The sequence below is a fragment of the Bradyrhizobium sp. AZCC 1577 genome, assembly GCF_036924575.1.
GTDB lineage: Bacteria > Pseudomonadota > Alphaproteobacteria > Rhizobiales > Xanthobacteraceae > Bradyrhizobium.
This window is the reverse complement of the sequence record NZ_JAZHRQ010000001.1, coordinates 7,252,501-7,476,001: the sequence shown is the minus strand read 5'-3', so window position 1 is coordinate 7,476,001 and position 223,501 is coordinate 7,252,501. Positions and strand designations below refer to the sequence as shown.

Genomic DNA, 223,501 nt, shown 5'->3' with positions numbered 1-223,501 from the left:
ATCCGTGGGGCGCCGGCGCCACCACGCTGGAATGGACGCTGACGTCGCCGCCGCCTTTCCACCAGTTCGAAGTGCTGCCGCGCGTGCAGTAAACGGTTGTTCGCGGCGCGCCACGTTGCGCGCCGCGGCTTTAGTGAAGCGAGATAAATCTTGTCGGTAGTCGACCACAACGCCATCGATGCCCTGCCTCGGATTTCCGAGGCTGATGTCGGCGATTACCTCGCGCTGCTGAAGCCGCGGGTGATGTCGCTTGTGGTCTTCACCGCGCTGGTCGGTCTCTTCATCGCGCCCGGCCACGTCCATCCGGTCATCGCCTTCACCTCGATCCTGTGCATCGCGGTCGGGGCCGGCGCCTCGGGCGCGCTGAACATGGCCTATGAGGGCGACATCGACGCTTTGATGTCGCGTACCGCCAACCGGCCGATCCCGCGGGGACGCATCACGCAGGGCGAGGCCACGGCGTTCGGCCTGATCCTGTCGTTCTTCTCGGTGATGACGCTCGGCACCCTCGTCAACTGGCTCGCCGGCGCGCTGCTGGCGTTCACGATCTTCTTCTACGTGGTGGTCTACACCATGTGGCTGAAGCGCTCGACCGCACAGAACATCGTGATCGGCGGTGCCGCCGGCGCGCTGCCGCCTGTCGTGGCATGGGCCGCGGCCACCGGCTCGCTGTCGATGGAGCCGCTGCTCCTGTTCCTCATCATCTTCTTCTGGACCCCGCCGCATTTCTGGGCGCTGGCGCTGTTCCGCAGCGACGACTATGCCCGCGCCGGGATTCCGATGCTGCCTGTCGTCGCTGGCCCCGACGCGACGCGGCTGCAGATCCTGCTCTACACGATCGTGCTGGTCGCCATCGCCGCAGCGCCCTGGCCGCTCGGCTATTTCGATGCGGTTTACGGCGTCACTTCGCTGGCGCTCGGCGCCGGCATGATGTGGCTTGCGATCGAGGTCTATCGTCACCGCGAAGGCAAGCAGGCGAGCCGCGCCACCCGCCGGCTATTTGCCTTCTCGATCCTCTATCTGTTTGCGCTGTTTGCGACGCTCCTGCTCGAGGTCGTGATTCGCGCCGTCGCAGCTATGGTCGGGTAGGGGGCGCATGGAACGCTCATGGACGACAAGCGCAAGCCAGATGGAATCGTCCTCACCGAGGCGCAGAAGCGAAGCCGCCGTCAGCGCTCGATCGCCATTGCGCTCGCGCTCGGCGTCCTCGTCGTACTGTTTTTCGCAGTCACCATGGTCAAGGGGCCGGGCGTCCTCGTCCGTCCGTTGTGATTGAGATGCAGAACGAGCCGCAGATCAGCGAGGGCGGAGCGGAAGGCGAGAGAGTTGCCTCGCGCCGTACCTTGACGCGCGATGCGGCCGTTGCCTCGATCTGCGGCTTCGTCGTGGTGTTGATGGTCGGCGCGTCCTATGCCGCCGTGCCGTTCTACAACTGGTTCTGCCGCGCCACCGGCTTCAACGGCACCACGCAGGTTGCGACCTCGGCGCCGTCAGACGTGCCGCTGGAGCGCAAGATCGCGGTGCGGTTCGACGCCAATGTCGGTCCCGGACTGCCCTGGAAATTCGAGCCCGAGCAGAACGAGATCGAAGTCCGCATCGGCGAGGTCGTCACCGTCTTCTATACCGTGACCAACCAGGCCGCGCGCGCCACCGCCGGCGTTGCAGCCTACAACGTCGCGCCGCTCACCGTCGGTGCCTATTTCCAGAAGATCGACTGCTTCTGCTTCACCGAACAGACCATGGGCCCCGGCGAGAAGCGCGAGATGCCCGTGGTGTTCTATGTCGATCCGGCGCTGGCGAAAGACAGCGAGAACGATGGACTGAAGACGATTACGCTATCCTACACCTTCTATCCCGTGCGCGAACCGGCACAGAGGCCGCTTGCGGCCGGCGAAACGGATAAACGCAAGGGAAACCTGTAAGCTCGGAATTCCGTATCTGGCGGGATTTCGCGATTTGATTGTTGAGACGAACATGTGCCGAAGGGAACGGCACATCTAACGGAGAGAGACCGCAATGGCTACGGCGCACGCGAAGCACCACGACTACCACCTCGTCGATCCGAGCCCGTGGCCGGTCGTCGGCTCGATCTCGGCCTTCATCATGGCCGTGGGCGCGATCGCCTGGATGCATCACATGTTCGCCGCCGCCCCGATCATCTTCGGCGTCGGGACCATCGGCGTGCTCTATACCATGGCGAGCTGGTGGGGCGACGTGATCCGCGAAGCTCAGTACAAGGGCGACCACACCCGCGTGGTGCAGATCAGCCACCGCTACGGCATGATCCTGTTCATCGCCTCCGAGGTGATGTTCTTTGTCGCCTGGTTCTGGGCGTTCTTCAATTCTGCGCTGTTCCCTGCTGATGCGGTCCACGCCACCCGCGACGCGGTGTTCGGTTGCGGTCCGGGGACGGCTGCCGGTGCCTGCCCCGTGCCGGGCACCTGGCCGCCGAAGGGCATCGAGACCTTCGATCCCTGGCACCTGCCGCTGCTCAACACGCTGTTGCTGCTGACCTCGGGCACCACGGTGACCTGGGCGCACCACGCGTTGCTCGAGAACGACCGTCAGGGCCTGAAGTACGGCCTGATCCTCACCGTCGTGCTCGGCGCCTGCTTCACCGCCGTGCAGGCCTACGAATATGCCCACGCCACGTTCACGTTCTCGGGCAACGTCTACGGCGCGACCTTCTTCATGGCGACCGGCTTCCACGGCTTCCACGTGCTGGTCGGCACTGTCTTCCTCTTGGTCTGCCTGTTCCGTGCCTATGCCGGCCACTTCACCTCCAAGCAGCACCTCGGCTTTGAATTCGCGGCCTGGTACTGGCACTTCGTCGACGTGGTTTGGTTGTTCCTGTTCGTCACCATCTACGTCTGGTTCCGCGGCGCGGGACCGGTGGCCGGGCACTGATGCAGGCTTGACGTGCTACAAAGGGGCGGTCGGAAGGACCGCCCCTCTTTGTTCGCGTGCCCCGGATGCTGCGCAGCGCGCCGCGCTTGCGGCGTGATGCGCTGCTGATCCGGGGCCCATCAATGGGTCCCGGCTCCGCGATGCGTCACTTCGTGCCGCATCGCGTCCGGGACACGAATATCCGCCGCCTCTCCCGCAAGAGGAGAGGGAAGGAATCGATGATCGATCAGACGCAACCCACACTAACCCAGAGCGCACTCCGCGGCCTCGCCTGTCGCTGCCCGCGTTGCGGCAAGGGCAAGCTCTATGCGGGCTTCCTCGACCTGCGCCCGAATTGCGAAGCTTGCGGCCTCGACTACGCCTTCATCGATTCTGGCGACGGTCCTGCGATCTTCATCATCATGATGGCGGGTGCCATCGTGGTCACCGCCGCCCTGATCGTCGAAGTCAAATATCAGCCGCCGTTCTGGCTGCATGCGGCGCTCTGGCTGCCGCTGATCGCAGCGACCACGCTGCTGCCGTTACGTTCGATGAAGTCGCTGCTGATCGCGCTGCAATTCCATCACAAGGCGGCGCCGGGCCGGCTGATCGACCGCGAGCCGAGATGACCGGCCTTTTGGTACGGCGGCGGCCGGTCGCCGGCTTTGCCGTCTTCACGCTGATCATGGTGGCGGTCTTCGCTGGCCTTGGCGTCTGGCAATTGCAGCGCCGGGTCGAGAAGCACGCGCTGATCGCCAGGTTGAACGAGCGGCTCGCGGCCGCGCCCGAGGCGCTGCCGGCGCAAACGCAATGGCATACGCTGATGCCGGCCAAGGACGAATTCCGCCGCGTCAGCTTCACCGCGGTCTATGCGCGGCGGCCTGACGCGATGGTCTACAGCGCGGGCTCCGCAGTCCGCGACGATGTCTCCGGTCCCGGCACCTGGGCCTTCCTGCCGGCGCAACTCGCCGACGGGTCTATCATCGCGGTTAATGCCGGCTTCGTGCAGAACACGATGCAGGACCGCAACCAGCAGGATCGCGCGGTCGGTCGGCTCGTGACCGGCCAGCCCACGCAGCTCACCGGATACATCCGTTTTCCCGAAACCGCCGGCACGCTGACGCCGCCGGAGAGCGTGGCAAAACGGCTTTGGTTCACCCGCGATCATGTCGCGATGGCGCGCGCGCTCGGCTGGGGCGAGGGCGGCAAGGCCGTCGCGCCGTTCTATGTCGATCTGGAACAACCGGTGCCCGAGAGCGGCATTCCGAAGCCCGGGCCGCTCTCCGTGCACCTCAAGGACGATCACCTGCAATACGCCATCACCTGGTTCACGCTTGCCTTTGCAGTCGTCATCGCGTTCGGTGTGTGGTGGCGCGCGCAACGTCGAGCGTGAGACCCCGTATTCGTCCGGACTAGCCCAATGGAACCTTTGTTCCGCACAATCATTAGGTACCACGGTGAGTTCTGGAAGATAGGCCGTTCAGTGTCCATTCACGACGATCGCCATACTCCGTCACCCGCGTCAGCACTCGGGACAAGGTATGGCAACGTGGATGGGATCGCGGAATTGGCTGATGATTTCGATCAGGTAGCATTGGTGGTCGACTGGCTGGACGCGTGCCGCAATCGCGACCTTGCGACATTGCTCGACCTCTATGCTGATGAGGCGATGGCCGAATGCCGGTGCGGCGAGGCCAAGGTCAGTGAAGGCCGCGCCGGACTCGAAGCCTACTGGCGGCCGCGCCTCGATGCGATCGCACCCACCGCATTCGGGCTGGAGGAAATCACGCCGACCACTGACGGCGTCACGCTCGATTATCTGAGCCACGAAGGCACGCCCGTCCGCATCGCATTCACCTTTTCGCGCGACGCCAAGATCCTGCGCACCACCTGCGCCCCCTCGGGCCAGGCGTTGCGCAAGGAAGTTGCCGCCATTGGCGACTGACCATTAGCTCCGTTCTGCGTGTTGCGAATGTGAGGCGGAATCGCCGGCTGGAAGCCGGCAACGAACGCTGGTGCGCCCTGCCTCGCGCAGCAGCTCAAGCGTCCCGCTCAGCGCTCGGACGCGCTCCAGCATTCCCGTCAGCCCCCGGCCGAACACCCGATCGGCCGGAAAGCCGACGCCATCATCGGATACTTCCACGATCACTTCGCGCTCGTTGATGCCTGTCGCGACATGCATCGATTTCGCTTTGGCGTGGCGGAGCACATTTGTCACCGCCTCCTGGATCACGCGATAGACCGTCTGTGACAGCAGGCCATCGACCTCGTTCAGATCAGTGTCGATCTGCGACGTCACTTTGAGATCAGGCGACTGCGCCTTCGCATTCCGCAGCAGCGTCCGGATGCTCTTCTCCAGGCCGAGCTCCTGAATGTAGAGCGGCCGCAGGCGGTCGAGGATGCGGCGGTTCGCCTGCTGCAACGTTTCGACCGACTGCAGAATGCCATCGGCCGCGCTCCTCAGCTCCGCGTTCGCGGACGGGATGGTTTCCAAGAGCGCCACCGTGTTGGCGCGGATCCCGAACAGCAGCGGCCCGAGCTCATCATGGAGCTCGCGCGCCATGTCCTGCCGCTCGTCATCCTGCAGCGACATGATCCGGCGCAGCAGGCTACGATTATCCTGGCTGAGGCGATTGAGGGTCCGGGCGAGTTCGTTGGCTTCCTGCGCGCTCCTGCGGACCTCGGGCGGGCCGGCAGGGGAAATTAGCTGTTCGTAGTTCCCCGTTCGCATGCGGGTCAGGCCGTCGCCCAGATTCTGCAGCGGTACCAATGCGGAGCGCACGGTGAAGTGGGCGATCGCCCCCGTCAGCAGCATCAGGACAATTCCGGAGCAGGCGATCGCCAGAAATCCGATCCACTTTTCGTAGATGTCGGCGGACATGTCCGGTGCAAATACGATGTCGCCGACCTGCTTCCCCTCGACCATCACGGGGAAGGCTGTCCCGATTTCGGGGATGGCGAGGAGATGGACGAACCAGTCAGGCACCGTTCCCAGGGGAGTCTGCACCTCCGGAGGGTAAACATCGAGGTCGGTCCCGAGGCGCCGAAACCGGATTGTTTCCGACGTTCCAAGTGATTGCACGAACGCCTCGAGGGTTGTTTGCGGATTGGCCGAGGCTTCAAGCGCAGCGTTGAGCGCCGTCGCGACCGTTTTGGCCGAGCGAGTCCCTGGCTCGGCCTCCTCCACAAGTTGCGCAGAGGCAAAGATCTGGAGCGAAACGGCTCCGGCCAGCAGGGCGGCCACGAACATCAGGCCGAGCGGCAGCAACAGCCGAGTTCTAAGAGAAAGCCTTTCCCAGATTTGCACTATTTTAGTTCCCGCAACCCAAGATTTCTCTTTTCAAATACCGCCAACCGCTTATTTATCCCGAAAGGGGATGGATGATGCAAAATTCCGCCAGATCGGCAACGAAGGTATTGATCGTCGACGACCATCCGGTGGTCCTTTCCGGTTGCCGTTCGCTGTTCGCCTCGGACAATTCCGTCAAGATCGAGGAGGCCACCGACGCCAAGTCCGGCCACCGCGCTTACATTGCCAGGAAGCCCGACGTCACGGTTATCGACATCAAGCTTCCCGACGTTTCCGGATTCGAGCTGATGCGGCGCATCCGCAAGGACGATCCGGGCGCCCGGATCATCATGTTTAGCATGAATGACGATCCGGCGTTCGTCGTTCGCGCCATCGAGATGGGCGCGCAGGGCTATGTTTCGAAGGGCGACGATCCAAGGATGCTGGTGAGGGCCGTCCGCAAGGTGGCCGCGGGCGAGAATTTCATTTCACCGCAACTGGCGGAGGCGGTGACGTTTTCAGGCGCGTCGATCAAGGCCAATCCGGCATCGCTGATGACGGCACGCGAGCTGGAAATCCTGCGGCTGTTGGGCCGTGGCGACAAGATCGTCGAGGTCGCCGACGCGCTGGAGATTTCTTACAAGACGGTGGCCAACACCACCTCGCTGCTCAAGCAGAAGCTCGGCGCCAAGAACCATTCGGACTTGATCCGGATCGCGGTCGAGCTGGGGCTCGGCTGAACGCTAGCAGGCTAGACCGGCTGCGCCGCGCGGGCGCGACCCGCTCGCGCCGCTGCAATTCGCGTATCACCCACAAGTCGATTTTGTTGCGTTGCGACCAAGCAAGAAGGATGAAGCGGATAGTCCGCCGTCAGTTGACGGGAAAAATAGGCAAAGTAACCTTGCGGAGCATTTGCAAGGAGAGCTGGATGAACAGCCCCGATATCGCAGAAGCCGCCTTTGCACGGGCCTGGAGCGTCTACCGGCTGATCCACAGCGGTATCGACGAGAACGATGTACGCCGCGCCGGCCTCCAGCGCTTTATCCGCCAGCGCTGCATGACGGGCGAGACCGACACGGAGCTGCTGGCGGTCGAGGGGCTCAAATATCTCAAAAGCCTGGAACGACCCCAAGAGGACTAGTTCGCCGCCGCTTGGTCCGACGGTCCATCCTCGTTAGATCGGGAAAAACTGGAACAATCGATTCCCTCGCGCGTTGCCGGCATCATTGGAGCCTTACCCGGATGGCGGCCGAAACCAACATGGAAACCATGAAGGTCTGCACAAATCAGTGACGGACCCTTCCAGGAGAGAGGGCCGCAGGTTCGCCTGCGGCCCTTTTGTTGGGCCGGCAACAAGCATCAGCGCCGGTAGTCCAACGCCTCAACCAGCACAGCAGAGGCGGCGTGAAACACCGAGCTGCGCCGCCGCCCGGGTGAGGCTTCTTTCGCGCGCCACTGCAAGGAACGCGGTGAGATCACTAACGTTTTGCCGCGCCATTCATGAATCCAGTTCATAGGTATAAATCAATTGTGCCATCTAATAGAGCGCGCCTGTGGCCTCTAGATGTCGGGCCCGGCGTCGCTCGCACCGTCGCGCTCTATCAAACGTGAACGCCGGCCAGGAACAGCCGAAACGCGGCGCAGTTACAGGAGCGCAGCCGGATATTTCACGCGGGCAGCGGCAAAGACGCGCCCTACCTCGAACGTGATCCGGGCAAAAAAGCACAAACGGGAACACGACATGAAAAGTCCGAGCGACTTCGAATTATCGCGGCGTAAGCTGTTGGCGGGAAGCGCCGCATCGATAGCGCTGACGGCGGCGCCATCCATCGTCAATGCGCAAGTGCCTGCCGTGGAGGCTGCCGTCGCTGACGTCTCCGCCGTATGGAAAGTCTCCTTCACCGTGAACGGAGCGGCGCGCGGCCTTACGCTCGACCCGAGAACCACGCTGCTCGACGCGCTGCGCGAGCACCTGCATCTCACCGGCACCAAGAAGGGCTGCGATCACGGCCAGTGCGGCGCCTGCACCGTCATCGTTGGCGGAAGGCGGATCAATTCGTGCATGACGCTCGCCGTGATGCACGAAGGCGAGCGCATTACGACCATCGAGGGGCTCGGCACGCCCGAGAACATGCACCCGATGCAGGCCGCTTTCGTCAAGCATGACGGTTACCAATGCGGCTATTGCACGCCGGGACAAATTTGCTCGGCCGTCGCAGTGCTCGACGAGATCAAGGCCGGCATTCCGAGCCACGTCAGGACCGACCTGAACGCGCCGCCGCAACTCAGTAATTCCGAGCTCCGCGAGCGCATGAGCGGCAACATCTGCCGTTGCGGCGCCTATTCCAACATCGCCGAGGCAATATCGGAAGTCGCCGGGAGGCCCGCATGAGATCATTCACCTACGAACGCGCCCGCACGCCGGCTGAGGCTGCCGCTTCCGCGATGCGCAAGCCGGATGCCAAATTCATCGCCGGTGGCACCAATCTCCTGGACCTGATGAAACTCGAGATCGAGACGCCGGCCCATCTGATCGACGTCAACGGCCTTGCACTCGACAAGATCGAACCGACGCAAGAGGGCGGACTACGCATCGGCGCGCTGGTCCGCAACACCGATCTCGCCGCGGACACGCGCGTGCGGCGCGACTACGGCGTATTGTCGCGCGCGCTGCTCGCGGGCGCCTCGGGGCAACTGCGCAACATGGCGACGACGGCAGGCAATCTGCTGCAGCGAACGCGCTGCCCTTACTTCTATGACACCAACCAGTCCTGCAATAAACGGAAGCCCGGCAGCGGCTGTGCGGCGATCGGCGGCTTCAGCCGTCAGCATGCCGTCGTAGGCGCAAGCGAGGCCTGCATAGCGACCCATCCGAGCGACATGGCGGTGGCGATGCGCGCGCTCGATGCCACCGTCGAAACCGTGCGGCCCGACGGCGCGACGCGAACGATCCCGATTGCCGAATTTTACCGTCTGCCCGGCGATACGCCGCATATCGAAACGACGTTGATGCCGGGCGAGTTGATCACGGCGGTGACGCTGCCAAAACCTGTTGGTGGCAAGCAGATCTACCGCAAGGTGCGCGACCGCGCCTCTTACGCCTTCGCGCTGGTATCGGTGGCTGCGATCGTGCAGCGCGACGGAACGGGACGCGTCGCGCTCGGCGGCGTCGCGCACAAGCCATGGCGTGTCGAGGCGGCCGAGGCCCAGATGCCGCGTGGCGCCAAGGCGGTCGCCGCACAGTTGCTCGCCGACGCCAGGCCGACGCGGGAGAATGCATTCAAGGTGGCGCTGGCCGAACGCACGTTGGGCGCCGTGCTGGTTGAAGCGAAAGGCTGATCCGAAAGGTTGATCCATGAGATTCGAAACCCCTGCCACAATCAATCCGATCGACCAGCTCAGGGTGGTCGGTAGGCCCGCCGATCGCATCGATGGTCCGCTCAAGACCACGGGCACCGCGCGTTATGCCTACGAGCACCATGAAGGCATCTCAAATCCGGCTTACGGCTACGTGATCGGCTCGGCCATCGCCAAGGGCCGGATCACCGGTATAGATCTCACTGCCGCCAAGTCGGCACCCGGCGTGCGCGCTATCGTCACGGCTGACAATGCCGGCAAGCTCGGCAAGGGCGACCGCAACACTGCGAAGCTGCTCGGCGGTCCCGACATCGAGCATTATCACCAGGCGATCGCGCTCGTGGTTGCCGATACCTTCGAGCAGGCCCGCGCCGCCGCGGAGCTAGTCCGCGTCGACTATGTCCGAACTGATGGCGCCTTCGATCTCGCGGCGGTCAAGGACATTGCCAAGCCGCGGGCCGTGTTCGGCGGTCCGGCCGATACCGCGGTCGGCGATTTTGCCGACGCATTCGCCGCAGCGCCGGTTCAACTCGACGCCCGCTACACCACACCCGATCAGGCGCATGCGATGATGGAGCCGCATGCCTCGATCGCCGCCTGGAACGGCGACAAGCTCACGCTCTGGACCTCGAACCAGATGATCGCCTGGGGAGTGGGGGAAGTGGCGAAGACGCTGGACATTCCAAAGGAGAATGTTCGCTTGATCTCGCCCTTCATCGGCGGCGGCTTCGGCTCAAAACTGTTCGTTCGTTCGGATGCAGTGCTCGCGGCACTCGGCGCACGCGCGACCGGGCGGCCCGTGAAGGTGGCGCTGCCGCGGCCTTTTGTCTTCAACAACACCACACATCGCCCCGCAACGATCCAGCGCATCCGCATCGGTGCGGCCAGGGATGGCAAAATCTCGGCCATCGGTCATGAAGAGTGGTCCGGCAATCTGCCCGGCGGCAGGCCCGAGGGCGCGGTCGCCCAGACGCGGCTGCTATATGCCGGCGCCAACCGCATGACCGCCACGCGACTCGCCGAGCTGAACTTGCCCGAAGGCAACGCCATGCGCGCGCCGGGCGAGGCATCGGGCATGATGGCGCTCGAAATCGCGGTTGACGAAATGGCCGAGCGGCTCGGCATGGATCCAATCGAGTTCCGCATCATCAACGATACCCAGGTCGATCCGGAAAAGCCCGAGCGGCCGTTCTCGCAGCGCCGCCTCACCGAGTGCCTGCGGACAGGCGCGGAGCGCTTCGGCTGGACCAAGCGCAATCCGCAGCCGGGCAGGGTCCGCGACGGGCGTTGGCTGGTCGGCATGGGCGTCGCTGCCGCGTTTCGCAACAATTTGCTGACGAAGTCGGCCGCGCGTGTGCGGCTCGACAACAACGGCGTTGTAACCGTCGAGACCGATATGACCGACATCGGCACCGGCAGCTACACGATCATCGCGCAGACTGCGGCCGAGATGATGGGTGTGCCGATGGAGAAAGTGGTGGTGCGTTTGGGAGACTCGACCTTCCCGGTGTCATCAGGCTCCGGCGGACAATGGGGCGGCAACAACTCGACCGCAGGCGTTTATGCCGCATGCGTCAAGCTGCGCGAGGCGGTCGCGCAAAAACTTGGTTTTAACTCGGCGGAAGCGGAGTTCGCTGATGGTGAGGTTCGCTCGGGTAACCGCCGCGTGCCGCTGGCGCAGGCCGCGGGCGATAGCGGCCTCGGTGCCGAGGACGGCATTGAGTATGGCGACATCGACAAGAAGTATCAGCAATCGACCTTCGGCGCGCACTTCGTCGAAGTCGGCGTCGATACCGCCACGGCCGAGACCCGTGTGCGCCGGATGCTTGCGGTCTGTGCCGCCGGCCGCATCCTCAATCCGAAGACCGCGCGCAGTCAGGTGATCGGCGCGATGACGATGGGCGTTGGCGCGGCGCTGATGGAGGAACTCGTCGTCGACGAGCGCGCCGGCTTCTTCGTCAACCATGATCTCGCTGGGTACGAGGTCCCGGTTCACGCCGACATTCCGCATCAGGACATGATCTTCCTCGACGAGACCGACCCGATGTCGTCGCCGATGAAGGCCAAGGGTGTCGCCGAGCTCGGCATCTGCGGTGTGGCGGCGGCGGTCGCCAACGCCGTCTACAACGCCACCGGCGTCCGCGTGCGCGACTATCCGATCACGCTCGACAAGCTGCTGGAGGAAATGCCGGACGTCGGTTGAGCTTGAGCGAACGCGTATTGAACTTCGAGGCTCGACCCAGGGCATCCGCAAGGGAAGCGCCACCTGATCTGGCATGGCAGGAATATGGCGGTGGATGAGAACCATTCTTCAAAGCTAGCGCGCCAATCGTTCCAAAAACGCGCTATGAATGGACCATGGAGAATCCGCGCCCCCTGCCGTTCTCGGCATTCGAATGGCTGCTATCCGGGCGCTACTTGCGGGCGCGTCGCAAGGAAGGCTTCATTTCCGTTATCGCCGGTTTTTCCTTCCTCGGCATCATGCTCGGCGTTGCGACGCTGATTATCGTGATGGCGGTCATGAACGGCTTCCGCAAGGAGCTGGTGGGCAAGATCGTCGGCCTGAACGGGCACCTGCTGGTGCAACCGCTGGAGCAGCCGTTGACGGATTGGGAGGACGTCACCGAGCGCATCAGTCAGGTTCCAGGCATACGGCTCGCCGTTCCCGTGGTTGACGCTCCGGCCCTCGCATCGTCGGCGCACAACGCCTCCGGCGTGCTCGTTCGCGGCATTCGCTCCGACGATCTCAACAAATTGGCCGCGATCGCCGGCAACATCCAGCAGGGCTCGCTGGAAGGATTCGACCAGGGGCAAGGGGTCGCGATCGGACGCAGGCTTGCCGATCAATTGTCGCTGCGTGCCGGCGACAACATCACGCTGGTCGCGCCAGATGGCGCAGCGCGGTCGAAGGGCACGATGGCGCGGATCAAGCCGTACAAGGTTGCGGCGGTGTTCAGCATCGACATGTCGGAATATGATTCGGTCATGGTCTTTCTGCCGCTCGCCGAGGCGCAGGCCTATTTCAACCCCGCCGATGATGTGAGCGCCATCGAAATTTTTATCGACGGCAGCCCTGACCGGGTCGACAGCTTCCGAAGGCCGGTAGCTGAGGCCGCGGGACGGCCGGTGTTCCTCGTCGACTGGCGGCGGCGCACCTCGGCCTTCTTCGCCGCACTTCAGGTCGAACGGAATGTCATGTTCCTGATCCTGACCTTGATCGTGCTGGTCGCCGCGCTGAACATCGTGTCGGGCCTGATCATGCTGGTGAAGGACAAGGGCGGCGACATCGCGATTCTGCGCACCGTGGGCGCCTCGCGAGGGGCAATCATGCGGATATTCCTGATCGCAGGTGCTGCTATCGGCGTGCTCGGCACGGTGACCGGGCTGCTCGTCGGCATGCTGGTTTGCCTGAATATCGAAACGATCCGGCAATTCCTGTCCTGGCTGACCAATACCGAGCTGTTTCCACCAAAACTCTACTTCTTGTCGAAGCTGCCGGCGGAGATCGATTTTGGCGAAACCGCCGCCGTCGTGGCCATGGCATTGACGCTGTCATTGTTCGCGACGCTCTATCCATCCTGGCGCGCCGCGCGGCTCGATCCGGTCGATGTGCTCCGATATGGGTAGAGCGTTGCGCCGGAATGACGGTCCATCGTCGTCCCTGCGAACGCAAGGATCCATAACCACCGGCTTGCGTTGTTGAAGAAAACCATCGACCAGCGCACCCAAATGATTCCCGCCGCGGAGTATGGGTCCCTGCGTTCGCAGGGACGACCGCAGTTGCTTGGCGAGACCCGACCCCGCTCTTTTCGTCCACGAGCCATTTCCCCTTCGCCACAAAACCCATTATGGTGCGCCCTCGCTTCGCGCTTGGCGAAATCTAATTCATGACTAGTATCAAAGGCTTGGCATAGGGCTTGCGCCTTTGGAGGGTGGTTTGACGCGCTATATTTCGACGCGGGGGGAGGCCCCCGTCCTGGGTTTCTGCGATGTGATGCTGACCGGGCTCGCCCGCGACGGCGGCCTCTACGTGCCTGAGGTCTGGCCGCAATTATCGAGCGAGACCATCGCCTCCTTCTTCGGCCGGCCCTATTGGGAAGTTGCCGTCGACGTCATCAAGCCGTTTGCCGCGGGCGAAATTTCCGACGCCGATCTCGGCCGCATGGCGAATGAGGCTTATGCGACGTTCCGCCATCCCGCGGTGGTGCCGCTGAACCAGGTCAGCCCCCATCAATTCGTGCTGGAGCTGTTCCACGGCCCGACGCTGGCGTTCAAGGACGTCGCGATGCAGTTGATCTCGCGGCTGATGGATCATGTGCTGGCCAAGCGCAATCAGCGCACCACCATCGTGGTCGCGACCTCAGGCGACACCGGCGGCGCCGCGGTCGATGCGTTCGCCAATCTCGACAATGTCGACCTCGTCGTGCTGTTCCCGAACGGGCGCATCTCCGACGTGCAGCGGCGGATGATGACGACGACGGGCGCGTCCAACGTGCATGCGCTGGCGATCGAGGGCACCTTCGACGACTGCCAGGCGATCGTGAAGGCGATGTTCAACCATCACGGCTTTCGCGACGCGGTCTCGTTGTCGGGCGTCAATTCGATCAACTGGGCGCGGATCGTCGCGCAGGTGGTGTATTACTTTACGTCGGCGGTGGCGCTCGGCGCGCCCGCGCGTACCGTGGACTTCACCGTGCCAACGGGAAACTTCGGCGACATCTTTGCAGGCTACGTGGCGAAGAGGATGGGCCTGCCGGTGCGCTGGCTGCGCATCGCCTCCAACGTCAACGACATCCTGCCGCGTACGCTCAAGACCGGCATCTATGAAGTTCGCGAAGTTCACGCCTCCGCTTCGCCCTCGATGGACATCCAGGTCTCCTCGAATTTCGAGCGGCTGTTGTTCGAGGCGAGCCGCCGCGACGCCGACAGCGTCCGCCGGCTGATGGCCTCGCTAAAACAGTCCGGACGGTTCGTGCTGCCGGATGCCATGCTGGCCGCGATCCGCGCGGAGTTCGACGCCGGCCGCGCCGACGAGACCGAGACATCGGCCGCGATCCGCGCCGCTTGGCGCGAGGCCGGCGACCTTGTCGATCCCCATACCGCGGTGGCGCTGGCGGTCGCCGATCGCGACACGTCGGATTCGAAGATCCCCAACATCGTGCTGTCGACGGCGCATCCGGCCAAGTTCCCCGATGCGGTGGAGGCTGCGTGCGGCGTGCGGCCGCAACGGCCGGCCTGGCTCGACGGCCTCATGACCAAATCCGAACACATCACGGTGATGAAAAACGATTCAACCGAGGTGGAGCGATTCGTGCGCTCGGTCAGCCGTGCCGCGAAGCAGGGAGTTGCCGGATGAGCGTTGATGTCACCAAGCTGCCATCCGGCCTGACCGTCGTCACCGACACCATGCCGCATCTGGAAACGGCGGCGCTCGGCGTCTGGGCCGGCGTCGGCGGCCGCGACGAAAAGTCGAACGAGCACGGCATCTCGCATCTTCTTGAACACATGGCTTTCAAGGGCACCACGCGGCGCTCCTCGCGCGAGATCGTGGAAGAAATCGAGGCAGTCGGCGGCGACCTCAATGCCGGGACCTCGACCGAGACGACGGCCTATTACGCGCGGGTGATGAAGGCCGACGTAGCGCTGGCGCTCGACGTGCTCTCCGACATTCTCACCAATCCGTCCTTCGTGCCGGATGAACTCGAGCGCGAGAAGAGCGTCATCGTGCAGGAGATCGGCGCCGCGCAGGATACGCCCGACGACGTCGTGTTCGAGCACCTCAACGAGCTCTGCTTTCCGGACCAGCCGATGGGCCGGTCGCTGCTCGGCACCGCGAAGACGCTGAAGAATTTCGATCGCGACATGTTGCGCGGCTATCTCGCGACGCATTACCGCGGTCCCGACATGGTGGTGGCGGCCGCCGGCGCGGTCGACCACAAGCGCGTGGTGGAGGAAGCGGCGCAGAAATTTGCCAGCTTCGACGCCACGCCGTCGCCGAAGCCGCAACCGGCGATGTTCGGCAAGGGCGGCTCGCGCGTGGTACACCGTGACCTCGAACAGGCGCATTTGACGCTGGCGCTCGAAGGCGTACCGCAGACCGACCCGTCGCTGTTCTCGCTGCAGGTCTTCACCAACACGCTGGGCGGCGGAATGTCGTCGCGGCTGTTCCAGGAAGTGCGCGAAAAGCGCGGCCTGTGCTACTCGATCTACACCTTCCACGCGCCCTATACCGACACCGGGTTCTTCGGCCTCTACACCGGCACCGATCCCGGCGACGCCCCGGAGATGATGGAGGTCATCGTCGACGTCATCAACGACTCCGTGGAAACCCTGACCGAAGCCGAGATCGCTCGCGCCAAGGCGCAGATGAAGGCGGGGCTGTTGATGGCGCTGGAAAGCTGCTCGTCCCGGGCCGAACAGCTTGCGCGGCACGTGCTGGCCTATGGACGGCCGCTGACGGTGGAGGAGCTGGTCACCAGGATCGATGCTGTCTCCATCGAATCGACCCGCAACGCGGCGCACGCGCTATTGTCCCGCAGCCGGCCAGCGGTTGTCGCGCTTGGCAGCGGAAGGGGACTGGACACGGCGGTGTCTTTTGCGGAAGGATTGACGCAGTCGAAGGCGAAAACCCTTCTACATTGAGGTAGGGCTGGGGAGAGCGGGCATGGCCCTGTTTCGTTTGCCAACCAGCGGACCGGCTGCGCTCGTGCCGCGTGGCCACGGCCTCCTGCTGCGCGCTCCCCAGATGGCGGACTTCCCGCAATGGGCGCAATTGCGCGAACAAAGCCGGACCTATCTGACGCCATGGGAGCCGATCTGGCCGTCGGACGATCTGACCCGCGCCGGGTTCCGCCGCCGACTGCGCCGCTACGCCGAGGATATCGCCGCCGACCGCTCCTATCCCTTCATCATCTTCCGTGAGCGTGATGGTGCCATGATCGGCGGCATCACGCTCGCCAATGTCCGCCGCGGCATCGTGCAGGCCGGGACCATCGGATATTGGGTCGGCGAGCCTTACGCCTGCCGCGGCTACATGACCGCGGCGCTGCGGGTGCTGCTGCCGACGCTGTTCGGTGAGCTCAATCTGCACCGCATCGAGGCGGCCTGCATTCCCTCCAATACGGCGTCGATCCGGGTTCTGGAGAAGTGCGGCTTCACCCGCGAGGGGCTGGCGCGGCGCTATCTCTGCATCAACGGCATCTGGCAGGACCACCTGCTGTTTGGCCTGCTGCATGAGGATTTCCGCGGCTGAACCGTTGATTTCTAGGCCTTTTGGGTGCCTTGGGTTCGCCGCCATTGGGCTGCTATAAGGCCGCGGGAATAGACGATGATGGGGATGGCAGGGACGTCGCATGGGTGACAATCGTTTGCTCAGGGTAGCGATCGCGGCTGCGATCGCGGGGGGGCTGGCTTGCACGATGGCCACACCGGCATCGGCGCAATCGCTGACCGATCGTTTCAAGAGCCTGTTCGGGGGGAAGTCGGACGAGCCGGCCACAGACGCGCCTGCCGCGCCGGTACCGCAGGACACCGGTGACCTGACCTGTCCGCCGGTCACGGTGCGGTCAGGCGCTTCGACCTACGCCGTCGCTGCGCCCGGCAAGCAGCCGGTCGGCAACGACCTGCGGTTCCAGGCGACGATCAGCAAGATGGCCCGCGAATGCAGCGTCAATGGCGGCGTGATCACGGCGCGGATCGGCATTCAGGGCCGCGTCATCGCGGGTCCCGCCGGCGCGCCGGCTTCGGTCCAGGTCCCGATACGTGTCGCAGTGGTGCACGGCGGTGTATCTGAGAAGACCATCGCCACCAAGGCCTACCAGACCACGGTCAACATGACCGAAAGCGGCAGCGAACCGTTCACGCTGGTGGCCGAAGATCTCACCTATCCGGTACCCCCCGGCGCTGCCGGCGACAGCTACATCTTCTATATCGGGTTCGACCCGCAGGCCCTGAAGCCCGAGCGCCCAGCGCCGAAAAAGAAGAGGCAATAAGACCTCAAGCATGACGAATTAGATTTGATTGAAGAAGGTGCACTCCCTCTCCCGCTTGCGGGGGAGGGTTGGGGTGGGGGTGTCTCCGCGGGCGACACTGCCCAAGTGGAGAGAGCCCCACCTGGCGCTTCGCGCCGACCTAACAGCGAGCTTCGCTCGTCTCGACCCCGCAAGCGGGAGAGGTAAAGCGCGTCCGCGGCTAAAGTCATCTAACCAAAAATCGTCGTGCTCCAGGCAAACAAAAAGCCGGCGCGATCGTCTCGCGCCGGCTTTTGATCGATGGTGGAAAGCGCTCAGTTCAGCTTGGCGCGAACCTCGGCAATGCCCTTGGCGAACAAGTCGTCGGCAACCGAGCCTTTGACCGACTGCGACAGGATGGTCGAGGCGGCTTCGACCGCAGCGTTGGCGGCGGCGGCGCGGACGTCGGCCAGCGCCTGAGCTTCGGCAAGCGCAATCTTGCTCTCGGCGGTCTTGGTGCGGCGGGCGACGAAGTCTTCCATCTTGGCCTTGGCTTCGGTCGCGATGCGCTCGGCTTCGGCCCTGGCATTGGCGACGATCTCCTCGGCCTCGCGCTCGGCGCTGGCGCGGCGGGTCTGATACTCGCCGAGCAGCTTGGCGGCCTCCTCTTTCAGACGGCGGGCGTCGTCAAGTTCGGCCTTGATGCGTTCGCCGCGATGATCGAGCGCCGTCAGTACCGTCTTGTGGATGCCGAGATAGGCAAACAGCACCAGCAGGATGACGAAGGCGATCGCGACCCAGGTTTCCGGTTCGGTGAACATCGGTCTATCCCTTCAACGACGCATCGACGGCTTTGCTCACCGTCTTCTTGTCGGGCAGCACGCCGGTGAGCCGCTGGACGATCGCGCCGGCCGCATCCGCTGCGATGCCGCGGACATTGCCCATCGCAGCTTCCCGCGTCGCCGCGATCTGCTTCTCGGCGGCGGCAAGCTTGGTGGTGAGCTGGTCTTCCAGCGTCTTGCGCTCGGCTTCCGCGATCGCGTTCAGCTTCTCGCGGGTCTCGCTGCCGATGGCCTGGGCGCGGGTGCGAGCGGAAGCGAGTTCGGTCTCATACGCTTTCAGCGCTGCGTCCGACTCGTCTTTCAGCTTCTGCGCCGCAGCCAGATCGCCCTCGATCGCGTTCTGACGTGCGTCGATCACGCTTTCGACGCGCGGCAGCGCAAAGCGGGACACGATCACATAGAGCGCGACGAACGCGATGGCGAGCGACACCAGTTGCGAAGCAAACGTGCTCGACTCGAACGGAGGAAATCCTCCGCCGTGTCCGCCGTCGGCTTCGGTATGGGCGCCGGTGCCCTTGGCCGGGGTACCAGGACTTTTTTCAGCCACGGGGGTCTCCTGTTGCTGTCAGCGCGCCGCCCGGAGGCGGCGCGAGTGGGTGCAGCTCAGAGCGGAACGAACAGCAAGAGCAGCGCGATCAGCAGCGAGAAAATGCCGAGCGCTTCGGTCACGGCGAAGCCGAAAATCAGGTTGCCGAACTGGCCCTGGGCCGCCGAAGGATTACGCACCGCAGCAGCGAGGTAGTTGCCGAAAATGATGCCCACGCCGACGCCCGCGCCGCCCATGCCGATGCATGCGATGCCCGCGCCGATAAGTTTAGCTGCTGCCGGTTCCATTTCTATAGCTCCTTGAGGGGGTAAGACAAAGGTGTGGGTGGAAATTCCCCGGACCGCTTAGTGTCCCGGATGAATGGCGTCGTTGAGATAGATGCAGGTCAGGATCGCGAACACGTAGGCCTGCAGGAACGCGACCAGGAGTTCGAGCGCGGTCAGCGCTACCGTGAGCGCCAACGGCAGCATGCCGCCGACCCAGCCGAGCGCGCCGAGCGACACGCCGAGCATCGCGACGAAGCCCGCGAACACCTTCAGCGCGATGTGCCCCGCCAGCATGTTGGCGAACAGACGTACGCTGTGGGAGACCGGCCGCAGGAAGAACGACAGGATTTCGATGAACATGACCAGCGGCAGGATGTAGATCGGCACGCCGGAGGGCACGAAAATCTTGAAGAACTTGAAGCCGTTCTTGTAGAGCCCGTAGATCAGGACGGTGAAGAAAACCAGGAGGGCCAGCGCCGCGGTGACGATGATGTGGCTCGAAACCGTGAACGTGTAGGGGATAATGCCGATCAGGTTCGAGATGCAGATGAACATGAACAGCGAGAAGATCAGCGGGAAGAACTTCATGCCTTCCGCGCCGGCCGTGGAGCGGATCGTCGAGGCGACGAACTCGTAGGAGATTTCCGCGATCGACTGCAGTCGCCCGGGAACCAGTTGGCGTCCCGCCATGCCGCCGATCATCAGTAGCGAGATCACCGCTACCGAGAGGAACATGTAGAGCGAGGAGTTGGTAAAGGCGATCGTTTGGTTGCCGATATGGCCGATCGTGAAGAGGGGTTCGATATTGAACTGGTGGATCGGGTCGATTTTCATCCGCGCGGCTCTTTATCCACCGGCCTGGCCGGCAATCGAATTTCAAATGTCGTGACTTCCCGTCGATGCTCAGCGTCTGCGGGAAGCTACGCCTGCAGATCTCACCACGTTGACCACACCGGCGACGAAGCCGAGCAGCAAAAACACGATGAAACCGAACGGCGACGTCGACAACAAACGGTCGAACCCCCAGCCAATCGCCGCCCCGACGACAACGCCCGCAACCAACTCCGAGGAAAGCCGGAAACCCAGCGCCATCGCAGATGCTCTGGCAGCCCTGTCTCCGCTTTCAGTTCCGGGTTGATCAGTCCTGAGTTTCCGGCTGTCACGAATTTCGGACAACCGTTGATCCAGACTTCCGAGCCTTGCGGAAAGCGCAGCTTCGTCGGAAGACGGCTGATCGCGATTCCCACTTGCGTTGTCGTTCTTGTCTTCGGCCATGCCCAAGACTCTAAACGATGCCAACGGTTGATGGAAATTACGCCCGTCACCCTTGAAAGCCGCGCGGACCATACTTACCGCGTCTAATCAAGTCAAGATTACGCCGTAACCAGCTAGTGCCTTGATTTTTCTGGAATTATTCGAATGTCGCCTGCTGCCCTGCGGACCTGCGATCGCAGTGCAGCAGTATTGCCACAGGGATCGATCTTGCGCGGATTTGGGCGGTCTGCTGGGATGTCTCGAGCGAAGCGAAAATCCCCGTCCCTGGAACCCGCATGCCGCGTCAGGTCGATTACTATTTCTCGATCCAATCGCCGTGGGCCTATATCGGCCATCAGCCCTTTCGTGACCTGGTAAGTACTTACGATCTCAAGGTTAATCACAAGCCGGTGGTGCTGGTCGATCTGTTCTCGGAGACCGGCGGCTTGCCCTTGATGAAGCGCCATCCGGTGCGACAGCGCTATCGGATGGTCGAACTACAGCGCTGGCGCGACAAGCGCGGACTGAAATTCCACCTGCAGCCGGCGAGTTGGCCATTCAATGCGCGTCTGGCCGATGGCGTCGTGATTGCGGCGCTGGAGGCCGGCCTTGATCCTGACCGATATCTGCGACGGGCCTTTGCCGGCGTCTGGGAAGAGCAGCTCAACCTTGCCGATCCCGCAACGATTGCGAAACTTGCCGATGAATCGGGGCTGCCCGGCAAGCAATTGGTGGAGCGCTCGAGCTCGGAAGAAATTAGCGCAGCCTATGAGCAGAACCGGCAGGACGCGCTCTCGGCCGACGTGTTCGGCTCGCCAGTCTACGTGCTGGATGGCGAGGTGTTTTGGGGGCAGGACCGCATCGAATTGCTCGGAGACGCGTTGAAGTCCGGCCGCGCGCCCTATACCTCAAGGGTATAGGGGCGCGCCTTGAAAGCGCCCGGACGGTCGCGGAAACCGGTGCTGTCCTGAGGCGGGAGCAAGCCCATGAGCAAAGCGAAATCGTCCTCGAAATTGGCCGGCGTCACTGTGCTGGCCGTTTGTCTTGCCGGCGCCGGTCAGGCGCTTGCGGGCCCGATGCCGGAAACCGAGAACGGCCGCTACACGCTGTCGCCGACGGGCGACGGCGTGCTTCGCCTGGATACCCGAACCGGCGCAGTCTCGACCTGCAACAATTCGGGTGCGGGCTGGGCCTGCTATGCCGTACCTGACGAGCGCGCGGCGATGGACGCGGAAATCGGCCGTCAGCAAGCCGACATTGTCCGGCTGCAGGCCGAGAATGAGCGGCTCAAGGCGGACCTCGCCTCGCGCGAACCGACCGTACCGGGCAAGATCGAGGAGCCGTTGCCGAAATCTGACTCGCTGAAGAAGAGCGAGCCGAAGGTTGCCGAGGGCGAGCGCAAGATCGAAATCCCGCTGCCGAGCGACCGCGACATGGATCGCATGATGTCATTCCTCGAGCGGGCCTGGCAGCGATTGATCGAGATCGCCAACCGGCTGCAGCGGGATTTCAGCGGCAAGATTTGACAGGCTCTCGTCGTCCCTTGCGAGCGCAGGGACCCATACGCCGCAGCCTCTGGAATCGGCACAGACCGAGGTCGATCGCTCGCAACTACGAACGCCTGTGGTTATGGGTCCCTGCGTTCGCAGGGACGACATGTTGAGAGAGCGAATTCATGACCGCACCCAAATCCCTTTCCCGCACTGCTCCGTCCACGGTCAGCGCCAACACCATCGTGTCCTCGCAATTGACCGTGCAGACGCGCGGCGCGGGCTTTACCGACCTCACGGCTGAAGTCGCAAAATTCGTCCGTGACGCACATGCGCGCGAAGGCGCGGTGACGCTGTTCATCCGTCACACTTCGGCGTCGTTGACGATCCAGGAAAATGTCGATCCCGCCGTATTGGTCGACCTGGCCACCGCGCTGAACCGGCTTGCGCCCGAAAACGCCGGCTGGCGTCATGACACCGAGGGGCCGGACGACATGCCGGCACACATCAAGACCATGCTGACGGCGACCTCGCTGCACATCCCGGTTTTGCAGGGCGCACTCGCGCTGGGCACCTGGCAGGCGATCTATCTGGTCGAGCATCGCGCCCTGCCGCACCGGCGCGAGGTCGTGCTGCAGTTTACCGGTGCGACGAGCTAGGAACCGAAGCACCGCAAAGAGACCGCAGCCGGACCGAGATCAGCGATTGGATTGCATATAGGCAAGCCCAGCAGCGCATGCACCGAAGGTAAGCGCCCAGATCAGGCTTGAATCAAGTGACGCGTTCAATCCATACCGCTGCAGCAGGAAAATGAAGGCAGCAGCAGCCGCGGTGTGCATAGCGATATAGCGCCAATGTTTCATTATCCTGCTCTGCCTTTTCGAGAGGCCATATCATCAACATCTAGCCTGATCACGGGTACCAAACAACGGCACTGAACCCAGTGGGTGGTCTCGCTGCGATGTCGTTGGCTTGAACGTGAAACCGGATCGCGAGCGTCGATCATTTCGATTGGGCATCGCGGCTGCCGCGCTTGCGTGAGATCGGCCCGCAGTTGGTTGTGATCCCAGCTCAAAACTAACCGGCCGCGGAGCGATCCGCGGCCGGCTTGGTTGGGAGTCTCGTATCGCCGCGGCTGTTGCCGTCGGCGAAACCGTTACTTCGTGATGTCGACGTCCTTGGTTTCCGGCAGGAAGAACAGGCCGACAACCGCGGTGATCGAAGCGAAGATGATCGGATACCAGAGACCTGCGTAGATGTCGCCGGTCGAGGCCACGATCGCGAACGAGGTCGCCGGCAGCAAGCCGCCGAACCAGCCGTTGCCGATGTGATAGGGCAGCGACATCGAGGTGTAGCGGATCTTGGTCGGGAACAGTTCGACCAGCATCGCCGCGATCGGCCCGTACACCATGGTGACGAAGAGCACCAGCACGAACAGCAGTCCGATGATGGCGGCGACGTTCGGTTTGAAGATATCGAACGGGTGAGCCATCTTCACGATCTGGGCGTCGCCGGCCTTGGGATAACCTGCGGCCTGCACCGCCGCCAGGACCGCCGGATTGGACGTCTTGGCGTCGGTGTAAGCTACGTCCTTGCCATTGACGACGACCTTCACGCCGGAGCCTGCAGCGCCATAGCTGGTCGAGTATTTGACCGACTGCTGTGCCAGGTAGGCGCGAGCGGTATCGCATGGTGCCGAGAAGACGCGGGTGCCGACCGGGTTAAACAGGTCGCCGCAGCCCTTGGCATCGGCCACCACCTCGACCTTGACCGACTCGATCGCCTTTTCCAGCGCCGGGTTGGCGTTGGTGGTGATCATCCGGAAGATCGGGAAGAAGGTCAGCGCCGCGATCAGGCAACCTGCCAGAATGATCGGCTTACGGCCGATTTTGTCGGACAGCGCTCCGAACACGATGAAGAAGCCGGTGCCGAGCAGCAGAGACCAGGCGATCAGCAGGTTGGCGGTGTAGCCGTCAACCTTGAGGATCGATTGCATGAAGAACAGCGCGTAGAACTGGCCGGTGTACCAGACCACGCCCTGACCCATCACGCCGCCGATCAGGGCGATGAGAACGAGTTTTGCATTGCTCCAGTTGGCGAAGGCCTCGGTCAACGGCGCCTTGGAGCCCTTGCCCTCGTCCTTCATCTTTTGGAACACGGGTGACTCGTTCAAGCGCAGCCGGATCCAGACTGAGATGCCGAGCAGCACCACCGAGACGAGGAACGGAATGCGCCAGCCCCATTTGGCGAACTCCGCTTCGCCGAGCGCGGTGCGGGTGAACAGGATCACCAGCAGTGACAGGAACAGGCCGAGCGTTGCCGTGGTCTGGATGAACGAGGTGTAGTAGCCGCGTTTGCCCATCGGTGAATGTTCGGCCACGTAGGTCGCCGCTCCGCCGTATTCGCCGCCGAGCGCGAGGCCCTGCAGCAGGCGCAAACCGATCAGGATGATCGGTGCCGCAATGCCGATGGTGGCCGCGTTTGGCAGCACGCCGACGATGAAGGTCGACAGGCCCATGATCAGAATGGTGACGAGGAAGGTGTATTTGCGGCCGACGATGTCGCCGACACGGCCGAACACGATGGCGCCGAACGGACGAACGATAAAGCCAGCGGCGAACGCCAGCAGCGCAAAGATGTCGCGCGTGGCCTGGTTGAACATCGGCTGATTTGTCGCGGGATCAATGACGCCGAAGAACTGCGCGCCGATGATGCTGGCAAGCGAACCGAACAGATAAAAGTCGTACCATTCGAAGACGGTGCCGAGCGAAGAGGCTAGAATGACGAAACGTTCGTCTTTCGTCATTCCGGCGGCCTTGCCGGACGTGGCAGTTATTGTAGACATTTCCGATTCGCTCCCCTTTTATGATCGCAAAGATGTGCGTTGCGCTAATCGGCGCGTTATGAATTGGGCTCACTACATGCTTGGAAGGTATGGCCCAATAGTACTTTCGGTGGGACCGGCACCGTTTTCGCGTCGTTTTGGCCGCCGCGATTGCTGATCTGCCGTTTATCTGTGCAGCTTCGGACTAAAGTCCAATGACCGAGAAGACGAGCGCGATGCTCCACATCACGATCGAGATCATTGCGGTCCAGAGCGCGAACAGCAGATACGTCTCGCGCATGACCGTCGAAACTGTCCGCTGCGCGGAGGCTTGCGGCGGACGGCTCTCTTTGGGGAGATAGAGCCACAACTCGGTCCGGCGGTGATCCTTGGTCCGTGCCTCCCAGGCTTTCAAAATCAGAACCAGCGTCATCACGATGCTGAGAAAACCTCCCGCTTGAAAGGCAGAGCGCGGCAGGAAGGACAATCCGATCATGATGCAGAAGATGGCAAGCGAAGCGAAGCCGCAGGCGCGAAGCACTGTTTCGTAGGCGATACGGCGCATCTCTTCCATGATCCGCCACCCCGTCAATCAAGGACATGTGCCGGTTCAAAAGCCGGCCGCAGGGTAGCGGCGGCACGGCCCGTGCTCAACTCTGCGAATGGGCTGTTACAGGCCGATCTTGAGAAAGTTACCGGCCGCGGGCAGCGCCAAAAGGGCGGTTCCCGCAAGCCATATCCAGAGCGATGCGTCGCTTGATTCCGAGCCCCCGGTGATCCGCTCGTAGATCGCCGCCGGAATCCCGCCCAGGATGACGGTGGCGGTCGAAACCATCAGGGATGCGAACATCAGCGTCAGGGACAGGCTGCCAAACAGCAGCGGGCCGGCGAGCAATTGAACGTACAGCAGCGTGAAAATCAGCGCGAGCTGATTGAAGATGCCGTTGATCATGCCGAAGAACGCGATTCCGATGAAATAGAAGTTGCGGTTCATGATGCGGCTCCGCCAAGTCGGGGCGCCAGATTGAACAGCAGCAGGGTGTAGTGAAGGGCGACGCGCAGCCAGAACAGCCAGACGAAGCCGAACAGCCAAATAACAACCGGCGGGGTAACTTTAGGCGTTAAGATCGAGACGGCGGCGACGACGGGATCGGTGATCCGGCAGAAAAATCGCCAGATGTAGTTCGGCGAATCCGCATCCACCATCAGGCCGAGCAGGACGCGGCCGAGCAATGTGTACATCAACACCGCAAGAACAAAGTTAGGCAGATGAAAGTACCAATACGCCGCGAGCGAGCTTGCGATATCCAAGGATGTTTCTCCTCGCAGCCTGATTAGTTGAGACAACCGGCCGAGCATCGCAATCGGCCGCTTTCCGCCAACAATGGCAAGAGCGCGAAGTTCGGGCAAGACGGATAAGGGGCCACCAACAAAGACGGGGCCCTGAAGGGCCCCGTCCATCGATCTCCAGTCAAAGCACCTAGGTGGTCTTCTCTTCGAGCACCGTCCTGCCGCGCGGCTTGCGGATTTCGTCGACGTAGGCCTGCATTTCGGCCGATGGCTCTCTGCCGAGCTTGCTGACGATGTAGATGACAGCGAAGCCGAGCGGCGTTCCCAACAATCCGCAGGCGATGTTGTTGAGGTCGAACCAGCCGACCTTGTTGGCCATCGGGTGGGCCAGTGTCGGGAAGCTCTCCATAGCATTGGGCAGTGCCATGGCTTTCGCGATGTCGACCAGCGGTGCCCCCGTCAGCGGGTTGGTCAGCGAGGTCATGCCGAAGTACTTCACGCCTGCGCCCGGGAAGTACCGTGTTGTCACGAGGTAGAACAGGCAGAGTCCGAAGCCGGCAATGATGCCGCAGATTGCTCCCGTTGCCGTGGTTCGCTTCCACCAGACGCCCATCACGAGTGCCGGGAAGTTGCCGGCCATTGCAAGCGAGAACGCCCAGCCGACCATGGCCAGGATGTCGCCTGGCTTGGTTGCCGCCGTCGCAGCCGCGACCACGGCGACGCCCACAAGGAGAGCGCGCGCCACCGTGAGACGGCGAATGGTCGGAGCGTTCGGATCGATCATCTTGTAGTAGATGTCGTGCGACAGCGCGTTGGCGATGGCGAGCAGCAGGCCGTCGGCGGTGGAGAGCGCGGCGGCGAGACCGCCCGCTGCCACCAGACCCGAGATCACATAGGGAAGGCCTGCGATCTCTGGTGTGGAAAGCACGATCACGTCCGTATTGATGACGAAGTCCTGCAGCCGGACCACGCCGGGATGATCGGCAATCGCCTTGCACGCGGCAACGATCGCGTCAATGTTGCTTGCATTCTTGCCGCAGATCTGGATCAGCCCGAGTTCACCCCAGCTGAACAACCAGGGGCGAATGGCGGACAGGTCTCGCCCGATGATGTTGGTGTAGACCTCCAGCTTGGAGAACGCCGCGTAGGCCGGCGCCGAGAAGTACAGCAGGAAGATGAACAGCAACGACCAGGCGACCGACTGGCGTGCCTCACGCACCGACGGGGTGGTGAAGTAACGCATCAAGATGTGCGGCAACGACGCCGTGCCGACCATCATGCACATGATGATCGCAAAGAAATTGAGCGGGCTATAGTTGATGAAGGGCTGGATGTGCGGCTTCAGCGCCGCGGCTGTCGTCAGACCCGTCGCCAGCATTTGCTGCTCGCGCGCGGTGATATCCGTGATCGCCTGCCCGTAGGTGAGTTCCGGAATCGGGATCCCGTAATTCTTGGTGGACAGGATAACGATGGGGGTCAGGTAGGCGATGATCAGCACGATGTATTGTGCGATCTGCGTCCAGGTCACCGCCCGCATGCCGCCCAGCATCGCGCAGAGCAGAATGCCGACAAGTCCGGCAAAGACCGCAAGCTCGAACTGCATCCCGAGGAATCGCGAGGCGATAATCCCGGTGCCGTAGATTTGCGCCGTCACGTAGGTAAACGAGCAGGCAACCAGCACGATCACGCCGAGGAAGCGGGCGAAGTTGCCGCCGTACCGGAACGACAGGAAGTCGGGCACGGTATAGGCACCGAATTTGCGCAGATACGGCCCGATCAGGATCGACACCAGCACAAATCCGCCTGTCCAGCCCAGCACCCAAGCGAGGCCGTCGTAACCCAGCAGGAACAGGGTGCCGGCCATGCCGACGAAAGATGCCGCCGACATCCAGTCGGCGCCGGTCGCCATGCCGTTATAGAAAGCCGGAACACGCCGTCCGGCGACGTAATATTCGGAGACTTCGGCGGTTCGCGTCATCACGCCGATGATGGCGTAGACTGCGAGCGTGAAGAAGACAAACAGGTAGCCGAGGATCTTGTTCGGAACGCCAACCTGCTCGAGAATCGCGAGGAAGATGATGAATCCTATGAAGCCGCCGGTATAAGTACCGTACATCCTCCCCAAATTCTTGATGAAGTCCGAGGTGCCGGCAGAAGCTTGTGTAGCCATGATCTCATCCCCTCAATCTTCCTCGGCAAAGCCGAATTCGCGATCGATCTTGTCCTGCTGTTTCGCGAACATGAACAGCATGACAACGAACGCGATGAGTGACCCCTGCGCCGCCATGTAGAAGCCGAGCGGGAAGCCGAGAATCGGAATGACGATAGCGTTGAGCGGCTTCACGAACATGTGGATCACGAAGCCGAAGAAGAACCAGATGCCGAGATGCGTGAACATCAGGCGCGAGGTCTTCGCCCAGTGTGCTTCTTCTTTTGCTTTCAGATCTGTGGGGTTAGCCATGGGTTGCAAATCCTCCCTCAAGACACCGGTCAGCAAGTGCGCCGGGATTGAATGATCGAGGGGATTGCAATCCCGTCAGCGCGGCACCCCCCTGCGCCGCAGTCCCAACCGCTCTTGTGCCGGTTTGGAACTAACGAAGGCTACATCACGAACAGTCAGTTCTTAATAATACTTTCGGGGGGTAGAATATGTTGCGACTGCTAACAGCGATGCCGCGTTGGAATCATTGCGCTTTGCAGGTACCGGAAAGTTGGACAAGCTGATCCAGGCCGCCGCACGGGAAAGGACTGCGATGAAGCTGTTCGAAAAACTGTTTCGACCCCGTCCGCCGATTCGGGACCGCGAGGCGCTCGCGGACTTCATCGACGCCCAATCGGCATACATCGTACAGAAGGGCATCTACGAGTATTCGCGCGCCCGCGCAGGCCATTACGCCAAGGTGCTGTTTGCCGAGGAGGGCTTTGCCAAATCGGTTGAACACGCACGCTGGCAGGCCTTTCCGCTCGGGCTATCGATGGTCGGCGAGACGGTAGACGTCGTATTGCGTCCGCACGCCGGGGAACAGCGCCGGGCGGTGCTCGACCAGATCATCGCGGTCGTCCTTTCGGTGTTCGACCGTTATCCGGTGCCGCCCTCGATCGGCGAGGCCGCCTGGCAGGAGGCGCGGCGCGAACTGGCGCATCGGCTCGACCTGGTCGGCGGGCACGCGCCCAAGCGGGTGATGGACGTTCCCGAACCGCTGGCCGAGAGCTACTTTGCCATGATGCCGATCCACGAAAAGCTGCGCGGGCGCGATTTCCAGACCACGCGCAACTACCTGCGTGTCAGCCTGTGCAACATCCATGACGAGTTGGTCGATCGGATCGATGCGCCTGCCGTGACCAGCGCACTGCTTGAATAGGGCGTCAGGCACATTGCCAACGCCAGCTTGTCGACCGGCACCAGGTGAGGGGAGGAGGCTGATGGACAGGACGGCTGGCAGTGTCCCGCTGTTGTCACTCGACGCCGTTGTCATCGATGTCGAAACCACCGGGCTCGATCCACGCAAGGCGCGGGTGATCGAGCTTGCTGGCGTGCGGCTCACCGCTGGAAAACTGGTTGCCGACGGTTCGTTCCGTCAACTGGTTCGGCCGGCCGGCGAGACAATCCCAGCCGAGACGACACGCATCCATGGCATCGACGATGCCATGGTGGCCGGCTCGCCGCGTTTTTCGGAGGTTTGGCCGCGCTTCGACGCGTCTGTCGGTCGGGCCGTCGTCGTCGGGCACATGATCGGTTTCGATCTCGCGATGCTGAAGCGCGAATGCGAACTGGCGGGGTTGCCATGGTCGCGGCCCCGGACGCTCGATACCAGGTTACTTGCGGAGATCGCCGCGCCGGAACTGGCCGGCTATGAGCTGGAGAAGCTCGCGGCCTGGCTCGGCATCGACATGGTCGACCGGCATTCTGCACTGGGCGATGCGATCACAACGGCGCGGATATTCCTGGCGCTGGTGCCGAAGCTGCGCGAACACGGCATCCGGACCGTTGCCGAAGCCGAACGCGCCTGTCGCGCGCTCACCGCCGTGCTCGACGATCAGGTGCGCAGCGGCTGGATCGAGGCAGTCGACGCAGCGGCCCGCCTCGATTCCGAGCAGACCCTGAAGCGCTTCGATAGCTATGCGTTCCGCCACCGCGTCGGCGGCATCATGCGGACGCCGGCGATCTTCGTCCCTCCGGATGCCACGGTCGGCGAAGCGCTGGCGCAAATGGCGGACGAGAAGATATCGGCCATTTACGTGCGCGGACCGCAGCCGGGCCCGGAAATCAGGGCGGCTGAGGCGGGTATCGTGACGGAGCGCGACGTGCTGCGCGCCGTCTCCCGGCTCGGTGCCCGGGCGCTGCAGCGACCAGTCGCCGAGATCATGAGCACGCCGCTGGCGGCGGTCCCGGCGGATGCGCTTGTCTATCGCGCGATCGCCCGGATGAATCGTCTCAAGACCCGCCATCTCGGTGTTGTCGACGACGCTGGCCACGTGGCCGGTGCATTGTCGACGCGCGATCTGCTGCGCCTGCGCGCGGGCGACGCCATATCGCTCGGCGAGGAGATCGACGATGCAGGCGACCCGCATGCGCTGTCGGCGGCCTGGGCGCAGTTGCCGCGCGTCGCGCGAATGCTTCTGGCGGAAGGATTGTCCGGTCGCGATATCGCCGAAGTGATTTCCCTGGAACTGGGCGCTCTTTCCCGCCAGGCCGCGGTGATCGCCGAGCGGATGATGCGGGAGAGCGGCCGGGGCGGGCCGCCGTGCGAGTATGCGCTGCTGGTGCTCGGATCGGCCGGACGCGGCGAGAGCCTGTTGGCGATGGATCAGGACAACGCCGTGATCTTCGCGCAGGGCGAGCCCGACGGCGAGGAGGATCGCTGGTTTGCCGAACTCGGGACGCATGTCGCCGATATCCTGCACGAGGTCGGCGTGCCCTATTGCAAGGGCGGTGTCATGGCGAAGAACGCGCTTTGGCGCGGCTCGGTGGCAACATGGCGGGATCGCGTCGATAAGTGGATCACACGTTCCGGTCCCGCCGATCTGTTGTCCGTCGATATTTTCTTCGACCTGCGGGCGGTTCACGGCGACGGCAGCCTTGCCGTCTCGGTGCGTCAGGCGGCCTTCGCGGCGGCCGAAGGCCAGGTCGCGTTCATCAAGCTGTTGGTCGAGAACGTCAGCGTTCCGGCGAGCCTGAAATTTTTCGGCGGGATCCGCACGGTCGCCGGCCGTATCGACCTCAAGGCGGCCGGATTGTTTGGTCTCGTTGCATGGGTGCGCGCGATGGCAATCCGCTATCACGTCATGGAACGGTCGACGTCGGCGCGACTGGCCGGCGTGAAGGCGGGGGTTCAGGCGAGCGAGAGCGATCTCGATGCGCTTGGCGAAGCCCAGGGCACCTTTCTCGATCTCATCCTGTCGCAGCAGGTTGAGGACATCGCCCACGGCATCCCGCCTTCCAACGCGGTTGCCGTGAAGCGATTGTCGGGCCGTGACCTCGATCGGCTGCGTGCGGCACTCGATGCTGTCTCCACCATCGATGAGCTCGGCCGCGACCTCCTGTTCAAGGATTGACGCAACGCGTCTTTTCGAAAGCGCAGCATTTTTCTCCGAGTTCCCTGTGGGCTCGGCCGGGCTGGCCCCAAATCCCCAATTGTTCATTTTTTTGCGTTGCACCATTCGAAGGAAACTGGTGCCGATTAACTGCTTTTGCGCGACGCGGGCAAGGTTGCCTTGCAAGTCGCTTCCTGACAGTGGACAATCAAATTGCTGTCAATCAGCAACGACTTGCATGCTTTCCCGACCTCTTGTCGGCGCCCGGAACAGATGATCGCTGCTGCCAATACCCACCTCGTCATCGCCGATGACCATCCGCTCTTTCGCGACGCTCTGCGGCAGGCGGTTGCCAGTGTCGTGGCTTCGGCCGTCGTCAGCGAAGCCGGCACGTTCGACGAACTCACGGCGCTGCTCGAGCGGGATTCCGACGTCGACCTGATTCTGCTCGATCTCACGATGCCGGGGATTTCGGGCTTCTCGGGCCTGATCTACCTGCGGGCGCAATATCCGGCGATCCCGGTGGTGATCGTGTCGGCGAGCGACGATGCGGGCACGATCCGGCGGTCGCTCGATTTCGGTGCCTCCGGCTTCATCCCCAAGCGCTTCGGCGTCGAGACGCTGCGCGACGCCATCATGAAGGTGATGGAGGGCGACGTCTGGGTGCCCCCGGACACCGATCTCTCCTCGGCCACCGACCCCGACATGACGCGGCTGCGCGACCGCCTGGTGACGCTGACCCCGCAGCAGGTGCGGGTGCTGATGATGCTGTCGGAGGGACTGCTCAACAAGCAGATCGCCTATGAGCTCGGCGTCTCCGAAGCGACCATCAAGGCGCATGTCTCGGCGATCCTGCAAAAGCTCGGCGTCGAAAGCCGCACGCAGGCCGTGATCGCGGCGGCGAAAATCTCCGGCGGCCAATGGCGCCAGGGCACGCCGACGGGGTGATTGGGGGGACGTCGTTCCGGGGCGCGAAGCGAGCTATGGGGCGCCCTTGCGCCCTGAGAATCTCGAGATTGAAACGCGCTGGAGCTCCAAAGTCCACCGTCGTCTCCGCAAGCTCCACCGTCGTCCCCGCGAACGCGGGGACCCATAACCACAAATCTCGATTGTTGAAATGCGCTGGAGCTCCAGCGAGGCATAACCACAGACAATTGTGGTTATGGGTCCCTGCGTTCGCAGGGACGACGTCGTTGAGAAATTCCCGCGCTTATTCCGCCTGTCCGCGGCGCAGGGGATGCGCTGGATGACCGGTTTGCGAAGGTGGAGCCATACGCTCCGCAAGCTTCACCGTCGTCTCCGCGAACGCGGGGACCATAACCACAAATCTCGATTGTTCTCAGGTGCGCATTGCGCACCATAGTTGGATGCTGACGCATCGCCTCGGAATGACGGTGTGCATTACTCCGCCGCCACCATCTGCTGCGCGCGCCACTGGCCGAGCAGGGCGCGGAGCGAGGCTGGCTTGACCGGCTTGTTGAGGATCGCGACGTTTTCCTCGCGCGCGGCGGCGCGGACGTTGGGGCTGCGATCGGCCGTGATCAGGATGGCGGGAATGTTGTCGCCGAAGCGGCGACGGATCTCGCGGATCGCGGCAACGCCGTTGCCGCGGTCGAGATGATAGTCGACCAGAAGGCCGGTCACGCTGTGGCCGGACGATTCGATCGCAGCGATCGCGGCTTCCGGGTCAGCTACCGCGATCACCTCGGCGTTCCAGGCCGTCAGCAGCGTCTTCATGCCGTCGAGAATCGCCGGATCGTTCTCGATGCAGACGATCAAGGCGCCACCCATCGGCATCTTGGAAAGCGGCGTCGCGCTGGTGACGGCGTGGGTGTAGTTGACCGCCTTGGCGACCGGCACGGTCACCGAAAACACCGAGCCGCCGCTGGCGTTGGCGTCGATCGCGATGCCGTGGTTGAGCACGCGCGCCAGCCGCTCAACGATCGATAGACCAAGGCCGAGGCCGCGGGCGATCCGCGCGCCCTGCTCGAGGCGGTGGAACTCCTTGAAAATCTCGCCGCGCTTCATAACGGGAATGCCGACGCCGGTATCGTAGACGGCGATCTGCAGGGATTGTCCGTGGCGGCGGCAGCCGACCAGCACGCGCCCGCGCGGAGTGTATTTGATCGCGTTGGAGATGAAGTTCTGCAGCAGCCGCCGCAGCAGCGAGCGGTCGGACTGCACCGGCAGCGAGCAGGGGACGAAGGTCAGCTCCAGCCCCTTGGCGCGGGCGATCGGCGCAAACTCGATCTCCAGCGAGCGCATCAGGTCGGCCATCTTGAAGCTTGAGATCGAGGTCGTCATTGCCCCCGCATCGAGCCGCGAGATGTCCAGCAGCGCGCCGAGGATCTCCTCGATCGCCTCCAGCGAGTCGTCGATGTTCTCGACCAGGCGGGAGTCCTCACCGCCGTTCTGCCGCTCGACGAGGCTTGTCACATAGAGCCGCGCCGCGTTGAGCGGCTGCAGGATGTCGTGGCTGGCGGCGGCGAGGAATCGGGTCTTCGAGATGTTGGCATCCTCGGCGGTGCTCTTGGCCTGCGCCAGTTCGGAGTTCAGGCGGGTGAGCTCCTCGGTGCGGTCGCGCACGCGCTTTTCCAGCGTCGCATTGGCGCGCTCCAGCGCCTCGGCGGCCTCGAAGCTCGGGGTCACGTCGGAGAAGGTGATGACGAGGCCGCCGCCCGGCATCCGGTTGGAGCGGACCTCGATCACCATATGGCGATCGGCCAGGCGCTCCAGATAAGGTTTGCCCTCGGTGGTGTAGGCCTCCAGCCGCCGCGTCAATAGCGTATCGGGATCGCCGGCGCCGGACGCGCTGACCGCGCCCATGAATTCGAGGATTTCCTGCAAGGGAATGCCGAGTTGCACGAGGTGCGGCGGCAGCGCGAGAATTTCGCCAAACTGGCGGTTCGAGCAGATCAGTTGCAGATCGGCGTCGAACACCGCGATGCCCTGGCGCACATGGTTGAGCGCGGTCTGCAGGATCTCGCGGTTGAAATGCAGCGCGGCGTGCGAATCGTCGAGCAGCTTCAGCGCGGCCTTGGCGGAGACGGTGCGCTTGCGCAAGAGAAGCGACATCACGAGGCGCGAGGAGGCCGCGCCGATCGAGGAGGCGATCAGGCGCTCGGCGTATTGCAGCAACTCGAAATCGGCAGGTGCCGCCGGATCGAGGTTGCCGGGATGACTGGCCGCAAAGGTCTCGAAGGCCTGGGCCGCGCGCTCGGGGCCGAGATATTGCGCCACCGTGCTCTGGATGTCCTGCACGGTCACGGTGGTGCGCCAGCGCCGGAACGTCGGGGCGATCGGCGCCAGCGTGTTCGGCACGAACAGGTCCGCCTGCAGCCGTTCGATCGAGGACGGCTGGCGCGCGAGCGACATCACAACATAGGTCAGGATGTTGAGCGCGAGCGACCAGAACACGCCATGCATCAGCGGTGGCAGGTCGGTGCCGAGCAGCGCCTGGGGACGCAACGCCACGATGCCGAACGGCCCCTGCTGCAGCAACAGAAGGCCGGCCGTACTGCCCTCCAGGAAACTCGGCAGGAACAGCGTGTAGAGCCACACGGCGATGCCGACCAGCATGCCGCCCATCGCCCCGCGTGCGGTTCCGTGGCGCCACACCAGGCCGCCGAAGAACGCCGGCGCGAGTTGCGCCAGCGCCGCGAACGACAGCAGGCCGATCGCCGCCAGTTGGGTGTTGCCGAGCGCGCGGTAGTAGAAATACGCCATCACCATGATGGCGAAGATTGCGATGCGTCTAATCTTGAGCAGAAAGTCGCCGAAATCCTTGCTGCCGTAGCGCGCCCCGGGACTTCCCTTCAGCACCATCGGCAGCACGATGTCGTTGGAGACCATGATGGAGAGCGCGACGCATTCGACGATCACCATCGCGGTCGCGGCCGACAGGCCGCCGACGAACACGGCGATGCTGAGCAGCGCGGAATTGGCCTCGATCGGCAGCGCCAGCACATACATGTCGCTGTCGACGGCGCCGAACGGGAAGGTGACGAGACCGGCGATCGCGATCGGAATCACGAACAGGTTGATGGCGATCAGATAGAGCGGAAACAGCCAGCGGGCCCGATTGACCTCCTCGAGACTGGAATTCTCGACCACGCTGACGTGGAACTGCCGCGGCAGCAGCATGATCGCGCAAAACGACAACAGCGTCATGGTCAGGAAATTGCCGATCGACGGCACGTAGCTGATGGCGCGCACTGCCTCCGGTGTCTTCATCGCCCGCTCGATCAGTTCGACGGGCGTGAACATCCAGAAGGTGACGAAAGCGCCGGCGGCGATAAAGGCCACCAGCTTGACGATGGACTCGGTGGCGATCGCCAGCATCAGGCCGTGCTGATGCTCGGTGGCGTCGGTCTGGCGGGTGCCGAACAGCACCGCGAATGCCGCCATCGCCAAGGTGACGACCAGTGCGATGTCGCCGATCAGCGGAATAGAGGAGAACAGCTTGTCCTCGCTCAGGATCGTCTCCAGCGATGAGGCCACCGCCTTGAGCTGCAGCGCGATGTAGGGCACCGAGCCCACGATCGCGATGACCGCCACGGTGGCGGCGACCGCCTGGCTCTTGCCGTAGCGCGCCGCGATGAAGTCGGCGATCGAGGTGATGTTCTGCGACTTGGCGAGCTGGATCACGCGACGCAACAGCGGCGTGCAAAGCCCGATCATCAGGATCGGCCCGACATAGATCGCGAGGAAGTCGACGCTGGTGCGGGTGGCGAACCCGACCGAGCCGAAGAAGGTCCAGGAGGTGCAATAGATCGCCATCGATAGCGGATAGATCAGCATGCTGGCGCGGCCGCGCTGGCTCGGCGACAGGCGGTCGCCGTAGCTGGCGACGACGAACAGCAGTCCGATATAGGCGAACGCGGTGGCGATTACGCCCCAGTCGTGCAGCATCGCTCTCGGGTCCTCCCTCTCCCGGCGCTTGGATTGCGGACGTGTGCCTTTCACGCCAAACCGGACGCTCGTAAACGCCATGGCCGGAAGAGGTGAATATAGACGCTTTGGGCCGGCAGCGCACGGCGCCACCGGCCCAATTCGAAGGGATTAGGACGGGTAGGGTTACTCGGCCGCCAGCGATTTCTGCCTCACGGGCAGCCCGAGGCGTTCCCAGACCTGCAGCAGCGCTTCCGCGAGCCGATCGATCAGCCCGTCATCGTGGTAGGGCGAGGGCGTGATCCGCAGCCGCTCGGTGCCCTTGGCGACCGTCGGATAGTTGATCGGCTGGATGTAGATGCCGTGCTCTTCCAGCAGGATGTCGGAGGCCTGCTTGCACTTCTCGGGATCGCCGACGAACAGCGGCACGATGTGGGTGTCGCTCGACATCACGGGCAGCCCGGCAGCATTGAGGATCGCCTTGACCCGGGCGGCGCGGTCCTGGTGGCGCTCGCGTTCCCAGTTCGAGGTCTTCAAATGCCGGATCGCAGCCGTTGCGGCCGAGCAGATCGCCGGCGGCAGCGCGGTGGTGAAGATGAAGCCCGGCGCATAGGAGCGGACCGCGTCGATGATCTCGGCATTGCCGGCGATATAGCCGCCGAGGCAGCCGAACGCCTTGGCGAGCGTGCCTTCGAGCACGTCGATGCGGTGCATGACGCCGTCGCGCTCGGCGATGCCGCCGCCGCGCGGGCCGTACATGCCGACCGCATGAACCTCGTCGACATAGGTCATGGCGCCGTATTTCTCGGCGAGATCGCAGATTTTCGAAAGCGGCGCGACGTCGCCGTCCATCGAATAAAGGCTCTCGCAGGCGATCAGCTTGGGCCGGTCGGGGCCTGCAGCGATCAAAAGTTCCTCGAGATGGGCGAGGTCGTTGTGGCGGAAGATCTGGCGCTCGCAGCCGGCCTGGCGGACGCCCTCGATCATCGAATTGTGGTTCAGCGCGTCAGATAGAATGAGGCAGTTCGGAATGAGCTTTGCGATCGTCGAAATGCCGGTCTGGTTCGACACATAGCCCGAGGTGAACAGCAGCGAGGCCTGCTTGCCATGCAGGTCGGCCAGCTCCTGCTCGAGCTGCACCAGCGGATGATGGGTGCCGGCGATGTTGCGGGTGCCGCCGGCGCCGGTACCGACGCGGGTCGCAGTTTCGACCATGGCGCCGACCACTTTCGGGTGCTGGCCCATACCGAGATAGTCGTTGGAGCACCAGATCACGACATCGCGCTTGCCCTTCGGCGAGTGCCAGACCGCATGCGGGAAACGGCCCGCGATCCGCTCGAGGTCGGCGAAAACGCGGTAGCGCCGCTCGTCATGCAGGCGGTTGAGGGCGGCGTGGAAGAATTTGCTGTAATCCATCACAAGACCTGGAACGGAACCGGCCGTATTGGCGTCGGGCCTTTTTAGAGCCTTTCCAGCTTTGATGTCTATGCGAATTCCCACATTTCGGCGCGCCTCCGGGATGCTACTTAGCCGGAGCAAATGTTGATCCGGATCAACGCGCTAGGTGGGTAGCGGTCCCGCGTGACTGGACCATTCGGCGTGGCTCAGGTCGCTGCGTCTCAGGTCGTGCGGAACCGCAGCACGCCATCGCTGACTTCGCAGGTCAGGCGGCCCTCGACCAGCATGTAATTGACGTGGGCGACCAGTTCGCCGGCGGCAAAGCCCATCTGGTGCTCGTCCAGCACGTGCTTGTGGAATACGATCGGCACCAGCTCCTTCGAGGTCTGCGGCACTTCGCGGCAGGCTTCCGCGATCAGGCGGCAGCGATCCTCGTGATGATCGGCGAGCTGCTTGATGCGGGTCTTCAGCCCGTAAAACGGCACGCCGTGGCCGGGCAGCACCATCACGTCGTAAGGGAGCGTCGTGGTGAGGCTCGCCAGCGAAGCCAGATATTCCCCGAGCGAATTCTGGTCGGGCTCGACGGCCCAGACGCTGACATTGGGCGAAATCTTGCTCAGCACCTGGTCGGCGGATAGGAATAATTTGTCGGCGGCGCAGTACAGCATCACCTGGTCGAGCGCGTGTCCGCCGCCGGTGATCACCTTGAAGCGGCGGGTGCCGATCACGACCTCGTCGCCATGCGAGATGCGGCGGTACGAGGGCGGCAGCACCGAAACCCGCTTCAAATAGTCCTGGCCGCGGCCGAGCAATTTGTCGGTCAGGCTCTCGTCCATGCCGTGGCGGCGGAAGAACAGCCGCTGCGCGTTGCGCCGCTCCTCGGTGCCGCGGTTCTGGTGATAGACCGATTGCAGGTATTCGACCTGCGACATCTGCAGCGGACAGTCGAAGCGCTCGACGATCCACCCGGCAAGACCGACGTGATCGGGATGCGAATGGGTCACGATCAGCCGGGTGATCTTCACATGCCGCAGCGGGCCCTCGAACAGGATGGTCCAGGCCGCGATGGATTCCTCGTTGCCGAAGCCGGAATCGACCATCGCCCAGCCATCGCCATCGGCGAGCAGATAGATGTTCACGTGGTTGAGCCGGAACGGCAGCTTGAGCCGGACCCAGAGCACGCCGGGCACCACCTCGACGACCTGATCGTGGCCCGGGTGGCTTTCGAAGGGGTACCGCAGTGCCTCGGCCGAGGACTGCACCGTGTCGGTTTTCGAATGCATGCTACCGGCTTAGCGGTAGAGGCGGCGCCGCGCTAGCCGAAAAAAGTGCTGGCGGTCATTCCGGGATGGTGCGCAAGCACCAGACCCGGAATCTCGAGATTCCCTGTTCGTCCTTTCGAACGCCCCGGAATGACAGCGTTTGTGGCTACGCCGCCCTGATATTCGACAGGAACGCGTCGATCTCCTCGCGCAGCACGTCGGCCTCGCGGCGCAGCGCGTCGGAGGCGGTCAGCACCTGGCCGGCGGCGGTTCCGGCCTGCGCCGAGGCGCTGGAGACGCCGACGATGTTGCTGGAGACTTCGCTGGTGCCGCCCGCGGCATGCTGGATGTTACGCGCGATCTCGCGCGTCGCCGCACCCTGCTCCTCGACCGCGGCCGCGATCGCGGTGGTCACCTCGTTGATCTCGCTGATCGTGTTGCTGATGTTGCGGATCGCGGAGACCGCGGTCTCCGTCACCGTCTGCATGCTGACGATCTGCTGGCGGATCTCGTCGGTGGCCTTCGCGGTCTGGTTGGCGAGGCTCTTTACCTCGGAGGCGACCACGGCAAAGCCGCGGCCGGCATCGCCGGCGCGTGCCGCTTCGATGGTGGCGTTCAGCGCCAAAAGGTTGGTCTGCGAGGCGATGGTCTGGATCAGGTCGACGACCACGCTGATCCGCGCCGCGTTATCTGCGAGCCCCTGCATGGTGGCGTCGGTCGCACCGGCGTCGTCGACCGCCTTGCGGGCGATCTCCGCCGAGGTGATGACCTGACGGCCGATCTCCTCGATCGAGGAGGACAATTCCTCGGTGCCCGACGATACGGTCTGCACATTGGCCGAGGTCTGTTCGGCGGCGGTCGCAACCGCGGTCACCAGAGCGCTGGACTGATCGGCGGTCGCCGACATGCTTTGCGCGGTCGATTGCATCGAGCCTGCCGCGGTCTGCAGGCTGTCGAGCGCAGTGCGGACGGTGCTTTCGAACTCGACGATGCGGGCTTCCATGCGGGAGGCGCGCTCCGACTTGGCGATGCGGTCCTTGTCCTGCTCGGCGGAGAGCGTGCGGCTCTGGATCATGCTCTCGCGGAACACGTGCAGCGAGTCGGCCATGGCGCCGATCTCGTCCTGGTGATGGCTCTGAAAGACCTCCGAGTCGAGGTCGCCACTGGACAGCAATTGCATCGAGCGCTGCAGGTTGCTGATCCGCCGCAGGATGTTGCGGCCGACATAGAGCCAGACGAACAGGATCGAGCCGACCAGCGTGCCGATGCCGAGGGCGAGCATGACCATGGTCCCGAACGAGATCTCCTGACGCGCCTGCCACGCCGCAGCGTTGGTTTCCTTCTGCACGCCATCGACCAATTGCTGCACGCTGATGCCGAGGCCGACATTGAGCTTGCGGGTTTCCTCCAGAATGGTCTGGCCGAAATCGTCTGCGTCAAGCTCCTGCTGGCGGACCTTGAAGACGCCGGTCTTGCCGTCGACAAGCGCCAGCAAGTCCAGGGTCGCTTTGCGGACGACATTCATCGCCGTGGTCGTGGGCAACTTCTCGACATTCGACTTCACGCGCGCCTGGGCGGTGCGGAATTCCTTCCCGATGGCCTCCAACGTATCGCCGCTGGTGGCCGACAACGCGGCGATCATGTCGAACGCCATCAGATTGCCGCTCGCGGCGATGTCGGCGAGCTGGTCGGCCGTCCTGTGGGCCTTGATGGCATCGGCCTGCGAGAAGTTGGGAGCGGCGTAGATGCTGTAGAGTTCGGTCTGCGCGTCGATCGCCGCTGGGCCGGCGGCGGCAATGAAGCGCCGTTGAGCCTTGCGCACCGCTTCGTACAGTCTTTCGTGCTGGGCGGCCAGTTCGAGCCGCTCGTGTGCAGCCGCGCCGAGGCTCTTGATCACCTCATCGATGTTCTTCATGTTCTCGTTGAGTGCGGCAACGACCGCCTTGTCGGCGCCGAGTTCGACGATCTCGCCGAGCTTCTGCAGCGCGACCGCCTGGGTTTCCTTCATTTTCCTGGTGCGATCGTTCAGCGCCTGCTCGCTGCGCGCAGCCAGCAGCGCCGGCCCCTGGCTGGCGAGGCTTGCGCTCTGCGCCGAGAGTTGCAGGCTGGCGGCGAGGCGGGGAATATCCCGTCCGCTTAAGTCCACCATGGTCCCGCCAAGCCGCCCGAGCATCAGACCGGCGCCGGCAGAGATGATGATCGCCATGCCGGCGATGACGGCGAAGGCGGCAAACAGACTGCCCCTGACGCCGAAGCGAAAACCCTTGAGCCCTGAATTGAATGACGCCATCTGCCCGCTGCCCCGTCCACGCTACCTTGGGATGTTTCGGGCGGCAGTATCGCGATACCCGGTTAACAAGTTTGGAAAAACGGAACCTTTTTCGCCATAATTTTAGCAGTAGGCCTTTGCCGCATTGGATTTTTCCGTGAACCGGAAAACGCAGGCGAATGAACAAAACAAACAAAAAGGCCGGCGTGGAAGCCGGCCTTCTGCAATTCTCAATTGAAAGCGCTTAGTAGCGCGCCACCACCGGGCTGGCGAAGTTGAAGCGATAATTGACGCCGAGCTTCAGCGTGTGGTCGTCATTGTGGAAGCTTCCGAACGGCACCAGCGCCGCAGGGGAAACAAAGCGGCTGCTGCCGAAGTCGTAATACATGTACTCGCCTTTGACTGCCCAGTTCGGGGCGAACATGTATTCGACGCCGGCGCCGACGGTGTAGCCGTGGCTGTGGTTGCCATCGAGCAGGAAGGGGATCGGCGCGCCAGCGAGCGTCAGCCTCTCGCGGTTGTCGGAATAGGCGTAGCCGCCTTTGACGTAGAGCAGGCCTGCACCCCAGGTGTAGCCGATGCGGGCAGTGACCGAGCCGAGGCCGCGCTGATCATTGGTGTAGACGTAGGCGCCGGGGAAGGTGGCGGTGAGGTTATTCTTGCCGAGCCAGGAATACTGGCCCTCGGTGCCGAGCACCCAGTTCTGCGCGAATTGCCAGTCGAGGCCGGCCTGAACGCCGCCGAGCAGCCGGGCGCTGGAGTCGCTCAGCACCGCGCCGTTGAAGTCGTGGCTGCCGCTGAAGGCGCCGCCGAGATGGCCGCCGATATAGAAGCCGGTCCAGTAGGGAGGCGCCGCATAGACGGGCGGCTGTTTGTAGTAGGGGCGCGCACCGAGATCGGCGCCAAGGGCGGGTGCGGCGGCGGTGAGGGCTGCGAAGGCCACGAGGGCGGCGAGGATCTTTTTCATTGTGTTGGTCTCCGAAAACCGTTCGGCGACACCCTCGTGCGGGGCGTCATCCATCGCCACGCACATAGACAGCTTTTATCTAAAATGCTGTCACTCCCGGGTGACAGTGGGTGGTAACCCAACCCATTGGCAGGCAAACGTTTTTTGTACTTAATGAAGGCCTAATCAAAGGTAAGGAAAGGCTTAATTTTCGCTAGCTCCGCAAGTCTCAGGCAAGCTTTGCTTAACCAATGCGGTGGCGGACGTCGCTGCGCATCTGTTCGCGGAAGGCTTGCCGCCGCGCCGGGCGATCTTTCACCGGCACGTCGTGGCGGTCGAACACGTTGAACATTTCGAGGATCGGGTAGTGGTCGCTGGCCATCGCCAGGATGCGCAACAGCTCCGCCACCGGCCCGGTCGGACCGGTGACCTCCCATTTACGGATGGTGTCGGCGCCGTCCGCGGCCGGCAACCCGCAGAGCTTGGCCATGTCGGCCACCGACAGCGGCTGGCCGATGGCCTCACCGAGATGCTCGCGAAGTTTCTTCAGTTCGGCTCCGGTCACGGGTTCTCCATTACAAATCGACATCTGTGAAGTGCGTCACACACCGCATCGGGCGTGAGGGCTATACGCAGCCTATTAGGTTTCCTGATGAGGAGGTAACCATGCGCCGATTACTTGAAAGCCTTACCCCCAAGGCCCGCCGGATTTATTGGAACTGGGTCGGCGGCATGTTCGCCCTCTATGTCGTGCTGATGCTCACGGCTGCAGGCGTCTTCGTCAGTCACGATTCATCGCGCAAGCTGGCGCATGAACCCGCAACGACTGTGGCAACTGACAGCAAGCAGCGGCCCATCACCGAGGTCCCGGCGTCAATCCGGCAAGCCGCGAGGTATTGAAGGCCGGCGCCGGCGTTCAGACGCCGATCGCGTTCCGCGCTACCACGTCGCGATAGAAGGCAACGCTCAGTTTCGGCGTCCGGCGCTGCGTCTCGAAGTCGACGTGGTAGAGCCCGAAGCGCTTCTCGTAGCCATAGATCCATTCGAAATTGTCCATCAGGCTCCAGAGGAAGTAGCCGCGGACCGGCACGCCCTCCGACGTCGCGCGCTGCAATTGCCGCAAGTAATTGCGCAGATACATGACGCGATCGAGGTCGTAGACCTGGCCGTCGGCGCGAAGCTTGTCTTCCGACGAGGTGCCGTTCTCGCTGATATAGATCGTCTCGATGTTCCAGACCTTTGCCGCCAGCCGCGGCGCCCAGTAGATCGTCTCCGGCCCCACGCGCAGCCATTCCGAATTCATGTGCGGGAACGAGGCCGGAAACGGCAGCACGCTCCAGCCCGGCGGCTTGTCGGAAGCGGCGATATAGAACTGCGGCGCGTAGATGTTGAGGCCGACGAAATCGTTCGGCTGCGAAATGATCTTCAACTCTTCAGCGGTGAATTTCGGTGCGTTCTTGCCGGCGAACTGCAGAAAGCCGTCGGTGTATTTGCCTTCCAGGATGACGCCGAGAAAACCTGAGTTCAATTCGCGTGTCGCTATCTCGGCCGCGCGAACGTTTTCCGGCGTGTCGAACGCCGGCACGCAGGCCGCGATGTTTTCGGCCGGCCCCACCTTGGTGCCTTTGCGTCCATGGGCGCGGATCGCCTGCACGGCGAGGCCATGCGCCAGCGCCACATGGTGGCGGACCTGATTGACCTCGGCGTCCGGCAGTTTGAGCCCGGGGGCATCGATGCCCCAGCCATAGCCGAAATTCACGAACCTTCCGGCTTCGTTGATGGTGAAGATCGACCGGACGCGATCCGTGATCCGCGCCGCCACATGGCCGGCGTAATCGCCGAACGCTTTTGACGTTTCGCTGGATCGCCAACCGCCGACCTTGTCCTCGAGCGCCTGCGGCAGGTCCCAGTGATATAGCGTCCCGTACGGCTCGATGCCGTTCTTGAGGAGTTCGTCGACGAGCCGGTCGTAGAAGTCGAGGCCCTTCGGGTTCGGCTTGCCCGTTCCCTCCGGAAATACCCGCGGCCAGGCGATCGAAAACCGGTAAGCCCTCGCGCCCAATTCCCTGATCAGGCCGATGTCTTCCTTGTAGCGGTGATAGTGTTCGTTGGCGCGGTCGCCGCTGGTGCCGTCCTCGATCTTGCCGGGCGTGTGCGAGAACGTGTCCCAGATCGAGCGGCCGCGGCCGTCTTCGTTCACGGCGCCCTCGATCTGATAGGCCGACGTCGCGGTGCCCCAGGCGAAGTCTTTCGGAAAGCTCGCCGGCGCGGGCCGGTCGGATGCCGGTTGCGTGGCGGCATCGGCTGGCGCGGCGGCGATGCCCAGCGCGGACAAGCCTGCAAGCTTTGCAAAATGCCGGCGCGAGAATTTTCCGAGCATCGTGATCTCCGTCAGCGTTCGTCGATTTGGTAGGCGGATATCCTGTCGATCTCGAATGCGACAATATTGGGAGATTCGCCATCGACGAATCCCACGCCCTCGAGAGTCTTCGAGCCCATCGCAAGGTTCACGATCATGTACATGGGTTCGTGGAAGCCGACCGGGACCTTGATCTCGGAGACCGGCTGTCGGTCGATGAAATAGGTTATGCGATCCGGCTGCCACAGCACGCCGTAGTCGTGGAACGCGGTCGGGGCGTCCGGCACAATGAAGTCAAACCCGCAGCGTTCCACGCGCTGCGTCTCCGGTATCCGCCAATGCGTCGTCATCACGATGTCGCCCGGCCGTTGTCCGCGGCCCTCCATGATGTCGACTTCCGGCGGCCAGCCGCCGTCATCGGCGAGCATCCAGAATGCCGGCCACACGCCGGTGCCGACCGGTACCTTGGCGCGCATTTCGAAATATCCGTACTTCTGGGCAAACCGGCTCTGGGTCGTCAGGATGCCCGAGATATATTCGTTGTTGAACAGCACGGTCTTCAGCGCTGGCGGGGTCCGGCTGGCGACGATCGAGAGAACGCCATCCTTGACCTTGAACGGATCGAGGCCAAGCGGCTTTGTTTCGCGCCCGCCATAACGCGGATCGACATAGATCTGCTGTTCGCCATTGTAGCTGGTCTTGCGCCTGAAGTCGGAGCCCTCGCCACCCCAGTAACGCGCTTCCGGCCAGGCAGCGCCGCCGGCGTAGTACGGCGCCCATCTTTCATCCAGCAGCGGATGGGTGTCGAAATCGTCGTGGAAAGTCCGGTGCAGCGATACCGATGCGAACGATGCGGGGTTCGGCGCTTCGACGCGGCGGCAGCGCTCGCCGAGCATGGCGGTCGCAACCTGCAGCGTGAGTTTGGTCGTCGCGCCGGCGAGATCAGCCTGCCCGGACGCCGGGCCAGCGGCGAACAGGTAGCCGATCAAGACCAAAGAGCACAGCATCAATCTCTCGGTCCGCCGTTCGCTTCGCGACGACAGGAGATCATTCACTGACGATGTCCTCGATCTGGTGGTCTGCGGACGAACGGCGTGCATACCTCGTTTGAAGTACGTAGTTATACGAGGTGGATACTTAACGGCAAGGTAGCCCTGATGTCCAAGAATGGCGCGCGTTAGAGCGCCTGATGTCGATGGCGCCGAGCACGGGCTCGGCCTTTCGAACCATCGACCGTTCAATTTGTTTTCAGTTCTCCAAGGTTGAGAGACGGTTTCTTCAATATTGGTGCGTACGGACTTTCTCGACATGCTCGTCTATTATGTCACAGACGAACCGACGAAGTTGCCTGCAGTTCGTGCGATGTTCGAGCCGCAACACGCCGTGGTGCCCTGGTTGCTGGGCGGCGACGGCACCCGGATCAGGTCGCATGGCGTGCTGATGGTCGACGTCGACCTGCGGCAGATGCCGCGCGTCGATCGGCTCAGGTTCATATTGCAGGACCTCGCCGGCATTCCCGAAAAACTGTTCGTCGTTCACAATCTCTCGCGCTCGATGGTAGCGCAGGCCTATGCGCTCGGCGCGACCGCGGTCCTTTCACGCGCCAAGGAAGCCATTCCCAAGGTTGCGCAGATCGAAGCGGTTGAAGCGGCCGCAGAGGACAAAACTGCGGTTTCGGCATCGGAGATGGACGAGGGTGTGGCCGTCTTCGCCTCGATGTTTTCGAATGCGCGCCTTGGCAGGCCGGTGAAAGTTGCGGATGCGAAGCGTGCGACGTCGAAGATCATCCAGCGCGTCGGGCAGGATGGCCTTTCGGCATGGCTCGACGAGGTGCGCCGCTACCACGAGGGCACATTTCAGCATTGCCTGCTCGTCACCGGCGTCGCGGTCGGCTTCGCGCTCGATATTGGGTTCTCCGGCACAGATGTATCGCGGCTCGGAATGGCGGCGACCCTTCACGACATCGGCAAGGCGCGCATCCCGCTGTCGATTTTGGACAAGCCGGGACGCCTCGACCCCGACGAGGAGGAGATCATCAAGCGCCACCCCGCGATCGGATATGAACTGCTGAAGGGCATATCCGGCATCAGCTCGGAGATTCTGGACGGCGTGAGGCACCATCACGAATATCTCGATGGCTCGGGTTATCCGGATGGACTGAAGGCCTCGCAGATTTCCGATTTGGTCCGGTTGCTGACGATCTCGGACATCTTCGCTGCGCTCATCGAGTCGAGGTCATACCGTCCGCCAATGCCGAGGCCCGCCGCCTACCAGATCCTGTGCGGCATGGAGGGCAAGCTCGAAGGATCGCTGCTCAGGGCGTTCCGTAACGTCGCGCTCGGGCCGGGATGAGGCCGCGGGATGATCCCGCGCTGATCCGATTGAGATCGGGCATCTTAGGGGTGTGCTGCCAGACAGGGAACCGTCGCGAGAAACACCCCGCCAACTGAATTTATGGAACTTTTTCGCCTCGCCAGCGGTCCTGAGGCTCGTGCCGAAGCGGTTCCGCCCGGTCACCCAAGGGTTCGCCGTACCTTTACCGGTGCGGCGCTGTAGGGTACTCAGCGAGTATCGTATCCAAGTAGGCAGCTCAACGCCGGAACGATGCACGATGAAAGTGGAGTTAGTGTCGGCGCAGCGCAGAAGACATTCGTACCAAAGACATCCCAGGAGAACTCCGTGTTCTTCCGAGGGAAGAAGTCTCTCGTGATGGGCCGTCCGGCGAGCGCCGGTAATCGTCTTCTCACCGCGTTGCCGCCGGCAGACCTCGCGTTGCTCACGCCGCATCTCCAGAAGGTGTCGCTCGAACAGGACACCGTGGTGATACGAGCGGGAGATCGACGCCACCACGTTTACTTTCCCCATAGCGGGGCCATCTCCTTCATGCTCGGCCTTCCGAACGGAGAAACGATCGCAACCGCGGTAATCGGGCGCGAGGGAGCGATCGGCGCATTATCGGTGCTGGGGCCCTCTTTCTTGTCGTCCGTGACCGCGGTCGTGCGGGTAGGCGGCACCGCATCGCAAATCCCCGTGTCGCGGTTTCATGCAGCCTACATGAAAAGCGGCGCCATCAGACATGTGGTCGAGGCGCACACGAGGTCGATACTCATGCAGTTCCAGCACGTCTCAGCCTGCAACGGACTGCACTCGGTCGAGGCCCGCATGGCCCGGTGGCTGCTTCACCTGCACGATCGAACCGAGGGCAACAACGTCCTATCATTAACGCAAGGGACACTTTCGCAGTTGCTCGGGGTGCGACGAACGACCGTGACGCAGGTGATTGCCAAACTCCGCGCCCTAGGTGCCATCAGATCCGCTCGGCGGGGCCTAGTTGAAATCGACAGGGCGCGGCTCGAGGAAGCAACCTGCGAATGCTACGACATCATACGTAGTGCAACCGATCGGATCGTCCCGGATGAAGCCGTGGGGTCGCACCTGCATTTTGCGTCGACCGACAAACTCTACGGTGCATGATCGTTTTCGAGCTTACATAACTTCCTACAGACGGCCACGACGACGCTCAAGAAATCGCACCGTTTTCGAGGGAAGCGAATGACCGCCACAGCCCGACGCGCCGGGGCCTTGTGGCTGATGGTTCAGAGGAAAAGCTGGTGCTGCCAGACAGGATTGAACTGTCGACCTCTCCATTACCAATGGAGTGCTCTACCACTGAGCTACGGCAGCATGCCCGGTATTCAGGGAATCGGCCCTAAAGGCCCCTACAGGCGGCCGGTTCTTGCCACAAGGGCCTCTCTGGTGCAAGCGCGCGGGCAGGCTAGAAAAGCACCAAAATGGGGTAAAAATCGTTGCGATGATCAGGACCAAGGGCAAATGGGCAACTTCGGGCCTTGCTCCGGTTCCCGACCTTGCCTTGAGCGGCCGAATCCCGGCTTCCGCTACTTGCCGCGGCGGTTCGGGACGATGGCAGGCCGGGCGCGATTGCGGCATGGCTGATCGAAAGCGACTATCTTCGAATGGCGGCGTCGCTGATGCCGTCTTGAGCAAGACATATTCGGCGGACTGACGATGAAGGGTGATCACGGCAAGGGCGCAGGAAAGACGGCTGCGGATGTGAAGGATTCACGATCGCACCGGCTGAAGCTGGCGCTGCGCGAAAATCTCAAGCGGCGGAAGTCGCAGGCGCGCGGGCGCAGTGATCCCGGCGCATCTTCCGAAAACCCCAGTGCGTCCCTAGATGACGCCAGCGGAGAAAAGCCGGGCCAGTAGCGCAGAGGGGAATCCCCCGATCGCTCGCCGGGCGGCCTGACAGTTCTTTGCACAGTTCTTGTTTCTGTGGGTGGCGATCATGAGTGCAGACATCACGGCCGGTCCGGCGACCGGCGCGGCTTCCACCGCGTTTCCCCGTTACGAACAGACATTCCCGGCGCTCACCGATCACGAAATCGCCCGCATGCGCCGATTCGGGGAGCTTCGGACCTACAGGGATGGCGAAACCCTGTTCGAGACCGGCAAGGTAGGCCCCGGCATGTTCGTGGTGCTGTCGGGCACGGTCGCGATCACCCAGCGCGATGGCCTCGGCCATATCACGCCGGTCATCGACCAGGGCCCGGGACAGTTTCTGGCCGAGATCGGACAACTTTCCGGGCGCGTCGCGCTGGTCGACGGCCACGCCGAAGGTGACGTCGAAACACTGCTGATCCCGCCGGACCAGTTGCGCGCGCTTTTGGTCGCGGAAGCCGAACTCGGCGAGCGCATCATGCGCGCGCTGATCCTGCGCCGGGTCAGCCTGATCCAGGGCGGCGTCGGCGGGCCGGTGCTGATCGGCCCGTCCTCCCTCGGCGACACCGCGCGGCTGCAGAATTTTCTGGCGCGCAACGGCCAGCCGCACCACGTGCTCGATCCCGCGACCGACAAGGACGCAGCCGATCTCGTCGCGCGCTATGCTACCTCGCGCGCCGATCTGCCGCTGGCGGTTTGTCCTGACGGTACCGTGCTGCGCAATCCGTCGGAGACGGAGCTGGCGCTGGCGGTTGGCATGATCACAAACCGTGCGCATGAGAGGCTCTATGATGTGGCGGTGGTCGGCGGCGGTCCCGCCGGTCTCGCCACCGCGGTTTATGCCGCCTCCGAAGGATTGTCGGTGGCGGTATTCGACGCGCGGGCGTTCGGCGGCCAGGCCGGCGCCAGCGCGCGCATCGAAAACTATCTGGGCTTTCCGACCGGTATCTCGGGGCAGGCGCTCGCGGGGCGCGCCTACAATCAGGCGCAGAAATTCGGCGCCGAGATGCTTATCCCGGTTTCGATCCGGTCGCTGGATTGCTCGCAGCGCGACGGCGTGTTCGCGCTGGCCACCGAATGCGGGCAGTCGCTGCGCGCCAAATCCATCGTGGTGGCGAGCGGGGCGCGCTACCGGCGGCCGGAGATCGAAAATCTCGAAGCGTTCGAAGGCCGCGGCGTCTGGTACTGGGCCTCGCCGATCGAGGCCAAGCTGTGCGTAGGCCAGGACGTCGTGTTGGTCGGCGGCGGCAATTCCGCCGGCCAGGCCGCGGTGTTCCTCTCCGGGCATGCGCGCAAGGTCTACATGATCATCCGCGGCGGTGGGCTGGGCGCCAGCATGTCGCGCTATCTGATCGAGCGGATCGAGGCGGCGCCCAACATCGAACTGGTCTTCAACGCCGAGGTGATTGCGGTAGAAGGCGGCGGCGACGGATCGCTCGAACGCGTGCGCTGGAAGAGCCGGCTGGCGCCCGAACAGCACAGTTTTGATGTGCGTAACCTTTTTCTGTTCGTCGGCGCCGACCCGGCGACCCATTGGCTGGACGGCTGCGGCGTCACGCTCGACCGTGCGGGCTTTGTGGTGACGGGGGCGCAGTCCGAGCATAATCTCGGCCGCCCGGTGCCGCCCCTGGAAACCTCGGTGCCCGGCGTGTTCGCGGTCGGCGACGTGCGCTCCGGCTCGGTCAAACGCGTCGGCGGCGCGATCGGTGAGGGTGCGCAGGTGGTGGCCGCGCTGCATGGCTATCTCGCCGACGCCATGAAGCCATCGCTATGATACGGCGTGGCTGCCGTCGTTTGTGACGGCAGTGCAAATATTTCGTGCATCATACAACTTTCGTTGATGTGCTTTCATTCACGCACATGCCTGCCTTGCCGAAGGCCGCACGCGATGCGTGTGGAAATTCTTCGCGCCGCGTCGTAACGTTTAGAAGATTTCCAACGAAGGGGGCGCGTCATGATTTTAGGTATGAGTTTGGCGACATTCGTTCTCGTGCACGTCATCATCAGCCTGATCGCCATCGTCGCGGGAATCATCGTGATGTTCGGAATGCTCGGCTCGAAGCGGATGCCGGGCCTGACCGCGATCTTCCTGGTGTTCACGATCCTGACCAGCGCGTCAGGATTTCCGATTCCGCCTCTCTTGTCCGAGAAGCTGTTGCCGTCGCATATGATCGGCATTCTCTCGCTGGTGCTGCTGGCGATCGCCTGTTTTGCGCTTTACGGCATGAAGCTTAACGGTGCCTGGCGCTGGATCTACGCGCTGACCGCGCTGGTCTCGCTCTACCTCAACGTATTCGTGCTGGTGATCCAGTCCTTCCTCAAAGTGCCGGCGCTGCATGCGCTGGCGCCGAGCGTGCCACCGGCCGAGCCACCGTTCGCCATCGTCCAGGGCATCGTGCTGGTCTTCTTCGTCGTCGTGATCATCGGCGTGCTCAGGCGATACCAGCCGACGCCGACATAGGCTGGCCTCTGGTATCTGCCGAGGTAAATCCGCACATCGCAATCAGCCACATCAGCTTCCGGGGCCACGCAATGACGCGTGCCCCGGGATGACGGCGTAACCAGAGGAGAATTCATAATGCCCACCATCACTACCAAAGACGGCGTCGAGATCTTCTACAAGGATTGGGGCAAGGGTCAGCCCATCGTGTTCAGCCACGGCTGGCCGCTGTCGGCGGACGATTGGGACGCGCAGATGCTGTTCTTCCTGAACAACGGTTTTCGGGTGATCGCCCATGACCGGCGCGGCCACGGCCGCTCCAGCCAGGTGGCCGACGGTCACGACATGGATCACTACGCCGACGACCTTGCGGCGCTGACGGCGCATCTCGATCTCAAAGGCGCCGTTCACATCGGCCATTCCACCGGTGGCGGCGAGGTGGTGCATTACATCGCCCGCCACGGCGAGAGCCGGGTCGCGAAGGCGGCAATCCTCAGCGCCGTGCCGCCGCTGATGGTGCAGACGCCGGCCAACCCGGGCGGACTGCCCAAGGAAGTGTTTGACGGGTTTCAGGCGCAGCTCGCCGCGAGCCGCACGAACTTCTATCGCGATATCGCGGCCGGTCCGTTCTACGGCTACAACCGGCCGGGCGCCAAGCCGTCGGAAGCCGTCATCGAGAACTGGTGGCGCCAGGGCATGATGGGTGGTGCGAAAGCGCATTACGACGGCATCGTCGCCTTCTCGCAGACCGATTTCACCGAGGACCTCAAGAAGATCAATGTGCCGGTCTTGGTGATGCACGGCGACGACGACCAGATAGTTCCTTACGAAGACTCCGCGCCGCTGTCGGCGAAGCTTCTGAAGAACGGCACGCTGAAGACCTACAAGGGTTTTCCGCACGGCATGCCGACCACGGAAGCCGCGACGATCAACGCCGATTTGCTGGCGTTTATCAGGTCGTGAAGCTTGGTCATTCCGGGATGCGCCTCTTGGCGCAGGCCCGGAATCCATTGGGCCGCAAGCGCTAGAGGAGAAATGGGTTCCGGGCTCGCGCTTCGCGCGCCCCGGAATGACGACGGCTGATTTGCCCACCCCATCAAATCGCCGCAAATATCGCTGCTTCTGCTGCGGGACGCACCCGATCATAAATTGTGCACAGCAGAGGGCATGGCATGGACCGCATTCGTATTGTCGGCGGCAGCAAGCTCAACGGCACCATCGCGATTTCGGGCGCGAAGAACGCGGCCCTGCCGCTGATGATCGCGGCGCTACTGACCGAGGAAACGCTCATCCTCGACAACGTGCCGCGGCTTGCCGACGTCGCGCAGTTGCAGCGCATCCTCGGCAACCATGGCGTCGACATCATGTCGGCGGGCAAGCGGCAGGGCGACGGCCAATATCAGGGCCAGACCCTGCACATCTCCGCCGCCAACATCATCGACACGACGGCGCCTTACGAGCTCGTGTCGCGGATGCGTGCCAGCTTCTGGGTGATCGCGCCGCTGTTGGCGCGCATGCATGAAGCGAAAGTCTCGCTGCCGGGCGGCTGCGCCATCGGCACCCGGCCGGTCGATCTCCTGATCATGGCGCTGGAGAAGCTCGGCGCCGAGCTGACAATCGACGGCGGCTATGTGGTGGCGAAAGCGCCCGGCGGCCTGCGCGGGGCTGCGATCGATTTTCCCAAGGTGACGGTGAGCGGCACCCATGTCGCGCTGATGGCGGCAACGCTCGCCAAGGGCACGACTGTTATCAGCAACGCCGCCTGCGAGCCCGAAATCACCGACGTCGCCGACTGCCTGAACAAGATGGGCGCGCGCATCAGTGGCGCGGGCACGCCTCGCATCACAGTCGAGGGCGTCGAGACGCTGCACGGCGCCCGCCACACGGTGCTGCCTGACCGGATCGAGGCCGGCACCTATGCGATGGCGGTCGCCATGACCGGCGGCGACGTACAGCTTTCCGGCGCCCGCCCCGAACTGTTGCAGTCGGCGCTCGACGTGTTGGAGCAGGCCGGCGCCAACATCACCGTCAACAATGACGGCATTCGTGTCGCCAGAAACGGTGCCCCGATAAAGCCGGTGACAGTGTCGACCGCGCCGTTCCCGGGTTTTCCGACCGACCTGCAGGCGCAATTGATGGCGCTGATGGCCTGCGCCGGCGGTTCCTCGCAGATCACCGAGACGATCTTCGAGAACCGCTTCATGCATGTGCAGGAACTGGCGCGGTTCGGTGCGCGGATATCGCTGGATGGCGAGACCGCGACCATCGACGGCATCGCAAAGCTGCGCGGCGCGCCTGTCATGGCGACCGATTTGCGGGCGTCAGTTTCGCTGGTTATCGCAGGCCTTGCCGCCGAGGGCGAAACCATGGTCAACCGCATCTATCACCTCGACCGTGGATTCGAGCGGCTGGAGGAAAAACTTTCGGCCTGCGGCGCGTTGATCCAGCGCATCAGCGATTAGGGGGCTATTGAGGATTCTATGCCGGCGGACCCGCTCAAACTGATTGCGCTCGACGCCGACGATCTCGCTGTTATATCGGCCCATGTGCAGGACGCCCGCGTTTTGGCCTCCGATATCGTCTGGCGGCAGGGCGAAAAGCGGCTGGTGGTCGGCATGAGCCGGCTGGACTGGGAGCAGACGCTGTCAGGCGGAACCGAACCGCGCCGCTCGATCGCGGCACTGCGCTTCGACCGTGTGCTGGCCTGCAAGTCGCGCAACATCGATCTGCAGCGGCGTGAAGCGACGCTGGAACTGGTCGGGATCGAATTCCACCCGGGCGAGGCCCCCAGCGGCAGCGCGCTTCTCCTGTTCAGCCATGGCGAGGCGCTGCGGCTGGACCTCGAGTGCCTGGAATGCGAGCTGACCGACCTCGGCACCGACGATCTCGGCACCAGCGATCTGGCGATAGCGCCGCTGGGGCCGGAGGGGTAGGGGTATCCCCTCTATCGTCGTCCCTGCGTTCGCAGGGACGACGTGGAGGGTTGACGGCCCTTGGCCGCCGCGCCATTGAGCAGGGGCCTCCGACGTCTCTCAGAAAGCCGCCATGCCCGTTCGCCTGGATATCAGCAGCGCCGATTTCGATCCGAAATTCAAGCAATTCCTCGCCGCCAAGCGCGAGGTGTCGGCCGACGTCGAGCGCGCTACGAGGGCCATCGTCGACGATGTGGCCGCGCGCGGCGACGCCGCCCTGATCGAGGCGACCAGGAAATTCGACCGGCTCGAGCTTGCGGCCTCGGGCCTGCGCGTGACCGCGGCCGAGATCGACGCCGCCGTGAAGGCCTGCGATGCCGCGACCGTCGACGCGCTGAAATTCGCCCGCGACCGGATCGAGGCCTTCCACCAGCGGCAGTTGCCGAGGAACGAGCGTTTCACCGATCCGCTCGGCGTCGAGCTCGGCTGGCGCTGGAGCGCGGTCGATGCGGTCGGCCTCTACGTGCCCGGCGGCACGGCGGCCTATCCGTCTTCGGTTTTGATGAACGCGGTGCCGGCCAAGGTCGCCGGCGTGCCGCGCGTCGTCATGGTGGTGCCGTCGCCGGACGGCAAGCTCAATCCGCTGGTGCTGGCGGCCGCCCATCTCGGCGGCGTCTCCGAAATCTATCGCGTCGGTGGCGCCCAGGCGGTGGCGGCGCTGGCCTATGGCACGGCGACGATTGCGCCGGTGGCCAAGATCGTCGGCCCTGGCAACGCCTATGTCGCCGCCGCCAAGCGGCAGGTGTTCGGCAAGGTCGGCATCGACATGATCGCGGGTCCTTCGGAAGTGCTCGTCATCGCCGACGCGACCTCCAATGCCGGCTGGATCGCCGCCGATCTGCTGGCGCAGGCCGAGCATGACGCCAGCGCGCAGTCGATTCTGATCACCGACAGCGCAGACCTGGCCACCGAGGTCGAGCGCGCGGTGGAGTCGCAACTCGCGACGCTGCCGCGCGCCGAGATCGCGCGGGCCTCGTGGAACGATTTCGGCGCCATCATCATGGTGAAAGAGCTCGACGAAGCGGTCGAGCTGGCGAACGCGATCGCGGCCGAACATCTGGAGATCATGACCGCGGATGCGGAAGCGCTCTCGGCAAAGGTCCGCAACGCCGGCGCGATCTTCCTCGGCGCCCACACACCGGAAGCGATCGGCGACTATGTCGGCGGCTCCAATCACGTGCTGCCGACCGCGCGCTCGGCGCGGTTTTCGTCGGGGCTCGGCGTGCTAGACTTCATGAAGCGCACTTCGATTCTCAAATGCGGGCCGGACCAGTTGCGTGCGCTGGGGCCCGCCGCGATGACCTTGGGCAAGGCCGAGGGTTTGGATGCCCATTCACGCTCCGTCGGATTGCGCCTCAATTTGCCATGAACAAGCCGCCACCAGACGATGACCAGCACAATCGCATCGTCGCGGTGACGCTCGACGAGGAATCGATCGGGCGTTCCGGCCCCGATATCGAGCATGAGCGGGCGATTGCGATCTACGACCTGATCGAGCAGAACCTGTTCGCGCCGGAAGGCGCGGTGCAGGGGCCGTATACGCTGCACATCGCCATTACCGGCAACCGCCTGATGTTCGACATCCGCCACGAGGACGGCACGCCCCTGGTGGCGCATTTGCTGTCGCTGACGCCGTTCCGGCGGATCGTGAAGGACTATTTCATGATCTGCGACAGCTACTATCAGGCGATCCGCACCGCCACGCCTGACAAGATCGAGGCGATCGACATGGGCCGCCGCGGCATCCATGACGAAGGCTCGCGCACGCTGCAGGAGCGGCTGAAAGGCAAGGTCCGCGTCGATTTCGAAACCGCGCGCCGCCTGTTCACGCTGATCTGCGTGCTGCACTGGAAGGGGCAGGACGCATGACGCCGACCCAAAGGACCGCGTTAGCGCAAAGTGCGCAGCGGTTTTCGGATCACGCCATGCGAGAAGCCTGACCGCATGGAGGCGCCGCCCCGCGCGCGCAATCCGCAGGCCGTGCTGTTCGCATGCGGGCTGAACAGCGTGCGCTCGCCGATGGCGGCGAGCCTGCTGCAGCAGATGTTTCCGCAAGGACTCTATGTGAAATCCGCCGGGGTCAAAAAGGGCGAGCTCGATCCGTTCGCGGTCGCCGTGATGGCCGAGCTCGGCCAGGATATTTCCGGCCACAAGCCGACGACGTTCGAGGAGCTCGAGGATTGGGAAGGGCTCAATTTCGACCTCATCATCACGCTGTCGCCGGAAGCCCACCACAAGGCGCTGGAGCTGACGCGCACGCATGCCGCCGACGTCGAATACTGGCCGACGCCGGACCCGACCGACGCGGAAGGCAACCGCGAGCAAAAGCTCGCCGCCTATCGCGACGTCTGCGACGGGCTCATGATGCGCATCCGCCGCCGGTTCTCCAAGGCGGGCGCGGCGAGCGGGTAGCCGTCCCGGAGGCGAACCGCCGGCCGGCGTTCCCCGGACGCTGCGCGACACGAAGTGTTGGGCTGCTGATCCGGGGTCCATCTCAGCCATAGGTCCCGGCTCTGCCTCGCGTCACTGCGTGCCGCGCCGCGTCCGGGACACGAGACGGCGAGCGGGTAAAGCTCTCGCCGTCGTTCCTGCGAAAGCAGGAACCCATACCCCGCAGCCAAGGGATTTGAGGAAGTGCCAATCGCCACTGTCATTCCCATGATAACCGCCTGTGGTTATGGGTCCCTGCGTTCGCAGGGACGACGGAAGAACCAAAGTCCTTACAACCACTTGTTCCCCGGTTGTGGAATGGAGTGCCTTCCGATAGGTTCCGCGCGCGATCCATCCGAATCCTTATCTCCCCGACACATCCAGCATGCTTGGCCGTCCCAAACTCGTTCTTGCTTCCGGTTCGCCGCGGCGGCTCAGCCTGCTCAACCAGGCTGGCATCGAGCCCGACGCTCTGCGCCCGGCCGATGTCGACGAGACCCCGAAGCGGGGCGAGCTGCCGCGCGCCTGCGCCAATCGGCTGGCGCGGGCCAAGGCCGACGCAGCGCTGAAATCCGTTCACCTCGACGACGAGCTGCGCGGCGCCTTCATCCTGGCCGCCGATACCGTGGTTGCGGTCGGCCGCCGTATTCTGCCGAAGGCCAATCTGGTGGATGAGGCCGCGCAGTGCCTGCGGCTGCTCTCGGGGCGCAATCATCGCGTCTACACCGCGATCTGCCTGGTGACGCCGAAGGAGGCGTTCCGCCAGCGCCTGATCGAAACCCGCGTGCGCTTCAAGCGTTTGAGCGAGGATGACATCCAGGCCTATATCGGCTCCGGCGAATGGCGCGGCAAAGCCGGCGGCTATGCCGTGCAGGGCATCGCCGGCTCCTTCGTGGTCAAGATGGTCGGCTCTTACAGCAACGTCGTTGGCCTCCCTCTCTACGAATCGGTCACGCTGCTCGGCGGGGAGGGCTTTCCGATCCGCTTCGGCTGGCTCAATGCCAGTTGACGGCCCCAAGGACGGCCCGAAGGATACCGGCGCGCCCAAGCCGCCGCGGAAACCTTGCCCGGTCTGCGGCAAGCCGGCCGATCCGGCCACGCTGCCGTTCTGTTCCAAACGCTGCCGCGACGTCGACCTGAACCGCTGGCTCTCCGGCCGCTACGTCATCCCCGGTCGCCCCACCGACCCCGAAGACGCCGAATAATGGTGATTCGCCAAATGTTTGGGGATGAGCCCGAAGCGGGGCTCGCCGCGCCGAAGCCGCAGGCGAAGGCGGGCCGCGCCCAGCGAAGCCTTTGGCGAAGCTGGGTGGACACGGCCGCCCGACCTCTCTATAAACCGCCCGCTCGGTGCGGCCTTCTAAGCCCTCGGGTATGCCCAGGTAGCTCAGTTGGTAGAGCATGCGACTGAAAATCGCAGTGTCGGTGGTTCGATCCCGCCCCTGGGCACCAAAATTCTCCTAAGGTCTTGTCGATCCTCAGAGTGGTATCCGGGCGAGCTTCCGCGCGAGCTGTTCGCGCAACCCGTTGCGGACGTTCTCAGCGAACGTTTATCACCGGGCATTCGCTCCGATGGGGTCAAGTAACCCGAAGCGGCCTCGTCAGCCGCTCGATGCGGCGGTGAAAACCGCCAGTTGAGCGTCGAAAGCACGCTTATATGCGGGCCGCGCTTCGCCGCGGGCGACATAGTCGGAAAGGTTCGGATATTCATCCAGTATGCCCGAAGATTTCAACCTGAGCAGCACCGACACCATCATCAGATCGCCCGCGCTGAACGCGCTATCGAGCCAGTCGGCGTCGCTCAGGCGAGCGGAAAGTTGTTTCAACCGATCGCGGACGCGGTTCTCGACCAGAGGCAGACGCTCCTTAGACCAGGGCTTGTCGCCCTCCAGCAACCTGGCGGTTACGAGTTCGAGGATCGGCGGTTCCACCGTGTTGACCGCGGCAAACATCCATGTGATCGCGCGCGCCCGCGCATTGGCATCGTCCCGCAGCAGGCCCGCATGGCGCTCGGCGATATGGAACACGATCGACCCTGTCTCGAACAGGGCGAGATCGCCTTCCTCATAGGTCGGAATCTGTCCGAAAGGATGAAGCGCGAGATGCGCGGGTTCCTTCATCGCTTCGAAGGAAACAAGGCGAACGTCGTAAGGCTGGCCCACTTCTTCAAGCGCCCAGCGAACGCGCATGTCACGCGCCAGACCCTTGCCGCGGTCGGGCGACCGTTCAAAGGCCGTGATGGTGGGGATCATTGGCAGGCTCCGGCTGATCGCATGACGCTGTCGAGATTGATGAGCGTGATTGCGACGATCTTTCTCATGGTTGGATATTCCGTTCTTGCGGTTTGCATCCAGAGGACGAACGACCGGCGCGGCTCCCGACAACTTGCCTCGCTTTCTTTGTTCATGGGATTTCGCGGCCGCCACCGGCGAACGACCTGAAACCCTTCCGCCAGCGAAGGCGTGAAGCAGATGCAGCAGGCCCGGATGAGCCAACGGGTCGCGCGAATGCGCGCCCGATGACAGGCTCCGCGATGTCCGGGAGTTTTCATTGATATCCCCATCCCCGCATGTCGCTTCGCTCATGAGGGCTACTTGCTGATGGTTCCAAGGTTGTGCGCGATCGAGATGTGCACGCTGGGTGGCACCAGAGCACAAGCTCAGCGTCGGCAACCGGACATTGCATCACAATGCCTCGATCGCGCAAAAGGGTCACAATAGCGCCCGGTCGATGGCCTACAGCGGCGAACCTACCTTGGCGCGATCCAGCGGTCCCTTGTTCTCGGCCGAAATACCGCGAGAAGGACAACGCGCCGATTCCGCGATAGCGGAGCGACGCGGCGCCTAGTTCATGCCGGCGCGAGCCGGGTGCAACATCTGCCACATGTGCAGGCCGGCGTCGCTGGCCGCCCGACCTGCTGAGCAAAAGAGCAGGAGGCTCTCATGTCCACAGCGTTCCGCGTGGTTCTCGAAGGCTCTCAGGAAGTCCCCCCGAACAACTCGACTGCAAGCGGTCTCGGCACTGTTATCTTTGACAGCACGGAAATTGCCGCGAGCTATACGTTTCAGATCGAGGGCGTCGATTATGGCCCGATTACGGGCGGTCCCGCCCAGACGCCGTCGACCGACGACGACGTCATCTCCACGCATTTTCACAATGAAGTGCGAGGAGCAAACGGGCCCGTTGTCTTCGGGCAGATCAACCCGGCACAGGACGAAGATGATCTCAACATCGCCCTGAATGTGGATGGCTCCTGGACGGTAAGCGGTCGATGGGAGACGACGGACCCCGCCAGCGTTTCAATCACTGACTTCGCCGACGAATTCGGCTCAGCTCCGGTGGGATCGGAGATCCCGATCTATTTCAACGTCCACACGAATCAATTTCAGGGAGGCGAGATCCGGGGTCAGTTGATCGCAATCGCAGACGACAACGACAACGTCGTCGTCGGAACGCCGGGCGACGATTTTCTTCCCGGGCTCGGCGGCAATGACATCATCCGTGGCCTCGCCGGAAACGACAGGCTTGAAGGCGGCGACGGCGACGACATTATCAGGGGCGGCCAGGGAAACGACGATATCAATACAGGCGCTGGCAATGACCTGGTTTTCGGCGGCCGCGGCAACGATACCGTCGGCGGTATGGCCGGAGCGGATACAGTCTTCGGCGGTGCCGGCGATGATTCCATCGTCTGGAACGACCCTACCGGCGACGTCGTGTTTGGGGACGCCGGGAATGATACGCTGCGCGGCGGCGACGTTGCCGCCGACACGATCTTTGGTGGTAACGGTGACGACCTCATCCGGGCGGTCGCCAACCAGCAGTTGGCGGATCACGCACCCGACCGTCTCTTCGGAGACCGCGGGAATGACACCATCTTCGGCGGCAATGCTGGTGATACGATCGAAGGCGGCGCCGGCGACGACAACCTCGCCGGTTTCGGTGGGGCCGATCAGTTTATCTTTCGCGAGTCTGGAGGCAATGATACCATCACCGACTTCGACGTAACGCAGGACGTCGCAGTGTTGGAAGGCTTTGGAGCCGACTTCAACCCGCTGGACAATCTGAGCGCTGGAGCTTCGGGTACCACCCTTGATCTCGGCGGGGGCGATCAGGTGCTGTTCTTGGGCCTTCTTCCGAACGAGTTGAACGCCGCGAATTTCCTCGTGACCGCTTGAGGTGGCGCGGGCGGGCCGGATCTACGGCCCGCCCTCAGTTCCCTCTTGGCGATTGCCGTCGTCTCGCACAATTCCCGATTTCGACGTCGAGCTCAACGAGGGCCAAGATGGTGTGCCCAGCGTGACGCCCTCTCACTTCTGCTCTTGCGCGCGCATCTCTTCCGCGAATGGCCGCAGCGCTTGGTTCATGTCGTCGAGACGCTTCTGCCATTCTGCGCCGGGCATGAACGCGAGAACGGGGGCGTCGCCGGGTGAGCTCTTGATGTATTCAGGATCGCGCAAGCCGTCCGCAATCGCAGCTTCAAGCTTTCTGGCGACGTCGTCTGGAACGGCCTTCGGTACGGCGAAGCCGCGTTCTGCGGTCATCGTGACCGGGATGCCTGCTTCCTCTGCCGTCGGAACGTCGGGGAGTGACGGAGAACGCTGCTTCGACAGAATTGCAATCGCGCGGAGCTGTCCCTTGTTGGAGCCGTGCAGCTCGGGAATTTCGCTGAGGCTGACAATTCCAACCTGCAAATGGCCGCCCAAAAGATCGGTCCTTTGCGCGGCCGTTCCGCGATAGGAGATTTCGTTGGGCTCGACGCTGGCAGCGTTCGCCAACATGCGAATCGCCAGATGTCCGTTCGTGCCCGCACCATTATGGCCGAACGTTACCGAACCCGGCTTGCTGCGCAGCGCAGCCAGAACGCCCGCAACGCTTGCAAGCTTGCTTTCTGAGGGCACTACGATCACGCTGGGATCGTCGACCACGCGCGCGACCAGACGGATTTCATCCATGCTGTACTGGGTCTTTCGCGTCATCGGAATGAAGTTATAGCCTGGCACATTGACCACGCCCATCGCGTAAGCATCCGGCGCGGCGCGGGCAATCGTGGCAAACGCGATCTCTCCGCCGGCACCAGGCTTGTTCAGCACAACAAACTTGGCCTTGCCGCCCAATCTCTGCTCGACGAACGGCAGCAGCTTGCGCGCCATGACGTCGGTTCCGCCACCGGGAGCAAAACCGATGACAACTTCGATCGGCTTGTCGTCCGGCCATCCCGCCCAAGCTGGCCCGCAAGCTACGACCCCAAATGCTGCTGCAACCAGCGCGACGACCCTAACATGCATGACATTCCACCCTTTTCTTGTTGTTGGAATTGCCCCGCCGCCTTACGCAGCGCGACCGACGATCTACGTGTGTCGCTTGTATCTGTTCGGCTTGGCGACGAACAGCGAACAGCAAGCATAGCCGCATGAGCGAGGCGGCCATCCGGCTTTTGGTTTGTGCCGATCCCTTATCGAGCCTGTCATCACTGCGCGAGCGCAATTGCGCTCGTCGCGGGGCATGCGTTCGCGCGGACCCGTAACCTCATGCGGGCCTACTTGCTGCATGCGTTGGAAGATCGCATTCACAGCCAACCCTGCGGAAGCAAATGTTGTGGTGTTTGGATGCCGGCGCCCGGTCACAAGCTTTTTATTCCTCGTTACCACCTGCACCGCTTCTAAGTTGGAGTTGGGATCTTAGATTCGGATGAAATGATTTTCATCATCTCATGGTGGAACTGCTCTCTAATCAAGGTTTGGAGTGAACATGGGTGAAGTTATTCGATTTGTCCCGAAGTCTGAGCGCGAGCGAGCGCGCTTAATTCGAGAAGCCCGCGCGACATATGACAGCATCTTCCCGCCGGCTGAACCGGTCAGCGAGCAGCAGGGCAAGGCACCGATCGGTCATTCGGTCGCCGGCGTCAATCGTGGCGATAGGAGTCTCCTGTCGTGATCAAGATCATCGCCGTGCTATGCAGTCTCTCCTCTCCGACAAACTGCCACGAGCAGACCGTCACCACTTCGGACTTCGTCGCCTTGTCGGTGCGGTCCTGCCTGATGGGCGCGCCGCAGCTCGCCGAGTGGATGAAGCAGCATCCGGCCGAGCGCCTGGCGGCATGGCGCTGCGTGATTGGCAAACAGGATGGCAGGGGAGCTTAGGGAGAAATTACAAATTCCGGTGACAGTGCACCAAACGTTCCCTTTTGATTTAGTGCACTATCCGGCCATACACACGCGCTTAGCGCCTCGGCGTCTTAGCCCGCCTGTGCCGAGAGTCCTGGAAGGGCGTAGAGCCAGCCCAGCAGCGTCGCGACCGACAGCAGCGTCGTGATCGAAACCGTGGCTGCGACCAGCGGTTCCTCCACCTTGTACTCGCCTGCCAGGATATACACCGTCTTGGCGGTCGGCACGGCGGCACAGATGACAGCGGCGATCGTGTAGAGCGGATTGAGGCCTGACGCCACACACATGCCGTAGACGATTAACGGCATGATCATGAGCTTTACGGCCGCGAGCACGATGGACGCTCTGAGGTTCGAGCGTATTCCTTCAACCGAGAGGCCGAGCCCTATGGCGAAGAGAGCGCACGGCGTGAGCGCGGCCGCGAAGATGTTCATATAGGCCGCGAGCGGGGCCGGAATCGGCAGGCCTGTGATCGCCCACGCCAGACCGATCAGGGTTGATAGCACCATCGGATTGAGCACGATCTGCTTCACAAGGACGACGGAGCGTGCCGCTTTCCCGGGCGCGCCGCGTCTCTCGCTTTCCAGGAGGATGACAGTCACGGGGAACATCACCCCCGCCACGAACACGGTTGCGATGGCGGCGGGCAGAACGGCAGGCTGCCCGTAGATGGAGTGCAGGATCGGCAGCGCCACGAATCCGGTATTGGTCATCGCCGCCGTCATTCCATGGATCGTACTACTGGCGACGTCGCGCCCCCACCCCACGCGAACTGCCAGAAAGACCAGCGCGAAACACAGGATGGAGCCACCGCCAAATGCCAGCAGAAAGCGCCATTCCAGAAGATTACGTACCGACTCCTGCGCGATGGTGACGAACAGCAGCGCCGGCATCGCGACGTTGTAGGCGAAATGCACGAGCCCGTCGGCCAGCGACCGCGATATGTAGCCAAGCCAACCCGCCAGCCAGCCTGTGACGATAATCGCAAACACAGGAAGGACCAGATCGGCGACTTCCATCTTGGTCTCCCCTTGCAGCGCCGCTCTGATCAGGCGCGTTGTGAGCACAGCCTAGCATATTGCGCTGAGCGTGGTTGCTGGTGGCGCACGCTGACTGACCATCGCCGATTCGGTATCTATGACGACGGTTCAGCGTCTTGCACCAACTTTGTGCACGACCGATTCAGTGGGGCTCGTGTCGGCTGTCGGCGCATAGCGGCCATATCTAGCGAGCCATGCACCGCTGGTCCGATGGGAACTCGTCGGAAAAACATCAAGAGAGTATGGGAAAGGGAAAGTGAATTACCCTGGGCCAGGGTTATTTCTTCGGCAAGCCCGCCGTTGGGCGAACTCTTGCTGCAAGGCCTTGCCGAGAGCAAGCCGTGGCTTAGCAGGCCTACCGACTTGCCTTGCCGAGCATGAGCTCAACCGTGTGCCTCGCAATCTTCCGAAGCTGGGCCTCATCGCCAAAAGCGCGTTCGAGCACGGCCAATCCGCGCGTCACGGTGACGATGTGTAGAGCCGCGGACTCGGGGTCGCCGTTGAACTCGCCTCGCTTGATGCCCTCTGACAAGGCTTCCTGAACCAGGTCGGTGATGCGCGTCACCAGATCCGCGAAGGTTTTACGCGCGTTCTCATCCAGCCCTTCGCCTTCGACCGACGCCAACTCCATCAGTCCTCGCGTGGTGGGGCATCCGCGGGGCGGCGAGCCAGAACGAAAGTTTTCTATGGTTAGATCGAAAAATGCCGTGAGGCGCTTTCGCAAGGCCCCGGAGCCGAGCGCCTTTTCGACAGTGCCGAGATATTCGCTCGCATAGCGCTCGTAGGCGCAGAGAAACAGCGCTGCCTTGCTGCCGAAGGCATTGTAGAGACTGCCGCGCTGGACGCCGGCGTCACGCGCAATGTCTGACAGCGACGTGCCGCGCACCCCCTTGCGCCAGAATTGATCGAACGCGATGCGCAGGACGTCGTCGTGGTCGAACTCTCGCGGTCTCATGTTTGCCTCCCCGCATCCCATCGGTTCGATGCCGCTACCTGACGAGCGTCAAAAAATATTTGACACGACGTCAAGAACGTGGTTTTGAACGCTATGTTAAAAACGTGTCGGGCTGGATAGCTCATTTCGTGGTGGCCCGCCACTTGCGGGAGCCGCTGCTGTGGTGCGCATCCGCGTGACGCTTTCTGAAAGGATCCGCGATGCCGCTCATTCACATCTCACTGCGCGCGGGAAAGCCGGAAGCCTACCGGCAGGCGATCTTCGACAGCCTTTACCGCGCGATGCGCGAAACGCTCGACGTGCCTGAAGATGACCAGTTCATGACCATCACCGAGCACGACGCGGCGAACTTCCGCTACGGCGATGCCTATGGCGTCGCGCGGAGCGATGATGTCGTGTTCATCCAGATCACCGTGTTCAACACCCGCACTCCGGAACAGAAGAAAGAGCTGTTCCGGCGCACGGCGGGGTTGCTCGCCGAAAGCCCCGGCATCCGGCCGGAGAACGTGTTTGTGAACGTTCTCGAGGCCGCGAAAGAGAATTGGTCGGTCGGACACGGCCTCGCGCAATTCGCGTGATCCGGAACTCAGTTCCATATCTCGCGTTGCGCTGCGGGGCATTCGGAGAAAATGCGAAATGGCGAAGAAAGCGAAGAAGTCGCTGCGCGGACGCAATCAGGATCGTGCGCGCGTGGCCGGCGGGCAGAGTTACGAGGTACGGTACATCGCAAAGAAAACCCGCAAGTCGGCCTCGGCCGTGAAGAAGGCTGTCAAGAAGGTCGGCAGCAGCCGCAAGCGGGTGGTGAAGGCGGACGCACACCCTCTCGCTGTTTGATAGTTGAATCGGAAACCAGGAGCAGCGGACCTAAATCCCGAACACGCCGAAGATCGCGCCGGAGATCGCCGCGATGACGCTGTCAGCGCGTGTCGCCGTCCTGAGCGGCAGCGTCACATTCGCGGACGCTGCACCTCATGCTGGCGCGAGCGCCAGCAGCGCCGGTCACGCCGCCAGCGCATCCGGATTGACCTCACCCTTGGCGATATCGGTGAGTAGCGCATCGATCTCTTTCTCTTCCATCAGGCTCTCGTGCAGCGTCGCCTGGTCGTTGCGCAATTCCAACTGACCGGCCAGCGCGGCGGCCGAGCCGTAGGCGGCGATTTCATAGTGCTCGAGCTTCTGGGCGGATGCGATCAGGCCGGCATCGCGAAGATCATCGCCCTCCAGCATGCCGAGCATCTTGCGGGTCTCACGGATGAGCGCCTCCATGGCCTGGTCGACATGCGCCGTCGGGTCAGCACCATGCTGGCGAAGGATGGCGACAAGGCGGTGCTTCTGTGTGACCGTCTCCGCGTGATGGTCCACCAGCGCGTCCTTGAGTGCCGGGTGGGATGCTGCCGCCGCCATCCGCAGCAGTGCTTCCGCAAGCTGGTCCTCGACGCTCACCAGTTCCTGCAGTTCGGCAATGTACATATCCTTGAAATTCTTGATCTCCATGGCGAAATCCTTCTCTCAGGATGCGTGTGAGGCGACGTCATTCCAACGAGGCCGCGAGGCATCTGGTTCCGGTCCAAGACCTGATCTCCAAGACCTGATCTCAAGACCCAGGAGGTGCTGCGATGACGGAATGGTACTTTGTCTGGGTGGAAGGCCTGCGAGGGCCTGCGCCGCAGAAATGGTCATCGGATGGGCTTTGGGGGCAGGTCGGGCGTCAGGATGTCATCGTGCGTTTTGCGCTGAGCGACGAGGAAGCGCATCTGCCGCTCGACGAACTGGCAAGGCGGCATCCCATTCCCGACGGGAAATAGTTGGTGGCAGTCACGCGGTGGATCGCCGGAACTTCCCCGCTGGTTCCCTGCGATTTCAAAATGCCTTTCTGCGGAACATTGCGAATTTAATTTCGTTGCTGGCTTGAAGCGGCGCCAAGAGGCACCACTGTCCCGACTTCAATTCGGCGTGCTTGCGGAATTGAAAGCGAAGCTGCGAGCCGGCGCGTGACGCCGGTGGGGACGAGCGATCAGGATCCGACACGCTTGACGTCAATTCCCTCCGCAGAAGAGCCGCGCGCGGTCAAGGCCGTCACGCGGTGCTCACCAACCAGAAGCCAAGTAAGGAGATCGTGCATGAAATTGAACTCGGCACAGGTGGAACGCGCTCTGACGCAATTCGAAGCCCAGGCGCTTCCCGACGATCATCCGGTGGTTCCGCAGCTAGCCAGCATGTTTGGGGATCATACATTCTTCCTCGACAGCGGCGGGCTCAACGTCCTGGAGCCGACCGAGGCTTCCGAGCGGGAAACCACAATCGGCATGATTGTAAACCTTGCTTATTGGAGCGATGAGACGCTGACGAAATTGTCGCCACACGAGCCCGAGCCGACAGGCGTGATCGTCAGTCTCGAATCCAGACACTGACCCTTCGAGTCCGGGACTCGGCGTGTGTTTCAGACGATTCGTCGTGCGCGGTCGCGTGCCGCGCGCGACGGGTGCTGGAGTGCGCCGGTCAGGTTTCGAAATGAACCCCGATCCGCGTCTCTTTTCGCCACACGACGCGGCACGGCACATGGATGTGGTCGGCTTCGATCACCAGCGTGAAGCGTTCGGGAATGCCGACCGGGGAGATCACCTCGAGCGCAGCGCCGGTTTCGGAGAGGTTGCGCACTGTGCAATCGATGACGGCGCCGCCAAACGAAATCTTGCCCGCCTTCAAGAGCCGACGCCGTGGCGCTATCCTGTGCTCGTCCACCACATGGACCTCCCACCTAAACAGGGAAGTTCTCTACGGGCGAGGTTACTATCCCGTTACCGAGCGTTCCAACCCGGATGCAACGCCAAGTCGTGGGCCGCCGCGGGACCGCCGCTTCCGCTCAGCGAGCTTGGCCGCCCGTTCGCGCCCGCCGGCCCTCGATCGGGTAGGCCGGATCATTGAACCCCGGCGTCGAGGGATGGCCGCTCACCACCAGCCGGTCGACCAGCGCCTCGTCCTCAGCCGTGAAGCGATAGTCCAACGCCTCGATGTAATCATCCCATTGCTGTTCGGTCCGGGGGCCCGCGATCACCGCGCTCACGAATGACGAATTCAGCACCCATGAAACCGCGAATTGCCCGGCGGTGATGCCGCGCGCTTCGGCGTGCCGCTTGATCTCCTGGGCGAGCCGCAGCGATTCCGGCCGCCATTCGGTCTGCATCATGCGCTTGTCGGCGCGCCCTGCACGCGTGTCCTGGTCGGGCGCCGCATCCGGCCTGTACTTGCCGGTCAGCACCCCGCGCGCCAAGGGGCTATAGGGCACGATGCCGAGGCCGTAATAGCCGCAAGCCGGAAAGTGCTCGACCTCCGGCATCCGGTTCATGGCGTTGTAATAGGGTTGGCTGACGATCGGGCGATCGATGCCGTTGTTGTCGCAGATGTTGCAGATCTCGGCGACGCGCCAGGCGCGGTAGTTGGAGACGCCAAAATAGCGGATCTTGCCCTGGCGCATCAAATCGCCCATCGCGCGCACCGTCTCTTCCAGCGGCGTCGCGTGGTCCTCCTTGTGCAAATAATAGATATCGATGAAATCGGTGCCCAGTCGTTGCAGGCTCTCTTCCGCCGCCTGCATCACCCAGCGCCGCGACAGCCCGCCGTGATTGGGATCTTCGCCGATCTGGTTGGCAAGCTTTGTCGCCAGAATCCAGTTCGTGCGATTGTTTGAAATGGCACGGCCGACCACCTGCTCGGACTGGCCGCCATTATAGGCATCCGCGGTGTCGATGAAGTTGACGCCGGCCTCGCGCGCCTTCGCAATGATGCGCGACGACGTGGCTTCATCGGTCGGGCCGCCGAACATCATGGTGCCCAGGCAGATCGGTGAAATCTTCAGGCCGCTGCGGCCGAGTTGGCGGTATTGCATTGGGGTCAACCCTCGCTCTTCAATATCTTGAACACGCCGCTCGCCATCGCGATACAGCGTTTGTCGACTGTCACTTCTGTCGTGATGAAAATAAGGCTGCGGGTGGAGCGCACCACGTGCGGCCTCGACACCAAAACCTCTCCGATCTTGCCGGCTTCGACAAAGTGCGTATCGAGCTGCACGGTCGCCAGCGTCGGCTTGCCCGAGACGAAGCGGGCGGTCATGCCGCAGGTGCGGTCGGCGAAGGTCATGATGACGCCGCCTTGTACCAAGCCGCGGCGGTTGTGGTGCTTGTCCTCGGTGGCAAGCGCGTATTCATGCGTGCCGTCGACGACGCGCTGCCACAGCGGGCCGATCAGGTGCAGGAAGCCGGAGGTTTCGACGATCTTCCAGCCGTCGGATTTGAGCTTGTCCGCGGCCTTGACTGTCATGTCGTGCTTTCCGTTTCCTGCGGGCTATCTTGCTGTCCGGGGTCATTTCATCTGATGCGCTGGTGTTGTAGTCAAGCGGGATGGCCAGGCCATTTGACGATACCACACGGCGGAATATTGCGGAGCTTTGCGCGGCATTTACGCGGGCGCCCTCGCAGCGCGCAGAGCCTGAGCTGAAGCGCGCCGCAGTTGCCATCGCGTTGACGGAAGCCGAGAGCGGCCCGGGCACCACATTTCTGTTGACCCGCCGCGCCGCAAGCCTGCGCGCCCACGCTGCCCAATGGGCGTTGCCGGGCGGGCGCTGCGACCACGGCGAGACGCCGGCGCAGGCCGCGCTGCGCGAGCTCCACGAAGAACTCGGCGTCGGCCTCGGCGAAAGCGATGTGCTCGGCCTGCTCGACGATTACCCGACGCGCTCAGGCTATCTGATCACGCCGGTGGTGGTCTGGGTCGGTACAAGCGCCGATATCATCCCCAATCCGGCGGAGGTCGCCTCGGTGCATCGCGTTGCGCTCGATGACATCGAGCGAGCCGACGTCTTCAGCTTCACCAGGATTCCCGAAAGCACGCGGCGCGTGATCCGCTTCCGCCATGCCGGCCAGCACATCCACGCGCCAACGGCGGCGCTGATCTATCAATTTGCCGAAGTGCTGGCGGGCCGCGAGACCCGTGTGGCCGAACTGGAGCAGCCGGTGTTCGCCTGGAAATAGAGTCGGCGCTAGCCGCCGAAGCGGCTGCTCATCTCACCATGTGAGAGAGCGGGCTCACGCAGCGCGGGTTGCGGATGTCGGCGGTTTCGGAGACGATAGCTGAGTCAAGAAGAAGAACAGATCCGGGAGTCGCCCCACCATGTCCATCGGGAGAAAGTGGCTTTGCGTCGCAGCCGCCATGCTCGGCTTGAGCGCAGCAACAGACGTTTCGCAAGCTCAAACCTATCCCGCCCGCGCCATCACGCTGGTCATTCCGTTCGCGCCCGGCGGCAGCACCTCGATCGTCGGCCGCGCCATTGCCGACAAAATGAGCGAGATACTCGGCGAGAAGGTGGTGGTCGACAACCGTCCCGGCGCTGGCGGTACGGTCGGCACCAAGGCGGTCGCGAAAAGCGATCCCGATGGCTACACGCTGCTCCTGGGTTACACCGGCACGCTCGCCATAGGCCCCTCGCTCTACAAGAACCCCGGCTACGATCCGCGCAAGGACTTTGCGCCGATCGGCATGATCGGCAACGCGCCGAATTCGCTGGTGGTGCATCCGTCATTCCCGCCAAAGAGTGTCGCCGAGTTGATTGCCCATGCGAAGGCCAATCCTGACAGAGTCAATTTCGGCTCGGCCGGCGCCGGCACCGCGAGCCACATTACCGGCGAATATTTCGCCCGCGCCGCCGGCATCAAGCTGGTGCATATTCCCTACAAGGGCACCGGCCCGGCGTTGACCGATCTCCTCGGCGGCCACATCCCGATGGCGTTTGCGCCGATTCCGGCCTCGCACGCCAACGTCTCCGCCGGCAAATTGCGCGCACTTGCGGTCAGCAGCACCACGCGATCGAGCCTGTTGCCCGACGTGCCGACGCTGATGGAGGCGGGGCTAGCCGGCTTCGACGCTTCGCTCTACTACGGTCTCGTCGCGCCCGCCGGCACGCCGCGGCCGATCGTCGACAAGCTCAACAAGGCGCTGCGCGACGCGCTCGCCTCCGACGAGGTGAAGAAGCAGTTGGGCAATGACGGCACCGAAATCACCCCCGGCACGCCGGAAGACTATGCGGCCTTCATCGACAAGGACGAGAAGAAGTGGTCGCAGCTAGTGAAGGCCAGCGGCGTCGAGCAGGAGTGACTTTCTCCCTTCTCCCGTTGTGGGAAAGGAAAAAGAGTCGCTCCCTTTCGGGGCTGACATCGCGGCGGCGCTTGCTACAACCGTGCCATGCGCCTGCCATTGATTCGCATGGGTTCCGGATTAGCTGCGCTCGCGCTGCTGGCGAGTGCACCGCCTGCCGTGGCGACGGAGCCGCTCCCTCCCTCAACCGCCGACGCCATGGCGCAAGCCGCCTCGCCGCAGGCGATGGCCGAATACCGTCGCAAGCTGAAAGAGTATCAGGAAGCCCGCGCCGCGTTCGAAGAGGAGGCGGGCGTCTATTGGGCCTCAATCTCCGAGAAGCGAAAGGGCCGTAACGCCAAGCGCCGGGAACGCCAGGCCATCACGCTCAACGATTACGTGCTGACACAGCCGCCGGTCTACACCGGTCCGAAGCGCCCGGTCAGTCCCGAGCCGGAAGAAGAAAAGCCGCCGCGCGAGCGCAAGCCGCTGCCGGTGGTCGCCGATTTTCTTAAAGCGGCTGCCGAGCATTTCCAGTTCACGCCGCAACGGCCGGCAACCGAAGTCGAATTCAAGCGCGCCTATGCCCGCTACGCGCTGGCCGCGGGATTGACGCGTGAGCAGGCGGTACGGGTCTACTCGTTCGAGACCGGCGGTAGCGGCAATTACGACATGCAGTCGGGGCTGAACCCCTCGAAACCGGGCTCGCGCGCGATCTCGACCGCGATCGGCTACAATCAGTTGCTCACCACCAACAGCGTCGAGCTTTTGGCCGAACAGGGCCACGAAATCATCAAGGAACTGACGGCAAGGGCCGCGATGCTGTCGGGCGCGCCGCGCAAGGCGATGGACCACAAGCTTGCCGTCTTGAAAAGGATGGTGGCGTTTACGCGCACCGTGCCGGATACCTGGTCCGAACATGAGAAGCTCGCCAATACCCCGCAGGGCTGGGCCGTGCACGCCATGGTGCTCGATATCGACGTCGGACCGATGCTGCAGACGCACAAGCTGCTGACATCGGTCCATTTCGCGCGCGCCAAGGGCTACAATCGTCCGCTGACGGCGGCCGAGCTCGAAATGATGAACCTGACCGGCGACGGCACCGGCCTCGACATGGTCACCATGCCGCAGGCGATGCGCGAGCAGGTGCCGACCTCGAATTTCTTCCAGCGTGGCGGCTACGAGCGCAACCCGGTCGCAATCCGCCATAACACGGTGGCGAAACTATTGGCGATCACCGACGAGCGGATGGATTTCAACTCCAGCAAGCCCGGCGCGAAGGAGTTGGCGACGGCATTTTAGTTTTACCCTCCCCTGGAGGGGGAGGGTCGGCTCACATGAGCGCAGCGAAATGTGAGACGGGGTGGGGTGATCTCTCAACTCGGGCACCGATCGTGGGGTGAGACCGTCATCCCACCCCGGCGAGCATCTTGCTTTGCGCGATGCTCGCCGACCCTCCCCCTCCAGGGGAGGGTAAGTCAGCGCCAGCCTCGTAGCGCCTCACTCCGATCCGAACATGAACTTGCCGTCGCTTTCCAGATAGGGGCCTGAGCGCATGTAGAGCTGCCCGTTCTGGCCAAGAAAGAACAACGTGCCCCTCGGCACTTTCTTGGCGCCCTTCAATAGCAAGCCGGCATTATTGGTGCCCAGCTTGTAGGCGAGTGTCTTGCCGTCCCTGCCGTAGGCGTAACCCATGTCCGACTTCAATTCCCAAGGAGTCGGTGCCGCGCCTTGCGCTAATGCCGATGTCGCCAACCCCGTCAGTACGGCCACCGTCAAAACCGTCTTCGTTGAAATGCACGTCATCATCCATCCTCCCCACAGCCATTCGGCTTCTTGCCCCATGCTTTGAACAAATCACGAACGGCGTCGTGCCGTCAATCTGCACCTTCGACGCATCACACGGCTCTTGAGACTTTGTGATTTCCCGCGTCCGACTTCGCGACTATGTTCGCCTTTCCGGCAACAAGCATGCATTGCGAAAAACGTCATAGGGATGGTCAGGATGAACCACGTCATGAAGATCGGTCTTGGTGTTGCGCTATCGTTCATGACGCCGGCTCAAGCAGCAGAGGCTGACAACTTCAAGCTGTCCAACAACCAGCGAATCGCCTGCAGTCGGGGATTGAGCGCGGGCAAGCTCAACACCGCGACCTGCAAATCCTACGCTTACGTGTTCAACACCAAGACGTCAGAGTATTTCCGCTGCCAGGTCTCGATGGCGCTGACGCGGGACAACAAGGAAGTCATCAACGTGCAGGCCGACGGCGGCTGCACCAAGAAGCCGCGTATCTTCGATGCCGATTCGAGTTATTCGTTCGATGCCACCGAAACCGAGGGGCCGAACACCAATTCGTTCTTCGGCCCCGGCGGCTATGCGGTGTGGGCCAGCGACAACAATAATCTGAAGGTGCGCGGCTGCATCATCATCTCGTCCGGTCTCGGCTCCGACATCGCGAAATGCATCGACATGAAGTTCGAGTGAGCTTCGCTCAGGGAGCCTTCTCGGGGTCGGCTGCAAGCTGAGGGCGCGACCGCGCGAATTTGCGCACGCCGACGGGCTTGCCGAACAGATGGCCCTGAATCAGATCGAACCCCATGTCGTGCGCGGCAAGGTAATCGGCGCGCGTCTCGATGCCCTGGGCGACGGCGCGAGCGCCGTTGTCTTGGGCCAGTTCGACGATGCGTCGGCATACCGTCTGCTTCAGCCGATCGTCGGCGCAGCCCTTGACGTATTGCTGGTCGACCTTCAGCTCGATGAACGGGAAGCTCCGAAGCTCCAGCAGCGACGGCCATTCCGCGCCGACATTGTCGATGGCGATCGCGATATTGTGCAGGCGCAGCCGTCTTGCGGTGTCCACTGCGAGATCCGGATGGTCGACCACCTCGCTGCTGTTGATCTCGATCAAAAGTCCGCCGAACGCCGGATGGGCGGGCATGGCGCGGCACAGATCGCGCACCGCCGCTGCGTCTTCGAAGAACGATATTGGCAGGTTGATCGAGAGGTCGACCGGGCCCTGGCTCTCCAGCAGATAGCGCCAGTCCTCGATCGCGCGGCCGATCACGAATTCGGAAAGCTTGCGAAAATGCGGATCCTTGTCGTCGGGAATGAAGTAGGCCGGCGGGACCACGCCCCAGGCCGGATGCCGCATCCGGACCAGCGCCTCCGCTCCGCTGGGGACCAGCGTGCGGGTGTTGATCTTCTGCTGATACCACAATTCGAGCCAGCCGGCCTTCAACGCCTCGGCGACGTCGACGGCCGGGCTTGGCGCCGGCTCGGCAGGCAGCAGCGTCGCGAGGCTGGCGCGCAGGCTCGCCGCGCCGAACGGCGTCGGCAGGGAGGGCAGCATGGCAATGCCGTATTCTTCGCCAATTTGCCTGACGGCCTTAACCATGATCGTGTCGGGTTGACCGATCACGAGAACCTTGCCGCGGAAATTTTTCCGGACGATTGCCTCGAGAATTTCGCCGACATTGATCCCGTCGGCGCACACGCTGAGCACGATCAGGTCCGGCTGCTCCGCCTGCAGTACGCCTGCCAAATCGCCGGCCTGGCCGCATTCGCAGGTGACGAACCCGAGATCCTCGAGAGCGTCGGAAAGAAACAATCGCAGGTGCTTTTTGCTGTCGACGACGCACGCTCTGGGCGCCAGCTTCCGGTGCCCAAAGTGCGCCGCGCGCGAATACTCGACAACGTTGATTTGCTCCATGCCACCCTCCCACTAGATACCCCAACGCCAGTGGTACATCGGCGTTGCGGTCGCAATCATGGAATTTTGCGGCAGGTCACATGATTACTTCAGTAGGGTTAAAGCAGCAGACACGAATAAAATTTTAGGGAAACTGTTGCCGCGACGCAGCCAACCAGCGCCCGGGCAACTCGACGGGGTCATTTCATCGGCTTCAACGCGCTGATGCCCGGCTTGGGCAACATTTGATCAGCCTCGCGTGTTAACGCCTGTGGTCGCTCGCCGGCGCCGCGAGGTTCGCGGCTTAGCGAACGTCGCCTGAACGCTCCTCGCAGGAGCAGCAATGCCGCAACGCTCACAACCCTTTCATTGGCCAAAAGAATGACCGCGGTCCTCGGCAGACCGCGGTCACTGATGACGCAAGCGAATTGGCTCCAGCACGCTGCCTTAGCCGCCGATGCCCTTCTCCTTGAAGTACTTCAACGCGCCAGGATGGAACGGGATCGGCGAGCGGTCCTGCACCTGGTTGTCGAGTGAAAAACTCTCGGCTTCCTTGTGCACGGCAACAATGTCGGCCTTCTTCTCCACCAACGTCTTGACGATGGTGTAGGCGTCCTCGTTGCTCATCTTGTCGCCGGTGACGATCAGATTCCAGACGTCCGTGATGGAGTTGTCCTTGTCGTAGCCGGGATACGAGCCCGCCTTGATCTTACTTGACGAGTAGAGCTTGCCGTATTTGGCATTTATCTTCTCGGCCAGATCGCCATGGTCGATCAGCTTCATCTTCAGTCCCGGCGTCGCCGCGAGATCGGTGATTGCAGCGGTCGGAATGCCGCCGACCCAGAAGAAGGCGTCGATCTTGCGGTCCTTGACTGCGTTGACGGATTCGGCGACGCCGAGCCGTTCGCGCTTCATGTCCTTGTCCTTGTCGAGGCCGGCCGCCTCGATGACGCGGAATGCCATCACTTCGGTGGCGCTGCCGGGCGAACCCGTCGAAACGCGCTTGCCCTTGAGGTCTGCCATGGTCTGGATGCCGGTGCCTTCCACCGTCACCACATGCATGCGGTTCGGATAGACCACGAGCAGCGCCTGCAGCGGCACCTTACCGCTCTTGAACTTGTCCTGCCCTTGCAAAGCATCGAGCGCGGCATCGGCCATGGTGAAGGCAAGCTCGCTTTTTCCCGCGCCGATCAGCTTGAGGTTGTCGACCGAGCCGCCGGTGACCTCGGCCGTGGCCTGCACGTTGGGAAGGTTCTTCGAGAGCACGTTGGCAACCGCGCCGCCGAGCGGATAGTAGACGCCGCCGGTGCCGCCGGTGCCGATCGACATGGTTTTCTGCTGCGCATGGGCTGCGCCGGCAAAGGCGAGCCCCAGAGCCATCGCCAGTATCGCTGTGGTCTTTTTCATTTTTTGTCTCCTCAATTGCTTCTTCTCTATGTTGTGACCGCCGGCCGCTCTGGCGACCGCGTTCTGGCCTGCCACAGCAATACGCCGAAACCGATGATCAGGCCCGGCACATAGGTGTAGCTGATATCGCGTCCGGTGATCCATTCGACCATTGCCTCAATCAGGCTTGGGAACACCAGCAGCAATCCCGATAGCAGAAGCAGGCCGCGCTCGACCGCTGTATTTTGTCGCAGCGCCCAGTTCTGGGCAAATGCAGCCAGCGCCAGCAGCCCCAAGCTTGTCTTGATCGTGATTTCGAGAATGTCGACCCACGATCCGCCCTTGGGGATCGACATCAGGAGGCCGCCGCCCTGCGGATCGAGCACGAAGACGAACGGCACCAGGAATGCCGGCAGCGTATATTTCCAGGATTGCAGCGTGGTCTTGTAGGGATCGCCGCCGGTGATGGCGGCCGCGGCGAACGGCGACAGCGCGGTCGGCGGCGAGACCTCCGACAGGACGGCATAGTAGAAGATGAACATATGCGCGGCGTAATCAGGCACGCCGAGCTTGACCAGCGCGGGCGCTGCGATGACCGCGCAGATGATGTAGGACGCCGTCACCGGCACGGCGAGGCCGATGATCCAGACGATCAGCGCGGTGTAGATCGCGGTCAGCAACAGGCTGCCGCCGGCATAGGCGATGACGATCGACGAGAATTTGAGGCCGAGACCGGTCAGCGTCACGATGCCGACGACGATGCCGGCGCAAGCGCAGGTGGTCGCAGCATTGAGCGCGCCGATCGAGCCGTCGGCCAGCGCCTTCACCAGTTTGCTCGGCACCAGCGCGGTCTCCCGGCGCAGGAAGCTCAGCGCAAAGGTAACGACAATGGCGTAGAAGACTGATAGCGACGGCGAGTAGCCGATGACCATGAAAAAGACGACGGCGAGCAGCGAGATGAAGTGGAAGCCGTACCGCCTGGTCATCTGGCCGAGCGACATCTCGGGCGTGAAGGTCACGTTCTTGGCGTGGAATTTCTTGGCGTCCAGCTCGACCATGAACAAGAGCGACATGTAGTAAAGGCAGGTCGGGATGGTCGCCATCCAGATGACGTCGAGATAGCTGATCTTGAGAAACTCGGCGATCAGGAACGCGGCGGCGCCGAGTACGGGCGGCGACAGGATCGCGCCCAGCCCGCCGGCGGCGAGCAATCCGCCCGCGGCGTTCCTCTCGAAGCCCGCCTTCGCCATCATCGGATAGGCCACCGTACCGATCATCACGGTCGTGGCGACGCCCGATCCGGAGGGGCCGCCGAGCAGGAACGACGACAACACCACGGTGCGACCGGCGCTGTTCGGCTTGCCGCCCATCAAGGCCAGCGAGAAATCGATGAAGAATTTGCCGGCGCCGGAATGCTGTAGGAAGGCGCCGTAGATCGTGAACAGGATGATCAGCGTCGCCGACACGTCGACTGCGACGCCGAAAATGCCTTCCAGCGTAATGAAGAGGTGACCGACCAGGCGGGCCAAGTCGTAGCCGCGATGGGTCCATGGCGCCGGCAAATACGGCCCGAGCATCGCATAGGCGATGAACAGCAGCGACACCACGGGCATGATTGCGCCGGTGGTGCGCCGCGTCGCCTCCAGCAGCATCACGATGAACACGATGCCGACGATCACGTCCCAGCGATCGGGCGTGGTAGCGCGGTCGGTAAAATCCTCGCCACCCCACAGCGCATAGATAACGGTCGCCACCGCGACGATCCCGGGAACGACGTCCCACCAGCGCACACGGTTGCGAAACCGCGTCGCCAGCGGAAACAGCAGGAAGCTCAAGATCAAGGTGAAGGCGACGTGGGTGTAGCGAAGCTCCTGGGTCGGAACGATGGCATAGGCCGCATAGAGGTGAAACAGGCTCATGACCACGGCAATCGTGGTCGAAATCCTTCCTGCCCACCCCATCAGGCGGTTGGTCGCGCCTTCTTCCGCCTCGATGTAGGCTTCCGCCTTGTGCAAGGCTTCGTCCGAAACGGTGACGACCTCGTCATTGGGCGGCGTTGTCTTGTCTACGGCCATGCTTCCCCCGGGGACCGGTTAACTTTCCGGCCCGATTGCCGGCGGGCCTCCTTCGCGGGCCGCATTCAGTCCGGTTTGGGGGGCGGTGGCAAGGGGCTTTTCGGCCTGTGTCCAAGTCGCTGCTTTAGCTTTTCGGACAGGTTGACCCAGGGCCGCCGTCCGTCCAATTTCCCGCCCCAAAATTCGAATGCGCCGCGTTCGTGCACGCTGCAATGCAACGACAAACCAAAGGGAGAAGAAGTCGATGGAACGGCTCAAGGGCAAGGTGGCGATGGTGGTGGGCGCGGGATCGATCGGTCCCGGCTGGGGCAATGGCAAGGCGACCGCCGTCACCTTCGCGCGCGAGGGCGCCAGCGTGTTCTGCGTCGATCGCAATGCGGCTGCCGCAAAAGAAACCGTCAGCATCATCACGGGCGAGGGCGGCAAGGCTGCCGCCTTCACCGCCGACGTCTCGCGCGAGGGTGAGGTCGCGGCGATGGTGGCGGCGTGCCTGAAGACCTATGGCCGCATCGACGTACTCGACAACAATGTCGGCATCGCCGAAATGGGCAGCGTTGTTGAGGTGAACGAGGCAAGCTGGGACCACGTTTTCGCGGTCAATCTCAAGAGTGCCTATTTTGCCATGAAGCACGTTATTCCCGTGATGCAGAAGCAGGGTGGCGGCTCGGTCATCAACATCTCGTCGATCGCATCGATTCGTCATCTCGGCATCTCCTACGTCACCTATGGCGCCTCGAAGGCGGCGATGAACCAGATGACGCGCACCACCGCCGTGCAATTCGCGAAAGACCACGTTCGCGTGAACTGCATCCTGCCGGGCCTGATGAAGACGCCGATGGTCGAGCACTCCGCCGGTCTTGCAGCAAGCTATTCGGCCGGCGACGTCGAAGCGATGTGGCGGGCGCGCGATGCGCAGGTGCCGATGGGGCACATGGGCGACGCCTGGGACGTTGCCAATGCCGCGCTGTTTCTCGCTTCCGACGAATCCCGTTACGTCACTGGGATCGAGCTCGTGGTCGACGGCGGGATCACCTGCAAGTCGGGCGCGTGACGCGCTATTGCCCCGTTATGCTTGTGCGCTCAATTCGGCGCGGTCGAGCTCTTCTTCCACCTGGTGGAAGGCGTCGTCGCCGATCTCCTCGAAATGACGCATCCTCAACAGCGCCTCTCGTGCCGCGCCGATGGCGCGGCGGCGCAGCGGATCGGCCGGCAGCTCGCTGGTCGCGATGCCGACGTCGGGTTCGGTTTCGGCACGTAGCAGCACGGCGCGGTATTCGAGCCGCAGGATCTCGGCCTCTTCGGACGGATCGGACTCGATCGCCTCGAGCGCGGCGCGATAGGCGATGCAGCGGGCATTAGCGGCCTCGCGCGCAACCGGATCGTCCTCCTCGAATTTCAGCGCGAGGATCAGCGGCCGCAGCGTCAGGCCCTGGATCACGAGCGACCCCAGCACGACGGCAAAGGCCGTCAGCAAGATGAGATCGCGATACGGGAAGCTCTCGGGTAGCGCGAAGGCGGCCGCCAGTGTAACGATGCCGCGCATCCCGCACCAGGACACGATGATGCCGCGTTCCACCGTCGGTACCGCGGGAGACACATGCGGAGGAAGCAGGCCGTGCGCGTTCAAGGCGCGCAGCAAGGCGCCATACGGCATTACCCAGGCGATGCGTGCGAGGATCACGACGGCGAGGATTGCGGCGGCGAAGCTGCAATATTTAAACCGCACCTCGTCGTCGAGTCCGGACCAGATCGGATTGAGCTGCATGCCGATCAGCATGAATGCCAGCACGTTGAGCACGAACACGACCGTTTCCCACACCGCATAGGAGGCCACGCGCAGCCGCGCCGGGGTACGCTCGGGCGCGGTGCGGGCGATCGTGATCGCATAGGCCACTATGGTGAGAATGCCGGACAGCCCGATATGCTCGGCGACGATCCACACCATAAAGGTGCCGGCGAATTGCGTGATGATCGCGCTCGGCGCCTCGGTGATGCGGCGCGTGATCTGCGTCCAGACCCGCGCGAACAGGAAGCCGGCAATGAGGCTTCCGAACAGCGCCAGCGCAACGGATGGCACGAACTCGTGCACCTTCATGTGCTCGGCGGCAACCAGGCCGATCGCGACGCGGTAGATTAGGAGTGCGCTGGCATCGTTGAGCAGGCTTTCGCCCTCGAGGATCTTCTGGATGCGGTAAGGCAGTTTGACCTGGCGCAGGATTGCGGTGGCCGCCGCGGCGTCGGGCGGTGCCACGATGGCGCCGAGCGCGATCGCGACCGCCCATGGCATGTCCGAGCGAAGCCAGTGCGCGACGACAGCCACGGCGGCGGTCGTAACCCCGACCGCGACCAGCACCAGTGTCGAGACCGGCAGCCAGTTGTTTCGGAGGTCGCGCAGCGAGGTGTCGAAAGCCGCATCCAGCAACACCGGCGCCACGAACAGCGCCAGCGCCAGATCCGGCTCCAGTGTCCATTGCGGCCCCGAAGGCACGAATGCCAGCAGCATGCCGCCGAGCGCAAGAAATGTCGGGTAAGGTACCTTGAGCCGCCGCGCCAGCGCGGACAGCAGCACCGCGCCAAGCAGCAGCCCGATGATCCATTCAAATGCTTGCAATTCGGGATTCCCTGCCGGCCGAGATCAATGTCGCCATCAATCTAGCACCAAAACCGGCAGGTTTTCCCGGCTGAAGCTTGTCCTTATTCGGAAGATCAGCTCAGCCTGGCAAGGTGTACTCGACGCTACTGCGCCATTGCCAGGATGCTGCCCGCGAAGGAATGCCAGAGCGGCGTGACGCTGATCGGCCAATTCAGGAGTTTCACGGCGATCAGCGCAATGCCGCCGTAGACATAGACCGGATGCGGCCGGCCGCGCGTGCGCCAGTCGAAAACGATGGCGGCCACCAGCAGGAGATAGGCGACGATGGCCGGCGGGATGGTCACGGGGACCGGCGGCGGGCCGAGCGGACCGGGAGGCGCGAGGAAGGTGAGAAACCAGCGGGCGACCGCAGCGTCGAGTAGCGAAATGCTGGCCAGCAGCATCAGACGCTTATGGGTTTCCGGCCGCCGGATGGCGGCAATCGCCAGCGTGAACACCACGGCAAAGAACAGAATTCCGCTGAGCGGGACGATCACGAACGCGATTCCTTCGTCGGTCAATCCTGCCGCAGCGGAGCGCTTCATCGCGTTGACCGCGACCAGGAAGCCGAAAATCGTCATCGCGGTCGCCAGCGAGACGCCGACCATGCCGATGGCGCGGTGCCGGGCGACTTTGCCGGATGCAGCAAGCCAGCTCTGGAATGCGAAATAGAGCGACCAGGCGAAAAATAGCAGGCCGTGAAAGTGCACGACGGGCGAGGCCGAGAACGATCGCTTCGCCATTGGCAGCCAGTAGGTCGGCGCGAAGCCGAGAAAGGCGACTGCCATGCAGGCCAGCGCCATGTAGAAGTAGAAATAGCCTGATTGGGATTGCGCGATGGCGCGCGGCGGATTGAAGTCGATCAATGTGGTCATGGTTGTTGAGTCCGCGAAAACTGCAATAGGTTCACAGCAGATTTTCTCACGGATTGTATTCTTCCGTCTGTGAAGAGAATTACGTTTCCCGCAGGTCACGTTTCGGCCAAAATCTGTTCTTGTGCGAACGGGAAATTTGCAGGCTGCTTGTCGAAAATGCAGGTCGCTTGCTAGGATCGCGTCGCAATAGACAGCGCTTTCCGGATCAATTGATGCGAGGCTATCTTCACATCCGCAGCCTGGTCGTGGCTTCCCTGCTGTCGCTGACATATGCGCATGATGCATCGGCGACCGGGACCGAGCCGGGCGAGGATATACGCATTGATCCTGCGGCCTGTCTTGCCGCTGGCCTTGCGCATGATCACGACAGGACGGTGCATCTCTGCAGTGCGCTGATCGACAACGCAAAGACCGAAAAGGCCGACCGCATCAAGGCACTGATTGCCCGTGCGACCGCCTATGAGCGCAAGGACATGATCGACCGTGCCATCGCCGACTATGATGGCGTGTTGCGGCTCGATCCGGCGCACGCCGATGTTTACAACGCGCGTGGCGAACTCTGGCGCAAGAAGGCTGATCTACCCAAGGCGGTGGCCGATTTTGCCGCGGCGATCAAGCTGAATCCGGACCACGTCGTCGCAAGAGCCAACCACCGGGCGCTGGCGCAGGAGGCGGAGCGACAGGGCGCCCTGAAAGCGGTCGCCGGCAAACCGAGCTTCAACTGCGCCACCGCGCGGCGCCAGGTGGAGAAGGCGATCTGCGCCAATCCCGAACTCGCCGATCTCGACCGCGAGGTTCAAGCGTCGTATGTCAGGGCGGCCGCTGGGAAGATGACCCCACAGCAGGCGCGCAAGCTGCGGCGCGAGCAGGAGCAATACATCGTCCGCCGGAACGCGGAGTACGGCCAGCCCGGCTACGACCTGAACAAGGCCATGCGCGAGCGCCTGCAGCAGATCAACGGGATCGCCGGATACTAGGCCGTTTTGGGCCTGATGAGGGGATATGCCAGCGCAGCGCGATGGCTGTCGGTGAGAAGCTCACTACCATCGCCCGGCAGTAGAGTTTAGTCGAACGGCCAAGCCATTCCCGGCTTGATCTCCTGCCGCTTCCCGTGACAATGCCTGAAATGCTTGCCCAGCCGTCATGGCCGGGCTTGTCCCGGCCATCCACGCCTTGCCAATTTCGAGGTGAAGCAAGGACGTGGATGCCCGGGACAAGCCGGGCATGACGACACAGGCGGGCTAGCGGGGAGTGCGCCATGAACATCCAAGACAACAGCCGCTATCACGAGGTCCATGCCCGCTCGTTGGCGGACCCGGAAGCATTTTGGGCCGAGGCGGCGTGCGAGATCGACTGGATCGAGCCGGCCAAGAAGGTCTTCGACCCCTCGATGGGCGCCTATGGCGGCTGGTTCGCCGGCGCCGTAGTCAATACCTGCTACAACGCGCTCGACCGCCATGTCGCGGGCGGACGCGCCGACCAGGTCGCGCTGATCCACGATTCGCCGCTCACCAATACGATCTCGAAATTCACCTATGCCGAGATGCTGAAGGAGGTGCAGACGCTCGCCGCCGTGATGGCCGATTTCGGTGTCGTCAAGGGCGACCGCGTCATCCTCTATATGCCGCTGGTGCCGGAAGCGGTGTTTGCGATGCTGGCCTGCTCGCGGATCGGCGCGGTGCATTCGGTGGTGTTCGGCGGCTTTGCCGCCAAAGAGCTCGCAACCCGGATCGATGACGCCAAGCCGAAGCTGATCTTCTCGGCGAGCTGCGGGATCGAGCCCGGCCGCATCGTGCAATACAAGCCGCTGCTCGACGAGGCGATCAAACTCTCCAGTGTCAAACCGCAGGCCTGCGTCATCCTGCAGCGGCCGCAGCATCTTTGCGAACTCACGGCCGGCCGCGATCACGACTGGGCGGCGCTCCGCCGCGCGGCGCTCGACGCTGGCAAGGCCGCGCCGTGCACGCCGGTGCTCGCCACCGATCCGCTCTATATTCTCTACACGTCAGGCACCACGGGAATTCCGAAAGGCGTCGTGCGCGACAATGGCGGGCATCTGGTCGCGCTGAAATGGTCGATGTTCAATCTCTACGGCGTCAAGCCCGGCGAGGTCTGGTGGTGCGGCTCCGACATCGGCTGGGTGGTCGGCCACAGCTACATCGTCTATGGCCCGCTGATTCATGGCGCGACCTCGATCATGTATGAGGGCAAGCCGATCGGAACGCCCGACGCCGGCGCGTTCTGGCGTGTCATTTCCGAGCACAAGGCGGTTGCGCTGTTCACCGCGCCGACCGCCTTCCGCGCCATCCGCAAGGAAGACCCGGACGGCGCGTTCATCCGCAAATACGATCTGTCGACATTCCGCACGCTGTTTCTCGCCGGCGAGCGCGCCGATCCGCCGACGGTGGAATGGGCGGAGGCGCAGTTGAAGGTGCCGGTCATCGATCATTGGTGGCAGACCGAGACCGGCTGGTGCATCGCCGGCAATCCGGTGGGCCTTGGCATGTTGCCGGTCAAGCACGGCTCGCCGACGGTGCCGATGCCGGGCTATCAGGTCGATGTGGTCGACGAGGCCTCCAAACAGGTCGCAGCAGGCACCATGGGTTCGATCGTGATCAAGCTGCCGATGCCGCCCGGCTGCCTGCCGACGCTGTGGCAGCAGGATGAGCGCTTCAGGGAAGCCTACCTCACCGAATTCCCCGGCTACTACAAGACCTCGGATGCCGGCTACAAGGACGAGGACGGCTATGTCTGGGTGATGGGCCGTACCGACGACATCATCAATGTCGCCGGCCACCGCCTTTCCACCGGCGGTATGGAGGAAATTCTGGCCTCTCACGCGGATGTCGCCGAATGCGCCGTGCTCGGCATCAAGGACGCGATCAAGGGCGAGGTACCTTGCGGCTTCCTGGTGCTGAAGGCCGGCGTGACGCGAGCTCCGGCCGAGATCGAAAAGGAGATCGTGGCGCTGGTGCGCGAAAAACTTGGTCCCGTCGCAGCCTTCAAGCTGGCGATCACGGTGGGGCGCCTGCCGAAGACGCGATCGGGAAAAATCCTGCGCGGCACCATCAAGAAGATCGCCGACGGCGAAAGCTGGACCATGCCGGCCACCATCGAGGACCCCAAGGTGCTCGATGAAATCGGCGACGCGCTGAAGGGCAGGGTGTAGGGTTCCAACCCACCCGCGCTGTCATGCCCGGGCTTGACCCGGGCATCCATCATCGTCAAAGCAGGCTGCCATTATTTCGATGGATTGCCGGCTCATCCCGATCGAGTCGGGGACGCGCGCCCGGCAATGATGAAACCTGGAAGGGACAGAGCATGCGACGGAACCTGCCACTCGCATTCCTCCTCATCGCACCACTGCTCGCGGGTTGCCTCGAACGCGGCCAGCCGACCATGGTCGACACCAGCGCCGATGATGACGCGTTCTGTCGCTCCAACAATGTCGCGCCGGGCTCGAACGACTACGTCATCTGCCGCAAGAACCGCGACGTCCAGCGCGCCAATGCCAACGCGCGTACCGACCGCGCCCAGCGCAATCTCGCCGAGCAGATGCTGAACAATCCGACGAGGCCGTAACGGAGGCCACCATGAACGAAGACACCTTCAACGCAAGCCTGCGCAAATTTCTCAAGCAAGTCGGCGTCACCTCGCAGCGTGAGGTCGAAAAGGCCGTGCGCGATGCCATCGAGTCGGGAAAGCTGAAGGGCCATGAAAAGCTGTCGGCGAAGATGGTTCTCACGATCAGCGGCATCGGCCTGTCGCATGAGATTGACGACGAGATCGAGCTGGGCTGAGCGGTTACTTCGGGACCCTGCCGTTGCAGGCGAAGCCCCTGTTGGGGCAACGCACGGCCGTTGCGCAAAAAAGATACCTTGCAGTAACGGCTTGTCCTGCCACCGCCGCGCACGTTTCGAATCGGTGCTATAAGTCGCGCATGGAACAACTTGCAATCAAGCTGCTGGGGTTTGCCGCCGCGACGTGCACAACCCTTGCTTATGCCCCGCAATTCATCAAGGTCTGGAGAACCCGCTCCACGGAGGACATTTCACTGGGCATGTTCCTCGTCATGCTGCTCGGGCTCGTGCTTTGGCTGCTGTACGGCCTGTTTTCCGGTGATGTCCCGCTCATCATCGCCAATGCCATAACGATCGTCCTGGCCGGCGGGATCCTGTTCATGAAGCTGAAATACGGCTGAGCCCCAAACAAAAACGCGGCAAGTTGCCCCGCCGCGTTCAACATCAGCCGTAGCCGATAGCTTCTACTCTTCCTCGTCCTGCTTCTTGCCGCCGATATTCTTGAGCTTGGCGAACACGGCATCGACGTTGAGGTCGTCCTCCGACTTCTCGCGCGGCTCGAATTCCGGCTCCTTCTTCGTGGTCTCGGAGGCCGGCAGCAGGGTGGCGCCGCCGTAGGCTGCGGGCACCGGCTTTTCCTTCGCTGCGCGCTGCACCTCGAAATCGAGTTCGATCTGCGAGCACAGGCCGAGCGTCACCGGATCCATCGGGGTGAGCGTCGAGGCATTCCAGTGGGTGCGGTCGCGGACTGAGGCGATGGTGGTCTTGGTGGTGCCAACCAGGCGCATGATTTGCGCGTCCTTCAGCTCGGGATGGTTGCGGACCAGCCACAGGATCGCGCTCGGCCGCTCGTGGCGGCGCGACACCGGGGTATAGCGCGGGCCCTTCTTCTTGGCTGCTGGCGGCAGCACCACCTTGCTCTCGCCGAGCTTGAGGCGGTAATTCGGGTCCTTTTCGCCCCTTTCAATCTCGTCGCGGGTTAATTGGCCGGTCGAAATCGGGTCCATGCCCTTGATGCCCTGGGCCGCATCGCCATCGGCGATGGCGCGGACCTCAAGGGGGTGCATTTTGGTGAAATCGGCCACCTGGTCGAAGGTCAGCGCCGTATTGTCGACCAGCCACACGGCCGTCGCCTTGGGCATCAGCGGTGCATTGCTCATGGCAAATCTCCTTTGTGCCTCGCCCACCTCTTTTTAGGAGGCGAAGCCTGTGGTCATCGTTGATGACGGGAATTGAGGGCTATATACGCCTTCCAACCCCTTTGGCGCAATGGTCTGCTAAAGTGCCTTGACACAGCCCGAAACCAGTCCCAAGTCCTTATCCGAATTGGCCGTTCCCTGCCCGCCGGCAAGGGGTGATTCGGTCCTGAGATAGCCCCCATGCCAGCCAAACCAGACCTCAGAATCGTGCTTTGTTCTCCCCGCGGCTTCTGCGCCGGGGTGGTGCGGGCCATCGATACCGTGGAGCGGGCGCTCGCCATTTATGGCGCCCCCGTCTATGTCCGCCACGAGATCGTGCATAACCGCTACGTGGTCGACAGCCTGAAGACCAAGGGCGCGATTTTCGTCGAGGAACTCGCCGAAATCCCCGATAATACCAACGCCCCGGTGGTGTTTTCGGCCCACGGGGTTCCCAAGTCGGTTCCGGCGGACGCCCGCGCCCGCAATTTCTTCTCGCTGGACGCAACCTGCCCGCTGGTTACCAAGGTGCACCGCGAGGCCGCGATCCACTTCAAGCGCGGCCGTGAAATCCTGCTGATCGGGCATTCGCATCACCCCGAGGTGGTCGGCACGCTCGGGCAGTTGCCGACGGGCGCGGTGACGCTGATCGAGACCGCGGAGGATGCCAAGACGTTCGCGCCGAAGGATCCGAACAACCTCGCTTTCGTGACCCAGACGACGTTGTCGATCGACGACACCGCCGAGATCGTCGCGCTGCTCAAGGAGCGCTTCCCGAACATCAACGGCCCGCACAAGGAAGACATCTGCTACGCCACCACCAACCGCCAGCTCGCGGTGAAGAAGGTGGCGCCGGTGGTCGATGCCCTGATCGTGGTCGGCGCGCCGAACTCGTCGAACTCGCAGCGCCTGCGCGAGGTCGCCGAGCGCGAGGGCTGCCCGGTCTCGGTGCTGGCGCAGCGCGCCTCGGATCTCGACTGGTCGCGCTTCGAGGGCATCAAGAGCCTCGGCATCACGGCGGGCGCGTCCGCGCCGGAAGTGATCGTCGAGGAAATCATGGGCGCCTTCGCCGAGCGGTTCGAATTGCATGTGGAGACGGTGTCGGCCGCGGAGGAGAATGAGTTCTTCCCGCTGCCGCGTTCGCTGCGGCCCGAAGCTGCCGCCGAGTAGTCGCGATGGCGGTTTACACCGACGTCGCCGCCGAAGACCTCGCGGAGTTCCTGAAGGGCTACGACATCGGCGAGTTGCTCTCCTACAAGGGCATCGCGGAGGGTGTCGAGAACTCCAACTTCCTGCTGCATACCAGCAAGGGCGCCTTCATCCTCACGCTCTATGAAAAGCGCGTGGCGGTGGACGACCTGCCGTACTTCCTGTCGCTGATGGCGCATCTGGCCGAGCGCGGCGTGCGCTGTCCGCAGCCCGCCAGAAACCGCAAGGGCGAGGTCTACAGCGAACTGGCCGGGCGTCCCGCAGCGATCATCAACTTCCTCGAAGGCATGTGGCCGCGCCGGCCCAACGCCGCGCATTGCACCGGCGTCGGCGAAGCGCTGGCAAAGATGCATGTGGCGGGCCGCGACTTCCCGATGTTCCGAAAGAACCCGCTGTCGGTGGAGGGCTGGCGGCCGCTGTTCGATCTCGCCGCACCGCGCGCCGACAGCGTCGCGCCTGGCTTGCAGGACTTCATCGCGCGCGAGCTCGATCACCTCGAGGCGCGCTGGCCGAAAGATCTGCCGCTCGGCGTCATCCACGCCGACCTGTTTCCCGACAATGTCTTCTTCCTCGGCGACAAACTGTCCGGCCTGATCGACTTCCCGTTTTCCTGCAACGACATCCTGGCCTACGACGTCGCGATCTGCCTGAATGCGTGGTGTTTTGAGCCGGATCATTCGTTCAACGTCACCAAAGCGCGCGCGCTGCTCAACGCCTATGGCCGCGAGCGGCAATTGTCAGAAGCCGAGCAGGAAGCGCTGCCGCTGCTGGCGCGCGGCTCGGCGCTGCGCTTCCTGCTGACGCGGCTGGTCGATTTTCTCAACGTGCCGCCGGGCGCGCTGGTGAAGCCGAAGGACCCGCTCGAATACGTCCGCAAGCTGCGCTTCCACCAGAGCGTTTCCAGCGTGCGCGATTACGGTCTGACCCAGCCCGGATTTGTCGCTTGAGCGAATTGCCTCACGTGACGGTTTTCACCGACGGCGCCTGCTCGGGCAACCCCGGCCCCGGCGGATGGGGCGCGATTCTGAGGTTCGGCGATAAAGAGAAAGAACTGAAGGGCGGCGAGCCGCACACCACCAACAACCGCATGGAGCTGATGGCTGCGATCTCGGCGCTGGAAGCACTGAAGAAGCCGTGCGTAGTCGATCTCACCACCGATAGCCAGTATGTCCGCCAGGGCATCAGCGGCTGGATCCATGGCTGGAAGCGGAACGGCTGGCGCACCGCGGACAAGAAGCCGGTCAAGAACGTCGACCTCTGGCAGCGCCTCGACATGGCGCTAAAGCCGCACGAGGTGCGCTGGCACTGGATCAGGGGCCACGCCGGCCACGCCGAAAACGAGCGCGCCGATCAATTGGCGCGCGAGGGCGTGGCGATGGCGAGGCTGCAGGAGAGAGTGGGGAAGTAGGGCGCCTCTCTTCCCCTCTCCCCTTGTGGGAGAGGGTGGATCAATCGCACAAAGCGCGATTGAGACGGGTGAGGGTTCTCTCCGCGGGTATGCATTCCCTAGTCTGAAACGTCTGCGTGTGCGGAGAGAACCCCTCATCCGGCGCCATAGCCGATGCAAAGCATCGGCGTTCTAAGCGACGGCGGCCACAGGCCGCCTATGCCACCTTCTCCCACAAGGGGAGAAGGGAACGGGGCGTCCATCCATCGTCATTGCGAGGAGCGAAGCGACGAAGCAATCCATGCTTTGCTTCAGCGCGCGCGGAGAGATGGATTGCTTCGCTTCGCTCGCAATGACGGAGGAAGTTACAACTGCCCCAGCAGCGTATCGCCGCCGGAAACTTCGACCTTGCCCGGCGCGGGCTCGAGGTTGAGCTTCTTCACCACGCCGTCTTCCACCAGCATCGAATAGCGCTTGGAACGGATGCCGAGGCCATTGCCGGAGGCATCGAGCTCCATGCCGATCGCCTTGGTGAAGTCGGCATTGCCGTCGGCGAGGAATACGGCTTCGTCGCGCTGGTCGGTGTCGCGCTTCCACGCATTCATGACGAAGGCGTCGTTGACGGAGACGATGGCGATGGTGTTCACGCCCTTGTCCTTGATGGCATAGGCGTTGAGGAAGATGCTCGGCAGGTGCATCTTGTGGCAGGTGCCGGTATAGGCGCCGGGCACCGCGAACAGCGCCACCTTCTTGCCCTTGAAAATGTCATCGGTGGTCTTGACCTGCGGGCCTTCCGCCGTCATCACGCGAAACTTGGCTTCCGGCAGCTTGTCGCCAACTTGGATCGTCATCGTCAATTCTCCCTCAATGTGCGGTGTGTGCCTTATAGCGTTTTCGAGCGAAGTGGGTACCGGTTCGCGTGAAGAAAACGCGTTAAAATAACAATCTGGAGCGAACGCTCCAGACCGGGCAGGTGAACGGCACAATATTCAGGGAAGGAGAAACGGCAACAGTCGAGACCGTTCACGCTTGCGTCATCACGGCGAAAAGCCGCCTTCATCGAGGAATGCCTGCTCCTCCGGCGTAGTGGCGCGGCCCAGAAGGTGGTTGCGGTGGGGAAAGCGGCCGAAACGCCGGATGATATCGGCGTGGTGCTCGGCCCATTTCAGGCTCTCGGTATGGCCGGCCGCGCGTGACAGCTCGATGCAGCGCAACTGGTCGCCCAGGTGCTCCGAATGCATGAAAGGCAGATAGAGGAATTCGCGCAAAGCGGGATCGATCCGCGCGTCGACGCCGTGATCGACGGCGCGGTGCGCCACCTCACGCGCGAGGCGGTCGCTGGCGTAGGTTCTCGCGTCGCCGCGGAACATGTTGCGGGGAAACTGGTCGAGCACGATGACGAGCGCCAGCGCGCCGTCATCGCTCGTTTCCCACGACGATAGCTCGCCGGCCGCCGCTCTCTGCCAAAGGCTGAGAAAGCGCCGGCACACCTCCGCATCGAAAGCGTCGTCGCGCGTGTACCAGCGATCAGGGCCGGCGTCGCGCCAGAAGGCCAGAATGTCGGCTGGCGCGACGTTAGTCTCCGTCATGTCGAGAGGTCCGCCTGCGCCTTACGCCGCGGCCTTCTTCTCGTCGCGCAGCTCGCGGCGCAGGATCTTGCCGACATTGGTCTTGGGCAAATCGGTCCTGAACTCGATCTGCTTGGGGACCTTGTAGGCGGTGAGCTGCGTGGCGCAGTACTTGATGACGTCATCGGCCGTGAGGTTTGGGTCTTTCTTGACGATGAAGGCCTTCACCGCCTCGCCCGACTTCGAATCCGCCACACCGATCACGGCGCATTCGAGCACGCCTGGATGTCCCGCGATCACTTCCTCGATCTCGTTCGGATAGACGTTGAAGCCCGAGACCAGGATCATGTCCTTCTTGCGGTCGACGATCTTGGTGTAGCCGCGTTCGTCCATGACGCCGATGTCGCCGGTGCGGAAGAAGCCGTCCGCGGTCATCACGTTCGCGGTCTCTTCCGGCCGATTCCAGTAGCCGGCCATCACCTGCGGTCCCTTGGCGCAGATCTCGCCGGGCTCGCCGAGCGGCACTTCCTTGCCGTCGTCGTCGCGGATCGAGATGTAGGTCGAGGGCACGGGAATGCCGATCGAGCCGGAGAACTGATCGGCGTCGGCGGGGTTGCAGGTCAGCGTCGGCGAGGTCTCGGACAGGCCGTAGCCTTCTGACAGCGCGCAGCCGGTGACCTTCAGCCACTTCTCGGCGACCGCCTTTTGCGTCGCCATGCCGCCGCCGAACGAGGTCTTCAGCTTGGAGAAGTCGACCTTGTCGAACCCGGGCGCGTTGAGCAGGGCGTTGTAGAGCGTGTTGACCGCCGGGAAGCTGTTGACCTGGTACTTCATCAATTCCTTGATGAAGCCCGGTATATCGCGCGGATTCGGAATCAACAGGTTGACGCCGCCGGCCCGCACCGCCAGCAGGAAGCACGCGGTCAGCGCGAAGATATGATAGAGCGGCAGCGCGCAGACGACGAAGAGCTGGTCGACATGCGGCGACTTCTTCAGCGCCGGCTGCAACCAGGCGTCGTTCTGCAGCACGTTGGCGAGGATGTTCTTGTGCTGCAGCGTCGCGCCCTTGGAGACGCCGGTGGTGCCGCCGGTATATTGCAGGAAAGCGACGTCATCACGCGTCAGTTGTGGCTTGCTGAGCTTCATGCTGCGGCCGGCAGAGAGCGCATCGTTGAACGAGACGGAGCCTGGAAGCGACCACGCCGGCACCATCTTCTTCACCTTGCGCACGACGAGATTGACGATCACGCCCTTGAAGCCGAGCAGGTCGCCCATGCTGCCGACGATCACGTGCTTCACGGATGTCTTCGCGATCACCTGCTGCACCGTGGTGGCGAAATTCTCCAGCACGATGATCGCTTCGGCGCCGGAATCCTTGAGCTGATGCTCGAGCTCGCGCGGCGTGTAGAGCGGATTGACATTGACCACGGCATATCCCGCGCGCAGCACGGCGGCGGTCGAAACCGGATATTGCAGCACGTTCGGCATCATCAGCGCGACGCGGGCGCCCTTTTGCAGGCCCTTGCTCTGCAGATAGGCGCCGAGCGCCTGGGACATCTCGTCGAGGTCGCGGTAGCTGATCGACTTGTCCATGCAGATGAACGCCTTGCGATCGGCGAACTTCTTGAAGCTTTCTTCCAACAGCTCGACCAGCGATGAGTACTGGGTGACGTCGATATCGGCTGGCACGCCGGCCGGATATTGCTTGAGCCAGATCCGCTCCATGGTATCTCCCCTCTGCTTGTTTCCCTGTTTCTCGGCCGGGCATGCCTTGTTTTTGGCAGTATTGTGAATGCCGCCGCCGATGGCAAGCGGCTGCGCGCTATCGACGCATTTCGGCGATCTGGAATCGTTCGGCCGAACGGCAGGAAAGCTGCCTAATTACGTGGCTCCGCGGCCCGTTAACCAGCCGGCTTGTTTTCGCCTTTGGGTTTAGCGGCGGCGTTTGGCTTGGCCGGCTTCGGCGCGGGCTTGTCTCCGACGGCTGCGGGCTTGGCGGCTGCGGGTTGGACGGCTGGCTTTCTTTCAGCCGAAGCAGCCGGCTTTTTCTCAGCCGAGGCGGCCGGCTTGGCGGCAGCATCCGGTTTGGCGTTTGCGTGCCTGACGGCAGCAGGCTTGGCTGCCGGCTTTGCGTTGGCTTCAGCCTTGGGCGCTGCCGCGCCGTCGGGCTTCTTCGCGGCAATCTTCGACTTCTTGCCGCGCTTTGCGGACGCCTGCTTTTCAGCCTCCGCCGCAACGGCGGCGATCAATGCGGGGCCGGTCTTGGTTGGACCGGTATAGACCGGAACAGGCTCGGACGGCTCCGCCGCAGCCGCCAGCAGATCCGCAGGTTTGACCGGGTGGTTCTGCAGCCCCGCCGTGAAGAAGTTCACCGCGGTCTCGCCAGTCGAAGTGTTGCCGTTGCTGGCGACGACGTCCGGGTCCTCATCGGTAGCCGGCCGCTTGCGCTTGCCGTTGCACATCTCGTCGCGCAGGTTCGGCGGCGTCGCATCGACCGGAACCAGTTTGTCGACGGTGCCAAGCGCGGGCGTCAGCCAGCTCAGTCCGTTGCCGAAGCCGCGCTCCAGCAATTGCGCCGCGCGCACTGCGCGCGCCTGGCCTGAGGATGCGCCGAGCACGACAGCAATCAGCCGCTTGCCGTTGCGCGTCGCGGACGCAACCAGATTGTAGCCGGAAGCGCAGATGAAGCCGGTCTTGAAACCGTCGGCGCCGGGATAGCGCCCGATCAGCTTGTTGAAATTCTGCGTCACCCTGCGGCCGTAGCGGATCGAGGGGATCTGCATGAAGTATTCGTACTCGGGCAGGTCGCGAATGACGGCGCGTGCCAGCATCGCGAGATCGCGCGCCGACGTGATCTGTCCGTCCGCGGGCAGGCCGTTGGGATTGACATAGCTCGTCTGCGTCATGCCGAGCCGCAAGGCGGTCTGGTTCATCATCGCCGAGAAACCGTCGACCGAGCCGCCGACGCCTTCGGCGAGCACCACGGCCATGTCGTTGGCCGACTTCACCATCATCATCTTGAGCGCGTTATCGACGGTGACCTGGGTGCCCGGAGGAAAGCCCATCTTGGACGGCGACTGCGAGGCGGCGACCGGCGACACCGTCAAGAGCGTGTCGAGCGACAGTCGCCCTTCCTTAACCGCCTTCAGCGTGACGTAAGCCGTCATGATCTTGGTCACCGAGGCGGGATACCAGGGCATGGTGGCATTGTCGGCCTGCAGCACCTTGCCGGTATCGGCTTCGACCACCAACAGCGCTTCGGCGTGCACGGCGCGCGGCGTTATGACGGCAAGCGCCGTCGCCAGCAAAATCAGGTTCAATGAGGAAGCGCGAAGCAACGGGCGAAGAAGATGCACTTTTCCGTTCCGGTCCTTTGAGACCCGCCTTCGAAAAGGAGAGGTCCTTAAATCAAATGTTCGGGTTTCAAGCGTGTCCGGCGCCGTCGCATTGCGGCAGGTCGCAAACCTATACCGGCTTGGCGATTCAGAACAGAGGCCCGGCGATTTAATCGTGGACGAAGTTGGCGCAATTTCGGCGATAGTTGAACCGTAACAGATGCTTGCCGGCCTATTTAACCTCGATACCGGCCCGGGCATTCGCCTGCACCATGAACTGGGCCTTGGCGAGTTCCGCGAAGCGACCGCCCATGGCCACCAGTTCATCGAAAGTTCCACTTTCGATCACCCGCCCGTTGTCGAACATCAGAATGCGGGTCGCGTTGCGAATGGTCGAAAGCCGGTGCGCGATCACAAAGGTGGTGCGGCCCTTCATCACCTCGTCGAGCGCCGCGTTGACCTTGGCCTCGGTGACGGCGTCGAGCGCGCTGGTCGCCTCGTCGAGGATCAGGATCGGCGGGTCTTTCAGCAGCGCACGGGCGATCGACAAACGCTGCCGCTCGCCGCCGGATAGCATCCGGCCGCGCTCGCCGGCATGGGTCTCGAATTTCTTCTCGCTGCGCTCGATGAATTCCAGCGCCTGGGCGCGGCTTGCGGCGACGCGCATTTCCTCATCGGTCGCGTCCGGCTTGCCGACGCGCAGATTGTCCGCGATCGAGCGGTTGAACAGCAGCGCCTCCTGGAACACCACGCCGATGTTCCGCCGCAGCGCCGTCAGCCTCAACGCGCGAATGTCCATGCCGTCGATCTTGATGATGCCGGACTGCGGATCGAAGGCGCGGTGCAACAGCGCAATCGCCGTCGACTTGCCGGCGCCGGTCGGGCCGACCAGGGCGATGGTCTGCCCGGGCAGAGCGGTAAACGAAACGTCTTCGACCGCGGGCCGTTTGCCGTCATAGGAAAACGATACGTCGTGGAATTCGACGAGCCCGGAAAGCCGGCCGGTATCGACCGCTCCGGGCCGGTCGCGCACCGCGGGTACAGCGTCCAGCACGTCGAAGAATTCCTGCAGCCTTGGGGCCTCCATGAACACGCTGTTGATAAAGCTCACCACCTGTTCCAGCTTCTGGATCAGCATGGTCGCGAAGCTCACGAACATCACGATCTCGCCGACCGTCGTCTGCCCCTGCGCGTGCAGGTAGATGCCGACGGTAAAGATCGCGAGCACGGTGATGGTGGTGGAAGCGCGGGTGATGACGGTGACCAGCGCCCACCAGCCGAGCACCGGCATCTGCGCGGCGAGCAGCTTGTCGGCGACGAAACGCAGGCCCTGAACTTCGGCATCGATCCGTACGAAGCTCTGCACCAGCGCGACGTTGCCAAGTGCATCAGACGCGCGCGCCGAGAGATCGCTGTACTGCGCCTCGACGTCGCTCTGCATGCCGTAGGTCTTGCGGACGACAAACGTGGTCAGCGCCGTGAACACCACGCACAGGACGAACAACAGGATCGCCAGCCGCCAGTTGATGTAAAGCGCGAGCGGCAGCAGCACGACCAGCGAGAGAATCGCCGCAAAATGCTCGCGGAAGAAGGCAAGCCAGAGCCGCCACAGCGCGTCGGTGCCGTTCAGCATCACCTTCATCAGCCGCCCGGAATGGGTGCCGGTGTGGAAGGTGAGCGGCAACTGCATGATGTGCTCGAAATAATCCGTCAGCACCACCTGGCGCTGGCGGTGTGCCAGCTTGTCGGCGTGGAGCGCGACGAGCGCGCTGCACGCGATGGTGAACAGGCCGAATACAACCCAGGCGGCCAGCAGCGGCCAGGCCGAGTTCGAGGCCAGCGGCCCGCTCTGCGGCTTGCCCGAGAGCACGTCGACGATCTTGCCGAACAGCACCGGCTCGGCGAATTGCGCCCCGGCCAGCAGGAGATTGGCGACGGCGAGAATCCAGCCCAGCCGCGCCTCCTTGCCAAGCAGCTCAAGGACACGGGTGTAAAGGCGCAGCATGGACATCAGATGAGGACTCGCAAGGCGATTCAATCGCCCATTGTAAACAGGGATCGCTCGGGACGACTAGTGAGGCAGGCGCATTCGTCAGGAGTGAGGTAGGCGACTTCGGCAGGCAGTTGAGCAAGCGGCACCCCTCTCCCTAACCCTCCCCCGCAAGGGGGGAGGGAACCCATCCGCCGGTGCTTCCCTTACGTGTTTGCAACTTCAGCACAGCAACGCGAAGTGAGGTGAGCACGCTGATCAGGCTCCCTCCCCCTTGCGGGGGAGGGCTGGGGAGAGGGGTAAGCCGCGGGCACTGGCGGAAGAAGAAGCCGCCACTCAATTAATCAGCCGGCTGTTGAGCGGGGGCAGGAACTGGTCGTCGAAAATGTCGGAGGCCTGCGGCCGTTTCTGAAACTTGAAGTCGTCCGCGACCTGATCTATCGAGCGTTCGAAGCGGGCCGGATCGATAGCGCCGATGCCGTTGCGTTTCACTTCGCTGGTCAGGACGTAGTCGCGCAGGATGCTTTGCAGCCGCTCGAGTTCGAGGTCCTTCGAGCCGCCGTCCATGCGATTTGCGACCTCGGTCGCGGCGCGTTCGGGGTCCTTGACCGTGAGATGCAACCCGCCGATGACGGCCCGCACGAATCCTTTCACCGCCTCGGGCTTGGCGGCCGCCAGCGCCGGATTGGCGATAATGGCGAAACCGTAGGCTTCACAGCCATAGTCGGCGAATTTCAGCACCGCCAGATCGTCGGCAGGCACGCCGCGATCCCTGAGATTGATCGCCGACAGATAGGAGAAGCCGGTCACCGCATCGATCTGGCCCGCCGACAGCATCGGCTCGCGCACCGCGGCACTGATGCTGCTCTGCTTCACGCTCTTGATCTTGATGCTGTTCTGGTGCGCTACCGCCGGCCACAGCCGGCCCGACAGGTCGCCTTCGGCGACGCCGAGAGTCTTGCCCTCAATGTCGGTCAGCGCGCGGATGCCGCGGCTCTTGCGGGCGATGATGGCATAGGGCGCCTTGTTGAACAGCACGAACACGGCCTTGATCCGCGGGCCACCTTGCTTGTCCTTGTCGCGAAACCGCATCAATGCGTTGACGTCGACGACGGCAAAATCGCTGGTGCCGGCCGCGACGCGCGCAATCGCGTCCGGCGATCCGCTGGCGATGTTGATCGTGACCGCAAGCGCCTCAGCGCTGAACAGGCCGCCGGCAGCCGCCATCACGAACGGCGCTGCCGCGGCATCGATCGGACGATCCAGCGAAAACTGGATTGCGAGCGGAGGCCGAGGTTCGTCGGCGGCGAGGGCGCTATTCGCTGAGAAGCCCGCAATGGCGCACAGCCCGGCAAGGAAAGCCAAGAGAACGCCCAGGCGAGAGCGGATGGCGTTGGTCCTGATCGCACGCATCGAGATGACATCAGCAAGAGGTGGGACAAGTTGCCGCGCCGGTGATGTCGGTTTCGTGACATCGCCAACGGCAGACTTGGCCTTTAGGCGAGCTATTGTGCAGCATCTAACCTGAATGGTCGATGACTGCCACGATTTTGCCAGGGATCGTTCAGCCGCCGTTCGGATTCGGGAACCTAGTATCCGTTCGGTGGTTAGCTATCGAAGGCCTGTCAGGCCAGCTCCCACGGAGGATGTCGAGATGTTTGCGCAAAAGGGTGTGTTTTCATCGATCGGCCGCGCCGGCGCGGTGGCAACGGTTGTGGCCGTTGCACTGACGGCAGTCGCGCCGACGACCACGGCATTCGCGGGCTCCGCACCGTCGAGCAAGGGCGTGACGGCCTCGACCGGGACCAGCGACGCGACCGATATCAGCGCCCGCCGCAGGTACTATCGCGGTGGCGGTGGCGCGGCGGCAGCGGCGGCCTTTGCCGGCATCGTCGGTACGGGACTTGCGATTGCGGCCACCCAGAACCGCCGCGATTACTACTATGATCGCGGCTATGGCTATTATGGTGGCGGCCCGGTCTATTACGGTAGCCCGTATTATTACCGGCCTCGCGCCTACTATTACGGCGGCGGCCCCTACTATGGCGGCTGGTAAACGCGACCGCTAAAATGTCATCCGTTCAATATGAATCCACCGGCCACCCCGGCCGGTGGATTTTTTTATGGTTGCAGAGGTGGCCGTTAACACGCCGGCCATGGCTTTGCATTAGGCTCGAAGAATGAGTGATTCGCTCGAACGGCTTTATCAGGCTGTCCTCGCGGCCAGGGATCTCGATCCGGCAACGTCGCGCACGGCCCGGCTGTTTCAGCGCGGCCCCTCCAAGATGGCCAAGAAGCTCGCCGAGGAAGCCATCGAAGTCGTGATCGATGCCGTCAGCGGCAAGGCCGACGCGGTGGTCCGCGAGAGTGCCGACCTGCTCTATAACCTGACCGTGCTGTGGGCATCGGCCGGCGTGAAGCCGGAGGACGTCTGGCGCGAAATGGAGCGGCGCGAGGACCTGCTGGGCATTGCCGAAAAGCTGCCAAAGCCCGTCAAGTCGCCGAAAACGGCGCCAACCAAGCCGCTGCCCAAGGCAGCGGCAGGCCCCGCAGTCCGGCGGCGAATTGTCGCGCTGGAAGGCCGTTCTGTACGCAAGCGGTAGTAAATCCCCTCAAAATCCGTCGTTTTCCGGCATGGACAAATCCGCTCCATGATGGTTCATGCGCCCATGCTCAAACGGACCTACGATTGGTGTATCAACGCCGCCGACAAGCCCTATGCGCTTTGGATCATGGCGGCGGTGTCTTTCGCGGAAAGCTCGTTCTTCCCGATCCCGCCCGACATCATGCTGCTGCCGATGTCGCTGGCGCAGCCGAAGAAGGCGTGGTGGTTTGCGACCGTCTGTACCATCGCATCCGTTGCCGGCGGCGTGGTCGGTTACGCCATCGGTGCGTTGCTCTATGACTCGGTCGGGCACTGGCTGATCACGGTCTACGGTCTCAGCGACAAGGTCGAAACCTTCCGCGCCTCCTATGCCGAATGGGGCGCGGTGATCATCCTGCTGAAGGGGCTGACGCCGATCCCCTACAAGCTCGTCACGATCACCTCGGGGTTTGCCGGCTACAACATCTGGCTGTTCATCCTGTGCTCGATCGTGGCGCGCGGCGGACGGTTCTTCGTGGTCGCGGTCCTGCTCAACCGCTATGGCGACGCGATCCGGGCCGAGCTGGAAAAGCGCCTCGGCACCTGGGTGGCCATCGGTGCCATCGTCCTGGTGTTCGGCTTTTACGCCGCGTTCAAGCTGGTCTAGGCTTTGCCGGCATCCCGGCTTCAAGCTACGTTTCGTCCCATGCCCGATCGAATCGGCCGTTTGATCAAGCTATTCGGGATGCAACGCGCGACCGTTGGGCTCGTTGCATCCGTGCTTGCGATCGCTCCCGATGCCGGCTGGTCGCAAGGCGCGCCGCAGCCCTCGCTCGGCCTGCAGTCGCCGGCCCAGCAGCCGGTGCCGGCTCAGCCTGAGCGGCAGCAGAGTGAGCCGCAGCAAGCGCCGCGCCAGGAAAATCCCGGCCTGATCAACGAAATCGGAAAGCTGTTCGAGAAATCCAAATCGCTGCTGCCGCCGCTGAAGAGCCCAAGCGAGACCATCGACGATCTCAACGCCGGCGCCAAGGGTGCCGGCGACAGCCTGTCGAACATCGCCAGGCCATCAGTCATGGTGAGTGGGCGTGCGGCGTGTCTGGTGGCGGCCAACGGTGCGCCGGACTGCAAGGCCGGCGCCGACCGGCTGTGCCAGAGCAAGGGCTACAAGGAAGGCAAGAGCCTCGATACTGACGCGGCCGAAAAATGCTCGCCGAAAGTGTTCCTGCCCGGCTACAAGCGGCAGTCTGGCGACTGCAAGACGGAAAATTACGTGACGAGGGCGCTCTGCCAGTAGAGGTCGTTCCGTCATCTCGCAGCGCCAAAACGCAATACTTGACACTGGAAAGATTGCCTTGTTGGTTGGTATGATGCCTGGCATCTCTAGAGCCAAATCGCTTGCCTGAATAACCAGAGGATCGCTTCGAATGTCCATGCCCGCGCTGTTCAAGGGCCGCCTGTCGATACCCGTGATCGGGTCGCCGCTGTTCATCATTTCCGTGCCCGATCTCGTGATCGCCCAGTGCAAGGCCGGCGTGGTCGGATCGTTTCCGGCGCTGAATGCGCGGCCGGCTTCGCTGCTCGACGAATGGCTGGCGCGGATCACCGAAGAGCTCGCAGCCTACGACAAGGCGCATCCGGAGCGGCCGTCGGCGCCGTTTGCGGTGAACCAGATCGTTCACAAATCCAACAACCGGCTCGATCACGATCTTGCGGCCTGCGAGAAGTACAAGGTGCCGATGCTGATCACCTCGCTCGGCGCGCGCGAGGATCTCAACCAGGCGGCGCACAATTGGGGCGGCATCGTCTTCCACGACGTGATCAACCAGAAATTCGCGCACAAGGCGATCGAGAAGGGCGCCGACGGCCTGATCCTGGTGGCGGCCGGCGCCGGCGGCCATGCCGGCACGATCTCGCCGCTCGCCTTCGTCGAGGAAACGCGCGCCTGGTTCGACGGACCGATCGCGCTGTCGGGCGCGATCGCCAACGGCCGCGCCATCCGTGCGGCGCGCATCCTCGGTGCCGACTTCGCCTATATCGGCTCCGCCTTCATCGCGACCCAGGAAGCCAACGCGGTCGAAGCCTACAAGGAGATGATCACGTCGTCGTCGGCGGAAGACATCGTCTATTCGAACCTGTTCACCGGCGTGCACGGCAATTACCTCAAGCCGTCGATCGTCAAGGCCGGGCTCAATCCCGACGACCTGCCGACCTCCGATCCCTCGAAGATGAGTTTTGGCACCGACGCCTCCGGCGAGCGCGCCAAGCCGAAGGCATGGAAGGAGATCTGGGGCAGCGGCCAAGGTATTGGCGGCATCGGCAAGGTGGTGCCGGCCGCCGAGTTGATCGCGCGGTTCAAGAAGGAATATGACGAGGCGGTCGACCCCGCATTGTAAGGCGTCTTGCGGAGCGCGCCCCGTGATGGATGCGACGGAGGATCGGTGATGGCCGGACAGGATCTGAGCGCCCATGTTGCGCTGGTAACGGGTGCGTCCCGCGGCATTGGCGCGGCGATTGCGCGGATGCTTGCGGAAGCTGGCGCCGCGGTTGCGGTCAATTACCGCGAGCGCGCCGCCGACGCCGACGCGGTTGTCGCTGACATCAAGGCTGCCGGCGGCCGCGCCATCGCGGTCGCCGCCGACGTCTCGCAGGCCGCATCCGTTGCCGGCCTGGTCGAACAGGTCGCCGCCGCACTCGGCCCGATCGACATTCTCGTCAACAATGCCGGCTTAGCTATCGTGCGTGGCGTCGACGATCTCACCGAGGACGATTTCGACCGGACCATTACCGTAAACCTGAAATCGGCGTTCCTGTGCACGCAGGCCGTGCTGCCGGCGATGCGGGCGCGCAAATGGGGCCGCATCGTCAACATCTCGTCGGGCGCGGCGCGCGGCGCCGGCGCGATCGGCGTGCACTACAATGCCTCCAAGGCCGGCATGGAAGGACTGACGCGCGGTTACGCGGCGCGCCTCGTCAAGGAAGGCATCACTGTCAACGCGGTGGCGCCGTCGCTGATCGAGACCGACATGATGGGCAGCCGGACGGATCTGGCGCGCAACATCCCGCTCGGCCGCATGGGCCAGGCCGAGGAAGTCGCGCAAGCCGTCGCGATGGTGCTCGGCAACAGCTACATGACCGGGCAGACCATCGTCCTCAATGGCGGCATGGCGTTCATTTGATGCGCCGCCTTGCTCGCCGTCTCCCGCGAATGGCGCGCGGTGCTCTGCCTGCCGCGGGCTCGACTCGCTCTGCCGAAGCAGGCAAGAAGCTCGTCCCTTGATCGACAGGACTTCTCATTCAATGGACGGCATTTTTCGCGTTCACGGCAACGACGTCGTCACCAGCCCCCTTGCGGCAGGCCCATGGGACCCGAGCATGCAGCACGGTTCGCCGCCGGCGGCGCTGGTGGTGTGGGCGGCGGAGCGGATTCCGACGCCGGTCCCGATGCGGGTTGCGCGCGTGACCGTGGACCTGATGCGTCCCGTGCCGGTGGCGCCGCTGACCATCGAGAGCGAAGTCTTGCGCGAGGGGCGCAAGATCCAGCTCTGCGCGGTCAGGCTACTGGCTAACGGCGTCGTCGTGGTCGGCGCGACCGTCCTGAAGATCAAGGTGCAGGCCCAGGAATTGCCGCTAGAGGCCGAGATCCTGCCGGTCGAGCTGCCGGGGCCGGATCGATCGCGCGTCGAGCCCGCGGATTTTTCCTCCAGCCCGTTCGTATCAGGCATGTCGCTGCGCGCCGCGCGCGGCCGCTTCGGCGAGCCCGGTCCCGGTGCGATCTGGTACCGCGTCGACCGGCCGATCGTGGAAGGCGCAGCCGTTTCGCAGGCAATGCGGGCGATGGCCGCGGCGGATTTCTGCAACGGCACCTCGGCCGTGCTGGATTTCCGCGCGTGGACCTTTCTCAATGCCGACCTGACCGTGAATTTTGCGCGTGAGCCGGTCGGCGACTGGATCCTGCTCGATGCCGAGTCCTGGATCGGTCCCGATGGCGCGGGGCTGGCAATGGCGCGGCTCGCCGACGAGCGCGGTTATTTCGGCCGCGCCATCCAGAGCCTTGTCATCGAGAAGCGCTGACTGCGCGGGGTCGGTACGTAAAGGGACCACAATCACCGAGATTGCGGCCCCTTCAATCATTCGAGATCGATCGGCTGGTAACGCCCGCTCTCGTCGAGTGCCGTGCCCCACACCTTGTTCGAGGCTTGGTGCTCGGAGCGGCCGAAGCTGAGCTGGGTCCCGAGACCGAGGTCGAGATTGCGCATCGTCTCCAAGGTGTCGATCAACTTCTCGGTATCGAGCTGCGGGCCGGTCCGCTTGATGCCCGCGATCAGCACGTTGGCGGCGACATAGCCCTCGAACGAAACGTAGTCGGGCGCTTCGCCTGGGAAATACTTGGCGAGCGCATTCTTGTATTCGAGCACGGCGGACGAATAGCCCGACACCGCCGGCACCACCTGCGTCACGATCACGCCGTTGGTGTAGCGCGGTCCCAAGAGTTTCAGTTCTTCGGCAAGCGCGGTGGAGCCGACGAACGAGACGTTGGAGTAGATCATCCCGGGATAGAGGTCGCGCGTCTTCTCGATGAACCGCGCCGCGGCCCGGTAGGTGGCGACCATGACGACGGCCTTGATCGGCGGTTTCGTGAGCTTCAACTGGTTGATCGCGTCGTCGACGTCGACGGTGTTTCGCGCATAATTGAGCCGGAGGATGGCGCCGTCGTTCACGCCCATGGAGCGAAACGCCTTGGCGACCCCGGCAAATCCGGCGTCGCCGTACGAATCCTGCTGCGCAAACACGGCGATCTGCCGGGGTTGCAGCCGGCGTATCTTGACGAGGTAGCGGACGACTGCGTCGGTTTCCTGAACATAGCTGGCGCGGTAGTTGAACACGTAGCGATCCGGCGGATCGTTGCGCAGGATGTTGGCGCCGGTGAAGGCTCCGAAGAACAGCATCCGGCGTTCGAGCGCATAGGGGATCGCCACCGCCGCGGTTGGCGTGCCGACATTGCCGACGATGCCGAACACCTGGTCCTTTTCATAGAGCTGCTTCATCGCTTCCGCGGTGCGTGAAGGCTCGTAGCCGTCGTCGGCGGCGTGCAGTTTGAGCATCCGCCCGTCGACGCCGCCGGCATCGTTGATCCGGTTGAAGGCGGTCTCGATTCCGAGCTTCATCTGGCGTCCCAGCTCACGCGCGGAGCCGGAGAAGGGCGCGGCGATGCCGAAGCGGATTTCCTTTTCGCCGATGCCGCGTGGCAGCGGCCCGGTCGGGACTGGGGCCGTCGGCGCGGTCGCCGCGTTCGCGGCCGTTGCCGCAGCAGCAGGGGACGGACCGATGACGCTGGAAAGACTAGGGCCCGAGATCGAGCGTTCGAGATCGGCAAGTTGACGATCGGCCCGGATGCAATCGATTTTGCCCGAGCTAACGGCGGCGCGGCCGTCGGCCACGCTGCGATCGAATGTCAGGGTGAGATCAGAACGCTCGGCCTCGTTCGACGAGGCTTCCCGGATCACCTGTGAAAACTTGTCGACGATGGTCTGGATGCGGGGACGCGCAATGTCGCGGCAGGCCTGGGCCGAGCCGATCACGGGGCCGACGCGGCCGGCAAGGTCGCGCACGATCGCAATGTCGCCGGCAGCCTGGGCGCTGCCTGCGATTCCGAAGAGCACGGCCCCAACCAGCAAGGCGATGCGGTGCGAGGTCATGGCAAACTCCTTGAGAGTCGGTTCTCAGGCATTGTCATTCTTCCATCTGGATCATGGGTTGGCGCGTTGCGGCGACGCCGGATCCGGCTTCTCGCGCCACTGCATGAATTGCTTGAGCAACTGCGACTGCTCGGGCGCAGGCGAGGCGCTCGGTGGCGTGGAGGCGAGAACGGCCTGGAATTCGCTGATTGCAGGCTTTGGCGAAGCCTCTCCGGATTGGAACAGGGCAGCCTTGATCGACTGCACGATTCCGGAGGACGCCGACGGCTCACCGTCGCTCTGCCGCGACCCCGGGCACGACGACGACGAAGAACAGCGCCACGAGAGCGGAGGCGCCGATGGCGGCACCAAAGCGCGCTGCGACGCTCCATAACGCCTTCTTCGATTCCAGTTGGGGTTCGCGCATGATCTCGGGATCGAGGGGATGGCGCAGCGCATCGGATACGGCGCTCTCGAGCTGGGAGTCGAACGACGCCGGAGAGAACGGTGTCGTTGCGGGGCTGGCGTCGCGCATGGAAGCCGACCGCTCACGTAGCGAGCGCGGCGCGTAGTACAGGGGATCGCGGGGATTGATGTGGTCCTGCTCACTCACACTACTCATACGCTTACTCCTCATGTCGCTTGGCGGATTGACCGGCGGACTGCTCGGCGGCGGAACGGCAGGTGACGTACCGATCAGGAGTTCCAGGTCGCGGAAGAGGCGCGCGGGATCGTCGACGTCCGCTTTCTGTCCGCTGTCGAGCTTGCTCGGAAGATTTGAATCAAGGTGTGAGGCGCCGTCCCTGCGTCCGGCGACACCTGCCTGCGAGATCGAATCTCGCGACCACACAACGCTCACGGCTTCCACTGCCTCGTCCCCTGCCGGCAAATGTTCCGTCTGTCCGACGGATTGAGCTGCCAGACCGCAGAGATCCGCCAGCACACATAAGTTTGTTGGAGCCGAGCGAGGACTAATTTAGGTCGGAAACGTGACGAAAGTAAGTTGAGCTCGCGTTAACTACAACTCACGTGACCTCTGTTTTCAAAGGGTTTGGCATGCGTTCCGCACGATAAGCAGCATGAATCGGCCACAAATACGCCGGATTCGCCGCTCGTTGCGCTGTTTTCTGCGCGTAGCGCGGGTTTTCACATTAATTACTCGTTAACCAAGTTCGTCGATTGTTAACCATTCAATAAGAAAGGCGAGTCGAACATCATGGACGTCCGAGCGGATCCCACGCGTCAACTGGTCCGGCTGCGCGGCCGGTCCTATGTCGCGTTCGTATTCAGCCCTGTCGTGCCGATCGTGGAATGGCTCGCCGAGATCGACGCCACGCTGGCGCGCTCGCCCGGATACTTCGTCGGCAAGCCGATCGTGCTCGATCTCTCAGCCGTCGACCTCTCAAGCTCCGCCATCGCCCATCTCGTCGGCAGTCTCAACGAGCGCAACATCCGCGTCCTCGGCATCGAGGGTGTGGAGGAAGATCGTCTCGCGGCGAACATGCCGCCCTTGCTGACCGGCGGCCGTGCCTGCGTGATCACGCGAAACGAGCCGACGCAGAAGTCGGAGCCCGAGCCGAAGAAGCCGACCTCGCTGCTGCTGGAGAACCCGGTACGTTCGGGCCAGTCCATCGTCTTCATGGAAGGCGATGTCACGGTTTTGGGCTCGGTCGGGTCGGGCGCGGAGATCGTCGCCGGCGGATCGATTCACATCTACGGCACGCTGCGCGGCCGTGCGATGGCTGGCGTCAACGGCAATTCGGCCGCACGGATCTATTGCCAGAGAATCGAGGCCGAGCTGCTGGCGATCGATGGCTACTACCAGACCGCAGAAGAAATCGACGTCGCGCTCCGCAACCGCCCGGCGCAAGCCTGGCTGGAGGGCGACACCATGAAAATTACCCCGCTGAATTAACCGGCTAAGGAGATCAAGTATGGCCAAGGTCCTGGTCGTTACCTCGGGCAAGGGAGGCGTTGGAAAAACCACCTCGACGGCCGCGCTCGGTGCGGCGCTTGCGCAAGGCGGGCAAAGCGTCGTGGTGGTCGATTTCGATGTCGGCCTGCGCAACCTCGATCTGGTGATGGGCGCCGAACGCCGCGTGGTGTTCGACCTCATCAACGTGGTGCAGGGTGTCGCCAAGCTGCCGCAGGCCCTGATCCGCGACAAGCGGCTGGAAAATCTCTGGCTGCTGCCGGCCTCACAGACCCGCGACAAGGATGCGCTGACCGACGAGGGCGTCGGCCGCGTTATCGCCGAGCTCAGGAGCCGGTTCGACTGGATTCTGTGCGACAGCCCGGCCGGCATCGAGCGCGGCGCGACGCTCGCCATGCGCTACGCCGACGAAGCCGTCATCGTCACCAATCCCGAAGTGTCCTCGGTGCGCGACTCCGACCGCATCATCGGCATGCTCGATTCGAAGACGGTGAGGGCGGAGCGCGGCGAGCGGGTGGAAAAGCATGTGCTGATCACCCGCTACGATCCGGCGCGTGCGGCGCGCGGCGAGATGCTCAACATCGACGACATCCTGGAAATCCTCGCGACGCCTCTGCTCGGCATCATTCCCGAGAGCCAGGATGTCCTGAAGGCGTCGAACGTCGGCACGCCGGTGACGCTCAACAATGCCGAGAGCGCGCCGGCCCGCGCCTATATCGATGCCGCACGCCGCCTGATGGGCGAGGAAGTCGCCATGACCGTGCCGGCCGAGCGCAAGGGCTTCATGAACCGCTTGCTGGGACGGAGAGCTGCATGAGCATGAATCTGCTGCGGCTGTTTAGCGGCCGCAATGCATCCGCCCCCGTTGCGCGGGAGCGGCTGCAGATCTTGCTAGCGCATGAGCGCGGGCTACTCGGTCAGTCCGACTTGCTGGCCACGCTGCGGGAGGAAATCCTCGCGGTGGTGTCGAAGCACGTGGTGCTCGATCCCGACAAGGTGATGGTTAAGCTGGAGCGCGGCAAGACGGTGTCGACACTCGAAGTCGATATCGAAGTGCCCAATAATTTCGACAAGAAGGCTCCTACCGAAAAGCGCATGGCCGGCTGAAAGGCGCGCTGCCGACCGAGCTAATTAATCGCTACCCCACCATCCGCTCGCGGCCGGTCCAGAAGCCTGCCTTCAGCACCTTCTTGTCGACCTTGCCGACGCCGGTCATCGGCAACTCGCTAACGAACTTGATATGCTTGGGCGCGTGCGCCGAGCCTTTCTTCGCCTTCACGAGGTTGATCAGCTCGTCCGGATTCGGTCGCGCGCCTTCGCGGGCGACGATCACGGCGGTGACGGCCTCGCCCCATTTGTCGTCGGGCACGCCGACCACGGCGACCATGGCGACGTCGGCATGTTGCGACAAGACATCCTCGACCTCGCGCGGAAAGATGTTGAAGCCGCCGGAGACGATCATGTCCTTCTTGCGGTCGAGGATGAACATGTAGCCGCGTTCGTCCGATCGCGCGATGTCGCCGGTGTGCAGCCAGCCGTTCTTCAGCGTCTCCGCAGTCGCGTCGGGCCGTTTCCAGTATTCGGCCATCACATGCGTGCCGCGCACGCAGATCTCGCCGGCCTCGCCGGTTGCGACTTCCTGGTCGTCATTGTCGAGGATCTTCACTTGGCAAGCGGCAATCGGGAATCCGCAGGACAGGAACAGCTCCGGCGTCCTGGGATCGTGGTCGGCCTTGCGCAGCACGGATACCGGATAACATTCGGTCTGGCCGTAGAGCTGCGAGAACACCGGCCCGATTCGCTCGATGCCCTCGACCAGCCGGCTCGGCGACATCGCAGATGCGCCGTACAGCAAGAGTTCGAGCGAGGAGAGGTCGGTCTTGTCGAGGGAGGGATGATCCAGCATGACGTAGATCATCGTCGGCACGAACAGGGTGAAATTGATCTTCTCGCGCTCGATGGTCTTGAACACGGCTTCGGGATCAAAGCCTTTCAGCATATGCACGGTGCCGCCGCGCATCAGCGTCGGCAGCACTTTTGTCCCCGCGACATGGCTGATCGGCGCAACCGTCAGGTAGCGCGGGGTATCAGGAATTTCAAAGTCAGCGAGGATCGCGCTGGCAAACCCGCCATATTCGCGGTGATAGCGGAGCGCGCCCTTGGATTTGCCCGTGGTGCCGCCGGTGTAATTGAGCGTGGCGATGTCGTCGGGTCCGGCAAAGCTGCGCGCCGTGGCGCTGCCGGCGGCTTCAATCGCCTGCAGGAGATCGTCGCCGTAACTGGCGGGACCGAGCGTGAGCACAGTCTTCAGACCGGTCGCTTTGGCCGCGAGTTCGCCGCCGCGGTCGCGGAAGGTAACCGCGTCGACCACCAGCATCTGCGCCTCGGAATCCTCGAGCTGAAACAGTTGGTCGTCCAGCGAACCCAGTGGATGCAGCCAGGTAATCGCCAACCGCGAGAGCTGCGCGGCGACACCGGCGCACCAGGTGTCGGCGCGGTTGGCGGTGAGAAACGCGACGCGGCTGCCGGGTTGGAAGCCGAACTGCATGAAGACGCTCTGCATGCGCCCGATCATGTCGGTCGCGCCGCGATAGGTGAGCGATCCGCCCGGCCAGGCGAACGCCGTGCGCTCCGGGTAGCGCGCCAGCGCCAGCAACGTCTGCTCGCATGCCGCCGGAAACGCGTAGAGCGGATTGCCCATCTTCTTCCTCCCGCTGTTTTGTAATTGGCCTTCGTCCGTGCCAATGTCGGGTAACGCTAGCACAACAAGAAGCCTGCTCAAGCCGGGAAGAACGCCTTGCCACCTGTCGACTTGCTCTCGCGCTTTCGCGACCGCCTCAGCCTGCCGCTGATTGCGGCGCCGATGTTTCTCGTCTCCGGCGTCGAGTTGGTGGTAGCCGCCTGCCGCAACGGCGTGATCGGTTCGTTTCCGACCGTAAATTGCCGCAGCCCCGAACAACTCGATCAATGGCTGACGGACATCGATGACCGGCTGAAGGAGCACTCGGATGCAAGCGGCAAGCCCGCAGCGCCTGTATGCGCCAATCTGATCGTGCATCGCTCCAATGCGCGGCTGGAGCAGGATCTGCAGGTGCTGCTGCATCATCGGCCGGAAATGGTTATCACCTCCGTCGGCTCGCCGGCGCCGGTATTGAAGCCGTTGCGCGATGCCGGCGCGCTGGTGTTTGCCGACGTCGCATCCATCCGCCATGCCGAGCGCGCGGCGGCTGCCGGTGCCGATGGGCTGGTGCTGCTAACGGCAGGCGCGGGCGGTCAGACCGGCTGGCTCAATCCCTTCGTGTTCGTGCGCGCGGTGCGCGCCTTCTTCGACGGACCCCTGGTGCTGGCGGGCGGCATCGCGGATGGTCACGCCCTGCGCGCGGCCGAGGCGCTCGGCTGCAATCTCGCCTATATGGGCACCAAATTCATCGCCACGCGGGAGAGCATGGCGGACGCGCGCTACAAGGAGATGCTGGTCGCCAGCAGCGCCGACGACATCCTGCTGACCAAGGCATTCACGGGCCTCCAGACCAACATGCTGCGCCCCTCGATCGAGGCCGCCGGTCTCGATCCGGACGATCTTCCCGAGCGGGGCGCGATCGATATCGCCAAGGATATCGACATCGGCGCGCGCGAGAACCGCCCGAAACGCTGGAAGGATATTTGGAGTGCGGGACATGCCGTTTCGGGCGTGACGGAGGTTCTTTCGGTCGACGAGATGGTTGCGCGCACAGCGGCGGAATATCGGGACGCTGCCACGCGCCTGCGACTTAGCTAGGCTAGAGCACAAAGGGTTCCCGGCGATCCAGCCACTGCATTTTTGTGATGCAGCAATGCCAGGCGCGCCCAACGGCAAATGCCAAGAGAAAGCCGCCGCGCTGGCAAACTTCCGACACAGGATGACGGCGAAAACAGGCAATCCGACATGACGCACGCGCGAAGGCGAGACCGATTCCAGGTTTCGCCGCCGGGCGCATTTTATTCAGCGAGGCCTTCGTGTCGCACAAGCTCTTCCCCGCGATCCTGCTCATCTGCGCGCTGTTTAACTTCCCGGTTTTCGCGCAGCCCGGTGCTGCGCCTGCCGCCCCTACCGATAAAGCTGACGTCCTGACGCCCGATCAGGCGAAGCGGGCGCTCGAGACGCTTTCCGATGACAAGAAGCGCGCGCAAGTCATCGAGACGCTACGTGCGATCGCCAGTGCCTCGCCGCCACCGCAAGGCGCGGCTCCCGCGCCCGAACAGCAATCCGCGATGCCGCTCACCGCCGACAGCCTCGGCGCACAGCTCCTGCTGACGGTATCCGAGCGGGTCGGCGAGATCTCGCGCGAGGTCGCCGATGTGGCGCGGATGCTGACGGACTTTCGGGCGTTCTATTACTGGTTCGTGCGGACCGCCAACGATCCGTCCGCCTATCACCAGTTGTTCGACATCGCGTGGAAACTGGCGCTGGTGTTTCTTTGCGCCCTCGCTGCCGAGTGGCTGGTTTTCCGCCTGATCAAGCGCCCGGTGGCGCTGTTGGAGGCGCGCCTGCCGCAAGCGGCGCGCGCGCCGGTGGCGACTTTGGCGGTGGCCGATCCGCCATCCTCCGTGGCTGACGTCACGGCCGCGCCCGAGCTGCATCGGCGCCGCCTCAGTCTGGCGCGCACCTGGCAGTCGTTGGTCAGGTTGCCCTTCGTGCTGGGACGGCTCGCGCTCGAATTGCTCCCGGTGCTTGTCTTTATTGGTACCGCCACGACGTTGCTGGGAACCGGGATCGGCGATCTCGCAACCGCCCGGCTCGTGATCCTCGCGGTCGTGAACGCCTATGCGCTGACTCGCGGGCTGATCTGCGTGGTACGGGCTCTGGCCGGACCTTTCGGCCTGTTTCGCGTTCGCGCCGAGACCGCAGCCTATATCGAGATATGGGCGCGGCGCATCGTCACCGTCGGTGTCTCGGGCATTGCCTTCGCCAATGTGGCGTTGCTGCTGGGCTTGCATCGCGGTGGCTACATGGCGTTGCTGCGCCTGGTGATGCTGGTCGTCCATCTCTTCATCGTCGTCATTATCCTGCAGTGCCGCCGCCAGGTTGCGGATGCTATTCGCGCGCCGGCCGGCCGCGACGGCACAGCCGCCAGGGTGCGCAACCGCGTCGCCGGCCTGTGGCACTATCTTGCGATCGCGCTCGACCTCGCCTTATGGGCAGTGTGGGCGCTCAACATCCGCAACGGCTACGCGCTGCTCCTGCAATATTTCGTCGGCACCGTCGCGGTTGCGCTGATCGTGCGTCTTTCCACCATGCTGGTGCTGAGCTTGATCGATCGTGGCTTCCGCATCAGCCCAGAACTCCTGCGCCGCTTTCCGGGCTTGGAGAACCGCGCCAACCGCTATCTGCCGCTGTTGCGCAACGTCATCTCGGCCGCGATCGCCTTCATCGGCCTTGTCGCGCTGCTGGAAGTCTGGGGCATCGACGCCATCGTCTGGTTCTACGGCGGCCAGATCGGCAGCCGGCTCGTGTCGGCGGTGGTTACCGTCGGCATTGCAGCACTGGCTGCTGCGGCGATCTGGGAAATCAGCAATGCGTTGCTGGACCGCAAGGTTACCGCACTGTCGCGCGACGGTCACTACGCCCGCGCGGCGCGGCTGCGCACGTTTCAGCCGATGCTGCGAACGGCACTGTTGTGCCTTATCGTCGTCGTCGTTGGCCTCACGGCGCTCAGCGAGATCGGCGTCAATGTCGCGCCGCTGCTCGCCGGCGCCGGTATCGTCGGTATCGCCATCGGCTTCGGCTCGCAGAAACTGGTGCAGGACCTCATTACCGGGCTGTTTCTCCTGATCGAGAACACGGTGCAAGTCGGCGACACCGTCACGCTGTCTGGCCTGTCAGGGGTCGTGGAGAATGTCTCGATCCGCACCCTTCGCCTGCGCGCCGGCGACGGCTCCGTGCACATCGTGCCGTTCAGTGCGGTGACGACGATCACCAATTCAAGCCGCGGCGCCGGCAACGCCGCCGTGAGCGTCAACGTGGCCTACAAGGAAGACACCGACCGCGCCGGCCAGATCCTGAAGGACATCGTCGCCGAAATGCGGCGCGAGCCCGAATTCCAGCACCTGATCCGCGGCGATCTCGAACTGTGGGGGGTCGACAAGGTAGACGGCTCGATGGCTTCGATCGTCGGCCAGATCCGCTGCAGCGATGCCGGCCGCTGGCCGGTGCAGCGGGAATTCAACCGCCGCATGAAGCGGCGATTCCAGGAGTGCGGCGTGGAAATCGCGCCCGCCAGCCAAACCATTCTGATGCAGGTTCCGGCGCCCGCCGGTGCCGCCGCGAATGCGAAGCCCAGGCGGGCGGCGGGCTAGTTCGTCACGCAACGCTATCCGCGTGCCTCAACGCAGGATTCGACCAAGGATGCGCGCCGCCTGATCGATCTCTTTTTCATTCCATGCCGCAAAGCCGAGAAACAGGCCCTGCTCATTGGTCTTGTGATACAGCATGCTCGATAACGGCCGGCTGGCGACGCCGGCGTCGAGCAGGCGCGCCGACAATCGCCGGTCGTTTGCCGGTCCGCTGCACCTTGCCAGCAGTTGCATGCCGCCGGCCGGAGCTTCGATCGCGAGACGGTCGCCGGCTTCAGTGGCAAGCGCCTGCAGCATGCGGTCGCGCCGGCCCTTGTAGAGGCGCGTCATCCTTCTGATGTGGCCGAGATAGGCGCCGGATGCGATGAACTCGGCCAGCGCGTCCTGCATGGTGATCGACGTCAGCATTCCCATGTGGCGCTGCGCCAGTTCGAATTGATCAATCAGGGCTTCCGGGACGACGAGGTAACCGAAGCGAATGTCCGCATACGTCGCTTTCGAAAAGGTGCCGAGATAGAACACGCGCGGCGACGTTGCGAGCCCCTGCAGGGCGGCCACCGGGCGGGCCTCGTAGTGAAATTCGCCGTCGTAGTCGTCCTCGATGATGCAGGCGCCCGTGGTTTCGGCGAAACGCAGCAGTTCGAGACGGCGGCCGATCGGCATCAGCCGCCCGGTCGGATATTGATGCGACGGCGTGACGAAGATCAGCCGCGGCGCCTCCTTGCGGGATGAGACGGCCATGCCTTGCGCGTCGAGCGGTATGGCGGAAACGATGGCGCCGGTGGCATGCAATGCGACGTTGGCGCCGCCATAGCCCGGGCTTTCGATCCAGGCGTGATCGCCGCGCTCGAGCAGCGCATCTGCGACCAGCGTCAGGCCGGATTGCGCCGTCGGCACGATTAATATCTGGTCGGCCTTGGCTTTGATTCCGCGATGAACCACGAGATGCCCGAGCAGCGCTTCCTGTAGCGGTCGATGGTTGATGGGCCGGTCACGGCGTAGCGGTGCGTTTCGCGCCGCGCGCCGCAGGTAGCGGCTCCACACATCGTGCGGAAACTCGCGCTCGTCCGCCAGCCCGGGCTGAAACGGCCGCGGCCGTCCCTCATGAACAGGCGGCCAGTCCGCCCGCTGCAGGCCGCGCGCCCAGGACGACAGGCCTATCCGCTCGCTTCCGGCCCGGCTGCTTCGCGGCGACATTTTGCGACGATCGAGCGATAGGCCTTCGGCGACCACCGGACGGCGTCCGGCGGAGAGCGAGAGATAGCCTTCCGCGGCCAATTGCTCGATCGCAAACGAGACGGTGTTGCGTGAGAGGGCGAGCGATTCCGCCAGTTGCCGGCTCGAGGGCAGGCGCTGGCGGGGCGCGAGGCGTCCTTCCGTGATGAGGTGCCGCAACTGGTCGGTGAGCTGGCGCGTCAAGGTCGCGCCGCTGTCGCGCGCCAGATGCAGCATTCCGGGAATCAGGTCGTCCACAACTGGCTCCAGTAAATCGTAAAAACTGGTTCTTTCGTTAGAGCCAGTTAAAGGGCTAGGCAATGCCGAGCGGCTCGTGACGGGGCGTGTTCGAGATGGCCAGTGGACTTTCAACCCGCAGCGCGGCGGCGCTGCTTGCCGGTGTCGTGTTCGCGTGGGGGACCAACTGGCCGGTGACGAAGATGATCGTGCACGACGTGTCCCCGCTATGGGCGACGGCGCTGCGCTGCATGATCGCCGCCGCGACGCTGGCGCCGATGTTGTGGGCGCAGGGGACGTTCATCGTGCCGAAGCGCGGCGACCTGCCGGTCGTGTTCTGCACCTCGATCCTGCACCTGGTGGCGTTTTCCGCGCTGGTGGCGGCCGGGCTGCAATTCGTGCCGGCCGGCAGGGCGATCGTGCTTGGCTATACGACGCCGCTATGGGTCGCGATCGGAGCAGCCATGTTTCTGTCGGAGCATATCACGCGCCGGCGCGCGATCGGTATCGGCTGCGGCCTGGCCGGCCTCGCGGTCATCTTCAATCCGCAGACGCTGAACTGGGCTGACCGCAACGCGCTGTTCGGCAGCGGCCTGATTCTGATTGCCGCGTTCTGCTGGGCCGGCAACATCGTCTATGTCAGGGCCCACAAATGGATCTCGACACCCTTTCAACTCGTGTTCTGGCAGGTGCTGCTGGCGGCGGCGCTGCTGTCGCTCATCGCGTGGCTCGTGGAAGGCCCGCCGCACATCGCGTGGACATGGCGTCTTTCCGCGTTGATGCTCCATAGCGGAATTGTCTGCACGGCATTCGCCAACTGGGCGATGACCATGGTGAACCGCAGCCTGCCGGCGGTCACCACATCGCTGTGTCTGCTGGCGACGCCGCTGCTCGGCATCGTCAGCGCGACCGTGATGCTAAACGAGCCGCTGGAGCCGTCGCTGTTTCTTGCGATGGTGCTGATCATCGGCGGCATCGCGCTTGGCACCATCGCCGGCGGGTCACTCCGGGCGAATGCGACCTAATTCGCCACGAAATACCAATTCTCGTCGTAGCGCTCGAGCCGGCTCGGCGGCTTGTCGGCGAATTCGAAGAAGTTTTTGGGATCGCCGCCCGGCGGCACGTGCAGGAAGCCGGTGAAATGGTGCTTCAGGCCGCGTGAGGTCAAAAACAGCACATAGGTGCCTTCTTCCGTCTCGTCGACGACGATGTCGTTGCCGACGGAAACATTTGGCTCGCGGTCGCCGAGCGCCACTAGGTTCTTGTTGTAGGAGACGTTGGGGTTCAACTCGCCGGCTTCGACCCGCGCCACGATCCGTTCGCGGTCGGCCCGGTGCCAGCGGAAATTCTGCTGGAGGGCGACCTGGTGCAGCGGGGCGTAGGCGAGAATGGCAAGCGTGAGCGCGGAGATCAGGAAGGGAAGGGCGAACTTCGCGCCACCGGTTCGGATCCTGGGGAGCAGCGAAGCCGACCACACGAGGCAGCCGAAGAACACCAGCGCGACCAGCGGCACGACGGCCAGCAGGACGAAGCCGGAGGGCCAGTCCGCCATCGACAGTTCGAACGTCGCGATCGACAGCGTGAAGGCTGAAATCGCGATCGCCGCCACCAGCGCGGCGCGAACCGATGGCCCGGTAGCGACCGACGTCATCTGGGATATCGCTTCAGCCATGCCGGGCTGTTCCGCTCCGCCGTTTACTCGGCTCCCGGCGGTTGCCATTCCGAAGGCTTAACGCGCCGTTAACCATATCGGCCCCAACAATAGCCCCAGACGATGGTCCGCCGCCACGGTCGGACGGCAAATCGAAAGGGGTATGGAATGGATTTCGATCGGTATTTCGCCAAAACCCCGGCAACGCTCGAGGAGATCCGGCGCCGGGTGATGTTTGCGCTCGATCGGCATCCGCTGTGCCGCGGTATCGAATTCGACGTCGTCAGCATGCCGCGCAACCGCAAGAGCAACTGGACCGTCACCCTGCAACAGGTCGCCCCCGACGCCCTGTGGGAAGCTTCCGATATCGTTGCCGATATCCAGGAGGCCTATGAACTGGCCGCAGCGGCCTGATTCCGGGGCTTTTTTGGGACTTTTTCCCCATCTTTTCGACCGCGTCAGCGCGGCGATTGGCATCGTATAGCCTCAATTATCATCCAGTTTTCGGCAAAAGGGCCAAACGTCGGCGGGAATGGAGACCTTTTTGACCAAGACTATGACGATTGTCGCGCTGATCTGTTTTCTCGTGGCCGGCGCCGCCGTCACCGCCATTGTCGGCCGCGACAGCCTACCTGCCGCCCGGTTCGAACTGGCGTCGGCTTCCTCCGTCCAGGCGCCGGTCTCGAACAAGGAAGGCAAAAAGGATCGCCTGGCGGTCCTGAGCTACGCCACCGCCGCGGTTGAGCCCCAGCCCAGGGATCCCGCGCTGAACGAATCGCTGCGCCGGGCCTATGCCTCGACTTCGCCTGTCGATATGGCCATGCCGAAGGAAATCGCGGCGCCCGCCGCCCCGCCCACGACGTTCACCGCTGAGCCGAGCACGGCACCGGTGCCGGCGCCTGCGCCCGTCAAGCCCAAGGCCGCAGCAAAGCCCCAGCCGCAGAAGAGCTACACACTGTTGAGCGATGGCCAGATCGCCGGCATCAAGGACCGCCTGAAACTGACGGCGTCGCAGGAGTACTACTGGCCGCCGGTGGAGACTGCGCTGCGTGCCGTCGCCCGCAAGATTCATGCGGGCCGCCAGGCCAACCCGAATGCGACGGGCGTGCCGATCGATCCAGAGTCCGCGGAAGTCCAGCAATTGAAATCGGCGGCGATGCCGCTGCTGTTCCAGTTGCGTGAGGACCAGAAGAGCGAAGTGCGCTCGCTTGCCCGCATCATCGGGCTGGAAAAAGTCGCCGCGATGATCTGAGCGGCGATCTGCGCCGCTGGTTCCGACCCTTACACAGAACTCCTACACATAACGCCGCACCGGAACATCACCCTACCCCACGCGTTGCCCGCGTGGATGAGGGAGTTTGCCGATGCGCACATCAACCGCCTTTTTTGCGGGGGCAGGAACCGTGATTGTCGCGGTCGCCGCCGGTGTTGGCGGTGGATATCTGGCTGCCAACATCGTCAGTCCGCCGACACATGTGATCTCGAAACTGGAACGCCGGATGTCAGCGGAGCCGATATCCGTCTCGACGGAGCCATCGGAGCCGGTGCCCCATGTCGCGGCGACGGCGGCCGCGGCCAATACCGCGCCCGCCCAGGAGCAGCCGCAAACGCAGCCCCAACAGACGCAGCCACAGCCGCCAACGCAACCACAGCCGCAAACGGCGGCGGCAGCGCCGGCTGCTAATAATGCTTCCGCCGAAGAGAAGACGGCCAATAGCGCAGCGGCCACTCAACCTGCACCGCCACCGCCGAAACCCTCGAAGCCCGCCGAACAGGCCAGCGAAAAGACCGCTGCGGAGAAGGCTGCTACGCCCCAGGAGGCGTTTGCCAAGGCGCGTGATGCCGATCTCAAACGGGCTGCCGCCGAACAGCGGCGCGTCGAGCGGCGCCAGCGCTGGGCCGACAAGCGCCGCTTCCAGCAGCCCCGCGAGCAGGACCTCGAGGCGGTCGAGACGCAGGTCCGGGAAGCAACCGAGCCGCGGCGCATCATCATCCGCGAAGAAGCGTTCGCTGGCGAGCCCGCACGAATCGAAATGCCCCGGATCAGGTTGTTCGATCAGGATTGATCGATCCGGAAGAGTCGCGGCACATCCTTCTTGAATCGCTGTCGTGTCCCGGACGCGGTGCAGCGCGTAGCGCTGCACCGCAGAGCCGGGACCCAATGCCGCGACATATGACCCCGGATCAGCAGCGCACCACGCCGCTAGCGGCGCGCTGCGCAGCATCCGGGGAACGCTGGACCGATCGCGCCGCTTCAATGAAATGAAACATTACGTCTCAGCTAGCCGCCGCACGTCTTAGCCGCCGCGCGATTCTACCACCTTGCGGCAGCCATCCGACAGCTTCGTCTTGTTCGCTTTCAGGCAGGCATTCATCTGCGGCGGCTTGCCGATATGCTCGGCGCAGAATTTTCCGGCATCCGAACGGCAGGCCATCTGCTCCTGGGGAGTGGGGCCGGATTGGGCCTGAGCCAGCGAGCCTGCGCCGAGCGACAGGATCAGGGCTGCGGTCGCGGCCACGGCATGAATGGATTTCATCATGGATCACCTTTTGACGAGAATGGGAGATTGAAAGCGCGCGAAAACTCGTCGAGGTTGCGCCCGCGGTCCATGCCATGTTCATGGCGTCGGCAGCGGGCCGCAAAATCACCCCGCGCGCGCCCACACCATTTTCATGGGATGTTGCCGGGCATCTCGATGGACCATGTACATCTCGCGTCGGCTGCGGTGACCGATCGGTACATCGCAAAGAGCTGCACGCCCAATTCGGGAGAGATGACACATGTTGAAGAAGACAGGTTGGCTGAGCGCAGGTCTGACGCTCGCGGCGTTTTCGGCCGTGGCTTCCTTTGCAGTCGGCGGCGTAGGCTCTGCCCAAGCGGCAGTGGTTTATTGCAAGACGGTTGGCGTGCCGAAGGGCTGCGTCGCGCGCCCGACGCCGGTCGCGGCGGCTGCGGTCGTGACGCCGGTCGTGGGCGTCGGCGCTGTCGGCGTCGGAGCTCGGGGCGTCGGCGTTCGGGCCGGTACGCCGATGAACCGCGGTGGTCCGGTCAACCGCGTCGGCCGCCGCTGAGGCAAAGCGTTTCAAGCGAAGCATGCCCTCGGACTTGATCCGGGATGGACACCGGTTCGCGTAAAGAAAAGGCGTAAGCTAAAAGTGTGCATGCTAACCGGCAGCGCCGTCGCTGTCGGGGAAGCGGTGGGGCAAGGTCAGCCTCACGCGCGTACCCTTGTGAGTCCCTTGGGCGCTGGAGCTCAGTTCCAGCTCGGCGCCGCAGCGCGCGGCGCGGCTTCGCATGTTGCGCAGGCCGCGCGTCGTTTTCGCAGCTCCTGCGGCTCCGCCGTCAGGCGCGATCTCAAACCCCCTGCCGTCATCCTCGACGGTGATGCAGCCGCGCTCGAGGCCGTCGGCGCCCGCCAGCGTCTCGATCCTCACCGTAATGCGCCCCGCCTCGGCGTGCTTGACCGCATTGGTCACCGCTTCGTCCAGCAGTCGCACGATCTGGATGACGTGCCATGGCCGCAGTTCGGGATGAACCGGCAGGCCCTGCGCCGTAACCGCGCGCCAGTCCAGCGCGATGTCATGCGGACGAAGCTGCGCCATGGCGCGTTCGCGCCATGAGCCGAGCGCCAGCATCAGATCGCCGCCGATGTCGTCCATGGAGTCGATGACGAGGCGCAAATCCTTCAGCGCGGCGCGCGCCGCATCACCGATCCCCGCGCTGCCATTGCCGCGTTCGCTGAGCGCCACGATGCTGACGAGCTGGCCGCCGAGCCCGTCATGCAGGTCGCGCATCAGGCGCGTGCGTTCCCGCGCCAGCGCCGCGGCGCGGGCGCGCTCCTCCTCGCGGGCGAAACTGGCCTTCAGCTTCTCCTCCGCCTCGCGCACCTGGGTGACGAGACGGCCGGCAAAGCCGTCGACCTGGTTCAGCGCCCGGGCGAACCGCCAGGTGAGCCCCGCGCCGATCGCGACCAGCATCGCCGAATAGGACAGCCGCGCGGTGAAGATGCGGTTGGGCATCATCTGAAATACCGAGAGCAGGTCGACGATCCAGCAGGTCAGCATGATCGTAACCGCGCATCCGAGCAGGAAGCTCGCGACGTTCTGCCGCTGCAGCGCCGATCGCGCGGTAACGACGGCCATGATGAGAAGGGAGATGCCGACCATCGGTACGGCGAGAATCAGGAAGAGGGCGCGCACCAGCGCCTGATTTCCGAACAGGCCGGCCAGCGCCAATGCGATGCCCGGAATGAAGATGACCCAGGCGTAGCGCTGCCACTTCCAGCCCGAGAGCAGCAGCGCAAAGACCAGCACCAGTGCGCTTTCGATCGGCGCGGAGGAAATCAGGATCACATTGAACCTGGAAAACGGCGTCTCGCCCATCGGTGTTTGCAGGAACGCCTGGCCGACACCCACGGCCATCGCCGCCGCCAGAACGCCGTAGGCCGGCTCGTGGCGACGCATCACCCACATGATGCCGAGGATCACCGCCAGAATTGCCTGCCAGGATGAGAACACCACCGGCAACGTCACGAACACCAGCGTTCTGAGATTGTAGGTCGGGCGCAACTCTTCGTCCGGGCCGACCCAGATGCGATCGAGGAAGCCTGTGATCGGGCCCCAGACGAACAGCCGGATTGAGATGGCGTTGTCGCCATCGCGCAGCACGGAAGCGGGGATCACCGCAATCGCCGGCGTGTTGCGGTCCGGGCGGTTGGCGGCAGGATCGCGCCGGCTGTCGAGGATCACGACATCGTTGACGGTGACCTCGACGCCGTTGGTGAAGCGCGGCAGGAACACCGACCAGGCCCGCGAGGCCTCGCCGGCCGAGCGGACGAAGTGTCCCCTGAAGCGGGGCGGATCGTTCATCGCATTCCGCAACGATGAGAAGTACGGCAGCGTCACCGCCCGCTCGGCGCCGGCTTCGGTGAGCTGAAAGGCCGTCACCTGATACTGCGCGGGAGGTCCGGGCAGCGATTGCAGAAGCACCGCGACGCCGACGACGGCGATCACCGCCTGCAGCAGCAGATACTGGATGAGACGGGACGACCGCAGCCGACGCCGCGCGCGGCCGGGCAGCTCCGGTTGCACGTCGTCGCCGTGATCGTTCACAACTTGATCAAGCCCTGCTGGACCGCTTCGAACACCGCCTCGCCCCGGGTATGAACTTCGAGCTTGCGATAGATGCTCTTGATATGCCCGGGCACGGTTTGGCGCGACAGGCCGAGATGGCTGGCGATCTCGGCATAGCTAAAGCCCTTGGCGATGCCCCAGAGAATGTCGATTTCGCGCGGCGTCAGTTTGGTGGTGTTGAGTACTGGGCCGGGCGGCGGCTCCGGCGTGCTCTGGGTCCGGCGCACGATGAAACGCGCGATCGAGGCCGAGATCGGCGAATGGCCGGCGACGAGGTCGCGCACGGTGGCGGCGATGTCGGTCGGGAAGGCGTCCTTGAGCAGATAGCCTGTCGCGCCGACGGTGATCGCCGAAATCACGCTTTCCTCGTCGCCGAGGATCGAGATCACCATGATCTCGGTATCGGGAAAGCGCCGACGGGTCTCTCGGATCAGGTCGACGCCATGGCCATCCGGCAACTGAAGATCGGTCAGCAGCACCTTTGGTGCGCCTTGCGCGAGACAGGCGCGGGCTTCCGCGAGCGTGCCCGCGGCCCTGACCTGGTATCCGGCTTTGGCCAACGCGTCCTGTAGCCGCCAAAGCGTCGGCGCGTCGTCCTCGACCAGCACGACCGTGATGGCTTCCGCCTTGGGCCCATCGCTCAATGAATTCATCTGAAAACTCCGGCTGCCTGTCCCTGCAGCCCGCGCAAGTGTAACCCCGTGACAGTTTTTTGCGACACCCATGTTCATGGGGCGGGATTTTTACGAGATTCGAGGGAGGCGAAAGGAGCGGAAAAAGCCTATACGATTGCCTCTCAACGAGGCCACCGAAATGCCGAATCCTCCTAAAAATGTACCGCCGACGAAAGTCGCCTCCGAACCCGGTCGCCTTGCGGTCATGCCCGAGGACATCACGGCCGCGGGCGCGTCCATTGCCGGGTCGGTCCTCGTTACCGAATGCGATCAAAGCCGGACGCTGAGCGAAATCTGCGGCTGCAACCTCTGGCTCAAATTCGAGAACCTGCAGTTCACTTCGACCTTCAAGGAGCGCGGCGCGCTCAACCGGCTGCTGGCGCTGTCGCCGGAGGAGCGGCGGCGCGGCGTGATCGCGATGTCGGCCGGCAACCACGCGCAGGGCGTGGCCTATCACGCAAATAGGCTTGGCATACCCGCAGCCATCGTGATGCCGGTCGGCACCCCGATGGTGAAGATCGAGAATACGCGGCGTCACGGCGCGAATACGATCATCTCCGGCAAGACGCTGGAGGAGGCAGGCGAATTCGCGCGCACGCATGGCGAGGCGCACGGCATGATCATGATCCATCCTTACGACGATCCCTTGATCATCGCGGGGCAGGGCACCATCGCGGTCGAAATGCTGCGGGCGGCGCCGCAGCTCGATACGCTGGTGGTGCCGATCGGCGGCGGCGGGCTGATCTCCGGCATGGCGGTTGCGGCCAAATCGCTGAAGCCGGATCTGCAGATCGTCGGCGTGCAGGCGCAGCTCTATCCCTCGATGTACAATGCCATCAAGGGCGATCGTCTGCCGATGCGCGGCGATACGCTTGCCGAAGGCATTGCGGTGAAGGTGCCAGGCCGGATCACCACCGAGATCATCCGCCATCTCGTCGACGACATCGTGCTCGTAACCGAGGACCAGATCGAGCGGGCGGTGGCGATGCTGATCGCGATCGAAAAGACCGTGGTCGAGGGCGCCGGCGCTGCGGGCCTCGCCGCGGTGCTGGCCGCGCCGGAGCGCTTTGCCGGCCGCAACGTCGGCCTTGTGCTAACCGGCGGCAACATCGATACCCGGCTGATCGCCTCCGTGCTGACCCGCGAACTCGCGCGAGAGGGGCGGCTGACCCAGATCGCAATCGACATCGTCGACCGGCCCGGCCAACTCGCCGCCGTCTCGGCGCTGCTCGCCGAAGCCGGCGCCAACATCATCGAAGTCTCGCACCAGCGAACGTTCTCCGATCTCCCCGCCAAGGGCACGCTGCTCGAAGTCGTCATCGAAACGCGGGATCGCGTGCATCTGGACGAGGTGATGAAGCGGCTTGGGGAGGCGGGGTTTGTCGCGTGGCTGCCGGGGCGAAGGTAAGCATGGCGTTTTCGAGCAAAGCATGTCGCCCGAGAGGAGCCACAAGCAGGAGCCGCAATGACCCGATCAGTTCACGTTCCTTCCGAACTCTTTGACAGCCGGCGCTATGGTTTTGCGCAGATAGCAGTCATCCCGACACCTGTCGGCAACGCTATACACGTATCTGGTCAAGTTGCTTGCGATGCAGATCGAAACATCGTCGGTGCTGGCGATGTCGGTCGCCAACTCCAGAAGAGCCTTGAAAACCTTGCTGTCGCACTGGCATCGGCCGGCGCGAGACTCGATCAGGTCGGCGCGTTACGCCTCTACATCAAGCAAAGCCACATGCATGAAAGCGACGCAATCAGTGGCGCTCTCAAAGCGACTTTCGGCGACAATCCACCGTGTGCAACTTGGATTGGGGTGGCGAGCCTCGCCAACGATGAATTCCTCGTCGAGGTAGAACCTTCCGTGGTTTTCCTTGCACGAGAGTAGATGGCAAAACGGCCCTTCCAGGCCAAAAGCAGCGAGGGACTCGTTCGCGCCCCTCAATTCACCAGCCGCACCGCACCGGCCTCGCTGACGTCATAGCCGCCGAGCTCGCCCGCGCGATCGCGGAAGCTCGGCCCGCGCATGAACTCGAACAGCGCCTGCGGCCCCTTCATAAAGTAATCGCGCTGCCGCATCACGAGATCAAAACGCTCCCAGGTGACGGGGAGGAAATCGAGCCCTGCCGATTTCGCCACGCTTCGCGTCGCGATGCCGCAATCGATGCGGCCGGCGCGGATGGCTTGCGCGATATCGGGTCCGGTGGGGAAGGCGGGTTTTGCCAGTTTCAGATCGTCGAGCGTGATGCCCGCGCGCGCCAGCAGCGCGAGCAGCAGCAATTGCGCACCGGCGCCAGCCGGGCGTTGCGCCATCCGCGCGCGCGATGTTGCGATCGAGGCCATGTCGCTCAAGTCCAGCGGATTGCCGGACGCGACCAGAATGCCCTGCTCGCGCCGCGCAAAGCCGAGCAGGACTGCATCATGCAGGCCCGGCGCGTCGGCGACCGCCTCGACATTGGCTCTCTCGTCATCGCCGTCGAGCCGGTGCAGATGGATCGCCGCGACCATCACCTCGCCACGCGTCAGCCGACGCAGGCCTTCCTCGCTGCCTTCGGCCAGGCTGGCGAGGCCGGAATTGCTCTCACGTAAGCCCCATTCCAGCAGCGGATCGTGGCTGCCGCCGACGATCGGCGGCGCCGCCACCTGCGCCAGCGCGGTGGGCGAGATCAGGCCGGCGGACACCCAGCGATCCAGCGCCGTGCGCGGAAACAGCCAGCGGCCGGTCACCTTGCTGCAGGGCACCGCGCGGTTCGCCACCAGCTCGTAGAGCTTGCGCTCGGAGAGCCGCAGATAATCCGCCGCTTCGTCTGTCGTGAGGAGCTCCGGCATCGGCACCAATATGCATTCGAGTGCAAATATTACAGAAATTGACCATATCGTCGCTATCTGCGCAAGATGCCCAGCGCTAGTGGAATTACAAATGCCAGACGGTCCGTCCGCCCTTCAACTTGTCCTCAGCGGCGATCCCGCGCTGTTCGCGATCGTGCGGCTGTCGCTCTATGTCAGCCTATCAGCGGTGGCGCTGGCCGCGCTGATCGGCATTCCCTTGGGCGCCTGGATCGCGCTGACGAGATTTCCCGGCCGCCAGGGCGTCATCGTCCTGCTCAACGCCTTGATGGGCCTGCCACCGGTCGTTGTCGGCCTCGCGGTGTATCTCGCGCTGTCGCGCTCCGGGCCGCTCGGCGCGTTCGGCCTGTTGTTCACCCCGAGCGCGATGATCGTCGCGCAGACCGTGCTGGTCACGCCGATCATCGCTGCGCTGACGCGCCAGACCATCGAGGATCTCTGGCTCGAATACCGCGACGAACTCACCGCGATGAACCTCGGGCCCCTCGGCCGCGTCATGGCGCTGATCTGGGACTCGCGCTTCAGCCTGGTCACGGCGCTGCTCGCCGGCTTCGGCCGCGCAGCCGCGGAGGTCGGCGCCATCATCATCGTCGGCGGCAACATCGAAGGCTTCACCCGCACGATGACGACGGCGATTGCGCTGGAGACTTCCAAGGGCGACCTGCCGCTCGCGGTCGGCCTCGGCCTCGTGCTGATTTCGATCGTGATCGCGGTCAACGCGCTGGCGTGGAGCGTGCGCCGCGCCGGCGAGCGACTGGCGGGATGACCATGCGCGCGCCTTCGAGCGAACTGCCGATCAAATTTGATGGCGTCACGGTAGCGGCCGGCGGGGTCACGATCCTCGACGACATCGCGCTCACGCTGGCGCCGGGCCTGCCCACGGTATTGATCGGCCCCAACGGCTCGGGCAAATCGACGCTCTTGCGCCTGGCGATGGGGCTGCTGGCACCGTCGCGCGGCCGCATCACCTGGGGCGGGCTCGAACATGTCTCCCCGCTGAAGCGTGCGATCGTGTTTCAGCGCCCGGCGATGCTCCGGCGCAGCGCCGCCGCCAATCTCCGTTTTGCGCTGCGCGCCGCCGGCATTCCGCGCGCGGAGCATGCGCGACGCGTCGCCGAGTTGCTCGAACTGGTCGGCTTGCACGCGCTCGCCAACCGCGCGGCGCGAAGGCTCTCCGGCGGCGAGCAGCAGCGGCTGGCGCTGGCGCGGGCGCTGGCGCGCGATCCCGCGGTGTTGTTCCTGGACGAGCCGACCGCGAGCCTCGATCCCATCGCCACCAAGGCGGTGGAAGACATCATCCGCACTGTGAGCGAGCGCAACATCAAGGTCGTGATGGCGACCCACGATCACGGCGAAGCGCGCAGGCTCGCCGGCGAGGTCGTCATGCTTCACCGCGGCCGAATTGTCGAAACCGGTGCAGCCGCATCGTTCTTCGACGCGCCGCAAACCGCCGAGGCGAGGGCGTTCCTCGCCGGCGAACTGTTGATTTAGCGCATGATCCGGAAAAGTGGTTACAGGTTCCGAAAAGATCATGCGCAAACCAAAGAAGGGAAAACAAATGAGCATACTCACGCGCCGTCTGCTGATTGCGGCGACCGCCAGCCTGGTTTTCGCGAGCCACGCCGTCGCGCAGGATAAATCGATCGTGGTGGCCTCGACCACCTCGACGCAGGATTCCGGCCTGTTCGGCTATATCCTGCCGATGTTCAAGGCCAGGACCGGCATCGACGTAAAAGTGGTGGCGCAGGGCACGGGACAAGCGCTCGATACCGGCCGCCGCGGCGATGCCGACGTCGTGTTCGTCCACGCCAAACCTGCGGAAGAAAAGTTCGTGTCCGAAGGGTTTGGCGTCAGGCGCCATCCCGTGATGTACAACGACTTCATCCTGATCGGGCCGAAGAGCGACCCGGCCGGCATCAAGGGCTCGAAGGACATCGTTGCGGCGCTCTCCGCGATCAAGGCGAAGGGGGCCGATTTCATCTCGCGCGGCGACAAGTCCGGCACGCATCAGGCGGAGCTCAATCTCTGGAAGATCGCCGGCATCGACATCGCAAAGGACAAGGGTCCCTGGTACAAGGAGATCGGGCAGGGCATGGGCGCTGCGCTCAACACCGCGTCGGCCTCGAACGCCTATGTGCTCGCCGATCGCGGCACCTGGCTGTCGTTCAAGAATCGCGGCGACCTCGTGATTTCAGTCGAAGGCGACAAGCGCCTGTTCAACCAGTACGGCGTAATGCTGGTGAATCCGGAGAAACATCCGAGTGTCAAGAAGGATCTCGGCCAACAATTCATCGATTGGCTGATATCATCAGAGGGCCAGAGTGCGATCGCCGATTACAAGATCAACGGCGAGCAGTTGTTCTATCCCAACGCCAGCGATTCCGGCGCGTGATACGCGGCTACGATCAGTCATCGAAGGAACCACCACCGTTCATATTCATGAATATTTGTTCAACGATCTGTCGCAGTCTTAATGTCGCAGACGGAACGTGATCGCGGCGCGGTGATTAGACTCGGTAGAGTGGACACAATCACTGGAGTTCGATGATGAAGAAACTAGCCATCGTATTTGCCGTTGGTGCTGCTGCGCTGATCGGCGGTTCCGCCGCCAACGCCGCCGACAATGCGGTAAAGGCGAAACCTGCGACGGATACTGTGCAGTCTTCCACTGACTTCAGCGCCCATCGCCGCCACTGGCGTCATCGGCACTGGGGTTACCACCGGCACTATCGCCCGTACTACGATAGCTACGGCTACTACGCGCCGCGCCGGTACGGGTACTACAGTCCCCGCTACTATGGCGGCGGTCCCGGCGTAACCTTCAGCTTCGGCACCGGTCGCTGGTAAGACAGCCGGCGAGAAAAAAAGCCCGCAGCAATGCGGGCTTTTTTGCGTGCCAACTGGCGGGTCGATCCGAGCCTACAATTCCCGCGATGCTTTCGATGACTTTGTCCGGCTGCCGTTGCCGGCGGCCGACGCAAAACGGGTGGCGGATTGCTTGCCGGGCTCCCGTGTCGCAGCCTTTGCTGCCAGCCGGGTTACCCGGGCATGTGCATTCCGGAACGCCGTACGTACGGCCCTTGCGGTTCGGCTTGCAACAACTCGCCGCTTCTTGAGAGCCGCGTGGCTCTCTTCGGCAATATCAACCTTGCGCACCATTCCGCTGATCGAAGGCGCCAGATCGACCGGAATTTCGGCGATCTGGTCTTCCTTCGACAGGCCACCGACGCCTTCACATGGCGCCTTATCCGGCAGGTCCGTCGGCATGTGGACAGTGTTGTTTGCGTCCGTCCAGGCCTCGGCCTTGTTGCCGGTGATGATCTTGACGTAAGCGCGCGTTTCCTTCGGCAAGGCGCCGCGCCGCGATAGCCACTTCTCGATCCTGCCGCCGCCCGCATTGTAGGCTGCCGCCGCAAGCCCGAGATTTCCGAACTGATTATAAAGCTTGCGAAGAAATCTTGCCGACGCAGGAATCGCCTGCAGCGGATCGAATGGGTCCTTCAAGCCCATTTCGACCGCCGTTCGCGGCATGAATTGCGCAATGCCCTGCGCGCCTGCCGAACTGACCTCCGCCACTTTAAACCTGCTTTCCTGCCAGAGCAGGCGCACGAGAAAGCCGATCGGAATATCGTGTTCCTCAGCGGCACTTCTGACCGCTTCACAGATCGGGTTCGGTGGCGCGGCCTCCTCCTTTATCGAGGCGACCGCATGAGCCGCGGCATCGGCTGTCGTTGCCGACTCGTACGGCGCGGTGACGACGTTTGTTGCGTCCGGTTCTTGCGAATGCTCAACCGACGCAGTCACAGTTCCAGTGTGAGAATTCGATGTCGTGGCAGGTTCCGATTGCGCTTCGGCAATAACGAAAGATAGTTCCGTCCACGCTGACCTGATTTCGGAACTTTCAAAATCCGCCGCGACCACGAACACAGCAATCACGGCGGCGAAAAGATATCGCATCAACTTCCATCCATTTGTGTGAAGGCCGGTCGGATAGAAGTTGGATGTGGAGATTTCGCGGATGAACTACGGCAGAGCAGTGTTCTTCTCGTCCGTAATTCTACCGAATGGAACTTTCAAAAAATGCGCGTTCCCGGGCCGGTCGCCTACATCGCTCTTTATGCCGCGTTGTACGCAGCGTTCGGCGTGGCATCGCCGTTCTGGCCGAAGTTTTTTGAAACCAGAGCGCTCACGTTCGAGCAGATCGGCTTGATACTGGCGGCTGCGTTGCTGGCGCGTCTTGTCGCCGGTCCACTCGTCGGGATGTTTGCAGACTTCCTGCAATCGTTGCGCCTCGTGCTCGCATTCTGCGCCGCCCTGGCAGCAGCAACGGCCGTGGCGTTGCTGTGGGCCGACGGCTTTTGGCTGTTGCTGCTTCTGGCGCTGGTTCAAGCCGTGGCACTGGCGCCTACGACGTCGATGGCCGACGCCTTGTCGGTCAACGCGGCCAGGCCGCAGATCGCGGGGCGGCCGTTCGAATATGGCTGGATCCGCGGTTCGGCATCGGCGGCTTTCGTCTGCGGCACGCTGATCATCGGGCAACTCATCACGTCCACTGACCTGACGCGTGTGGTCGGGCTGAACGCAGCCCTGCTTGTCGCTGCCGCTGGGGCAACCGCGCTGGTACCCAGGGTTTCGTCTTCATCGGTGCCGCATACCGGCGCATCGCAGCTTGCGAGCGAGGTTCGTGGACTGCTTGGGATCGAGCGATTTCGAATCCTGATCCTCGTCTCGGCTCTGATCTATGGCAGCCACGCCATGCATGACGCCTTTGCGGTGATCCGGTGGAGCAATGCCGGAATAGACACCTCCGTCATAAGCGTCTTGTGGTCGGAGGCCGTCGCCGCAGAAGTCATCGTGTTCTTTCTGATCGGACCGGCCTTGCTCAACCGGCTCGGCGCGCGTGGTGCGGCGGCGTTGGCGGCAGCAGCCGGAATCATCCGCTGGTCGGTTGCGGGGACGACGACTTCCGTCGTGGCGCTCGCGATGGTGCAGCCGCTGCACGGATTGACGTTCGCGCTGCTGCATCTTTCTTGCATGCGGTTGATGGCAGCTCTTGTCCCCGCCAGAATGGCCGCAACGGCTCAAGCCATCTACGCGTTTGGTGCGGGCGTGGTGACGGCCGCACTGACGCTGCTTTCGGGGCTTTTCTATGCCAGGTATGGCGGAGGGGCGTTCGTTGCGATGGCGGTGCTCTGCGGCCTCGCGTTGCCGCTCGCCTGGTTTGGCTTTACCGATGCTCAGGATATCTCTGCCCGCGTACGCTGAGTTGCGGTAGAATCCGCGTCGCGAAAACCAGGTCGATCTCTCTGGAAGGTTTGTCAATTGGTCTCGGAAAGCGATCTAGACGCTACTCTCGATGCCGTCAGGGCCGGTGCCGCCGGGCCGGCTGAGGGCATTTTTGGCCCGGCGTCGATGACGTGGCGGATCGACAGGGAAGCCGTGATCTTTCTGGGAGCCGGGCGCGCCTTGCTGCTTCAACTGGCGCATCCCTGGGTCGCGACTGCCGTTGCCGAGCACTCGCGCACCTTTGCCGATCCTGTCGGCCGCTTTCATCGAACCTTTGAGCTGATGTTCACAATGGTGTTCGGTTCGCTCGATGGCGCGACTGCCGCGGCCCGGCGTCTGCATCGGCGGCACGCGATGATCTCCGGCGTGTTGCCGGAAACGGCCGGCCGCTTCGACCAAGGCTCATCCTACAATGCCAACGACATCGCCGCGTTGCGCTGGGTTCACGCCACCCTTGTCGAAACCGCTGCCATCGCGCACGACCTTATCTTGCCTCCGCTCTCGCCCGAACAGCGCGAGCAATATTGGGCCGAAAGCCGGCTGTTCGGCGCATTGTTCGGGCTGAGACCTGCGGACCTGCCGGCGGATTGGTCATCCTTCACCGACTACAACGCCGCGATGGCTCGATCGGATACTTTGTCCGTGAGCACCGCGGCGCGTGACGTGGCCCACCACATCTTAACCGGCGCACGTCCGTGGTTGCGGCCGCCGCGCTGGTACGTGGCCCTGAGCGCACAGATGTTGCCCGAGCGGCTGCGCACAGGTTTCGGCTTCGATCTCGACGAGCGCGATCAGAGGGCCGCCGATCGCGCGCTCAAGTGGATACGCCGCCTGTATCCGCACCTGCCGACCCGCCTCCGCTACGTCGGCCCCTATCACGAAGCGCAGGCGCGGCTGCAGGGGAAGCCGCGGCTCGAGCTGGCTACCCGGTGGCTCAATCGGGCGTGGACCGGACGACCGCGGCTGGATGATCGTCGGGAGAGGTGAGGCCGATGGGCATCGGCGTGTCATTTGCGGTAAGAGATCTGCCCGCCGAGATTCCTGAAACGAAACCTGCAGAACCGGATTTTGATATTGATGGACGAGGACGACGACCCGATTGACGAGATTTCGCGGATCGAAGCGCGGCTCGAGGAGCTGGCCGAGGTCGCCGAGCGGTGCCGCAAGATCACGCTGGTCTCGAAGTCGGTGATCGCGCTCGGTGCCGGATTGATGCTCGTCACGATGCTTGGCCTGCTCGGGTCCAATCAGGTCGCTGCCCTGGGCTCGATTGCCGCGGTGCTGGGCGGCATCGTGTCGCTCGGCTCCAACGCCAGCACCTTGCGGCAGACCATGGCCGCCATCAGCGAGGCCGAGGCGCTTCGTTCCGATCTGATCGGCAGGATCGATCTTCGCGTGGTCGGCGACGAGATCGCAATCAAGCCGCCAGCGTAAACGCCTCGTGCACGGACGACTGGACTGCGCCGCCCGTCACCGCGCCTCCGCCCGCAACGTAGATGGTATCGCCGATCGTGGTGGCGCCGACCGCGTGCCGCGGTGTCAGCATCGGCGCATGAGATTGCCAGGTATTGGTCTTCGGATCGTAACTCTCCATCTGACCGAATACGACGCCTTGCGAGATCTGGCCTCTGTCCTGCACGCCGTATTCGCCGCCCATCGCGAACAAGCGGTCGCGGTAGACGACGAGGCCGTGGCCCGAACGCGCCGTGGGCAGCGGCGCGCGCTCCTTCCAGGTGTCTGATACAGGCAGGTAAAGGTGGTGAAGGTCGGTGTTGTATTCAAAGGTGTTGAAGCGGCCGCCTATGATGTGGATCATGCCGTTATAGGCGACAGCGCCGACATGGTCGCGCGCGGCGGGGAGCGCTTTCCGAATTTCCCACTTGTCGGTTTGCGGGTCATAGACCTCATGCCAGCCGACACTGGCGCGCTCGTTGGTGGGCGCGCCGGCGCCACCGATCAGATGTATCTTACCGTCGAGTGCGACTGCCGCGGCAGCGCCACGTGAGCGCGGCAAAGGCGCGATCGTCGTCCACTTGTCGGCGGCCACGTCGTAGAAAAACGCATTCGGGTCGGGATTGCGGTTCTGCTCGATGAAGCCGCCGAGCGCGTAGACGCGCCCCGCATCCGCCACGACGGCAACATGGTTGGCGCCGCGCGGCAAAGGCGCGGCGTTGAACCATCGATCGTCCTTCGGATCGTAAACATGATGATAGGCGCGATCGACACGGCCTTCGCCATAGCCGCCGACAATATGCATGCGCCCCGCCCAGGCGGTGGCCCAGGCCATTTCGCTTCGCGGCAGCGGCGACGCCGCCTTCGGTGCCCAGCGCCCCTGCGGGCCCTGCGGCGCGGGACTATCCACCTTTCGCTGGGCAATCTGCTCGGTGGTGAGGTGATGCGGCGTGCCACCGTGAAGCCGGGCGAACGGATCGGCGGAGGGCGCTGCTTCGGGCAGCGCTGTGCCTGACGGCGTGCCATGGCCCGCATGCTGGGCGAGCGCCGGTGCGCAACCGAGTGTCGCGCCGGCAGCCACGGCAACGAAAGCTCTCCTGTTCAGACGCGGCAGATCGGATGTCGACGACATGAGAGCTCCTCGGCTAAAGTGGCCGTATCATCAATGGTTGTAACAAAGGCGAGCGCGGTCAAGACGACAAAGCCGGGAACTGGCGCGCCGATGCACTCAATTGCAGGTGATGCCAGGACGACCGTTACGGTACCGGGATGGCCCGGATCCTGCTTTGACAGGTTCGCGCTGACCTGATCCATTTCCTTGATCGAGCGTGACGAGGCATTCATCACCAGTGAGGAGTCGGCCCCCCATGAAAGAACGGCAACTTCGAGACCTGATTGCAGACGTCAAGACTGGCCGGCTGTCGCGGCGGGCCTTTGTCCAGCGAATGATCGCCGCAGGCCTGACGGCGCCGATGGCCGGGATGATGCTGAGCCAGTCGGGGGTCGCGATGGCTGCGACCGCGCTTCCCTACAAGCCGACCAAGGCCGGCGGCGGCGGCGTGCTGAAACTGCTGTATTGGCAGGCCATCACCCTGCTCAATCCCCATTTCGCCGTCGGCACCAAGGACCAGGAAGGCTGCCGGATCTTTTACGAGCCGCTGGCGGGATGGGATGGCGACGGCAATTTGGTACCGATCCTCGCCGCCGAGATTCCGAGCAAGGAGAATCATGGATTGGCCGAAGACGGCCGCTCTGTGGTCTGGAAGCTGAAACGCGGCGTCAAATGGCATGACGGCATGCCGTTCACGGCCGACGATGTCGTCTTCACCTGGGAATATGCCAAAACGCCGGAGACTGCGGCGGTCTCGATTGCCAACTACAAGGACATCACGGTCGAGAAGATCGACGACTTCACCGTCCGCCTCACTTTTGCCAAGCCGACGCCGTTCTGGGCCGATGCCTTTGTCGGCAATTACGGCATGATCATCCCGAAGCACCTGTTCAAGGATTATGTCGGCGCCAGGTCGCGCGAGGCGCCGCACAATCTGAAGCCGGTCGGCACCGGCCCTTATCTGTTCGTGGATTTCAAGCCGGGCGACATGCTCCGCGGCAAGATCAATCCCAACTACCACGTCGCCAACCGGCCGCAGTTCGATGAGGTGGAGGTCAAGGGCGGCGGCGACGCGGTGTCGGCGGCGCGCGCGGTGCTGCAGTCCGGCGAATACGACTATGCCTGGAACATGCTGGTCGAAGAGGACATCCTGCTGAAGCTGGAAGCCGCTGGAAAGGGCAGGGTGAACATCACCCCGTCGGGCAATGTCGAATTCATGCAGCTCAACTCGACCGATCCCGCGATCGAGGTCGACGGCGAGCGCGCCAGCATAAAGACCAAACATCCGCTGTTCAGCGATCCGGCCGTGCGGCAGGCCGTCAATCTCCTGATCGATCGCGCGTCGATCGAGAAATTCATCTATGGCCGCACGGCGCGGGCCACCGCGAACTTTCTCAACAACCCGGAACGCTTCCGGTCGAAAAACACCAAATTCGAATTCAACATCGAGAAGGCCAACCAGATCCTCGAGGCCGCCGGCTGGAAAAAGGGCGGCGACGGTATTCGCGCCAAGGACGGCAAGCCGCTGAAGTTCGTGTTCCAGACCTCGATCAATGCGCCCAGGCAGAAGACCCAGGCCATCGTCAAGCAGGCGTGCCAGAAAGCGGGCATCGACGTCGAGCTGAAGTCAGTGGTGGGATCGGTGTTCTTCTCCTCCGACGCCGCCAATCCCGACACCTACACGCATTTCTATTGCGACGCGCAGATGTACAACACCACCATGCCGCAAGCCGATCCGCAGTTCTTCATGAACCAGTATGTGTCGTGGCAGGTGGCGAACAAGGAAAACAAGTGGCAGGGGCGCAATGTCTCGCGCTGGCAAAGCAAGGAATACGACGAGATCTACAAGCAGGCCGAACGGGAGCTCGACGCGGTGAAGCGCGCGGCGCTGTTCATCAAGCTCAACGACCTCGTCGTGACAGACAATTACATCCAGCCCATCGCCTCCCGGACCCGGGTCGCGGCGCTCGGCAACAAGCTGACCGCGCATATCTCGGGCTGGGACAACGATTTGTGGCAGCTAGCGAGCTGGTATCGGGAGGGGTGAGAGCGGGCTTACTGGTGTGCCGGGCGATCACGCTTCTGCGCTAACTCCGTCAGCTTGCGTGGTCATGCGACCGAGCAGCCGCTCGATCATCCCGGCGTGACCAAAGCTCAAGCCGATCGAGGATGCTTAGGAGCTCGGTGCCCTTGAGCGAGAGCGAGTAGGTCACGCGCCGTGGGAACGCGACGGTTGGGGAGCGCAGCACCAAGCCTCGATCTTCAAGCCCATCCAAACGCTCAGAAAGCACCTTCGGAGATACGCCGGGTAGAAGCTCCGCCAGCTCGCCGTGCCGTTTCGGGCCGTCCTTCAGGTGCCAGAGCACAAGCGCGTTCCACCGGTGGCCCAGGAAGGCCAGCCAATCCTCGACCGGGCAATCAGCGGGGCGACGCGGTTGCGGATTGTCGAGTTCTAATCGTAGCGCAGCAGATGACAATGCGGCTTCCTTCCCGTTTGGTTAGCACTGAACGGACGTGCTTCCTTTCTTCTCCCCAACGAGGAGATGAGACATGACCGTGACTGAGCCAGCCCAGATGAATGAGGCATTCGCTCAAGCCTTCAACAGCCGTAACATAGACAATCTGCTCGCGCTTTACGAGGTGGATGCCGTCCTGCGCGTGGATGGAAGCGAGCGAAGTCTGATAGGGCTCGACGCGATCGCTAGTGCGTTGCAGGGCCTCCTGCAAGCATCCGGCACAATGACGTCGCGCAATAACTTTTGCGTCCAGCACAGTGACGTCGCTCTGCTGCGCGCAGATTGGGAACTGCGCGCCCAGGACGGCTCCATCGTGGCGTCCGGCAGCTCGGTCGAGTTGGTCCGCCGCCAGTCCGATGGCACCTGGCGCTACGTCATCGACCACGCAGCGGGCGCCGCCCTGCCACGCATCATCTAAGTGGAAGGCTATCATGCGAACTACGGTGCCTAATCGCAGGTGATGCCAGCGAAGGCGTGACGCGCCAATTGAGTGCACTGCCACCGTAATGCCATGGCCCGCATCTGGGCCGGCGCCGGCGCGCAATCGACTGTCGCGCCGGCAGCCGCGGCAATGAACGCTATCCCGTTCAGGCGCGGCAGGTGGGATGTCGAATTGCAGGTGACCTGCATCGCAACTGTTAGCTAGCTCACACGTGAAGGCTGCAAAACGATGTAAGCTCTTCACGGTTCGCCGTGAGCTGTCATGCTCCGGCTGCGCAAGCGAATATCGATAGTGCGGACAACGCGTCCGGCCGGTGTCACTGGCCGGGCGATCGGATCATCGTGCCGAAAGGGCAGATCTGGGCCGGCCAATGAGCAGCAAACCGAGGCCGAGGACGCAGCGATCGGCGAAGAGGAAACTGGCAGCAGGCACACAAACGGGGGAGCGCGCAATGGGTCAAATCGGCAGGTCTACCGACCCCTCGACGGCTGACAATCGCGACGACGTTGCAGGCAGCGAGGTCGCTTCGTTCCGCTACAACAATCCCGGCGCTCAATATCCCAGTGCGCGCGCCGCGCGCTTCGGCCAGACCGGCTATGGGATCATCGGTGGCGGCCACAAGATCGCACGCTTTCCCTCGCCGGTGAACGGCGCCGCCTCGAACTTCGACCTGTTGTCGCGCAGCTATGTCGGCATGCGGATCGGCGAAGCTGGAACGAAGTGGACCGGCGCGCACGGCTTCGGCGTGCCGGGCTATGATCCGAACGCCATCCTGACCAAGGAGATGGTCGACGATCCCGTGCAGGCGATCGCCTTGCTGAAAGCCATTGCTGGCCGCGAGTCGGGCAAAGGCAATAACCTGACCGAGGAGCAGTGGCGTCAGGCCCATCGCATGTACAAGGCCGGCAGCGCCGACGCCTTCTTCGACGGTCTGCCAGCCGTAGCCATTGCCCAGCCGCCCGCGAGCGGTGTGCCCTCGGGTGCGGGCCTGGTGCAGCGCGCCCGCGCGCATATCGGCGAGCAATATGTCAACACGCAGGTGCCGAAAGACGATCCGCATTGGCATGGCCCGTGGGACTGCGCCGAGTTCGTCTCATGGCTGGTCTATCAGGAAGCCGGCACGCTTTACGGCTGCGTCGACCACACGGCACAGCCGGCGAAGGCTGATGCCTATACCGGCGCCTGGAAGGCCGACCTCGAGCGACTCGGAAAACGCGTTTCGGTGGAGGAGGCGGCGGCGACCGTCGGCGGCATCGTGCTCCGCTATCCGCCGGGTCCGGGCAAGATGGGCCACATCGCTGTATGCGACGGCAATGGCGGCACCATCGAGGCAAAGGGACGGCGTTACGGCGTGGTAGCGGACACGGTGCATGGCCGCGGCTGGCATACCGGCATCCTGATTCCCGGCATCTCCTATGACAGTGCCGCGCCGATCAAGGTCAGCCCGCCTGCCGTCATCTACGAGGTCGGTGCGCCGAACATGGATATGGCCGTGGTTGCGCGCATCCAGGCGGCGCTGGCCGCGAAAGGCTTCGATCCCGGCCTGATCGACGGCGAGTTCGGACTGAACACGCAAGCCGCCGTGCTGCGTTTCCAGGAAGCCGAGGGCATGGTCGTCGATGGCGCGGTCGGGCCGGAAACGGCGGCAGCGCTCGGCATCTCGCTCGAGGCGGAAACCGTTAAGCCCGGCGTCGCGGTGGCGGAGACGGGTCCCGCCGCTGGCGCTCCTGCGCTCGACCTGCAGCAACTGCTCCCACTCATTCTCATGTTGCTATCGAAGGAGAAACCGATGGCCGCCGATCCTGCCAAGCCGGGCCAAGGCCTCGAACTGCTGCTGCCGCTGATTCTGCAGTCGGCGCTCACCGGCAAGCAGCTCGACATCACGCAGCTTCTTACCGTGCTTGCGACCGGCAAGCCGGCGCCGGCGGTCACGCCGATTGCCAACACGCCGGTGCTCGCGCAACCGGTCAACACTGTCCCGGCGCCGGTCGTCTCGCAGCCGGCAACGCCGCAACAGCCTGGCGCCGCTGCGCCGGTCGATCTCATCACCGTGCTGATGCCGCTGCTGTACGAGCGGCTGACCGGCAAGCCATTCCCGGGTACCGAAAAACCGGACAAGCCCGCCGAGCCGCTCGCGCCGGCGATGACGCGGCCGAGCGTGCAGCTTTCTGCCGGCATGCTCGGTATCGTCACCCTGCTGCAGTCGGCGGGCATTCTCAATTTGCCCTTCAATTTGGGAGCGATCGCCGGTCAGGCGCCAACCACAACCGCGCCGGTTTCAGGCTCGACGATGGCGACCTTGATTCCGATCATCACCGGCGTAATCGGCGCCACCGGCGGCTTCGGCGCGCTGGGTGGGATTGCATCGAAGCTGTTGGGCGGACTGCTCGGCGCGTTCGGGAAGAAATGAGGGAAGGCCGGCGGTTGGAAGAGTAAACCTCGACACCTGCTCGGGGCATTGAACCTTTCGGTCCGCGCCAAGACACACCCTCGCCTACAACAATGTTTGCCGCAGGGCGCGTCTTTTCATGGAAGATCCTGCAATTTTTCTCGGCCGTATTGGCAAGTTCGTCCTGATACCGGTTGGCCTGCTGCTATTGCTCGGAGCGGGCTTCAGCGTCTGGTCAACAAAAACATGGATTGCGCGCGCAATTGAAACGCCGGGGTCGGTGATCGAGATGGTGCGCATGCGCGACAGTGAGGATAAGGGGTATCTGTTTGCGCCAGTCGTGCGCTTCCAGACGAGGGACGGTCGCACCATTGAATTTCAGTCTGGGCTGCGCAGCAATCCGCCGGCTTACCGCGCCGGACAAACTGTCTCGGTTCTCTACGATCCCGATGTACCCGAATCGGCGGCCATCCGAGGCGTGCTTTCCCTTTGGCTGATGCCGATCATCGTGGCTTTCATCGGGTCGATCTTCCTGATCGTCGCAACGGTCATGATCGTGTTGATCAAGAGGGTGTCGCGGGCTTTCGACGCACCATTGCATGTCGTTGATGCAGCCAGCCCGCCAAGGCATGGCGCTGGGCTCAAGGTAACGCCAAAGGCCCGCGGCAAAGGCGGCGCCTTGTCGGTTGTGCGGATACGTTCGTGCGCAAGCGTTGATCGGCTTGCCCAGTCGAAGCCGCGTTGCAGTGAGGGCAAGTGCCGCTCGTCGGAATCAAACGACCACTGCTTGCAAAAGCCGATTTTTAGTCGAGCACGTCCGTCGAGTTCCGCCAGCAGGTCAGGCATCGGCCTGCGTCGAGCGGCGTCATCCCTACGTCATGGATCGTTGATAGCCAGACCAAGCGAACAACGAAGGCCTTTGTTCGGAAATGACGAACAGCTTCCGGATTTGGACATGCTATCACTCCAGAACGTGACCGTTACCTACGCCAACGGCGTCGAGGCGCTGCGGCCGACCACCGCCGTTTTCGAGCGGGGGAAGTTCATCGTTCTTCTCGGCACGTCAGGCGCGGGCAAATCGACGTTGCTGCGCAGCCTCAACGGGCTGGTGCGGCCGACTTCGGGTGAGGTTTGTGTTGAAGGTCGCGGATCGATCTTCGGCAGCCGCGCCCAGTTGCGGGCGCATCGGCGGCGGACCGGCATGGTGTTCCAGCAACATCATTTGATCGGCCGGCTGTCGGCACTCGACAACGTGCTGACTGGACGGCTCGCCGCGCACAGTGTCCTGCGATCGATTTTTCCGCTGCCACGCGCTGACCGCCTGCTCGCGCTGGAAGCGCTTGACCGGGTCGGTCTCGCCGACAGGGCGCTGGACCGAGCCGACCAGCTTTCCGGAGGACAGCAACAGCGCGTCGGCATTGCACGCGCCATGGCCCAGAAGCCCGAGATCGTGCTTGCAGATGAACCGGTCGCAAGCCTCGATCCCGGTACCTCCGTCCGGGTGCTTGAGGATCTTCATCGAATTTGCCGCGAGGACGGCATTACCGCGATCGTCAGTCTACATCAGGTCGATCTGGCACGCCGGTTCGCTGATCACATCATCGGGCTGGCGCAGGGGCGCGTCGTTTTCGAAGGCGCGCCGGATCAACTCGGATCGGTCACGCTCGATCATATCTACGCGACGGAACGCAAGGGCTTGGCCAAGGCGGCCTAGTCGAGCCGTCAATCTGAATGGAGAAATCAGATGATGCAACGCCGCAATTTCCTTGTCGGGTCGGCCGCGGCCGGCCTCTGCGCGCTCGCCGCTCCGGTGTTTGCCGCCGACAAGACCAGCCCCGATAAGCTGCGGATCGCCCTGCTGCCTGACGAAAATGCATCGACGATCATTCAGAATGCACAGCCGCTCAAGAAGTATCTCGAGGACGTGCTGAAGAAGCCCGTCGAGATCATCGTCACCACCGACTATTCGTCGATGATTGAGGCGATGCGGTTCGGTCGCATCGAGGTCGGATATTTCGGCCCGTTCTCCTACGTGCTTGCCAAGTCGAAAGCACCTGAAATCGAGCCCTTCGGTGTCGGCGTGGACAAGGGCAAGCCCAATTACCAGTCGATCCTCATCGCCAACGCGGATGGTCCGGTGAAGGACTGGCCGACATCAAGGGCAAGCCATTCGCGTTCGGTGACCGGGCTTCCACGTCGAGCCATCTTGCGCCGCGCGCCCATCTCGCCAAACAGGGGCTGATCGGCGACGCGGACTACAAGGTCGTGCATCTCGGCCAGCACGATGCTGTCGCGCGTGCCGTCGCTGCCGGGCAGGTGCCAGCCGGCGCTCTCTCGGAGCAGATTTATCGCGTCTTAGTCGAGACCAAGAAGATTGATCCGACCAGGATCCGGCAGCTCGCATTGTCCGAACCCATTCCGAACTATCCGCTAACGGTGCAAGGTTTTCTGAAACCCGAGCTCAAGGAGGCTATCAAGCGGGCATTCCTTGATCTGAAGGATCCCGCCATTCTCAAGCTGTTCCGCGTTGAAGGCATCGCGACCGCAACCGACAAGGATTACGACGTGTTGCGCGACATGGCGAAAGTGCTCCAGCTCGACGTAGCCAAGCTGTAAAAAGATGAAATCGGTTTCCCATACGTTCGACGCCATTCTTGAGGAGCAACGCCGCTCCGCCTTGCGCGGGGCGGGCCTCGTCGGCTTGATCGTCGCTGCGTGCGTCGCAGCCCTGGCGGCCACCGGCTTCTTCGACGCGCAACGGTTTCTGGAAAGCGGGCCGGCGATTGGTACGCTGGCCTCCGAAATGGTGCCGCCGGATTTCAGCCGTTGGCAGTCATGGCTGCGGCCGCTTCTGGATACGCTTGCGATGTCGATCGCCGGCACCGCGCTCGCAGTGGCCTTCTCCCTGCCGCTCGCCCTTCTGGCTGCGCCCAATACAAGTCCGCACCCAATTGTTTATCTGGCCGTGCGGACATTCCTCGCTTTCCTGCGCTCGGTGCCGGAGATCATCCTTGGCGTTCTGTTTGTCGCGGCGGTCGGTTTCGGCGCGCTGCCCGGCGTCCTTGCGCTGGCGCTGCATTCGGTCGGCATGGTTGGCAAGTTCTATGCCGAGGCCATCGAACATGTCGATCCCAAGCCGCTGGAAGCGGCTCGCGCCGCGGGCGCGACGCCGTTACAGGTCATCCAGCACGCTGTTCTGCCGCAAGTCCTGCCGCAACTCACCGATGTTACGATCTACCGGTGGGAATATCACTTCCGGGCTTCCGCCGTGCTCGGCATCGTCGGTGCAGGGGGAATCGGCTTCGAACTAATCTCGGCGCTGCGGCTACTGAATTACAGCCAAGTGTCGGCCATCCTGCTTTCGATCCTCGCCTGCGTCGTCATTGTCGACAGCGTCGGCGCGTACTTGCGAAAATCGCTCAAGTAATAGTCTCCCGATGACAGAATTGCCGCTTATTGTGCTGACAAACCGGGTCTTCCCCGAGACGCGCGTCGCGTTCGAAGGCGTTGCTCGCGTCGTTGCCAACGATGGGCCCGAGCCATGGAGCTATGACCAGGTAATCGAACGCTGCAGGGAAGCGGCCGGGCTCATGGCATTCATGACCGATTGCGTCGATCGCGCCTTTCTCGCGCGATGCCCGAACCTGAAGGTTATCGGCGCCGCTTTGAAGGGCTATGACAATATCGATGTGGATGCGGCAAGCGAACGCGGCGTCCAGGTGACAATCGTGCCGGATCTTCTCACCGAGCCGACGGCTGAACTGGCCATCGGACTGATGATCGCGCTTGGACGGCATATTCCGGCCGGCGATGCCGGAATTCGCACAGTGGGATTCGCTGGCTGGCGGCCCCAGCTTTACGGCACGGGCATCGACAACTCGACGGTGGGAATCGTCGGGTTCGGCCGCGTCGGCCAGGCCATCGCGCGCCGGCTCTCGGGATTCGGCTGTCGCATCATTGCGTATGACGCCGAGCCGTTCGAGAGCCCCGGTGTCGAGGGAATGGCGTTGGAGAACGTGCTGGGGCTCGCCGACTTCGTGGTGCTGGGCCTGCCGCTGACCGAATCCACCACCGGCCTGATCGACGCCGAAGCGATCGGCCGGATGCGGCGCGGGGCGCTGCTCGTCAACCCCGCGCGCGGTTCGCTGGTCGATGAAGCGGCCGTAGCCGATGCGCTCGAGAGTGGTCAGCTCAGCGGATATGCCGCCGACGTTTTCGAATGCGAGGATTGGGCGCGGCAGGAACGGCCCGCAACGATCGACGCAAGGCTGATTCGGCCGGGCGCCCGGACCGTGTTGACACCACATCCGGATCGGCCGTGATGTCGGTGCGTCGCGAGATCGAGTTATCCGCTGCGACCAGCATCATCGAGGCGCTCGCCGGCAAGGTGCCTGGCGGGCTCATCAACAGGCCGGTGCGCCTAGGAAATCCTGCATTGACCGCATGAAATGCTGAACCTGACCCATGCTCGCTCGTTCGTCACGGTGATCGCCGCCCGCGGCGTTCGTGCGGCCGCGCGCCAGCTCGATCTGGCGCCTTCCACCATCGTGGATCACATCCGCCAGCTTGAAGAAGTCTTGGCTGCGCCGCTGGTGGTACGGCAGCGTGGCGGCGCCATGCCGACCGATCAAGGAGCGCGCTTCCTTCCACTGGCACGCTCGCTGGTCGAGACGGCCTCCCGCGTGCGCAGCCTAATTCATCTCCCGGTGCTGCGCCTGGCGGCATCGAGCAACGTCGGCACCTATCTGCTGCAGCCCCACATTGCAGTCTTTCGGCAGCGTGCCGGCGTTCCCGTCGAACAATGGATTGGATCGAACGCAGATGTCGCCGCCCGTCTGGAGCGGGGCGAGGCTGATGTTGCAGCGATGGAATGGTGGGACGGCAGGCCCGGCTTTACCGCGCGCACCTGGACGAGGGAGCCACTCGTCGTCATCGTCGGACCTGATCACCGCTGGGCTAGGCTTGGCTCCGTATCCGTGGCCGAACTGCAAGGCGAGCCGCTGCTGGGCGGTGAATCCGGGACCGGCACGGGGTATCTGCTGCGTCAGCAACTCGGTCCACTCGCGAAATCTTTGACCATCATTGACGGTTTCGGCAATACGGAGGCTGTCAAGCGCGCAGTCCGCGCCGGCCACGGTGCGTCGATTGTCATGGAAGCGTCAGTTGCTGACGAAGTCGCTACAGAGCAGCTCGCCGCGCTTCGAATTGAAGGGGCCCAACTCGCCAAGGAGATCAAGCTGATCGTTCCCGAGTCCTTGCCGCCTACGGCTCCGGCGATGGCGATGTTCGAGGCGTCGCTAAGCTGGGAGCGCGGCCTTACCATTTAGCCGTCGCTGTCGGCCGCCTGCCTAGCCGAAGCTGCAAAGCAGCGAAGCGTGGTGCCCCTGGCCGGAATCGAACCAGCACTCCTTGCGGAACTCGATTTTGAGTCGAGCGCGTCTACCAGTTCCGCCACAGGGGCCTTCGGACGCGAGGCCCGGAGGCCGGTGCGGCGAAGCCGGCGGAATATAGCGGGCGGCGCTTCCGGGTCAACCCGCGTGGAAGTGATTGTGGTGTGTCTCGACACCTGGGCGGTGGCGGGATAGGAGGCTGATGCCTATTTTGAGCATGAACCCATGCTCCGGAGCACATCCGTGACGTCAGATGCCCTCCATTCGTCGCACGCGCGCCATCCCGCCGATCCGGTCGTCGTTGCCGCACTGGCGATCGCGGTCGTCGCCGCGGCGACGCTGGCTGGCGCCTGGTTCTTCCAGCTCGTGCTGGATATCCGCCCCTGTCCGCTCTGCCTCGAACAGCGCTACGCCTATTATCTGGCGGTCCCGCTCGGCCTCGTGATCGCCTTTGCCGCGTCGCGCGGGGCGCCGCGGCAGGTAGCGCTGGCCGGGTTTGCGGTGCTGCTGTTGGCGGCGCTCGCCAATGCCTGGCTCGGCGGCTATCACGCCGGCGTCGAATGGCAATTCTGGCAGGGCCCGACCGATTGCTCCGGCCCGCTGGCCGACCTCGGCACCGCCGGCACGCTGCTGCAGCGTCTCGACACGGTGAAGGTGATCCGCTGCGACGAGGTGCAGTGGCGCTTCCTCGGGCTCTCGCTTGCCGGCTACAACGTGCTGATCTCGCTGGCGATGGCGGCGATCGCCATGTGGGGCATCGTGTCGGCGAAGCGGGCGTAGCTCGGTCGCAGTAGTCGTCGTCCCTGCGAAAAACAGGACCCAATCACCAGCCTACATTGTCGAAGGGCAGCCGTCGCCCCTTGTGCCCTTTGCGCGGGCCGCGGTGTATGGGCCCCTGCGTTCGCAGGGGCGACATGTTGAGAGGTCCTCGCCTCGATCCCGTCGTCCCTGCGAACGCAGGGACCCATAACCACGACTGTTTGTTGTGAGAAGAAGCCGTCTCGCGTAGCGCCATTTCCGCAAGCGGTGGCTATGGGGCCCTGCGTTCGCCGGGACGACGAGCGGATCGGCCGCAAAAAATCGACCTCATCTAATCGTCCACGTCCTCCTGCGGGCGGCCGAACAGGTGCACGATGCCGGGCGTGGTGATCGAGACGAACACGAAGCGCGACAGATGATGGGCGCCGACGAAAATCGGATCGATGTGCAGCGTCAGCGCCAGCGCCAGCATGGCGTCCATCGCGCCCGGCGCAAAGGCGACCACGACGTCGGCGAAGCGCACAGAAGTGCTCAGCACGATCACCGTGACGAAAATGGAGGAGATGAGAATCGCGACCGCAAACGAGCCGAGCCCGGCATTGATGTGGCTGAGCAGCGTCGACTTGCTGATCCGCGCAAAGCGCGTGCCGATCACGGCGCCGATGCCGACCAGCGCCACGCCGCGCATCCAGGGCGGCAGGCCGCCCTCGATCAGGCCGGTGCCGTGCAGCGCGGCGGAGGCGATCATCGCGCCGAACATCCAGCTCGCCGGAAACTTTGCCAGCCGAAGCAGCAGCGCGACGGCGAGGGCAGCGGCGGCCAGCACGACGAGCTCGAGCGGCGAGGCGACGACGAGGCTGATCAGCTCCATGGGCGCGCTCTGCGCGACGCCGGTGAAGGCGAGCAGCAGCGGCAGGGCGGCGGTCAGGATGATCACGCGCATGGTCTGCACCACGGCGATTGCCGCGACATCGGCGCCTTTCTCGGCGGCAAGCATGGTGATCTGCGACAGCGCACCGGGACTTCCCGCCAGCAGCGCCGAGGTCTGGTCCCAGCCGTGCACGCGCTGCAGATAGAAGCTCGAGCCGAAGGTCGAGCAGAACGTCGCCAGCGCCAACAGGCCGATGGTCAGGGGATAGGCGCTCATGTGCTGGATCAATTGCCGCGACACCAGCGAGCCCAGCGTGATGCCGAGCAGCACCAAAACGCTCTGCGTCAGGATCGCCGGCATGGTGACCGGCCGCCCCGCCAGCGCGGCGACGCCCACCGCAGCCATCGCGCCGGAAATCAACCCACCCGGCAGGTTGAGCCACAGAAACAAGAGGCCGCCGGCGGCGCCGACGACAAGCGTCTCGAGCGTGCCGAGAATCTTGGCGCGATCGGCCATAGCGGAGGATATCGAGGCGGGGATCAGGCTCACGCCGCCTTATGGCAAATCCGCTTGCACCGGACAAATGCGTCACGCGATTGCAGCAATGCGTGGCTAGCGTCTGCACAATGCCTGCACAAACGTCCCGTAGCGTTGGCTGAACACGGGCTGAATGCCACGACGAATCGCGCCTCTTCGCCGTCAGAAAATTTTTACCGCAGGGTTCGTCCGATGCGTTGTCGCAAGCTGTGGTTGCGCTAGGATGGGCACCGCAGATGACTACTGCCCTAAGGAGACCAGGGATGACTATTCAGGCAAAAATACTGGGCGCGTGTGCGCTGTCGGCATTGGCTGCGTTTGCGATGACCTCGCAGGCGAATGCCCTGACGGCGCAGGAATGCAGCGCCAAATACCAGGCTGCGAAGGCCGCCGGCACGCTCGGCGGCCAGAAGTGGAACGACTTCCGGAAAGCCCAGTGCGGCGCCGACGCCGCGCCCGCTGCCGCCGCTGCGGCTCCGGCCGCCGCGCCGAAGGAAGAGAAGACGGCTGCCAAGAAGGAAGCCGCACCGGCGGCGCCGTCCGGCCCCGCAACTTTTCCGAGCGCGGTCGACGCAAAATATTCGAAGGAGACGGCGACGAAGCAGCGCTTCCACACCTGCCTCGATCAATACAACGCCAACAAGGCCAGCAACGCCAATGGTGGGATGAAGTGGATCCAGAAGGGCGGCGGCTATTACAGCGAATGCAACAAGAAGCTGAAGGGCTCGGCCTAGCCAGCAATCGACGTGGGCGCGGCCGGAGGTTTCGGCCGCGCCTATATTTCGCGGAGCAATGTTTCGGCCGACTTCGCCACCAGTTGCGCGCGCTTGCGCTGGCCGCGTTCGAGAAACAGCAGGCTCTGCCCGAACACGAAGCAGTAGAACAGGAACGCCTGCGCGTCGGCCTCCTCGGCCGCCAGTCCCGTCGCGCGATAGAGATGCCCGACATTCTTCAGCCGCGCAGCGTCCACGCTCGCCACCGCATTGGCTGCCAGCTCGTCGGAGCGGGCCCATTGCCGGATCGCCAGTTCGACCGCCATGGCCTCGGTGTTCATGCGCTCGGAATAGAGCGCGATCAGCGCCTTCAGCCGCTCGCGCGCGGTCGCGCCGTCGAGGCTGGTCTGTTTCTCGATCGCGGCGATGCGGCCCGCGCTCCAGTGCTGCAGCATGGCGTCCAGCAGAGCCGCGCGGTCGCGGAAGCGGCGGTAAAAACCGCCCTTGGTGACGCCGAGGTTCTTGGCCAGCACCTCGACCCGTACGCCCTCGACGCCGGTCCGGGCGATTTCCTCAAAGCCGGCCTCGATCCAGCTCTCGTGGCGAACCTCGCCGGCGCGCGCCTCTCCGGTTCGCGCCGCTTCTTTGGCATTGCTCATGGTCCGGTCCCACCGAGTGTCGATACGGTACCGTATTGCTAACCTGGAGAGGGCCTGATACGCTACCGTATCAAGAAACAAAAGAGCGGGAGCAAACGATGGAAACGGACGCGACCTATCGCGGCACGGTCTATCCGTGGCAATGCGATCATGTCGGGCACATGAACATCATGTGGTATGTCGGCAAGTTCGACGAGGCGAACTGGAATCTGTTCGCCCGGCTCGGGCTGACAATGCGGCATCTCGAACCGGCGATGGCGTGACCATGCCGCGCTTCGAGCCGAAGAACCCGGATTATCGCGCGCTCGCCACCGCCATGTTCGAGCAGCAGCGCGCGATGAAGACGCTCGGCATTTCGATCGCGCGGCTGGAGCCGGGCGAGGTCGATCTCGCGATGGATTATGCGCTCGACCTCACCCAGCAGCACGGCTTCATCCACGCCGGGATCATCACGGCCGCGCTCGACAATGCCTGTGGCATCGCCGCCTTCACGCTGATGCCGCCGGGTGCGGGGATTCTCACCGTGGAATTCAAGACCAGCTTGCTGGCGCCGGCGCGCGGCGAGCGGTTCGCGTTCCGCGCCAGCGTCGTCAAGCCCGGCCGCACGCTGACGGTGTGCGAGGCCCGCGCCTATGCGGCGGATGACGGCAAGGAGACGCTGATCGCGACCATGACCGGCACGCTGATGGCGCTGACCAGCCGCGAGGGCGCATCGCCAGAGAGGGGGCATGTCGCAGCCTGATCGGCTGATGCGCATTGCAGTGCAGCTTTGTGCTGCGGCCATGGCGATCTGCAGAAAATTCTTCTATGGTTGCGCCGTGCAACTGAGTCTTTCAACTTGATCATCTCCACGGCGCAAGGTGTGCTGGGACTGGCGTCGGGGATGCTGGTCGGCTTCTCGCTTGGCCTAGTCGGCGGCGGCGGCTCGATTCTGGCGGTGCCGCTGATGGTCTATGTGGTCGGCGTGGCAGAGCCCCATATGGCGATCGGCACCAGCGCGATTGCGGTGGCCGCCAACGCCGCGCTCAACCTGTCCAACCATTCGCGCGGCGGCACCGTGATCTGGTCCTGCGCGCTGATCTTCGCCGCGGCCGGCATGGCCGGCGCCTTCGGTGGCTCGATCCTCGGCAAGATGATGGACGGTCAGCGGCTATTGGCGCTGTTCGCGCTGGTGATGATCGTCATCGCGCTGTTGATGCTGAAGACGCGCTCGCGGATCGGCATGCCTGACGTCAAGGTCTCGATGGCGAACATGCCAGCTATCGTCGGCCTCGGCCTCGCCACCGGAACGGTGTCGGGATTCTTCGGCATCGGCGGCGGCTTCCTGATCGTACCGGCCCTGATGCTGGCGACCGGCATGCCGATCATGAACGCGGTGTCCTCCTCCCTGGTCGCGGTCACCGCATTCGGCCTGACCACGGCCGCCAGCTATGCCTGGTCCGGGCTGGTGTCGTGGGCATTGGCGGGACTGTTCGTGGCGGGCGGCCTCGCCGGCGGACTGGCCGGCACGCGTTCGGCGCGGCACCTCGCCGAGCGCCGCGGCGCGCTCAACATCGTGTTCGCCGTGGTCATTATTGCCGTGGCGCTCTATATGCTGGCGCGTAACATATCCCTATCTCAGCCGTAGACAGGAAATGCGGCCCTTGGCGAGACCCAGATGAAGCGATTGAATAATCCGGCCGGGACGATCCCAGGCCCGACGCGGCGCGAAGCGCTTGGCTTGCTCGGCGCGGGCGTGGCCCTGTTCGGCGCGGGCATGTCGCGTCCGGCGTTCGCGCAAGGCGACGACATCCTGACCGAAGCCCTGGTGCTCCGCGACCCCGACGCTCCCGCGACCGGCAATCTCGACGGCGACATCAACATCGTCGAATGGTTCGACTACAACTGCCCGTATTGTCGCAAGATCGCGCCCGAGATCCAGCAGGTGGTGCAGGACGACGGCAAGGTCCGCCTGGTGCTGAAGGACTGGCCGATCCTGGGCGACGTCTCAAAATACGCGGCGCGGGTGGCGCTCGCCGCTAAGTATCAGGACAAATACCTGCCGGCGCACGAGGCGATGATCGGCGTCAGTTCGAAATTGACCGAACCGCGCATCCGCGAACTGGTGGCAGGCGCCGGCATCGATATGGACCGTCTCAACCGCGACCTCACTTCGAATGCGAAGGCAATCGACACCATTCTCGCCCGCAACCACGATCAGGCGGTGGCCTTCGGATTCAAGGGAACGCCGTCCTTCATCGTCGGCAAGTTCCGCGTGCCGGGAATCCTGACCATGGCGGAATTCGAGATGGTGATTGCCGACGCGCGCAAGGCGAAGAAAAGCAATTAGCTAGAGCGCCAAAACGCCGTCGTTCGGGACGACGGCGTTCGAATGTTACGATTGATCTCGCCAGGAGATTATCAAGCAATTATCGCGACGAGAGCTTGACCCAATCGTCGTGAGCGCGCGTTTTCAGCGCCTTCCAGTCCTCTGCCACGACATCCCAGTTGACGAGGGTGCGATTGGCCTGCGCGACCTGGCCGCTGGCGACGCTCGACGTCCGCATGGAATCGTAGACATAGACGCCGAAAACTAGCAGCAGCGCGCCCAAAATCATTCCGACAAACGTCCGCATGCGATACCTCCGTGACCGCTCACTAACGCGCAAGACGAGGGATGGTTCCCCGATCTAGGATCGCGCCTTCGGCGGCGCCGGGCGGGGAGCCGAGGCGGAAGGTGCCGCCCCCGTGGCTGTGCCGGTCGCCATCAGCTTGCGACGAGATTGTGTCGGCAGCATCATCGGTGGTCAGGCATGGCTGTTCAGCCATTGCAATATCTCTGCATTCATCTCGCGCGGATAGGTGTGGCTGAGATCGTCGAGCTCGCGATAGATGACGTTGGCACCAGCGGCCGACAGCGCTTGGGCTGTCTGCCGCGCCACCTGTACAGGAAACATCCAGTCGAGCCGGCCGTGCACGATGTGAACAGGCAGGCCACGTAGCCTGTCGGCATCGGCCATTTCGGCCATCAGCGGATGAAACGTTGCCGAGACCGGCGCGAGGTGAGTGAAGGGCGAGGCGCTCTCGAATCCCGTGACATAGCAGAACGTGCCGCCGTCGCTCATCCCGGTCAGCAGCATCCGCCTGGGATCGACGTTCCAGCGTGAGCGTACGGCGTCCATGATGCGCATCAAATTCGGCGTGTCGGTATCGTCGCCCATCAGCGCCCAGGTCGAGCCGGTCGCGGTCGGGGCGACCAGGATCGCGCCGCGGCTGCGGGCATCGCGCAGCCAGCTCCACAGAAAGCCGCGGCCATTGCCGCTGCCGCCATGCAGCGCCATCACCAGCGGAAGCGCGCGGTCGGGGGTGTAATGTTCCGGCACGTAGGCGGAGAAGCCGCCGCGGCTGCCCGACTCGTTATGATCGTGAAAGACGCCGGTATTTGGATTGGCTGGCGCCGCCAGCCGCGCCGCGAGATCGTCGTCGTCGCGCAGCGACGGGTCGACGAAGAACTCGCTCACCGGCGGCAATTTTGTAGCCAGCGCATATAGTGCCTCCTGCGCACGCGGAGCGTAGCGAAGTGCGCGAAACACGCTAACGAGATCGCCATTGCCATTTTGCACGACGCGCAGAGCAGCGAACGCGGCGAGCGCCGCATCGCTCGCCGCGTCGAGGGAGGTCTTGATATCTGCGAACTCCGCCGGCCATTCTGCGAGCTTCGACCGAACCGCGCGCAAGGCCTCGTCAGGCTGGCCTGCGGCCTCCATCACGCGGTCGAAATCGGGCGGGTTCAGGTAGCGCGCGATAAAGCCGAGGGCTTCGAGCGACTGCAGCAGTGGCGGCAGCACGGCCACGATGTCGTCCACCACGGCCTCACTCATCACGCCATCCCTTATTGCAATGCAGCCTCAATCCAGTGAAGTCTTCATCTAGTGAAGTCTTGGCGCCTTCAATAGCGTGGCACGGTCGGTCGAAGCCAGCACCACGTCGAAGGTGAGGCCCTCGTGGTAGACCGTGAGCGGTACGTCGACGCCGGCGCTGCCGAGCGACCAGAGCTTGCGATAGAAGCCGGTCTGGCTGGTGATCTTGTCGCCATTGACAGCGAGAATGACGTCGCCGGTCTTCAGTTCGGCGAGTGCCGCGGGTCCCTTGCCGGCGATGCCGACCACCACGACGCGGTTGTCGATTTCGGTGGTGAACATGCCGAGCCACGGTCGCGCCGGCTTGTTGACGCGGCCGAATTTTCTGATGTCATCGAGTACCGGCTTCAACAGATCGATCGGCACGATCATGTTGACGTGCTCGGCCTTGCCGTCGCGCTCGCGTTCAAGCTGCAGCGAGCCAATGCCGATCAGTTCGCCGCGGCTCGAGATCAGCCCGGTGCCGCCCCAATTGGGATGCGCGGGATGGGTGAAGATCGCCTCATCCAGCAGATATTCCCAATAGCCCGCGAATTCCTGTTTTGCCGCGATCTGGCTGGCGACCGAGCGCGTGCGCCCGCCCGCGCCGCCGACCACGACGCGGTCGCCGATCGCAGCAGTGGCCGAAGAACCGAACGGCAGCGGATCGAGGTCAAGGTCGCCGAGCGCTTGCACCAGGCCGAAGCCGGACTCGAAATCGAAGCCGAGCGCGTGGCCTTCCACCACGCGGCCGTCGCTACGGTGCAGCCAGACGGCCTCCGCCTCGGTGATGAGGTAGCCGATCGTCAGCACCAGCCCGTCATCGATCACGACGCCATTGCCGGCGCGTTCGGTGCCGAGCGTCTCGGCGCTGAACGCATCGGGTGGAATGATCGAATGTAGCCCGACCACCGACGACAGGGCTTTGTCGAGGTCGAAGGCGTAATCGCCCGGGCGCGGCTGGTTTGCGGGCGGCACTCTCCATTCGGTCAAAGAAGGCATGGATGGTCTCCTGGCGAACCGGAGCGCGTTTCGGACGAAAGCGCGGGAAATTCATCACAGTCTATGCTGCAAACGGCCGTCTTGAAAGTGTCCCCCAAATGGGCCGGTATGCGACTTATAAGGCGGGCAGATTCACAATTGTTCCAGGGCCAGTTAAGGATCATTCCACATTTGCCCGCGCGCGGGCCGGCACAATCCGGAAATCGCGGTTCTCCTTCAACCAGCCGACGCGTTCGTCGCGCAGCAATGTGCGGCGGACCTTGCCGGAATCGTCGCGCAGGCCGACATCAACGGCCTCGAAACTTTCCGGGTGCTTGTAGCGGCTGAGCCGGTCGGCCAGGAACGCAGCCATGCCGTCGGCGATCGCCTTCGCGTCTGCGCCCCGGTCGAGTTCGAGGATAGCGTGCACGCGCTGCCCGAACTCGGGATCGGGCAGGCCGACCACGACGCAGGAGCGCACATCGGGATGCGCCGATACCGCAGCCTCGACTTCGGCCGGATAGATGTTGGCGCCGCCGCGCAGGATCATGTCGGCGAGCCGGTCGCCGAGATAGAGATAACCTTCTGCGTCGAGCCGGCCGATGTCGCCGAGCGATTCCCAGCCGTCAGGCCGGCGCTTCGGCTCGGCTCCGAGATAGTGATAGGTGGAGCCCGGGCCGTCATTGGGCAGGAAATAAATCTCGCCGGTCTCGCCCGGCGCTACATCGTTGCCGTCCTCGCCGATGATCCTTAAGCGACAGGTATCGCCGATCTTGCCGACCGAGCCGTGGTGTTCGAGCCATTCAACGCCCGATATGATCGTGGCGCCCTGTGCTTCGGTGCCGCCATAGAGTTCGTAGATGCGCTCGGGGCCCAGCCACTCGATCCATTTTTCCTTCAGCCATGGCGGCATCGGCGCGGCCATGTGAAACACGATCTGCAGGCTCGACAAGTCGTAGCAGTTGCGCACCTCCTCGGGCAGCGCCCAGATTCGGTGCATCATGGTGGGCACGAAATTGACCCACTGTACCCGGCTGGCCTCGATCAGGCGCAAGCATTCCTCGGCGTCGAATTTGACGAGGCCGGTGACGCGTCCGCCGTTGAACAGCGCGGTGTGCGAAACGATGAAGGGCGCGTTGTGGTAGAGCGGGCCAGGGTTGAGCACGGAAGCGCCGAGTGGCATGCCAAGCGCCGCCGGTCCGGCGGTATCGACCACGGCGGGCCGGTGATCGAGGATCACCTTGGGCCGCCCGGTCGAGCCGCCACTGGTCATCGCCTTCCAGTAGCGTGCTACCGGATTGGTTACCGGCTCGTCCGAAAAACCTTCGGGGACGAAATCGGCGGGCAGCGAATTCGGCGCATTCCAGTCCGCCTGGCCGCCGACCACCAGCGATGGCTTGAGGATATCGAGCACGGCTGCGGCCTCGCCGCGCGGCAGCCGCCAAGTCAGCGATGTCGGTGTCGCGCCGCACTTCCAAACCGCAAACGTAGTTTCGAAAAACACGTTGCTGTTGGGAAGTCCGATCGCGACGAAATCGCCGGGCTTGACGCCCTTGGCGGCGAAGGCGCGGGCGCGGCGGTTGGCGTTGCGTTCGAGCTGCTCCCAAGTGATGGCATCGGCGCCGTGACTAACCGCGATCGTATCCTTCGGCTTTCGTTCGGCATACCAGCGAGGCACGTCGGCGATAGGAATGAGCATGGGACGTTTCCGTTGGAGCGTTGATGTCGCTCTTGTGGTTGTGACGAGGCGGGCGCCTCAAAAAACTATCGTGACAGAATTGGACGGTTGAGTGAAGGCGCCGCTTGCGTTCCAAGATTGCGCGCGCCGCCTAGTCCTGCCCAACCGCTCCTCAAGGAATTCGACGGATCGGCGCGCGGCGCGAAAAGAAAAGGCCCCGCCTCGGCGGGGCCCTTCCAACGCAGGCGTCGGGCTTCTACGCGATGGGCTCACCAGTCGGAAATGCCATAACCGACTTCCGTGGTGTAGCCGTAGGGTCCGTAGTCGACAGGCACCGGCGCGCCAAACGCAGGGTTCGGCACATAGGCCCGACGGCTGACCACGACGGTGCGTGGCCGCACAATCGGCGGTGCCGCGACAACCGGCGCCGGTGCGACGTAGACGCTGCCGGGAGCCACTGCCACGGGATAGGGGTCGACGTATCTATCGACATAGATTGCCTGCGCGGATGCACTGGTGATGCCAAGGGCCAACGAGCCGGCGATCGCCATGCCGGCCATCGAGCAAATGCGCGACTTGTTTGTCATGTTCCGCAATCTCCTTTGCTGCTTGTTACGGCTTCCAACGAACCCACACCGCGCACGGGCGTTCCGGTGCTCACGAAGTTTTTTGGACGCAGGCTCCGTAATGACGCGCCCCCCCGCTCACGGACCGGCCAGGATCTCGGTATCCAGCGGGCTGTTGTGAGAAGCAAACCATTCGGCGCGAAGCACTGCACGGCGGCGACCGCGATCGTTGATTGGCAGCTTCAACGCCTCGATCAGGCCCTGAACCTCGCGGCGCGCGGGGAGACGAGATGTCTCCTCCCCGTCGGTGTCGGGCATAGTCTCGCTTAGCTCGTCCAGCGCGGTGAGCCCGCGGGGAAAAAGATCGCGATACATCGCCCGCTCCTGAAGGCCAGTCGCGGCCCGGAAACCTGCATTGAGAGCCAGTTCCTGCAAGCAGCCGCAAAGAACCGGGGCGGTAGATGATCGTTGCGCCGAAATGCGATTGCGCACGACCACCCAATCGATGAGGGCGCCGTCAACCGGCCGGCGATGCCGGCGTATCTCGCGCACCAACTCGCCGTAATGGCCGACCCCGGTGACCGTCAACGTAACCGGATCGAGTGTCGCCAGCACGTCGAGGTCGAGAAAACTGTCGTTCAGCGGCGTCACCAGGGTGTCCGTGATCGAATGGGCGAGCCGCATCAGGTAGCTGTCATGCGGGGGCGTATCGATCACGACGAAGTCATGGCGATCCTGCGCGGCGGCAACGGCCCGCTGGAAATCGGAGCATTCGGCGGCCTCGTTTTCAGCCACCATGGGGCCTTCGACGCGTGCGATGCAGAAATGCGTCGGCAGTTCCAGATCGACCTGGCTCCGCCGCGCCCAACCGCGCCGGCTCTCGATGTAGTGGGTGAGGGTCCGTTGCCGCCCGTCGAGGTCAATGGTTGCGACGCGCTGGCCGGCCTTCAGCAGCGCAACGGCAACATGCATCGCGATTGTGGTTTTACCCGAGCCGCCCTTCTCGTTTCCGACCACGACCACATGCGGCGACGGGCGCAATTGATATGTAGGCGCGGTAAGCACGGCTGCGCCTCCACGAACCGTCGGTTGCTTTTCAAGCCTGCTCAGGACGGGCGCTCTGCAAAGGCGCGGCAGTCCTGTGCGGCAGGCAACGACATAACAGACGCGTGGAGCCGTTTGTTCCTGGAACGCCTGCAACCCCCGCTGTCGTCAATCATTTTTTTGCAAGTCCCTTGAAGCGCAATTCTGACCCACCTAGGTCGCATGTGTCAGCCGTAGACTTCCGCCTGTCGCAGACTTCCGCCTGTCGACGGCTGTGATTTCCTGTCATCTCCACAAGCAGCCGAGGAGGAGCGCAATGAAATTCCGTCCGCTTCACGATCGGGTAGTCGTCAAGCGCATTGAGGCCGAGGAAAAGACTGCCGGAGGCATCATCATCCCCGATACCGCCAGGGAGAAGCCGCAACAGGGGGAGGTCGTGGCGGTCGGCCCCGGAGGGCGTGACGAGGCCGGCAAGCTCGTTCCGATCGACCTTCAGGTCGGCGATCGCGTGCTGTTCGGCAAATGGTCGGGCACCGAGGTCAAGATCGACGACACCGAGTATTTGATCATGAAAGAGAACGACATCATGGGCGTGCTGGTGGAGTCCGGCGCCAGTCGCAAGGCCGCTTGAAAGCCCGCCCGATGTAATGGGTAACCGATGAACAGTATCTTAGGAGCAAGACCATGGCTGCCAAGGAAGTCAAATTTTCGGTCGATGCCCGCGAGAAGATGCTGCGCGGCGTCGACATTCTTGCCAATGCGGTGAAAGTAACGCTCGGCCCGAAAGGCCGAAACGTCGTTCTCGAAAAGTCGTTCGGCGCGCCGCGCATCACCAAGGACGGTGTCACCGTCGCCAAGGAGATCGAGCTCGAAGACAAGTTCGAGAACATGGGCGCCCAGATGGTGCGCGAGGTGGCGTCCAAGACGTCCGATCGGGTTGGCGACGGCACCACCACGGCCACCGTGCTTGCCCAGGCGATCGTGAAGGAGGGAGCGAAGGCTGTCGCCGCAGGCGTGAATCCGATGGACCTCAAGCGGGGTATCGACCGCGCTATCGATGCCCTGATAGGCGATATCGAGAAGAACTCGAAAAAGATCACATCGAACGATGAGATCGCGCAGGTTGCAACCATTTCGGCCAACGGCGACGCCGAGATCGGCCGCTTCCTCGCCGACGCCATGAAGAAGGTCGGTAACGACGGTGTAATAACAGTCGAGGAGGCGAAGTCGCTGCAGACCGAGCTTGAAGTGGTGGAGGGCATGCAGTTCGACCGCGGCTACATCTCGCCCTACTTCATCACCAACGCCGAAAAGATGCGGGTCGAGCTCGAAGACCCCTACATTCTAATCCACGAAAAGAAGCTGTCGGGACTGCAGCCAATGCTGCCGCTGCTCGAATCCATCGTGCAGTCAGGCAAGCCGCTGCTCATCATTGCCGAGGACGTCGAGGGCGAGGCGCTCGCCACCCTCGTCGTAAACAGGCTGCGTGGCGGATTGAAAGTCGCGGCGGTGAAAGCGCCCGGCTTCGGCGATCGTCGCAAGGCGATGCTCCAGGATATCGCGATCCTTACCGGCGGCACCATGATTTCCGAGGATCTCGGTATCAAGCTGGAGAGCGTGACCATCAAAATGCTCGGCCACGCCAAGCATGTGAGGATCGATAAGGAAAATACCACGATCGTTAACGGCGGCGGCAAGAAGGCTGACATTGAAGCTCGCATTACCCAGATCAAGGCCGAGATCGAGGAGACCACCTCCGACTACGATCGTGAGAAACTCCAGGAGCGGCTTGCCAAGCTCGCGGGCGGTGTCGCGGTGATCCGTGTCGGTGGGGCGACCGAGGTGGAGGTAAAGGAGCGCAAGGACCGCGTCGACGACGCGCTGCATGCGACCCGCGCGGCAGTCGAGGAAGGCATTTTGCCCGGCGGCGGCGTTCCCCTGCTCCGCGCCGGCAAGGCGCTCGACAGGCTGAAACCAGCCAACGAGGACGAGCGCTATGGCGTCGAGATCGTCAAGAAAGCGCTTTCGTGGCCGACCCGCCAGATCGCGATCAACGCGGGCGAGGATGGTTCGCTCGTGATTGGACAGATCCTGGATAAGGATACGTACGCCTTCGGCTTTGATGCCCAGACCGGCGAGTTCGGCAACCTGATCTCAAAGGGGATTATCGATCCCACCAAGGTGGTGCGAACCGCGCTTGAGGACGCAGCATCGGTAGCTGGCCTACTCGTCACCACGGAGGCAATGGTTGCTGAACTTCCGAAGAAGAAGTCGCCGCCGACAACTCCGGGTGCGGGTGCGAGCATGGCCGATATGGATTACCAGATCTAACTCGGGAGTGATTGGCGCGTCTTCGACCGCGCCAATCATCGTTTCGTCGGCGATGGGTATCTCGCTCTACGAATTCTGAACCGCTCCGCCTATGGATCGGGGCTCGGCGTGCCTCCGATCAGGCGACCATCAACAACAGCCCGCGGCGGTCTGCTACGGATCGAGCTCGGTGTCCCAGTAAAGATAATCCAGCCAGCTATCGTGCAGATAGTTCGGCGGAAATAATCGCCCGTTGCGGTGCAACTGATGCACGGTCGGCGCGAACGGGTGTTGCCGCGGAAACATCTTTGCCTGCTGCGGGGTTAGATTGCCCTTGCGTAAGTTACATGGCGAACAGGCTGCGACGACGTTCTCCCAGGTGGTCTGGCCGCCCTTGCTGCGCGGAATGATGTGATCGAAGGTCAGGTCGTCATGCGCGTTGCAGTACTGGCAGACGAAGCGGTCGCGCAGGAAGACGTTGAAGCGGGTGAAGGCGGGATGCGTGGTCGGCTTGACGAAGGATTTGAGCGACACCACGCTGGGAAGCTGGATCTCGAAGCTCGGGCTGTGCACCGCGCGGTCGTAGTGCTCGACGATGTTGACGCGATCGAGAAACACCGCCTTGATCGCGTCCTGCCACGACCAGAGAGACAGCGGGTAATAGCTCAGCGGCCGGAAATCCGCGTTCAGCACCAATACCGGCCAACCGCCCTGCGAGACATGTGCGTTCAAGTAACGCTCCTGACCCCCATGTTAGCTGCGAAGCAGCGTGTGCCCTGCATACTACAGGCAGCGTGACGGGATTGTGAAGAGCGTTCCAAGGCTTATCCAGCAGCGGGAACGCGTGATTCTCTGCCGTGACCCTGGAAAAAGCCTCGGTTCCTGACCTCGCCAATGCCGGACATTCGCGGTCAATCCATCGTGATAGGCGGCCCGGGCCGGGCGATTCGCCTCCGGCGTGGGCTGTATGGCGCGACTATTCGGTGTGCGGCGGAGCTTCGACCGCCCAGCTCGGATCGGCACCGAACGGGTGATCCATGAAGAATACCCATGTGCCGTCAGGCATCCTGCGGTGAACCTCCATACCATGGTGATGCACCTCGGTGCGCTTGCCGTTTTCGTCGGTGCCCTTGATCAGCCACTGCGACCGCGTCATCGCGAAGTCGCCGGAAACCGTCGTGTGATGGGTCACGACGTCCATGTGCGGCTTCAATCCGACATAGGCCGCCATCGTCTTGCGGATGCCGTCGGCGCCGCGCGCGACGGTGCTGCCGCCATGGACCTCGTCGACCTGAACGATCGAGGCGTCGGGGTGGTACATCGCTGCCGCGGCGTCAACGTCCTGCGCATTGAACGCGCGTGCCAGCCAGAGATTGCAAAGTTCGGGGGACGGAGCACCCATTTCTTGGACTCCCATGTGTTGAAGGTTGTCGATGCGAGGAGGCCGTGGCCTCACGCTCCGGTGCAAGGCCGGATCGGTGTCACCTGAAGTTCCTCATCTCGCTTCCCGTTGCGGTAGGTAACGTTTGGCGCGGCGGAAAGCACGTTGGAGGTACGCCAGCGTCACTTGCGAAACTGCAAGCGGCGCTTACGTCTGCGCCATGGAGGACTGGAACGAGCCCCAACTCGTGTTGGCGGTGCATCGGGCAAGCAGCCTTACCGGCGCCGCCAAGGCGCTTGAGATCGATCACTCGACCGCGTTTCGGCGCCTGAATGCTCTGGAAACGCGGCTCGGCGTGCGTCTGTTCGAGCGTCTTCCCGGCGGAGCGTATCAAGCGACGCCGGCCGGCGAGCGGATGGCGGCAGCGGCCGAGCGGATGGAAGATGAGGCGCTCGCCATCGACCGCGACATTGCGGGGCGGGATCACCGTCCCTCCGGCCGCCTGCGCGTAACCTCCTCGGAAACGCTGGCGTATCGAAAGCTGACCAGCCATCTTGCCGCGTTCCGGCGAACCCATCCCGGCATCGTCGTCGAGCTCGTGGTCGACAACCGCGTCCTCAATCTCTCGCGCCGCGAGGCTGATATCGCGCTTCGTCCGATGCGGCCGAAGGAAGGCGATCTCTGGGGTCGCAAACTCGCCGACGTCGCGTGGACCGTTTACGGCGCAACCGGCTATCTCAAGGAAAGAGGCGGGGCCGTTTCATCCCCCGAAGACCTCGGCCGTCACGCCCTGATCGGATGGGAAGAAACCGCAGTTGGCATCATGGCGGCCGACTGGCTCAATCGAATGATGCCAGATGATGCCTTCGTCTACCGGACCAACAGCCTCGTCAATCAGTTCATCGCCGCGAAGGCCGGCATCGGTCTCGCGCTGCTTCCTTGCTATCTCGGTGACGACGATCGCGATCTCGCCCGCGCGCTGCCGAATGCGGTGCCGGATCTGGTTGGCGAATTGTGGATCGTGACACATGCTGATCTGAAGAAGACGGCGCGCGTGCGTGCCTTCTTCGATATCGTTGGAGAAGGCCTCGCGCGTGAGCACAGCCTGTTTGACGGGCGAGGCCGGTCCCGCGCCGCCGATCGCCAGTAGCGACGCACGTTGCGGTTCGCGCCCGTCCATAGCCTGATGACTCTTGGTTAGATCGATTTGGCCGCGGACTTGCTTCACCTCTCCCGCTTGCGGGGGAGGCGTAGGCCACCTTCAGTGGCCGTCCTCTGAGACGCCGAGGCAAAGCCTCGGCTATGCCGGAGCGCCGGGTGGGGACTCTCTCCACATGGGGAGTGTCAATTGTGGAGGCACCCCCACCCATAGCCGATGCTACGCATCGGCGTTCTTAAACCAAGGACGGCGGCCGTAGGCCGCCTACGCCTCCCCCGCAAGCGGGAGAGGGGGTGCAATCCCGTCGCGGCTGCAATCCGACCTAATCTCATCATGGTCTAGATCTTCTCCAGCTTCTGCAGGCAGCGCGTCACCCCGACCTCCGGCGGCATCGGTGTGTCCGGAAAGCTGGTCTTCCAGTCGGTGACGCCGACCTCGCCGATATAGATGTCGCCCTTGGAATCCAGTGCGATGCCGTGCGGGGCGAGAAATTTGCCGGCCTCCAGCCCCGGGCCGTTTTCGCCGCCGAGCCGAGCAATGCGCCTGCCTTTCGAATCCACGATCGAAAGCCGTGGACCGAGATTCGGTACCTTGCGGTTGACGGCCATGCCGGGGCCGAGCTCGCCGACGATGAAATTCGGCTGCTTGCCGCCGCAGCAGCACAGTGCGCACGGCCGGTGCAGATAGTTCCACTGCGTCTCGTATTTGCCGTTACCGTCGAACACCTGCACGCGGTGGTTCTCGCGGTCCGCGACATAGACCCAGCCGTCGACGTCGGTGGCGATGTTGTGAACGATGTTGAACTGGCCGGGATCGGTGCCGGGCTCGCCCCAGGTCTTCAGGAGCTTGCCGTCAGGCGAATATTTGTGGACGCAGGCATTGCCGTAGCCGTCGGAGACGTAGATCTCGCCCTGCGGCGACAGCGCCGTATGCGTGCAGCGATGAAACGGCTCGCCGCTCATGAACGGCGCGGGCTTGTTCGGGATGCCGATGGTCAGCAGCACCTTGCCGTCGGGGGAGCACTTGCGCACGGTGTGGTCGCCGTCGTCAGTGCAATAGAGATTGTCGTCGGCGTCGATGTGCAGGCCATGCGCGCGGTTGAACAGGCCTTCGCCCCAGCTCTTGATGAAATTCCCCTCGCGGTCCAGCACCACCATCGGATGGGCGCCGCGGTTGAAGACGTAGATGCGGTCCTTGCTGTCGACGGCGACCGAGGCGACGTCGGTCAGACTCCAGCCATCGGGCAGTTTCGCCCAGTTTTCGACGACGCGGTAACGGTGCTCGCCCGAGCCGAGAATGGCCGACATGCGCTTCTCCCCAATCCGATATTTTTGTTGGCCGGGAGTGTTGCAGAGACCTGCCCGAAGCACGAGGGGGATTTGCGCATGGCACGTTTCTTCCAGACTAGAGCCCGGTTCTGATCGAATCAGAACCGGGCTCCAGATTCTTGTTTTGACGCGTTTTCTTGACGCGAACCGGTGTCCACTTCGCTGGAAAACGCTCTAGCTTCCCATATCCTCCGCCGCGATGATCCGCTGGCGAAGCGCCAGGCGCACCAATTCGATGTCGGAGGCGACGCCGAGCTTGGCGCGGATCTGATAGCGCGTGTTGGCCGCGGTCTTCACGCTGATATGCAGCGTGTTTGCGATCTCATCCACGGACTTCTCCGCCAGCAGCATGCGCAGGATTTCGAATTCGCGTGGGCTCAGTGCGTCGACTGCCGAAGGCTCGTCGGCGAGCCGGTTGATGGCGAGTTCGTGGTCGATGTCGGGGCTGAGCGCGATGCGTCCGGCCATGACCTCGGCGATCGCGCGCAGCAGCGCGTCGGGCGGATTGCTTTTTGTGACAAAGCCACGTGCGCCCGCCTTGATCGCCTGGACCGCATAGGCCGCGCTCTGGTGCATCGTGAAGACCAGGATGCGCGCCGACTTGTCCCATTGCCGGATGCGCCTGATAGCCTCGACCCCGCCAATTCCCGGCATCGACAGGTCCATGATGACGAGGTCGGGCCTGGCTTCCTTGTAGACGCGATAGGCGTCGGCCCCATTGTCGGCTTCAGCGACGACTTGCAGGCGATCCTGCTTCTGCAGCAGCGAGCGATAGCCCTCGCGCACGATGGCATGGTCGTCCACCAGCATCACGCGCGTGCGGCCTGCGGTGTCCGCCAAATCTAAGGCTGCCATCTCTAAGACTCCACCCGCATCGTGGGAATGCGCGCGACAAGTCGGGCACCGCCCGCCTCTTGCCGCTCGAATTGCAAGGACCCTCCGAGCGAAACCACGCGCTCTTGCATGCCGAGAAGTCCCATGCCGGCTTTCGGCTTCAGGTTGGGGCTGGCCGCTTCGCCGTCGTCCTCGACGGTCAGGACGATCTCGGCGTCTCCGGCCTCGAGACGCAATTGCACGCACCTAGCCTGTGCATGCTTTGCTGCGTTGGTGATCGCTTCTTGCGCGATGCGATAAAGACTGGCGCTGACACCGGGCGGCAAATCGTCGGCCTTGCCACTGACGGCAATCTCGAATCGGGTGCGGCCCTTCTCAAAGCCATTCCAGCTCGCGACTAGGCTTTCGAGGCTGAGGGTGAGGCCGAGTTCCTCGACGTCGGGCGGCCGCAGACGCACCAGCGCGCCGCGCAAGGTTTCCATCATATGCGCCGTCGTACGCGAGATGCCCCGGCATTCCTCGTACAGTGGCGGGCATTGGCGCTCCGCGGTGTGAGCGGCGGCGGCAGCCTGCGCCGCGATGGCGGAAAGCGACTGGCCGAATTCATCGTGCAGCTCGCGCGCAAGATGGCGCCGCTCCTCGTCCTGCACTTCGATCAGTTTTCGCGTCAAGGCGTTGCGTTCGGCAAGCGTTGCCTGCAGCCGCTGTGCAAGGGTGTTGAAGACGCCGGAAATTGCCGACAATTCCGCAAGGTCGAAACGCGGCAGGCGCGCGGAAAGATCGTTCGCAGCCAGTTGCCGCAGTCCCGTGGCAATGGCCTGGGTCGGCCGCAGCGCCCGCGCCAGCGCTGCATAGACCGCAACACAAAGCCCGGCCAGCGCAAAAGCCATGATGGAGAGCAGCCGGCTCACCTCGCGCCAGCTCTGGCCGATCTGCGTCGCGGGGTCGAAGGTTGCGACCGCCATGCCCCGAGCGCTGCCGGCAACGAGGACCGGCATCGAGACCGGTTCACCCGGACGAAAGACGGTGCGATAGAGGGAGGCGAAGCTTTCGGGCGCGGCCATTTCGTCTGCGGGCGCTCCACTGCAGACCCCTTGCCGAAACGCGCCGGTATTGTCGCGGTAGGCAATGCAAAGGCCCGGCTCCATCAGCGCCGCGATTCCCTGCAAATCCGGCGTTGCGTTGATGGAGACGGAGAGCCATTGCGCCTGCGATTGCTGCAACGAGAGATCCCGGGCCACGATCTCGGCGATTCGGCTCGCTTTGGCCTTCGCGGCACGGTCGCTGTCGAACAAGGCGTAGGCCGCGACGGCGACGAAGCAAACTGCCGCCAGCGCCGCGACGCGTAACGCCAGCCGCAGCTTCAGATCGATGGCGGGCATAGGCCTCGCCACGGAGTTGGATGCCTGTCGCAAGCTCCCTCCCATAGGCTTAGACTATAGAAGCAAATTTCCCCGGGAAGAAAGCGGGGCAAGCCAAGATCGGGTATTTCACCCGGCCGATGCAGGGAAAGCTGCCGTTTCGGCGGGGCAGCAGATCGGGCGAAATCGCGGCGGGTAAGGCAGCTCCGCGTTAGCAGTTCCGAGGTGATCCATGCGCTCCATCGCCACTATCCTCGCTCCGGCCATTGTGCTGGCCACGCTCGCGACGGCTGAGGCCGCTGAAACACCCGCGCCGCCTCCGATCAAAATTGCAGTCTTTCCCTTCGAACTGGAGGATTTCAGTGCCGGGGCCGCCTACGTCCCTCCTGATGACATCGATCGCGAGCAATTGCGGCTTTCGACGGAGGAAGCGCGCCGGCTGATCGCGGCGTCCGGGCGCTACAAAATCGTCGATGTCAGCGCGGCGAACGACCCAGCGGCGAACGCAGGCAGGTTGCGGAATTGCGAGGGCTGCGAAGCCAGGATCGCCGCCGGCCTCGGTGCAGATCAGTCGATGATCGGGATCGTCACGCGTATCACCCGAACGGAATACGCGGTCACCTTCAAGATACGGGACGCCAGATCCGGGGCGATGGTCGCGGTCGAACAGACGGATTTGCGCATGGGCGCCAATGTGGCCTGGAGCCGCGGGGCGCGGTGGCTGATCCAGAACCGTCTGCTGGATCGGGCGCAGGACAAGCCGCTCATCTTCGCAGTCGCCGAAATCGAATATATCGACACCTCGGGCGAGGTCATCGATCAAAGCGCCGACCATTTGCGGCGCCGGCGCACCTTCGAAGCCTCGCTACGTACCGATCTGGCGGCGAGCGGAAAGCTGCGAAGCGCCGATCTCGATTGTCCGGCAAACGCCTGTTCGGTCGGCGATCTCACCGTCGCTCAGTTGCTCGGCAAGGCGCAGGCGGCCGGCGCCGACCTTCTCCTGATCGGCAGCGTTCAAAAGATGAGCACGCTCGTGCAATGGGCGAAATTCGACATCATCGACGTGAAGGCGCGGAAGGTGGTATTCGAACGCCTCGTCAGCTTTCGCGGCGACAACGACGAAGCCTGGCGTCGCGCGGCAGCCTTCATCATCAGGCAAATCAGCGATCGCGAGGCGGAACTCACGCGCCTCGCGGCAACAGCCCTTCCTCGATCGCCTTGATCTGCAGCGCCAGATGTTTTGAGCCGATGCGGCATTGCGCGAGGCCGCCGGCGATGAACCACAGGCCGGGCTGACCGGTCCGCCTGTACATGTTGCGCAGTTCCTGCTGCTCGCCAAATCCCCAGATCGTGCCGACGCGCTTTTCCACCGCCTCGCCGAACAGTTTTCGCACCAGCTCTTCCTGGCGCTTGTAGCCAGTCGCCAGCACCAGGAGATCGGCGGCGATGGTCTCGCCCTTCTTCATTTTCGCGCCTGCGGCCGTGAATGTGTCGAGATCGGCAAATTGCTTCAGCGCGATATCGCCTTTGATGATCAGGTCGGAGCAGCCGACGTTGAAATAATAGCCGCCGCCGCGGGTGAGATATTTGAACTGCCAGCCGGTATTGTCCTCGCCGAAATCGAGCTTGAAGCCGACGCGTTCCAGCCCTTCGAGCAGTTCCGTGTCGAGCGCCTTGGATTTCTCCGCGGTGATCGCATGGCTCTTGCGTGCCAGTTTGAGCGGCATCGAGGTCACGATCAGGTCGTTATCCTCTAGCGTGCCTTCATTGTAAGGCGCGTAGACCAGTTGCGCCGATGGCTCGATGCTGACGACCAGCGTGGAGGAGCGCTGGAACAGCGTGACTTTTACGCCGCTGGAATGCAGGTCCTGCGCGATATCGTGGCCGCTGTTGCCGGTGCCGATCACGATGGCGCGCTTGCCCCTCCAATTCTCACCGTCGTCATACTGGCTGGAATGCATCACCTTGCCGGCGAAATCCTTCAATCCCGGAATGTCAGGCACGCTCGGAATGCCGCTGACGCCGGTCGCCAGCACGACATGGTGTGGATGCATGCTGCGCTTAGCTCCGTCGGCGCAGCGCAGCGTCACCGTCCAGCGACCTTCCGTCTCGTCGTAGCTGCCGCCCTCGAACTCGGTCTCGGTCCAAAAATTCAGCTCCATGGCCTCGACATAGGCTTCGAACCAGTTGGCCAGCTTGTCCTTCGGAATATAGGTCGGCCAGTTCGGCGGGAAGGGCATGTAGGGCAGGTGATTGACCTGCACCTGGTTGTGCAGCGTCAGCGCATGATAGCGCTTGCGCCAATTGTCGCCGATGCGCTTTTCGCGATCGACGATCAGCGTATCGACATTCAACTGCTTCAGCCGCGCGGCGATGGACAGCCCGGATTGCCCGCCTCCGATGACCAGCACGGTGGGATCATGATCCGAATATCCGGCTGAGGCCTTGCGCAGGTCGAGCCAGTTCGGCCCGCGAAAGTCCCGCGAATAGGCGTTGCCGCGCGGGCGATTCACGCCGAGCTGTTCCTCAAGGCCTTTCAACTCGCCAAGCTCGGTCAGCAGCGTCCAGGCCTTCAGGCGGTTGCCATCGTCCGCATCTGATATCAGGCGGATGATGCCGTTGCCGCGCCCGACCCTGGTTTCGAACTTGAAGATCGCCTCGATTGCGCTGGTGCCGGCGCGCATCACCTTGCGCGGCGCAGCGCGACCGGGGGCGATCGCGAAGCCGCAGGGCTCAGCGCCACGGGCCAGCGGCGGCAGCGCCTTCAGGATGGTGTCCCTGCCGTTCAGGGTCTGGATGTTCCAGCTCAGTGCCAGCACGTCGCGCCAATAGCTGTCGGGATGGAACAACGCTTTCAACAGAGCGTCATCGGGTTTCCCGAGCGCTTCCTCGAATTGCGCAAGCCAAGTGTCGGCGGCAACCGAACTGTCGTCCGTTCTGTCGAGCATGGGCGTTTCCCATCACCGGCCGTCTTCGCGGCGTTTTCCTGTGGGCGAGCCTATACCTATTCCGGACGGCGCAGGAAGGGCGCAAGGAGATGCCGCCTATTCCGAGAGCGACAGGATCAGCCCCTGATCCGGCGGCACGCGGCCGTTGAGGGTGTCGAGATAGGCGCGTTGAACCGCCGCGGGCCCATGGTTCTCGGTCACCTTCATCCAACGTTCCAGGTTCGGGACGAAGCCGGACCATGCGGCGCCGAACCGGATGTCGACGCCGCCCGGTCCCCACTCCTTGGCGCGCTTGCGGATGTAGTCCGGCACGAAGAAGAATTGCGGCTTGGCGCCGGGTAGTGCCTGTGCCGAATCCGCGGGCGACGACTTGCGATGCGTCAGCCCAACGATTCCGCTGTATTTCATTTGGTCGCCGAAGTGCTGGTGCAGCGTTGCACGTAATGGAGTATTGCCGGCCATGTCGACATAGGCGACCGCAGAGTTCGTCGGCAGCGAGCTTACGTCCTCATAGGTCACGACCTCGTCGTAACAGCCGAGCGATTTGACGAAGGTCGTGTTGCCCGGCGAGGTCAAGCCGATCGTCTTGATGCCGTTGTCTCTCGCATGCAGGAGGTGCGCGAGCCCGTAGGCGGTCTTGCTGGAAGCCGACGACAGCACTACGCCTTTTGCGCCATAAAACTCGTTCTCGGCGAGAAAGTCATCAACCAGGAACGAGAGCATGAACAAGGGGCGCAGCAGCGCCTGATAGTCGCCCTGCCTGCCTGCGAAGGAGGGATCGCCGCTGACGCGCGCATAGGCATTATAGACCGGCGCCACGCCCTGCCGGTGCGCGGCGGCATCGCGCAAGGCTCGCTTGGAGACGTCGGCAGCCTCGATGACGAGATGCGTCGACATCGGGAAGTAGCCGAACAGTATTTCGCCTGCGGCAATGCCGGCATGCTTCGAGGCGATCACCTCGCCAAACCCCCATACCGGAACGTTGCCGAAACCTTCGGGCGCCGAAAACAACTGCCAATATTTTAGATGATCGCCCAGCACGGCATAAGTGATGTTGTTGGCGGTGAGGGCGAAGCGCGTCACCTTTACCAGTAGCGTCTCGTCAGGCAGCGCGGCCGCGTCGGGCAGTTGCGTCTCGATGGTCTTGCATTGCTGCAGATCGTTGCGGGCGACGACGAAGTCGGTGGATGGCATTGTTTCGATCCCTGCTTCACCTGGCAGCGATCTTCGCGCCGTCTAATGACCGTTTTGCAACAGCAATGATGTTTAAAACGCTGTTCGGATTTGGTTGCAGGAAGGCTATCCTCGTCATTGCGAGGAGCGGAGCGACGAAGCAATCCATCTATCCCCGCGGGGATAGATGGATTGCTTCGCTTCGCTCGCAATGACGTGGAGGGAGCGGAGGGTTAGCCCTCACCCAATCGCCCGCAGCTTACCCTCGGCATATAGATCGCGCAGCTTGCGCTTAAAAATCTTGCCGGTGGCTTCGCGCGGCATGGCGTCCATGAACTGGATGTCTTTGGGCACCTTGAAATTGGCGAGACGTCCGCGCAAAAATTCCTGCACGGCGGCCGGGGACAGCGCCGCATCCGCTTCCGGCTCGATGCACGCAAAAAGCCGCTCGCCGAATTCGTCGTCGGGAACGCCGAACACCGCGCAGTCGCGCACGCCGTCCATGCCGATCAGCGCGTTCTCGATCTCGGCGGGATAGATGTTGACGCCGCCCGAGATCACCATGTCGCGCTTGCGGTCGCACAGGAACAAATAGCCGTCTGCGTCGAGATAGCCGACGTCGCCGACGCTGACGAGGCCGTCGCGGCCGGCCTCGGCGCGGGCCTCGGCCTTGCCGTGATAGTCGAAATCCGGCACGGACATTTGCCGCATGAAGATTTCGCCGGGCTCGCCAACGCCACACGGCTGGCCGTCGGGGCGGAAAATTTTCACGACACCGCCTTCGATGGCGCGGCCGACGGTGCCGGGCTTTGCCAGCGCCTCTTCGGCCGAATGCCACACCGGGATGCCGGTCTCGGTCGAGCCGAAATATTCGTTGATGACCGGTCCCCACCAACCGATCATGGCGCGCTTGACCTGCGGCGGGCAGGGCGCCGCCCCATGCACGACGAAGCGTAGCGACGACAGATCGTAGCGGCGCTTCACCTCATCCGGCAGCCGCAGCAGGCGCACGAACATCGTCGGCACCATGTGCATGTGGGTAACCCGATGACGCTCGATCAGTTGCAGCATGTCCTCGGGATCGAAGCGCGGTTCGAGCACGATTGTGCAGCCGCTGCGGAATGCCAGCATGCCGTAAGAGTTCGGCGCCGAATGGTACATCGGCCCGTTCATCAGGATGACCTGCTCTTCGTTCGGTTTGACGCCATAGGCGATGCCGCCGACCCGCGCCGAAGCCGCAGCCTGTTCCGGCGTCATCGGCTTGCGGCGCACGCCCTTCGGCAGGCCGGTGGTGCCCGAGGTATAGAACATTGGCGCGCTGCCGATCGGCGATTCCTGCGAGGGCGCATGCGTGTCGCGCCAGCGGTCCCAGTCGGTCATGCCGTCGGGGACTTGCATCAGTGCGGGCGCGACGTTGAAGGCGGCCGCGATTTCGGGCGGCGTAGCCACCACCAGGAGCCGCACGTCGGCGGGCAGGCCGTCTCTGATCTGCGGCAGCAGGTCAGCATGGCAGACCAGGATTTTGGCGCCGCTGTCGGCGAGGATGTAGGCGACTTCCTCGGCCTTCAAATGCCAGTTGATCGGCACCACTGGGCTGCCCAGCGCCGCGGCGGCGCTGGAGACTTCGAAGAACGCAAAATCGTTCCGCAGCATCATGCCGACGGGCACGCCGCCACTGACGCCGAGCGCCTTGAAGCCCATTGCCGCCCGCGCGATGCGGGCGTGGATGTCGGGATAGCTGATCTGGCGTTCGCCGCTGATGATCGATGTCAAATTATCCTCCCCGGCCGGCCGAAGCCCTCAGCCCTAGCCATCATCCAGAATTTCGTCGAAGCCGATCCAGCTTTTGCCGTCGAAGCGACGCAGCCTCAATTGCTGGAACGGCAGATAGTCGTCGGCATCGGTCGATACCGTGATGCCCGGCAGCAACAGCGGCAACGGCACCTCGCGCAGCGACGCCGCCTGTTTAATGATGTTCTCGCGGCTGAGATCGCCCTTGCAGGCCATCAGAACTTTCACCATGAGGTTGGCATAATGATAGCCGGCGGCGTAGTTCGAATTGGTCAAATCCGCATTCGGCAGATACTGCTTCATGAAGGCGAAATATTCCTTCACGCCGGGATCATTGGCCCATTGCGCGTCCAGCGTGTCCTTCACGTTGCTGGATGAGATCAGGCCGACGGCGTTCTCCAGGCCAGCCGGTTCCAGGAACGAGATCGATGAGGCTGAGGTCGGCACGAACAACAGCTCAGGCTTCCAGTTGATCTCGGCCACGCCCTTGATCATCTGCGAGGTGAATTTGCCGAGCACGACGCCGAACATCACGTTGGCGCCGGAGGCCTTCAGCGTCGCAAGTTGCGAGCTGATGGTCGGCGCGCTGGTTTCGTAAGTTGCTTCCGACACGATCATGGTCGCGGCCTTGTCTCCCAGGCCGCGCTTGAAGCCGGCGACGTAATCACGGCCGAAATCGTCGTTTTGCGAAAGGATGGCGATTTTGGCGTCAGGCTTGGTCCGCAGGATATGCTTGGCATAGACGACGCCTTCGGACTGGTAGGCCGCCATTCCCGGCATGGTCCAGCGGAAATTCTTCGGATCGGCCCATTTGGTCGCGCCGCTGAGCACGAAGAGTTGCGGCACCTTCTTGCCGTTGAGGTAGCGATGCACCGCGTTGTTGGTGGCGGTCCCGAGCGAACCGAACATCAGCAGCACTTCCTCCTGTTCGACGAGTTTTCGGGTCTGCTCGACCGTCTTGGGCGGCGAGTAGGCGTCGTCGAGGCTGATGAACTTGATCTTGCGGCCGTTGATGCCGCCTTCGGCATTGATCTTCTCGAAATAGGCCTCCTGCGCCCGGCCGATGATGCCGAAGCCGGATGCCGGGCCGCTGTAGGGCAGCGTCTGGCCGATGCGGATCTCGTCTTTGTCGCCCTCGGCGAGAGCGGCAGTAGTTGCCAACACCGCGAATGCGATCGTCACTAAAGGTCGCGACACCCTCATTGTTTCCGTCCCTCTGTTTTGTTTTATTTGATTGGCTGTTGAAACCGGCGCGTCTTAGGCGCGCGCTCGGCTGAGAAAGTCACTGCTTGCGTCGGCGAATTCGCACCTGAGGCGCTCCACCAGTTCGGCGACCGGCGGCGCATCCGCAATCTGGCCGATGCCCTGGCCGGAGCCCCAGATGTCGCGCCACGCCTTGGCCTTGGTGTTGCCGCCGGAGCCGAAATTCATCTTCGACTTGTCGCTTTGCGGCAGATTGGCGGGATCGAGCCCCGCGGCCACGATCGACGGGCCGAGATAATTGCCGTGCACGCCGGTGAACAGGTTGGAATAGACGATGTCATGGGCGGCGTGGTCGATCAGCGCGGCCTTGTAGGCCGGATCGGCATTGGCCTCTCGCGTCGCGATGAAGCGCGTGCCCATGTAGGCCATGTCGGCGCCAAGCGCGAGCGCGGACGCGATACCCCAGCCATCTGAGATCGCACCCGACAGCAGCACGGTGCCCTTGAACCACTGCTTCACTTCGCGCAGCAGCGCGAACGGCGACAGCGTGCCGGCATGGCCGCCGGCGCCGGCGCAGACCAGGATCAGGCCGTCGACGCCGTGCTCGGCCGCTTTCCGCGCATGCTTGACATTGATCACGTCGTGGAACACGACGCCACCATAGGAATGCGCGGCCTGGACGATTTCGATCGGCGGGCGCAGCGAGGTGATGATGACCGGAACCTGGTGCTTCACGCAGGTCTCCATGTCCTTCATCAGCCGGTCGTTGGACGAATGGCAGATCTGGTTGACCGCGTAGGGCGCGACCTTCTTTTCCGGATGCAGCGCCTTGTACTCGCCCAGCTCGTTCTCGATTCGGCTCAGCCATTCGTCGAGCTTTTCGACCGGTCGCGCGTTCAGCGCCGGAAACGAGCCGACGATGCCGGCCTTGCACTGGGCGATGACGAGCTCGGGCCCGGAGACGATGAACAAGGGTGAGCCGACCACCGGCAGTTCGAGCGAATTGGCAAGCGAAGCAGGCAACGGCATTCGGTCTCTCCCTTGCAACGCCAAGCCGGGACTTAAAATCCGGACTGCGTCGATAATGTTGATTGAGAGCGCCGTACCGCGGGCGGAGCCGCCGGCCGGGCGCTGTTGTTGCCGCCACTATAAGGCTGGACGGCAGCCGCCATCCGTTCAATATTGAACATATGTTCATCCAGCTATGAACAGGCCGATCTGAACCGCGGGGAGCACCGATGGACTGGGACCTGTGCAAGACCTTCGTCGCGGTGGCCGAGACCCGCAGCTTCGCGGCGGCCGCGCGCCGCTTGCGCTCCAGTCATCCGACGGTTGGGCGCAAGATCGCCGAACTCGAAGGTCAGCTCGGCATTCCCCTGTTCGCCCGGTCCAACGAAGGTCTTTCGCTGACTTCGCACGGGCAGAAATTTCGCGAGCATGTCGATGCGATGGCCGCGGCGGCGTTGCGCGCCGAAGCCGCGGTATCGGCGACCGGTGCGCAGGCGCGCGGCGTGGTCAAGCTGTCGATCGGTGCCACGCTCGCCTCGCACTGGTTGATGCCGCGGCTCGGGCCGTTCCTGCGCCAGCACGACCATATTCAGCTCGAGATTATCACCCATCCGTATCCGGCGAGCGTCCGCCGCCGCGAGGCCGACGTCGTGCTGCGCCCCGTCGACAGCGGCGAGGAGAATTTGATCGGCCGCAAGATCGGCCGGCTCGGCACCGGCTTTTACGCCTCGCGCGATTATGCCGCACGGCGGCGCCTGCCTGAGCGGCGCGACGAATGGAAGGGCCACAGCGTCATCGGCTTCGCCGACCGGTTGTCGAACGAGCGGCTGGCGCGCTGGAGCGACGCGATCACGCGGCAGGGTTCAATGGTGATGCGCTGCTCCTCGCAAGGCGACATGCTCGCCGCCGCACGCGCCGGTCTTGGAATTTCGACGCTGTCCTGTTTCGTCGCCACCGCCTATCCGGAACTCGTCCGCGTCGCCCCGCAAAAACTCGTCAGCGTGGCCGATCTCTGGCTGCTCGCCCATCCCGATCTCGTCGACCTGCCCGCCGTGCGCGCCGTGATCGATTTCGTCACCGCTTGCGCTCGGGAGGATCGGGTGAGGTTGCGGGGATGAGCTTGTCGGGAAGCACGCCTTCCCGTTTCTTCAGCACGCGATAATAGCTCCACCACAGATGCGCCGCCGCGCCGCGCAGGGGACGCCACGGTTCTGCCAGCGGCGCCATCTGCTTGACGGTCGGGCGCGTTTTCAGGCCAAGCCCGATCTTCACGGCCTCCTGCACCGCGAGGTCGCCGGCCGGCCAGGCGTCGCCATGGCCGAGGCAGAACAGCAAATAGATGTCGGCGGTCCACGGGCCGATGCCGGGCAGCGCGGTCAGCGTGTGATGGGCGGCATCCGCATCCTCTTCCGCCAGCACCTCGAGATTGAGCCGCTCGGCAGCCAGTTCGCGCGCGATGTTCTTCAGCGTCTTGATCTTGGCGGCCGAAAGCCCGAGCCGGCCGAGGCGGTCGGCGCGGGTCTTGCGGATGACCTCGTGATCGAACGGATCGAACGCGGCCGTCAGCCGCGCCCAGATCGCGCCGGCGCTGGCGGTGGACAATTGCTGGCCGCAGACGATTGCAGCTAACCCCGCGAACCCCGGCGCGCGCTGCCGCAGCGCCGGCATGCCTGTGAGATCAAAAATCGGCTTGAGCCTTGGGTCTTGCTTGACCAACGCGTGGACGGCGTCTTCGAGATCGGACTGGCTGTTGAGGTGGATGGTCATTTCGAATGCTGTCAACTCACTGTCATGCGCGGGCTTGCCGGCTCCGCTAAGCTTCGCCGGTCCGACGCTGGTGCGCCCGGCGAAGCATGGGCGTAGCCGGGACGCGCGCATCCAACATATATCGTAAAGGGTTCATGAACGATGGATTGCCGGGGCAAGCCCGGCAATGACAGTGTTGATAACTGATGCCGCCACCCGTTTTCCGATTTGCCCCCAGCCCGAACGGTTACCTCCATCTCGGTCACGCCTATTCGGCGCTCCTGAATTTTGACCTCGCGCGCGAGCGCGGTGGACGGTTTCTGCTGCGGATCGAGGATATCGACGCGACGCGTTGCCGGCCGGAATTCGAGGCGGCGATCTATGAAGACCTCGCCTGGCTCGGGATTTCCTGGGAAACGCCGGTGCGGCGGCAATCGGAGCATTTTGCGCGCTATCGCGAAGCGGTCGAAAAATTGGCAGGCTTAGGCCTGATTTATCCGAGCTTCGAGAGCCGCGCGGAAATCGCCCGTCTGGTCGCGCAACGCGAGGCCGGGGCGCCCTGGCCGCGGGATCCCGACGGGGCGCCGCTCTATCCGGGCGTCGCGAAATCGCTGCCGCCGGACCGGCGCCGCGAGTTGATCTCGCAAGGCGCGCCTTACGCGCTGCGGCTCGACATGCAGGCAGCACTCGCGCGCACGAAGGAACTGGCCTGGCAGGAGGAGGGTGCAGGGCCCGGTGGCGAGACCGGCGTCGTCGCCGCGCGCCCTGAAGCGTGGGGCGACGTCATCCTGGCGCGCAAGGAGACGCCGACCAGCTATCATCTCTCGGTCGTGATCGACGACGCCCTGCAGGGCGTGACCGACGTGGTAAGGGGCAGGGACCTGTTCTGGTCGACGAGCGTCCACCTGCTGTTGCAACAGTTGCTCGGTATCCCGCAACCGGTGTATCGGCATCACCGCCTCATCGAGGATGCGTCGGGACTCAAGCTGTCGAAATCGACGCAAGCCACGGCCTTGCGCGAATTGCGAGGGCAAGGTGTCACCCCTGCGGGTATTCGCAGTCTCGTCGGCTTGTCCAGCGATTCCTGTAGTACTACTGCCGGTTGTTGAAAACGTCTCCGTGACACCAGCCGCCATCGCGTGTCATGCTGGTCGCGGCAGAGGAAGGGGGACCATGGCGGCAAAGCGGCGCTCACCAGGCACCACGGGAACAGTCAAGAAGCGGCGAGCGAAAAAGCGCGTATCCGGCGCCGCGGTCAAAAAACGCGGCACGCGCAAGTCCGCCATCGCTGCGCCCGGCATGGTCGAGACCGCACTGGCGGCCTTTGCTCACGAGGTCCGCACGCCGCTGACCGGCATTCTCGCGATCAGCAATCTGCTCGCGACCTCGGACCTCGACGAACGCGAACGGCGCTGGGTCGACACCATCAAGGCGGGCGCGGAACATCTGGCGAGCCTTGCGACCCTGTTCGTCGACGCCGCGCGCAGCGGCGGTCCGGGCCTCGAGGTGCGGCAGGACTTCTTCGACCTGCAGACGCTTGCCCGCAATGCCGGCGATTCGCTGACCGGGCGCGCCGCGGCCAAGGGCCTGCAGTCGTCGGTCGATATTTCCGAAAAGCTTCCAGGGTTTGCGATCGGCGATCCCGTCCGCCTGCGCGCCGCACTGGAGAACCTGATCGACAATGCGGTAAAATTCACTGAACAGGGCAGCGTTGGGCTGCAGGTCACGCCTGTGCGGGGTCCGAAGGGCAAGGTCGCTGTTTCATTCGCGATCTCCGACAGCGGGATCGGCCTTGCGCTGAGCGAAATCAAGCGCCTGTTCCGGCCGTTCTCGCAGGCCAATGCCTCCATTGCATCGCGCTTCGGCGGCGCCGGGCTCGGGTTGTCGTCGGTCAAGCAACTGGCGCGTGCCATGGGCGGCGACATCACCGTGACGCAACGCCGCGGCGGCGGCACCACCTTTACCCTCAACGTCGTAATGTCGCCCGCAAAGGACGTCGTGACGGCGGCGCCCGGTGCCGATGGCGAGGTATCGATCAGTTCGCCTCGGCCATTGCGCCTGCTCAGCGTCGAGGACAATCCGTTCGGCCGTGTCGTGCTCAACACGATCCTGACCGAACTCGGTCATCAGACCGACTTCATCGGCCAGGGCGAGGCGGCGCCCGAGCGGCTCGCGCAAGGCGCATTCGATGCGGTGTTGATGGACATGGTCCTGCCGGGAATCGACGGGGTCGAGGCGATCAGACGCATTCGCGCGCTGGAGCCGCCGCTCGGGCGCATTCCGATCATCGGCATATCAGGCCGCAGCGAGGACGAGGCGGCGTCGCGCGCCGCCGGCGCCGAGATCTTTCTGGTCAAGCCTGTGAGCCCGCGCGCCCTGGCGACTGCGCTGCATGCAGCGACATCCCCTTCGGCAGTTGCGACTTCATGATGGCTGCGTTCAGTTCGCCGCCGAAGACGAAAATCGCCGAAATGAAATACAGAAACACCAGCGCGATGATGACCGAGGCAAGCCCCGCATACATCGTCACGTAATTGCTGGCGAAGCGCGCCAGATACTGGCCGAACACGACGCCCGAGATCAGCGATCCCACCATCGTAAAGACGATGCCCGGAAGGATCTGCAGAAAACTCCGCCGGCCGCAGGGCAGCCAGGCATGCAGCACAAACAGCGCCACTGTCATCGCCGTGATCGTGATGCCATAGCGGGCGAAGGTGAGAAGGCTTTCGTTGGACTCGACGAAGAACGGAATGTGGCGGCGCGCCGTCTCCAGGATCAGCGGACCGAGCACGATCAGGAACGCCATCAACAGCGACGTGACGGCGGCGACCAGCGTATAGCCGATCGATTCCAGCCGCAGCCAGTACCACGCCCGCGGCTCGACCACCGAATAGGCGCGGTTCAGCGCGACCCGCAGCGCCTCGACGCCGTTGGAGGCGAAATAGACCGCCAGCACCGCACCGACGGTCAGGATGTCGCCGCGCGTCGTCGTCAGCACGTCGTGGATTTCGCCTGACAGCGCGTCGGCGACCTGTTGCGGCCAGGTTTGCAGCAACAGTCCGACGGCCCCATCGGCCAGTTCCTTGGAGCCGAAAAAGCCAGCCAGCGACGTCAGCACGATCAGGAACGGAAATAGCGCCATCAACGTCGACAGCGCGATGTGGCTCGCGATCGCCCAGCCGTCATCGGCGAGGAACGTATAAAACGCCTCCATGACGACGAGGTAGACGTAGCGAATGAGCTTCACATCTCACCTCGATCGGGGTATCGCGGTCCGGTCCTAAAGCCGGGGCTAGCATCTGATATTATTGGGTTAAAAGCCAGATCGTCGAGCAATAGTGCGAGAGTTGTGATCGTGTGGAAGTCAGCGCCTCGCGGTGTTATGTACCGCCGATGATATCCTTTCTGAGTTCGATCGTCCTCCCCATCGCGCTTGCGGCCGTGGCTATCGTGCTGTTGCTCGGCCTCGTCAACATGATGCGGGGCGGCTCGCCGAACCGCTCGCAGAGCCTGATGCGGCTTCGGGTGCTGCTGCAGTTCATCGCCATCGTCATCACCATGGTCGTGGTGTGGGCGTTGGGTAGATAAGGATCAGGAAAGGGGAAGCGGCCATGGTCGTGCTCAACCGCATCTATACGAAGACCGGCGACGACGGCACCACGGCGCTCGGCAGCGGCGAACGCCGCCCGAAATACGATCTGCGCATTAGCGCCTACGGCACCGTAGATGAGACCAATGCCGCTATCGGCGTGGTGAGGCTGCATCTCGGCGATGCCCGCGAACTCGATGCAATGCTCGGCCGGATCCAGAACGATTTGTTCGATCTCGGCGCCGACCTTGCGGTGCCCCAGCGCGACGGCAAGGCCGAGCGGCTCCGGATGCTGTCGAGCCAGGTCGAGCGGCTCGAGCGCGACATCGATGCGCTGAACGATCATCTCGCGCCGCTGACCTCGTTCGTGTTGCCCGGCGGTACCCCCGCTGCCGCATACCTGCACCTCGCCCGTACCATATGCCGCAGGGCGGAACGGGTCATGGTGGAACTCGCCGCGCGGCCCGAGGAGCCGGTGAGCGCGGCTGCCATTCAGTATATGAACCGCCTGTCCGATTTCCTGTTCGTGGCCAGCCGCGCCATGAACGATAATGGGGCCGGAGACGTGTTGTGGGTGCCGGGTCAGAACCGTTAAGGTAGGCCTTGAAGGTAGGGCCTTCGGGGGCCGATTTTTGGCTTTCGCGCGTTGACCGCCGATAGCGGGACCTTTAGGTTCCGCGCCCAAGCTAATAACAAGCTGATCAAACCCCAGAATTCAAGCGAAAGAGGATCGATGAAGGTTCTTGTGCCGGTAAAGCGGGTGGTCGATTTCAACGTCAAGGTCCGCGTCAAGAGCGACGGAACGGGCGTGGAACTCGCTAACGTGAAGATGTCGATGAATCCGTTCGACGAAATCGCGGTCGAGGAAGCGTTGCGGCTGAAGGAAGCCGGCAAGGCGACCGAGGTGGTGGTGGTGTCGATTGGCCCGGCGCAGGCATCGGAGACGATCCGGACTGGTCTCGCCATGGGCGCCGACCGCGGCATCCTGGTCAAGGCCGAAGGCAATGTCGAGCCGCTGGCGGTCGCGAAGCTTCTCAAAGCCGTAGCGGATGCCGAGAAGCCCGGCCTCATCATTCTCGGCAAGCAGGCGATCGACGACGATTCGAACCAGACCGGCCAGATGCTGGCCGCCCTGCTCGGCTGGTCGCAGGCGACATTTGCCTCCAAGCTCGAAGTTGAAGGCGCAGACTTCAAGGTTACGCGCGAGGTCGACGGCGGCCTGCAGACCGTGAAGCTGAAGGGACCGGCGATCGTCACCACCGACCTGCGGCTGAACGAGCCGCGCTATGCGTCGCTGCCCAACATCATGAAGGCAAAGAAGAAGCCGATCGACGACAAGAGCGCCGCCGATTACGGCGTCGATCTCACGCCGCATCTCGAAGTGCTCAAGACATCGGAACCGCCCGGCCGCAAGGGTGGCGTCAAGGTCAAGGACGTCGCTGAGCTCGTTTCCAAACTCAAGACCGAAGCCGGGGTTCTCTGATGACGACGCTATTGATTGCCGAACACGACAACGCGTCGATCAAGGATGCCACCAACAAGACGCTGACGGCAGCCGCTGCGCTCGGCGCCGACGTGCATGTGCTGGTCGCCGGCGAGAACGCCAAGGGTGCGGCCGATGCCGCAGCCAAGCTTGCCGGCGTCAAGAAGGTGCTGCTCGCGGACAATGCCGCCTATGCCCATGATCTCGCCGAGCCGCTGGCCGCGCTGATCGTGTCGCTGGCCTCCGGTTACGATGCTCTCGTCGCGCCTGCGACCTCGCGCTTCAAGAACGTGATGCCGCGCGTCGCAGCTCTGCTCGACGTGATGCAGGTGTCCGAGATCATCAAGGTGGTTTCGCCCGATACCTTCGAGCGGCCGATCTATGCCGGCAACGCGATCCAGACGGTGAAGTCCAAGGACGCCAAGAAGGTCATCACGGTGCGGACTTCGACCTTTGCCGCGGCAGGTGAGGGCGGCAGTGCTCCGGTGGAGAACGCCGCCGCTGCGGCCGATCCGGGCCTCTCCAGCTTCATCGGCGAAGAGGTGGCGAAGAGCGACCGTCCGGAACTGACCTCGGCAAAGATCATCGTTTCCGGCGGCCGCGCCATGCAGAGCCGCGAGAACTTTGCCAAGTATATCGAGCCGCTCGCCGACAAGCTCGGCGCCGGCGTCGGCGCCTCGCGCGCCGCGGTCGATGCCGGCTATGCGCCCAACGACTGGCAGGTCGGCCAGACCGGCAAGGTGGTCGCTCCGGAACTATACGTCGCAATCGGCATCTCCGGCGCGATCCAGCATCTCGCCGGCATGAAGGATTCCAAGGTGATCGTTGCGATCAACAAGGATGAAGACGCGCCGATCTTCCAGGTCGCCGATTACGGCCTGGTCGCGGACCTCTATCAGGCGGTTCCTGAACTGACCGACGCGCTCGGCAAGCTCGGAAAGTAACGGAACACCGGCCGGACGCGCAAACGTCCGGCTGGTGTTTACCTTAAGCGGATGCGGGCGAAGGGGATTAAGCTTCGCGTGAAGAATACGTGCCAATGGTGGGACTGAAACCTCGCGTCTGATGATATCGTAGCTGAGGTTTAGAGATGAACAGGCGCGATATGCGCGCCGTTCCGGTGGATGACAAAATGGCGGTGACAATCAAGAAGGTCGGCGTGATCGGCTCGGGCCAGATGGGCCACGGGATTGCGCATGTGGCGGCGCTCGCCGGCTTGGACGTGGTGCTCAACGACGTCTCCGACGAACGACTGAAATCGGCGATGGCGACCATCAACGGCCATTTGTCGCGCCAGGTTGCCAAGCAGATCATTACCGAGGACGCGCGCAAGAAGGCGCTGGAGCGGATTACCTCCACCGAGACGCTCGACGGGCTTTCGGATTGCGACCTCGTAATCGAGACCGCGGTCGAAAAGGAAGAGGTCAAGCGCAAGATCTTTCACGAACTCTGCGCGGTATTGAAGCCGGAAGCGATCGTCGCCACCAACTCCTCGTCGATCTCGATCACCCGGCTCGCCGCCTCGACCGACCGTCCCGAGCGCTTCATCGGCATTCACTTCATGAATCCGGTGCCGCAGATGGAACTGGTCGAGCTGATCCGCGGCATCGCCACCGACGATTTGACGTTCGACACCGCCAGGGAATTCGTCACGAAACTCGGCAAGCAGATCGCGGTGTCCGAGGATTTCCCGGCGTTCATCGTCAACCGCATCCTGCTGCCGATGATCAACGAGGCGATCTACACGCTCTATGAGGGTGTCGGCAACGTCGAGGCGATCGACGCCGCCATGAAGCTCGGCGCGCACCATCCGATGGGGCCGCTGGAACTGGCCGATTTCATCGGGCTCGATACCTGTCTGTCGATCATGCAGGTACTGCATGAGGGGCTGGCGGATTCGAAATACCGGCCGTGCCCGCTCTTGGTGAAATATGTTGAAGCCGGTTGGCTGGGGCGCAAAACCCAGCGCGGTTTCTACGACTACCGCGGCGACAAACCGGTCCCGACGCGCTGACGATCGAGAATTCGTACAGATTCGTCGGTTGCACTCAGCTCACTTCTCCACCGCTCAGTTTCGCCAAGCATTCATTAACCGGTGCCGGGGTACGGTGCCCTCAGGTTTGAGGAGTGCTGCGTATGGATATGATGGCTATGGTTTCGAGCATGCTTGCGATGCAGGCGGCGGGCACGCAGCAGCAGATCCAGACCTCGATCATCAAGCAGAATGCGGACGCCGAAAAGGCCGCGGTTCAGACGCTGCTCGGCACGCCCTCGACCGCCAATCTCGCCCCCGGCGTCGGCGGCAACCTCAATATAGCGGCTTGACAGTCTTGTAGGGTGGGCCAAGGCGCGCCTGCGCCGTATCCACCATCGTTGCGCCCGGACAGGGTTTTGGTGGGCACGCTTCGCTTTGCCTAGCGCCTAACTCCCCGCCTTCATCGGCTGCATCGCGGCCTTGATCAGCTTGATGGCGTCGTCACTGGCCCATTCGGCGGGACCGGCAAGGTTGGCGATCTCGCAGCCCTGGGCGTCCACCAGCAGCGAGGTCGGCATGCCCAGCGCCTTGCCTATGCTCTTAAGATCCTGAAAAACCTTGGCTTTCTGGTCGGCGAAATAGCCGAGCCGGGTCAGATTGGCCTCTTTCAGGAAGTTCTTCGGCTTCTCGGGGTCGCGGGTGTCGATGTTGATGGCGACCACCTCGAAATCCTTGCCGCCGAGCTTGGCCTGCAGGCTGTCGAGTGCCGGCATTTCCTTGCGACAAGGCACGCACCAGGTGGCCCACAGGTTCACCAGCACCGTCTTGCCGCGCCATTCCGACAGCTTTCTTGGCTTACCCTCGGCATCCTCGAAGGCGAGGTCGGGCAGCCGCAGCGGTGTCGTCGCCATGGTCAGCGCGGCCACCTCGCCATGCGCCAGAGGCGATATCTTGCGGGCCAGTTCGACGGCTGCCGCACAGGACGGATCGCCGCCCGTTCCGCGCTTGAAGCCGCCGAGCCCGTAAAACGCGCCCAATCCGACGACGCCCGCAGCCGCTACCGCGCCGATGGCGATCGGGATCCGGCGCCTCGTGGCGGGGCGGGGCGGGGACATTTCGGGCATATCGTTTGTCATCCTGTGTCAGATACGGCTATGCAGGGCTCAAGAATGCGATCGGGGTTACGGTCGAATTACGGTCGAAACCGGCGCGGCGTTTCGCGCTGCTACGACGATATAGATGGCAGGGCTTGGGAAGTCATGAGCAACAAGATGTGGGGCGGCCGGTTCAGCGAGCGCCCCGATGCGATCATGGAGGAAATCAACGTCTCGATCGACGTCGATCGTCACCTCTATGCCCAGGACATTGCCGCGTCCAAGGCCCACGCTGCAATGCTTGCCGCGCAAGGCATTATCACCGCGAGTGATGCGAAAAATATCGGCAAGGGTCTAGACACGATTTTGTCAGAGATCGGCAAGGGCTCGTTCGACTTCAAGCGCGCGCTCGAAGACATCCATATGAATGTCGAGAGCCGGCTTTCCGAATTGATAGGGCCCGCCGCGGGGCGGCTGCACACCGCCCGCTCGCGCAACGACCAGGTGGCGACCGATTTCCGGCTCTATGTCCGCGACACGATCGACGAGATGGATGCGGCGCTGGCCGGCTTCCAGCATGCTTTGGCTGCCCGCGCGCTGGAGCATGCCGCAACCGTGATGCCGGGCTTCACTCATCTGCAGACCGCCCAGCCCGTCACCTTCGGGCATCATCTGCTCGCCTATGTCGAGATGGCGGCGCGCGACCGCGGCCGTTTTGCCGACGCGCGCAAGCGGCTGAACGAATCGCCGCTCGGCGCCGCGGCGCTCGCCGGAACCTCGTTTCCGATCGATCGCGCTGCCACGGCCAAGGCGCTCGGCTTCGACCGCCCCATGGCCAATTCGCTGGACGCGGTATCGGACCGCGACTTCGTGCTCGAAACCCTATCGGCGGCGTCGATCGCGGCCGTGCATATGTCGCGCTTTGCCGAGGAGATCGTGATCTGGACCTCGCCGCTGGTGGGGCTGGTGCGGCTCTCCGACAAGTTCACCACCGGCTCCTCGATCATGCCGCAGAAGCGCAATCCGGACGCGGCCGAACTGGTGCGCGCCAAGACCGGCCGGGTGATCGGCGCGCTCAACGGGCTCTTGATCGTGATGAAGGGGCTGCCGCTCGCCTATCAAAAGGACATGCAGGAGGACAAGCAGGGCGCGATGGAGGCGTTTTCCGCGCTCTCGCTCGCGATTCGCGCCATGACCGGCATGGTGCTCGATCTCGTCCCCGACGAGGCGCGGATGAAGGCCGCGGCCGGCGAGGGCTACGCCACCGCCACCGATCTCGCCGACTGGCTGGTGCGGATGCTGAAAATGCCGTTCCGCGACGCCCATCATGTTACCGGGCGAATCGTGGCGCTCGCGTCGAAGCAGGGCGTGGCGCTGCACGAATTGCCGCTCAAGGTGATGCAGGAGGTCGAGCCTGACATCACCGCGGACGCCCTGCGCGTGCTGTCGGTGGAGGCCTCGGTCAAAAGCCGGACCAGTTATGGCGGCACCGCGCCGAAGAACGTGCTTTCGCAGGCCAAAGCCTGGCTGAAACGGCTGGAAAAAGAGCAAAAATCGGGCTGAGCGAAAATTTCGCTCCAGTTTCTTGGGTTTTTCCTTGGGTTTTTCTTGGGTTTCCGTGGCCGATCGGCACTCGCCAGACTGCGGCAACCTTTGTATGGTGCGGCGCGCATTGGGGATTTTCGTCGTGATCAGTAACTACCGCCCGTCATCGTCGGGATGGGCCATCATCGTGTTGAGTGTGACCGCGCTCGCACTCGGCGGCTGCGGACGCAAGGGCGGGCTCGATTTGCCGCCAAGTGCGCCGCCGCAGGCGCAGGCCACGTCGGATACCGAGGCCGAGCGCGCGGCGCAGCCCGGCGTCTTCAATTCGACCTATGGATCCGAGGCGGGCCCCAGCGCCCCCAAGGGCGGCAAGAAGAAATTCGTTCTCGATCCGCTGCTGGACTGAGCACGCCATGAATCACTTCGACTATCGCAACGGCGTGCTGCACGCCGAGGCCGTGAATCTGTCCGAACTCGCGGATGCCGTCGGCACGCCGTTCTATTGCTATTCGACCGCGACGCTGGAGCGCCACTACCGCGTCTTCACCGAGGCCTTTGCCGGCGAGAAGACGCTGGTCTGCTACGCCATGAAGGCCAATTCCAACCAGGCGGTGCTGCGCACGCTGGCGAAACTTGGTGCCGGCGCCGATGTCGTCTCCGGCGGCGAGTTGAAGCGGGCGCTGGCGGCGGGGATTCCGCCCGGCAAGATTCTGTTTTCCGGCGTCGGCAAGACCGAGATGGAACTGCGCGCGGCGCTCGCGGCCGATATCCTCTGCATCAACGTCGAGTCCGAACCCGAACTGGAACTGCTGTCGAAGCTCGCGGTCGAGACCGGCAAGACCGCGCGGATTTCGTTGCGGGTCAACCCTGACGTCGACGCCGGCACGCATGCCAAGATCGCCACCGGCAAGTCCGAGAACAAGTTCGGCATTCCCATTGCACGCGCACGCGAGGTCTATGCCCGTGCGGCCAGCTTACCGGGGATCGAGGTGACCGGCACCGATATGCACATCGGCAGCCAGATCACTGATCTCTCCAAGATGGAAACCGCGTTCCGGATTCTTTCCGAATTCGTGCAGACGCTGCGCGCCGACGGCCACACGATCTCGCATATCGATTTCGGCGGCGGGCTCGGCATCCCCTATCACGCCGACCGCGAGGCGCCGCCATTGCCGTCGGCCTATGCCGCGATGGTCAAGCGGGTGACGCACAATCTCGGTTGTACGCTGATGTTCGAGCCCGGGCGGATGATCGTCGGCAATGCCGGCATCCTCGTCTCCCGCGTCATCTATGTGAAGCCGGGCGAAGCCAAGAACTTCGTCATCATCGACGCCGCGATGAACGATCTGATCCGCCCGACGCTCTACGAAGCCCACCATGACATCCTCCCGGTTCGCGAGCCGGCCAAGGATGCGCAGACGATCACGGCCGACGTGGTCGGACCCGTCTGCGAGACCGGCGACTATCTCGCGCTCGATCGCAATTTGCCCGAGCCCAAGGCCGGCGATCTCCTGGCCATCATGACCGCCGGCGCCTATGGCGCGGTGCAGTCCGGCTTCTACAATACGCGGCCTTTGGTGCCGGAAGTCCTGGTCAAGGACGACCAGTACGCCGTGGTCCGCCCCCGCATCGAGGTCGATGAACTGATCGCGATGGATAAGCCGGCGCCGTGGCTGTGATGACACTGGTGGCGCGACAACAACGATGTCGTCCCTGCGAACGCACTAGTGGATGCACACATGTTGCAGTGCGATTCAGGCTTCATATGCAATTTTAGAATCGAAGATGCGCGCTCATCGAAATTTTGGAATCGAGGCTGGCGTTTTCGCGCAAGATCGGAATCCAGCGCTTCGGTGGGGTGGAGAGCGCGCGCAGCAAAACTACGTCGCAACACTTGAGAAGTGCAAAAACCCTTGGCTTTTCATGAGTATTTGCGGCGCAACAAGTGTGCATGCCCTAGTGCGAACGCAGGGACCCATAACCACAGGCGTTAGTTGTTTCGCGACCTGCTCGTTATTTTTCTTTTCTAAGCAACACCGGCCGCGGAGTATGGATCCCTGCGTTCGCAGGGACGACGGCGGCGTCTATTCGGCCGCGTTACTTCTCTTCCCGCCACCGCCGACCACCACTCCCGCCGCCTTTTCGATCGGCTTGATCGCCGCGGTGAAATCCGACTCCGCGCCCTCGTCGCGGATGATGACTTCCCACAAGCGTCCGACCGCTTCGGCGACTTCCATCGACAGTCCCAGCGATTTCATCTCCTCCAGCGCGAGCCGCACGTCCTTCACCATCAGTCCCGTGGCAAAGCCGAAATCGAAACTGCGCGGCAGCACCGAGCGCGGAAACTTGTCGCGGCTTGCCGTGTTCAGCCCGGAACCTGCGTTGATGACGTCGATCATCACGGCCGGATCGAGCCCTGCCTTGACGCCCATCACAACCGCTTCCGACGTCGCCACCATCGCGGTCGCCGACAGGAAGTTGTTCGCCAGTTTCATCGTTTGCGCCGAGCCGGGCTTTTCGCCGATGAAAAACACTTTTCCGATCACGTCGAGCGCGGGTCTTGTCAACTCGTAATCGGCGCGCGGGCCGGAGACCATCACGGCCAGCGTTCCCTTCTCGGCGCCGCCGACGCCGCCGCTGACGGGGCTGTCGATCTGCACGATGTCATTCTTCGCCAGAAGACCGTGAATCCTGGCCGCCATCTGCGAGCCGACGGTAGAGAGATCGACGAAGCGTTTGACGCGCCTCCCTTCGATCACGCCACCTGCGCCGGTCGCCACCTCAAGCGACGCCTGCAGCGACGGCAGGCTCGCCAGCACCGTCTCGCAGCGGTCGGCGATATCCTTCGGCGACGATGCCGCCTGCGCGCCGAGCGCGACGAGCTTGCCTATGGCTTCCTGCCGCGTATCGAACACGGTGAGTTGATGCTTGGCCTCGATCAGGCGGCGCGCCATCGGGAAGCCCATCTTCCCGAGGCCGATGAATCCGATTTCCATGGTGCTGCGCCTCAGCCCTTGTCCAATTCCGCGAACACCTCGCGCGCGATGCGAAAGCTGTCGACGCCGGCGGGGATGCCGGCATAGATCGAAACCTGCATGAATATCTCGCGAATCTCGTCGCGGCTGACGCCGTTGGTAAGCGCGCCCTTGATGTGCGCCTTCAGTTCGTGCGGACGGTTCAGGATCGAGATCATGGCCAGATTGAGCATGCTGCGGGTCTTGCGCGGCAGTTCCTCGCGGCCCCACACCGCGCCCCAGCAATATTCGGTGACGAGTTCCTGGAACGGCTTGTTAAAACTATCGGCGCTCTTCAGCGCGTTGTCGACATAGGCCTCGCCGAGCACCGCTTTGCGAATTTCCAGCCCCTTGTCGTGTGTCTTCTGGTCCATGTCGCTTCCTCGTATTTTTACGGTTCGGCGCGAACGTTACGGCGCGGGACGCCCGCAGTCACGCCTTCGTGTAATGTTATGCGTATTTCCGGGTGTGGGTTACCCCGGGGACGGGTGCCTCATTGCCGCCGTTGTGCTAGGCTGACTTGTCGACAACCCGGAGAGATTGTTGAGCGGCGCCACCCCCGACCCCACGAAGCCAGCGCGCGAGCCGGATGCCGTCGCGCGGCTTCAACTGACGCAGGCTCTGCAACGGGCCCAATACGCGATTGCGTGGGAACGTACCTGGCCAGGGCTCGTCCGGTTTCTGAGCGTCATTGGGCTGTTCCTGGTGGTGTCCTGGGCCGGATTGTGGCTGGCGCTGCCGTTCCTTGCACGCGCGATCTGCCTTGGCCTGTTCGCCCTCGCGGCGCTGGCCGCATTGTTCCCGCTCGTGCGGTTTCGCTGGCCGAGCCGCGAAGAGGCGTTGAGCCGGCTCGACCGCGGCACCGGCATTCGCCATCGCCCGGCGACCGCGCTGACCGACACACTCTCGATCAGTGATCCGATCGCGCAGGCGCTGTGGCGGGAGCAGCGGGAGCGCACGCTGGCCTCGATCAAGCGGATCCGCGCCGGGCTGCCTTCGCCGCGGCTGGCGATCCACGACCCCTGGGCGCTGCGTGCGCTGGTCATGGTAATGCTGGCGGCCGCCTATGTCGCCGCCGGCGACGAGCGCCGGCTACGAATTGCTGCGGCATTCGACTGGAACGGCGTGCTGGCGCCGGCCAACGTCCGGGTCGATGCCTGGGTGACTCCGCCGCTCTATACCGGCAAGCCGCCGGTCATTCTGTCTGCCGCCAACAGGGATGCGGCTTCTCCCGATAGCGGGGCACCATTGCCGGTGCCTGCAGGCAGCACGCTGCTGGTGCGCTCCAGCGGCGGCAATATCGACGTCGTGGTCGGCGGCGGCGTGACCGAGGTCGCGCCCAGCGAGCAGGCGCCGAAGGGCACCAACGAACGGCATTTCAAGATCACGGGTGACGGCACCGCGCATGTCCGCGCGCCCTCCGGCCAGCCGCTGTGGCGCTTCGCGGCGACGCCCGACCGTGCCCCGACCATCTCGCTGGCGAAAGATCCGGAGCGTCAGGCCCGCGGCTCGCTGCAGACGTCCTACAAGCTCGAGGATGACTACGGCGTCACCGAAGCGCGCGCGCAATTCGCCGTCCGTGTTCCCGATTCCGGCAAGGAAGGGAACAAGGAAGGTAACAAGGAAGACAAGAGCAAGGAGGCCGAGAAGGCCGAGCCACGGCCGCTGTTCGAGCCGCCGCAGTTTGCGCTGGTGCTGCCGAATGCGCGCACGCGCAATGGCGTCGGCCAGACCGTGAAGGATCTCAGCGAGGATCCCTATGCCGGCGCCGATGTGACGCTGACGCTCACGGCCAAGGACGAGGCCGGCAATGAGGGCAAGAGCGAGCCGTTCAACATGCGGCTGCCGGAACGGCTGTTCACCAAGCCGCTCGCCCGCGCCCTGATCGAACAACGCCGCATTCTGGCGCTCGATGCCAATCAGAATTCGCAAGTTTATACCGCCCTCGATGCGCTGATGATCGCGCCGGAACTGTTCACGCCCGAAGCCGGTCACTATCTCGGTCTCTTCAGTGTTAAGCACCAACTGGAGGAGGCGCGCACCGACGCCGCGCTGCGCGAGGTCGTCGCCAGCATGTGGGCGCTTGCCGTCACCATCGAGGACGGCAACATCACCGACGTCGAGAAGGCGCTGCGTGCGGCGCAGGACGCGCTCAAGCAGGCGCTGGAGCGTGGCGCCACCGATGAGGAGATCAAGAAGCTGACGGATAATCTGCGTGCTGCGCTGGACAATTTCCTGCGCCAGCTCGCCGAGCAGTTCCGCAACAACCCGCAGCAACAGGCGCGCCCGCTCGATCCCAACACGAAAATGTTGAGCCAGCAGGATCTCAAGAACATGCTCGACCGGCTGGAGCGGATGTCGCGTTCCGGCGACAAGGATGCCGCCAAGCAGCTATTGGAACAACTACAGCAGATGCTGGAAAATCTGCAGATGGCGCAGCCCGGCCAGGGCGGCGACAACGAGATGGAGCAGGCGCTGAACGAACTCGGCGACATGATCCGCAAGCAGCAGCAATTGCGCGACAAGACCTACAAGCAGGGCCAGGATTCGCGGCGCGACCGCATGCGCGGCAAGCAGGGTGACAAGCAGGGCGATCAGAGCATGGGCGACCTGCAGCAGGACCAGCAGGGCCTGCGCGACCGCCTGAAAAAGTTGCAGGAAGAGCTCGCCAAGCGCGGCATGGGCCCGGGCCAGCGCGGCCAGCAGGGTCAGCGTGGCGACCAGCAGGGCCAGCAGGGTCAAGGCCAGCAGGGGCAAGGCGGCGAGCAAGGCGATGGCGAGGACGGGCTCGATCAGGCCGATTCGGCCATGGGCGATGCCACCGGCCGGCTCGGCGAGGGCAATGCCGATGGCGCGGTGGACTCGCAGGGCCGTGCGCTGGACGCGCTGCGCAAGGGCGCCCAGAGCCTTGCGGAAGCCATGCAGCAGGGTGACGGCGACCAGCCGGGCGACGGCCCCGGCAACCCCAGAGGCCGCCAGCAGGGCGCCGCCAACTCGACCGATCCGCTCGGACGGCCGATGCGCCATAACGAATTCACCGACGACTATTCGGTGAAGATCCCCGGCGAGATCGACGTGCAGCGGGTCCGCCGGATATTGGAAGAACTGCGCCGCCGTCTCGGCGATCCGGCCCGTCCGCAGATCGAACTGGATTACATCGAGCGGCTGTTGAAGGATTATTGATCCTGTAGCTCTGTCAACACTCACAAACTGTCATCACCCGCGAAGGCGGGTGATCCAGTATTCCAGAGACGTCAGCGCTAGAATCGAAAGGCCGCGGCGTACTGGGTGCCCCGCCTTCGCGGGGGACGACGACCGTGGATTAACCTACCCGTTCTTCCGCGCCGCCAGCGCATCGGCCACAGCCGTACGGATGTCGTGCACCGAAAACGGTTTCGTCACCACGTCGTGCACGATCGCATTGAGGCCGGAGGCGCGTTCGCGCTGGTCGGCGAAGCCCGTCATCAGCAGGATCTTCAGGTTGGGAAAATCCCGCGCCGCCGTCAGCGCCAGCGCGATGCCGTCCATGACCGGCATCTGGATGTCGGTCAAGAGCAGGTCGAATAGGCCTTGCTCGCGCGTCAGGATATCGAGCGCGTCGGCGCCGTCCTCGGCGGTGACGGTCTCGTGGCCATCCATGGCGATGGCGCGCGCCACCAGCGAGCGCATGGAGTCTTCGTCATCGGCAATCAGCACGCGTGGCATGAAGTCTTGATCTCTCGCCTTGCGGAAGCGCGGCCAGGTTCAGGCGTGGCCGGCCAGATCCCGCTTGTTGAAAAAGCGTACGTCAATATTACGGCCTTCGGGCGGCGGCGAAGCCAGCCGCGACTTGAAATAGGCGCGCTCGCCGGGCTTGAGCACCGGCTGTTCCAGTACCGCGTTCCAGGCGTAGATCTCGGCACCCTGCGCGTCGCTGACGGAGAAGCGCAGCCGCGGCAATTCGACCGGCTTTTTGGTCTCGCCGACGATCACGCCCTCGATGACCAGAACCGGCTTGCCGTCCACGGTCTCGCTGCTGATCTTGATGTCCTTGAACGCCAGCCCGCGCAGGTTCACTTCCAGCCCGACCATCTTGTAGAACGTCGCGGTTTGCGGTAGCAGCCGCACGATTTCGGTGCGCCAGATCATCAGCGCCAGTATCAGCGCGCCCATCGCGGCGCAGGCGGTCGGCAGGCCGACGGACGGGATGAACGGAATACGGGGCAGGGAGCGCAGCCGGAAAAGACGGGCCAGCCGCTCGCGGTGCGTGGTGATCGGGATATCCCCATGGTCTTCCGCATCGTGCCGGGCAACCGATGGCCAGTCGCTGTCGCCGCCTCTGTTGCCGCCTTGGCGCGACCCTTCGCCCTCGGCCGGCCAGCCTGCCGAAATCGAGGGACTGTCGACCACCGGGGTGTCCTGTTCCTCTTCCTCGCGCGCCATCGCCTCCCATTCGGCCGCGGCATCGCTTGTGGCCGGCTGGCTCGATTGCGCCGGAGATGGCGGAGCATTTGGCAGCGGAGCATTTGGCATGGCTGCCGGCATGGCGGCCAGTTCGATCGCGTCCTCGGGCCGCGCCGGCCAGGTTTCCTTGCAGCGGGAGCAGCGGACGGTGCGCCCGCCAGTGCCCAAGGTGGTCGGATTGATGGCGTAAGATGTTGTACAATGGGGACAAACGATATGCATGGAGCCCATCTCACCAGTGTCTTCGCCCGGATGCTACATACCGACCGTTAACGAATCGGAAACCATAACGGCCGCAAAACCGTTTTGTCCGGTTGGCGCCCAAACCAGCGGGCCACGAGCCCAAAGTTCAGGTTCGGGTCCAGGTTCAAGTCCGGGGTTTCCGGCCACGGTCCACGCCGAGCGGAGCTCGGCCACGGTCCATGCCGAGCGGAGCTCGGCCATGGTACATGTCGAGCGGAGCTGAGCTTGGTTCGGTTCGAAAATGTCGGTTTGCGCTACGGGCTCGGCCCGGAGATTTTGCGCGACCTTTCCTTCGTGATTCCCGCCCATTCCTTCCAGTTTCTCACCGGTCCCTCGGGCGCGGGCAAGACCTCGCTGCTGCGGCTGTTGTTTCTGTCGCTGCGGCCGACCCGCGGCCTCGTCAACCTGTTCGGCCAGGACGTCTCGCTGCTCGGCAAGGATCAGATTGCGGGTCTGCGCACGCGCATCGGTATCGTGCTGCAGGATTTTCGTCTGCTCGACCACATGACGACCTACGAGAACGTGGCGCTGCCGTTCCGCGTGATGGGCCGTGACGAATCCAGCTATCGCCGCGAGGTGATCGATCTCCTGAAGTGGGTCGGCCTCGGCGAGCGCATGGACGCGCTGCCGCCGATCCTGTCGGGCGGTGAGAAGCAGCGCGCGGCGATCGCGCGCGCGGTGATCTCGCGGCCGCAATTGCTGTTGGCGGACGAGCCGACCGGCAGCGTCGATCCGACGCTCGGCCGGCGCCTCTTGCGGCTGTTCATCGAATTGAACAGGCTGGGCACCGCGGTGATCATCGCGACCCACGACATCACGCTGATGGACCAGTACGAGGCGCGGCGGATGGTGCTGCACCAGGGACGGCTGCACATCTATGAGTAGGGCCGGTGACGAGCATGGGCCGTTGGTGGACCTCGGCAACGAACGTCCGCAGGTGCCGGCGCGGGCGCGCAACATGTCGCCGATCGTGCCGCGAGCGTCGATCTCCGGCCGCGCGCTGGTCGCCGTCGTCGCGATTATGACGTTCCTTGCTTCCATCACCACCGGCACCGTGCTGCTCGTCAGCGCATCGGCGGCGGAATGGCAGTCCGAAGTCGCCAGCGAAATCACCGTTCAGGTGCGCCCGCAGGCAGGGCGCGATCTCGAGCGCGACGCGGCCGCGGTGGTGGAGGCGATGCGGACGCAGCCCGGCATCGTCCAGGTCAAACCGTTCAGCAAGGATGAATCGGCCAGATTGCTGGAGCCGTGGCTCGGCAGCGGGCTGTCGATCGAGCAGTTGCCGGTGCCGCGCGTCGTCGTCGCGCGCGTCCAGCCCGGCACTACGCTCGACCTCGCGGCATTGCGCTCCAGGGTGACGCAAGTGGCGCCGTCGGCAAGCGTCGACGATCACCGCGCCTGGATCGAGCGCATGCGCTCGATGACCGGAGCTACCGTGTTTGCCGGCATCGGCATTCTCGCGCTGGTGATCGTGGCGACGATCATTTCGGTGTCGTTCGCCACCCGCGGCGCGATGGCGGCGAATCGCCCGATCGTCGAGGTGCTGCACTTCGTCGGCGCCGGCGATCGCTATATCGCCAACCATTTCCTGCGGCATTTTCTCCGGCTCGGGCTGGAGGGCGGGGTGATCGGCGGCGGCGCCGCGATGCTCGGTTTCGGCTTCTCCGAATCGATCGCCGGCTGGTTCTCGGGCACCCCTGTCGGCGATCAGTTCGCGGCGCTGCTCGGGACATTTTCGCTGCCGCCGTCCGGCTATCTGGCGCTGGCGGTACAGGCCGTGGCGATTGCCGCCATTACCGCCTGGGCGTCGCGGCGGACGCTGTTTGCGACGCTGGACGATATCGATTGATTCGGGCCATTGGTGTTTTCAAGTGAAGCAAGTCACGGACTTGACCCGCGGACCGGGACTCCACTTCGCGTGAAAACGTTCTAGAATTATCCGTGGGACGAGGGTTGCCGGACGATATGGATTTGCAGCACGACGATAGCACGCCGAGGGCGGGTGCCGCGCGGCCGCGCGGATGGCTGCGTGCGGTCATCGTCGGCTCAATGGCGATCCTGTTCGTCGCTGCGGCGGTAGGCTTCATCGCCTTTCTCTCGCAATTGCGCGGCGTCGAAATCAAGCCGGCGCGCAGCGCCGACGGGATCGTGGTCTTCACCGGCGGTTCGTCGCGGGTTTCGGATGCGATGGAATTGCTGGCCGGCGGCTACGGCAAGCGGCTATTGATTTCGGGTGTGCATCCGACCAACGCCGTGCGCGACATTTCCCGCTCGCTGCCCGACAACCAGTCGCTGCTCGGCTGTTGCGTCGATCTCGACCGCTCCGCGGTCAACACGCGCAGCAATGCCGCCGAGACGCGGCGCTGGGCGCAGGAGCGCGGCTTCAAGTCGCTGATCGTGGTGACGTCGAATTACCACATGCCGCGGGCCATTCTGGAATTGTCGCATGCGATGCCTGATGTCACGCTGATACCGTTCGCGGTGATCGGCGAAAAATGGCGTGACGAGCCGTGGTGGACCAGCGGCGCGACGCTGCGTCTGTTGCTGTCGGAATATGCGAAATATGTCGCCGCGGAGGTGCGCGTGCGGCTCGCCGGAGCGGGCATCGATCTCGTGCCGGAACCTTCCGATCAGCCTGCGCCCGCGCCGGGCCGGCCGGCGACGGCGCAAGTCAACTAGACTAGAGCGATTTTGCGGAACAGCAGTGCGTGTTGTTGATGAAATTGGGGACGTCTTTGGCTTGTTAAGAATATGAGGTCGATAGTGTGGACGCCGTGCGCGCTGCTGGCGTTCGTAACCGGCGGAAACAGGTCGATCGGGGATTCCCATGTGGGACGACGTACTCCTTTACGTCATCATAGGCTTCGTCGCGCAAATGATCGATGGTGCGATCGGCATGGCCTACGGCGTAACGGCTACCTCTGTGCTCCTCGGCCTGGGCGTGCCTCCCGCCACCGCAAGCGCGTGTGTGCATGCGGCGGAGACATTCACCACCGGCGCCTCGGGTCTCGCCCATTGGCGCTTTGGCAATGTTGACCGCAAACTGCTCCTGCGTCTTGCCATTCCGGGAATGATTGGTGGGGCAATCGGCGCCTATGCACTCTCCGAACTCCCCGGCGAAGCCCTGAAGCCTTTCATCAGCGCTTACCTCCTTCTGCTTGGCGCTTTTATCGTCTGGAAGGCGCTAGCGGCTCGCCCCATTGAGGCACCTACTCCGCGCGCAGTCGGCCCTCTGGGTTTGTTCGGCGGCGTCCTCGACGCCATTGGCGGAGGAGGTTGGGGCCTGGTCGTAACCTCTACACTCCTTGGCCAAGGTGCGACGCCGCGCTACGCCATCGGCTCAGTCAACTTGGCCGAGTTTTTCGTCACTTTGACCATATCAACGACTTTCTTTCTCACCGTTGGCCTGAGCCTGTGGCCTATCATCGCCGGTCTTATCATAGGGGGAGTCATCGCGGCGCCGTTCGCAGCGCTTGCGACCAAACACATCCCGGATAAAGTCCTGATGCTTCTAGTCGGCTGCGTCGTAGTGCTCTTAAGCCTGCGCACAATCCTCATGGCACTCGCATCCGGTCCATAGGTCGGTTAAGGGGGCGGTCACTAACAGACGTGCGCGGCCCCGACCTTCGAGGTCCGCTTTGCCTCCAATGGCGGATGCGGGCTATCGCGGCACTGGGCTTCATTTCAGTCCGGCTTTATGAGTCCACACCCAGCTCAACGGTCGCTGTTCTCTGTGGGAAGAGGCGGTGGATGCTGGGTATGCAGCATCGCCGCGAGCCGGTGCAGTTGCGAATCGCGAAGGCCTTCCGCTTCGATCGCCTTCACGGTGGCCAGAACGTAATCGCGGTTGACGCCGGATTGGCCGTGCCCCTGCATCACGTGACGCAACTGCTCGGTAAGCGACAGCCGGCCGGCATATTGCACGTGGCCGCGATCGACCACGTAGACGAGTGCACTGACGCGTTGACGCGCATCGTTCTCCAGCCACACCGACCGCATCACCTCGCGGTAGACCGAGGTGACTTGCTCGCGCTCGCGCAAATAGGCGATGGTGGCGGCGCGGTTCTTCTCCGCGACGCGGAATGCGATGCCGCGGCAGGCGCCGCCGCGGTCGAGTCCGAGGACGAGGCCGGGCTTTTCCGGCGTGCCGCGATGGACGAAGGAGTAGACGCAGAGTGCGCGGTGCTCACCGATCAGCCGCGCCGGAACCCGTTCGATGAATTCGAAGCCCGGGCGCCACATCAGGGAGCCGTAGCCGAACACCCAGAGGTCGCCTTTCGAGAATTCCGTATCGTTGAACTCAATTGCGGACATGCCGGGTGCACCGCTACCAGAACGGCGCGACAAAGCGAAGTGGATTCAATGCCTTTTGTTGCGACGAGCGGATACTTACATTCGCCAAAATCGCTAGCCAAAGGACGCCGCATGCCTGACATGACCCCCGCGCCGCGCCGGCGCCCGCTGTGGCGCCTCTTCATCATGCCTGCGCTGCTCGTCATTGCCGCCGCGGCATGGAGCGCGTTCTGGTTCTATGCCGCGTCCGAAGTCGGCGTGCGCGCGGATGCGTGGGCCGCACAGGAGGCGAAAGCCGGTCGGGTCTATGCGTGCGGCAAGCGTTCGGTGGCCGGCTTCCCGTTCCGCTTCGAAGTCCGCTGCGACGACGCCAGCGTTTCGCTGGTCTCGCAGACCGCCGGCGCGCAGGTGCCGTTCACCGCGCGGCTCGGCGAGATCCTGGTGATCGCGCAGATCTACCAGCCGAAACTCTTGATCGCCGAATTCAAGGCTCCGGCCACGCTCGCCGATCGCGGCCAGCCGCCGTCGATGAAGGTGAACTGGACCTTGGGCCGCAGCAGCGTGAGCGGATTGCCCGATGTGCCGCAGCGCGCTTCCATCGTGTTCGACAATCCCTCGATCGACCGCGTCAACGGACCGGTCGAGACCCCGCTCGCGCGCGCCCGCCACGTCGAGTTGCACGGCCGTCTTGCCGAAGGCTCGACGAAGGATCACCCCGTGATCGAAGCCGTACTGCAGATATCGGGCGGCAACGTGCAGGAGGTGCACCCGGTGCTGGCGCAGCCGTTCGACGCCGACATCCAGACGAAGCTCACGGGTTTGAGGGATTTTACGCCGAAGCCGTGGCCCGAACGGTTCAGGGAGCTGCAGGCAGCGGGCGGCCATGTCGAGATCGTGCGGTCGCGGATTCAGCAGGGCGATCTGATCTCGTTGGCCGCGGGCACGTTGAGCCTCAATGCGCAGGGTCGAATCGACGGCGAATTGCAGATGACGGTGGCGGGAATCGAGAAAGTAATTCCGGTGCTTGGCCTCGAGAAGATGCTGGAGGAGGGCGTGCCGCAGGCAACGCTGGATCGCGTCGCACCCGGCGTCAAGAGCCAGGACCTCAACAATCTATTCGGCGCGCTCGACAAGGCGATTCCGGGGCTCGGCAAGGTCGTCAAGCAGAACGCCAATGCCGGCGTCGCGGCCGGCATCAATTCGCTCGGCAAGGAGGCGGAGCTCGAGGGGCGGAAAGCGCGCGCCTTCCCGCTGCGCTTTGTTGATGGCGCGGTGTTTCTGGGCCCGCTGAAAGTGGGCCAGGTGCCGCCGCTGTTTTGATGACGGCGGTCGTGATCCGCCGTTGTGAATAGGCAAATCGATCTCGCCTCCGCCGTCATCGTCCGCCTTGTGCGCAATTGCGCACTGGGGCGGACGATCCAGTATTCCAGAGGCGCTAGTGATTGAGTCGATAGGCCGCGGCGCACTGGATACCCCGCCTTCGCGGGGTATGACGACTTTGTGCAATCTCGTTATCGCTTCGCTCGTGTTGAGCGGAGCGCAATCGCCTAAGCCGCGCCTCACTCCGTCTTCCTCAGCGGCGGATGCGGGCGACCGAAATCCGGCACGGCCCCCAACCCGCCTTCGGCGGGCCATAGTGTTGGCGTTGGCGGCAACCTGAGCTGGGTTGCGTTCTGACGAGGGCTAATGCGCCAAGAGAACGGGGCGTGCCGAAGCGTTCTTAAGGATGTGGCGCGTGGCCCCACCCAGAAGCATCTCGCGCAGGCGGCTGTGGGAATAGGCGCCCATGATCAGTAGGCCGGCTTCATGCTCTGCCCCCGCCGCGAGCAGCGTATCTCCCACCGAGCGCAATTCCGGTGCAACCACCTGCCCGGTCGCACCGATGCCATGACAGCGCAAATAGGCAAGCACTTCCGCCTGCGAGGCTTGGCGATTGCTGGCGTCCCGGTCAACGCTTATGACCTGCACTGATTTGGCGAGTTGCATGAACGGTATGGCAGCCGAGACCGCGTGCCAGCATTCCGGACTCTCGTCCCAGGCGATCATCACGCTGTCGGTCAGATCACTCTGCAGACTAGCCGGCGCCAACAGTACGGGGCGACGGGTCCGCAGCAGCGATTGCTCTGCAATGGCCATGAGCGATTCCATCACGGTGGCGCTTGCGGCGACCATCAGGTCGAAGGCAGCGGCACGTTGCACCGCGATTTCCACATACGATCCCTCGGCTTCGCGCCAGGATGCTGCGAGCGGGCTGCCGGGCTCGTCGCTCGCCGATAGCATCGGGATGCCGACTACCGCGCAGGCCTGCGCGAATACCTCACGCGCATCCCGCGCAGCTCGCTCCCGTTCCTCGGCGTGCCAGTTTACCGGGATGGCCGCCGTTCGTCCCATTTCGGTGACCGTTAGGCCGCCACGCGTGACCGGCGGCGGTGGCTCACTGATGAACAGTGCCTGGACGTGAGCCCCCAACGCCTTCGCGGCAGACAGGGCCGTTTCTATTTGACCGGTGTGACTGGCTGAGCCGGGAAGTGGAACCAGGATTCGCTTGATGCTCATGAGAGCCTCCTGCGATGCCGCCGTTTGCGACGACAGGCGGCACATGTGTGTGTTGAGCCGAAAGCAAAATCGCGCAATCCCGCTTGGTTCATAACTCCCAGAACACCCCAAGGTTCCGGAGATCAGCAGGCGTGCCGGTCCTGCTCCCTCTGTTTGAGGGGAAGGTTCATGCAAGCCGCGGGCGCTTAGCGTCGCGTGAACGCATACTCAATTGTCGTCACCCGCGAAAGCGGGTGACCCAGTATTCCAGAGACAGCAATGATTGAATCGGGAAGCCGCGGCGTACTGGATACCCGCATTCGCGGGTATGACGACCTAGTGTGGAGCGGCCAACTCCGTCATTGCGAGGAGCGAGCGACGAAGCAATCCATTCCTCCGCAAGCGGCAAAATGGATTGCTTCGCGGAGCCTGTCATCCGGCGGCGCTTCGCGTCGACCGGGTGGCTCGCAATGACGATGGAACGTCCGGCACGCATGCGCGAAGCCGCGCCCTTCTCACTCCGTCTTCTTCAGCGGTGGATGCGGGCGCCCGAAATCCGGCGCGGCGGAATCCTGGCCGATCTCGACGATGCCGCGGCGGATGGCGCGGGTGCGGGTGAAATGCTCGAACAGCGCCTCGCCGTCGCCGCGGCGGATGGCGCGGGTGAGTTTTGAAAGGTCCTCGTTGAAGGTGCCGAGCATTTCCAACACGGCCTCCTTGTTGTTCAAAAACACGTCGCGCCACATCGTCGGGTCCGACGCCGCGATGCGGGTGAAATCGCGAAAGCCGCCGGCGGAGAATTTGATCACTTCCGATGACGTTACCTGCGCCAGCTCGTCCGCGGTGCCAACGATGGTGTAGGCGATCAGGTGCGGCAAATGGCTGGTGATCGCCAGCACCAGGTCGTGATGATCAGGCGTCATGGTCTCGACCTTGGCGCCCATGCCAGCCCAGAACGCGCGCAGCGTTTCGACCGCCATGGGGTCGGTGCCCTCGGGCGGGGTGAGAATGCACCAGCGGTTGATGAACAGTTCGGCGAAGCCGGAATCAGGGCCCGAATGCTCGGTGCCGGCGACCGGATGTGCCGGAACGAAATGAACATGGCCCGGCAAATGCGGCGCCATTTCGCGGACGATGGCGCCCTTGACCGAGCCGGCGTCGGAAACGATCGCGCCCGCTTTCAGGAACGGCGCGATCTCCTGCGTCACCGGCCCGCAGGCGCCGACGGGGATGCAGAGGATCACGAGGTCGGCGTCGTTAACGGCTTCCGCGTTGGTCTCCAGCACGCGATCGACGATGCCGAGCTCGGTAACTCGCGCACGGGTTTTCTCCGAACGCGCGGTGGTGACGATTTCGCTCGCGAGCCCCTGGACTCGCACCGCGCGCGCGATCGAGCCGCCGATCAGGCCGAAGCCGATCAGCGCGACGCGTCGGAAGATCGGTACCGTACTCACTTGGCCGCCATGAAGTCGCGCAAGGCGTCGACGACGAGGCGGTTGGCCTCCTCGGTGCCGATGGTCATGCGTAGCGCATGCGGCAGGCCGTAATTGTTGAGTGCCCGCAGCACCAAGCCGCGTTTGGTCAGGAACGCGTCCGCATCGGCCGAGGTCTTGCCCTTCTCGGTCGGGAAGTGAATCAGCACGAAATTGGCGACGCTCGGCGTCACCTTCAGTCCGAGTTTGCCGATCTCCTCCGTCAGCCAGTTGCGCCACTCTTCGGTGAACGCCTTCGACTTCTGTATATGCGCGGTGTCCTCGATCGCGGCGACCGCCGCCAGCATCGCCGGCGTCGAGACGTTGAAGGGCCCGCGAATGCGGTTGACCGCGTCGATGATGTGCGCCGGACCGAACATCCAGCCGATCCGCAATGCCGCCAGCCCGTGAATCTTGGAGAAGGTGTGCGTCATCACGGTGTTTTCGGTGGTGGCCACCAGCTCCCGGCCGAGCTCGTAATCGTTGCGCGACACGTAGTCGGAGTACGCAGCGTCGAGCACCAGCAGCACATGCGGCGGCAGGCCAGCGCGCAATCGCTTGACCTCGTCGAACGGCACGTAGGTGCCGGTCGGGTTGTTCGGGTTGGCGAGCCACACCAGTTTCGTGCGCGGCGTCACGCGCGCGAGAATGGCATCGACGTCGGCGGTAAAATTGGTCTCGGGCGCGACAACGTTCTTGGCGCCGTTCGCCATCGTCGCGATCGGATAGACCAGGAAGCCGTGGGCGGTCGAGATCGCCTCATCGCCCTGGCTGAGATAGGTGTGCGCCAAGAGATTAAGGATTTCGTCCGAGCCGGCGCCGCAGATGATGCGGTTGGGATCGAGCCCGTAGGCGCGCCCAATCGCTTCGCGCAGCACCCGTGAGGTTCCTTCCGGATAGTCCTCCAGATGCTCCGCCACGTCCTTGTAGACTTCGATTGCCTTCGGCGACGGCCCGAACGGGGTCTCGTTGGCCGACAGCTTGAACACCTTGCGGCCCGGCTCCGGCACCGGGGTCTTGCCGGGCGTGTAGGGCGCAATATCGAGAATGCCGGGATTCGGCACGGGGCGGTTCATCTTCAACTCCGGAATTTCGGACGGCGTTTAAGGCTTCGCCGACCCGTTCGGGGGCACCGTATAGCGTGTTGCGTGGCTGCCGACGAGAGCCGACGAGCGCACCGAGGCGCCGGCCTGGATCAGGGCGGTCTTGATCTTTTCGAACCCGGCGCCGGCATCCGACACCAAAAGCGCCGCGCCGTCGAAAGCGGTATCGGGCACGGCGACGATTTCGGCGAGCGGGGCGAGCGCGCGGGCGATATCGGCGTTCCACCCCGAGACGCGGACGCTCCACATCTGCACCTCCGTCACCATGGCATCATCGGCCACGCGCGAGATCACGAACACCGGCAGCGCGGCCGGATGATCGGCGCGCTCGAGGAACGGCCACCGGGCAATGATTTTTGGCGCGCCTTCGGCTTCCAGCGCGCTCCACCACGGCGTGCGGCTCGAGACCGCCGAGACCAGCGCCAGATCGCCCTTGGATTTCGCCACGGCTTCAACCGCGGCCTGTGCGCTGAAATGGCCGACATAGGGCACGACAAAGCCGAAGTGAAACCGCGCCGAATCCCGCATCGCGGGCTCGCCGACCGAGACATCCGCATGCACCGAGAACGGCGCCTGGACGTAAGTAAAGGTCGAGATGATGACGCGCCAGATGCTCTCGATGGTATCGAGCGGCAGGATGCCGCGATGGCGCTCGACCAGGCTGCGCATCATGCTGGCCTCGCGCGCGGGCCGGAACGCCGACCCCACCTCCTGGGTCTGCTTCACCTGGATCAGGCGGTCGATGATGTCGCCGCGCGCCATCAAGAGGCGATGGACCTGCTCGTCGATCGCGTCGATCTCCTTGCGCAATTCCTGCAGCGAGGGCGGAGCCGGGGGAGCCTTGGACATGTTAAAACCTTCAGCGCCGGATCGGTCTGAAATCACCACCCAGCAAGGTGCATTGATTAGAAAAGACGGCCGTCGAAAGCAAAGAGAAACGTCAGATCCGCCATGATCGGTGCAGGGTTAACCATGCGGCTGCCTTGACGAGGGACCTGCTTCGGACTAGCTTTGTTCCATTCCGTGGTCATTTGAGCCGGCCGGCTTGCAGCCACGTTAAACAACTCGCTAAACAGGCCGGGGACAGATTGATCCCGGCCGAACCTTTCGTTCAGGCCGGGTTTTTTGCGGCCTGATTTCTGTCTGTAAGGACCTCCGCGAGGAGGAAGGTCGGGATGACACAATTGCAGTCGGTATCCAGCCCGTCGATTCACAGCGAGGACCGCGCCCACGAGGCCGATCATCCGACCTCGCCGGTGGTCAAATTCGGCATCGAGCAGCCCTTGAAGCTCGATTGCGGCATCGATCTCGCGCCATTCCAGATCGCGTACCAGACCTATGGCGAACTGAACGCCGACCGCTCCAACGCGATCCTGATCTGTCACGCGCTGACGCTGGATCAGCATGTCGCCAACGTGCATCCTCTGACCGGCAAGGCGGGCTGGTGGGAAATCATGGTCGGTCCAGGGCGGCCGCTCGATACCGACAGATATTTCATCCTCTGTTCGAACGTGATCGGCGGTTGCATGGGATCGACCGGTCCGGCCTCGACCAACCCGGCGACCGGCAAGGCGTGGGGACTGGATTTTCCGATCATCACCATTCCCGACATGGTCCGCGCGCAGGCCATGTTGCTCGACCGGCTGGGCATCCAAACATTGTTATGCGTGATCGGCGGATCGATGGGCGGCATGCAGGTGCTGCAATGGACGGCAGCCTATCCGGAACGGGTGTTTTCGGCGCTACCGGTCGCCTGCTCGACGCGCCATTCGGCGCAAAATATCGCGTTTCACGAACTTGGCCGGCAGGCCGTGATGGCTGATCCGGACTGGCACCATGGGCGCTATTTCGAGCGCAGCACGCATCCGCATCGCGGACTGGCGGTGGCGCGGATGGCAGGGCACATCACCTATCTCTCCGACGCCGCGTTGCATCGCAAGTTCGGGCGGCGGATGCAGGATCGCGAGCTGCCGACATTTTCGTTCGATGCGGATTTTCAGGTCGAAAGCTATCTTCGCTATCAGGGCTCTTCCTTTGTCGAGCGCTTCGATGCCAACAGCTATCTCTACCTGACGCGCGCGATGGACTATTTCGATATCGCCGCCGACCATGACGGCGTGCTGGCGGAAGCGTTTCGCGGCATCAAGACCCGCTTCTGCGTGGTGTCGTTCACCTCCGACTGGCTGTTTCCGACCTCGGAATCGCGGGCGCTGGTGCATGCGCTGAATGCTTCGAGCGCGCGAGTGTCGTTCGCCGAGATCGAGACCGACCGCGGCCACGATGCCTTCCTGCTCGACGTGCCCGAGTTCTTCGACATTTCTCGCGCCTTCCTGGAATCCGCGGGCAATGCGCGCGGCCTTGATAGCAAAGCGTTTTCGAGCGAAGTGGATACCGGTTCGCGTGAAGAAACCGCGTCAAAAAAGAGAGATAGAGCCTGACATGGCGTTACAGGAACAGGCCCTGCCGCTCGGCGGCATCGCGCCCGATCGCACCGGCAAATATCGCACCGATCATCTCCTCGTCGCCGAAATGATTCCGGCTGGCTCAAAAGTGCTCGACGTCGGCTGCGGCGACGGCGAATTGCTGCAACTTCTGGAGAGCCGCGGCATCGATGGCCGCGGCATCGAGCTGTCGCGCGAGGGCGTCAATCGCTGCGTCGCCAAGGGGCTCGCCGTAGTGCAGGGCGACGCCGACACCGACCTCGTCAATTATCCGGACGATGCCTTCGATTATGTCATCCTGTCGCAGACGCTGCAGGCGACGCGGCAGCCGAAACCGGTCCTGGAAAACCTGCTGCGCATCGGCCGGCGCGCGATCGTGTCGTTTCCGAATTTCGGCTTCTGGAAGATGCGGCTGCAACTGCTCGTCGGCGGCCACATGCCGCGCACGGAGAACCTGCCGGCGACCTGGTACGACACGCCGAACATCCATTTCTGTACGATCAAGGATTTCGTCCAGCTCTGCGACGAGATCAACGTCAAGATGGAGCGCGCGGTGGCGCTCGATCTCTACGGCCGCCCGGTGCCGCTGAACCTGCCCTGGTGGGTCTGGAACATGTTCGGCGAGCAGGGCGTGTTCTTGCTGAGTAGGGGCGGGAAGGGGAAGTAGCCACCACCGTCATTGCGAGGAGCGATAGCACGAAGCAATCCATCTATCCTCGAGTGAGGTCAGCACGCTGCCAGGGCTCCCTCCCCCTTGCGGGGGAGGGTTGGGGAGAGGGGTAAGCCCCGGGCTCCGGCGGAAGAGATATCGTGAGCTCAACACGACTCGCATCGCGAGAGAAGGTCTTCGCAGAGGCCATCTTTATCCGTCCAACGACGGAGCAAGCGGCACCCCTCTCCCTAACCCTCTCCCGCAAGGGGAGAGGGAACCCTTCCGCCGGTGCGTCCATCACGTGTGCTGCGCTGCAGTTAGACCACCGCCGCCACCATCGACCTCGGATCGCGCGCCGGCCATCGCCCGGCTTCCACCAGCGCGATGAACCGCTCCACCATCTCGTTGAACAGCGCCGGCTCTTCCAGATTGAGCACGTGGCCCGACTTCGGGAAGAACGTGAGCCCCGCGGCCGGCAAATGCCGCTTCAGGAACAGGCTCGGTTCAATACAGTTGTCGTCCTCGTCGCCGCACAGGATCAGCGCCGGGGTCGGCACGCGTCGGATCGCATCCGTCATGGTGTAGATCGACGGTCGCTTGCCCTGAAAGCTGCGCATGGTGTTGGCCGAGCCCCTGGCATCATGCCGCGCCAGCGCGGCGTAGAAATCGGCGTGGCCGCGCGGGTCCTTCAGCAAAAACGGAATCCGGCTCGGCGCCTCACGCGTCACCTTGGCGACTTCACCCGATCCGATCGCCTCATATTGCTCGGCATTGGCGACGCATTGCGCGCGGAAGGCGTCGAGATGTTCGAGTGAGGAGCCGGCGCCGACGGCGGCGAGCGTCATCGACAGCGCGCGCTCCGGCGCATTTAGGCCGACTTGCAGCGAGGAATAGGAGCCCATCGACAGGCCGACGAAATGCGCTTTGGCAATGCCGAGGTGATCGAGCACGCCGAGCGCGTCGGTGTAGAAATACTCGTAGGTGTAGACCTCGGCCGAGGGCGGCACATCGGAAGGTATATAGCCGCGCGCCGAATAGGCAATGCAGCGATGGCCGCGCGAGAAATAACGCATCTGCGGCTCCCAATTGGTGTGGTCGGCCGCGAACTCGTGCAGGAAGATAATCGGCGTCCCGCTTCCGGCCTCCTCGAAATAGAGACGCACGCGATCCTTGGCGACGGCATAGGGCATTTCGGATTCCTCTCGATTTTCTTGTCGTTTCGTAACTTCCTTGCGCAGCTAACCCACAAAATTGCAATTAATTCTCGGGGCTGCAATGCGGCAGGAAAGGTTCATTTTCGCCATCGAATCGTCGTGGAATCACCCCGAAATTGTTTCCTCTCCGCCACACAAAATCTTCCTCTCGTCACATCGCCAAACGCAAAACGCCGGCCGCGTTCGTTCGTAGACGAACGCAAAGTGTGGGAGTGTTAGAGGTCCAAGTATGAGTCAGTTGTTTGCGTTTCGCCGGTCGCTTCGTTTCATTGCGCTGGCACTGTGTTCGGCTTCCATCTTCGTATTTGTCTCTCCGGCTTCAGCAAGACCACATCACGGCGCAGGGCGACACGCGCGGGCCCACCACGCCGGCCATCACGTGAAGCATTATGCATATCGCCACCATCGCCAAGCTCTCAGGATGTCGCGCTGGAAGCGCAGGGCTGCACAAATGCAGACGGGCGGCTTCGCCGAGAATAACCCGAGCTTCCTGGGAAGCAGCGCCGAGATGGTGACACCCGGCGGTTTCGTCTCGTCCAACACAGTCAAGGCAGCGCGCGCCGATCGCACCGGCCGTCGCGCCCGGATCCGGCACGCCGCGCACACATCGCGCTGGGAGCGCGCGGTCACGCAGATGCACGCGCGTGGTCTTGCCGATGCCAACGCTAGCGTCACGCCGGGAACGAGCGTCGAATCCAATTCAACGGTAACGCCGACCAGCGGCGCGATGGCCTCAGGCTACACATCCTCGAACGTCGTCGCCGAAGCGCGGAAATATCTCGGCGGCAACCCGACGGGGCGCGGCAGCCTGTGGTGCGCCCGCTTCATGAACATGGTGCTGCAGCATTCCGGCTATCGCGGCACCGGCTCGGACATGGCGAGCTCGTTCGCGAAATACGGCCAGCGCGTTGCCGGCCCGCAGGTCGGCGCCATTGCGGTGATGTCGCGCGGCCGCCGCGGCGGCCATGTCGGCATCATCACCGGCATCGACGCCAAGGGCAATCCGATCATGATCTCCGGCAACAGCGGCAACCGCGTCCGCGAGTTGCCAGTCTCGCGCGGCCGCATCTACGCCTACGTCATGCCGACGAGCTGAGGGCGGATTGCGTCGCGGCGCTTCGCCCCGTTCCTTGCGGGGCGAGGCTGCCTTCACGATGATGCTTGCAAGCGGGGTGAAGGCCGGGAAGACAGATACCTCGGCGGCCGGCGCTGGGATGGTTGGGCAGTCCGCTGAGGCCGCCGCAGTAAAGGCGCGGGCTCCGGTCGATTTATCTCGCTACTGACACCGAATGGGCGCAGCATTCACAGCGGGCTGTCAAACAAGGAGGCCGCTCATGAACGGCAGCATATTCAACAGTAAGGGAACCCGCGTCGCTGTGGTGGTCGGTCCCGAAATTTTCGATCTTAGCGGCAAGAAGCTCTTTGACCTCAAGGGCAAGAACATCTACCGGCTATCCGGTGAATTGGTTGGTCATCTAAATGACGCGAGCGGTTCGGCGAAGCGGCTCGACAAGGCGACCGATCGATTGTTCTCGTAATTGCGATGCCGGGCCGTATTAGTCCCCGGTTCAGCGGCTGGCGCGGGTTACCCTAACCTGGACGAATGCCGCTTTGTGTTCGAGAAATCGATAGCTATTTGCGGGGAAAGGGCGCACGGTCGATACATGACCATGCGCTCGCGACGGGAAATGATTCATTTCAAGCGTCCGTTCCATCTCAAGGGGGTCGGCCGGCTGTTGCCGCCTGGTGCTTATGAGGTCATCACCGACGAGGAAATGATCGAAGGACTTTCATTTCAGAGCTTCCGCCGCGTCGCCACCATGATCATGGTCCCCGGCGCGGCGCCGCGCCAAGCTTCGACGGAAATGATCTCGATCAGCTCGGTCGATCTTTCCGATGCGCAGCGCGACGACGCGATCGCGTCTCGTGAGTGAAACCCCGGTCGATCTCGACAAGCACCGGGGCATGGCGGCGCAAAAGGCGACCGATATCCGCCGCGCGCTCGCCGACGTCGAGGCTAACGCAAAGCTGCAGCGGGACCGCCAGGCCGCCCTCGAGCTACAGCTCCTGACCGTCCCGGCTGAGTCGTGGCCGGAAGCGGTCGCAAAGGCGCGGTACGTCCTTAATCTCTATGCGGCGGATTTGGCGCCGACCGACACGCATCACCGCGACCTCGTGGCCACCGTACTGGCCGACCTCACCCGCCTCGCTGGTGAAAGCTGACGTGGCGAATATTCCGGCTCGGCCGTCGAGCTTCTTGCCACGCACTCGAATTACCTCGAACGCGCAACTGAAAGCACCGAATGCAAAATCTCTCGCCTCGTCACGTCAAGACTGAAGAATCGCTCCGCCTCGGCGTCGTTTCCGGATGGTACTCCACCAAAGTCAGCGGAACATTCGTCTCTGGTCCGCACGATTCGGAAGCCGAATGCCTGCGCAGGATTGCGGAGATCGATCCTCAACCCGTTCGAAAGAAATGATGAGCATGAAAGCTCGCGGCATGGCCTTTACCAGCCGGAGATGGATCAAATGACACTCGTGCGCGGCGACATCGGTGGTTATGACTTCAATCGCATGGTGGTGCTGTTCTCGATGATGGACGGTGCCACGGTGATACCGTGCGCCATCAGCGCCGCAGCGATGGACGATCTCGAACATGTCTCGCGTACAGCGGCGGACCAGCGCGAACGACAATTCGTGCGGCTGCGGGATCGGATCGAGCAATGCGCTTCCCGGAAATTTCTCGCCGGAGAATTTGAAGGCAACCCCCCAGGCATTATTTTGCGCGGCATCGATTTTCGCGCATAGATCGAGCAGGCCTGACTCGAAAAGAAATGCGGCGGCATGTCCCGCCTGAACTGAACAGGTGAGTATATGCCCGATCCCAAAAAATTCGCTCTCAGCGAGGGGCTTGTCCCACCCATACTTTTGCCGGTCTTCCTGGGGCTGGTCATTGCCGGCGCCGTGATCATCAATTGGTAGTCCGCTTCGCCTGAGGGATTTCGGCGCGATGGAGGTAGTGACCAGATGAACGAACGCCATGAGATTTTGAAGAAGGCTCGTGACCGCATGATTGAGGATCGCGATGCACACGCAAAGGTGCTCGCCGCGCCGTTCGATCGCGACAAGGCGGAGCGCGCGCGCCTAAAATTCGTCGAGCTCCAGGTCTTGATAGACGCGATCGAGCGTGCGATGGCCGGCGAACGGGCGACGGTTTAGGGACGCCGGCCCCAGTCTCGCGCGGCCGTAACTACGCCTACGTCATGCCGACGAGCTGAGGCGCGGCTAAACGGTAGGGTGGGCAAAGGCGCGCGTGCGCCGTGCCCACCCTCTATCGTCGAGCACGCTTCGTCGTCGAGCACGCTTCGTGATGGTTTCGTGGGAACTCTGGGACGCAACAGCAGGACCTTCCGACGAAGTCGTTTTATCAGTCCAACGAAGACACCCTGAAACAAACCAGTGGTTTGATGGCTCTGCCAAACAACCGGAGGCTATGTGAGACTCCCTGGGGCGAGGGTTCAGGCTCACGAGAGATTTGCCTGAGGCAGTAGGTGTCGTCATGCGCGAAGATTTTGCTTCATCCAGTTTTCTTGCGGTTATCGTCGTCAGTTTGATTGTGGTTTGTACTGGCCTTCTTGCGCTTGGAATCTGAAATCCAGTTCGAGGCGACCCTGTGCGTCGGCGCGACGCTGATGCGCGTCACGATTGAACGACGCGATCGCAAGTCTCTCGCGCTGTTGCCATCGGCAAACCGGCGCTTCTCTCCCGTCGCATTGACGTGATGATGAGATCACCGCCGTATGTGGTGGCTGTTTGCAAAACGACGTGCGCGTATTGAACGATTTCCGGGATATTCCCCATCGATCGCGCAGTCTGGAGCAATTCTAGCAACCACCCATCGAACTCCGAAGATGTCTGCGTTAGAGCGGGGCATCAAAAATCCTACCGGCCAAGCCGGCAGACTTCGGGGTATCTAAGGGTGACACTGACAGCATTTCATTCGTTTTCCGCCACTCGACTTCAACTCTTGCGAATGATCTGCCTCGGGGCCGTCAGCAGCTTCTCCCTGCAGACAGGCGCTGCGCTGGCGCAGTCGTCACTGCCGCCGGTCACCGTGGACGCGCCTCAGCAGCGCGCGCGCCCGGCCGCGGCCCAACCATCCCGCCGCGCTGCGACCACGCGCACGACGCGCGTCACTCGCGCCGCCGCCAACCCGCAGCCGGCACCGGCTGTGCCTGCATCGGGCCCAGGTGCCGGCGAACGCGCCAACGGTCCCGTGCGCGGCTTTGTCGCAACCCGCACCGGCACCGCGACCAAGACCGACACGCCGATCATCGAAACCCCGCAGTCGATTTCCGTCGTCACCACCGACCAGATCAAAAACCAGGGGGCGGAATCGGTCGGCGCGGCGCTGCGCTACACGGCGGGCGTCAGCGGCGACGTCAACGGCGGTTCCGACACGCGCTTCGGCGGGTTGCAGATCCGCGGTTTCGACATGACCATGCCGGGCCTCTATCTCGATGGCCTGCGGCTGCCCAGCAGCCGCTATGTGCACTTCCTCGGTCTGGAGCCCTACGGCGCCGAGCGTCTGGAAGTGCTGAAGGGTCCATCCTCGGTGATGTACGGCGGCAGCGGCACCGGCGGCATTCTCAACTATGTCAGCAAGCTGCCCACGGCCCACCAGTTCGGCGAGATCTCCGTCTCGGGCGGCAGCTTCAATCGCTACCAGGGCCAGTTTGACGTCGGCGGCCCCGCCAATAAGGAAGGCACGGTGTTGTGGCGCCTCACCGGCGCTGTCCGCGACGGCGAAACCCAGGTCGATTTCACCAAGGACAACCGCGTCTTCATCGCGCCGGCGGTGACGATCAAGCCGAACGAAGACACCACCATCACGCTGCTGGCCAACTATCAAAAGGACACCGCCGGCTGGGGCCTGCAATTCCTGCCGCCGTCGGGCACGGTGTTTCCGAACAACGGCCGCATCATTCCGAATACGTTTTTCGGCGGCGAGCCCAATTTCAACCGGTTTGATACCGAGTTGGCCACGGCGGGCTACCTGCTTTCGCACGACATCAACGAGGCGCTCACGTTCCGGCAGAACCTGCGTTATGCGTGGATGCACAATGAACAGCAGAGCTTCTACGGCCTGGGCTACGCCTCGGCGGCCGACGAAGCCGCAGGCCTGATGTCGCGTGCCGGCTCTGGCGGTGCAACGACCATCAACTCCTTCGCAGTCGATAATCAGCTCCAGGGAAAATTCGTCACCGGCATTTTGAGCCACACCACGTTGTTCGGCATCGACTACCGCAACACCTCGTTCCGGGACGTCGCTTCAGCGTACAGCACCGGCAAGATCAACGTGTTTGCGCCTGTCTACACCAACACATGGACCAATCTCGGCCCTGCTGACGATATGAGCATCAAGCAGTCGCAGATCGGATTCTACGCGCAGGATCAGATCAAGCTCGGCCGGCTTTCGTTCCTGCTCGGCGCCCGGCAGGACTTCGCCACGACCGATCTGGACGACTTTCTCGCCGCGGCTGCCGCGAGACCCGGGTCTTCCGCGAGAACGAATGACTCGGCACTCACCCACCGCGCCGCCGTGATGTACAATTTCGACAACGGTATCGCGCCGTATTTCAGCTACGCCGAATCATTCCTGCCGGTGCTCAACACCAGCGCCGCGGGCGAGCTGCTGAAGCCGGAAACCGGCGTCCAGTATGAAGTCGGCGTGAAATATCAGCCGGTCGGAATCAATGCGCTGATCACTCTGGCGGCGTTCGATCTGACGCGGTCCAATGTCGTCACCTTCGCGCCGCCGCTTTACACCGCCGAGCAGAGGGGGCAGGTGAACTCGCGCGGCATCGAGCTCGAAGGCACGGCCACGCTGATCGAAGGCTTCAACGTTCGCGGTGCCTACTCCTACATCGATGCCGTGGTCACGGAGGACCCCGTAAACGTCGGCAAGGCGCCGACCACCGTGCCGCTCAACCGGTTCGCGCTGTGGACCGACTACACGCTGCAGAGCGGGCCGCTCGCCGGCGTCCAGGTAGGTGGCGGCGTCCGTTATGTCGGCTCGACCTTCGGCGACGATGCCAACACTTTCAAGGTGCCGGCCTCGACCGCGGTCGACGCGCTGCTGGCCTACACCAAAGACAACTATCGCCTGGCGCTGAACGTCACCAACATCGCCGACACCCGCTATGTCGCGGCCTGCTACGGCTATACGAGCTGCTTCTATGCCGAGGGCCGCAAGGCGATCGCCAAGCTGACCTATCGATGGTAGGTCGACCGCGAAATGCAACGGATACATCACCGCCGGTCGGTCGACCGGCGGTGATGATGTTTGCTCATTGAAGTACCCAACAGCATGGGCGAAGCCATGAAATCGATCTTCGGGCGACTGCATCGCTGGGCCGGCCTTCTCACCGCCGGCTTTCTGTTTTTTTCGGGCATCACCGGCGCGATCATCTCGTGGGATCACGAGATCGACGACCTCTTGAACAAGCACCTGTTCGACGTGACCAGCAGCGGTCCCGCGATTGCCTCCGTCGAACTTGTCAAGCTGATCGAGCAGCGCGATCCGCGCGCGCGCGTCGTCCACATGTTCATGACGCCGGAAAAGGGCGAATCGCTGTGGTTCTTCGTGCTGCCGCGGATCGATCCCGCTACCGGCAAGCGATTTAGCCTGGATTACAACCAGATCTTCCTCGATCCCAACACCGGCGCAGAGCTCGGGCGGCGCTACTGGGGCGCGGTGTGGCCGGTGACGCGCGCCAACTTCGTCTCGTTCCTCTACAAGCTGCACTACACCATGCACATCCCGGAATTCTGGGGCAGCGATCGCTGGGGGATGCGGGTGCTTGGCGTTATCGCGATCATCTGGACCATCGATTGCTTCGTCGGTTTCTATCTGACGCTGCCGTCCCGTCGCCGCGCCAGGGCAGAACGGGCGCCTGCCGTTGCGCGCGAACTCGGCCGTGGCTTCTGGGCGCGCTGGGCGCCGGCCTGGAAGATCAAGACCTCGGGCAGTGCCTACCGAATCAATTTCGATATCCACCGCGCTTTCAGCCTGTGGACCTGGGCGCTGCTGTTCGTCATTGCCTTCACGGCGTTCTCGCTCAACCTGTATTTCGAGGTGTTCTCGCCGCTGATGAAGACGGTATCGAACTACACTCCGACGCCGTATGAGCAGCGTCCGTACCGGCATCTCGACGATCCGATCGAACCCAAGGTCACGTATGCCGATATCGCCGCGCGGGCGGCGGCCGACGGCAAGAGCAGAGGATGGACCACGCCGGTCGGTTCGATCAATTACGGCCCGGCCCACGGCGTGTATGCTGCGGCCTTCTTCCATCCCGGCGACGATCATGGCGCCGGCGGCGTCGGCCCGGCGCAGCTTTATTACGACAGCGAGGACGGACGCCCGATCGGCGAGCGACTGCCGTGGGTCGGCACCGCCGCCGATATCTTCGTGCAGGCGCAGTTCCCGCTGCATTCCGGACGGATCGTCGGGCTGCCCGGCCGCATCCTGATCTCGGTGATGGGGCTGGTCGTTGCGGCGCTGTCGGTGACCGGCGTCGTGATCTGGTGGCGCAAGCGCCGTGCCCGTGTCCGGGTGCGCGAGACCGCTGCAGCACGCTCGAGCAGGGGCCAGCTTGCGCCGGCGGAATAGTTCCATCGAGCTTGTCGGGGCCGCCGAATCCGGCTTCGGGATCGAGAATGGTGGGCACGGCCAAGAGGCCTTTGCCCACCTACCGCTACTGATTGCCTGCCCTTGCAGGCGCGATCTCGTGCGACAGGCAAATCACTTCTGATTTTCAGAAATCGTGTCAAGCCCGGGAATCAAAAATATTCCGCTTAACACGAGGGGCAAATCAGCCGCATAACTCCGCCCGTCTCACGGCAGATGAGGGGCGTTGGCCATCGTCACGAACGTGCGGTGAGATGCGGTGGACGCGGAATGCGCGCGAGACGTACGCGCAGGATGCGTACGGCGAAGTCGTGTGGTCCTGATGTCGCGGTGCTGGCATTAAGTTGCGTGGGGCTATTCTCGCGCAGCGACGGTGGCAAAAGAGCCGTTCGCCGGGGAGAGCACGAAGTAAGCCGTAAAGCCATTGCGCAGGGAAGGCCGGGATGCTCCCGCTGTACCTGTATGCTCGTGTGCGTTTTCTTTTGCGCACTTTGCACACGAGACCGCGGGTGCGGCGCGCACCCGGTCTTCCCTGCGCCCTCTGAACGAGAGGGCGGGAAGTTGATAGCAAGCCTCGGGCGCAATGCGTCGCGAGAATGTCGACGCACACTCAATTGTCGTTACCCGCCAGTGATTGAACCGATAAGCCGCGGCGTACTGGATCCCCGCCTTCGCGGGGATGACAGTCGAGTGTGCGCTGCTATCTCTCCCCGTCATCGCGAGGAGCGGCGAGGCGAATCACAACAACTCGGCCTGCTCCGCCGCGATCGCGTCGCCGGTGCTGATGCTGCCGCCGGTGATCACCTCGGCATAGATCCCGCAATCGCCGTGGCCGAGTTGGCGCTGCAGCGCCGGGGGAATCGCGAGATCGCGCTCGGCCGTATCGGGATCGACATTGACAGCGGCGCAGCGGACGATGCGTTTCACCACCTTCAGCCTGATGTCGCCGATCGCAAGCGTCCGGTCGAGCAGGTCGAATTCGTGCCAGGCCGGCCAGCCCTCGACATAGAGATTGGCGCGAAAGCGAAGCGGATGAACGGGGGCGCCGACGATGTCCTCGATGGCGCGGACGCTGGCGAGGTTGATGATCGAAACGACCTTGCGGGCGACATCCGAAAAACTGTGGCCGGGGCTTTCCAGCACCTTTGGCGGGCCCTTGATCTGGCCGGCAAAGGCGGTGGCAAAGAAGTTCTCGATTGTCCGCCGGCCTTCGGCGGTCGCCAAATTGCCCTGGGCCGCAATCTCGCCGTTCCGGCGGATCGAGAGCACGTTGCTCGCGTCGTCGAAATCAGTGTGCAGGCCGGCCAGCCACTCATCCCGCATCAGCATCAGGAAGTGCGGCTTCGGCAGCCATTTCGGCTCCGCCGGATCGAAACCGGAGGGGCCGTTCTCGATGGCGTAGCGGCGGTCAGCCAAAAGGGTTTGCCCGGGCTTGAGCTCGGCACGGTCGAGCTGCTCCGGGGTCAGGCCTTTGACGGGGTAGCGGTAAATCCCGGCGATCCGGGCGGGGGAGATGGCGTCCATGCGGCTTATTAAGAGATTCCTTCGGCCTTCGCCAACCGTTCCCGAATTTGTGAGTGGGCCTCTTCCGTTTTTCCCCACGATGCCCACATTCGAGGCAAGCCTGAAAAGCGGGCGACGACTGCGGCCGGTTGAGGAATGTCAATGCGGTTCGCGGATACCCAATGAAGATGCCGCAATCATGCCACGCGTGACCCGCGAAAGTGTGTGCGGTTTCGCGTCAAGGTCACGCGCCAAACATAAATGGGGCGCGATCGGACGCAAAACCGGTTTCCACTTTTGCTGATCGCGCCCCGGGTGGGCGCGGCATGCCGAGGGAAGCAAAAGATGAATATTGAAAAATACACCGAGCGGGCGCGCGGCTTCATCCAGTCTGCGCAATCGCTCGCCATGCGCGATGGGCACCAGCAGTTCTCGACGCTGCATGTGCTGAAAGTGCTGCTGGACGACAGCGAGGGACTGGCCGGCGGGCTGATCGACCGCGCGGGCGGTAATTCCCGCGCCATCCTCAAGACCACCGAGGACGCGCTGAAGAAGCTGCCGAAAGTCTCGGGCAGCGGCGCCGGGCAAATTTATCTTGCCCCAGATATGGCGCGGGCCTTCGGCGCGGCGGAAAAAGCGGCCGAGAAGGCCGGCGACAGCTTTGTCACGGTCGAGCGGCTGCTGCTGGGGCTGACGCTCGAGAAGAGCGGCGAGGCCGGTACCATTCTGAGCAAGGGCGGCGTCACGCCGCAAAACCTCAATGCGGCAATCGAATCGCTGCGCAAGGGCCGTACAGCCGATAGCGCATCGGCCGAAAACGCCTACGACGCGCTGAAGAAATACGCCCGCGACCTCACGCAAGCCGCGCGCGACGGCAAGCTCGATCCGGTGATCGGCCGCGACGAGGAAATCCGCCGCACCATCCAGGTGCTTTCCCGCCGCACCAAGAACAATCCGGTGCTGATCGGCGAACCTGGCGTCGGCAAGACCGCGATTGTCGAAGGCCTGGCGCTGCGTATCCTCAACGGCGACGTGCCCGAGAGCCTGAAAGACAAGAAACTGCTCTCGCTCGACATGGGCGCGCTGATTGCGGGCGCCAAGTACCGCGGCGAGTTCGAGGAGCGGCTGAAGGCGGTGCTGCAGGAAGTTACCTCAGCCGAAGGCTCGATCATCCTGTTCATCGACGAGATGCATACGCTGGTCGGCGCCGGCAAGGCGGACGGTGCAATGGACGCGTCCAACCTCTTGAAGCCGGCATTGGCGCGCGGCGAACTGCACTGCATCGGCGCGACGACGCTCGACGAATATCGCAAGCATGTCGAGAAGGACGCCGCGCTGGCACGGCGCTTCCAGCCGATCTTCGTCTCCGAGCCGACGGTCGAGGATACGATCTCGATCCTGCGCGGCCTGAAGGACAAATACGAGCAGCACCACGGCGTTCGCATCACCGATTCCGCGCTTGTCGCCGCGACCACGCTGTCGAACCGCTACATCACCGATCGTTTCCTGCCCGACAAGGCCATCGACCTCGTGGATGAGGCCTCGGCGCGGCTGAAGATGCAGGTCGATTCCAAGCCGGAAGAGCTCGATTTGATGGACCGGGAAATCATCCGGCTGAAGATCGAGCAGGAGGCCCTGAAAAAGGAAACCGATCTCGGCTCGAAAACCCGCCTGCAGACGCTGGAAAAGGAACTGGCCGAACTCGAGAAGCAATCGGCCGACCTGACTTCGCGCTGGAGCGCAGAGAAGAACAAGCTGTCGAACGCGCAGAGGCTGAAGAGCGAACTCGACACCTTGCGCATCGAACTCGCCAATGCCCAGCGCCGCGGCGAATTCCAGCGTGCGGGTGAGCTCGCCTATGGCCGAATTCCCGAACTCGAAAAGAAGCTCGCCGAAATCGAAGCCAAGGAAGACGTGGGCGAGATGATGGAGGAGGCAGTAACCGCCAACCACATCGCGCAGGTGGTGTCGCGCTGGACCGGCGTTCCCGTCGACAAGATGCTGGAAGGCGAAAGGGACAAGCTCCTGAAGATGGAGGATAGCCTCGGCAAGCGCGTGGTCGGCCAGGCCGAAGCCGTGCGTGCGGTGGCAACCGCCGTGCGCCGTTCGCGCGCCGGCCTGCAGGATCCGAACCGCCCGATGGGCTCGTTCATGTTCTTGGGCCCCACCGGCGTCGGCAAGACCGAACTGACGAAGGCGCTGGCGGAGTACCTGTTCAACGACGAGACCGCGATGGTCCGCCTCGACATGTCCGAGTTCATGGAAAAGCACTCGGTGTCGCGGCTGATCGGCGCGCCTCCCGGCTATGTCGGCTATGACGAGGGCGGCGCGCTCACCGAAGCGGTGCGGCGGCGGCCCTATCAGGTCGTGCTGTTCGACGAGATCGAAAAGGCGCACCCCGACGTCTTCAACGTGCTGCTGCAGGTGCTCGACGACGGCCGGCTGACTGACGGCCAAGGCCGCACCGTCGACTTCCGTAATACGCTGATCATCATGACTTCGAACCTCGGTTCGGAGTTTTTGGTGAACCAGCCGGAAGGCGAGGACACAATGGCGGTGCGCGAGCAGGTGATGGGGATGGTGCGGGCGCATTTCCGGCCCGAATTCCTCAACCGTGTCGACGAGATCATCCTGTTCCACCGCTTGCAGAAGAGCGAGATGGGCCGGATCGTCGAAATCCAGTTCGCCCGCCTGCAGAGGCTCCTGGAGGATCGCAAGATCACGCTGACGCTGGATGCCGCGGCGCGCGACTGGCTGGCCGCCAAGGGTTGGGATCCGGCCTACGGCGCCCGCCCGCTGAAGCGGGTGATCCAGCGCAACCTGCAGGATCCCCTGGCCGAGATGATCCTCGCCGGCGAGATCGCCGACGGCGACCGCGTCGTGATCTCGAGCGAAGGCAACGTGCTGACCTTCAACGGCAAGGCCGCGCAAACCGCCGAGATCGCCCAGTTCGAAGCGCCGGTGCCGAAGCGCAAGCTGAATTGAGCCACACCAACGCAAAAGCCCCGAACACGCAATGTTCGGGGCTTTTGGCTAAGGCGCCTGTGGCTACGTCATTCCGTTGAACTGACGGCAGGCCCCGGCTCACCGGGATCATCGTCCTCGGGCTCGAGCTCCGTCAGTATATCCACGAGTTCGCGGACCCGGCCGGTCGCCAGCGGCCGCCCCGCATTCAGCATCGGCTCGTCATTGGCCATCCAGGCTTGAGCCTCCGCCAGCTCATCTACTGTGGCGCCGGTTCCGATGATCTGGGCGATCGTAACTTCATCAGCCCCGCTGACTGCCTTGATGATGTCGTCCCGGGTAATGCGGTTCATTGCTGCTCATCCCCTTCACGTCGCACCAACAACCGCCCGCCGCCAGCATGCGGCGGGCGGTACGCGAGCAAGGTGCCTCAGCGGCCCGTAGTAAGCCGCGGCGGGTATTGCGTCATGAGCCAGATTTCGATCGCCGCCAGCACCGCCACGGCAGCGCCGATCAACACATGCACCGTCATCGCCGTGGTCCCCTGGAAGCCCAATACCCAAGGCGATACCAGCGCCCACAGTCCGACGATCAGGTTCAGCCACTCCTCCCAGACCGCGAACGCTGCCAGCGCCGCTATCGCAATGATCGCGATCACGAGACCCGTGACGTAGGCGTTGGCGGAAACCGTTCCGGCCTCAAAGCCGCTGAACATCCACGGCGAAAAGAACAGTATCGCGCCGAGGACCAGGTTCGCGACGTCGCACAATTTTGCGTTGCTCCAATTCTCCATGGCATCCTCCATTGAAGATTTTGCCATTTAGTCAACCGTATAACGGCCGTTCGGGTTCCATCGGGGCCGCGACTGAACGCAAATTAATGAAACCGCGGGGCGGCGCTGCAATTGCCCTTGCAGGTAGTGGGCGTCGGCTACTGCCGGGAGCACCGGCCCAGAAACCCAAAGATAGGGTTCCCTCCGATGACAAAAGAAATAGTCCTACGCAACAGACCCGTCTTCGATCAGATCCACCCCAGTATCTATGGGGCCGCCGTCGGGCTTGTGGCGTGGTTTGCGGCAGCGGCCTGGATATTGTTCGACCGCGAGAGTGACATCGGACTTCTGCTGGCCATGGTCAGCGTATTGTTGCTGGTTGCCGTCCTGCTTCCGTGGTCGCTGTCGCTGGTCTGGAAGAGGCACGCGAAGCCACATCAACCGCACTCCGACGAGACCTCGTTTCATGATTGGAGAATTGGCGACTTCGCCGTCTGGGGCAGCAAGATCCATGGTACACAGGCGGCAATCGACATGCTGCTGCCGCTGGCCGCCGTTGCCTTCGGACTTACGGCGATCGGAATAGTCTTCCTGATCAGCGCTCGCGGGGCGCCGTAGATAAGTTGTCTCTCGGGGCGGCCTGAAGGCTCAGCGGCTGACCTGGCGGGTCTGCGGCGTGGTGCCGGTGGCTTCGGAAACCCGCGCCGAGTTGCCGCGGTTGCTCATCTGGGCGTCGAGACGGTCGCGCTCCTTTTCGAAGCTCGCCAGCATTGAGCCTTCGAGCGAACGGCCGCGCGGCAGCTTGACGCGCATCGGGTCGACGAAGCGGCCGTTGACCAGGATTTCGTAGTGGACATGGGCGCCGGTCGACATGCCCGTCGATCCGACGAAGCCGATCACCTGACCCTGCCGCACGCGCTTGCCGGGTTCCATGCCCTTGGCGAACGCCGACATGTGGCCGTAGGCGGTCTCGTAGCCGTTGTTGTGTTTCAGGCGAACGTATTTGCCGTAGCCGCCTTCCCAGCCGACCTTCTCGACCACGCCATTGCCGGAGGCGAAGATCGGCGTGCCGTAGGGTGTCGCCCAGTCCACGCCGGTGTGCATCTTGGTAAAGCCCAGGATCGGGTGGCGGCGGCCGCCGAAGCCCGACCGCATGATGGCGTTGTTGACGGGTTTGCGGACCAGGAACTTCTTCGCGCTCTTGCCGGTCTCGTCGTAAAAATCGACGACGGAATCGTCCGGGGTCTGGAAGCGATAGTATTTTTTGGTCTCGCCGCCGACGGTGAGGGAAGCAAACAGCACCTCGGTCTTTTCGGTGTTGGGGGTGGCTTCGTCGTCGCCGGCGAAGAACACGTCGAAGGAGTCGCCCGGTTGCACTTTGCGCTGGAAATCGACGTCGTAGGAATAGATGCGGACCATGTCCTCGATCACCGCGGCCGGCACCTTGTTGCGCATGGCGGTCTCGTAGATGCTCTGGTAGAGGCGGACGCCGCTGCCGTCATCCTCGTCGTCATCCTCGTCATCTTTGCCGGCGGGAGCCTCGGCGACGGTATTCATGCTCTGCACGTCGACCGCGACATATTTGCCGACGTCCGACAGCGCGGCCACGGCTTCGACGGTGGTGTCGTTGGCGACGATCACGCGATAGGGCTGCAGCCGGGCGGCAGGCCCGAGGCCCGAGGGCGCCATCAGGATGCGCAGCTTCTGGCCTTCCTTCAGGCCGCCGTCGCGGCCGCGGGCGCCAAGGGTCAACGCGATCGCCCTGGCTTCATCGGGCGTCGCGCCCTGGTCGCGCAGGATTGAAGCGATGCTGTCGCCCTTCCTCACGATGTGAACGCGTTCGCCGGTGGGGTTGCCGCCGGTGATCTGGTCCTTGGTCTTCGGCAGCAGGGTGACATTTTCCGGCACGATGCGGGTTTCAAAGCCGGCATAGGGATCGGAGACGTTGCCTTCGGTGGCATAGGCGAGCTTGAGATCGGACTGCACGCCGCTGGTGTCAGCGGCGGCATTGGCAAGCGCCGTGTAGCGGACGCCGCCCGAGCCGCGCCAGTTCGCGGCATCCCGCACCCGCATCAGGACTTCGTCCAGCGCGACCACGGCGGAGACTTTCGCCTTCGGCAGCACCGTTGCGAGATCCTTGGTCACGAAGGAAACCTCGGCGTCGGGTTCGACCGCCTCGGGATTGTTCGGATCCTCGGAAGCCGGCTGAGTCGAACTGCCGACATCGGTGAGCATGCGCTGCGCGTTGAACGGCGGGATCTTGGCGGCGAGATCGCTCGTCGTCATCGATAGATTGCCGGAGATGCGAACGAATGGCCGCACCCGCATCACGTCGCGGTTCCCGACGCGGGTAACTGTCGATACCCGCATTACATTGCGCGAGGCGGTGGATTCGCCGGGCGGCGGCAGGCGGTCGCTCTTGTGCAGGGTGGCGGTGCGGTCATTGGCGCCGAATGCCCCGCGCAACGCGCCTTCGACCCGCTCCGGCACTTTGGCAAAGGTCATTTCGCCGTCGAGGGACGCAAAAACGGCGCCGCCGATGAGGGCCGCGCCGCACAGACCGGTGAGGATAGTGCCGCTGAACCACTGTACAGAGACACGGCGGCGATCAATCACCGCGGCTTCGGAGCCATCGACGGAAAGTGGCGGCTCGTGACCGAGATCAATGATCCCGATCTCGCGTCCATAGCCGCTTCCGCGTGGCGCCTTCTGGCTCAACCCTGTGTCCCCCCAAATTCCATCGACATCCGACAAGACCTCGCCCGATCCAGACCCCGCGTTTCCGCCCTTTTGAGGGAGCGATCCCGGAGCATGGCGTTGCCGCACGCATGGAAATTCGGGAATCAGAGGCCAGAAGAAGACGGGCCGCAGTCTCGAACGTCAATGGTGAGCAGATCTCTCGAAGTTTCCTGGCCGCGTGGGAAAGGCGACGGGTTCCTCGAGACCGCCTGTCCCGGGTAGATGAACACCGGGCAGCCCCCACTGGCATCCGGTGATTCAATGCTTACCTTATAGTCAGAACGTCGCAGGATTGTGGCTCAAGTGCGGCCAAAGGCCCGAAACATAGGGACTTCTTGGCGTCCCAAAATTCTTCGACGTGATGCGACAATTTGTTGACGAAGGGCGTTGACAACCCCGATCGGGCGGGCCTATAACCCGGCCACTGAGCGCGGCGATGCATTGGCCCCGAGGCCAAGGCATCTCTTCGCGCCCCGTAAGCTCCTCATTACGATGAGTGACTCAACAGCCGATACAAGTCGGTTGTTATTTGTCGTCGGATGGGTGACTACGGAACCTTCCAGAGATGGAAGGATGGGATCCCAAGCGGTCCCGGGCTGTTTGACAAGTGAAGATGAAGAAAGAGAAACGTGGACGGCGGAGTCCTTGCGAGTCTCGATCGCTTGAATACGCAAGTATTGAAGCGTTGAGGCTGGACGAAAGACTTCGGCGGTACACGTTTTAAAGGTTACACCATCGTCGTCAGCGATGTGAATCGCGGGCGATAAATATGGTGGGACCTCGTCAAACGTTGTGATCAGCCGGTTCAAGGTTTCAAGTCCAACTTGAGAGTTTGATCCTGGCTCAGAGCGAACGCTGGCGGCAGGCTTAACACATGCAAGTCGAGCGGGCGTAGCAATACGTCAGCGGCAGACGGGTGAGTAACGCGTGGGAACGTACCTTTTGGTTCGGAACAACCCAGGGAAACTTGGGCTAATACCGGATAAGCCCTTACGGGGAAAGATTTATCGCCGAAAGATCGGCCCGCGTCTGATTAGCTAGTTGGTGAGGTAATGGCTCACCAAGGCGACGATCAGTAGCTGGTCTGAGAGGATGATCAGCCACATTGGGACTGAGACACGGCCCAAACTCCTACGGGAGGCAGCAGTGGGGAATATTGGACAATGGGCGCAAGCCTGATCCAGCCATGCCGCGTGAGTGATGAAGGCCCTAGGGTTGTAAAGCTCTTTTGTGCGGGAAGATAATGACGGTACCGCAAGAATAAGCCCCGGCTAACTTCGTGCCAGCAGCCGCGGTAATACGAAGGGGGCTAGCGTTGCTCGGAATCACTGGGCGTAAAGGGTGCGTAGGCGGGTCTTTAAGTCAGGGGTGAAATCCTGGAGCTCAACTCCAGAACTGCCTTTGATACTGAAGATCTTGAGTTCGGGAGAGGTGAGTGGAACTGCGAGTGTAGAGGTGAAATTCGTAGATATTCGCAAGAACACCAGTGGCGAAGGCGGCTCACTGGCCCGATACTGACGCTGAGGCACGAAAGCGTGGGGAGCAAACAGGATTAGATACCCTGGTAGTCCACGCCGTAAACGATGAATGCCAGCCGTTAGTGGGTTTACTCACTAGTGGCGCAGCTAACGCTTTAAGCATTCCGCCTGGGGAGTACGGTCGCAAGATTAAAACTCAAAGGAATTGACGGGGGCCCGCACAAGCGGTGGAGCATGTGGTTTAATTCGACGCAACGCGCAGAACCTTACCAGCCCTTGACATCCCGGTCGCGGGCCCCAGAGACGGGGTCCTTCAGTTCGGCTGGACCGGAGACAGGTGCTGCATGGCTGTCGTCAGCTCGTGTCGTGAGATGTTGGGTTAAGTCCCGCAACGAGCGCAACCCCCGTCCTTAGTTGCTACCATTTAGTTGAGCACTCTAAGGAGACTGCCGGTGATAAGCCGCGAGGAAGGTGGGGATGACGTCAAGTCCTCATGGCCCTTACGGGCTGGGCTACACACGTGCTACAATGGCGGTGACAATGGGATGCTAAGGGGTGACCCTTCGCAAATCTCAAAAAGCCGTCTCAGTTCGGATTGGGCTCTGCAACTCGAGCCCATGAAGTTGGAATCGCTAGTAATCGTGGATCAGCACGCCACGGTGAATACGTTCCCGGGCCTTGTACACACCGCCCGTCACACCATGGGAGTTGGTTTTACCTGAAGACGGTGCGCTAACCGAAAGGGGGCAGCCGGCCACGGTAGGGTCAGCGACTGGGGTGAAGTCGTAACAAGGTAGCCGTAGGGGAACCTGCGGCTGGATCACCTCCTTTCTAAGGATGATCCTTCAGATAGCTTGCTATCTATCGGATCGTTTTAGAAACATCAGTGGCCAACAATCGTCAGGATTGTTGAGCTGCATTGGCGGGATTTCGCCGTCTTCGTTTCTCTTTCTTCGCGGACGAACACGCGCCAGGGGCTTAGCGCTGTGCGGAGGTTTGGCGCTTGTGCGATGCATTGGCGTGAGCCGATTGCGCGCGAGCTTGAGTCCCTCGTGTTAGGGGCTTGTAGCTCAGTTGGTTAGAGCGCGCGCTTGATAAGCGTGAGGTCGGAAGTTCAAGTCTTCCCAGGCCCACCACTTTGATCGAGTGCGGAGCATTCGTCTTCTGGTACGGGGCCATAGCTCAGCTGGGAGAGCGCGTGCTTTGCAAGCATGAGGTCGTCGGTTCGATCCCGTCTGGCTCCACCAGATGAAATCGAAGATCGGGAATGCCTCGAATAATCGTCCGCGAAACATCACTTCGCATGCGCAGTCCGGATGGATAGCGTCATGCGTGATATCTGACATCGTAAAGAGGAGATCGATCCGAGTTTGGGATCTGCAAAGCAATTTGCGGGCTCTCAATCATAATCTCCAGGTCATTTCGGCGCTCGCTCATCGCAAGATGATCGGGTTGTGAATGATCTTTTTAGCGAAGCTTGACCGCCTCGCTATCGGTTCGATCTTACGAAGCAAGCTGGTCTTTCTAATCAGTGTCCGCGCTGTTGCAATCGCATTCATCGAGGATGCGTGCCTTCAATGGCTGTTGCGCAGACAACATTCTGCCGAGTGTGTGGACATTGATAATGAGAGCAATCAAGTGCCTTAAGGGTGTTCGGTGGATGCCTTGGCGCTGAGAGGCGATGAAGGACGTGCTACGCTGCGATAAGCCGTGGGGAGCTGCGAAGAAGCTTTGATCCACGGATTTCCGAATGGGGAAACCCACCTTCGATAGCTGGAACTCCAAGATCTCTATCTTGGGGTTCGTACAGCAATGTGTGAGACCAAGCCGTGAGGTTTTGGATTTCCAGTTATCAAGTGAAGGTATGAAATCTCTGAATTCATAGGAGGTTTTAAGCGAACCCAGGGAACTGAAACATCTAAGTACCTGGAGGAAAGGACATCAATCGAGACTCCGTTAGTAGTGGCGAGCGAACGCGGACCAGGCCAGTGATACATCAAAGACAACCGGAACCTGTCAGGAAAGCAGGGCCTCAGAGGGTGATAGCCCCGTACGGGTAATGCGATGATGTATCCTTGAGTAAGGCGGGACACGTGTAATCCTGTCTGAACACGGGGGGACCACCCTCCAAGCCTAAGTACTCCTCAGCGACCGATAGTGAACCAGTACCGTGAGGGAAAGGTGAAAAGCACCCCGACGAGGGGAGTGAAATAGACCTGAAACCGGACACCTACAAACAGACGGAGCCCAAGATACGTTCTGGGTGACGTCGTACCTTTTGTATTATGGGCCAGCGACTTAATTTAACGAGCAAGCTTAA

223 protein-coding genes, 5 tRNA genes, 2 rRNA genes, 4 pseudogenes and 1 riboswitch (2 of these 235 running past the window's edge) are annotated in these 223,501 nt (G+C 63.3%); of the genes and pseudogenes, 139 read left to right on the top strand and 95 right to left on the bottom strand.

Annotated elements, in window-relative coordinates; genetic code table 11:
- From ctaD to V1278_RS35460, 8 genes are all read left to right on the top strand, one after another.
- On the top strand, positions 1-92 hold the 3' portion of the coding sequence (gene ctaD / locus V1278_RS35495; RefSeq protein WP_065743955.1) for a cytochrome c oxidase subunit I. The gene continues 1,528 nt to the left of window position 1, outside the view; the window shows 92 of its 1,620 coding nt (coding positions 1,529-1,620); its start codon lies beyond the left edge, outside the window; it ends in the stop codon at positions 90-92.
- 58 nt (positions 93-150) lie between these two features.
- Positions 151-1,089, top strand: coding sequence for a heme o synthase (locus V1278_RS35490; protein ID WP_334383894.1), 939 nt, complete (start codon positions 151-153; stop codon positions 1,087-1,089).
- Positions 1,090-1,107: 18 nt separating this feature from the next.
- A complete protein-coding gene (locus tag V1278_RS35485) occupies positions 1,108-1,272 on the top strand; it encodes a hypothetical protein (RefSeq protein ID WP_028348021.1) in 165 nt (54 codons plus the stop codon).
- A gap of 5 nt (positions 1,273-1,277) precedes the next feature.
- Positions 1,278-1,922: a cytochrome c oxidase assembly protein gene (locus V1278_RS35480; RefSeq protein ID WP_334383893.1), complete on the top strand. Its 645-nt coding sequence runs from the start codon at positions 1,278-1,280 to the stop codon at positions 1,920-1,922.
- Positions 1,923-2,016: 94 nt separating this feature from the next.
- Complete coding sequence (locus V1278_RS35475) at positions 2,017-2,907, top strand: cytochrome c oxidase subunit 3 (protein ID WP_334383892.1); 891 nt, start codon at positions 2,017-2,019, stop codon at positions 2,905-2,907.
- Positions 2,908-3,125: 218 nt separating this feature from the next.
- On the top strand, positions 3,126-3,515 hold the full coding sequence (locus tag V1278_RS35470; protein ID WP_334366368.1) for a DUF983 domain-containing protein: 390 nt from the start codon (positions 3,126-3,128) through the stop codon (positions 3,513-3,515).
- Positions 3,512-4,279: an SURF1 family protein gene (locus V1278_RS35465; RefSeq protein WP_334383891.1), complete on the top strand. Its 768-nt coding sequence runs from the start codon at positions 3,512-3,514 to the stop codon at positions 4,277-4,279. Before V1278_RS35470 ends, V1278_RS35465 begins: the two co-directional genes overlap by 4 nt.
- Positions 4,280-4,453: 174 nt before the next feature.
- Positions 4,454-4,831: a nuclear transport factor 2 family protein gene (locus V1278_RS35460; protein ID WP_334366370.1), complete on the top strand. Its 378-nt coding sequence runs from the start codon at positions 4,454-4,456 to the stop codon at positions 4,829-4,831.
- A gap of 3 nt (positions 4,832-4,834) precedes the next feature.
- Here V1278_RS35460 and V1278_RS35455 read toward each other — a convergent pair whose 3' ends face one another.
- The gene (locus V1278_RS35455; protein WP_334383890.1) at positions 4,835-6,154 is read right to left on the bottom strand and encodes a histidine kinase; all 1,320 of its coding nucleotides are present in this window, start codon (positions 6,152-6,154) and stop codon (positions 4,835-4,837) included.
- Between the two features lie 116 nt (positions 6,155-6,270).
- Between V1278_RS35455 and V1278_RS35450 the strand changes: the two genes are divergently transcribed.
- Complete coding sequence (locus V1278_RS35450; protein WP_334366372.1) at positions 6,271-6,915, top strand: response regulator transcription factor; 645 nt, start codon at positions 6,271-6,273, stop codon at positions 6,913-6,915.
- A gap of 188 nt (positions 6,916-7,103) precedes the next feature.
- On the top strand, positions 7,104-7,316 hold the full coding sequence (locus tag V1278_RS35445; RefSeq protein ID WP_334383889.1) for a hypothetical protein: 213 nt from the start codon (positions 7,104-7,106) through the stop codon (positions 7,314-7,316).
- 261 nt (positions 7,317-7,577) lie between these two features.
- Here V1278_RS35445 and V1278_RS35440 read toward each other — a convergent pair.
- Positions 7,578-7,673: pseudogene (locus V1278_RS35440) on the bottom strand (helix-turn-helix domain-containing protein); the annotation flags it as partial.
- Between the two features lie 243 nt (positions 7,674-7,916).
- Here V1278_RS35440 and paoA point away from each other — a divergent pair.
- The 8 genes from paoA (at position 7,917) to V1278_RS35400 (ending at position 17,523) form a co-directional block, all read left to right on the top strand.
- A complete protein-coding gene (gene paoA, locus V1278_RS35435; RefSeq protein ID WP_334383888.1) occupies positions 7,917-8,567 on the top strand; it encodes an aldehyde dehydrogenase iron-sulfur subunit PaoA in 651 nt (216 codons plus the stop codon).
- On the top strand, positions 8,564-9,514 hold the full coding sequence (locus V1278_RS35430; RefSeq protein WP_334383887.1) for an FAD binding domain-containing protein: 951 nt from the start codon (positions 8,564-8,566) through the stop codon (positions 9,512-9,514). The genes paoA and V1278_RS35430 overlap by 4 nt, the downstream gene beginning before the upstream one ends.
- Positions 9,515-9,530: 16 nt before the next feature.
- Complete coding sequence (paoC, locus tag V1278_RS35425) at positions 9,531-11,735, top strand: aldehyde oxidoreductase molybdenum-binding subunit PaoC (RefSeq protein ID WP_334383886.1); 2,205 nt, start codon at positions 9,531-9,533, stop codon at positions 11,733-11,735.
- Positions 11,736-11,890: 155 nt separating this feature from the next.
- Positions 11,891-13,159, top strand: a complete 1,269-nt coding sequence (locus tag V1278_RS35420; protein WP_334383885.1) for a lipoprotein-releasing ABC transporter permease subunit — start codon at positions 11,891-11,893, stop codon at positions 13,157-13,159.
- A 310-nt stretch (positions 13,160-13,469) separates the two neighbouring features.
- Positions 13,470-14,888: a threonine synthase gene (gene thrC / locus V1278_RS35415; protein ID WP_334383884.1), complete on the top strand. Its 1,419-nt coding sequence runs from the start codon at positions 13,470-13,472 to the stop codon at positions 14,886-14,888.
- Positions 14,885-16,174, top strand: a complete 1,290-nt coding sequence (locus V1278_RS35410; protein WP_334366379.1) for a M16 family metallopeptidase — start codon at positions 14,885-14,887, stop codon at positions 16,172-16,174. The genes thrC and V1278_RS35410 overlap by 4 nt, the downstream gene beginning before the upstream one ends.
- A 22-nt stretch (positions 16,175-16,196) precedes the next feature.
- Positions 16,197-16,784 carry a GNAT family N-acetyltransferase gene (locus V1278_RS35405; RefSeq protein WP_334383883.1) on the top strand — a complete coding sequence of 196 codons (588 nt, stop codon included), beginning with the start codon at positions 16,197-16,199 and terminating at the stop codon, positions 16,782-16,784.
- 100 nt (positions 16,785-16,884) lie between these two features.
- Positions 16,885-17,523 (top strand): hypothetical protein, encoded by a 639-nt coding sequence (locus V1278_RS35400; protein WP_442893704.1) that lies wholly within the window; start codon positions 16,885-16,887, stop codon positions 17,521-17,523.
- Positions 17,524-17,816: 293 nt separating this feature from the next.
- On the opposite strand, the gene V1278_RS35395 is transcribed toward V1278_RS35400, so the two are convergent.
- From V1278_RS35395 to V1278_RS35375, 5 genes are all read right to left on the bottom strand, one after another.
- The gene (locus tag V1278_RS35395; protein ID WP_334383882.1) at positions 17,817-18,302 is read right to left on the bottom strand and encodes a F0F1 ATP synthase subunit B family protein; all 486 of its coding nucleotides are present in this window, start codon (positions 18,300-18,302) and stop codon (positions 17,817-17,819) included.
- A 4-nt stretch (positions 18,303-18,306) separates the two neighbouring features.
- Positions 18,307-18,870, bottom strand: a complete 564-nt coding sequence (locus tag V1278_RS35390; RefSeq protein ID WP_334383881.1) for a F0F1 ATP synthase subunit B family protein — start codon at positions 18,868-18,870, stop codon at positions 18,307-18,309.
- Positions 18,871-18,926: 56 nt separating this feature from the next.
- Positions 18,927-19,157 carry a F0F1 ATP synthase subunit C gene (locus V1278_RS35385; protein ID WP_016847054.1) on the bottom strand — a complete coding sequence of 77 codons (231 nt, stop codon included), beginning with the start codon at positions 19,155-19,157 and terminating at the stop codon, positions 18,927-18,929.
- Positions 19,158-19,214: 57 nt separating this feature from the next.
- On the bottom strand, positions 19,215-19,970 hold the full coding sequence (locus V1278_RS35380; RefSeq protein ID WP_334366382.1) for a F0F1 ATP synthase subunit A: 756 nt from the start codon (positions 19,968-19,970) through the stop codon (positions 19,215-19,217).
- A 69-nt stretch (positions 19,971-20,039) separates the two neighbouring features.
- Positions 20,040-20,411 (bottom strand): AtpZ/AtpI family protein, encoded by a 372-nt coding sequence (locus tag V1278_RS35375; RefSeq protein ID WP_028348040.1) that lies wholly within the window; start codon positions 20,409-20,411, stop codon positions 20,040-20,042.
- Positions 20,412-20,686: 275 nt separating this feature from the next.
- Here V1278_RS35375 and V1278_RS35370 point away from each other — a divergent pair, with 275 nt between their 5' ends.
- The 3 genes from V1278_RS35370 (at position 20,687) to V1278_RS35360 (ending at position 22,539) form a co-directional block, all read left to right on the top strand.
- Positions 20,687-21,310 carry a 2-hydroxychromene-2-carboxylate isomerase gene (locus tag V1278_RS35370; RefSeq protein ID WP_334366383.1) on the top strand — a complete coding sequence of 208 codons (624 nt, stop codon included), beginning with the start codon at positions 20,687-20,689 and terminating at the stop codon, positions 21,308-21,310.
- A 66-nt stretch (positions 21,311-21,376) separates the two neighbouring features.
- On the top strand, positions 21,377-21,916 hold the full coding sequence (locus tag V1278_RS35365) for a hypothetical protein (protein WP_334383880.1): 540 nt from the start codon (positions 21,377-21,379) through the stop codon (positions 21,914-21,916).
- Positions 21,917-22,065: 149 nt separating this feature from the next.
- Positions 22,066-22,539 carry a secondary thiamine-phosphate synthase enzyme YjbQ gene (locus V1278_RS35360; protein ID WP_334383879.1) on the top strand — a complete coding sequence of 158 codons (474 nt, stop codon included), beginning with the start codon at positions 22,066-22,068 and terminating at the stop codon, positions 22,537-22,539.
- Positions 22,540-22,578: 39 nt separating this feature from the next.
- Here the strand turns inward: V1278_RS35360 and V1278_RS35355 are convergent, their stop codons facing one another.
- The 7 genes from V1278_RS35355 to V1278_RS35325 all read right to left on the bottom strand — a co-directional run bounded on the left by V1278_RS35355 (position 22,579) and on the right by V1278_RS35325 (position 28,455).
- Positions 22,579-22,743 (bottom strand): hypothetical protein, encoded by a 165-nt coding sequence (locus V1278_RS35355; protein ID WP_156908634.1) that lies wholly within the window; start codon positions 22,741-22,743, stop codon positions 22,579-22,581.
- Positions 22,744-23,036: 293 nt separating this feature from the next.
- Positions 23,037-24,686: an MFS transporter gene (locus V1278_RS35350; RefSeq protein WP_442893799.1), complete on the bottom strand. Its 1,650-nt coding sequence runs from the start codon at positions 24,684-24,686 to the stop codon at positions 23,037-23,039.
- 223 nt (positions 24,687-24,909) lie between these two features.
- A complete protein-coding gene (locus tag V1278_RS35345; RefSeq protein WP_334366386.1) occupies positions 24,910-25,278 on the bottom strand; it encodes a hypothetical protein in 369 nt (122 codons plus the stop codon).
- A gap of 96 nt (positions 25,279-25,374) precedes the next feature.
- A complete protein-coding gene (locus V1278_RS35340) occupies positions 25,375-25,698 on the bottom strand; it encodes a hypothetical protein (RefSeq protein ID WP_334366387.1) in 324 nt (107 codons plus the stop codon).
- A complete protein-coding gene (locus V1278_RS35335; RefSeq protein WP_334366388.1) occupies positions 25,695-26,015 on the bottom strand; it encodes a hypothetical protein in 321 nt (106 codons plus the stop codon). The genes V1278_RS35340 and V1278_RS35335 overlap by 4 nt, the downstream gene beginning before the upstream one ends.
- Positions 26,016-26,184: 169 nt before the next feature.
- Positions 26,185-28,164 carry a sodium:solute symporter family protein gene (locus V1278_RS35330; protein WP_334366389.1) on the bottom strand — a complete coding sequence of 660 codons (1,980 nt, stop codon included), beginning with the start codon at positions 28,162-28,164 and terminating at the stop codon, positions 26,185-26,187.
- Between the two features lie 12 nt (positions 28,165-28,176).
- Entirely contained in the window at positions 28,177-28,455 is a 279-nt protein-coding gene (locus V1278_RS35325) for a DUF4212 domain-containing protein (protein ID WP_334383878.1), read from the bottom strand.
- 292 nt (positions 28,456-28,747) lie between these two features.
- Between V1278_RS35325 and V1278_RS35320 the strand changes: the two genes are divergently transcribed.
- The 3 genes from V1278_RS35320 (at position 28,748) to V1278_RS35310 (ending at position 32,477) form a co-directional block, all read left to right on the top strand.
- Positions 28,748-29,356 carry a hypothetical protein gene (locus tag V1278_RS35320; RefSeq protein ID WP_334383877.1) on the top strand — a complete coding sequence of 203 codons (609 nt, stop codon included), beginning with the start codon at positions 28,748-28,750 and terminating at the stop codon, positions 29,354-29,356.
- Positions 29,357-29,417: 61 nt separating this feature from the next.
- Positions 29,418-31,550 carry a DUF294 nucleotidyltransferase-like domain-containing protein gene (locus V1278_RS35315; RefSeq protein ID WP_334383876.1) on the top strand — a complete coding sequence of 711 codons (2,133 nt, stop codon included), beginning with the start codon at positions 29,418-29,420 and terminating at the stop codon, positions 31,548-31,550.
- A gap of 255 nt (positions 31,551-31,805) precedes the next feature.
- Positions 31,806-32,477, top strand: a complete 672-nt coding sequence (locus V1278_RS35310) for a response regulator transcription factor (RefSeq protein WP_334369130.1) — start codon at positions 31,806-31,808, stop codon at positions 32,475-32,477.
- A 453-nt stretch (positions 32,478-32,930) separates the two neighbouring features.
- Here V1278_RS35310 and V1278_RS35305 read toward each other — a convergent pair whose 3' ends face one another.
- From V1278_RS35305 to V1278_RS35280, 6 genes are all read right to left on the bottom strand, one after another.
- Complete coding sequence (locus tag V1278_RS35305; protein WP_334383875.1) at positions 32,931-36,440, bottom strand: hybrid sensor histidine kinase/response regulator; 3,510 nt, start codon at positions 36,438-36,440, stop codon at positions 32,931-32,933.
- A gap of 165 nt (positions 36,441-36,605) precedes the next feature.
- A complete protein-coding gene (hemA, locus tag V1278_RS35300; RefSeq protein WP_028348055.1) occupies positions 36,606-37,835 on the bottom strand; it encodes a 5-aminolevulinate synthase in 1,230 nt (409 codons plus the stop codon).
- 203 nt (positions 37,836-38,038) lie between these two features.
- Entirely contained in the window at positions 38,039-39,100 is a 1,062-nt protein-coding gene (locus V1278_RS35295; protein WP_334383874.1) for an MBL fold metallo-hydrolase, read from the bottom strand.
- Between the two features lie 145 nt (positions 39,101-39,245).
- The gene (locus tag V1278_RS35290) at positions 39,246-41,369 is read right to left on the bottom strand and encodes a methyl-accepting chemotaxis protein (RefSeq protein ID WP_334383873.1); all 2,124 of its coding nucleotides are present in this window, start codon (positions 41,367-41,369) and stop codon (positions 39,246-39,248) included.
- Between the two features lie 223 nt (positions 41,370-41,592).
- A complete protein-coding gene (locus V1278_RS35285) occupies positions 41,593-42,315 on the bottom strand; it encodes an outer membrane protein (RefSeq protein WP_334383872.1) in 723 nt (240 codons plus the stop codon).
- 223 nt (positions 42,316-42,538) lie between these two features.
- Positions 42,539-42,859: a helix-turn-helix domain-containing protein gene (locus V1278_RS35280; protein ID WP_334383871.1), complete on the bottom strand. Its 321-nt coding sequence runs from the start codon at positions 42,857-42,859 to the stop codon at positions 42,539-42,541.
- Between the two features lie 101 nt (positions 42,860-42,960).
- Here V1278_RS35280 and V1278_RS35275 point away from each other — a divergent pair, with 101 nt between their 5' ends.
- Positions 42,961-43,194 (top strand): hypothetical protein, encoded by a 234-nt coding sequence (locus V1278_RS35275; protein WP_334366397.1) that lies wholly within the window; start codon positions 42,961-42,963, stop codon positions 43,192-43,194.
- Positions 43,195-43,210: 16 nt separating this feature from the next.
- Here V1278_RS35275 and V1278_RS35270 read toward each other — a convergent pair whose 3' ends face one another.
- Positions 43,211-44,674 (bottom strand): GH1 family beta-glucosidase, encoded by a 1,464-nt coding sequence (locus tag V1278_RS35270; protein WP_334383869.1) that lies wholly within the window; start codon positions 44,672-44,674, stop codon positions 43,211-43,213.
- Positions 44,675-44,685: 11 nt separating this feature from the next.
- Positions 44,686-45,660: a glycoside hydrolase family 16 protein gene (locus tag V1278_RS35265; protein WP_442893800.1), complete on the bottom strand. Its 975-nt coding sequence runs from the start codon at positions 45,658-45,660 to the stop codon at positions 44,686-44,688.
- Between the two features lie 301 nt (positions 45,661-45,961).
- Here V1278_RS35265 and V1278_RS35260 point away from each other — a divergent pair, with 301 nt between their 5' ends.
- Both V1278_RS35260 and V1278_RS35255 read left to right on the top strand, forming a co-directional pair.
- A complete protein-coding gene (locus tag V1278_RS35260) occupies positions 45,962-47,005 on the top strand; it encodes an HD-GYP domain-containing protein (protein ID WP_334383867.1) in 1,044 nt (347 codons plus the stop codon).
- Between the two features lie 327 nt (positions 47,006-47,332).
- On the top strand, positions 47,333-48,127 hold the full coding sequence (locus tag V1278_RS35255; RefSeq protein ID WP_334383866.1) for a Crp/Fnr family transcriptional regulator: 795 nt from the start codon (positions 47,333-47,335) through the stop codon (positions 48,125-48,127).
- 135 nt (positions 48,128-48,262) lie between these two features.
- Here V1278_RS35255 and V1278_RS35250 read toward each other — a convergent pair.
- Positions 48,263-48,337: transfer RNA gene (locus V1278_RS35250), tRNA-Thr, on the bottom strand.
- A gap of 342 nt (positions 48,338-48,679) precedes the next feature.
- Here V1278_RS35250 and V1278_RS35245 point away from each other — a divergent pair.
- The 12 genes from V1278_RS35245 to V1278_RS35190 all read left to right on the top strand — a co-directional run bounded on the left by V1278_RS35245 (position 48,680) and on the right by V1278_RS35190 (position 58,186).
- Positions 48,680-48,880, top strand: coding sequence for a hypothetical protein (locus V1278_RS35245; RefSeq protein ID WP_334383865.1), 201 nt, complete (start codon positions 48,680-48,682; stop codon positions 48,878-48,880).
- Positions 48,881-48,959: 79 nt separating this feature from the next.
- A complete protein-coding gene (locus V1278_RS35240) occupies positions 48,960-50,666 on the top strand; it encodes an FAD-dependent oxidoreductase (RefSeq protein ID WP_334383864.1) in 1,707 nt (568 codons plus the stop codon).
- A 180-nt stretch (positions 50,667-50,846) separates the two neighbouring features.
- Entirely contained in the window at positions 50,847-51,353 is a 507-nt protein-coding gene (locus tag V1278_RS35235; protein ID WP_334383863.1) for a hypothetical protein, read from the top strand.
- A gap of 117 nt (positions 51,354-51,470) precedes the next feature.
- On the top strand, positions 51,471-52,295 hold the full coding sequence (locus tag V1278_RS35230; protein ID WP_334383862.1) for an alpha/beta fold hydrolase: 825 nt from the start codon (positions 51,471-51,473) through the stop codon (positions 52,293-52,295).
- A 209-nt stretch (positions 52,296-52,504) separates the two neighbouring features.
- Positions 52,505-53,794, top strand: a complete 1,290-nt coding sequence (gene murA, locus V1278_RS35225; protein WP_334383861.1) for a UDP-N-acetylglucosamine 1-carboxyvinyltransferase — start codon at positions 52,505-52,507, stop codon at positions 53,792-53,794.
- Positions 53,795-53,812: 18 nt separating this feature from the next.
- Positions 53,813-54,265, top strand: a complete 453-nt coding sequence (locus V1278_RS35220; RefSeq protein WP_334383860.1) for a DUF2948 family protein — start codon at positions 53,813-53,815, stop codon at positions 54,263-54,265.
- A gap of 112 nt (positions 54,266-54,377) precedes the next feature.
- Positions 54,378-55,673 (top strand): histidinol dehydrogenase, encoded by a 1,296-nt coding sequence (hisD, locus tag V1278_RS35215; protein ID WP_334383859.1) that lies wholly within the window; start codon positions 54,378-54,380, stop codon positions 55,671-55,673.
- Complete coding sequence (locus V1278_RS35210) at positions 55,670-56,173, top strand: UPF0262 family protein (protein WP_334366408.1); 504 nt, start codon at positions 55,670-55,672, stop codon at positions 56,171-56,173. The genes hisD and V1278_RS35210 overlap by 4 nt, the downstream gene beginning before the upstream one ends.
- Positions 56,174-56,248: 75 nt before the next feature.
- Positions 56,249-56,716, top strand: a complete 468-nt coding sequence (locus V1278_RS35205) for an arsenate-mycothiol transferase ArsC (RefSeq protein ID WP_334366409.1) — start codon at positions 56,249-56,251, stop codon at positions 56,714-56,716.
- 403 nt (positions 56,717-57,119) lie between these two features.
- The gene (locus V1278_RS35200) at positions 57,120-57,743 is read left to right on the top strand and encodes a Maf-like protein (RefSeq protein ID WP_057845441.1); all 624 of its coding nucleotides are present in this window, start codon (positions 57,120-57,122) and stop codon (positions 57,741-57,743) included.
- On the top strand, positions 57,733-57,939 hold the full coding sequence (gene yacG / locus V1278_RS35195; RefSeq protein ID WP_334383858.1) for a DNA gyrase inhibitor YacG: 207 nt from the start codon (positions 57,733-57,735) through the stop codon (positions 57,937-57,939). Before V1278_RS35200 ends, yacG begins: the two co-directional genes overlap by 11 nt.
- Before the next feature lie 171 nt (positions 57,940-58,110).
- A tRNA-Phe gene (locus V1278_RS35190) sits at positions 58,111-58,186 on the top strand.
- A gap of 149 nt (positions 58,187-58,335) precedes the next feature.
- On the opposite strand, the gene V1278_RS35185 is transcribed toward V1278_RS35190, so the two are convergent.
- On the bottom strand, positions 58,336-58,986 hold the full coding sequence (locus tag V1278_RS35185) for a glutathione S-transferase family protein (RefSeq protein WP_334369132.1): 651 nt from the start codon (positions 58,984-58,986) through the stop codon (positions 58,336-58,338).
- A gap of 690 nt (positions 58,987-59,676) precedes the next feature.
- Between V1278_RS35185 and V1278_RS35180 the strand changes: the two genes are divergently transcribed.
- Entirely contained in the window at positions 59,677-60,912 is a 1,236-nt protein-coding gene (locus V1278_RS35180) for a CHRD domain-containing protein (RefSeq protein WP_334383857.1), read from the top strand.
- A gap of 132 nt (positions 60,913-61,044) precedes the next feature.
- Here V1278_RS35180 and V1278_RS35175 read toward each other — a convergent pair whose 3' ends face one another.
- The gene (locus V1278_RS35175; protein ID WP_334383856.1) at positions 61,045-62,022 is read right to left on the bottom strand and encodes a tripartite tricarboxylate transporter substrate binding protein; all 978 of its coding nucleotides are present in this window, start codon (positions 62,020-62,022) and stop codon (positions 61,045-61,047) included.
- 463 nt (positions 62,023-62,485) lie between these two features.
- On the opposite strand from V1278_RS35175, the gene V1278_RS35170 reads away from it, so the two are divergent.
- Together V1278_RS35170 and V1278_RS35165 are read left to right on the top strand one after the other, a co-directional pair.
- Positions 62,486-62,671, top strand: a complete 186-nt coding sequence (locus tag V1278_RS35170) for a hypothetical protein (RefSeq protein ID WP_334383855.1) — start codon at positions 62,486-62,488, stop codon at positions 62,669-62,671.
- Positions 62,668-62,877 carry a hypothetical protein gene (locus V1278_RS35165; RefSeq protein ID WP_334383854.1) on the top strand — a complete coding sequence of 70 codons (210 nt, stop codon included), beginning with the start codon at positions 62,668-62,670 and terminating at the stop codon, positions 62,875-62,877. The genes V1278_RS35170 and V1278_RS35165 overlap by 4 nt, the downstream gene beginning before the upstream one ends.
- A gap of 95 nt (positions 62,878-62,972) precedes the next feature.
- On the opposite strand, the gene V1278_RS35160 is transcribed toward V1278_RS35165, so the two are convergent.
- A complete protein-coding gene (locus tag V1278_RS35160) occupies positions 62,973-63,920 on the bottom strand; it encodes an AEC family transporter (RefSeq protein ID WP_334383853.1) in 948 nt (315 codons plus the stop codon).
- Positions 63,921-64,296: 376 nt separating this feature from the next.
- Positions 64,297-64,896: a TetR/AcrR family transcriptional regulator gene (locus V1278_RS35155; RefSeq protein WP_334383852.1), complete on the bottom strand. Its 600-nt coding sequence runs from the start codon at positions 64,894-64,896 to the stop codon at positions 64,297-64,299.
- A 200-nt stretch (positions 64,897-65,096) separates the two neighbouring features.
- Here V1278_RS35155 and V1278_RS35150 point away from each other — a divergent pair, with 200 nt between their 5' ends.
- Together V1278_RS35150 and V1278_RS35145 are read left to right on the top strand one after the other, a co-directional pair.
- Positions 65,097-65,474 (top strand): tautomerase family protein, encoded by a 378-nt coding sequence (locus V1278_RS35150; RefSeq protein ID WP_334383851.1) that lies wholly within the window; start codon positions 65,097-65,099, stop codon positions 65,472-65,474.
- A gap of 58 nt (positions 65,475-65,532) precedes the next feature.
- Positions 65,533-65,730, top strand: a complete 198-nt coding sequence (locus tag V1278_RS35145) for a DUF3606 domain-containing protein (RefSeq protein WP_334383850.1) — start codon at positions 65,533-65,535, stop codon at positions 65,728-65,730.
- A 165-nt stretch (positions 65,731-65,895) separates the two neighbouring features.
- Here V1278_RS35145 and V1278_RS35140 read toward each other — a convergent pair whose 3' ends face one another.
- Positions 65,896-66,390 carry a YciE/YciF ferroxidase family protein gene (locus V1278_RS35140; protein WP_213285631.1) on the bottom strand — a complete coding sequence of 165 codons (495 nt, stop codon included), beginning with the start codon at positions 66,388-66,390 and terminating at the stop codon, positions 65,896-65,898.
- Positions 66,391-66,512: 122 nt separating this feature from the next.
- On the opposite strand from V1278_RS35140, the gene V1278_RS35135 reads away from it, so the two are divergent.
- Positions 66,513-66,701: a hypothetical protein gene (locus V1278_RS35135; RefSeq protein ID WP_028348083.1), complete on the top strand. Its 189-nt coding sequence runs from the start codon at positions 66,513-66,515 to the stop codon at positions 66,699-66,701.
- 315 nt (positions 66,702-67,016) lie between these two features.
- Positions 67,017-67,307, top strand: a complete 291-nt coding sequence (locus tag V1278_RS35130) for a hypothetical protein (protein ID WP_028348084.1) — start codon at positions 67,017-67,019, stop codon at positions 67,305-67,307.
- Positions 67,308-67,395: 88 nt separating this feature from the next.
- Here the strand turns inward: V1278_RS35130 and V1278_RS35125 are convergent, their stop codons facing one another.
- The 3 genes from V1278_RS35125 to V1278_RS35115 all read right to left on the bottom strand — a co-directional run bounded on the left by V1278_RS35125 (position 67,396) and on the right by V1278_RS35115 (position 69,213).
- A complete protein-coding gene (locus tag V1278_RS35125; protein WP_334369133.1) occupies positions 67,396-67,638 on the bottom strand; it encodes a PilZ domain-containing protein in 243 nt (80 codons plus the stop codon).
- Positions 67,639-67,759: 121 nt separating this feature from the next.
- On the bottom strand, positions 67,760-68,782 hold the full coding sequence (locus V1278_RS35120) for an aldo/keto reductase (protein WP_334383849.1): 1,023 nt from the start codon (positions 68,780-68,782) through the stop codon (positions 67,760-67,762).
- 5 nt (positions 68,783-68,787) lie between these two features.
- Positions 68,788-69,213, bottom strand: coding sequence for a PaaI family thioesterase (locus V1278_RS35115; protein WP_334366420.1), 426 nt, complete (start codon positions 69,211-69,213; stop codon positions 68,788-68,790).
- A gap of 80 nt (positions 69,214-69,293) precedes the next feature.
- On the opposite strand from V1278_RS35115, the gene V1278_RS35110 reads away from it, so the two are divergent.
- From V1278_RS35110 to V1278_RS35100, 3 genes are all read left to right on the top strand, one after another.
- Positions 69,294-69,923, top strand: coding sequence for an NUDIX hydrolase (locus tag V1278_RS35110; RefSeq protein ID WP_334383848.1), 630 nt, complete (start codon positions 69,294-69,296; stop codon positions 69,921-69,923).
- A gap of 139 nt (positions 69,924-70,062) precedes the next feature.
- Positions 70,063-71,043: a Bug family tripartite tricarboxylate transporter substrate binding protein gene (locus V1278_RS35105; protein WP_334366422.1), complete on the top strand. Its 981-nt coding sequence runs from the start codon at positions 70,063-70,065 to the stop codon at positions 71,041-71,043.
- Between the two features lie 87 nt (positions 71,044-71,130).
- Positions 71,131-72,324 carry a hypothetical protein gene (locus V1278_RS35100; RefSeq protein WP_334383847.1) on the top strand — a complete coding sequence of 398 codons (1,194 nt, stop codon included), beginning with the start codon at positions 71,131-71,133 and terminating at the stop codon, positions 72,322-72,324.
- 198 nt (positions 72,325-72,522) lie between these two features.
- Here the strand turns inward: V1278_RS35100 and V1278_RS35095 are convergent, their stop codons facing one another.
- On the bottom strand, positions 72,523-72,828 hold the full coding sequence (locus V1278_RS35095) for a hypothetical protein (protein ID WP_334383846.1): 306 nt from the start codon (positions 72,826-72,828) through the stop codon (positions 72,523-72,525).
- A gap of 199 nt (positions 72,829-73,027) precedes the next feature.
- Here V1278_RS35095 and V1278_RS35090 point away from each other — a divergent pair, with 199 nt between their 5' ends.
- The gene (locus V1278_RS35090) at positions 73,028-73,507 is read left to right on the top strand and encodes a hypothetical protein (protein ID WP_334366425.1); all 480 of its coding nucleotides are present in this window, start codon (positions 73,028-73,030) and stop codon (positions 73,505-73,507) included.
- A 7-nt stretch (positions 73,508-73,514) separates the two neighbouring features.
- Here V1278_RS35090 and V1278_RS35085 read toward each other — a convergent pair whose 3' ends face one another.
- The 3 genes from V1278_RS35085 to V1278_RS35075 form a co-directional block, all read right to left on the bottom strand.
- Positions 73,515-74,732, bottom strand: coding sequence for an EAL domain-containing response regulator (locus V1278_RS35085; protein ID WP_334383845.1), 1,218 nt, complete (start codon positions 74,730-74,732; stop codon positions 73,515-73,517).
- Between the two features lie 426 nt (positions 74,733-75,158).
- Positions 75,159-76,118, bottom strand: coding sequence for a TAXI family TRAP transporter solute-binding subunit (locus V1278_RS35080; protein WP_334383844.1), 960 nt, complete (start codon positions 76,116-76,118; stop codon positions 75,159-75,161).
- A 26-nt stretch (positions 76,119-76,144) separates the two neighbouring features.
- Positions 76,145-78,172: a TRAP transporter permease gene (locus tag V1278_RS35075; RefSeq protein ID WP_334366429.1), complete on the bottom strand. Its 2,028-nt coding sequence runs from the start codon at positions 78,170-78,172 to the stop codon at positions 76,145-76,147.
- 244 nt (positions 78,173-78,416) lie between these two features.
- On the opposite strand from V1278_RS35075, the gene V1278_RS35070 reads away from it, so the two are divergent.
- Positions 78,417-79,223, top strand: coding sequence for an SDR family NAD(P)-dependent oxidoreductase (locus tag V1278_RS35070; protein ID WP_334383843.1), 807 nt, complete (start codon positions 78,417-78,419; stop codon positions 79,221-79,223).
- 15 nt (positions 79,224-79,238) lie between these two features.
- Here V1278_RS35070 and V1278_RS35065 read toward each other — a convergent pair whose 3' ends face one another.
- Positions 79,239-80,783, bottom strand: coding sequence for a cation:proton antiporter (locus tag V1278_RS35065; RefSeq protein WP_334383842.1), 1,545 nt, complete (start codon positions 80,781-80,783; stop codon positions 79,239-79,241).
- Positions 80,784-80,908: 125 nt separating this feature from the next.
- Complete coding sequence (locus V1278_RS35060; RefSeq protein ID WP_334383841.1) at positions 80,909-81,679, bottom strand: hypothetical protein; 771 nt, start codon at positions 81,677-81,679, stop codon at positions 80,909-80,911.
- A gap of 212 nt (positions 81,680-81,891) precedes the next feature.
- Here V1278_RS35060 and V1278_RS35055 point away from each other — a divergent pair, with 212 nt between their 5' ends.
- The 5 genes from V1278_RS35055 (at position 81,892) to V1278_RS35035 (ending at position 85,880) form a co-directional block, all read left to right on the top strand.
- On the top strand, positions 81,892-82,656 hold the full coding sequence (locus V1278_RS35055) for a lysozyme inhibitor LprI family protein (RefSeq protein ID WP_334383840.1): 765 nt from the start codon (positions 81,892-81,894) through the stop codon (positions 82,654-82,656).
- 281 nt (positions 82,657-82,937) lie between these two features.
- A complete protein-coding gene (locus V1278_RS35050; RefSeq protein WP_334383839.1) occupies positions 82,938-84,848 on the top strand; it encodes a propionyl-CoA synthetase in 1,911 nt (636 codons plus the stop codon).
- Between the two features lie 152 nt (positions 84,849-85,000).
- Positions 85,001-85,261: a hypothetical protein gene (locus tag V1278_RS35045; RefSeq protein WP_028348101.1), complete on the top strand. Its 261-nt coding sequence runs from the start codon at positions 85,001-85,003 to the stop codon at positions 85,259-85,261.
- Between the two features lie 11 nt (positions 85,262-85,272).
- Positions 85,273-85,479 (top strand): DUF6494 family protein, encoded by a 207-nt coding sequence (locus V1278_RS35040; RefSeq protein ID WP_334366435.1) that lies wholly within the window; start codon positions 85,273-85,275, stop codon positions 85,477-85,479.
- Positions 85,480-85,619: 140 nt separating this feature from the next.
- Positions 85,620-85,880 (top strand): SemiSWEET transporter, encoded by a 261-nt coding sequence (locus V1278_RS35035; RefSeq protein WP_028348103.1) that lies wholly within the window; start codon positions 85,620-85,622, stop codon positions 85,878-85,880.
- A gap of 63 nt (positions 85,881-85,943) precedes the next feature.
- On the opposite strand, the gene V1278_RS35030 is transcribed toward V1278_RS35035, so the two are convergent.
- Complete coding sequence (locus V1278_RS35030; protein ID WP_334383838.1) at positions 85,944-86,639, bottom strand: DUF1013 domain-containing protein; 696 nt, start codon at positions 86,637-86,639, stop codon at positions 85,944-85,946.
- 219 nt (positions 86,640-86,858) lie between these two features.
- On the opposite strand from V1278_RS35030, the gene ispH reads away from it, so the two are divergent.
- Genes ispH through rnhA form a run of 3 tightly spaced genes read left to right on the top strand, consistent with a single transcriptional unit; the run spans position 86,859 to position 89,274 of the window.
- Positions 86,859-87,827 carry a 4-hydroxy-3-methylbut-2-enyl diphosphate reductase gene (ispH, locus tag V1278_RS35025; protein ID WP_028348105.1) on the top strand — a complete coding sequence of 323 codons (969 nt, stop codon included), beginning with the start codon at positions 86,859-86,861 and terminating at the stop codon, positions 87,825-87,827.
- A 5-nt stretch (positions 87,828-87,832) separates the two neighbouring features.
- Positions 87,833-88,813 carry a homoserine kinase gene (locus V1278_RS35020; protein ID WP_334383837.1) on the top strand — a complete coding sequence of 327 codons (981 nt, stop codon included), beginning with the start codon at positions 87,833-87,835 and terminating at the stop codon, positions 88,811-88,813.
- Positions 88,810-89,274: a ribonuclease HI gene (gene rnhA / locus V1278_RS35015; protein ID WP_057844385.1), complete on the top strand. Its 465-nt coding sequence runs from the start codon at positions 88,810-88,812 to the stop codon at positions 89,272-89,274. Before V1278_RS35020 ends, rnhA begins: the two co-directional genes overlap by 4 nt.
- 344 nt (positions 89,275-89,618) lie before the next feature.
- On the opposite strand, the gene V1278_RS35010 is transcribed toward rnhA, so the two are convergent.
- The 6 genes from V1278_RS35010 to V1278_RS34985 all read right to left on the bottom strand — a co-directional run bounded on the left by V1278_RS35010 (position 89,619) and on the right by V1278_RS34985 (position 97,559).
- The gene (locus V1278_RS35010) at positions 89,619-90,104 is read right to left on the bottom strand and encodes a peroxiredoxin (protein WP_028348108.1); all 486 of its coding nucleotides are present in this window, start codon (positions 90,102-90,104) and stop codon (positions 89,619-89,621) included.
- 186 nt (positions 90,105-90,290) lie between these two features.
- Positions 90,291-90,842, bottom strand: a complete 552-nt coding sequence (locus V1278_RS35005) for a DUF924 family protein (RefSeq protein WP_334383836.1) — start codon at positions 90,840-90,842, stop codon at positions 90,291-90,293.
- Positions 90,843-90,863: 21 nt separating this feature from the next.
- Positions 90,864-92,546 (bottom strand): long-chain fatty acid--CoA ligase, encoded by a 1,683-nt coding sequence (locus tag V1278_RS35000; RefSeq protein ID WP_334366439.1) that lies wholly within the window; start codon positions 92,544-92,546, stop codon positions 90,864-90,866.
- A 176-nt stretch (positions 92,547-92,722) separates the two neighbouring features.
- The gene (locus V1278_RS34995; RefSeq protein ID WP_334383835.1) at positions 92,723-94,177 is read right to left on the bottom strand and encodes a D-alanyl-D-alanine carboxypeptidase family protein; all 1,455 of its coding nucleotides are present in this window, start codon (positions 94,175-94,177) and stop codon (positions 92,723-92,725) included.
- Positions 94,178-94,388: 211 nt separating this feature from the next.
- Positions 94,389-96,167: a glucan ABC transporter ATP-binding protein/ permease gene (locus V1278_RS34990; protein ID WP_334383834.1), complete on the bottom strand. Its 1,779-nt coding sequence runs from the start codon at positions 96,165-96,167 to the stop codon at positions 94,389-94,391.
- A 315-nt stretch (positions 96,168-96,482) separates the two neighbouring features.
- The gene (locus tag V1278_RS34985; protein WP_334366442.1) at positions 96,483-97,559 is read right to left on the bottom strand and encodes an ABC transporter substrate-binding protein; all 1,077 of its coding nucleotides are present in this window, start codon (positions 97,557-97,559) and stop codon (positions 96,483-96,485) included.
- A 241-nt stretch (positions 97,560-97,800) separates the two neighbouring features.
- Between V1278_RS34985 and V1278_RS34980 the strand changes: the two genes are divergently transcribed.
- From V1278_RS34980 to V1278_RS34950, 7 genes are all read left to right on the top strand, one after another.
- The gene (locus V1278_RS34980) at positions 97,801-98,202 is read left to right on the top strand and encodes a hypothetical protein (protein WP_334383833.1); all 402 of its coding nucleotides are present in this window, start codon (positions 97,801-97,803) and stop codon (positions 98,200-98,202) included.
- Positions 98,203-98,326: 124 nt separating this feature from the next.
- Entirely contained in the window at positions 98,327-98,749 is a 423-nt protein-coding gene (gene hisE / locus V1278_RS34975) for a phosphoribosyl-ATP diphosphatase (RefSeq protein ID WP_334366444.1), read from the top strand.
- Between the two features lie 66 nt (positions 98,750-98,815).
- Positions 98,816-99,397, top strand: coding sequence for a YqaA family protein (locus tag V1278_RS34970; protein ID WP_334366445.1), 582 nt, complete (start codon positions 98,816-98,818; stop codon positions 99,395-99,397).
- 78 nt (positions 99,398-99,475) lie between these two features.
- A complete protein-coding gene (locus V1278_RS34965; protein ID WP_334383832.1) occupies positions 99,476-100,024 on the top strand; it encodes a hypothetical protein in 549 nt (182 codons plus the stop codon).
- Positions 100,025-100,154: 130 nt separating this feature from the next.
- Complete coding sequence (locus tag V1278_RS34960) at positions 100,155-101,123, top strand: NAD(P)H-dependent flavin oxidoreductase (RefSeq protein ID WP_247508814.1); 969 nt, start codon at positions 100,155-100,157, stop codon at positions 101,121-101,123.
- A gap of 48 nt (positions 101,124-101,171) precedes the next feature.
- Positions 101,172-101,906 carry an SDR family NAD(P)-dependent oxidoreductase gene (locus V1278_RS34955; protein WP_334383831.1) on the top strand — a complete coding sequence of 245 codons (735 nt, stop codon included), beginning with the start codon at positions 101,172-101,174 and terminating at the stop codon, positions 101,904-101,906.
- Positions 101,907-102,027: 121 nt separating this feature from the next.
- Positions 102,028-102,801, top strand: a complete 774-nt coding sequence (locus tag V1278_RS34950; protein WP_334383830.1) for a thioesterase family protein — start codon at positions 102,028-102,030, stop codon at positions 102,799-102,801.
- A gap of 56 nt (positions 102,802-102,857) precedes the next feature.
- Here the strand turns inward: V1278_RS34950 and V1278_RS34945 are convergent, their stop codons facing one another.
- Genes V1278_RS34945 through V1278_RS34935 form a run of 3 tightly spaced genes read right to left on the bottom strand, consistent with a single transcriptional unit; the run spans position 102,858 to position 105,027 of the window.
- Positions 102,858-104,426 (bottom strand): ABC transporter substrate-binding protein, encoded by a 1,569-nt coding sequence (locus tag V1278_RS34945; protein ID WP_334383829.1) that lies wholly within the window; start codon positions 104,424-104,426, stop codon positions 102,858-102,860.
- Between the two features lie 51 nt (positions 104,427-104,477).
- Entirely contained in the window at positions 104,478-104,672 is a 195-nt protein-coding gene (locus V1278_RS34940; protein ID WP_334383828.1) for a hypothetical protein, read from the bottom strand.
- 22 nt (positions 104,673-104,694) lie between these two features.
- The gene (locus V1278_RS34935; RefSeq protein ID WP_334383827.1) at positions 104,695-105,027 is read right to left on the bottom strand and encodes a hypothetical protein; all 333 of its coding nucleotides are present in this window, start codon (positions 105,025-105,027) and stop codon (positions 104,695-104,697) included.
- 594 nt (positions 105,028-105,621) lie between these two features.
- On the opposite strand from V1278_RS34935, the gene minC reads away from it, so the two are divergent.
- From minC to minE, 3 genes are read left to right on the top strand one after another with little or no spacing between them, the layout of a single operon-like run.
- Positions 105,622-106,320 (top strand): septum site-determining protein MinC, encoded by a 699-nt coding sequence (minC, locus tag V1278_RS34930; protein WP_334366451.1) that lies wholly within the window; start codon positions 105,622-105,624, stop codon positions 106,318-106,320.
- A 19-nt stretch (positions 106,321-106,339) separates the two neighbouring features.
- Entirely contained in the window at positions 106,340-107,155 is an 816-nt protein-coding gene (minD, locus tag V1278_RS34925; protein ID WP_171711705.1) for a septum site-determining protein MinD, read from the top strand.
- Positions 107,152-107,445: a cell division topological specificity factor MinE gene (gene minE / locus V1278_RS34920; RefSeq protein WP_156433752.1), complete on the top strand. Its 294-nt coding sequence runs from the start codon at positions 107,152-107,154 to the stop codon at positions 107,443-107,445. Before minD ends, minE begins: the two co-directional genes overlap by 4 nt.
- Before the next feature lie 31 nt (positions 107,446-107,476).
- On the opposite strand, the gene V1278_RS34915 is transcribed toward minE, so the two are convergent.
- Positions 107,477-109,039, bottom strand: coding sequence for an AMP-binding protein (locus V1278_RS34915; protein WP_334383826.1), 1,563 nt, complete (start codon positions 109,037-109,039; stop codon positions 107,477-107,479).
- Positions 109,040-109,135: 96 nt separating this feature from the next.
- Between V1278_RS34915 and V1278_RS34910 the strand changes: the two genes are divergently transcribed.
- Both V1278_RS34910 and V1278_RS34905 read left to right on the top strand, forming a co-directional pair.
- On the top strand, positions 109,136-110,116 hold the full coding sequence (locus V1278_RS34910; protein ID WP_334383825.1) for an NAD(P)H-dependent flavin oxidoreductase: 981 nt from the start codon (positions 109,136-109,138) through the stop codon (positions 110,114-110,116).
- Positions 110,117-110,334: 218 nt separating this feature from the next.
- Entirely contained in the window at positions 110,335-112,674 is a 2,340-nt protein-coding gene (locus tag V1278_RS34905) for a mechanosensitive ion channel domain-containing protein (protein ID WP_334383824.1), read from the top strand.
- Positions 112,675-112,701: 27 nt separating this feature from the next.
- On the opposite strand, the gene pdxR is transcribed toward V1278_RS34905, so the two are convergent.
- Positions 112,702-114,144 carry a MocR-like pyridoxine biosynthesis transcription factor PdxR gene (gene pdxR / locus V1278_RS34900; RefSeq protein ID WP_334383823.1) on the bottom strand — a complete coding sequence of 481 codons (1,443 nt, stop codon included), beginning with the start codon at positions 114,142-114,144 and terminating at the stop codon, positions 112,702-112,704.
- Between the two features lie 95 nt (positions 114,145-114,239).
- On the opposite strand from pdxR, the gene V1278_RS34895 reads away from it, so the two are divergent.
- A complete protein-coding gene (locus V1278_RS34895) occupies positions 114,240-115,148 on the top strand; it encodes a DMT family transporter (RefSeq protein WP_334383822.1) in 909 nt (302 codons plus the stop codon).
- Here V1278_RS34895 and V1278_RS34890 read toward each other — a convergent pair.
- On the bottom strand, positions 115,145-115,795 hold the full coding sequence (locus V1278_RS34890) for a hypothetical protein (RefSeq protein WP_334383821.1): 651 nt from the start codon (positions 115,793-115,795) through the stop codon (positions 115,145-115,147). The genes V1278_RS34895 and V1278_RS34890 overlap by 4 nt on opposite strands.
- 147 nt (positions 115,796-115,942) lie before the next feature.
- Between V1278_RS34890 and V1278_RS34885 the strand changes: the two genes are divergently transcribed.
- The 3 genes from V1278_RS34885 (at position 115,943) to V1278_RS34875 (ending at position 117,840) form a co-directional block, all read left to right on the top strand.
- Entirely contained in the window at positions 115,943-116,188 is a 246-nt protein-coding gene (locus tag V1278_RS34885) for a hypothetical protein (protein ID WP_334366458.1), read from the top strand.
- Between the two features lie 130 nt (positions 116,189-116,318).
- Positions 116,319-117,026 (top strand): hypothetical protein, encoded by a 708-nt coding sequence (locus tag V1278_RS34880; protein WP_334383820.1) that lies wholly within the window; start codon positions 116,319-116,321, stop codon positions 117,024-117,026.
- 112 nt (positions 117,027-117,138) lie between these two features.
- Entirely contained in the window at positions 117,139-117,840 is a 702-nt protein-coding gene (locus V1278_RS34875) for a hypothetical protein (protein WP_334383819.1), read from the top strand.
- A gap of 231 nt (positions 117,841-118,071) precedes the next feature.
- Here the strand turns inward: V1278_RS34875 and V1278_RS34870 are convergent, their stop codons facing one another.
- Positions 118,072-118,311 carry a cysteine rich repeat-containing protein gene (locus V1278_RS34870; RefSeq protein WP_334383818.1) on the bottom strand — a complete coding sequence of 80 codons (240 nt, stop codon included), beginning with the start codon at positions 118,309-118,311 and terminating at the stop codon, positions 118,072-118,074.
- Positions 118,312-118,555: 244 nt separating this feature from the next.
- Between V1278_RS34870 and V1278_RS34865 the strand changes: the two genes are divergently transcribed.
- Complete coding sequence (locus tag V1278_RS34865) at positions 118,556-118,846, top strand: hypothetical protein (protein WP_334366462.1); 291 nt, start codon at positions 118,556-118,558, stop codon at positions 118,844-118,846.
- A 93-nt stretch (positions 118,847-118,939) separates the two neighbouring features.
- Here the strand turns inward: V1278_RS34865 and V1278_RS34860 are convergent, their stop codons facing one another.
- Positions 118,940-120,886 carry a sensor histidine kinase gene (locus V1278_RS34860; RefSeq protein ID WP_334383817.1) on the bottom strand — a complete coding sequence of 649 codons (1,947 nt, stop codon included), beginning with the start codon at positions 120,884-120,886 and terminating at the stop codon, positions 118,940-118,942.
- Positions 120,883-121,560: a response regulator gene (locus tag V1278_RS34855; protein ID WP_213285676.1), complete on the bottom strand. Its 678-nt coding sequence runs from the start codon at positions 121,558-121,560 to the stop codon at positions 120,883-120,885. The genes V1278_RS34860 and V1278_RS34855 overlap by 4 nt, the downstream gene beginning before the upstream one ends.
- Positions 121,561-121,786: 226 nt before the next feature.
- Here V1278_RS34855 and V1278_RS34850 point away from each other — a divergent pair, with 226 nt between their 5' ends.
- Both V1278_RS34850 and V1278_RS34845 read left to right on the top strand, forming a co-directional pair.
- Positions 121,787-122,989, top strand: a complete 1,203-nt coding sequence (locus tag V1278_RS34850; protein WP_334369136.1) for a threonine ammonia-lyase — start codon at positions 121,787-121,789, stop codon at positions 122,987-122,989.
- 57 nt (positions 122,990-123,046) lie between these two features.
- Positions 123,047-123,463 carry a RidA family protein gene (locus tag V1278_RS34845; RefSeq protein ID WP_334383816.1) on the top strand — a complete coding sequence of 139 codons (417 nt, stop codon included), beginning with the start codon at positions 123,047-123,049 and terminating at the stop codon, positions 123,461-123,463.
- 53 nt (positions 123,464-123,516) lie between these two features.
- Here the strand turns inward: V1278_RS34845 and V1278_RS34840 are convergent, their stop codons facing one another.
- Positions 123,517-124,404 carry a helix-turn-helix transcriptional regulator gene (locus V1278_RS34840; RefSeq protein ID WP_334383815.1) on the bottom strand — a complete coding sequence of 296 codons (888 nt, stop codon included), beginning with the start codon at positions 124,402-124,404 and terminating at the stop codon, positions 123,517-123,519.
- A gap of 91 nt (positions 124,405-124,495) precedes the next feature.
- On the opposite strand from V1278_RS34840, the gene V1278_RS34835 reads away from it, so the two are divergent.
- The 4 genes from V1278_RS34835 to V1278_RS34820 all read left to right on the top strand — a co-directional run bounded on the left by V1278_RS34835 (position 124,496) and on the right by V1278_RS34820 (position 127,269).
- Positions 124,496-125,188 carry an ABC transporter permease gene (locus tag V1278_RS34835; protein ID WP_334383814.1) on the top strand — a complete coding sequence of 231 codons (693 nt, stop codon included), beginning with the start codon at positions 124,496-124,498 and terminating at the stop codon, positions 125,186-125,188.
- A 2-nt stretch (positions 125,189-125,190) separates the two neighbouring features.
- Positions 125,191-125,913: an energy-coupling factor ABC transporter ATP-binding protein gene (locus V1278_RS34830; RefSeq protein ID WP_334383813.1), complete on the top strand. Its 723-nt coding sequence runs from the start codon at positions 125,191-125,193 to the stop codon at positions 125,911-125,913.
- Positions 125,914-125,980: 67 nt separating this feature from the next.
- Entirely contained in the window at positions 125,981-126,814 is an 834-nt protein-coding gene (locus V1278_RS34825) for a substrate-binding domain-containing protein (RefSeq protein ID WP_334383812.1), read from the top strand.
- Between the two features lie 155 nt (positions 126,815-126,969).
- Positions 126,970-127,269, top strand: a complete 300-nt coding sequence (locus tag V1278_RS34820) for a hypothetical protein (RefSeq protein ID WP_334383811.1) — start codon at positions 126,970-126,972, stop codon at positions 127,267-127,269.
- Between the two features lie 72 nt (positions 127,270-127,341).
- Here V1278_RS34820 and V1278_RS34815 read toward each other — a convergent pair whose 3' ends face one another.
- Entirely contained in the window at positions 127,342-128,379 is a 1,038-nt protein-coding gene (locus V1278_RS34815; protein WP_334383810.1) for a lytic transglycosylase domain-containing protein, read from the bottom strand.
- Positions 128,380-128,502: 123 nt separating this feature from the next.
- Between V1278_RS34815 and V1278_RS34810 the strand changes: the two genes are divergently transcribed.
- The 3 genes from V1278_RS34810 to V1278_RS34800 all read left to right on the top strand — a co-directional run bounded on the left by V1278_RS34810 (position 128,503) and on the right by V1278_RS34800 (position 131,142).
- On the top strand, positions 128,503-129,687 hold the full coding sequence (locus V1278_RS34810) for an MFS transporter (RefSeq protein WP_334383809.1): 1,185 nt from the start codon (positions 128,503-128,505) through the stop codon (positions 129,685-129,687).
- A 57-nt stretch (positions 129,688-129,744) separates the two neighbouring features.
- On the top strand, positions 129,745-130,695 hold the full coding sequence (locus V1278_RS34805) for an oxygenase MpaB family protein (protein WP_334383808.1): 951 nt from the start codon (positions 129,745-129,747) through the stop codon (positions 130,693-130,695).
- A gap of 90 nt (positions 130,696-130,785) precedes the next feature.
- Positions 130,786-131,142 carry a hypothetical protein gene (locus V1278_RS34800; protein ID WP_334366472.1) on the top strand — a complete coding sequence of 119 codons (357 nt, stop codon included), beginning with the start codon at positions 130,786-130,788 and terminating at the stop codon, positions 131,140-131,142.
- On the opposite strand, the gene V1278_RS34795 is transcribed toward V1278_RS34800, so the two are convergent.
- Together V1278_RS34795 and V1278_RS34790 are read right to left on the bottom strand one after the other, a co-directional pair.
- Entirely contained in the window at positions 131,126-132,292 is a 1,167-nt protein-coding gene (locus V1278_RS34795) for a Kelch repeat-containing protein (protein WP_334383807.1), read from the bottom strand. The two genes, V1278_RS34800 and V1278_RS34795, sit on opposite strands and share 17 nt — an antisense overlap.
- A complete protein-coding gene (locus tag V1278_RS34790) occupies positions 132,262-132,474 on the bottom strand; it encodes a hypothetical protein (protein WP_334366474.1) in 213 nt (70 codons plus the stop codon). Before V1278_RS34790 ends, V1278_RS34795 begins: the two co-directional genes overlap by 31 nt.
- Before the next feature lie 53 nt (positions 132,475-132,527).
- Between V1278_RS34790 and V1278_RS34785 the strand changes: the two genes are divergently transcribed.
- Positions 132,528-134,318: a peptide ABC transporter substrate-binding protein gene (locus V1278_RS34785; protein WP_334366475.1), complete on the top strand. Its 1,791-nt coding sequence runs from the start codon at positions 132,528-132,530 to the stop codon at positions 134,316-134,318.
- A 49-nt stretch (positions 134,319-134,367) separates the two neighbouring features.
- On the opposite strand, the gene V1278_RS34780 is transcribed toward V1278_RS34785, so the two are convergent.
- Entirely contained in the window at positions 134,368-134,748 is a 381-nt protein-coding gene (locus V1278_RS34780; protein WP_334383806.1) for a winged helix-turn-helix transcriptional regulator, read from the bottom strand.
- A gap of 73 nt (positions 134,749-134,821) precedes the next feature.
- On the opposite strand from V1278_RS34780, the gene V1278_RS34775 reads away from it, so the two are divergent.
- From V1278_RS34775 to V1278_RS37090, 3 genes and pseudogenes are all read left to right on the top strand, one after another.
- Positions 134,822-135,205 carry a YybH family protein gene (locus tag V1278_RS34775; RefSeq protein WP_334383805.1) on the top strand — a complete coding sequence of 128 codons (384 nt, stop codon included), beginning with the start codon at positions 134,822-134,824 and terminating at the stop codon, positions 135,203-135,205.
- A 475-nt stretch (positions 135,206-135,680) separates the two neighbouring features.
- Positions 135,681-137,639: a peptidoglycan-binding protein gene (locus tag V1278_RS34770; protein ID WP_334383804.1), complete on the top strand. Its 1,959-nt coding sequence runs from the start codon at positions 135,681-135,683 to the stop codon at positions 137,637-137,639.
- A 118-nt stretch (positions 137,640-137,757) separates the two neighbouring features.
- Positions 137,758-138,033, top strand: a pseudogene (locus tag V1278_RS37090) (DUF3592 domain-containing protein); the annotation flags it as partial.
- A 23-nt stretch (positions 138,034-138,056) separates the two neighbouring features.
- Here the strand turns inward: V1278_RS37090 and V1278_RS34765 are convergent.
- Entirely contained in the window at positions 138,057-138,464 is a 408-nt protein-coding gene (locus V1278_RS34765) for a hypothetical protein (RefSeq protein ID WP_334383803.1), read from the bottom strand.
- Positions 138,465-138,573: 109 nt separating this feature from the next.
- On the opposite strand from V1278_RS34765, the gene phnC reads away from it, so the two are divergent.
- The 6 genes and pseudogenes from phnC (at position 138,574) to V1278_RS34735 (ending at position 142,945) form a co-directional block, all read left to right on the top strand.
- Positions 138,574-139,332, top strand: coding sequence for a phosphonate ABC transporter ATP-binding protein (phnC, locus tag V1278_RS34760; protein ID WP_334383802.1), 759 nt, complete (start codon positions 138,574-138,576; stop codon positions 139,330-139,332).
- A gap of 30 nt (positions 139,333-139,362) precedes the next feature.
- Positions 139,363-140,234: pseudogene (gene phnD / locus V1278_RS34755) on the top strand (phosphate/phosphite/phosphonate ABC transporter substrate-binding protein).
- A gap of 4 nt (positions 140,235-140,238) precedes the next feature.
- On the top strand, positions 140,239-141,045 hold the full coding sequence (gene phnE / locus V1278_RS34750; RefSeq protein WP_334383801.1) for a phosphonate ABC transporter, permease protein PhnE: 807 nt from the start codon (positions 140,239-140,241) through the stop codon (positions 141,043-141,045).
- A 10-nt stretch (positions 141,046-141,055) separates the two neighbouring features.
- On the top strand, positions 141,056-141,940 hold the full coding sequence (locus V1278_RS34745; RefSeq protein WP_334383800.1) for an NAD(P)-dependent oxidoreductase: 885 nt from the start codon (positions 141,056-141,058) through the stop codon (positions 141,938-141,940).
- Positions 141,940-142,065 carry a hypothetical protein gene (locus V1278_RS34740; RefSeq protein WP_334383799.1) on the top strand — a complete coding sequence of 42 codons (126 nt, stop codon included), beginning with the start codon at positions 141,940-141,942 and terminating at the stop codon, positions 142,063-142,065. Before V1278_RS34745 ends, V1278_RS34740 begins: the two co-directional genes overlap by 1 nt.
- 1 nt (position 142,066) lies before the next feature.
- The gene (locus V1278_RS34735) at positions 142,067-142,945 is read left to right on the top strand and encodes a LysR family transcriptional regulator (RefSeq protein ID WP_334383798.1); all 879 of its coding nucleotides are present in this window, start codon (positions 142,067-142,069) and stop codon (positions 142,943-142,945) included.
- A gap of 49 nt (positions 142,946-142,994) precedes the next feature.
- On the opposite strand, the gene V1278_RS34730 is transcribed toward V1278_RS34735, so the two are convergent.
- Positions 142,995-143,079, bottom strand: a tRNA-Leu gene (locus V1278_RS34730).
- 172 nt (positions 143,080-143,251) lie between these two features.
- Between V1278_RS34730 and V1278_RS34725 the strand changes: the two genes are divergently transcribed.
- Complete coding sequence (locus V1278_RS34725) at positions 143,252-143,788, top strand: disulfide bond formation protein B (RefSeq protein ID WP_334383797.1); 537 nt, start codon at positions 143,252-143,254, stop codon at positions 143,786-143,788.
- 310 nt (positions 143,789-144,098) lie between these two features.
- Here V1278_RS34725 and V1278_RS34720 read toward each other — a convergent pair whose 3' ends face one another.
- The gene (locus V1278_RS34720; RefSeq protein WP_442893706.1) at positions 144,099-145,187 is read right to left on the bottom strand and encodes an AbrB family transcriptional regulator; all 1,089 of its coding nucleotides are present in this window, start codon (positions 145,185-145,187) and stop codon (positions 144,099-144,101) included.
- A 251-nt stretch (positions 145,188-145,438) separates the two neighbouring features.
- Here V1278_RS34720 and V1278_RS34715 point away from each other — a divergent pair, with 251 nt between their 5' ends.
- Positions 145,439-145,909: a hypothetical protein gene (locus V1278_RS34715; protein ID WP_334366485.1), complete on the top strand. Its 471-nt coding sequence runs from the start codon at positions 145,439-145,441 to the stop codon at positions 145,907-145,909.
- Between the two features lie 41 nt (positions 145,910-145,950).
- On the opposite strand, the gene V1278_RS34710 is transcribed toward V1278_RS34715, so the two are convergent.
- Positions 145,951-146,547, bottom strand: coding sequence for a TetR/AcrR family transcriptional regulator (locus tag V1278_RS34710; protein ID WP_334366486.1), 597 nt, complete (start codon positions 146,545-146,547; stop codon positions 145,951-145,953).
- Between the two features lie 98 nt (positions 146,548-146,645).
- Between V1278_RS34710 and V1278_RS34705 the strand changes: the two are divergent.
- From V1278_RS34705 to V1278_RS34690, 4 genes and pseudogenes are all read left to right on the top strand, one after another.
- Positions 146,646-146,792, top strand: a pseudogene (locus V1278_RS34705) (thioesterase); the annotation flags it as partial.
- A gap of 20 nt (positions 146,793-146,812) precedes the next feature.
- On the top strand, positions 146,813-147,289 hold the full coding sequence (locus V1278_RS34700) for a PaaI family thioesterase (RefSeq protein WP_334384321.1): 477 nt from the start codon (positions 146,813-146,815) through the stop codon (positions 147,287-147,289).
- Between the two features lie 99 nt (positions 147,290-147,388).
- Positions 147,389-148,174: a sulfite exporter TauE/SafE family protein gene (locus V1278_RS34695; protein WP_334369143.1), complete on the top strand. Its 786-nt coding sequence runs from the start codon at positions 147,389-147,391 to the stop codon at positions 148,172-148,174.
- A gap of 30 nt (positions 148,175-148,204) precedes the next feature.
- Positions 148,205-148,876 carry a DsbA family protein gene (locus V1278_RS34690; RefSeq protein WP_334366487.1) on the top strand — a complete coding sequence of 224 codons (672 nt, stop codon included), beginning with the start codon at positions 148,205-148,207 and terminating at the stop codon, positions 148,874-148,876.
- A gap of 79 nt (positions 148,877-148,955) precedes the next feature.
- On the opposite strand, the gene V1278_RS34685 is transcribed toward V1278_RS34690, so the two are convergent.
- The 6 genes from V1278_RS34685 to V1278_RS34660 form a co-directional block, all read right to left on the bottom strand.
- Positions 148,956-149,162: a hypothetical protein gene (locus V1278_RS34685; RefSeq protein WP_334366488.1), complete on the bottom strand. Its 207-nt coding sequence runs from the start codon at positions 149,160-149,162 to the stop codon at positions 148,956-148,958.
- A gap of 171 nt (positions 149,163-149,333) precedes the next feature.
- Positions 149,334-150,407: a phospholipase gene (locus tag V1278_RS34680; RefSeq protein ID WP_334366489.1), complete on the bottom strand. Its 1,074-nt coding sequence runs from the start codon at positions 150,405-150,407 to the stop codon at positions 149,334-149,336.
- 48 nt (positions 150,408-150,455) lie between these two features.
- Positions 150,456-151,427, bottom strand: coding sequence for a S1C family serine protease (locus V1278_RS34675; protein ID WP_334366490.1), 972 nt, complete (start codon positions 151,425-151,427; stop codon positions 150,456-150,458).
- A gap of 160 nt (positions 151,428-151,587) precedes the next feature.
- Positions 151,588-153,105 carry an AMP-binding protein gene (locus tag V1278_RS34670; RefSeq protein ID WP_334366491.1) on the bottom strand — a complete coding sequence of 506 codons (1,518 nt, stop codon included), beginning with the start codon at positions 153,103-153,105 and terminating at the stop codon, positions 151,588-151,590.
- 248 nt (positions 153,106-153,353) lie between these two features.
- Positions 153,354-153,671: a hypothetical protein gene (locus V1278_RS34665; protein WP_334366492.1), complete on the bottom strand. Its 318-nt coding sequence runs from the start codon at positions 153,669-153,671 to the stop codon at positions 153,354-153,356.
- A 117-nt stretch (positions 153,672-153,788) separates the two neighbouring features.
- A complete protein-coding gene (locus V1278_RS34660; protein WP_334369144.1) occupies positions 153,789-154,715 on the bottom strand; it encodes a division plane positioning ATPase MipZ in 927 nt (308 codons plus the stop codon).
- Between the two features lie 295 nt (positions 154,716-155,010).
- On the opposite strand from V1278_RS34660, the gene groES reads away from it, so the two are divergent.
- Both groES and groL read left to right on the top strand, forming a co-directional pair.
- The gene (groES, locus tag V1278_RS34655; protein WP_334366493.1) at positions 155,011-155,325 is read left to right on the top strand and encodes a co-chaperone GroES; all 315 of its coding nucleotides are present in this window, start codon (positions 155,011-155,013) and stop codon (positions 155,323-155,325) included.
- 53 nt (positions 155,326-155,378) lie between these two features.
- A complete protein-coding gene (gene groL, locus V1278_RS34650) occupies positions 155,379-157,025 on the top strand; it encodes a chaperonin GroEL (protein WP_334383796.1) in 1,647 nt (548 codons plus the stop codon).
- A 153-nt stretch (positions 157,026-157,178) separates the two neighbouring features.
- Here the strand turns inward: groL and V1278_RS34645 are convergent, their stop codons facing one another.
- Both V1278_RS34645 and V1278_RS34640 read right to left on the bottom strand, forming a co-directional pair.
- Positions 157,179-157,736, bottom strand: coding sequence for an HNH endonuclease (locus V1278_RS34645; RefSeq protein ID WP_057842830.1), 558 nt, complete (start codon positions 157,734-157,736; stop codon positions 157,179-157,181).
- A gap of 244 nt (positions 157,737-157,980) precedes the next feature.
- The gene (locus V1278_RS34640) at positions 157,981-158,406 is read right to left on the bottom strand and encodes a YybH family protein (RefSeq protein ID WP_334366495.1); all 426 of its coding nucleotides are present in this window, start codon (positions 158,404-158,406) and stop codon (positions 157,981-157,983) included.
- A gap of 226 nt (positions 158,407-158,632) precedes the next feature.
- Between V1278_RS34640 and V1278_RS34635 the strand changes: the two genes are divergently transcribed.
- The gene (locus V1278_RS34635) at positions 158,633-159,535 is read left to right on the top strand and encodes a LysR family transcriptional regulator (protein WP_334383795.1); all 903 of its coding nucleotides are present in this window, start codon (positions 158,633-158,635) and stop codon (positions 159,533-159,535) included.
- Positions 159,536-159,882: 347 nt separating this feature from the next.
- Here the strand turns inward: V1278_RS34635 and V1278_RS34630 are convergent, their stop codons facing one another.
- From V1278_RS34630 to V1278_RS34620, 3 genes are all read right to left on the bottom strand, one after another.
- A complete protein-coding gene (locus V1278_RS34630) occupies positions 159,883-160,851 on the bottom strand; it encodes a peptidyl-alpha-hydroxyglycine alpha-amidating lyase family protein (protein ID WP_334383794.1) in 969 nt (322 codons plus the stop codon).
- A gap of 195 nt (positions 160,852-161,046) precedes the next feature.
- The gene (locus V1278_RS34625; protein WP_334366498.1) at positions 161,047-161,727 is read right to left on the bottom strand and encodes a response regulator transcription factor; all 681 of its coding nucleotides are present in this window, start codon (positions 161,725-161,727) and stop codon (positions 161,047-161,049) included.
- Positions 161,728-161,729: 2 nt separating this feature from the next.
- Entirely contained in the window at positions 161,730-163,088 is a 1,359-nt protein-coding gene (locus V1278_RS34620; protein ID WP_334383793.1) for a sensor histidine kinase, read from the bottom strand.
- Positions 163,089-163,299: 211 nt separating this feature from the next.
- On the opposite strand from V1278_RS34620, the gene V1278_RS34615 reads away from it, so the two are divergent.
- On the top strand, positions 163,300-164,289 hold the full coding sequence (locus V1278_RS34615; RefSeq protein WP_334383792.1) for a DUF2380 domain-containing protein: 990 nt from the start codon (positions 163,300-163,302) through the stop codon (positions 164,287-164,289).
- On the opposite strand, the gene V1278_RS34610 is transcribed toward V1278_RS34615, so the two are convergent.
- The 5 genes from V1278_RS34610 to V1278_RS34590 form a co-directional block, all read right to left on the bottom strand.
- A complete protein-coding gene (locus tag V1278_RS34610) occupies positions 164,249-166,015 on the bottom strand; it encodes a flavin-containing monooxygenase (RefSeq protein ID WP_334383791.1) in 1,767 nt (588 codons plus the stop codon). The genes V1278_RS34615 and V1278_RS34610 overlap by 41 nt on opposite strands.
- 96 nt (positions 166,016-166,111) lie before the next feature.
- Entirely contained in the window at positions 166,112-167,209 is a 1,098-nt protein-coding gene (locus tag V1278_RS34605) for a DUF2855 family protein (RefSeq protein WP_334383790.1), read from the bottom strand.
- Positions 167,210-167,428: 219 nt separating this feature from the next.
- Positions 167,429-168,961, bottom strand: coding sequence for an acyl-CoA synthetase (locus V1278_RS34600; RefSeq protein WP_334383789.1), 1,533 nt, complete (start codon positions 168,959-168,961; stop codon positions 167,429-167,431).
- Between the two features lie 33 nt (positions 168,962-168,994).
- Complete coding sequence (locus tag V1278_RS34595) at positions 168,995-170,182, bottom strand: ABC transporter substrate-binding protein (RefSeq protein WP_334383788.1); 1,188 nt, start codon at positions 170,180-170,182, stop codon at positions 168,995-168,997.
- Positions 170,183-170,236: 54 nt separating this feature from the next.
- The gene (locus tag V1278_RS34590) at positions 170,237-171,211 is read right to left on the bottom strand and encodes an NAD(P)H-dependent flavin oxidoreductase (RefSeq protein ID WP_334383787.1); all 975 of its coding nucleotides are present in this window, start codon (positions 171,209-171,211) and stop codon (positions 170,237-170,239) included.
- A 209-nt stretch (positions 171,212-171,420) separates the two neighbouring features.
- Here V1278_RS34590 and V1278_RS34585 point away from each other — a divergent pair, with 209 nt between their 5' ends.
- Positions 171,421-172,308: a LysR family transcriptional regulator gene (locus tag V1278_RS34585; RefSeq protein ID WP_334383786.1), complete on the top strand. Its 888-nt coding sequence runs from the start codon at positions 171,421-171,423 to the stop codon at positions 172,306-172,308.
- On the opposite strand, the gene V1278_RS34580 is transcribed toward V1278_RS34585, so the two are convergent.
- Entirely contained in the window at positions 172,265-172,957 is a 693-nt protein-coding gene (locus V1278_RS34580; protein ID WP_334369145.1) for a DNA-3-methyladenine glycosylase family protein, read from the bottom strand. The genes V1278_RS34585 and V1278_RS34580 overlap by 44 nt on opposite strands.
- A 185-nt stretch (positions 172,958-173,142) precedes the next feature.
- Here V1278_RS34580 and gluQRS point away from each other — a divergent pair, with 185 nt between their 5' ends.
- Together gluQRS and V1278_RS34570 are read left to right on the top strand one after the other, a co-directional pair.
- Positions 173,143-174,045: a tRNA glutamyl-Q(34) synthetase GluQRS gene (gluQRS, locus tag V1278_RS34575; RefSeq protein ID WP_334383785.1), complete on the top strand. Its 903-nt coding sequence runs from the start codon at positions 173,143-173,145 to the stop codon at positions 174,043-174,045.
- A gap of 64 nt (positions 174,046-174,109) precedes the next feature.
- A complete protein-coding gene (locus V1278_RS34570; RefSeq protein WP_334383784.1) occupies positions 174,110-175,366 on the top strand; it encodes an ATP-binding protein in 1,257 nt (418 codons plus the stop codon).
- On the opposite strand, the gene V1278_RS34565 is transcribed toward V1278_RS34570, so the two are convergent.
- Positions 175,290-176,183 carry a YihY/virulence factor BrkB family protein gene (locus V1278_RS34565; protein ID WP_334366509.1) on the bottom strand — a complete coding sequence of 298 codons (894 nt, stop codon included), beginning with the start codon at positions 176,181-176,183 and terminating at the stop codon, positions 175,290-175,292. The two genes, V1278_RS34570 and V1278_RS34565, sit on opposite strands and share 77 nt — an antisense overlap.
- A gap of 146 nt (positions 176,184-176,329) precedes the next feature.
- On the opposite strand from V1278_RS34565, the gene V1278_RS34560 reads away from it, so the two are divergent.
- The 6 genes from V1278_RS34560 (at position 176,330) to V1278_RS34535 (ending at position 180,333) form a co-directional block, all read left to right on the top strand.
- Positions 176,330-176,524: a twin transmembrane helix small protein gene (locus tag V1278_RS34560; protein WP_334366510.1), complete on the top strand. Its 195-nt coding sequence runs from the start codon at positions 176,330-176,332 to the stop codon at positions 176,522-176,524.
- Positions 176,525-176,547: 23 nt separating this feature from the next.
- On the top strand, positions 176,548-177,120 hold the full coding sequence (locus V1278_RS34555; protein ID WP_334366511.1) for a cob(I)yrinic acid a,c-diamide adenosyltransferase: 573 nt from the start codon (positions 176,548-176,550) through the stop codon (positions 177,118-177,120).
- 138 nt (positions 177,121-177,258) lie between these two features.
- Positions 177,259-178,008 carry an electron transfer flavoprotein subunit beta/FixA family protein gene (locus tag V1278_RS34550; protein ID WP_334366512.1) on the top strand — a complete coding sequence of 250 codons (750 nt, stop codon included), beginning with the start codon at positions 177,259-177,261 and terminating at the stop codon, positions 178,006-178,008.
- On the top strand, positions 178,008-178,952 hold the full coding sequence (locus V1278_RS34545; protein WP_065745934.1) for an electron transfer flavoprotein subunit alpha/FixB family protein: 945 nt from the start codon (positions 178,008-178,010) through the stop codon (positions 178,950-178,952). The genes V1278_RS34550 and V1278_RS34545 overlap by 1 nt, the downstream gene beginning before the upstream one ends.
- Positions 178,953-179,140: 188 nt before the next feature.
- Positions 179,141-180,022, top strand: a complete 882-nt coding sequence (locus V1278_RS34540) for a 3-hydroxybutyryl-CoA dehydrogenase (RefSeq protein WP_334366514.1) — start codon at positions 179,141-179,143, stop codon at positions 180,020-180,022.
- Between the two features lie 122 nt (positions 180,023-180,144).
- Positions 180,145-180,333 (top strand): putative motility protein, encoded by a 189-nt coding sequence (locus V1278_RS34535; protein WP_028348190.1) that lies wholly within the window; start codon positions 180,145-180,147, stop codon positions 180,331-180,333.
- 96 nt (positions 180,334-180,429) lie between these two features.
- Here V1278_RS34535 and tlpA read toward each other — a convergent pair whose 3' ends face one another.
- Positions 180,430-181,107, bottom strand: coding sequence for a thiol:disulfide interchange protein TlpA (gene tlpA, locus V1278_RS34530; protein WP_442893707.1), 678 nt, complete (start codon positions 181,105-181,107; stop codon positions 180,430-180,432).
- Between the two features lie 135 nt (positions 181,108-181,242).
- Between tlpA and argH the strand changes: the two genes are divergently transcribed.
- From argH to lysA, 3 genes are all read left to right on the top strand, one after another.
- Positions 181,243-182,640, top strand: a complete 1,398-nt coding sequence (argH, locus tag V1278_RS34525; protein WP_334366516.1) for an argininosuccinate lyase — start codon at positions 181,243-181,245, stop codon at positions 182,638-182,640.
- Positions 182,641-182,764: 124 nt separating this feature from the next.
- The gene (lptM, locus tag V1278_RS34520; RefSeq protein WP_334366517.1) at positions 182,765-183,028 is read left to right on the top strand and encodes an LPS translocon maturation chaperone LptM; all 264 of its coding nucleotides are present in this window, start codon (positions 182,765-182,767) and stop codon (positions 183,026-183,028) included.
- A 7-nt stretch (positions 183,029-183,035) separates the two neighbouring features.
- A complete protein-coding gene (gene lysA, locus V1278_RS34515; RefSeq protein ID WP_334366518.1) occupies positions 183,036-184,301 on the top strand; it encodes a diaminopimelate decarboxylase in 1,266 nt (421 codons plus the stop codon).
- A 405-nt stretch (positions 184,302-184,706) separates the two neighbouring features.
- Here the strand turns inward: lysA and V1278_RS34510 are convergent, their stop codons facing one another.
- Together V1278_RS34510 and V1278_RS34505 are read right to left on the bottom strand one after the other, a co-directional pair.
- Positions 184,707-185,618, bottom strand: a complete 912-nt coding sequence (locus tag V1278_RS34510; RefSeq protein ID WP_334383783.1) for an NAD(P)-dependent oxidoreductase — start codon at positions 185,616-185,618, stop codon at positions 184,707-184,709.
- 11 nt (positions 185,619-185,629) lie between these two features.
- Positions 185,630-186,010, bottom strand: coding sequence for a carboxymuconolactone decarboxylase family protein (locus V1278_RS34505; protein ID WP_065743820.1), 381 nt, complete (start codon positions 186,008-186,010; stop codon positions 185,630-185,632).
- 169 nt (positions 186,011-186,179) lie between these two features.
- Between V1278_RS34505 and V1278_RS34500 the strand changes: the two genes are divergently transcribed.
- Positions 186,180-188,819 carry a TIGR02302 family protein gene (locus V1278_RS34500; protein WP_334383782.1) on the top strand — a complete coding sequence of 880 codons (2,640 nt, stop codon included), beginning with the start codon at positions 186,180-186,182 and terminating at the stop codon, positions 188,817-188,819.
- A 144-nt stretch (positions 188,820-188,963) separates the two neighbouring features.
- On the opposite strand, the gene V1278_RS34495 is transcribed toward V1278_RS34500, so the two are convergent.
- Positions 188,964-189,341 (bottom strand): response regulator, encoded by a 378-nt coding sequence (locus tag V1278_RS34495; RefSeq protein ID WP_334383781.1) that lies wholly within the window; start codon positions 189,339-189,341, stop codon positions 188,964-188,966.
- Between the two features lie 39 nt (positions 189,342-189,380).
- Positions 189,381-190,301: an MJ0042-type zinc finger domain-containing protein gene (locus tag V1278_RS34490; RefSeq protein WP_334383780.1), complete on the bottom strand. Its 921-nt coding sequence runs from the start codon at positions 190,299-190,301 to the stop codon at positions 189,381-189,383.
- Positions 190,302-190,547: 246 nt separating this feature from the next.
- On the opposite strand from V1278_RS34490, the gene ftsE reads away from it, so the two are divergent.
- From ftsE to V1278_RS34470, 4 genes are all read left to right on the top strand, one after another.
- Complete coding sequence (ftsE, locus tag V1278_RS34485) at positions 190,548-191,207, top strand: cell division ATP-binding protein FtsE (protein ID WP_028348200.1); 660 nt, start codon at positions 190,548-190,550, stop codon at positions 191,205-191,207.
- A complete protein-coding gene (locus V1278_RS34480; protein WP_334366522.1) occupies positions 191,200-192,171 on the top strand; it encodes a cell division protein FtsX in 972 nt (323 codons plus the stop codon). Before ftsE ends, V1278_RS34480 begins: the two co-directional genes overlap by 8 nt.
- 116 nt (positions 192,172-192,287) lie before the next feature.
- A complete protein-coding gene (locus V1278_RS34475) occupies positions 192,288-193,001 on the top strand; it encodes a YdcF family protein (protein WP_334369147.1) in 714 nt (237 codons plus the stop codon).
- A gap of 148 nt (positions 193,002-193,149) precedes the next feature.
- A complete protein-coding gene (locus V1278_RS34470) occupies positions 193,150-193,902 on the top strand; it encodes a sulfite exporter TauE/SafE family protein (RefSeq protein WP_334383779.1) in 753 nt (250 codons plus the stop codon).
- A 134-nt stretch (positions 193,903-194,036) separates the two neighbouring features.
- Here V1278_RS34470 and V1278_RS34465 read toward each other — a convergent pair whose 3' ends face one another.
- Positions 194,037-194,636 carry a gamma-glutamylcyclotransferase gene (locus V1278_RS34465; RefSeq protein ID WP_334383778.1) on the bottom strand — a complete coding sequence of 200 codons (600 nt, stop codon included), beginning with the start codon at positions 194,634-194,636 and terminating at the stop codon, positions 194,037-194,039.
- Positions 194,637-194,747: 111 nt separating this feature from the next.
- Here V1278_RS34465 and V1278_RS34460 point away from each other — a divergent pair, with 111 nt between their 5' ends.
- Positions 194,748-195,935: a DUF2125 domain-containing protein gene (locus V1278_RS34460; RefSeq protein WP_334383777.1), complete on the top strand. Its 1,188-nt coding sequence runs from the start codon at positions 194,748-194,750 to the stop codon at positions 195,933-195,935.
- 363 nt (positions 195,936-196,298) lie between these two features.
- Here the strand turns inward: V1278_RS34460 and V1278_RS34455 are convergent, their stop codons facing one another.
- The 4 genes from V1278_RS34455 to V1278_RS34440 all read right to left on the bottom strand — a co-directional run bounded on the left by V1278_RS34455 (position 196,299) and on the right by V1278_RS34440 (position 200,574).
- Positions 196,299-197,171 carry a universal stress protein gene (locus V1278_RS34455; RefSeq protein ID WP_334383776.1) on the bottom strand — a complete coding sequence of 291 codons (873 nt, stop codon included), beginning with the start codon at positions 197,169-197,171 and terminating at the stop codon, positions 196,299-196,301.
- Between the two features lie 494 nt (positions 197,172-197,665).
- Complete coding sequence (locus V1278_RS34450; RefSeq protein ID WP_334383775.1) at positions 197,666-198,604, bottom strand: prephenate/arogenate dehydrogenase family protein; 939 nt, start codon at positions 198,602-198,604, stop codon at positions 197,666-197,668.
- Positions 198,601-199,698: a histidinol-phosphate transaminase gene (gene hisC / locus V1278_RS34445; RefSeq protein WP_334383774.1), complete on the bottom strand. Its 1,098-nt coding sequence runs from the start codon at positions 199,696-199,698 to the stop codon at positions 198,601-198,603. Before hisC ends, V1278_RS34450 begins: the two co-directional genes overlap by 4 nt.
- Positions 199,699-199,725: 27 nt before the next feature.
- Positions 199,726-200,574, bottom strand: coding sequence for a chorismate mutase (locus V1278_RS34440; protein ID WP_334383773.1), 849 nt, complete (start codon positions 200,572-200,574; stop codon positions 199,726-199,728).
- A gap of 164 nt (positions 200,575-200,738) precedes the next feature.
- A riboswitch (SAM riboswitch) is annotated at positions 200,739-200,818 on the top strand.
- An 82-nt stretch (positions 200,819-200,900) separates the two neighbouring features.
- Between V1278_RS34440 and metX the strand changes: the two genes are divergently transcribed.
- Both metX and metW read left to right on the top strand, forming a co-directional pair.
- The gene (gene metX, locus V1278_RS34435; RefSeq protein WP_334383772.1) at positions 200,901-202,163 is read left to right on the top strand and encodes a homoserine O-acetyltransferase MetX; all 1,263 of its coding nucleotides are present in this window, start codon (positions 200,901-200,903) and stop codon (positions 202,161-202,163) included.
- A gap of 1 nt (position 202,164) precedes the next feature.
- Entirely contained in the window at positions 202,165-202,833 is a 669-nt protein-coding gene (metW, locus tag V1278_RS34430) for a methionine biosynthesis protein MetW (protein WP_065731638.1), read from the top strand.
- A gap of 302 nt (positions 202,834-203,135) precedes the next feature.
- On the opposite strand, the gene V1278_RS34425 is transcribed toward metW, so the two are convergent.
- Positions 203,136-204,008, bottom strand: a complete 873-nt coding sequence (locus tag V1278_RS34425) for an alpha/beta fold hydrolase (protein WP_334383771.1) — start codon at positions 204,006-204,008, stop codon at positions 203,136-203,138.
- Between the two features lie 253 nt (positions 204,009-204,261).
- Between V1278_RS34425 and V1278_RS34420 the strand changes: the two genes are divergently transcribed.
- The 8 genes from V1278_RS34420 (at position 204,262) to fsrB (ending at position 211,707) form a co-directional block, all read left to right on the top strand.
- Positions 204,262-205,128 carry a TIGR02594 family protein gene (locus V1278_RS34420; RefSeq protein WP_442893708.1) on the top strand — a complete coding sequence of 289 codons (867 nt, stop codon included), beginning with the start codon at positions 204,262-204,264 and terminating at the stop codon, positions 205,126-205,128.
- Between the two features lie 238 nt (positions 205,129-205,366).
- A complete protein-coding gene (locus V1278_RS34415) occupies positions 205,367-205,570 on the top strand; it encodes a hypothetical protein (protein ID WP_334383769.1) in 204 nt (67 codons plus the stop codon).
- 126 nt (positions 205,571-205,696) lie between these two features.
- Positions 205,697-205,966 (top strand): hypothetical protein, encoded by a 270-nt coding sequence (locus V1278_RS34410; RefSeq protein ID WP_334366534.1) that lies wholly within the window; start codon positions 205,697-205,699, stop codon positions 205,964-205,966.
- Entirely contained in the window at positions 205,959-206,255 is a 297-nt protein-coding gene (locus V1278_RS34405) for a hypothetical protein (RefSeq protein WP_057842871.1), read from the top strand. The genes V1278_RS34410 and V1278_RS34405 overlap by 8 nt, the downstream gene beginning before the upstream one ends.
- A 306-nt stretch (positions 206,256-206,561) precedes the next feature.
- Positions 206,562-206,840: a DUF1488 family protein gene (locus V1278_RS34400; RefSeq protein WP_334366535.1), complete on the top strand. Its 279-nt coding sequence runs from the start codon at positions 206,562-206,564 to the stop codon at positions 206,838-206,840.
- A gap of 219 nt (positions 206,841-207,059) precedes the next feature.
- Positions 207,060-207,251: a hypothetical protein gene (locus V1278_RS34395; protein ID WP_334366536.1), complete on the top strand. Its 192-nt coding sequence runs from the start codon at positions 207,060-207,062 to the stop codon at positions 207,249-207,251.
- Between the two features lie 814 nt (positions 207,252-208,065).
- Positions 208,066-210,318: a TonB-dependent siderophore receptor gene (locus V1278_RS34390; protein ID WP_442893801.1), complete on the top strand. Its 2,253-nt coding sequence runs from the start codon at positions 208,066-208,068 to the stop codon at positions 210,316-210,318.
- A gap of 96 nt (positions 210,319-210,414) precedes the next feature.
- Positions 210,415-211,707: a siderophore utilization protein FsrB gene (fsrB, locus tag V1278_RS34385; RefSeq protein ID WP_334383768.1), complete on the top strand. Its 1,293-nt coding sequence runs from the start codon at positions 210,415-210,417 to the stop codon at positions 211,705-211,707.
- A gap of 756 nt (positions 211,708-212,463) precedes the next feature.
- Here fsrB and V1278_RS34380 read toward each other — a convergent pair.
- Positions 212,464-213,249, bottom strand: coding sequence for an MOSC domain-containing protein (locus tag V1278_RS34380; protein WP_334383767.1), 786 nt, complete (start codon positions 213,247-213,249; stop codon positions 212,464-212,466).
- A 324-nt stretch (positions 213,250-213,573) separates the two neighbouring features.
- On the opposite strand from V1278_RS34380, the gene clpB reads away from it, so the two are divergent.
- Positions 213,574-216,213 (top strand): ATP-dependent chaperone ClpB, encoded by a 2,640-nt coding sequence (gene clpB, locus V1278_RS34375; protein WP_334383766.1) that lies wholly within the window; start codon positions 213,574-213,576, stop codon positions 216,211-216,213.
- Positions 216,214-216,281: 68 nt separating this feature from the next.
- Here clpB and V1278_RS34370 read toward each other — a convergent pair whose 3' ends face one another.
- Positions 216,282-216,545, bottom strand: a complete 264-nt coding sequence (locus V1278_RS34370; RefSeq protein ID WP_334370461.1) for a hypothetical protein — start codon at positions 216,543-216,545, stop codon at positions 216,282-216,284.
- A 77-nt stretch (positions 216,546-216,622) separates the two neighbouring features.
- Positions 216,623-216,985, bottom strand: a complete 363-nt coding sequence (locus tag V1278_RS34365) for an SPW repeat protein (RefSeq protein ID WP_334366541.1) — start codon at positions 216,983-216,985, stop codon at positions 216,623-216,625.
- 186 nt (positions 216,986-217,171) lie between these two features.
- Here V1278_RS34365 and V1278_RS34360 point away from each other — a divergent pair, with 186 nt between their 5' ends.
- Positions 217,172-217,582 carry a hypothetical protein gene (locus V1278_RS34360; RefSeq protein ID WP_334366542.1) on the top strand — a complete coding sequence of 137 codons (411 nt, stop codon included), beginning with the start codon at positions 217,172-217,174 and terminating at the stop codon, positions 217,580-217,582.
- Positions 217,583-217,612: 30 nt separating this feature from the next.
- On the opposite strand, the gene V1278_RS34355 is transcribed toward V1278_RS34360, so the two are convergent.
- Positions 217,613-219,682: a M23 family metallopeptidase gene (locus V1278_RS34355; RefSeq protein WP_334366543.1), complete on the bottom strand. Its 2,070-nt coding sequence runs from the start codon at positions 219,680-219,682 to the stop codon at positions 217,613-217,615.
- A gap of 841 nt (positions 219,683-220,523) precedes the next feature.
- Between V1278_RS34355 and V1278_RS34350 the strand changes: the two genes are divergently transcribed.
- The 4 genes from V1278_RS34350 to V1278_RS34335 all read left to right on the top strand — a co-directional run.
- A 16S ribosomal RNA gene (locus V1278_RS34350) occupies positions 220,524-222,012 on the top strand.
- Positions 222,013-222,240: 228 nt separating this feature from the next.
- A tRNA-Ile gene (locus V1278_RS34345) sits at positions 222,241-222,317 on the top strand.
- A 35-nt stretch (positions 222,318-222,352) separates the two neighbouring features.
- Positions 222,353-222,428, top strand: a tRNA-Ala gene (locus V1278_RS34340).
- A gap of 385 nt (positions 222,429-222,813) precedes the next feature.
- Positions 222,814-223,501 (top strand): 23S ribosomal RNA (locus V1278_RS34335); it runs 2,156 nt beyond the window's last position.
- The 16S and 23S rRNA genes sit together here with 2 tRNA genes alongside, the layout of an rRNA operon.

What these genes read in the sequence shown, in the direction of transcription:
- V1278_RS35030 (WP_334383838.1), bottom strand. Translation starts at nt 86,639, where the DNA reads ATGAGCAATGCACCGCTGATGCCCAAGGCGACGGCCGTGTGGCTGGTC.
- V1278_RS34475 (WP_334369147.1), top strand. Translation starts at nt 192,288, where the DNA reads ATGGATTTGCAGCACGACGATAGCACGCCGAGGGCGGGTGCCGCGCGG.
- V1278_RS34700 (WP_334384321.1), top strand. Translation starts at nt 146,813, where the DNA reads ATGCCGCGCTTCGAGCCGAAGAACCCGGATTATCGCGCGCTCGCCACC.
- V1278_RS34665 (WP_334366492.1), bottom strand. Translation starts at nt 153,671, where the DNA reads ATGACAAACAAGTCGCGCATTTGCTCGATGGCCGGCATGGCGATCGCC.
- V1278_RS34555 (WP_334366511.1), top strand. Translation starts at nt 176,548, where the DNA reads ATGGTCGTGCTCAACCGCATCTATACGAAGACCGGCGACGACGGCACC.
- V1278_RS34425 (WP_334383771.1), bottom strand. Translation starts at nt 204,008, where the DNA reads ATGCCCTATGCCGTCGCCAAGGATCGCGTGCGTCTCTATTTCGAGGAG.
- V1278_RS35340 (WP_334366387.1), bottom strand. Translation starts at nt 25,698, where the DNA reads ATGAACCGCAACTTCTATTTCATCGGAATCGCGTTCTTCGGCATGATC.
- V1278_RS35155 (WP_334383852.1), bottom strand. Translation starts at nt 64,896, where the DNA reads ATGAGACCGCGAGAGTTCGACCACGACGACGTCCTGCGCATCGCGTTC.
- V1278_RS35200 (WP_057845441.1), top strand. Translation starts at nt 57,120, where the DNA reads ATGCTTGGCCGTCCCAAACTCGTTCTTGCTTCCGGTTCGCCGCGGCGG.
- V1278_RS35395 (WP_334383882.1), bottom strand. Translation starts at nt 18,302, where the DNA reads ATGTTCACCGAACCGGAAACCTGGGTCGCGATCGCCTTCGTCATCCTG.
- V1278_RS34735 (WP_334383798.1), top strand. Translation starts at nt 142,067, where the DNA reads ATGCTGAACCTGACCCATGCTCGCTCGTTCGTCACGGTGATCGCCGCC.
- V1278_RS35060 (WP_334383841.1), bottom strand. Translation starts at nt 81,679, where the DNA reads ATGACCACATTGATCGACTTCAATCCGCCGCGCGCCATCGCGCAATCC.
- V1278_RS34595 (WP_334383788.1), bottom strand. Translation starts at nt 170,182, where the DNA reads ATGAGGGTGTCGCGACCTTTAGTGACGATCGCATTCGCGGTGTTGGCA.
- V1278_RS34380 (WP_334383767.1), bottom strand. Translation starts at nt 213,249, where the DNA reads ATGGACGCCATCTCCCCCGCCCGGATCGCCGGGATTTACCGCTACCCC.
- V1278_RS34455 (WP_334383776.1), bottom strand. Translation starts at nt 197,171, where the DNA reads ATGAGCATCAAGCGAATCCTGGTTCCACTTCCCGGCTCAGCCAGTCAC.
- V1278_RS34400 (WP_334366535.1), top strand. Translation starts at nt 206,562, where the DNA reads ATGACACTCGTGCGCGGCGACATCGGTGGTTATGACTTCAATCGCATG.
- V1278_RS35040 (WP_334366435.1), top strand. Translation starts at nt 85,273, where the DNA reads ATGAACGAAGACACCTTCAACGCAAGCCTGCGCAAATTTCTCAAGCAA.
- V1278_RS35365 (WP_334383880.1), top strand. Translation starts at nt 21,377, where the DNA reads ATGAGCAAAGCGAAATCGTCCTCGAAATTGGCCGGCGTCACTGTGCTG.
- V1278_RS35355 (WP_156908634.1), bottom strand. Translation starts at nt 22,743, where the DNA reads ATGAAACATTGGCGCTATATCGCTATGCACACCGCGGCTGCTGCTGCC.
- hisE (WP_334366444.1), top strand. Translation starts at nt 98,327, where the DNA reads ATGAGTGATTCGCTCGAACGGCTTTATCAGGCTGTCCTCGCGGCCAGG.
- V1278_RS35445 (WP_334383889.1), top strand. Translation starts at nt 7,104, where the DNA reads ATGAACAGCCCCGATATCGCAGAAGCCGCCTTTGCACGGGCCTGGAGC.
- V1278_RS34855 (WP_213285676.1), bottom strand. Translation starts at nt 121,560, where the DNA reads ATGAATTCATTGAGCGATGGGCCCAAGGCGGAAGCCATCACGGTCGTG.
- yacG (WP_334383858.1), top strand. Translation starts at nt 57,733, where the DNA reads ATGCCAGTTGACGGCCCCAAGGACGGCCCGAAGGATACCGGCGCGCCC.
- clpB (WP_334383766.1), top strand. Translation starts at nt 213,574, where the DNA reads ATGAATATTGAAAAATACACCGAGCGGGCGCGCGGCTTCATCCAGTCT.
- V1278_RS35450 (WP_334366372.1), top strand. Translation starts at nt 6,271, where the DNA reads ATGCAAAATTCCGCCAGATCGGCAACGAAGGTATTGATCGTCGACGAC.
- V1278_RS35320 (WP_334383877.1), top strand. Translation starts at nt 28,748, where the DNA reads ATGAAGCTGTTCGAAAAACTGTTTCGACCCCGTCCGCCGATTCGGGAC.
- V1278_RS34895 (WP_334383822.1), top strand. Translation starts at nt 114,240, where the DNA reads ATGGCCAGTGGACTTTCAACCCGCAGCGCGGCGGCGCTGCTTGCCGGT.
- V1278_RS35370 (WP_334366383.1), top strand. Translation starts at nt 20,687, where the DNA reads ATGCCGCGTCAGGTCGATTACTATTTCTCGATCCAATCGCCGTGGGCC.
- V1278_RS34550 (WP_334366512.1), top strand. Translation starts at nt 177,259, where the DNA reads ATGAAGGTTCTTGTGCCGGTAAAGCGGGTGGTCGATTTCAACGTCAAG.
- V1278_RS35120 (WP_334383849.1), bottom strand. Translation starts at nt 68,782, where the DNA reads ATGCAATACCGCCAACTCGGCCGCAGCGGCCTGAAGATTTCACCGATC.
- hisC (WP_334383774.1), bottom strand. Translation starts at nt 199,698, where the DNA reads ATGAACCGCCCCGTGCCGAATCCCGGCATTCTCGATATTGCGCCCTAC.
- V1278_RS35245 (WP_334383865.1), top strand. Translation starts at nt 48,680, where the DNA reads ATGAAGGGTGATCACGGCAAGGGCGCAGGAAAGACGGCTGCGGATGTG.
- V1278_RS34785 (WP_334366475.1), top strand. Translation starts at nt 132,528, where the DNA reads ATGAAAGAACGGCAACTTCGAGACCTGATTGCAGACGTCAAGACTGGC.
- V1278_RS34610 (WP_334383791.1), bottom strand. Translation starts at nt 166,015, where the DNA reads ATGCTCGACAGAACGGACGACAGTTCGGTTGCCGCCGACACTTGGCTT.
- V1278_RS34740 (WP_334383799.1), top strand. Translation starts at nt 141,940, where the DNA reads ATGTCGGTGCGTCGCGAGATCGAGTTATCCGCTGCGACCAGCATCATC.
- V1278_RS34465 (WP_334383778.1), bottom strand. Translation starts at nt 194,636, where the DNA reads ATGTCCGCAATTGAGTTCAACGATACGGAATTCTCGAAAGGCGACCTC.
- V1278_RS35485 (WP_028348021.1), top strand. Translation starts at nt 1,108, where the DNA reads ATGGACGACAAGCGCAAGCCAGATGGAATCGTCCTCACCGAGGCGCAG.
- V1278_RS34850 (WP_334369136.1), top strand. Translation starts at nt 121,787, where the DNA reads ATGCCCGAGGACATCACGGCCGCGGGCGCGTCCATTGCCGGGTCGGTC.
- minC (WP_334366451.1), top strand. Translation starts at nt 105,622, where the DNA reads ATGGACGTCCGAGCGGATCCCACGCGTCAACTGGTCCGGCTGCGCGGC.
- V1278_RS34770 (WP_334383804.1), top strand. Translation starts at nt 135,681, where the DNA reads ATGGGTCAAATCGGCAGGTCTACCGACCCCTCGACGGCTGACAATCGC.
- minD (WP_171711705.1), top strand. Translation starts at nt 106,340, where the DNA reads ATGGCCAAGGTCCTGGTCGTTACCTCGGGCAAGGGAGGCGTTGGAAAA.
- V1278_RS34710 (WP_334366486.1), bottom strand. Translation starts at nt 146,547, where the DNA reads ATGAGCAATGCCAAAGAAGCGGCGCGAACCGGAGAGGCGCGCGCCGGC.
- metX (WP_334383772.1), top strand. Translation starts at nt 200,901, where the DNA reads ATGACACAATTGCAGTCGGTATCCAGCCCGTCGATTCACAGCGAGGAC.
- V1278_RS34360 (WP_334366542.1), top strand. Translation starts at nt 217,172, where the DNA reads ATGACAAAAGAAATAGTCCTACGCAACAGACCCGTCTTCGATCAGATC.
- V1278_RS34775 (WP_334383805.1), top strand. Translation starts at nt 134,822, where the DNA reads ATGACCGTGACTGAGCCAGCCCAGATGAATGAGGCATTCGCTCAAGCC.
- V1278_RS34490 (WP_334383780.1), bottom strand. Translation starts at nt 190,301, where the DNA reads ATGCATATCGTTTGTCCCCATTGTACAACATCTTACGCCATCAATCCG.
- V1278_RS35295 (WP_334383874.1), bottom strand. Translation starts at nt 39,100, where the DNA reads ATGCATTCGAAAACCGACACGGTGCAGTCCTCGGCCGAGGCACTGCGG.
- V1278_RS34825 (WP_334383812.1), top strand. Translation starts at nt 125,981, where the DNA reads ATGAGCATACTCACGCGCCGTCTGCTGATTGCGGCGACCGCCAGCCTG.
- V1278_RS34495 (WP_334383781.1), bottom strand. Translation starts at nt 189,341, where the DNA reads ATGCCACGCGTGCTGATTGCCGATGACGAAGACTCCATGCGCTCGCTG.
- V1278_RS34950 (WP_334383830.1), top strand. Translation starts at nt 102,028, where the DNA reads ATGGACGGCATTTTTCGCGTTCACGGCAACGACGTCGTCACCAGCCCC.
- V1278_RS34795 (WP_334383807.1), bottom strand. Translation starts at nt 132,292, where the DNA reads ATGTCGTCGACATCCGATCTGCCGCGTCTGAACAGGAGAGCTTTCGTT.
- V1278_RS35220 (WP_334383860.1), top strand. Translation starts at nt 53,813, where the DNA reads ATGCCGGCGGACCCGCTCAAACTGATTGCGCTCGACGCCGACGATCTC.
- V1278_RS34980 (WP_334383833.1), top strand. Translation starts at nt 97,801, where the DNA reads ATGTTTGCGCAAAAGGGTGTGTTTTCATCGATCGGCCGCGCCGGCGCG.
- argH (WP_334366516.1), top strand. Translation starts at nt 181,243, where the DNA reads ATGAGCAACAAGATGTGGGGCGGCCGGTTCAGCGAGCGCCCCGATGCG.
- hisD (WP_334383859.1), top strand. Translation starts at nt 54,378, where the DNA reads ATGCCCGTTCGCCTGGATATCAGCAGCGCCGATTTCGATCCGAAATTC.
- V1278_RS34365 (WP_334366541.1), bottom strand. Translation starts at nt 216,985, where the DNA reads ATGGAGAATTGGAGCAACGCAAAATTGTGCGACGTCGCGAACCTGGTC.
- V1278_RS34875 (WP_334383819.1), top strand. Translation starts at nt 117,139, where the DNA reads ATGCGCACATCAACCGCCTTTTTTGCGGGGGCAGGAACCGTGATTGTC.
- V1278_RS34885 (WP_334366458.1), top strand. Translation starts at nt 115,943, where the DNA reads ATGGATTTCGATCGGTATTTCGCCAAAACCCCGGCAACGCTCGAGGAG.
- V1278_RS35000 (WP_334366439.1), bottom strand. Translation starts at nt 92,546, where the DNA reads ATGGAGCGGATCTGGCTCAAGCAATATCCGGCCGGCGTGCCAGCCGAT.
- V1278_RS34605 (WP_334383790.1), bottom strand. Translation starts at nt 167,209, where the DNA reads ATGCCATCCACCGACTTCGTCGTCGCCCGCAACGATCTGCAGCAATGC.
- V1278_RS34800 (WP_334366472.1), top strand. Translation starts at nt 130,786, where the DNA reads ATGGACGAGGACGACGACCCGATTGACGAGATTTCGCGGATCGAAGCG.
- V1278_RS34715 (WP_334366485.1), top strand. Translation starts at nt 145,439, where the DNA reads ATGACTATTCAGGCAAAAATACTGGGCGCGTGTGCGCTGTCGGCATTG.
- groES (WP_334366493.1), top strand. Translation starts at nt 155,011, where the DNA reads ATGAAATTCCGTCCGCTTCACGATCGGGTAGTCGTCAAGCGCATTGAG.
- V1278_RS35330 (WP_334366389.1), bottom strand. Translation starts at nt 28,164, where the DNA reads ATGGCTACACAAGCTTCTGCCGGCACCTCGGACTTCATCAAGAATTTG.
- V1278_RS34865 (WP_334366462.1), top strand. Translation starts at nt 118,556, where the DNA reads ATGTTGAAGAAGACAGGTTGGCTGAGCGCAGGTCTGACGCTCGCGGCG.
- V1278_RS35020 (WP_334383837.1), top strand. Translation starts at nt 87,833, where the DNA reads ATGGCGGTTTACACCGACGTCGCCGCCGAAGACCTCGCGGAGTTCCTG.
- V1278_RS35080 (WP_334383844.1), bottom strand. Translation starts at nt 76,118, where the DNA reads ATGAAAAAGACCACAGCGATACTGGCGATGGCTCTGGGGCTCGCCTTT.
- V1278_RS35375 (WP_028348040.1), bottom strand. Translation starts at nt 20,411, where the DNA reads ATGGCCGAAGACAAGAACGACAACGCAAGTGGGAATCGCGATCAGCCG.
- V1278_RS34560 (WP_334366510.1), top strand. Translation starts at nt 176,330, where the DNA reads ATGATATCCTTTCTGAGTTCGATCGTCCTCCCCATCGCGCTTGCGGCC.
- V1278_RS35115 (WP_334366420.1), bottom strand. Translation starts at nt 69,213, where the DNA reads ATGACAGTCAAGGCCGCGGACAAGCTCAAATCCGACGGCTGGAAGATC.
- V1278_RS34790 (WP_334366474.1), bottom strand. Translation starts at nt 132,474, where the DNA reads ATGGATCAGGTCAGCGCGAACCTGTCAAAGCAGGATCCGGGCCATCCC.
- V1278_RS35235 (WP_334383863.1), top strand. Translation starts at nt 50,847, where the DNA reads ATGATTTTAGGTATGAGTTTGGCGACATTCGTTCTCGTGCACGTCATC.
- V1278_RS34510 (WP_334383783.1), bottom strand. Translation starts at nt 185,618, where the DNA reads ATGGAAATCGGATTCATCGGCCTCGGGAAGATGGGCTTCCCGATGGCG.
- V1278_RS35130 (WP_028348084.1), top strand. Translation starts at nt 67,017, where the DNA reads ATGAAATTGAACTCGGCACAGGTGGAACGCGCTCTGACGCAATTCGAA.
- V1278_RS35480 (WP_334383893.1), top strand. Translation starts at nt 1,278, where the DNA reads ATGCAGAACGAGCCGCAGATCAGCGAGGGCGGAGCGGAAGGCGAGAGA.
- V1278_RS35405 (WP_334383883.1), top strand. Translation starts at nt 16,197, where the DNA reads ATGGCCCTGTTTCGTTTGCCAACCAGCGGACCGGCTGCGCTCGTGCCG.
- V1278_RS34675 (WP_334366490.1), bottom strand. Translation starts at nt 151,427, where the DNA reads ATGCCTTCTTTGACCGAATGGAGAGTGCCGCCCGCAAACCAGCCGCGC.
- V1278_RS35270 (WP_334383869.1), bottom strand. Translation starts at nt 44,674, where the DNA reads ATGCTCGGAAAATTCTCGCGCCGGCATTTTGCAAAGCTTGCAGGCTTG.
- V1278_RS34915 (WP_334383826.1), bottom strand. Translation starts at nt 109,039, where the DNA reads ATGGGCAATCCGCTCTACGCGTTTCCGGCGGCATGCGAGCAGACGTTG.
- V1278_RS34535 (WP_028348190.1), top strand. Translation starts at nt 180,145, where the DNA reads ATGGATATGATGGCTATGGTTTCGAGCATGCTTGCGATGCAGGCGGCG.
- V1278_RS34765 (WP_334383803.1), bottom strand. Translation starts at nt 138,464, where the DNA reads ATGCCTGACCTGCTGGCGGAACTCGACGGACGTGCTCGACTAAAAATC.
- V1278_RS35050 (WP_334383839.1), top strand. Translation starts at nt 82,938, where the DNA reads ATGAACATCCAAGACAACAGCCGCTATCACGAGGTCCATGCCCGCTCG.
- V1278_RS35105 (WP_334366422.1), top strand. Translation starts at nt 70,063, where the DNA reads ATGTCCATCGGGAGAAAGTGGCTTTGCGTCGCAGCCGCCATGCTCGGC.
- V1278_RS35315 (WP_334383876.1), top strand. Translation starts at nt 29,418, where the DNA reads ATGGACAGGACGGCTGGCAGTGTCCCGCTGTTGTCACTCGACGCCGTT.
- V1278_RS35470 (WP_334366368.1), top strand. Translation starts at nt 3,126, where the DNA reads ATGATCGATCAGACGCAACCCACACTAACCCAGAGCGCACTCCGCGGC.
- V1278_RS35005 (WP_334383836.1), bottom strand. Translation starts at nt 90,842, where the DNA reads ATGACGGAGACTAACGTCGCGCCAGCCGACATTCTGGCCTTCTGGCGC.
- V1278_RS35400 (WP_442893704.1), top strand. Translation starts at nt 16,885, where the DNA reads ATGGGTGACAATCGTTTGCTCAGGGTAGCGATCGCGGCTGCGATCGCG.
- V1278_RS34640 (WP_334366495.1), bottom strand. Translation starts at nt 158,406, where the DNA reads ATGGGTGCTCCGTCCCCCGAACTTTGCAATCTCTGGCTGGCACGCGCG.
- V1278_RS34505 (WP_065743820.1), bottom strand. Translation starts at nt 186,010, where the DNA reads ATGGACCAGAAGACACACGACAAGGGGCTGGAAATTCGCAAAGCGGTG.
- V1278_RS35475 (WP_334383892.1), top strand. Translation starts at nt 2,017, where the DNA reads ATGGCTACGGCGCACGCGAAGCACCACGACTACCACCTCGTCGATCCG.
- V1278_RS34745 (WP_334383800.1), top strand. Translation starts at nt 141,056, where the DNA reads ATGACAGAATTGCCGCTTATTGTGCTGACAAACCGGGTCTTCCCCGAG.
- V1278_RS35260 (WP_334383867.1), top strand. Translation starts at nt 45,962, where the DNA reads ATGCTCGTCTATTATGTCACAGACGAACCGACGAAGTTGCCTGCAGTT.
- V1278_RS34870 (WP_334383818.1), bottom strand. Translation starts at nt 118,311, where the DNA reads ATGAAATCCATTCATGCCGTGGCCGCGACCGCAGCCCTGATCCTGTCG.
- V1278_RS35140 (WP_213285631.1), bottom strand. Translation starts at nt 66,390, where the DNA reads ATGGAGATCAAGAATTTCAAGGATATGTACATTGCCGAACTGCAGGAA.
- lysA (WP_334366518.1), top strand. Translation starts at nt 183,036, where the DNA reads ATGAATCACTTCGACTATCGCAACGGCGTGCTGCACGCCGAGGCCGTG.
- V1278_RS34410 (WP_334366534.1), top strand. Translation starts at nt 205,697, where the DNA reads ATGACCATGCGCTCGCGACGGGAAATGATTCATTTCAAGCGTCCGTTC.
- V1278_RS35070 (WP_334383843.1), top strand. Translation starts at nt 78,417, where the DNA reads ATGGAACGGCTCAAGGGCAAGGTGGCGATGGTGGTGGGCGCGGGATCG.
- V1278_RS34970 (WP_334366445.1), top strand. Translation starts at nt 98,816, where the DNA reads ATGCTCAAACGGACCTACGATTGGTGTATCAACGCCGCCGACAAGCCC.
- murA (WP_334383861.1), top strand. Translation starts at nt 52,505, where the DNA reads ATGGACCGCATTCGTATTGTCGGCGGCAGCAAGCTCAACGGCACCATC.
- V1278_RS34945 (WP_334383829.1), bottom strand. Translation starts at nt 104,426, where the DNA reads ATGACCTCGCACCGCATCGCCTTGCTGGTTGGGGCCGTGCTCTTCGGA.
- V1278_RS35465 (WP_334383891.1), top strand. Translation starts at nt 3,512, where the DNA reads ATGACCGGCCTTTTGGTACGGCGGCGGCCGGTCGCCGGCTTTGCCGTC.
- V1278_RS34990 (WP_334383834.1), bottom strand. Translation starts at nt 96,167, where the DNA reads ATGTCCATGCTGCGCCTTTACACCCGTGTCCTTGAGCTGCTTGGCAAG.
- V1278_RS35170 (WP_334383855.1), top strand. Translation starts at nt 62,486, where the DNA reads ATGGGTGAAGTTATTCGATTTGTCCCGAAGTCTGAGCGCGAGCGAGCG.
- V1278_RS35230 (WP_334383862.1), top strand. Translation starts at nt 51,471, where the DNA reads ATGCCCACCATCACTACCAAAGACGGCGTCGAGATCTTCTACAAGGAT.
- V1278_RS34615 (WP_334383792.1), top strand. Translation starts at nt 163,300, where the DNA reads ATGCGCTCCATCGCCACTATCCTCGCTCCGGCCATTGTGCTGGCCACG.
- fsrB (WP_334383768.1), top strand. Translation starts at nt 210,415, where the DNA reads ATGAAATCGATCTTCGGGCGACTGCATCGCTGGGCCGGCCTTCTCACC.
- V1278_RS35205 (WP_334366409.1), top strand. Translation starts at nt 56,249, where the DNA reads ATGGAGGCGCCGCCCCGCGCGCGCAATCCGCAGGCCGTGCTGTTCGCA.
- V1278_RS34670 (WP_334366491.1), bottom strand. Translation starts at nt 153,105, where the DNA reads ATGCTCATTCCTATCGCCGACGTGCCTCGCTGGTATGCCGAACGAAAG.
- V1278_RS35380 (WP_334366382.1), bottom strand. Translation starts at nt 19,970, where the DNA reads ATGAAAATCGACCCGATCCACCAGTTCAATATCGAACCCCTCTTCACG.
- V1278_RS35385 (WP_016847054.1), bottom strand. Translation starts at nt 19,157, where the DNA reads ATGGAACCGGCAGCAGCTAAACTTATCGGCGCGGGCATCGCATGCATC.
- V1278_RS34545 (WP_065745934.1), top strand. Translation starts at nt 178,008, where the DNA reads ATGACGACGCTATTGATTGCCGAACACGACAACGCGTCGATCAAGGAT.
- paoA (WP_334383888.1), top strand. Translation starts at nt 7,917, where the DNA reads ATGAAAAGTCCGAGCGACTTCGAATTATCGCGGCGTAAGCTGTTGGCG.
- V1278_RS34985 (WP_334366442.1), bottom strand. Translation starts at nt 97,559, where the DNA reads ATGCGTGCGATCAGGACCAACGCCATCCGCTCTCGCCTGGGCGTTCTC.
- V1278_RS34370 (WP_334370461.1), bottom strand. Translation starts at nt 216,545, where the DNA reads ATGAACCGCATTACCCGGGACGACATCATCAAGGCAGTCAGCGGGGCT.
- V1278_RS34480 (WP_334366522.1), top strand. Translation starts at nt 191,200, where the DNA reads ATGAGTAGGGCCGGTGACGAGCATGGGCCGTTGGTGGACCTCGGCAAC.
- V1278_RS34585 (WP_334383786.1), top strand. Translation starts at nt 171,421, where the DNA reads ATGGACTGGGACCTGTGCAAGACCTTCGTCGCGGTGGCCGAGACCCGC.
- groL (WP_334383796.1), top strand. Translation starts at nt 155,379, where the DNA reads ATGGCTGCCAAGGAAGTCAAATTTTCGGTCGATGCCCGCGAGAAGATG.
- V1278_RS35350 (WP_442893799.1), bottom strand. Translation starts at nt 24,686, where the DNA reads ATGACGAAAGACGAACGTTTCGTCATTCTAGCCTCTTCGCTCGGCACC.
- V1278_RS34935 (WP_334383827.1), bottom strand. Translation starts at nt 105,027, where the DNA reads ATGAGTAGTGTGAGTGAGCAGGACCACATCAATCCCCGCGATCCCCTG.
- V1278_RS34835 (WP_334383814.1), top strand. Translation starts at nt 124,496, where the DNA reads ATGCCAGACGGTCCGTCCGCCCTTCAACTTGTCCTCAGCGGCGATCCC.
- V1278_RS35180 (WP_334383857.1), top strand. Translation starts at nt 59,677, where the DNA reads ATGTCCACAGCGTTCCGCGTGGTTCTCGAAGGCTCTCAGGAAGTCCCC.
- V1278_RS34690 (WP_334366487.1), top strand. Translation starts at nt 148,205, where the DNA reads ATGAAGCGATTGAATAATCCGGCCGGGACGATCCCAGGCCCGACGCGG.
- V1278_RS35325 (WP_334383878.1), bottom strand. Translation starts at nt 28,455, where the DNA reads ATGGCTAACCCCACAGATCTGAAAGCAAAAGAAGAAGCACACTGGGCG.
- V1278_RS34625 (WP_334366498.1), bottom strand. Translation starts at nt 161,727, where the DNA reads ATGGCAGCCTTAGATTTGGCGGACACCGCAGGCCGCACGCGCGTGATG.
- V1278_RS35100 (WP_334383847.1), top strand. Translation starts at nt 71,131, where the DNA reads ATGCGCCTGCCATTGATTCGCATGGGTTCCGGATTAGCTGCGCTCGCG.
- V1278_RS34960 (WP_247508814.1), top strand. Translation starts at nt 100,155, where the DNA reads ATGTCCATGCCCGCGCTGTTCAAGGGCCGCCTGTCGATACCCGTGATC.
- V1278_RS35175 (WP_334383856.1), bottom strand. Translation starts at nt 62,022, where the DNA reads ATGCATGTTAGGGTCGTCGCGCTGGTTGCAGCAGCATTTGGGGTCGTA.
- V1278_RS34845 (WP_334383816.1), top strand. Translation starts at nt 123,047, where the DNA reads ATGACCCGATCAGTTCACGTTCCTTCCGAACTCTTTGACAGCCGGCGC.
- phnC (WP_334383802.1), top strand. Translation starts at nt 138,574, where the DNA reads ATGCTATCACTCCAGAACGTGACCGTTACCTACGCCAACGGCGTCGAG.
- V1278_RS34955 (WP_334383831.1), top strand. Translation starts at nt 101,172, where the DNA reads ATGGCCGGACAGGATCTGAGCGCCCATGTTGCGCTGGTAACGGGTGCG.
- V1278_RS34395 (WP_334366536.1), top strand. Translation starts at nt 207,060, where the DNA reads ATGAACGAACGCCATGAGATTTTGAAGAAGGCTCGTGACCGCATGATT.
- phnE (WP_334383801.1), top strand. Translation starts at nt 140,239, where the DNA reads ATGAAATCGGTTTCCCATACGTTCGACGCCATTCTTGAGGAGCAACGC.
- V1278_RS34815 (WP_334383810.1), bottom strand. Translation starts at nt 128,379, where the DNA reads ATGCGATATCTTTTCGCCGCCGTGATTGCTGTGTTCGTGGTCGCGGCG.
- V1278_RS35275 (WP_334366397.1), top strand. Translation starts at nt 42,961, where the DNA reads ATGCGCCGATTACTTGAAAGCCTTACCCCCAAGGCCCGCCGGATTTAT.
- V1278_RS35290 (WP_334383873.1), bottom strand. Translation starts at nt 41,369, where the DNA reads ATGGCGTCATTCAATTCAGGGCTCAAGGGTTTTCGCTTCGGCGTCAGG.
- ispH (WP_028348105.1), top strand. Translation starts at nt 86,859, where the DNA reads ATGCCAGCCAAACCAGACCTCAGAATCGTGCTTTGTTCTCCCCGCGGC.
- V1278_RS35035 (WP_028348103.1), top strand. Translation starts at nt 85,620, where the DNA reads ATGGAACAACTTGCAATCAAGCTGCTGGGGTTTGCCGCCGCGACGTGC.
- V1278_RS34590 (WP_334383787.1), bottom strand. Translation starts at nt 171,211, where the DNA reads ATGCCGTTGCCTGCTTCGCTTGCCAATTCGCTCGAACTGCCGGTGGTC.
- V1278_RS34810 (WP_334383809.1), top strand. Translation starts at nt 128,503, where the DNA reads ATGCGCGTTCCCGGGCCGGTCGCCTACATCGCTCTTTATGCCGCGTTG.
- minE (WP_156433752.1), top strand. Translation starts at nt 107,152, where the DNA reads ATGAGCATGAATCTGCTGCGGCTGTTTAGCGGCCGCAATGCATCCGCC.
- V1278_RS35345 (WP_334366386.1), bottom strand. Translation starts at nt 25,278, where the DNA reads ATGGAAGAGATGCGCCGTATCGCCTACGAAACAGTGCTTCGCGCCTGC.
- V1278_RS34820 (WP_334383811.1), top strand. Translation starts at nt 126,970, where the DNA reads ATGAAGAAACTAGCCATCGTATTTGCCGTTGGTGCTGCTGCGCTGATC.
- metW (WP_065731638.1), top strand. Translation starts at nt 202,165, where the DNA reads ATGGCGTTACAGGAACAGGCCCTGCCGCTCGGCGGCATCGCGCCCGAT.
- V1278_RS35160 (WP_334383853.1), bottom strand. Translation starts at nt 63,920, where the DNA reads ATGGAAGTCGCCGATCTGGTCCTTCCTGTGTTTGCGATTATCGTCACA.
- V1278_RS35210 (WP_334366408.1), top strand. Translation starts at nt 55,670, where the DNA reads ATGAACAAGCCGCCACCAGACGATGACCAGCACAATCGCATCGTCGCG.
- V1278_RS35075 (WP_334366429.1), bottom strand. Translation starts at nt 78,172, where the DNA reads ATGGCCGTAGACAAGACAACGCCGCCCAATGACGAGGTCGTCACCGTT.
- V1278_RS34440 (WP_334383773.1), bottom strand. Translation starts at nt 200,574, where the DNA reads ATGTCCAAGGCTCCCCCGGCTCCGCCCTCGCTGCAGGAATTGCGCAAG.
- V1278_RS34685 (WP_334366488.1), bottom strand. Translation starts at nt 149,162, where the DNA reads ATGCGGACGTTTGTCGGAATGATTTTGGGCGCGCTGCTGCTAGTTTTC.
- V1278_RS35430 (WP_334383887.1), top strand. Translation starts at nt 8,564, where the DNA reads ATGAGATCATTCACCTACGAACGCGCCCGCACGCCGGCTGAGGCTGCC.
- V1278_RS35185 (WP_334369132.1), bottom strand. Translation starts at nt 58,986, where the DNA reads ATGATCCCCACCATCACGGCCTTTGAACGGTCGCCCGACCGCGGCAAG.
- V1278_RS35095 (WP_334383846.1), bottom strand. Translation starts at nt 72,828, where the DNA reads ATGACGTGCATTTCAACGAAGACGGTTTTGACGGTGGCCGTACTGACG.
- V1278_RS35305 (WP_334383875.1), bottom strand. Translation starts at nt 36,440, where the DNA reads ATGCTGCACGACTGGGGCGTAATCGCCACCGCGTTCGCCTATATCGGA.
- V1278_RS34965 (WP_334383832.1), top strand. Translation starts at nt 99,476, where the DNA reads ATGCAACGCGCGACCGTTGGGCTCGTTGCATCCGTGCTTGCGATCGCT.
- V1278_RS35135 (WP_028348083.1), top strand. Translation starts at nt 66,513, where the DNA reads ATGACGGAATGGTACTTTGTCTGGGTGGAAGGCCTGCGAGGGCCTGCG.
- paoC (WP_334383886.1), top strand. Translation starts at nt 9,531, where the DNA reads ATGAGATTCGAAACCCCTGCCACAATCAATCCGATCGACCAGCTCAGG.
- V1278_RS35055 (WP_334383840.1), top strand. Translation starts at nt 81,892, where the DNA reads ATGCGAGGCTATCTTCACATCCGCAGCCTGGTCGTGGCTTCCCTGCTG.
- V1278_RS34540 (WP_334366514.1), top strand. Translation starts at nt 179,141, where the DNA reads ATGGCGGTGACAATCAAGAAGGTCGGCGTGATCGGCTCGGGCCAGATG.
- V1278_RS34570 (WP_334383784.1), top strand. Translation starts at nt 174,110, where the DNA reads ATGGCGGCAAAGCGGCGCTCACCAGGCACCACGGGAACAGTCAAGAAG.
- V1278_RS34420 (WP_442893708.1), top strand. Translation starts at nt 204,262, where the DNA reads ATGAGTCAGTTGTTTGCGTTTCGCCGGTCGCTTCGTTTCATTGCGCTG.
- V1278_RS34415 (WP_334383769.1), top strand. Translation starts at nt 205,367, where the DNA reads ATGAACGGCAGCATATTCAACAGTAAGGGAACCCGCGTCGCTGTGGTG.
- V1278_RS34620 (WP_334383793.1), bottom strand. Translation starts at nt 163,088, where the DNA reads ATGCCCGCCATCGATCTGAAGCTGCGGCTGGCGTTACGCGTCGCGGCG.
- V1278_RS34840 (WP_334383815.1), bottom strand. Translation starts at nt 124,404, where the DNA reads ATGCCGGAGCTCCTCACGACAGACGAAGCGGCGGATTATCTGCGGCTC.
- V1278_RS34390 (WP_442893801.1), top strand. Translation starts at nt 208,066, where the DNA reads ATGATCTGCCTCGGGGCCGTCAGCAGCTTCTCCCTGCAGACAGGCGCT.
- V1278_RS35420 (WP_334383885.1), top strand. Translation starts at nt 11,891, where the DNA reads ATGGAGAATCCGCGCCCCCTGCCGTTCTCGGCATTCGAATGGCTGCTA.
- V1278_RS35110 (WP_334383848.1), top strand. Translation starts at nt 69,294, where the DNA reads ATGGCCAGGCCATTTGACGATACCACACGGCGGAATATTGCGGAGCTT.
- V1278_RS35410 (WP_334366379.1), top strand. Translation starts at nt 14,885, where the DNA reads ATGAGCGTTGATGTCACCAAGCTGCCATCCGGCCTGACCGTCGTCACC.
- V1278_RS34890 (WP_334383821.1), bottom strand. Translation starts at nt 115,795, where the DNA reads ATGGCTGAAGCGATATCCCAGATGACGTCGGTCGCTACCGGGCCATCG.
- hemA (WP_028348055.1), bottom strand. Translation starts at nt 37,835, where the DNA reads ATGGATTACAGCAAATTCTTCCACGCCGCCCTCAACCGCCTGCATGAC.
- V1278_RS35145 (WP_334383850.1), top strand. Translation starts at nt 65,533, where the DNA reads ATGGCGAAGAAAGCGAAGAAGTCGCTGCGCGGACGCAATCAGGATCGT.
- V1278_RS35010 (WP_028348108.1), bottom strand. Translation starts at nt 90,104, where the DNA reads ATGACGATCCAAGTTGGCGACAAGCTGCCGGAAGCCAAGTTTCGCGTG.
- V1278_RS35045 (WP_028348101.1), top strand. Translation starts at nt 85,001, where the DNA reads ATGCGACGGAACCTGCCACTCGCATTCCTCCTCATCGCACCACTGCTC.
- V1278_RS35360 (WP_334383879.1), top strand. Translation starts at nt 22,066, where the DNA reads ATGACCGCACCCAAATCCCTTTCCCGCACTGCTCCGTCCACGGTCAGC.
- gluQRS (WP_334383785.1), top strand. Translation starts at nt 173,143, where the DNA reads ATGCCGCCACCCGTTTTCCGATTTGCCCCCAGCCCGAACGGTTACCTC.
- V1278_RS35090 (WP_334366425.1), top strand. Translation starts at nt 73,028, where the DNA reads ATGAACCACGTCATGAAGATCGGTCTTGGTGTTGCGCTATCGTTCATG.
- V1278_RS35265 (WP_442893800.1), bottom strand. Translation starts at nt 45,660, where the DNA reads ATGCTGTGCTCTTTGGTCTTGATCGGCTACCTGTTCGCCGCTGGCCCG.
- V1278_RS34630 (WP_334383794.1), bottom strand. Translation starts at nt 160,851, where the DNA reads ATGTCGGCCATTCTCGGCTCGGGCGAGCACCGTTACCGCGTCGTCGAA.
- V1278_RS34580 (WP_334369145.1), bottom strand. Translation starts at nt 172,957, where the DNA reads ATGACCATCCACCTCAACAGCCAGTCCGATCTCGAAGACGCCGTCCAC.
- V1278_RS34460 (WP_334383777.1), top strand. Translation starts at nt 194,748, where the DNA reads ATGCCTGACATGACCCCCGCGCCGCGCCGGCGCCCGCTGTGGCGCCTC.
- V1278_RS34680 (WP_334366489.1), bottom strand. Translation starts at nt 150,407, where the DNA reads ATGAGTGAGGCCGTGGTGGACGACATCGTGGCCGTGCTGCCGCCACTG.
- V1278_RS35285 (WP_334383872.1), bottom strand. Translation starts at nt 42,315, where the DNA reads ATGAAAAAGATCCTCGCCGCCCTCGTGGCCTTCGCAGCCCTCACCGCC.
- tlpA (WP_442893707.1), bottom strand. Translation starts at nt 181,107, where the DNA reads ATGCCCGAAATGTCCCCGCCCCGCCCCGCCACGAGGCGCCGGATCCCG.
- V1278_RS35085 (WP_334383845.1), bottom strand. Translation starts at nt 74,732, where the DNA reads ATGGAGCAAATCAACGTTGTCGAGTATTCGCGCGCGGCGCACTTTGGG.
- V1278_RS35240 (WP_334383864.1), top strand. Translation starts at nt 48,960, where the DNA reads ATGAGTGCAGACATCACGGCCGGTCCGGCGACCGGCGCGGCTTCCACC.
- V1278_RS35150 (WP_334383851.1), top strand. Translation starts at nt 65,097, where the DNA reads ATGCCGCTCATTCACATCTCACTGCGCGCGGGAAAGCCGGAAGCCTAC.
- V1278_RS34470 (WP_334383779.1), top strand. Translation starts at nt 193,150, where the DNA reads ATGTGGGACGACGTACTCCTTTACGTCATCATAGGCTTCGTCGCGCAA.
- V1278_RS34830 (WP_334383813.1), top strand. Translation starts at nt 125,191, where the DNA reads ATGCGCGCGCCTTCGAGCGAACTGCCGATCAAATTTGATGGCGTCACG.